Below are 230,686 nucleotides of genomic sequence, written 5' to 3' on the forward strand. Positions count from 1 at the left end.
TGGGCAGCAGGTCCATTCCGGGCACCGAGGTTTTCATCAGCACCTCGTCGATGCCGGGCGCGGCGGGACCGAGCAGGTCGTAGATGGTCAGGTTGAGGTCGTTGACCGCCACCCCGAGCCCGGCCGAGAGCGCGCCCTGCGGATCGATGTCGACGAGCAGGACCCGCTGGCCGGATTCCGCAAGCGCGGCACCGAGATTGATGGTCGAAGTAGTTTTTCCGACGCCGCCCTTCTGGTTGCAGAGTGCGACGATCTGCGCTTCGCCATTGTTTGCCGACATGTCGCCAGAGTAGTCGCATGACACGCCAGCCTTGCGACACGCCGGTTGGGGTGTCGCTCACGAGATCGGCGTGGCGGCGGCGCGTTCCGCCGGAGTGGGTCCGGTGTGAACTTCTGTAAAGATGGCCACATGGTTGCCACCATGCTCTCGATCGCCGTCGCCCTCATCGCCTGGGCATTGCTCGCGGCCAAGCTCGACGCCTGGCGCATCAGTCCGCCGATGGTGGCGGTCGCGGTCGGAGTGATCGTGGGCCTGACCGCGCGGGAGAGCATCGGCGAGACCCTCGATACCGAGGTGATGTTGCACGCCGCCGAAATCGTGCTCGCGGTACTGCTGTTCGTCGATGCCACCGAGGTGCGCGGCGGGCTGCTCGGGCGAAATCCGAACGCGACGCTGCGGCTGCTGCTGCTCGCCCTGCCGTTGAGCCTGGCGGCCGCGGTCGGGGTCGGCCTGTGGCTGCTGCCCGGATTCGGCTGGGCGGTGCTGCTGGTGGTGGCGTGCGTGGTCATACCCATCGATTTCGCGCCGGCCGCGGCGGTGCTGCGGGACAGGCGGATTCCGGTGCGGGTGCGCAATATCCTGAATGTGGAGAGCGGCTACAACGACGGCATCGTCTCCCCCATCATCATTTTCGCGCTCATCCTCGCGGGCGATCTGACCCAGGATCAGACGCCGCTGAGCGCCCTGGGCACCGCGGGACCGGCGGCCCTGAAGGCGATTCTGGTCGGCGCGGGCCTCGGTGCGGCACTGGCGTTTCTGGTCAATCGCGCCGATTCCGCAAGACTGATGACCGCGCAGGCCAAGCGGGTCGTCCTGGTCGCCGCACCGCTCGGCTCGTTCGCGCTCTCATCCGGCCTGGGCGGCAACGGCTTCGTGGCGGCGTTCGTGTGCGGGCTGGTGTTCCGGCGGGTCCGGCGCGAGGAGGCGCACCTGCGCGAACTCGAACTCATCGACGATGTGGGCTTCCTGCTCACCATGATGATGTGGTTCGTCTTCGGCACCGTGGTGGTCTACACGCTGTGGCTGGGCGCGCCGTGGCGGATCTGGGTGTTCTGCGCCCTCGTGCTGACCGTGCTGCGCTTCGTACCGGTCGTGCTGTCGCTCATCGGCACCAGGCTGACCTGGGTGGAGGACGCGCTGATCGGCTGGCTCGGCCCGCGCGGCACCACCTCGATCGTGTTCGGGCTGCTGGCCTTCAACAAGCTCCAGCGCGACAATGCCGAACTGGCCATCACCGCCATGGTGATCACCGTGCTGGGCAGCGTGGTCATGCACGGCATCGGCGCGCCGCTGGCGGTGCGCGGCTATCGCCGCCGGATCGCGACCCGGACCTGAGCGGCTGACAAGGGATATTCACAGCGCGGCGGGGTATGGCGGCAACAACACCGACAGACCCCGGGCGGATCCGATCCCGCCGGGCCGGAGGAACAGCCATGTACCGCACCATGATCGCCGCGGGTCTCGCCGCGCTGGCGCTGTCGCTCGGGGCGTGCGACTACACCGGCGGCAAGACCGGACCGTCGCCGGAAGCCACCTCGACCAGTCCGGCCGACCCCTCGTACACCACGTCGAAGAATATTGTGCCGCCGGAGAATTCACGTTCGGTATCCGCGCCCTCGGCCATCGCGCCCGCGGTGCTGCGGCACGAGACGTGCGAGAAATACCTGCCGCGCTTCGAGACCATCCGCAAGGACACCGGTCAGGTCGGCGTGGATCGCGCCGTCTCCGACGCGCTGAACGAATTCCCGGACACCCCCGACTGGCAGGTGTTCACCGAGGAGCAACGGCAGGCCGCGATCCAGGGCGCCCGAGACGCCGGAACGGGCAAATGCGACTAGCCTCCGGGGTTTTGGCTGCCGAATCGTGACCTGTTCACAGGATATTCATGGCTGATTCTGGCAATACCGCATGGTCTGACACGGTTGACTGTCAGCAGTGCTGAGGGGCAGCACGGGCACATCAGTCCTAGGAGCCGCGCCGTGGACACAGCTGGGGCCAGCGCCATCCCGCCGACCGCTTCATCCGCCACGATCAAGGCCGCCTCGGCGACCCGGCGCGGCGGGCGATCGCTCAATGCCGACGCCGTCGCCTCGCATGCCGAACCCGGCAGCGGGCGGATCGCTTTCGCCGTCGCGGACGGCATCGGCGATCAACTGCTGGCGGCGCGCGCGGCCCGGGCCATTGCCGCGGTCGCCGCGCGCGAAGCGGCACAGCACGGCGCGCACGCCGGCATCCTGGCGGCCCAGCGGGAGCTGCTGCGCGAATTCCCGCAGCCGGAAGCCGATGCGGTGGTGGTGGTCGCGGTGCTGCCGGATTCCGGGCAGCCGGACGATCAGATCGATATCGCGTGGGTGGGCGACTGTCGCGCCTACCGCTGGAACGGGCGCATCCTGCACCAGATCACCACCGATCACACGGTCGCGGAATATCTGACCAGCCGGGGGCTGGCGCCGACCGCGCGCATGAGCCATCTGGTCACCACCTCGGTGCGCACGGTCGCGCCGGACGCCATCGGGCACGCGCTCACCGGGCGCGCCCGCGGCCGACTATTGCTGTGCAGCGACGGCGTGCACAAGCCGCTCGAGATGGCCGCGCTGAAACTGCTGCTGGCCACCGGGGAATCCCTCTCCGGCACCGCGAACGACTTGGTGGACAAGGCTTTACAGGCCGGCGGGCGCGACAATGCCACCGCGTTCGTGATCGAGCGCCGCTAGCCGGTTGGACGGCCGCCCACCCGATGAGGATGATCACTCGTGAGACGGGGTAACCGAATCGCGAGCCCTCATGCGGAAGGAGACGGCGGATGGCGGGACAGGATCTGGCCGGCAAGACGGTAGTGGTGACCGGCGCGAGTTCCGGAATCGGCGCGGCCGCGGCGGCGCGGCTGGCCGAACGCGGCGCGACGGTCGCGGTGGTGGGGCGTTCACCGGAGCGCACCGCGGCGGTGGCCGAAAAGGTCGGGGGCGCGGCGTTCACCGCCGATTTCGCGAATTTCGAACAGGTGCGGGCGCTGGCCGCGCAACTGCTGGAGCGGTATCCGCGCATCGATGTGCTGGCCAACAATGCCGGCGGCGCGTGGGCGGAGCGGACGGTCACCGTGGACGGCAACGAACTGACCTTCCAGGCCAATCACCTCTCGCCGTTCCTGCTCACCAATCTGCTGCTGGAGCGGCTGCTGGCCTCGGACGCGCGAGTGATCAACACCTCCAGCACCACCTATCGCATGGCCCGGCTCGACCTCGGCACCGTGAACGCCTCGACCGGCTCGTTCAATCAGCTCGCCGCCTACGCGCAGTCGAAACTGGTGAACCTGATCTTCACCCGCGAACTGGCGCGTCGCACCGCCGGTACCGGCCTGCGCACCGCCGCATTCCATCCGGGCGCGGTCGCGACCCACGTCTACGACAACGCGCCGCTGGGTCTGGGCGCGCTCATCCGCTCGCCGCTCGGCCGCCTGGTCTTCCTCTCCCCCGAGCGCGGAGCCGAGCCCCTGGTGCACCTGGCGACCACCGCCGAGGACATCGGCGGCAAGTACTTCCACCGGCTGAAGGTGGAGCAGCCCAAGAACAAGCAGGCCCTGGATACCGCGCTGGCGCAGGAACTCTGGACGCTGTCGGAGAAGCTGACCGGCGTCACCTCGGCCGCGAGCTGAGGCCGATCGTGTCCGGGGAGCACGCCGATCCGGTCGCGGTACTGCGGCGCTGGGAGTCCTCGGGCGCGATCTGGCGGGTGCTGGCCCGGCGCGCGGACCGGGTCACCGTCGGGCTCTACTCCTGCACCGGCGGTGAGGAGATGGATCGATTCAGCTCTGGCGATCCGGAACTGTTGCGGTTCATCGGGGATCGGCTCGGCAGCGACGAGTGAGTCACTCCGCCGCGGCGAGCGCCGCCAAAGCCAGCACCGAGGCGTGGATGATCTCCCGCTGCGGGGCGAGGCGGGCGGCCTCGGCGTCGGGGAGTTCGACGTGCACGTGGATATCGGTCTGCGTGCCGCTCGCATCGGGTTCCAGCCGCCATTCGAAACACAGGTCCGAGATCAGGCAGGAGATCGTCACCCGGCGCCCGGCGCGGTCGGTGCGCAGGGCCTGCGGCATCGGGAAGTCCGGATAGCCTTCCGGATACATGGTGTAACCGTCCGTGCCGGTGGCCGCCGCGGGTGCGACGCTGCCGATTCCGGCCCACCACTCCGGGAATCGGCTCGGGTCGTAGAGCAGCTTCCACACCTCCTCGGGCGCGGCCGGGCTGTGTGCGTGATCATCGAAGCTCGGCATGTCCGTTCCCGTCCTGTTCGATGGCGGCGAGTTCGGCCAGTACCCGATCGAGTTCCCGGGCCGGTTCGACCAGGGCCGCCAGTGGCGGGCGGCCCAGATCGACCAGTGCGGCCGAATAGTTCTCGCCGGTCGGCGCGCCGACGGTCACCCGGCGCCGCCACACCCGCGCCGACTGCCGCAAGCGGGTGACGGCGAGGTCGTCGTCCCGGCGGGCGTGCGCGATCAGCCCTTGGATGCGCTGCATCCTGGCCACCAGGGTGTCCGGGAAGTCGCCCGCCGCAACGGGTTCCAGTGCGGCTGCGCGCAGCTCCGCCTCCGCGGCTTCGAGTTGCCCGGCGCGGGTGAGTGATTCGGCGCGATGGAGTCTGGTCAGGGCACGGCTGACCGGCGGGTCGGCGGCCAGGGCCAGACGGAATTGCTCTGCGGCGGCGGCGTTTTCCCCTCGGGCGTGGGCGAGCAGTCCGCGATCGTGGTGCACCAGCGCTTCCAGGTCGGCGCTGCCCAGCCGCTCCGCCGCGCCGGCGGCGGCGTCGAGGGCGGTCTGGGCTTCGGCGAGCCGATCCAGTCTGCGCAGCAGGGCGCAGCGCCCGGATTGGGTGTAGACGATCAGGCGGAGCAACCCGTTCGGCACCACCAGGGACAGGCAGCGATCGGCGAAATCCACACTGCGCGTGAACTCTCCGGCGCAGGCCGCCGCGCTGGCCGCATTGATCAAGCAGCTGTAGGCGAGGTCGGGCCGCCGGGCGCGCTGCGCGGCATCGGCGGCCGACACCAGCGGCGCGTAGCTCTCGGTGAACCGCCCGGCGCGCAGGAGCGCGTGCGCGCGAGCCACTTCCAGGTCGTGGGCCAGCAGGTCACCGACCGGTCCGTCCGCTGTCAGGACTGCGGCCTGCTCCAGCAGTTCCGCGACCGCGCCGGGCTCTCCGGCAACCGATTCCGCCCAGGCCAGCCCCGCCAGGACCTCGGCCCGGATCATCGGATCGGAATCCGGTTCGCGCTCCAGCAGATCCAGTGCCGCACGATACGAACGACGCGATTCGCGTGGATGACACACGCCGCCCCGCAACCACATGCCCCGGCGCAGCCAGGCCGCGATCAGCGCGCCGGTGTCCTGCGGCGAGATCAGTTCCAAGGCCCGGTCGAAGGCGTCGTCGGCGGCTTCCAGCCGTCCGCGCCAGGCTTCCACTTCACCGAGTTCGAGCAGTGTTCCGGGATGATCGGGCTCGATCTCGAGTGCTTCCCGCAGGAACCCCGCGGCTTCCGCGAGCGCCGCCACCGCCCGGGCGTCGGCCGCGGCCCGGATCAGCTGTCCCACCGCGAGATCGTCCCGGCCCGCGCGCCGGAGATGATCGGCGATCTCCGCGGCCCGCCGGGTAGCCCGGCCGTCCCGCGCACTCAGCTCCGTGGCCAGCGCCTCGTGCAGATGGGCCCGCACCGGTTCGGCGATATCGTCGTACACCGCCGCGCGCAGCAGCGCGTGCCGGAATCCGATCGCGCCCTCCCGAATTCGCAACAGCCCGGCCCCCAGCGCCTCGGTGGCGGCGCGATCGGGATCGGTCAGCAGCGGCAGCCGCACGATATCCGCGCGCCCCAGATCGTGCCCGGCGACAGCGGCCAATTCCACGAAAAGCCGTGCCTGCCCCGACAATCGGCCGAGTTCGGCGCGGGTCGCAACCCGCAGATCCTCCACCGGATCGGCGTGCCCCAGCGCGAATTGCCGGGCCGCGGTGACGGTCAGCAGCGGACTCCCGCCCGCCACCGACACGATCCGCTCCAATTGCGCGGCGGTCAGGTCGGCCGTACACCGCGCCAGCTCACGCACCTCCCCCACATTCAAAGGCCCCAAGTCCATCTCGGCCGCCAGCACTCCCTTCGCCCGCAAGGCCGCGAGCACGGCATCCGCGCGCCGCCCGGGCGGCAGCCGGCGCCGGGTGAGCACGAGCAACACCGGCAGCCGCCCGATCCGCCGCCCCACATAGCCGAGCAGGTCCAGACTGGACGCGTCGGCGAGGTGCAGATCCTCCAGCACCAGCACCAGTGGCCCCCGCGCCGACAGCCGAACCAGCAGTTGAACCACCGCCTCGAACAACCGAATTCGATCATGCTCGGGCGCTCCGGCCGATCCGCGCGGCGCGACGGCGGGCACCAAGCGCGCCAGATCAGCCACCCAGGTGGCGTCGGCCGGCAGCGGCTCGGCACCGGCGAGCACCTCGGCCAGCGCCTCGGACCACACCCCGAAAGGCATCCCGCCCGGCCCGCCGGCCGCACCGCTCCCACTGCGAATCCCACGGCGCCCTACCAGATCCAGCAGTTCCTCGGCCAGCGCCGTCTTCCCGATCCCGCCCTCCCCATTGATCATGACAACACATCCCCGCCCGATATCCATGCGCGCCAGGCAATTTCGTAACTGCGCCAGCTCCGACACCCGGCCGATCAAAGAGACAGGTGCCCTACCGAGCCAACCGCCCGTCGCCGGTGGTCCGGCATTCCGCACCCGGCCCACCGGTGCCTCGATCTCACCGGGCAGTTCGGCGGAGTGAACTGCCCATTGCGACCGCTGCCCAACCGAATCGAAGCCCGCGACCGGTTCCGCCGGGCGCGACGGCGGCACCACGGACTCGAACCCCGCGAGCGGTTCGGCCGAGCGGATCCGATGAATGAGGGCGACGGTTTCGGGTGCGGGGGCCACGTCGAGTTCGGACTGGAGTGTGCGGCGCAGGCGGGCGTAGCTGGAGAGCGCGGCGTCGTGGTCACCGGTGGCGGCGAGGAGCCGGATCAGTTCGCGCGCGGCGACTTCGTCAACGGGATCGAGGTCGGCTCGGCGGCGGGCCCAGGTCAGGGCGGCGGTGTGGTCGCCTTCGGTTTCGGCGGCGGTGGCGGCGAGTGCCAGTACCCGGGCGAGGCGGCGGGCGTGGTCGGCGCGAATCGGCGGCAACCAGTCTTCCTGCCAGCCGGTGAGGAGTTCGCCGCGGCAGAGAGACAGGGCGGCGGCGGTTGCTCCGGCGCTGGCGAGGCGATCGAATTCGGTCAGGTCCACCTGGACTTCGGGACTCAGGGCGATGGTTTCGCGGGCGGTGGTGAGGCTGGGCGCGGCGGGGCCGAGAGCGGTGCGGAGCGACCAGATCGCACTGCGGAGGCTGGCCCGGGCATTGGCGGCGGGAGCATCGGGCCAGAGTTCGGCGGCCACGGTGGAGCGATGGTGCGGGCCGGGGTGGACGGCCAGCCAGGCCAGCAGGGCGCACACGCGTTGGTTTCGATCCGGCAGCCGCACCGGTTGTCCGTCGAGTTCGGCCCGGAGCGGGCCGAGTACCTGTATTCGCAGCATCGCGCGTGCCTCTCCGCGAGGATCTCCGAGTCTCGTCGTATGGCAGTCGCCTGGCAACCCCTCGCGGCGGCGGCGCTTGACGCGCGTTTGACGGAGGCCGCGCAGACTTCCCAGGGGCCGGGAAACCAGGGAGAAGGGCACGTCATGAGCACCACCGATACCGGGTTCGATCTGCGCGAGTTCCGCCGCGGGATCGAGGAGCGCGATGCGGCGGCGTTGCGCGCCATGTACGCCGAGGACGCCGAAGTTCGCATGATCGATCAGGACAATCCGCCGAGTCATCCGCGGGTATTGCGCGGGCGCGATCAGATCGGCGCATATCTGGCCGATGTGTGCGGGCGCGAAATGACGCACGAGATCCAGCACGCCGTCACCGACGGGGTCACGGTGAACTTCTTCGAAGCCTGCCGGTATCCCGACGGCACCCGGGTGCTGTGCGCGGTGACCATGGACCTGTCCGACGGCCGCATCGTCCGGGAGACCGGCGTGCAGGCGTGGGATCGGTGATCGCCATGGGTACCGAGCACCGGGATTTCGCCACGCCCGACGAGGTGCGGGCCTTCGATCGCGGCCGCGCCGAGATCCTGAAGGTCGGCGACAGCGATATCGGCCGGCTGGTCCTGCATCCCGGGTGGCGCTGGTCGCAGGACGTGAAACCGGTCGCGGGCACCGAATGGTGCGAGGCCCCGCATTTCCAGTATCACGTGGCGGGCACCCTGCACATTCTGATGGCCGACGGCACCGAATTCGATGCCACGCCCGGCCAGGTCACCTCCCTGCCGTCCGGGCACGACGCCTGGGTGGTGGGCGACGAGGACGTAGTGGTCGTGGATTGGTGGGGCGCAAGCCATTACGCCAAGTGACGGGGGCGGTTGTGCCGCGGGGCCCGGGAGGCGGGCTGCCGCGGCGCGGCTACGACGGGGGCGGGCGGATTGGGAAGGGTGAGTTCACCCTCCAATACCCGTGCTTCACCGTGGTGCGTCAGCCGGACCGGTTCACCGGTCAGCAGCCGGTAGGTGGTGTTCGCGGCGGTGATCTCCACGCGGATTCGGCTGTCGCGCCACAGGATTCGGAAGGCCAGCCGATCGATCGGCGCGGGCAGCCGGGGCGCGAACGCGGGCAGGCCGTCCTGGTCGCGCAGCCCGCCGAACCCGCCGACACAGCTGATCCAGGTACCGGCCAGGGCCGCGATGTGCAGTCCGGCGGACACATTGTGGTGCAGATCGTGCAGATCGGTGAAGGCCGCCTCGGCGAAATAGTCGAAAGCCAGTGACAGATGGCCGACTTCGGCGGCGAGCACGGCTTGCACGCTGGCCGACAGCGACGAGTCGCGCACCGTCAGCGCCTCGTAGTAGTCGAAGTTCCGGGTCTTCTGTCCCAGGTCGAAAGCATTGGGGCACAGGTACATCGCCAGAATCAGATCGGCCTGTTTGACGACCTGCTGCCGGTAGAGATCGAAGTACGGGTAGTGCAACAGCAGCGGATAGTTCTCGGCCGGCGTCGCCGCGAAATCCCATGGCGCGTAACGGGTGAACCCCTCCGATTGCTCGTGCACCCCCAGTTCGTGGTTGTAGGGCAGCAGTATGGCCGCCGCGCACTCGCGCCAATGCGCGAGCTCGTCGGCGTCGACCCCCAGCCGGTCGGCCACCTCGGGCTGCCGCTCGCACGCCGCGGCCGCTTCCTCGAGATTCCGGCGGGCGAGCAGATTCGTGTACAGGTTGTTGTCGGCGAGCGCCGAGTACTCGTCGGGTCCGGTGACACCGTCGATGCGGAAGAGTCCGGCGGTGTCGTAATGCCCGAGACTCACCCACAGCCGAGCGGTCTCGGCCAGAAGCTCTACCCCGCAGTCGATTTCGAACTTCTCGTCACCGGTGGCGGCCAGATACCGCGCGGTGGCGTCGGCGATATCGGCATTGACGTGCACCGCCGCGGTGGCGGTCGGCCAATATCCGGACGCTTCCTCGCCGTCGATGGACCGCCACGGGAACATGGCCCCCGACTGCCCGAGTTCCCGCGCCCGCCGCCGGGCCTGATCGAGGGTGGCATGCCGCCAGCGCAGCGCGTCCCCGGCCGCCCCCGGCATGGTGTAGGTGAGCACCGGCAGCACGAAGGTCTCGGTGTCCCAGAACGCGTGCCCGTCGTAGCCGGGGCCGGTGAGGCCCTTGGCCGGAATGGCCCGGGCCTCACCGCGCGCACCCGCCTGCAGGACATGGAACAGCGCGAACCGAACAGCCTGCTGCAATGCCGGATCACCGTCGAGTTCGATATCGGCCTGCGCCCAGAACTCGTCGAGGTAGGCGCGCTGCCGGGCCAGCAGCTCCTCCCAGCCGGTGTCCAGCCCCGCCGCGAGCGCCGCCTCCACCTGTGCGCGCAGGGCGGGCGCCGAGCGGCGCGCCGACCAGCCGTACGCGAGATACTTGGTGAGGCAGAGCTTTTCGCCGAACGGCACATCGGCGGCGAAGGTCACCCGCGCCAGATCGTCCTCGGCGTGCACCCCGCAGCGCGCCGAACCCGGCACCGCGAGTTCGTGATCCATTCCGGCCGCCATCCGCAATCCGGAACTGCGCGTGTGGTGCACGAGCACGGCGGCGAGCTCGCGCGCCGCGACTTCGTCGGCGATCAAGGGCCGGTCCAGGGCCGCGGCCAGCCGGGGATCCCCGCGGGTGGCGGTGATCGGTTCGTTGACGAGCAGATCGGACTGCACCACCAGTTCGATATCGCCGTCGAGGGGCTCGACCTCGTAACGCACCGCGGCGATCGTGCGTTCGGTGAACGACACCAGCCGTTCCGAGCGAATCCGCACGGTCCGCCCGGTCGGCGAGGTCCATTCGGTGTCCCGGCGCAGCGTCCCGGACCGGAAGTCCAGCACCCGATTGTGCGCCCGGGTGTCCCCGTAGCGCAGATCCATCGGCTCGTCCTCCACCAGCAGCCGGATGATCTTGCCGTCGGTCACGTTGACCACGGTCTGCCCGTGCTCCGGATACCCGTAGCCGACTTCGGCGTACGGCAGCGGCCGGGATTCATAGAAGCCGTTCAAATAGGTGCCGGGCAGCCCGACCGGCTCGCCTTCCTCGAGGGTGCCGCGCAGTCCCAGATGCCCGTTGGACAGCGCGAAGATCGATTCGGTGCGGTGCAGCGCCTCGAGATCCAGTCCGCACCAGCGCAATTCCCACGGCGAGATCTCGAAACCGGGATCGCTCATCGGGTTCCGCCCAGGTCCGCGAGATCACCGACGATCACATCCGCCCCGGCTCGGCGCAGGGCTTCGGCATGGGCCGGGGTCCCGGTGCGTTCCACCCCGACGACGTACCCGAAATCGCCGCCGCGCCCGGCCGCGACCCCGGCGACGGCATCCTCGAACACCGCCGCCGCATCGGGGCGCACCCCCAGCTCGTCCGCGGCGGTGAGGAATCCGTCCGGCGCGGGTTTGCCCCGCAGCCCCTGCGCGGCGAAACTCTTGCCGTCGATCCGGACTTCGACGAACCGCGCCAGGCCGGCCGCCGCGAGCACCGCCTCGGCATTGGCCGAGGACGACACCACCGCGATCCGTAATCCGGCCTCCCGCACGGCCGACAGATATTCCACCGTCCCGGGGTAGACGTGCACGCCGTCGTGTTCGATCAGCGACAGCAGTAGCTCGTTCTTCCGATTCCCGATCCCGTGCACCGTCGACTCGGTCGCCGGATCGTCCGGCTTCCCTTCCGGCACAGTGATATTCCGCGCTCTCAGGAACTCGCGCACCCCGTCGAACCGTGGTCTGCCGTCGACGTATTCCTGATAGTCCCGCGCGGAGAAGGGCTCGAATCCCGTCCCGCACCGCGCTTCCAGGAACTCGTCGAAGACCTGCCGCCAGGCGCGCTCGTGCACGGCGGCGGTATCGGTCAGCACCCCGTCCAGGTCGAACAGCGTCGCCGCGATCGCATCCGGCAGGCCCAGGCGCATGGTGTTCTCCTGATCGTCGCTCCGACGCCGTGCCATCCCGGCGTCGCGAATCGCCTACCCGGCGTGCGGCGCGTCAAACGACCCACCGGCGTGGCGGTTTCGGGCCGCCGGGCGCGGGTAGTCCCGGCCTATGCTGCCCGTGACGGAAGGCAGGCTCGGCGGTGGTCTGCCGCACCTGACCATGGGGAACGGCCCGTCCCTGGTGGTGTTCTCCGGTTTCACTCCGCTGCACGGCAATCCGGCCGGCGCGACGCGGCGAATGCTGCTGGCGCAGTTGCGAACCCTGTCGCGACGACGGCGGGTCCATCTGATCGGCAGGCGCGTCGGGGTGCCGCCGGGTGCGTCGGTCGCGGATTTCGCGGACGACTACGCCGCGGCGCTGGCCGCGAATTTCACCGCGCCCGTGGATATCGCGGGCCTGTCCACCGGCGGCGCGATGGCATTGCAACTGGCCGCCGACCATCCCGCACTGGTGCGCCGGCTGATCGTCGCCGGGGCCGGGCACACCTGGTCGGCGTACGGGCAGCGGGCACTGCTCGATTGGGCGCTGCGGGCGCGGGCCGGGCGGCCGCCCATGCGGACGTTCACCCGCATGGTGACGCCCTCGCCCGGCCTGCGTCCGGCGGCGTCGCTGCTCATGTGGTGCAACGACCGCGGGCTGCGCGGCCGGGACCTGTCCGACGGGATCGTGATGGCCACCGCCCTGGCCGCTTTCGACTGCCGGGAGCGGCTGGGCGACATCACCGCGCCGCTGCTGCTCGTGGCCGGGGACCGGGATCCGCTGCTGACGGCGGACATCATCGGCCGGACGGTGCGCGGGGCGGCGGGCGCGCAACTCGCGCTGTATCCGCGGCGCGGGCATTACGGAATCTTCCTCGGCGGCAGGCTGTCCCGGGAGATCGAGCATTTCCTCGGCGGCGATCGCCCCGGGCCCGGCTAAGGGGTACGGGCGGGTTCTCCCCCATCGGCGGTACGCCGCAGGGATGACCGCGAATGGGCCATCGGGGCGATGCCACCCGGTCCGGCGCACGGCTACCGTCCAGCTCATGACATCCCCGGCGACCGAATCCGCTTCGACCGCACGCCCCGGCCTGCTCCGCTTCGCCCCCTTGGCTGCCGTCGCGGTGCTGGCGGGCACGGTCGCCGCCTGCACCTCCGATCCGGCCCGGCCGCCGCACGGCCCGCTGTCCGATAGTTCGCGCACCGCCGTGCAGCAGACCCTCGACGCGGCCGTGGCCGCCGGGATTCCCGGGGTGCAGGTGGTGGTCACCGCCGACGGCCTGGATTGGACCGCCGCCTCCGGGGTCGGCGATATCGCCGCCCGCACCCCCTTCCCCGAGGGCGCGCACGCTCGTTTCGGCAGCAATACCAAGGCGTTCGTCGCGACCGTGCTCATGCAATTGGTGGCGGCGGGTTCGGTCGACCTGGACGCACCGATCGAGCGGTATCTGCCGGGCGTGGTGCGGGGCGAGGGCATCGACGGCAATCGCATCACCGTGCGAAATCTCATGCAGCACACCAGCGGTCTGCCCGAGTATCTCGAACTGCCGGAGTTGCAGGATGATTCGGACGAGCTGCTGACCAAGCATTTCGACGCTGCCGCGCTGGTTCGCTCCGCGATGGCCATGCCGCCGCATTTCCAGCCCGGCGAGCGCGCCGAGTACAGCAATACCAACTTCCTCATCGCCGGCCTGCTGGTCGAACGCGTGACCGGCCGGCCCCTCGCCGATGAGGTCGAGGGCCGCATCACCGGTCCCCTGCACCTGCGCGAGACCTACTTCCCGGCCGCGGGCGACACCGATATCCGCACCCCGCACCCGCGGGGTTACGAGTCCGTCGACGGAAAGCCCACGGACTATACGCGTTTCGATCCGTCCTGGGCCGGCGCGGCCGGTGAGATCGTCTCCACCGGCTCGGACGCGAACCGCTTCTTCACCGCGTTGATCACCGGAAACCTGCTTCCCACCGCGCAATCCACCGCCATGCGCGCAGACCCGCGACCGCTCACCAATCGTCCCGGCTACTCCTACGGCCTGGGCCTGACCCAGGCCACGGCCCCCTGCGACCTCACCGTCTGGGGTCACGGCGGCTCCATCCCCGGCTTCCGCACCTACAACGGCGTCACCCCGACCGGCCGCGCCGTCACGGTGATCGCCAACCTGCGCCCGGCCGATGCCGCCGCCACCGCCGCACTGCAGAAGGTCTTCGACACGGCCGTGTGCGCGGCGGACTGACCCTTGACTTTCCTACCAGGAAAGTGGGAGCCTTACTTTCCAGGTAGGAAAGTGAGGAATCGCCATGGAGTACATCGCTCCCGATCAAGCTCGCGCCGCCCTCGAAGCGGCCGCACGCGCCGAACGCCAGGTGGCCGCCGAAGTCGGCCTCCCCCGCGCCTATTGGTGGGGCATGGCCGCCGGCTGGCTGATACTCGGCATCGTCGGCGACCTGGGCCCGCAATGGCTCGTCATCGCCGCCACGCTGGCCTTCGGCATCGGCCACTCCACCATCGCCTCCCGGCTACTGGACGGCCGCAGCCGCACCGGCCAGGTCCGGGTCAGCGCCGAAACCGCCGGCCGCCGGGTGCCCTTGGTAGTGATCGGAATGCTGCTCGGCCTGGTCGCGGTCACCATCGGAGCAGCCTTCGCCCTGAACGCCGACGGCGCCCGGCACCCCGCCATCTGGTCGGCCGTGTTCGTCGCCGCCATCGTCGGCTTCGGCGGCCCGGAGATCCTGCGCACCCTGCGCGCCTGGGCGCGGGCATGACCAACGCCCGGTTCGACGAACTCATCCACCCCAGCACCCGGCTGTCGCTGGTCGCCACCCTGGCGGCAGCCGACTGGGCCGAGTTCGCCTACCTCAAAGACCGCCTGGCCCTCTCGGATTCGGCCCTGTCCAAACAGCTCGCGACTCTCGAGGACGCCGGTTACGTCACCACCGAACGCCGCCTCGACGGCGCCCGCCGCAAACTCCGCGCCCGCCTGACCGACACCGGCCGCACCGCGTTCCACGGTCATATCGCCGCCCTGCAGGAAATCGTGGCGAGCGCGACACCGCCCCCGGACTGAGCCCGGTCAGCGGCGTACGGCAATGGCATCGACCTCGAATTGCATACCGGGCAGGGCGAGTGCGGCGACCCCGGTCAGGGTTTGAGCCGGTGGGCGATCGCCCCAGAGCAAGGCGATGCGCCGGCCCAGCACGGACAGCTTGTCGAGGTCGTGGTCGACGATATGGGTGCGCAACTGGGCGACGTCGGCGAAATCCAGGCCGACCGAGCGCAGCGCGACCCCGAGATTATGGAAGGCGCGCTCCACCTGTCCAGCGAAGTCCGTCGTGGTGATGTGACCGATCGCGTCGGAATCATATTGGCCCGCAATGAAAACCAGTTCACCCCTGGCTGGGTGGCCGCGCGCGCCGTGGCAGCGGATCCCGATCGCGGGTACCCGGCGGCGCGGTCCAGGCCCCGGCGGATTCTGCATGATCTGCAACCGAGTTCGCCCAATGCCGCCGACTTCCCCCGCACCGATTGGGCGGCTTCGACGCGTCGCGCCTTGGCGGCCGCTCCGAATGACGCGTTCGGCGTGGGCGATCCGCGCGGGCGGCCGGAATTACGCCGCAGCCTCGCCGAATATCTGAGCCGGGCGCGCGGTGTGCGAGCCGATCCGGAACGGATCATCGTCTGCTCGGGTTTCGCCCACGGCCTGCAACTGCTCGCCCAGGTGCTGGACGGCCCGGTGGGGATGGAGGCGTACTGCCTGGACTTCCACCGGGACATCCTGCAGGACAGCGGCCTTCCGACTGTGCCGATCCCGGTGGACGACCGGGGCGCCAGGGTTTCCGAACTGCCGGGCACCGACGCCCGCGCGGTCCTGCTGACGCCGGCGCACCAGTACCCCACCGGCGGACCGCTGCATCCCGAACGCCGTGCGGCAGTGGTGGATTGGATTCGCTCCACCGGTGCGCTGCTGCTCGAGGACGACTACGACGGCGAGTTCCGCTACGACCGCCAGCCGGTCGGGGCGTTGCAGAGCCTGGACCCGGACCGGGTCGTCTATCTGGGATCGGCGAGCAAGAGCCTCTCCCCCGCCCTGCGCCTGGGCTGGATGGTACTGCCCGAACCATGGCTGCCGAAGGTGCTGTCCGCCAAAGGCTCTCGCGAAATGTGGGTGAGCACGGTCGAGCAGCTGACCCTGGCGGACTTCCTGGCGTCGGGTTCGTACGACCGGCACCTGCGCCGCACTCGCGCCACCTATCGCCGCCGCCGGGATCTCCTCGTCCGGACGCTCGCGCGGCACGCTCCGCACATCCGGATCAGTGGGATCGCGGCGGGCTTGCACGCGGTGCTCGAATTACCGGACGGCACCGAGGAATCCACCCTCCGCGCGGCGCGGCGCGAGTGCCTCGCGCTGGACGGCCTGCGCCCCTACCGGCATCCCGGCAGCGCCATGCCGCCGCGCGACGGCCTGGTCATCGGCTACGGCACACCCGCCGACCACGCCTTCGGCCCGGCCCTGGAAGCCCTGTGCCGGGTGCTGCCAGGGCCGTGACGCGGCCGGTCAGCCGCCGGACCGCAGTCGCGATTCCAGTAGGGGTGCGATCTCGGCGGCCTTGTCCGCGTTCAGCATTCCGGTGTGCCATTCGTCGATGGCGATCTGATCGATGCGGCCGGTGATGTGGCTGCGCCAGGTGTCGGCCAGGCGGTCGCGTCCGGATTCGCGGCCGGCGGTGAAGAGCACCGCGTCGCCGGCGAATCGGCCGGGGAGGTAGGGCAGCGGGTTGGAGAAGCTCTCCAGTACGCGCTGGACCTGTTGCGGGGCCAGGATTCCCGCGCGGCCGATGCGTTCGGCGATCAGGGTGTAGAAGTCGTCCAGGTCGCCGATCTCCGGGATCTCGTCCAGTTCGAGGATGTCGCGCCAGCCGCCGAGAATGCGGGAGACGGCTTCGGTCACTTCCTTTCGCGTCGGTTCGGCGGTTTCACCGGCGCCCGATTCCGGGGTGGCGTCGACCAGGGCGAGCAGTCCGACCGGGCGGCCGAGCTCTTGCAGCCGCACCGCCATGGCGTGTGCGATCTGCCCGCCGAGGGACCAGCCGAGCAGGTTGTAGGTGGCGTCGGGGCAGCGTTCCAGGATCTCGCGCACGTACCGGTCGGCGTAGGCGTCGACCGAATCCAGTCGGGATTCGCCGGCGACGATGTACGGGTCCTGCAAGCCGTACACCGGACGGTCGGGTGCGAGGTGCCCGACCAGCGCGCCGTACACCCAGGCCAGGCCGCCGCCGGGGTGCACGCAGAACAGCGGTGAGCGATCGCCGGAGGAGCGCAGCGGCGTCAGGACGCCGAGCGAGATGTTCATCGGATCGGCGCCGCGGTCCAGGGCTCGGGCCAGCGATGCCGGGGTGGCGTCGGAGAACAGCTCGTTGTATTGCAATTGCGCTCCGCTGCGGGCGAGCACCAGGGAAACGACCTGCACCGCGGACAGCGAGTTGCCGCCCAGGGCGAAGAAGTCGTCGTCCGCGCCGACCGGCTGCACGCCGAGGACTTCGGCGAAGACGTCGGCGATGAGCTGTTCGTTCGGCGTCGACGGCGCCCGGAAAGCCCGCACCGGCAGTCCGGGATCCGGGAGCGCCTTGCGGTCGATCTTGCCGGTGGCGGTCATCGGCATGGCGTCGAGGACCATCACCAGGTCGGGGACCATATAGGCGGGCAGGTGCTGGGCGGCCGCGCTCCGGATGGCCTCCGGGTCGGCTTGCCGTCCGGGTGCGGCCACCACGTAGCCCACCAAACGAGCGGTGGCACTGCCGTTTTCACTTTCCTTCGCGTCCCGGATCATGGCGACGGCCTGTTCCACGCCCGGCACGGCGACCAGCGCCGCTTCGACTTCGCCCAGTTCCAGGCGCTGGCCGCGCACCTTCACCTGGAAGTCGGAGCGGCCCACGAATACCAGTGCGCCCGAACCGGATTCGTCGGCGGCCCAGCGCACCAGATCGCCGGTGCGGTAGAGGCGGTCGCCGGGTGCGCCGTACGGATCGGCGACGAAGCGCTCGGCGGTCAGTCCGGCCCGGCCGCGATATCCGCGCGCCACACCGGGTCCCGCGAGGTACAGCTCACCCACCACGCCGACCGGCACCGGGCGCAGCCAGGCGTCGAGTACCGCCACCGACATGCCCGTGATCGGTTCGCCGATGACCGGCGGCTGCTCCGGGAGCAGTTCCGCGCCGGTCACCCAGATGGTGGCTTCGGCCGGGCCGTAGAGGTTGTGCACCCGGCGTGAGCCCGCGCTGTCGGTGCGCGACCAGCGTGTCGCCAGCTGGGCGGTTGCGCGGTCGCCACCGGTGAGCAGGACTCGAAGGTCGTCGAGCGCTTCGGGTTCCAGGGTGGCCGCCACGGCGGGCGTCAGGAACGCGTGGCTGATGCGATGGGCTCGCATGAGCTCGGTGAGCGGCTGACCGCCGTACACCTCGGCGGGCGCGACAACCAGTGTCGCGCTCGCCGAGACCGACAGCAGCAATTCCAGGATGGCGGCGTCGAAGGTCCGTGCGGCGACCGCGAGTACCCTTGCGGTCGAATCGATTTCGCAGCGGCGCAGATGATCGGCCACCGCGGCGGCGAATCCGGCGTGCGTGACCTCCACGCCCTTGGGGCGACCGGTGGAACCCGAGGTGTACACCACATAGGCGGTGCTCGCGGGCCGCACCACACCACGCCGATCGGCATCGGACAGGGCATCGGCCGCATAGCGTTCGAACTCCGCGGGGTCATCGGCCAGGAGCCACGCGACCCCGTCCTCCGGAACAGACTCGACATACTGCCGCGATGTAATACCCAGCCGCACAACAGAATCGGTGCAAACGAACCGATTCCGTTCGATGGGATGGGCCGGATCCACCGACAGGAATGCCGCGCCCGTCTTGGCGACCGCCCACACGCCGAGGACCCATTCCAGCGACCTCGGCACGGCCACGGCGACCACGGCTTCCGGTCCGGCGCCCTGTTCGATGAGCCTGCGCGCCAACCGGTTCGACCGCTCGTCGAGTTCCCGGTAGGTCAGCGTGCGGTCACCATCCCGCAGCGCCGTCCCGTCCGGGTTCGCGGTCACGGCGGCCGCGAGCAGCTCCGGCAGTGTCACCACGTCCGCGGCAGCGCGATCATTGCGGCCCCAGACGTTGAGCAACTGCTCCCGCTCGGGCACCGACAGGGTATCGATCTCGCGCACCGGAACGCCCGGATCGGCGGCCAGGGCGGCGAGTACGGTACGCAATCGCCACGCCAGCGCCGCCATCGTGACGGCGTCGAAAAGGTCGGTGGCGTAGCTCATTCCGACCGGGATAGCGCCCGCCGCATCGGGGGCGTCGGTGAGGGTGAAGGTCAGATCGAACCGCTCGATGCCGGTGTCCGCGCCGGTGACGGTCGCTTCGACCCCGGGCAGCGAGAATCCGGCCGCGTCGAGATTGTGGAAGCCGAGCATCACCTGGAACAGCGGATGCCGGGCCTGGCTGCGCGGCGGGTCGAGGGCCTCCACGACCTGTTCGAACGGAATCTCGGCGTGCGCGAGGGCATCCAGGTCGGTGTCGCGGACCGCGGCGAGCAGTTCGCGGCCCGGCATCGACTCGTCGACGCGGGTGCGCAGCACGACGGTATTGACGAACATGCCCACCAGATTGTCCAATTCGGCCGATCCGCGCCCGGCCACCGGGGTGCCGACGGCGATGTCGGCGCTGCCGGACAGCCGCGCCAGCACCACGGTCAGCGCGGCGTGGAAGAGCATGAACAGGGTGACCCCGGTGTCCTGGGCGAGGCGTTGCAGCCCGGCCACCAGTTCCGGTTCGAGGACGAACTCGTGCCGGGCCCCGCGATGGGATGCCACCGCCGGGCGCGGCCGATCGGACGGCAGCTCCAGGGCCTCCGGCAGTCCGGCGAGCCGGTCGCGCCAGTAGCCGAGTTGTTGTGCGAGCACGGATTCCGCGTCTTCGGCGGCGCCGAGCAGTTCCCGCTGCCAGAGCGTGTAGTCGGCGTACTGCACCGGCAGCGGCGACCACTGCGGCTCCCGTCCGACGCTCCTGGCCGTGTACGCGGTGGCCAGGTCGCGGGCGAGCGGGGTCATGGAGAACCCGTCGGCGGCGATGTGATGCACCACGAGCACCAGGACGTATTCCTCCGCGCCCTCCGCCAGCAGCCGCGCGCGCAGCGGAATCCGTTCGGCCACATCGAATCCCATCGAGACGATATCGGCCACCACGCCTTCGATCTCGTGCTCGCGCACCGCCCGTGCGGTGAGGTCGACGTCCACGGCCTCCCGCAGCCGCGCGACCGGGGTCACCACCTGGTAGGGCACGCCGTCCGCGTCCGGGTACCTGGTGCGCAGTACCTCGTGGCGGGCCAGCACATCCCACAGCGCCGTCGCCAGCGCGGCCGTGTCCACCGCGCCGGACAGGCGCAGCACCAGCGGAATGCTGTAGGCCATGGATTTGGGTGCGAACCGGTTCACGAACCACATGCGCTGCTGCGCGAACGACAGCGGCACGCGTTCCGGGCGCACCCGGGGGCGCAGGCGCGGCCGTTCGAGTCCGCTCGCATCGGTCATCCGGGTCGCCAGCCGCGCGGCCAGGTCGCCGACGATCGAGGTCTCGAAGACGTCCCGCACCGCCACCGGGGCGCCGACGCCGTCGGCCAGTCGCGCCGCCAATCGGGTGGCCGACAGCGAATTCCCGCCGAGGGCGAAGAAGTCGTCGTCGAGGCCGACCCGGTCCACGCCGAGCACCTCGGTGAACACCGCGGCCACCCGCCGTTCCACCGCTGTCGCCGGGGCCCGGAATTCCGTGACTTCGATGACCGGCCGCGGCAGCGCCTTGCGATCGACCTTGCCGCTGGTGTTCAACGGCAGCGCGTCGAGCACCGTCACCACATCGGGCACCATGAACCGCGGCAGCCGCTCCCCCACCGCCTTGCGCACCGATTCGGCGACCACCACCCGCCCCGGCCCGGCCACCACATAGGCAGCCAATCGCGCACCGGCGGAACCGTTCTCGCCGGGTACGTGCACGACGACGGCCTGCGCGATACCGTCCAGATCACACAGCGCCGCCTCGATCTCACCGAGCTCCAGCCGCTGCCCGCGCACCTTGACCTGGAAGTCGGAGCGGCCCAGATACTGCAATTCCAGCCCGTCCGCGATGGAGTCGGCGGGGGCATCGGACACCCACCTCACGAGGTCGCCGGTGCGGTACAGCCGTTGTCCGGGCGACCCGTACGGGTCGGCGACGAAGCGTGCGGCGGTGAGGTCCGCGCGGCCGCGATATCCGCGCGCCACACCGGGTCCCGCGACATACAGCTCACCCACCACGCCCACCGGTACGGGCCGCAGCCAGGCGTCCAGGACCAGCAGGCGCAGTCCCGCGATGCCCGCACCCATGGTGACCGGCTCGCCGGCCCGCAGTTCGCGGCTGACCGTGGTGATGATGGTGGCCTCGGTCGGGCCGTAGGAGTTGAACATGCGCCGGGTTCCGGCGCGGTCGGTGTGTGCCCAGCGGGCCACCAGCTGCGGCGTGAAGTGCTCGCCGCCGACCCATACGATGCGCAGTTCGTCGAGTTGGTCCGGGTCGAGCGAACCGGCCACCGACGGGGTCAGCCAGGCGTGCGTAATGCGTTCGTCGCGCATCAGCTCGGTCAGCGGGGGTCCGCTGTACACGTCGTCGGGCGCCATCACCAGCACGGCTCCGGCGGACACGGCGAGCAGGAATTCCAGCACGACCACGTCGAAAGTCCGTGCGCCCACGCCCAGGACGCGGGAGCCGGCGTGCACCGCGTACCGCTGCCGGTGGGCGGCGGCGAGGGCGCCGAGCCCGGCGTGGGTGACCTCGACGCCCTTCGGCCGTCCGGTCGATCCCGAGGTGTAGACGACGTAGACCGCATTGCCGGGACGTACCGCCGCGCGCCGATCGCTGTCGGTCACGGGGCCGTCCGGGCATTGTGCGATGGCCGTGGCCACGCTCGCGTCGTCCAGTACGAGCCATTCGGGTCCGTCGTCCGGCAGTGCCCGGCGATGGCGTTCGGTGGTAATACCCACCCGCACACCGGAATCCGCGCAGACGAAACGATTCCGGTCCTCGGGATGGGCGGGGTCCACCGACAGGAATGCCGCCCCGGTCTTGGCGATCGCCCACACCGCGAGCACCCATTCCAGCGAGCGTGAGACGCCGATCGCGACCACGGACTCCGGGCCGATGCCCTGCCCGATCAAGTACCGGGCCAATCGATTCGACTGTTCGTCCAGCTCTCGATAGGTCATCCGCCGGCCACGTTCCAGTACGGCCGCTCCATCAGGATTGGCGGCGACCACTGCCGCGAGCAGGCCCGGCAGGGTCACCCCGGCGGGGTCGGCTTCCTCGAGCAGCCGGGCGTCGGCGTCGGGAATCGGCAGGTGCAGCAGGCGATCTCGTTCCGCCGCACCGAGCAGCTCCAGGTCTCGCACCGGCACGGCCGGGTCCGCGCCGATCGTGCCCAGCAGCAGCGCCAGCCGCTCCCCCAGCGCCGCGACCGCGCCCGCGTCGATCAGCTCGGGCCGGTATTGCAGGCGGATGCGCAGCTCGTCCTGGTGAATCACGGTGCAGGACAGTGCGAAATGCGTGGAGTCGGTGCCAGTCACACCGGTGAGCTCAAGTCCACCCAGGTCGGTCACCTGGCGCAGTCCGCGTGCGTCCACGGGATACGACTCGAGCACCATGGCGGTGTCGAACAACAGGTCGTTGCCGGTGAGCGCGTGAATATCCGGCAGCCCCAGATGGTGATGGTCGAGCAGGCCGGCCTGTTCGGCGTGGATGCGAGTCCACAGCGCGGTCACGGTTTCGGCGGGGTCGAGCCGGACGCGGGCCGGGATCGTATTGATGAACAGGCCGATGGTGTGCTGTGCGGCCGGCAGTTCGGCGGGCCGCCCGGAAACGGTGGCGCCGAACACGATATCGGTGTGCCCGACGGCCTGGGCCATGATCATCGCCCAGGCCGATTGCAGCACGGTATTGAGCGTCACGCCCGCGTCGGCGGCGGCGTTCAGCAGCGCCCGGGTCGCGGCGGCGTCGATCACGAGCGCGTGATCGGCGGCCGCGCCGGTGGCGGCGGTGGCGTGATCGGCGATGAGCGCGGGTTCGAGGCCGTCGAGAGCCGCGGACCAGGCGGTCAGGGCGGCATCGCGATCACGAGTTCCCAACCACGCCAGGAAGTCTCGATACGAGCCCGCGGGCAAGGCCGATTCGTCGCCGCCCGCGTAGTGGGTGAACAGATCCGTGACCAGCAGCGGCCAGGACCAGCCGTCGAGGATGACGTGATGGTCGGTCAGGATCACCGCCCACCGATCGGCGCCCAGCTTCACCACCGTGGCGCGCAGCAGCGGCGCCACGGCGAGATCGAAGCGCCGGGCCTGCTCGGATGCGGCGAGCCCGGTCAGGCTCGCTTCGGGATCCGGTTCACTGCTCAGATCGACTACCTGCCACGGCAATTCGACGTCGTCGCACACTACGGCCACGCTCGTCCCACCGGCGGTGGCCGTGAATGCCGTGCGCAAGCTCGGGTGGCGCTCCAGCAGGGCTCCGGCGGCGCGGTGCAGCCGGTCCAGATCGAGCGGACCGGACAGGCGCAGCGTCACCTGGGCGGCATAGACGTCGACGCCCGTGCCGTGATCGGCCAGGTGGGCGTGGAACAGCAGCCCGGCTTGCAACGGCGTCACCGGCCACACATCCGACAGCGACGGATATGCCTGCTCGAGTGCGGTGACATCGTTCTGCGTCAAGGCGACCAGTGGGAAGTCCGAGGGTGAATGCCCGCCCGCGCCCGGCGTTTCGGCGTGCGCGGCGATCGCGGTCAGCACCTCGGTCCACAAACTCGCGAGCTCTTCGATGTCGGCGCTGTCCAGGAGGGTGCGCGGGAAGCGGAAGTCGGCGCGCAAGCGGTCTTCGAGCACGATCGCGCTCACGTCCACCGCGACGGTCACCGGCATCGCCGGATCCGGTGCGACCGTGGGTTCACCCAATCCGCCGTCGATGCCGTCCGTGCCGGACACCCGGCCCAGATAGTTGAACCCGATCCCGCCCGGCATCCGATCCGGCAGTCGCGCCGCGGTTTCCGCATTGAGATACCGCAGCAGGCCGTAACCGATGCCCTTGTCCGGGATCGAGCGCAGGGTTTCCTTCACCGCCAGCACCGCCGCCGCGACCGCGTCGCCGCCGGTGGTGACGGCCTCGGCGTCGATGCCGGTGAGGTCGAGCCGCACCGGGAACATGGTGGTGAACCAGCCGACGGTGCGGGACAGATCCGCTCCGGGCACGACCTGTTCTTCGCGGCCGTGGCCCTCCAAGCGCACCGAGATCGACGGCTCGCCGATACCGCGGCGAGTACGCCAGATACGAACGGCTACAGCCAGACCCGCCAGCAGTCCGTCATTGACGCCGCCGTGGAAGGCCGCCGGTACCCGCGTCAGCAAGGTCTGCGTCACCGCCTCGGGCAGCTCCACACATACCTGTTCGAGGGTCGCGGCGGTATCGATCGCCGGATCCAGTGCCCGGCCGCCCCAGTTCGGATCGGCGCCCGCGGCCATGTGCTGCCACAGTTCGAGCTCGGCGATCCGTGCGGGTTCGGTTGCGGCACTGGCGAGTCCGTGCGCCCACCGGCGCATCGAGGTGCCGACGGGCTCCAGCGCCGGGACCGCACCCGCCTGTGCCTGCGCGATGGCCGACAGCAGATCCGGGGCCAGTACCCGCCAGGAGACGCCGTCGATGACGAGGTGGTGCGCCACCACCAGCAGCCACCCGGCCGCACCGTCCGCGGGTGCGAGGTGAACGAACTGGACCATGACCCCGGCATCGGGGCGCAACCGGTCCAAGGCCGCATTCAGCTGTGCCGCAGCGGTTTCGGTGGCGAGCCGCCGTCCGGCCTCGGTCTCGACGTCTGCCTCGATCACGCAGCCGCGCAATACCGCCGCGGCCTCGATGTCCGCGGGCGGTGCGACGATCAGCGACCAGTCTCCGGAGTCGCCGCGGTGCAGCCGCGAGCGCAGCAGGTCGTGCCGTTCGAGCACGGTCTCGACGGCGGCGACCACATCCGCTTCGGCAGCGCCCGCGGGCAGTCGCAACACCACGTGCTGATCGAAGCGGTCGTATCCCTTGCCCCACTCCACCATCCACTGCGCCACGGGCAACAGCGGCATCTCTCCGACACCGCCGCCGGCCAGTTCGGCGAGGCCGGTCGGGGCCGAACCGTCGAGCACGCGTGCGCATTTCGCCAAGCGCGCCGGTGTCCGCTGCTCGAACACATCGCGCGGACCGAACGCGACACCCTGGGCGCGCGCCTGTGCCACCACCTGGATGGAGACGATCGAATCGCCGCCGAGCGTGAAGAAGTCGTCATCGACGCCGACTCGTTCCAGCCCGAGTACTTCGGCGAAGATCCGGGCGAGGATCTCTTCGGCCGGTGTGGCCGGGGCACGGAATGCCCGGGGCGCGAAGACCGGTTCCGGCAATGCACGCCGGTCGATCTTGCCGCTGCCGGTCAGCGGCAGTTCGGCCAGCACCATCACCAGGTCGGGCACCAGGTACGCGGGCAGGTGTTCCCCCACCGCCTGCCTGACCTGCTCGGCATCCACCACGATGCCCGGTTCGGGCACGACGTATGCCACCAGATGCGCACCGCCGCCGTTGTTTTCGCCCGAGCCGTGTACGAGCGCCACGGCCTGCGCGATGCCTGGTACGGCGGTCAGCGCGGCTTCGACCTCGCCCGGTTCCAGCCGTTGGCCGCGCACCTTCACCTGGAAGTCGGAGCGTCCGACGAATTGCAGTATGGCGGTGCCGGATTCGCCGGCCCAGCGCACCAGGTCGCCGGTCCGGTACAACCGTTGTCCGGACGCACCGAACGGATTTGGCACGAACCGCGCCGCCGTCAGTCCGGCCCGCCCGAGGTAGCCGCGCGCCAATCCCGCGCCCGCCACATACAATTCGCCGACCACCCCCGCCGGCACCGGCCGCAGCCACGCGTCCAGTACGAGCGCGCCCGCACCGGCGATCGGACCGCCGATGCCCGGGGTGCGGTCCGGGGTCAGTTCGGCGCCGGTCACCCAGATCGTCGCCTCGGCCGGTCCGTACAGGTTGTGCACCCGGCGCAGTCCCGCCGCATCGGTACCCGACCAGCGCGATACCAGCTGCTGCGGGCACCGGTCACCGCCGGTGGCCACCAATCGCAGGTCGTCGAGCCCGGCGGCATCCAGCGACAGCGCCACCGACGGGGTGAGGAAGGCGTGCGTGATCCGCTGTGCGGCCAGCAATTCCCGCAGCGGCTGCCCACCGTAGGCGTCCGTGGGCGCGATCACCAGCGGCGCGCCGCCGGAGACCGCCAGCAAGAGTTCGAGAATCGCCGCGTCGAAGGTCCGCGCGGCCACGGCCAGCACCCGGGAGCCCGGATCGACGGCGCAGCGTCGCACGTGGTCGGACACCACGGCCGCCAAACCGGCGTGCGTGACCTCGACCCCCTTCGGGCGGCCGGTCGACCCCGACGTGTACACCACGTAGGCGGTATTCTCCGGGCGCACGTTCGCGCGCCGGTCCGCATCCGTCATGGCCGCGCCGGACCAGTGCGACAGGTCGACGCGATCGATGTCCACCGTCTCCAGCCCGGCGGCTTCGAATCCCGGATCGCCTTGCGCCAGCACACAACTCGCCCCGGCATCGACGCAGACGAACCGGTTCCGGTCCAGCGGATGCGCCGGATCCAGGGACAGGAACGCCGCGCCGGCCTTGGCGATCGCCCAGACCGCGAGCACCCACGCCGCCGAGCGCGGGGCGGCGATCGCCACCACCTGCTCGGGTCCGATGCCCTGCGCGATCAGTGCGCGTGCCAGGCGATTCGAACGATCATCCAGTTCGCGGTAGGAGATGCGCTGTGCGCCTTCGACTATCGCGTCACCGTCCGGCGCGAGCGCCACCGCCGCCGCGAGCACCTCGGGCAGGGTGGTCCCGGCGGCCGGGTATCCGGTGTCGTCGAGCCCGTCCAGGGCGGCCAGGTCGAGGTCGCAGGTGCCGATCCGGCCCCATTCGTGCACGAGCTGATAGCGCTGGGATGCGGAGAGCGCCTTCACATCTCGCAGCCGGACCGCCGGGTCGCGGGCGATGGTGCGCAGTACCCGCCGCAGCCCTGCGGCGAACGATTCGATCTCGGCCGGGTCGAACAGCTCGGGCCGGTATTGGAGCCGGATCCGCAGGTCGTCCTGGAGCCGTGCGGTGCAGGACAGCGGATAGTGGGTGCCGTCGGCGGCGTCGACACCGGTGATCGCCAGCTCGCCGCTGCCGACCGCGTGCTCGATATCGCCCATGTCGACCGGATACGACTCGAGCACCATCAAAGTGTCGAAGAGGCTGTCGTGACCGGTGAGCGCGTGGATGTCCCGCAGTCCCAGGTGCTGGTGTTCCAGCAGCGCGGCCTGTTCGCCGTGCAGGCGCGTCCACAGGCCGGTCACGGTCTCGTCGGGGCGCAGCCGCACCCGGGTCGGGATCGTATTGATGAACAGGCCGATGGTGCGCCCGGCGGCGGGCAGTTCACCGGGCCGCCCGGACACCGTCGCGCCGAAGACCACGTCGGGGCGGCCGACGGCCTGGGCCATCATGATCGCCCAGGCGGATTGCAGGACGGTGTTCGCGGTGACGCCGGCGGAGGCGGCGGCGGCCACCAGTTCCCGGGTTTCGGCGCGGTCGATGACGATCGACTGCTCGGCCACGGCGCCGGCGGTGGTGCGCGGCGGGCCCGCGAGCAGGGTCGGTTCGGCTCCGTCGAGCGCCCGCGACCAGGCGGTGCGGGCGGCGTCGCGATCGCGAGTCGTCAACCACGCCAGGTAATCCCGATACGAGCCGGCGTTCCAGGCCGGCTGCGCACCGGCGTATTCGGTGAACAGTTCGGTGATCAGCAGCGGGTAGGACCAGCCGTCGAGGATGACGTGATGGCTGGTGAGGATCAGCGCCCAGCGATCGGCCGCTACGGCAGCCAGGGTGAATCGCAGCAGCGGTGGGGCGGCGAGATCGAAGGGGCGGGCCAGCTCGGCCGCCGCCAGCGCGGTGAGCCCGGCCTCCGGATCGGCATCCCGGGTGAGATCGACTACTTGCCAGGGCAATTCGACGTCATCACAGACCACCGCCACACTGCGGCCGTCGGCGGTGGCGGTGAAAGCAGTCCGCAGTCCATCATGGCGGCGCACCACGGTAGCGGCGGCGGCGCGCAGTCGTCGCGGGTCCAGCTGCCCGGTCAGCCGCAGGGTCAGCTGTGCGACATAGGCATCCGTTTCGGCGTCGGCTCCGGCCAGTTCGGCGTGGAACAGCAGACCGGTCTGGAGCGGCGTCAGCGGCCAGACGTCGGCGAGCGCGGGATAGGCGCGTTCCAGGGCCGCGATATCCGGTTGAGCGAGGTCCACCAGGCCGAAGTCCGAGGGGGAATGCCCACCCGCACCGGGTGTTTGCGCGTACTCGGTGATCGTCGTCAGCGCCTGCGACCACAGGTCCGCCAATTCCCGGACCTGCGCCCGATCGAGCAGACTGGACGGGAAGCGGAACACCGCCCGCAGCCGGTCCTCCACGACGATGACGCTCACATCGACGGCGACCGTCACGGGCATGTCCGGGTGCGGCGATCCGCTCAGCTCGCCCAGGCCGCCGTGCAGGCCACCGCTCCCGATATCGGCGGCCGAGATCCGGCCCAGATAGTTGAAACCGATCCGGCCCGGCATCCGATCCGGCAGCAGCGCCGCGGTTTCCGGATTGAGATAGCGCAGCAGACCGTACCCGATGCCCTTGTCGGGAATCGAGCGCAGTGTCTCCTTGACCTCTCGCACCGCAACCGCGAGCGCGTCCCCATCCGCTGCGGCCCCGGCGTCGATGCTGGTGAGGTCGAAGCGGGCCGGGAACATGGAGGTGAACCAGCCGACCGTGCGCGAGAGGTCCGCGCCCGCGACCACCTGCTCCTCGCGGCCGTGCCCCTCCAGGCGGATCAGCACCGAGGGGTCGTCGCCGCCGTGGCGGGCACGCCAGATGCGCACCGCCACCACCAGACCCGCGATCAGGGCGTCATCGACGTTGCCGTGGAACACGGCGGGCACCCTGGACAGCAGGGACCGGGTCACCGATTCGGGCAGTCGCAGTTCGAGCTGTTCGAGCGTGGCGGCGGTATCGATCGCGGGGTCGAGTTCCCGGCCGCCGACGACCGGATCGGCGCCCGCCGTCAGCCGTCGCCAATAGTCCAGTTCCGCCGTGCGCGCCGGGTCCGTGGCCGCGTCCCGCAGCCCGTAGGACCAGCGCCGTATGGACGTGCCGACCGGTTCCAGCTCGGGATTCCGGCCCGCCACAGCTTGTTCGAGCGCCGACATCAGGTCCGGGACCAGTACGCGCCAGGACACCCCGTCGACCACCAGGTGATGCGCCACCACCAGCAGCCAGCCCGGGGTGCCGTCCTGCGGGTCGAGCCAGACGAATCGCACCATCTCACCGTCTGCCGGGCGCAAACGTCGGATGGCCGAATCCAGTTCCGCCGCAGCGATATCGGCGACGGCGATTCGGCCCGCCTCGCTGTCCTCGACGGCTTCGAGGGCTCGGCGATGCAGCACGGATGCCGCGTCGGGCGTGCCAGCCGGAGCCACCACCAGCGCCCAGCTACCGGTCCGATCGGACCGCAGGCGGGAGCGCAGCATGTCGTGCCGCGCGAGGACCGCGTCGAGCGCCACGGTCAAGCATCGGTGGTCGACCCGGGCCGGCAGGCGCAGCACCACGTGCTGTTCGAAGCGGTCGAATCCCTTGCCCCACTCCACCATCCACTGCGCCACCGGCAGCAGGGGCATTTCACCGATGCCGCCGCCGTCCAGTTCGGCCAGCGTCTCGGCGGCCCCGGTCGCGGCGCAGGCGGCCAGCCGGGCGGGGGTGCGCTGTTCGAAAACGTCGCGCGGGCCGAACAGCACGCCGCGGGCGCGCGCCTTGGACACCACTTGGATGGAGACGATGGAATCGCCGCCGAGTGCGAAGAAGTCGTCGTCCACGCCGACCTGTTCGATCCCGAGCACCTCGCCGAACACCTCGGCGACGATCTCTTCGAGCGGGGTGGCGGGCGCCCGGAATCGCGGTGCGGTGATCACCGGTTCGGGCAGCGCGCGCCGATCCACCTTGCCGGTGACGGTCAAAGGCAGTGCGCCGAGAACCATCACCACATCCGGCACCAGGTAGCCGGGCAGCCGCTCGGCGGCAGCCTGCCGGACCCCAGCGGGATCGATCTCGTATCCGGCGCGCGGGACCACGTACGCCACCAGGCGAGCCACGGCGTCGGCGGTGTGCACGAGCACCACCGCCTGCCCGATGCCGTCCAGTTCGCACAGTGCGGCCTCGACCTCGCCGGGTTCGAGACGCTGACCGCGCAGCTTCACCTGGAAGTCGGCGCGGCCGACGAAAGTCAGTACGCCGGTACCGGATTCGGAAGTCTTCCAGCGCACGAGGTCACCGGTGCGGTAGAGCCGGTTGCCCGCCGGACCGTAGGGGTCGGCCACGAATCGGTCGGCGGTGAGGCCGGGACGGCCGAGGTATCCGCGCGCCAGGCCGGCTCCGGACAGGTAGAGCTCACCCACCACACCGACCGGCACCGGGCGCAGCGCGGCGTCCAGTACCCGCACGCCCATGCCCGGGATGCCCGCGCCCAAATCGATCGGAGCACCGGCGCGCAGTTCGCCGCTGATGGACATGATGATGCTGGCTTCGGTCGGGCCGTAGGTATTGAAGAACCGCCGCTGGGCCTCCGCATCCGTGCGGGACCAGCGTTCGACCAGCCGGGACGAATAGCTTTCGCCGCCGACGGTCAGCATGCGCAGTGTGTCGAGCCCGGCGGGTTCCAGTGAGGCCACCACCGACGGGGTCAGGAAGGCGTGGGTGACGCCCAGGTCGTGGATCAGTTCGGTGAGCGGTTGCCCGCCGTACACGTCCTCGGGGGCGATGACCAGAGTCGCGCCGGCCGGGACGGCGAGCAGTAGTTCGAGCATGGCGGCGTCGAAAGTGCGTGCGGAGACCGCCAATACACGGGATTCGGCTGCGACCGCGTAGTCGAGGCGTTGCGCGGCGGCGACCGCGGCCAGGCCCGCATGGGTGACGGCGACGCCCTTCGGCCGTCCGGTGGAGCCGGAGGTGTAGATGACGTACGCCGTGTTGCCGGGACGCAGCGCCCCGCGCCGGTCGGCATCGGTGACGGCGGCGGGCGGGCACTGCTCGAGTTGCGCCGTCACGGCCGGGTCGTCCAGGCACAGCCAGGAGACACCGTCCGAGGGCAGCGCGGCGGTGTGGCGTTCGACCGTGATTCCCAGGCGCACAGCGGTATCGGCGCACATGTACCGGTTGCGTTCGAGCGGATAGGCGGGATCCAGGGACAGGAAGCCGGCACCGGTCTTGGTGATCGCCCACACGGCGAGCAACCATTCGAGGGAACGCGGCAGCGCGATCGCGACCACCGATTCGGGACCGATATCGCGTCCGATCAGCAAGCGGGCCAACGCGTTCGAGCGCTCGTCCAGCTCTCGGTAGGAGATGCTGCGGTAAGCGTCCACCACCGCGTCACCGTCCGGGTTCGCCGCCACCGCGGCGGCCAGCAGGACAGGCAGCGTGACGGCGTCGGTGGCGAATGCGCCGAGCGCGGGAGTTCCGGTGCGGCCCCACTCCTCGACCAACAGGTGGCGTTCGTCAGGCGACAACACATCGATATCACGGACCGCGACGGCGGCGTCGGTGGTGATCGCGCCGAACACTCGTTGCAGGCGATCGGCCAGGGTGGCGATCGTCGAAGGGTCGAAAAGGTCTGTCGCGTAACCGATATCGACGGGAATAGCGCCGTCCGTATTCGGCGTATCGGTGAGGGTGAAGGTCAGGTCGAAGCGTTCGACACCGGTTTCGGCACGGATCGGCGTCACCTCGAGGCCGGGCAGTGCGAGGCTCTCCCGGTCGAGGTTGTGGAAGGCGAGCAGCACCTGGAACAGCGGATTGTGGGCTTGGCTGCGGGGCGGGTCGACGGCTTCCACGACCTGTTCGAACGGGATTTCCGCGTGTGCGAAAGCATCCAGGTCGACCTCGCGCACCTGGGTGAGGAGGTCGGCGAACGACGCCGAATCGTCCACGCGGGTGCGCAATACGACGGTATTGACGAACATGCCCACCAAGTCGTCCAGCTGGGCCGATCCGCGCCCCGACACCGGTGAGCCGATGGCGATGTCCGCGCTGCCGGACAGCCGGGACAGCACCACGGCCAGGGCGGCGTGGAACATCATGAACAGGGTGACGCCCTGTGCCGCAGCCAGTTCCCGCAGCCCGGCCACCACCGCCGGGTCCATCGTGAAGCCGTGGGTGGCTCCGCGATGGGACGCCACCGCCGGGCGTGGGCGGTCGGCCGGCAGCTCCAGGACCTCGGGCAGATCACGCAATCGCTCGATCCAATAGCCCTGCTGCCGCGCGAGCAATGATTCCGGATCGTCTGCGGCACCGAGCAATTCGCGCTGCCACAGCGCGTAATCCGCGTACTGCACCGGCAGCGGCGACCACTCGGGTCGCCGACCGGCGGACCTGGCCGCGTATGCCGCGGCGAGATCCCGCGCCAGGGGGCCCATCGAGAATCCGTCGGCGGCGATGTGATGCACCACGAGCACCAGCACCTGCTCGGCGGGACCGAGCGCGAGCAGCCGGGCACGGACCGGAACCCGCTCGGCCACATCGAAGTTCGCGGTGACCGACTCGGCGATCACCTGCGGGAGATCGGCTGCGCGCACGGTCCGCGGCGCGAGTTCGATATCGACCACGCCGTCGAGTTCGGCTTCCGGCACCACGTCTTGACGCGGTACGCCCGCGGTATCGGGGTATCGGGTGCGCAGTACCTCGTGCCGGCCGAGCACGTCCCGCAACGCCGCCGACAGCGCCTCGGCATCGAGCGCGCCCGACAGGCGCAGCACCATCGGAATGCTGTAGGCCACCGAATCGGGTGCGAACCGGTTCACGAACCACATGCGTTGCTGCGCATACGACAACGGCACCCGTTCCGGTCGCGGCCGCGGTGTCAAAGGCGGCGCATCGTGGCGGGGCGCTGTCGCTCGCACCTCCAGCAGTGCGGCCAGGTCCCCCACCACCGGGGCTTCGAACACCTCGCGTACGCCGACCGTGCCGCCCACGGCTTCGGACAGGCGCGCCGAAAGCCGGGTCGCCGACAGCGAATTGCCGCCCAGTGCGAAGAAGTCGTCGTCGAGACCGACCTGTTCGACCGCGAGCACCTCGCCGATCACGCGCGCCACGGCGTTCTCGGTCGCGGTGCGCGGGGCCCGGTAGCCGGCGCGGGCCGCCACCGGTTCGGGCAGGCTCGACGTGTCCACCTTGCCGTTCACGGTGAGCGGCAGGGACACCACCGGCAGGACGACATCGGGCACCATGAAGCCCGGCAGCCGCTGTGCCGCCGCCCGCCGCACCCGGGCCGGGTCCACCGCGCAGCCGGTGCGCGCGACCACGTAGGCCACCAGCCGTGCCCCCGTGCCGGAGGCGTGCACGAGCGCGACGGCCTGATCGATGCCGTCCAGGGCGCTCAGGGCGGCTTCGACCTCGCCCAGTTCCAGGCGCTGGCCGCGCACCTTCACCTGGAAGTCGGCGCGCCCGGCGAAGCTCAATACGCCGGTGCCGTCCTCGGATTCGAGCCAGCGCACCAGATCGCCGGTGCGATACCAGCGCTCGCCCGATCCGGCCGGATCGGCGATGAAGCGGGCCGCCGTCAAGCCCGGACGGCCGCGATAACCCTGGGCCACGCCGGGTCCCGACACGTACAACTCGCCGATGACTCCGGCGGGAACCGGCCGCAGCCAGGCGTCGAGGACCTGCGCGGACATGCCGCCGATGACCGAGCCCATGGTGACCGGATCGCCCGCGCGCAACGCGTCGCTGCCCGTCACCCAGATGGTGGCCTCGGCCGGGCCGTACAGGTTGTGGACCCGCCGGCGGCGCGCGGTATCGGTGCGCGACCAGCGCGCGACGAGCGCGGGCGGGCAGGCTTCACCCGCCGCGATCAGCACCTCGAGATCGTCCAGGCCGGACGGGTCGAGTGCGACTGCCACGCTGGGGGTGAGGACGGCGTGGGTGACGCGTTCGGTGCGCAGCAGCGTGGCCAGGGCCGGTCCGGCGTAGACGTCGGGCGGTGCGATCACCAGGGTGGCGCTGCCGGAAACCATCAGCAGCAGTTCGAAGATCGCGGCATCGAAGGTGCGGGCCGCGACGCTCAATACCCGCGAGTCCGAACCGGTGCCGAAGCGCCGATGCTGCGCGGCGCGGACACCCGCCAGACCGGCGTGGGTGATCTCGACGCCCTTGGGACGTCCCGTCGAGCCCGAGGTGTAGACCACGTATGCGGTCGTGGCGGGGTGCAATTCGGAACGGCGGTCGGCAGCGCTGATCGGCGAGGCCGGGAGCTGTTCGAGGCGCGCGGCGACGGCGGGGTCGTCGACTGTCAGCCAGGCCGGGCCGTCCGAGGGCAGGTCTTCGATGTAGCGACCGATCGTAATACCTACTCGCGCACCGGAATCAGCGCACATGAACCGGTTCCGCTCCAGCGGATGCGCGGGGTCGAGGGACAGGAAGGCCGCGCCGGTCTGCGCGATCGCCCACACCGCTTGCACCCATTCCAGTGAGCGCGGCATTCCCACCGCGACCACGGAGCCGGGTCCCGCGCCGCGTTCGATCAGCAAGCGCGCCAACCGGTTCGAGTGTTCGGCGAGTTCGCGATAGGTGACGCGCCGCTCCCCGTCCACCACCGCGCACCCGTCCGGGTTGGCCGCTACCGCCTGTGCGAGCAGGGCCGGCAGGGTCGGTTCGGTGTCCGTGTCCGGGGTTTCGAGGTCGAGTGCGTTGCCGTGACCCCAGCGGTGCAACCGCGCCAGTTCGGCCGCAGGGAGCGCGTCCAGGTCGCGCACCGCCATCGACGGATCGGCGGTGACGGCGCTCAGCACCTGTCGCAGCCGGGCCGCGAGCGCGGTGATCGTCGCCGCGTCGAACACCTCGGGCCGGTATTGCAGCCGGATGCGCAGCCCGTCCTGGACGGTGACGCTGCAGGTGAGCGGGTAGTGGGTGGAGTCGGCGGCGTCGACGCCGGTGACTTCCAGGTCGCCGTGCGCGGTGAGCCGCCGGATGCCCTGCGCGTCAACGGGATACGACTCGACCACCATCACGGTGTCGAAGAGGGTGTCGTAGCCGGTGCGGGCATGGATATCGGTCAGGCCCAGGTGGTGATGCTCGAGCAGCGCCGCTTGTTCCCCTTGGAGGCGAGCCCACAGCCGGGTGAGGGGCTCGGCGGGCCGCAACCGCACCCGGGTGGGCACGGTGTTGACGAAGAGGCCGAGAGCGCTGTCCGCGCCGGGCAATTCGGCGGGCCGACCGGATACCGTCACACCGAACACCACATCCGTGCGACCGCTCAGCTGGGCCAGCAGCATCGCCCACACCGATTGCAGGACGGTATTGACCGTGACGCCCGCGTCGGCGGCCGTTGCGGTCAGGGCGCGGCCCGCCGCCTCATCGAGGGTGAGCCATTCCTCTTCCACCGCACCGTGATTCGGCGCATTGCCCGCGACGAGTGTGGGTTCGGCGCCGTCCAGGGCCGCCGTCCACGCTTCCAGCGCGGCCTCGTGATCGCGAGTCGTCAACCACGACAGGAAGTCCCGATACGACCCCGCGGGCCGGGTGGCGTCGTCGAGGTAGCGGGTGAACAGTTCGGTGACGAGCAGCGGGTAGGACCAGCCGTCGAGGATGAGGTGATGGTTCGTGAGCAGCAGTGCCCAGCGATCGACGCCCAGCCGCGCCACCGTGCAGCGCAGCAGCGGTGCGGTCGCGGGATCGAAGCGCTCGGCCCGCTCCGCCGCCATGAGCGCGGTGAAGGCGGCCTCGGGATCGGCAGTATTCGTGAGATCGACCGATTGCCAAGGCAATTCGACGTCCTCGGTCACCACGGCGACACTCGTCCCGCCGCCGGTGGTCGTGAACGCGGCACGCAAGCCCGGATGCGCGGCGAGCAGACCGCGCGCGGCCTCCCGGAGTCGTTCGGGGCGCAGTTCGCCCCGCAGCCGCAGCGCCAGTTGTGCGACATAGGCATCCGGCTCGGCGGTGCCGGTGAGTCCGGTGTGGAACAGCAAGCCGGCTTGCAGCGGCGTCACCGGCCAGACATCGGCCAGCCCCGGATACGCCCGATCGAGCGCGATGACTTCGGGCTGGGTCAGCTTCACCAGTTCGAAGTCGGACGGGGAATGTCCACCGGCGTCCGGGGTTTCGGCGTGCGCGGCGATGGCGATAAGCGTCTCGGCCCACAGTTCGGCCAGTTCCTCCACGTCCGCGCGGTCCAGGAGGGTGCGCGGGAAGCGGAATCCGGCCCGGAGCCGGTCGTCGATCACGATCGCGTTCACGTCGAGGGCGATGGTGACCGGCTGCCGCGGGTCGGCGGCGACCGGCTGTTCGGCCTGCCCGCCGGCGACCTGACCGAGGTAGTTGAATCCGATGCCGCCCGGCATCCGATCCGGCAGCAGCGCGGCGGTTTCCGGATTGAGGTAGCGCAGCAGGCCGTAGCCGATGCCCTTGTCCGGGATCGCGCGCAGCGTGTCCTTGACCGACCAGACGGCCGCCGCGACCGCGTCGCCGTGTTCGACATCGATGCCGGTCAGGTCGAGCCGGACCGGGAACACCGTGGTGAACCAGCCGACGGTCCGGGACAGGTCCGCGCCCGGAACCACCTGTTCCTCACGCCCGTGGCCTTCGAGCCGGACCAGCAGCGTCGGTTCGTCGAGCCGCCGCCGTGACCGCCAGATACGCACGGCCACCGCCAGACCCGCGAGCAGGCCGTCGTTGACGCCGCCGTGGAACACCGCCGGGACGCGCCCCAGCAGCGCCCGGGTCACCGCCTCGGGCAGCGTCACCTCGACTTCGTCCAGGGTGGCCGCGGTGTCGACGGCGGGGTCCAGGGCGCGTTCGCCCCAGCTCGGGTCCGGGCCGGTCACCATGGATTGCCAGAGCGGAAGTTCTTCCAGCCGTGCGGGTTCGGCGGCCGCGTCCGCCAAGCCGTGCGCCCAGCGCCGCATCGACGTGCCGACCGGTTCCAGCACCGGAATCCGGCCCGCCGCGATCTGCTCGAAGGCCGAGAGCAGGTCCGGCACCAGCACCCGCCAGGACACGCCGTCCACCGCCAGGTGATGGGCCACCACCAGCAGCAGCCCCGGGGTCTCGCCATCGTTGTCGAGCCAGACGAACCGGACCATGACGCCGCGCTCGGGGTCCAGGCGGTCGGTGGCCGAGTTCAGCTGTGCGGCAACGGCATCGGCTTCCGCGTCCGGTCCCGCCGGTATGCGGTGGCGATGCAGTACCGCAGCGGCGGGCACGCTCCCCTCCGGTTCCACCAGCAGTGACCACCCGCCGGCCGGTTCCCGCCGCAATCGTGAGCGCAGCATGTCGTGGTGATCGAGAAGTGCGGTGATCGCCGCGAGCACGGCGGTCTCGTCGATACCGGCCGGGAGCCGCAGCGCCATGTGCTGTTCGAAGCGCTCGAATCCGTTGTCCCACTCCATCATCCACCGCGCGACCGGCAGCAACGGCAGCTCGCCGACGCCGCCGCCGGGCAGCTCCGCGAGCACGCCGGTGTGCACGGTGCCGGCGGCGCACGCGTTCGCGGCGAGCCGCGCCGGGGTGCGCTGTTCGAATACGTCGCGGGGCCCGAACCCCACGCCGCGCGCTCGCGCTTTCGCCACCACCTGTATCGAGACGATGGAATCCCCGCCGAGGGCGAAGAAGTCGTCATCGACGCCGACCCGGTCCAGACCCAGTACTTCGGCGATCACCTCGGTGATGATCTGCTCGAACGGCGTGGCGGGCGCACGGAATTCCCGGGTTTCGGCCGCGGGCTCCGGCAGGCTCCGGCGATCGACCTTGCCGCTGCTGGTCAGCGGCAGCTCGTCCAGGGCCATGACCACATCCGGCACCAGATAGCCAGGCAGCAGCTCGCCGACCGCGTGCAGCACCGTGTCCGGGTCCACCGTGCGACCCGGCTCGGGCACGACGTAGCCGACCAATCGGCCGCCGCCGGACGTGGGGTGCACGACGGCGATGGCCTGGGCCACGCCATCGACGGCGGCCAGTGCGGCTTCGATCTCGCCGGGTTCCAGGCGTTGCCCGCGCACCTTGACCTGGAAGTCCGAGCGCCCCACGAAAACCAGGGCGGCCGTATCGAATTCGCCGGTCACCCAGCGCACCAGGTCACCGGTGCGATACAGGCGCTGCCCGGGTGCGCCGAACGGATCGGCCACGAAACGACCGGCGGTGAGCCCGGGCCGGTCCCGATAGCCGCGCGCCACCCCGGGCCCCGCCACGTACAGTTCACCGACCACGCCCGCGGGCACCGGCCGCAGCCAGGCGTCCAGCACCACCGCGGACATTCCCGTGATGGGTGTGCCGATCGCGGGCGTCCGGCCGGGCAGCAGTTCCGCAGCGGTCACCCAGATGGTCGCCTCGGCCGGGCCGTACAGGTTGTGCACGCGGCGTGCGCCCGCCGCATCGGTGCCCGCCCAGCGCGCCGCCGGCTGCGGCCCGCACCGATCGCCGCCGGTGAGCACCACCCGCAGGTCGTCGAGTCCGGCCGGTTCCAGCGACAGCGCCACCGACGGCGTCAGGAACGCATGGCTCACCCGCTGGGCTCGCAGCAGCTCCCGCAGCTGCTCGCCGCCGTATACGTCCGGCGGTGCGACCACCAGTGTCGCGCTGCCCGAGAGGGCCAGCAGGAGTTCGAGAATCGCCGCGTCGAAGGTCCGGGCGGCCACCGCCAGCACCCGCGCGCCGGCGTCGGCGGCACAGCGGCGGGCGTGGTCGGCGCGCACGGCCGCGAGACCGGCGTGCGTGACCTCGACACCCTTCGGGCGTCCGGTCGAACCGGAGGTGTAGATGACATATGCGGTGCCGTGCGGGTGCACGAGCCCGCGGCGATCCGCGTCGGTCAGCGCATCGGCGCTGAATTCCGCCGCCTCGAGCACCCCCAGGTCGATCACTTCGGCTTCGGGCGCCGCGAATCCGAGATCGCCGCACGAGAGCACCCAGCCGACGCCGGAGTCCGTGCACAACAGCCGGTTTCGCTCCGCCGGATGCGCGGGGTCCAGCGACAGGAACGCCGCCCCGGTCTTGGCGACGGCCCACACCGCCAGCACCCAGTGCAGGGACCGTTCGATCCCGACCGCCACCGTGGATTCGGGGCCGGCGCCGCGTCCGATCAGCAGGCGCGCCAGTCGATTCGATCGCTCGTCGAGCTCGCGATAGGACATGCGCAGCTCGCCGTCGATCACCGCGACACCGTCGGGGTTCGCCGCGACCGCCGCGGCCAGCAGCGCCGGGAGGGTCGGATGCTCCGTCAGTTCGTCGGGGATTCCATGGCGTCCCCAGTCCCGGACGAGCCGCTGCCGTTCGGGGTCGGACAGCACCTCGATATCCCGCACCCGCACCGCAGGATCGGCGGTCACGGCACGCAGCACCGCGCGCAGGCGATCGACCAGGTTGGCGATGGTGCTCGGCTCGAAAAGGTCGGTGGCGTAACCGAGTTCCACCGGGATCGCCCCGCGCCCGTCGGGGGCGTCGGTCATGGTGAAGGTCAGGTCGAACCGTTCGATGCCGGTGTCCGCGCCGGCGGCCGTCACCACCACATCGGGAAGTTCGAGCACCGCCTGGTCGAGATTGTGGAAGGCGAGCATGACCTGGAACAGCGGGTGATGCGCTTGGCTGCGCGGCGGGTCCAGAGCCTCCACGACCTGTTCGAACGGGACCTCCGACTGGGCGAACGCATCCAGGTCCACGCCGCGGACCTGGGCGAGCAGGTCGGTGAACGGCTGCGCTTCGTCCACGCGGGTGCGCAGCACCACCGTATTGACGAACATGCCGATCAGATCGTCCAATTCGGCCGCGCCGCGCCCGGAAACCGGTGAGCCGATGGCGATATCGGTACTGCCGGACAGCCGCGACAGCACCACCGCGAGCGCGGCGTGGAACAGCATGAACACCGTGACGCCCCGAGTCTGCGCCAGGTCGCGCAATCCCGCGACCAGCGCCGGTTCCAGGACGAAGGCGTGGGTCGCGCCCCGATGCGAAGCGACCGCCGGACGCGGGCGATCCCAGGGCAGTTCCAGCACTTCGGGCAGTTCCCGCAATTGCTCCGACCAGTAGGCGAGCTGTCGCGACTGTGAGGACTCCGGATCGTCGGCGGCGCCGAGCAGTTCCCGTTGCCACAGTGCGTAATCCGCGTATTGCACCGGCAGCGCGGGCCAATCGGGTTGCCGCCCATGGCGCCTGGCGGTGTAGGCGATGGCGAGGTCGCGCGCCAGCGGCCCCATGGAGAAGCCGTCGGCATTGATGTGATGCACCACCAGCACGAGCACGAACTCATCGGCGCCCACCGCCAGCAGCCGGGCCCGCAACGGAACCCGCTGGGCCACATCGAAACCCACCGAGACCAGTGCCGCGAGTTCGGCGTCTGCCCCGGCCGCGTCGACCGGAAGCGCGGTCAGGTCGATATCCGCCGCCCGCTGCAGCTCGGCCATCGGCACCACCGCCTGGTACGGCACCCCGGCCACGTCCGGATAGCGGGTGCGCAGCACCTCGTGCCGGGCGAGCACATCCAGTACCGCTGCGGCCAAGGCGAATTCGTTCACCGCGCCGGACAGCCGGATGACCATCGGGATGTTGTAGGCCGCCGACTCCGGATCGAACCGGTTGACGAACCACATCCGCTGCTGCGCATACGACAACGGCACCCGTTCGGGCCGCCGGCCGCGCCGCAAGCGCGGGACCGCGTCGCGATGCGCGGTGTGCTCCACCCGCCCGGCCAGCAGCGCGGCCAGATCCTCGGCCACCGACGCGTCGAACACATCGCGCACCGTCACCGCGACGCCGACGCCTTCGGACAGGCGCGCCGACAGCCGGGTCGCCGACAGTGAATTGCCGCCGAGGGCGAAGAAGTCGTCATCGAGGCCGACCTGTTCCATCCCGAGCACTTCGGCGAACACCGTGGCCACGATCTCTTCGGTCACGGTGCGCGGCGCCCGGTAGTAGGCGCGCGCCGCGACCGGTTCCGGCAGCGCCGCCTTGTCCACCTTGCCGTTCACGGTCAGCGGCAGCGCGTCCAGGACCATCGCCACATCCGGGACCATGTAGGCGGGCAGTTGCGCGCCGAGCCGTTCGCGCAGCAGCTTGCCGAGTGCGGCTGGGGCGCACCATTTCTCGTCCGGGGTCAGGAAGTCCGGTCGCGCGCTGTCGACGTCGGGGTCCGGGCCGACGGTGGCGCGGTAGGCGTAGACGATGTGCAGGTCGGTGCCGACCACGTTCGGCGACACCCGGGCGGCGGCCACGAATCCGTGCTCGTGCAGCAGGTTCTCGATGCGGGCGAGCCGGCCTTCGACATCGTGGACCTCGATGACCATGCGGTCGATGAGCGGCCAGTGTTCGGCTGCGATACCGCGCAAGGCGTCCAGTTCGCTGCCTTCGACATCGAGTTTGAGCAGGTCGATCCGGTCGATGCCGTATTCGGTGATGATGTGCGACAGCGTCCGGACCGAGACGTCGACGCGTTCGAAATCCAGGCGGTCCTCGATCAGCTGATCGACGTAGCTCTCCCCCAGATCCGCGCTCTCGGCGGCGTATTCGTGATGCAGGAACGATTCGAGAATGTCGTGCTGCACGCGGCTGTCGGTGCCGCGCCCGGACATGACCGACATTTCCGGGTAGTAGGTGAAGGTGTCGGTGGTGGCTTCCGCGCCGATCGCGTACGGCACCACGGTGGCGTCGAGGCCGTGCAGCCGCGAGTTGGCTTCGTACATGCGCCGCAGTTCCGGCATGGGTTCGACCGCGAACAGCTTGACCTGCGGCGAGGTGCGTTTGGCGTAGACCGAGAACATGCCGACGTGCGCGCCGATATCCACGATGCAGCCGGTGGCGGGGATGGCGATGCCGTCGTGGCAGTATTCGCCGTTCTCGAAGATCTCCTCGTACAGGAATTCGACATTGGAGCGGTTGCGGCCGACGATCGGCATGCCATTGGGCATTTCGTGCAGTTCGCCCGGCGCGATCACGCCGTCGCGTTGCAGCTCCAGGCATGTCGAGGCCACCGGGGCGAAACGCGGGTCCGGGACCAGATAGGCGACCAGCTGGGTGTCCGGCGCGGCCTCGGGCGCGGCGGGTGCGGCGGTGTGGGTGGTGACGACGGCGCGGCCGACCGCGGGCTGATCGGCGAGCACGGCTTCGACCTCGCCCAGTTCGATGCGATAGCCGCGGATCTTCACCTGTTCGTCGGCGCGCCCGAGGTATTCGAGCACCCCGTCCGCCGTCCAGCGGACCACGTCCCCGCTGCGATACAGGCGACCGCCCGCCGGGTCGAACGGGTCGGCGACGAAACGCGCGGCGGTCAGCGCCGCCCGGCCGCGATAGCCGCGCGCGACCTGATTGCCCGCCACGTACAGTTCCCCGGCGACGCCCACCGGGACCGGCCGCAGCCAGGCGTCGAGCACATAGACGCGCAGGTTCGCCAGCGGCACGCCGATCGGGCTGCTGCCGAGGTCGCCGTTCCAATGTTGTTCCGTCAGCGGCTGTTCGGTGACATGCACCGTGGTCTCGGTGATGCCGTACATGTTCACCAGCGCCGGCCCGCCGGGCGCACCGGCCGGCTTCCAGCGCGCCAGCCGCTTGGGGTCCAGGGCTTCACCGCCGAACACCACCATGCGCAGCGCCGAATCCTCCAGCGCGGCAGTGCGTGTGGATTCGATCAAGGCGTAGAAGGCGGACGGGGTCTGGTTGAGGATGGTCACGCGCTGCGCGACGATCAGCTCCCACAGCTCCGCCGGGGAGTACGCGATCTCGCGCGGCACCACGACCACGCGCCCGCCGTGCAGCAGCGCGCCCCAGATCTCCCACACCGAGAAGTCGAAAGCCTGTGAGTGGCACCAGGTCCAGACGTCATCGGGACCGAAATCGCACCAGGGCGCGGTGCTCTCGAACAGCGACGCCGCGTTGGCGTGCGTGACGGCCACGCCCTTGGGTTTTCCCGTGGTGCCCGAGGTGTAGATGACGTAGGCGATATTGCCCGGCCGCGGCGGTCGCGGCGCGGCGGCCGGCGCCCGATCCTCGATGGCGTCGTCGGTGATGACCAGGGCGGGCGCGGCGTCGGCGAGAATGTAGGCGAGCCGATCAGGTGGCGAGGTCGGGTCCAGCGGCAGGTAGGCCGCGCCCGCTTCGAGCACCCCGAGCATTGCCGTGATCAGCGGAATGCCCTTGGGAAGAGCAATGGCCACAACGCTTTCCGGCCCCACGCCCTGCGCGGCCAGCGTGGCCGCCAATCGGTTCGCGCGCGCTTGCAGCTCGGCGTAGGTGATCTCCGCACCGCCCGAGACGACGGCGACGGCATCGGGTGTCGCCGCGGCCTGCCGCTGGAACAGTTCGGTGAGCGTCGCGCCATCGTCGATGGGTAGGCCGGTGTTGTTCCACTCCCCCAGCACCCGCGCTCGTTCCTCGGCGTGCAGCAGCTCGATGGCGCGGACCGGCGTCCCGGCGTCGGCCTGGCACGTGCGGAGGAACTCGCGGAAGAACCGGATGAACCGATCATGGTGCCGCGCAAGCTCTTCCGGTGTGTACAGGTCATGGTTGGCGACGAAGTCCACGCGCGTGCCGCCCGAGGCCGCATCGGAGTAGACGCTGACCGACAGATCCGAGACCAGTCCCGGGGTCAGCACCTCGAGCTGTCCCACGATGGGCCCCAGCACCACATCGGTGTCGAACATCATGAGGTCCACGTACGGCCCGAAGACCTGCGTCTGCGGGGTGAGACGCCCGATATCGCGGAACATGTCCTCCTGCCGGTACCGCTGCCGACGCAGGACGTCGATCAACCGCTGCTGGGTCGCCGCGATCAGCTCGCCCGCGGTGATGAACGGGCTCAACGTGATTCGGAACGGCAGGGTGTTGGCGAGCATGCCGCCGGACCGCAGCGCCGCCGTGGTGACGCGCGCGGACACCGGCAGGCTGAGCACGATATCGTCACCGCCGGTCATGCGGCCCAGGAACGCCCCGAAGGCGGCCAGGATCGGCACGGCCGGGTTGGTGGAGGTCGCCTTGACCACCGCGGCCAGCCGCTCACCGGTTTCCGCGGGCAGTACCGCGCCCACCGAGATCGGGTGCGCGTCCGCCTGCCCGCTCTTCCCGGCCAGGCTCACCGGCGCGGGCAGCCCGGCGAGCTGCTCGCGCCAGAACTCGCGGTCGGCCGCGAAACGTTCGGATTCCCGGTACTTTTCGTCCTCGGCCACCAGTTCGGCGAGACCTTTGACCTTGGAGGCGGACGGCTCCCGGCCCTCGACCGCGGCTGTGTACACCTCGCCGATACGGGCCAGCAGCGTCATGGCCGCCAGCCCGTCCATCGCGATGTGATGGGCGCGCAGATACCAGAACCAGCGCGACTCCTCCACCCGCAGCACCGCGGTGGTGATCAGCCGGTCCCGGTGCAGATCGACCGGGCGACTGTATTCGGCGCGCATCCACTCCCGCGCCGCGCCGATCGGGTCCTCGGCCGTCCGCAGATCCAGGCATTCGATGCCCTCGCCCAGCGGCCGGTCCACCACCTGCCGCGGAATGCCGTTCTCCTCGAGCACCCGCAGCCGCCCGGCCTCGAACTCGCCCGCCACCCGCCAGAACGCCGCCGCCAGCACTCCGATATCCAGTGCGCCGCGCAGGTCGATGCACAGCGCATTGGTGAACGGCGTGGCGCCGGTCAACTGTTGCGCGTACCAAATCCCCTGCTGGGCAGCCGATAACGGAAAAGAGTGCGAACGTGCGCCGGTCAAATCTGCTCCTGCTTCTCGAGGCGTCGGGAAGGTGCGCTACGCGGATCGGGTCAGCTGCTCCAGGGCGGCCAGCGACTCCAGACCGGTCAGCACCTCGGCGTCCGGAATACCGAAGTCGATCAGGCAGGCGATCTCGTCCACCCCGATCGCCCGCAGCCGCTCGACCATGGCCGCCGCACCGGCGGGGGTGCCGAACAAGCCGTTATTGCGGTAGTAGCGCTCGAATGCGAAGTCCAGCACCCTGTTCCGGGTCTTCTCGTCCAGGCTGTCCAGGGCCTCGGAGCCGCGCCGCCACAGGTCGACCGAATCCTCGAGGTAGCTCTTGAACGGGCCCTCGACGGTCTTGCGCACCCGGGCCTCGTCCGCGCCCACGAAGGTGTGCAGCATGACGGTCACGATGCCCGCTTCCGCGCCGTGCCCGTGCTCGGCGCGCGCCTTGCGATAGGCGGCCAGCTTCTCGGCCAGCTCGTCGACTTCCTGGAACAGCAAGGCGGTCAGGATGTTCGCGCCCACCGCGCCCGCCATCTCGAAGCGTTCGATGCCGCCGCTGCAGGTCAGCCAGGTGGGCAGCGCCGGCTGCACCGGGGCCGGGAAGATGCGCACCGCACGCTCTTCGCCGGCGCCGTTGGCCAGCGCCACGGTCTCGCCGCGCCACAGCCGCTGCACGGTATCCATTCCGGCCCTGGTGATTTCGACGCGGTCGGCGTAGTTGCCGCCCGCGAGCACGAAGTCGTCCACGTTCCAGCCGGTGGCGAAGGCGACGTCGACGCGGCCGCCGGACAGGTTGTCCACCACCGACCAGTCCTCGGCCACCCGGACCGGATTGTGCAGTGGCAGCACCACACTGCCCGCGCGAATCCGCACCCGTTCGGTGCCGGCCGCCAGTGCCGCGCCGAGCACCGCCGGGTTCGGGTACAGTCCGCCGAACTTGTGGAAGTGCCGCTCGGGAATCCAGATGGCCTCGAAGCCGTGCGTATCGGCGAAGCGGGCGCTCTCCAGCAGCAGCCGGTAGCGGTCGTCCGCCTGCCGCTGCGCGTCACTGGAGAAGAACAGCAGGCTGAATCGCATACGGTCCGAGGGCGTCTCACCGCCGGAACCGGCTTCGCCGTTGCCGGTGCGCGCGGTCGCCATGGCCGCCACATCGGCGAGGCTGAGGCCGTCGAAGATGTCCTCGGCGGTGATCTCGGTCTGGTACCGGTCCTCCAGGATGTTCATCAGCTCCGCAGCTTTCACGGAGTCCAGCCCCAGTGAGGTGAGTGGCGAGTACGGGTCCACCGTGTCTCGTTCCAGCCGTGCGGCGGCCCACTCCACGAAGAAGTCCAGCACTGGTGTCGTATCCGGCGATCTGCTCAATTCCGTCCTTTCCTAGCGTGCCGCTGTCGTCGAGTACGTCTCCCGGAGAAGCTGTCGCTGAATCTTTCCGCTGGTCGTCTTGGGCACCTCGCCCTTGCCGACGAATACGACCCGGTGCACGCCGATGCCGTGCACGCGGCTCACGATGTCGCGAATCGAACCCGCCAGCGCCGGCGCGTCGCCGGTCTGCGCGTCGGTGAGTTCCTGCACCACCATGACGCGGTCCTCGTCGTCGATGCGCGCGGTGAAGACCGCGCAGCCGCCGGGCCGCAGCGCCGGATGCTCGGCCAGGATGGTGCGCTCCACGTCCTGCGGAAAGATATTGCGGCCGTGCACGATCATCAGTTCCTTGCTGCGGCCGGAGATGTACAGCTCGCCGGCGGCCACGAAACCGAGGTCGCCGGTGCGCAGGTACGGCGTGCCGTCGCCGTCGGTGAGGGTGGCGTGGAAGGCGCGTTCGGTCTCGGCCGGCTTGTGCCAGTACCCGGCGGCGATGCTGTCGCCGCGCAGCCAGATCTCGCCGATCCGGTGTTCGGCGCAGCGCTGCCCGGTGTCGCGGTCCACCACCGCGATACGGTCCGGCGCCATCGGTCCGACGCTGATCAGCTCGCGCCCAGGGGTTTTCGGCTCGGCTACGCCGCGATCGAGGTCGATGATCGAGAAGGTGCGGGAGCGCGCGCCGTCGCCCGGCCGGCCGCCGCTGACATACAGCGTCGATTCCGCCAATCCGTACATCGGCACGAAGCTCGCGCCGCGAAAGCCGCTGGCGGCGAACAGGTCCGTGAATTTGCGCAGAATGTTCGGGTCGACCGGTTCCGCGCCGACGAAGGCGATGTCCCAGCCGCTCAGATCGAGCCCGGCCGCATCGGCCTCGGACACCCGTTTGGCGCAGAGCCCGTACGCCAGGTTCGGGCCGCCCGCGACCACGTGCTCACGCGCGGCGATGGCGCGCAGCCAGATGAGCGGATCGCGCAGGAACGTCATGGGCGAGAGCAGGACGCTCGGGAAGCCGACGAACATGGGCAGCAGCGCACCCTGGATCAGCCCCATATCGTGGTACGGCGGCAGCCACGAGACAATCGAATTGTCCGGTGTGAGAAGGTTTTCGGACTGGATGAGCCCGAGGTTCGCCATCAGATTCCGGTGCCGGACCATGACGCCCTTGGGGGATCCGGTCGAGCCGGAGGTGTACTGCAGGAAGGCGATGTCCTCCGGGTCCGGGCGGGTGGCCTCGAAACCCGTTCCGGCGCTCGCGCCGTCGGTGTCGATGACCCGAATGTCCGGTCCCAGTTGCCCGTCCCCGATCGGCACCGTCGCCAGCGGCGCGATGGCCGCGGTGGCGCCGCAATCGCGCACGATGGCGGTGAGCGCGACCAGCTGATGCGCCGATGCCGCCAGGTGCACCGGCACCGCGATGCGCCCGGACAGCAGGCAGGCGAAGAAGGCGTAGACGAATTCCGGTCCGGGCGGGCACATCAGCAGCACCCGGTCACCCGGCGCGGTGACTTCGGCTACGCGCGCGGCCAATCCGCCGGCCCGGTCCCACAGGGCGCGGTGATCGACGACGGTGTCGGCTTGCCGATGGTTCGAGAAGATGTACGCGGAACGCTGCGGGGTCTTCGTCACCCGCATCGACAGGATGTCGACCAAAGTGCGAGGTTCACGCGCTGATTGCCCGACATTCATCCGCCTGGCTCCTCCCGGAGTATGAGCAGCTGAAAAGAACAGTCCAAAGGCCCATCCTGGCAGAGCCGGACGGGTGTGAAGCCATGTAGCGGCTCATCGCCAGCGTGTCGCTCGTGATCAGCCGACCAGTAGTTGCGTGTGGTGCATCCGTCCAGGTCCGGGACGCGTGTCCCTGCACCGCATCACACGGGCGGGGTGGCATCATCGTCGCGTTCGAGCCACGGTCGGAGCGATATTCCCGGCACCCGGGAGGAAAGCGAGGGGGCGCCAGCATGTCGAGCGTTGCCACGGATGTGCTAGATCGCGAAAAGGATAGCACCCCCGTCGATTTCACACCCGCTTTCTGGAAACCGTTGACCAGAATCGCGTTCCGCTTCTGTTTCGCCTATTTCGGATTGCTCTGCCTGCTGTTCGCCCAACTGGTGCTGGTCTTCACCGGACCGCTGTTCGTCTATCTGGCGGCGAGCGCGGCCGGCGGCCAGATGGACTCGATCGACGATTTCGTCCGCACGGTCAGCACCACCGTGTTCGGTACCGAGGTGGCCCCGCTGCGCAAGTCCTACAGCGGCGATCAGGCCCCGCTCTGGGTGCTGATCTTCTGCGTCTTCGGCGCCGCGGTCGCGATCACCCTCGTGTGGTCGGTGCTGGACCGCCGCCGGACGGCCTACGTGAGACTGCACGCCTGGTTCCTCACCGCCATCCGCCTGTGCCTCGGCGGGCAGATGCTGTTCTACGGCATGGCCAAGGTGATCCCGTTGCAGATGCCGCGGCCCACGCTGATCACCCTGTTGCAGCCGTACGGGGATTTCAGCGCCACCGGCGTGCTGTGGAATCAGGTCGGGTCCGCGCCGGTGTACGAAATGCTGCTGGGCACAGCCGAAGTGCTGGGCGGGCTGCTGCTGTTCCTGCCCCGCACCGCGACCCTGGGCGCATTGCTGAGCCTGGTGAATCTGGCCCAGGTGTTCGTGCTGAACATGACCTTCGACGTGCCGGTCAAGCTGCTGTCGTTCCATCTGCTGCTGATGTGCCTGTTCGTGCTGGCGCCGCAGGCCGGACGGCTGGCGAATGTGCTTGTGCTGGAGCGGCGTTCCGGCCCGATGACGCAACCGCCGCTGTTCCGCGGCGCGCGGGCGAACCGGATCGCCACCGTGGCGATGGCGGCGCTGGGTGTATGGGTGCTGGCCGGTGGGGCGCGGATGGCCGCCGAGGGGTACCGGGTACAGGGCGACGGCGTGCCCCAGCCGCCGCTGTACGGCATCTGGAACGTCACCGAGTTCACCCTGGACGGCCGGCCGCTGCCGCCGCTCACCACCGACGAGACCCGCTGGCGGCGGCTGGTTCTCGACACCAGGAAAGCCGCCTACCAGAAAATGGACGATTCCTTCGTGGCCGCCGTCGCGACCGTGGACACCGGGACCAATACCCTCACCTTGACCGGGCCGCCGCTGGACGAACAGGCCCCGCCGAGTGAAATGCCGCCGTTCACCTACACTTTCGCCTTCGAACAGCCGGCCGCGGATCAGCTGGTGCTGCGCGGGGACTACGACGGGCGGCCCGCGACCCTGACCATGACCGCGCTGGATCCGGATACGTTTCCGCTGCGCGACGGCGACTTCCATTGGATCCAGGAGTATCCCGACCTCGGCAAGCTGATCCGCTGAAGCTTGCGCGCGAGCGGCGTCAGGCGAGCGTGGACTTGTGCTTGCTGTCGTCGTAGGGCACCAGTTCGCCGATCCGCCCGCCGCGGATCAGCTCGACGAAATCCGGATTGGCCAGTACCGCACGCCCGACCGCGGCGATATCGAACTCGCCGCGGTCCAAACGCCGCCGCAGTCGTTCGAGCGAGATCACCTCGGCGGGTCCGCCCGTCGCGGCGGCGTCCTTGGCCAGCCCGATCGATCCGACGATGACGGCGGGCCGCCCGGTCACCTTCTTGGTCCAGCCCGCCAGGCTCAATTGCCCGCTCGGCCCGGCGATTCCGGGAAATTCGGGCTCGTCGAAGCGCCGGGTCGAGGGATGGAAGGCGGCCACCCCGGCCTCGGCGAGCGGCCACAGCAGTTCCTCCAGCTCGGCCGGTCCCGCCGCCGCGCGAGTGTCGTACCGCCCGGCCCGCCATTGCGAAAACCGGTAGGTGACCGGCATTTCCGGCCCCAGCTCGGCCCGGACCGCACCGACCAGTTCGGCCGCGAGCACGGGCCGGATGGGCAGCATGCCGTGCGCGCCATGGATTTCGACGCCGTCGAATCCGGCTCGCCGGGCCTGCCGCGCCGCCTGGGCGTAACTCGCGATGATCCGGTCCGCCTCGACGCCCCAGCGCACCCGGTCCGGTTCGCCGACGTACATCAACTGCGCGAAGATCGGCACCCCCTCGGCGTGCACGGCGGACACGATCGCGGTCCAGGCCCGCAGCGCCGACGGCTGCCGGATCGCGGCGATACCCGAGCCCGCCGGGCTCGCGCCGACGGATATGCCCTCGCTGATGATCAACCCGAAGCCGCCGGCCGCGCGCCGCCGATAGAAGGCCCCGAGTTCGGCGGCCGGCACCCCGCAGCGCGCGGCGTAGCGTGAGAGCGGGGCCATGGCGAACCGGTTCCGCACGCGCAGCGGGCCGATCGCAGCCGGCGTGAACAGTCCCGATAGGTCGATAGCGTCGAGCGCGTTCCGCATGGCCTCCCACTCCCGTTTCCGATGTGGTGTACAGCCCGTCCCTGGTCGGAACCGTCCGTATTGTAAGCACGCGATCGCGAACGGAATCGGATTCGATCGCGATAACAGGGCACAGGCAACTCCGGCAGCGCGTAAACCACCCGGTCTACCGCACTGCCCATATCGGGCCCAAATCGGTGTTTTTCATGACCGCAGCGAGAAATTTTGCAGGATACGTGCCGGTAACCCCGTCGCGCGGTGTACCTGAACGCGCCCGGCGGGGCATAGTACGCGGAAAGAGCAGTGGCAATACTGTTCGCCTGTTCGCCCGACCGGGCCGGAATCGTGGAATGGAAGGAGCTGGCGAGTGTTCAGCCGCATCGCCATCGTGAACCGGGGAGAGGCCGCTATGCGCCTCATCCATGCCGCCCGCGACCTGGCGGCAGAGACCGGGCAATCGATCGAAACCGTCGCGCTTCACACCGATGTCGATCGGAACGCGACATTCGTGCGCGAGGCGGATATCGCCTACGACCTCGGTCCGGCCGCCGCGCGCCCGTATCTGGATCTCAAGCTGCTCGAGCGCGCGCTGCGCGAGACCGGCGCCGACTCCGCCTGGGTGGGTTGGGGTTTCGTCGCCGAGGATCCCGCCTTCGCGGAACTGTGTGAGCAGATCGGGGTCACCTTCATCGGCCCCAGCCCCGACGCCATGCGCAAACTGGGCGACAAGATCGGCGCCAAGCTGATCGCCGAAGAGGTCGGGGTGCCGGTCGCGCCGTGGAGCCGCGGCCCGGTCGAGACCATCGACGAGGCCAAGGAAGCCGCCGAGCGCATCGGCTACCCGCTCATGCTCAAGGCCACCGCGGGCGGCGGCGGGCGCGGTATCCGCGTCATCACCGGCCCGGAGGAGCTGGAGGATGCCTACGAGCGCACCCGGCAGGAAGCCGCCCGCGCCTTCGGCAGCGGCGTCGTGTTCCTCGAGCGCCTGGTCACCGGCGCCCGCCACGTCGAGGTGCAGGTCATCGCCGACGGGCAGGGCACGGCGTGGGCGCTGGGCGTGCGCGACTGCTCGGTGCAGCGGCGCAATCAGAAGATCATCGAGGAGTCGGCCTCGCCGGTGCTGCGGCCCGAGCAGGCGGCCGAGCTCAAGGCCTCGGCCGAGCGGCTGGCCGTCGCGGTCGGGTACTGCGGCGCGGCCACCGTCGAATTCCTCTACCACCCCGGCGACGAGCTGTTCGCGTTCCTCGAGGTCAATACCCGCCTGCAGGTGGAACATCCGATCACCGAGTCCACCACCGGCTTCGACCTGGTGCGTGCGCAGCTGCACGTCGCGGCCGGCAACAAGCTCGAGGGTGAGCCGCCGGTCGAGCGCGGGCACGCCATCGAGGCGCGGCTCAATGCCGAGGATCCCGATCGCGACTTCGCGCCCGCGCCGGGCCGCATCGCGCGCCTGGATCTGCCGGCCGGACCGGGCATCCGGGTCGACACCGGCGTCAGCCAGGGCGACACCATCCCGGCTGACTTCGACTCCATGATCGCCAAGATCATCGCCTACGGCCGCAATCGCGAAGAGGCGCTGGGCCGGCTGCGGCGCGCGGTCACCCAGACCCGCGTGGTCATCGAGGGCGGCGCGACCAACAAGAGCTTCGTGCTCGATCTGCTGATCCAGCCCGAGGTGCTCGACGGCAGCGCCGACACCGGCTGGATCGACCGGGTGCGGCCCGAAGGCCGCCTGGTCTCGCATCGCCACTCCACCATCGCGCTGGCCGCCGCGGCCATCGACGCGTACGAGGAGGAGGAGCGGGTCGAGCGGAATCGCCTGCTGTCCACCGCATCCGGCGGGCGGCCGCAGGTGCAGCACGAGAGCGGGCGGCCGCGCGATCTGAAGCTGCGCGGCGTCGGCTACCGGGTGCGGGTCGCCCGCATCGGCGCGCATCGCTTCCGGGTCGGGGTCGAGGCCGGCGGCGAAACCCGCACGGCCGACGTCGATCTGGAGCGTTTCGACGATCACACCGGGCAGGTCGTGGTCAACGGCGCCCGCTACCGCCTGACCACCGGCACCCACGGGCCCGTGCACGTGGTGGACGTGGACGGGGTCACCCACCGCATCAGCCGCGACGAGGGCGGCGTGGTCCGCTCCCCCGCGCCCGCGCTGGTGGTCGCCACCCCGCTGGCCGTCGGCGACGAGGTCGAGGCCGGGGCGCCGGTGCTGGTATTGGAATCCATGAAGATGGAAACCGTACTGCGCGCGCCGTTCCGGGCGCGGTTGAAGGAATGCGCGGTCTCGGTCGGCACCCAGGTGGAGACCGGTGCGCCGCTGCTGCGCCTGGAGCCCATCGCCTCCGAAGACGATGCGGACGCCGAGGCCGCCGCCACCGGCACCGCCACCCTGGATCTGCCCGATCAGGCCGCGCCGGTGCGCCCGCACGAGCGGCTGACCCGCGGGCTGCAGGATCTGCGCAGCCTGCTGCTGGGCTTCGACGTGGATCCGCACGACGAGGGCCGCGTCATCGCGGACTACCTGGACGTGCGCCGTACCGTGGTCTCCGATCACCGCCGGCCGCTGGCCGAAGAGCTCGAATTGATCGAGGTGTTCACCGATCTCGCCGAGCTGAGCCACAACCGGTCGTGGGACGACGAGGGCGTGCAGAGCCATGTGCACAGTGCGCGTGAGCATTTCCACACCTACCTGCAGAGCCTCGATGTGGAGCGGGCCGGGCTGCCGGACTCGTACCAGGCCAAGCTGGTCAAGGCGCTCGGGCATTACGGCGTGACCGAACTGGACCGCACCCCGGATCTGGAATCGGCGGTCTTCCGCATCTTCCTGGCCCAGCAGCGGCCTGCCGACACCGTCAATGTCATTACGACGCTGCTGCGTTCGTGGCTGCGGGAGCCGGTGCCGAGCGGATCGCTGTACGAGCCCGCCGGTCTGGCGCTGGAACGGCTCGTCACCGCCACCCAGGTGCGTTTCCCGGTCATCGCCGATCTGACCCGTGGCGTCGTATACGCCTGGTACGGACAGCCTCTGCTGCGCCGCAACCGCGCTCGCGTGTACACCAATGTGCGCAAGAACCTGCGCTACCTGGATCTGCACCCGGAGACCACCGACCGGTCCGAGCGCATCGCCGACATGGTGCGCAGCACCGAACCGCTGGTGCGGCTGCTCGGACAGCGGCTCGTACGCGGCAATATCGACAACACCGCCATGCTCGAGGTGCTGACCCGCCGCTACTACGGCAACAAGGACCTCACCGACGTGCGCACCCGGGAAGCCGGCGGCTGCACCTTCGTGAGCGCCGAACGCCGTGGGCTGACGCTGATTTCGGCCGCCGGCAGCTTCGACGAACTCGGCGCCATCCTGCGCGGGCTGGCCGAACTGGCGCACGCCTCGGCGTCCATAGAGGTCGATATCTACCTCGGCTGGGAGAAGCAGCCCGAGGACTTCGACGCCATGGCCACCGCATTGCAGGAAGTCCTCGACGGGCAAGCGCTGCCCAACCAGGTGCACCGCATCACCGCCACCGTCGCGGGCAGCGGCGGCGCGGTCATGCACCACCACTTCACCTTCCGGCCCTCGGCCACCGGGATGAGCGAAGAGCGGCTGATTCGCGGCCTGCACCCGTTCATCGCCCAGCGCATGCAGATGAAGCGGCTGCGCAAGTTCGACCTCACCCGCTTGCCGTCCTCGGACGACGAAGAGGTGTACCTGTTCCGGGCCATCGCCAAGGACAATCCGTCGGACGAGCGGCTCATCTCCTTCGCGCAGGTGCGTGACCTGGCGGCGCTGCGCGACCACGACGGACGGCTGCTGGCGCTGCCGACCGCCGAGATCGCCATCGCCACCTGCCTGGACTCGATTCGCCGGGCGCAGGCGCAGCGGCCGTCGGCCAAGCGGTTCAACACCAATCGCGTGATCATGTACATCTGGCCCGAGGTCGATGTGACGCGCGAGGAGCTGGAGAAGGTGCTCGGCGGGCACGTGCTGCCGCTGACCGCGGGTGCCGGGCTGGAGGAGATCCTGCTCATCGCCCGCCAGCGGGATCCGCAGACCGGGGAGCTGGCCAAGATCGCGGTGCGGATCGCGTTCGACGCCACCGGCGGTGCGGAGGTCAGCATCGGCGAGCGCACCGAAGAGGTCGTGGAGCCGCTGGACGAGTACCGGCAGAAGGTGCTGCGCGCCAGCAGCCGCAATACCGTGTACCCCTACGAATTGACCAGTCTGCTGGGCGATTTCACGGAATACGATCTGGATGCCGCGCACACGCTGGTGCCGGTGGATCGGCCCAAGGGCAATAACAAGGCGGCGATCGTGGCGGGCGTGGTGAAGACCGCGACCCCGTCGTACCCCGAGGGCATCACGCGCGTGCTGCTGCTCGGCGATCCCACCAAATCGCTCGGTGCGCTGTCGGAGCCGGAATGCCGGCGGGTCATCGCCGCGCTGGATCTGGCCGAGCAGTTGCAGGTTCCGCTGGAGTGGTACGCGCTGTCCTCCGGTGCGCGCATCTCCATGAAGTCGGGCACCGAGAACATGGACTGGGTGGCGGCCGCGCTCAAGCGGATCGTCGAATTCACCCAGGACGGCGGCGAGATCAATATCGTGGTCTCGGGCATCAATGTCGGCGCCCAGCCGTACTGGAACGCCGAAGCCACCATGCTCATGCACACCAAGGGCATTCTGGTGATGACGCCGGATTCGGCCATGGTGCTCACCGGTAAGCAGGCGCTGGACTTCTCCGGCGGGGTGTCGGCCGAGGACAACTTCGGTATCGGCGGCTACGACCGTGTCATGGGCCCCAACGGTCAGGCGCAGTACTGGGCGCCGAACCTGAACGCGGCGCGCGGCGTGCTCATGTCCCACTACGAGCACACCTACATCGCGCCCGGCGAGGCCATGCCGCGCCGCACCGAGACCAGCGACCCCATCGACCGTGACGTCTCCGACTTCCCGCATGTGGTGGCCGGCAGCGATTTCACCACCGTCGGCGAGATCTTCTCCGCGACCGCCAACCCGGATCGCAAGAAGCCCTTCGACATTCGCACCGTCATGCGCGCCGTGGCCGACCAGGACCATCCGGTGCTGGAGCGCTGGGCGGGCATGGCCGACGCCGAAACCGCGGTCGTCCAGGACGCTCGTCTCGGCGGTATCCCGGTGTGCCTGTTGGGCATCGAGTCCCGGGGCGTGTCGCGTCGCGGCTATCCGTCCACGGACGGTCCCGACACCTACACCGCCGGCACCCTGTTCCCGCAGTCGTCGAAGAAGGCGGCCCGCGCCATCAATACCGCCAGCGGCAATCGCCCGCTGGTCGTGCTGGCCAACCTGTCCGGCTTCGACGGCTCCCCCGAGTCGATGCGCAAGCTCCAGCTGGAGTACGGCGCCGAAATCGGCCGCGCCATCGTCAATTTCGAGGGCCCGATCGTCTTCTGCGTCATCTCCCGCTACCACGGCGGCGCGTTCGTGGTCTTCTCCAAGGCCCTGAACCCGAACATGACGGTCCTGGCCCTGGAAGGCTCCTTCGCCTCCGTCCTCGGCGGCGCCCCCGCCGCCGCCGTCGTCTTCGCCGGTGAAGTCAGCGCCCGCACCGCGGCCGATCAGCGAGTCCGCGAACTCGCCGAACGCGCCGCCAGCACGGCCACCGCCGACCGCGCCACCCTCACCGCCGAACTCGACGAAATCCGCTCCTCCGTCCGCACCGAGAAACTCGGCGAGGTAGCAGCCGAATTCGACCGCGTCCACAACATCCAACGCGCCGTCGAAGTCGGCTCGGTAGACGCCATCATCCGGGCCGCGGACCTCCGCCCCCGCATCATCGCGGCCATCGAATCCAAACTCCCGGGTGCCGCCACAACCGAATAACCCGCCCCACGAATGACCAGGGCCCAACCCCAAAAGGGTTGGGCCCTGGTCATTTCCAACCCACTACCCCAACCAGGGCACCTCTCGTCGTTCCCGATGATGTCCCAACCGCAACCGCACCGTCGGATGCACCGGCATCCCCTCGAGCTCCTCCAACGACACGAACCGAACCTCGCTGGATTCCTCCGAAACCCGAATCTCACCCCCGACGACCCGCCCGTAATACACGATCGCGAACTCCTGCCGAACCTCCCCATCCTCATAAACAATCACATGCTCCGGATCCGTATAAATCCCCAACAACCCACTGATCTCAATATCCACCCCCGTCTCCTCCCGCGTCTCCCGAACCACGCACTCCCCCAACGTCTCCCCCACCTCCATAACCCCACCCGGCAACGACCAGTTCCCCGAATCCCCCCGCCTCTGCATCAACACCCGCCCAGCTTCATCCACCACCAGCGCCGAACCACCAGGCTTCAACGAGTTCGGCTTGGGTGCATCCGGATCCTTGTAATAGTCACGCCGACTGCCCACGGATTCCCTCTCATGCTCGGTGCATCGCCAGTGCCGTTCGAATCAATTGCCGCGCCTCATCCCCATAGAGCGCCTGCTCCGCGAGGATGTCGAAAGTCTTCAAGTGCAACGCAATCCCCTCCGCGTCCTTGACGACGATCTCTCCACCGACCGCCTCGGCCGAGGCCTCCGACTCATCATGAACGACGAATCCTGCGGCGGGCACACGATAGTCCGCGTCCAACGGCACGATTCCAAGACCGATCCGAGGACTCGCCATCACCTCCAGCAGGTGGGTCAGTTGATCCACCATCACCGCGTGACTTCCGACCGTCCGGCGCATAACCCACTCACCGATCAGAAACCGGAACTCGTGCCCGTCCTGATCGAGAATCCGCTGCCGCCGCATCCGCGTCGCTACGACGTCATCGAGATCGCTCGGTACACCGAGCACACTGATACAGGCCCGCAGAATCGCCCGGGCATACGCTTCGGTTTGCAGTAATCCGATCATCACGTCCGGCTGCCAGGTCCGGATCAGCCGCGTCCGCGCTTCCTCATCAAGGATCAACCGCTGCAGCGGCGCCAATCCAGTGGAACAGGTCTGCTGCCAAGGGCTGTACTGCATCCGTCCTACCTCGCGTGAGTGCCGCTCGTGCAGTAAGTCTCCCCGGGATACACCGTGATCACCGCGAGTTGCCGCATCAGCGAGTCCGGAGCCTGACTGTCTTCGAAGTGTGTGAGGTCGGGGACGATGACTGCTTCGGCGTCCAGGCGGGTGGCTTGGGACCTCAAGCGGGCCAACGGAGGTCGGCCCGAGGTCGGGTCGTAGACGACCATCCCGGAGAAGTCGTAGCCGAGCTTCGTCGCGATCTTGCGAATCTGACTTTCGTCCCAGAGTTGCGCGATTCCGGAAACATCGGTGCGGAGGTATCCCAGCGCCGATGGCTTGTAGCGCATGCCCGTCCCTTCCGTCGGTTCGTGATCACTGTCGATTCCGCTCGTTCCACGAAGTTCCAGGTAGAAGCCCGGGTAGTCCGCAGAGTCGTCTGCTGCATCGTGAAGTTCCAGAACACCTCCGGGAAACCCGAAGGATCGTGTACGCCAGGTCATCTCGGCCGCCTGTTCCATCGTTGGTGGGAGCCAGCATGGCGATCAGGCCCGGGACCTCGTAACCACGTTCGAATTCGAGCCGTAGACGTCCTGGGACGTTTTCGGCGTCCCACGGCGATTTCCTTGTCGCAGATTCGGGGATCGGATTTCATGGAGTCTGTGAACATCCGGCTGCAAAGCGTGCTGCTGCAACGCGGTATCCGCGTGGAGTCACTGGCCGAGGTATGCGAGGTGGATCCGAAGACTGTCAGTCGGTGGCTGGGCGGCCGGGTGCCGCATCCGAAGCATCGCCGGAGCGTGGCCGAGCACCTGCACATCGAGGAGGAGTTTCTCTGGCCGCCGGTACCCGAGGCGACACCGGTTCCCAGGAATGCCGAGTTGGTTGCCACGTACCCGAACCGCGCCGAGGTGCCCCGGGACCTTTGGTTGTCGCTGTTGCGCGGCGCCACCGAACAGATCGACATCTTGGTGTTCTCGGGAACCTTCCTCGTCCAATCGAACCCGATGATCGTGAAGATGCTGACCGAACAGGCAGCCACCGGCACGACGATTCGCCTGTGCTTCGGTGACCCCGGTGGGCTGGCGGTTACCGCCCGCGGCCATGAAGAGGGCATCGGCGACACGCTCTCCGCGAAAATCCGTGCGTCCCTGAGCTATTACCGGCCGATCCTGTCTGCCGATCGCTGCGGAGTCCGGCTGCACGACACGACGCTCTACAGTTCACTGTTCCGATACGACGATAATCTGCTGGTGAACCCGCATATCTGGGGCCAGCCCGCCAGCGCGAACCCCGTATTCCAGCTCAAACGGGTCAACGGCGCCGCCTGGTTCGACAGCTACACCGAGAGTTTCGAAACCATCTGGGCCGGCGCCCAGCCTTGGACACCCTGACGAAAGGCTGATCATGGGCAGGATCGAGTACTACAACGACCCGAGGGCGCCTAAGCCGAATTCGCTTGTGGTGGCTTGTAATCTGCTCGTCACCGATGAATCCGGGGCGATTCTGTTGCAGCGGCGGCGCGATACGGGGCAGTGGGCGTTGCCCGGCGGGGCGATGGATTTGGGTGAGACGGCGGCGCAGTGTGCGATTCGGGAATGTGAGGAGGAGACCGGGATTCTGGCTGAGATCACGGGATTCCTTGGGGTGTATAGCAATCCGAATCACATTGTCGCGTATACCGACGGTGAGATCCGGCAGCAGTACGAGAACTGCTACATCGGGCGGCCGGTCTCGGGGGAACCGAGCGTCAATGACGAGGCGGACGGGGTGGAATTCGTTCGGCCGGAGGAGTTGGGCCGGTATGACATTCATCCGAGTATGCGGCAGCAGATCGGAGACTTCCTGTCCGGGGACTATCCGTATCTTGGTTGACCGCCGGTGGCGTCTTGGATTCGGGAGACTGCGGACTGGATTTCCGGTGCTGCTCGTTGAATGAATCTGCCCACCAATGTGTCCGGGCCGTAGCGGGCCACGATCTCGTTCACACGGGCAGTTGCCGTGGTGGGGGTGCCGTCCGGCGAGGTGGTCATGTCGCAGTAGATCAGGGCGTCGACCAGGAGCGGGTCATCGAGGAGCGGAAACTCCGATTCCAGCTCGTCTCGTAAGCCGCGCTCTTCCGCTTCCAGCAGGGCGAAACTGTGATTGGCCACCAAACGCGTGAGCCGGTCGCCGGCATGATGCTCCTCCCGGAGGAAGCGGGCGCCGTCGAGCGGGTGGAAGCCTGTTGCGGCAATATTCGGTGCATAACCAACGTCGTGCAGAATCGCGGCATCGATGAGTAGGTCCCGATCGCAATCCAGCCGTGCTGCCAGATCGATCGCCGCGGCCGCCACGCCCTGAGAGTGCGCCCAGCGGCGTGGCAGCGGCAACTCGAGTTCGTCGCGGGCCAAACGCCGTGCCCAGGACGACATATGACCAGCCATTGCTCAATGCTACGAGAGGCGATGATCGGCGTATGGACGGATTGCTGGTCTTGGTGAATGGGCTTCCCGGTGCGGGCAAGACGACTTTGGGCGCTGCGCTGGCGCCGTCGATGGATGCCTGGTTCTTGTCCAAGGACGCGGTGAAAGAGGCGTTGGCCGGTTGCCTCGAAGGCGCGGGGGGTGTGCCGGAACTCGGTGGGGTCGCAATGGATACGGTTTGGGCGCTCGCGGCGGAGGCGACGGTGGACGTCGTCATCGATTCCTGGTGGTTCAGGCCGCGAGATCTGAGGTTCGCTCGTGCTGGGATCGAGCGGACCGGGGCTCGCCGGGTCGTGGAGGTGTGGTGCGACATCCCTGCCGAGGTCGCCAGGGCCCGGTACGCGGCACGGACGCGTGCGGCTGTGCACCGCGACCGGGAACGACTGGCCGCCAATTGGAACGACTGGGCCGCTCATGCCGCGCCGCTCGGGCTGACTCCGGTCGTCGTGGTCGACACCTCCCGGCCTGTCGACCACGCGGACCTCGCCCTGCGGATCCAGGCGGTACCCGACGCTCGAGATCAATGAGCGATCCCTGTTGCCCAGTCGGGTAGTGGTTCTCTCCACGCGAGCCAGTCCTGTGGCAGGCCGTCGAGAGTTGTTCGGGCACCGGGATTCCGCCGATGATCGCGCAAGTGGTGTCCAAGTCACCACCTGCCGCAGCCGCTGTCCAGCATGCCTCTTTGAAATCATGGCCGTGATTGGCGGCAACCCAGAGGCTGAAGGGGACGGTGTCGGCTGCGGCGGTGTCGTGGCCGACACCCAATTTCGCAGCAGCGGTACCGGGATCGCCGATCGATGCCGCTTGCACGATCTTGTCCTGCACCGGTCCCGCCGGAGTGCAGGCTGCGGTCATTTCGAGGAGCGATCCGGGGCGGGTGCCCGGTTCGACGGCGGACAGGGCGGCGGCGACCGCTACTGCGACAGCACCTGCCACCGCATCCGGATGGGTATGAGTTATTTCCGCCGATGCGGCAGCTTCGGCGACAACCCGGTCCAGGTCGTCGGCGAACCAAGCGCCCAACGGTGCGACCCGCATCGAAGCGCCATTACCCCAGGATCCTTGGCCATCCCGTGCCTGCTGGGCGAGTTCCCGCCAGTGGTAACCCTTTTGGCGGATCAGCCGCAGGATCCGACTCGTCCCCGGACCGTATCGCCGGTAGATGTCGTAGTGCTGCGCGAACGACCCCGCCAGTGCGTCCTGATCGATCCGCCCGCGCTCAGCCAGCACGGCGAAGATGGAGCACGCCATCTGCGTGTCATCGGTCCACAACCACGGCCCCGGCAGGACCCGGCGTTCGCGCAGCGCAGCTTGATTCATCGCATCCTCGTAGCAAGACCCGAACGCATCTCCCAGCGCCAAGCCCTGCAATGACGCGTATGCCCGCGACCGGCCGTCCCAGCTCATCCGACCAGTCTGGCAGGAACTGCGAGATTCTCTCCTGCCGATCGAGTTCGGCGCTCCGCACCGTCAGCACCTCCGACCAGCGACGACGGCACGTTATGGTGGATATGGTGCGCACATCGATACGAGCGAGTACGGCGTTGTTGCTCACCGGAATTGCGGTGTACGTCGCCGCCCTGGTGGTCCTGACAGTCAGCGGCGAAACCTCGGTCCGCTTCTCAGCCGACACAGCAGAATCCCGCCCGATCTGGCTCCTGTGGCTACCGGTCGCCGCCGGCTTCCTCATCGCAGCGGCGCTCCCACCCCGCGCACCCGCCTCCGACCCGTTCACCGCCATCGATTCGCGACAGCTCACCCGCGACACCTGGATGCTGGTCGGCGCAGCAGTCACCTTCGCAATCGGATTGCACCTGGCCCAAGGCGACAACCTCTGGTTCCTCATCCTCAAAAGCGTTCTGCTACTGGCATTCCCACTCCTGGTCTGCCACGTCACCTGGACCGAATGGGCACGCCTGAATGTCCGTGGCCGCTGGCTACGCCCCGCCCTCGCGATCACCGCCTACATCGTCACCACCCTCGTCATAGACCCCGGCTGGGAAGGCACCGCCCCCGACATCATCACCGTCCTAGCCGTATTCCTCATCAACGCAGTCCTAGAGGAAGTCTTCTACCGCTTCTGGCTCCAAACCCGCCTCGAATCCCGCTACGGCCGCTGGCCCGCCATCATCCTCACCAGCCTCCTGTGGGCAGCCTGGCATTCCGCAATCCACGGCGGCAACGGCCTACTCATCGATTCCGCCGCCGCAATCCTCAACATCGGCGTAACCGGCCTGTTCCTGGGCTACCTCTGGTCCCTCCACCGCAACCCCTGGCTATTGATCGCCGTACACGGTTTCATGAACGCCCCACCGGCCATGCTCGCCGCAATGGTGTGAGCAGACCATTGACAGGTCATCAGCCGCACCTCCATTAACCTCGGCAATCATGCCCACGACATTCGCTCCGATCGACCCGTACGCCGAAGGTCTGCTCGAGGTCGGCGACCGGAATCAGGTGTATTGGTGCACCAGTGGCAATCCGGACGGGCGGCCGGTGCTGGTGGTGCACGGCGGGCCGGGTAGCGGGAGCAGTCCGGGACCGCGGAAGTCGTTCGATCCGAATATCTTCCGGATCGTGCAGTTCGATCAGCGGGGATGTGGGCGCAGCATTCCGAGCGCGGCTGAGCCGGACACCGATATGACGGTGAATACCACCGAGCATCTGATCGCTGATATGGAGCGGCTGCGCATTCATCTCTGGATCGATCGCTGGCTGTTGTATGGCGGATCGTGGGGTTCAACGCTGATCCTCGCGTATGCGCAGCGATATCCGGAGCGGGTGACCGGGATCGTGATGGTCGGCATCACCACTACGCGGCGGCGTGAGATCGACTGGCTGTATCGGGGTGTCGGGCGTCTGCTGCCCGCCGAGTGGGAGCGGTTCCGGGCTGTGGTTCCCGGCGATATTGACGTGGTCGAGGGTTATCGGCAGTTGCTCGAACACCCGGATGCGCAGGTGCGCCATAATGCCGCGATCGAGTGGTGCTGCTGGGAGGACGCGGTCATCGCCCACGAATCCCTCGGTAGCCCAGGGCAATACAGCGCCAAGCCGAACGCCCCCATGCTCGCGTTCGTCCGAATCTGCACGCATTATTTCGCGCACGCGGCATGGCTCGAGGAAGGCGCACTACTGCGCGACGCCGATCGACTTGCCGGAATCCCTGGCGAGCTGATCCACGGCCGTCTCGACCTCAGCGCCCCACTCGAAACCGCCTGGGCACTAGCCAAATCCTGGCCCGACGCCCGCCTGCACGTCATCGACGACTCCGGCCACACCGGCAGCCCCGCCCTCGCCGAACAACTCGCCCACTCCATCGCCCGCTTCGCCCATCCCTGCCACAGTCGAGTTTCACGTCCATGCTGACCATGCGCAATGGAGGCGGCAGTCAGGCGAAAACGGCTTGGAGGACGGACTCGTCACCCTCGATCTCGACCAGGCCGGCGGCACGGGCGTCGGAGAGGGTGATGGCGCCGGCGGCGAGGCCGAGGATGTAGCCGGGTTCGGCGCGGACGGTGGCGTCGAGTGGGTGGCCGTCGTGTAGGCCGACCTCGAATCCCGCTGGCGTGGCGCGGAGTTGGAAGGGGGAGTCGCCGATTTCGAGGCCGATGGTTGCGGTGGGGCGGTGCTGGATCCGCGTGTTGAGCAGCGCCGGGACGGCGAGGGCGAGCCATTCGGGGCGGAAGGTATCGCCGTCGGGGCCGCGGAGCATGAGTGGGGTGGACCAGCGGATCAGGCTCTCGATCGGCTCGCGGAGCTCGGCGCCCCACGGGGTGAGCGCGTATTCGACGATGCTGCCTTTGCCCGATAGTCGACGCTCGACCACGCCCGCCGCTTCGAGGTCCCGGAGCCGGTCGGCCAGCAGGTTGGTGGCGATGCCGGGCAGCCCTTCGATCAAGTTCCGGTAGCGCGCGGGAGCGATGAGGAGCTGGCGCACGATCAGCAGATTCCACCGGTCGCCGATGACTTCGAGGGACCGGGAGAGCCCGCAGTACTGTCCGTAGCTTCTCATCATTTCCTTCTATCACTTGATGTTCTCAAGTACGCTTGAGAACATCAAGCATACGTTGCTGCCGAGCCCGGAGGGGGCCACCATGGCCGATACCACCAGCAGTGTGCGACCCAGCTGGGTCGATGACGATTTGTTCCCGTTCGAGAGCCGCTTCATTGATATCGACGGTCACACCGTGCACTACGTCGACGAGGGGTCGGGCCCCACATTGCTGCTGCTACACGGCAATCCGACCTGGTCGTTCCTCTTCCGGGACGTGATCACCGCATTGCGCAGCGACTTCCGTTGCATCGCAATGGATTACCCCGGCTTCGGTCTGTCGACCCCGAAACCGGGCTATCGCTTCCTTCCCGAAGAACACGCCGACGTGGTCACCGGTTTCGTAGACGCGCTGGAACTGGAGAAGATCGGCCTGGTAGGCCAGGACTGGGGCGGCCTGATCGGCATGGCGGTAGCGCAGCGGCGACCAGGCGTCTTCGATCGATTGATCCTCGCCAACACCTGGGCTTGGCCGTTGAACGGCATCCTGCACTTCGAAGCCTTCTCACACGTCATCGGAAACCCCGTGAGCCGCTTCCTGGTTCGACGATTCAACCTCGTCGTCAACGGCTTCATCCCCACCGGCCATCGCAGGCGGAAACCGACCCAGGCCGAAATGACCCACTACCGTCAGGCCCTGGGCACCCCCGAACGCCGGCACGCCTCTGCCATGTTCCCCAACCGAGTCCTCGCCAGCCGAGCCTTCTTCGCGGAGGTCGAAGCCGCACTTCCCGATATCGCCGACCTGCCGACCCTGATCATCTGGGGCGACGCCGACATCGCCTTCCGCCCGCAGGAGCGCGAACGCCTGGAAGCGACATTCACCAACCACAAGACCGTCATCATCGAAGGCGCCGGCACCTACGTGGAATCCGACGCCCCCGAGGAATTCGTCGCCGCCATCCGCAATTGGGACGGGAAATAGCGAAAGGTCAAGGCGCAGCGGATACGCGCCCGACCACCCGTTTTAAGAGTCCTTCAAGTGATGGACAGGTCCCGCTTCCTAGTGTCGTCGCTGTCATGTTCAGCCTGCTGAATGTGGCGTGGGTGGCGGCCTTGTGAAGGTGGGGACTGAGGATGAGCGTTCGAACCGCCGAGCCTGGCTCCGATATCGAGCCGGAGCGGCAGGAGCGGTGGCGGCCGATCACCAGGATGCTGGTTCGGTTCGGTCTGGTGTATTTCGGGCTGTTCGCGTTGCTGACCCAGGTGATCCTGGAGTTTCCGGGGCTGGCGGTGTGGTGGCGGCCGATCGCTGTGGAATGGCCGCAGCCGGTGGTCGCGTGGGTGGGGCGCACGGTTTTCGGTGTCGAGGTCGTGCGCCGGGATTCGGGCAGCGGTGATACGGCGTATGACTGGGTGCTGTTGTTCTGCATTCTCGTGATCGGGGTGACCGTGACGGCGGTGTGGAGCGTCCTGGACCGCCGACGTACCGAATATCGCGCGGCGGCAGGCTGGTTGCTGGTGCTGCTGCGGGTGTGCGCGGCGGGGACGATGCTGAGTTACGGCTTCGCCAAAGCCTTCCCCCTCCAGATGCCGTCGCCGTCGCTGACCCGGCTCCTGGAGCCGCTCGGTGATTTGACACCGATGAGCGTGCTGTGGAGCCAGGTCGGGGTGTCGCCGGTATACGAGATCATGCTCGGGGTCGCGGAAATACTCTGCGGCGTATTGCTTCTGGTGCCACGTACGGCTCTGGTGGGCGCACTCCTGACCGTGGTATGCGCGGCGCAGGTGTGGGTTCTGAACATGACCTACGACGTGCCGGTGAAGATTCTGTCGTTCCACGTACTGCTGATGGCACTGGTATTGGTGGCACCCGAAGCGCGGCGTATCACGGCAGTACTGCTGGGCAATGCAGCTGGACCGTCAACGGCACCGAAACCCTTCCGGACCTCCCACGAACGGCGCGTTCTCGCGCGCATTCAAATGGCGCTGCTGGTTTGGCTAATCGTCGCGGGCGCAGTCAATGGCATCGTGTCCTGGCAACAGCGCGAGTCCAAATCGGAGCTGTACGGGATCTGGGAAGTGAGCAGGTTCATCCGAGACGGCCAACCGGTGCAACCCACGCTCGGCGATGAAACCCGTTGGCGTCGAATCGTATTCGACCAGCGCGAGTCCACGACCATCCAAACGATGGATGATCAGTTCCGACCCGAACGGGCGGAGCTCAACGCCGACTCCAAACAGCTCATACTGCGTTCGTGGACAGATTCGGAATCCGCCACACCCTGGGCAACCCTCACGGTCGAGCGCCCCACACCGAATCAGCTGCGGCTCACCGGCGATCTGGACGGTCACCCGGTCACGATGGAACTAACCCTCTACCAGGCAGAACGCTTCACACTGCGCCAGAGCGGATTCCATTGGGTCACCGAATTCCCGAACAACAGCTGCGTTTCGGGCCGGCCAGCATGCCCCACACCCTCGGAATCATCGACGAGATAAAGATGTTCGCCCCGCCGGGACGGTCGGCTCCTTGGGTAGCCTGCAACCGTGGGAACGGGTCCGAACGCCGACGACTGGCTCAATGACACGCGAAGGTCTTACGACACCGTCGCGGTTACCTATGCCGACCTCACACGTCACCTTCTCGACGAAACGCCCGAAGAGCGTTCGGCCCTGGCATCTTTCGCCGACATAGTGCACGCGCAGGGCGGCGGCCCAGTTGCCGATGTGGGCTGCGGAGCGGGAAGAATCACCGCCCACCTGCACGAACTGGATGTCGATGCCTTCGGAATCGACTTGTCGCCCAGAATGATCGAGGTAGCCCGCCACGACCACCCCGGCCTCCGATTCGAAGTCGGCTCGATGACAACCCTCCCCCTCGCAGACGCCTCGATCGCCGGCCTGGTCGCCTGGTACTCGCTGATCCACATCCCCGATGACGAGCTGCCACACGTGTTCGCCCACTTCAACCGAGCGCTCCGCCCAGGCGGACCTCTACTGCTCACATTCCATATCGGAGAAGACTCCCAGCTGAAAACCCAAGGCTACGGCGGACACCCGATGCGCTTGCACGTCCACCGCCGCCAGCACAGCCAAATGCGCGACTGTCTCGACGATGCAGGTTTCATCATCGAGACAGAGCACACCTTGACCTCGGCCGAAAGCCCGCTCGGCGGGATAATCCTCGCCCGCCGCAAGCTCTCGGACATAGGGGATCAGTTCGAGGCGGGCACCTCGAACAGCTGCTCCTGAGGCGGCCCGGCCAGCAGCTCAGCTCCCGCCGCGAACGCCTCCTGCAGGTGCGGGCTGTTCAGGTGCGCTTCGAAGGCCGCTCGGCTGTCCCAGGATTCGATGACAACCCAGCTTCCAGGCTGGGTCGGGTGCTGGTAGGGCTGGTAGCTGAGGCAACCGGGCTCGGCGAGCGACGGCTCGATGAGGGACAGCGCCTGCGCTTGCACCAGGTCTTCCTTGCCCGGGCGAGCCTGCAGGGTGGAGATTGCGGTGATCGTCATGGACGGGGTCAACCTTTCACGATCGAAATCTCTTCCCCGTGATGGAGCTGCCGCACTTTCTCCTGGTGGCTGCTGGTGAAGTCCGGATCGACGTAGATGTGTACCGCACTGATGAGGGTGCCGCGGAAGGTGAAGACGTTGCAGAAGCGGCCCGTCGATACGCGCTGGTCGGGCCAGCGGCGGCCGTCGGCGGTGGTGCCCCGTTCCCGGCCTTCGACGATGATCCTGTCGCCGGCGACCATGTAGTCCAGGCCGTCGATGTCGTGTTCGATGGAGGACAGGTCGAGCCACAGGCGGCGGGCGAACTCGGCCATATCCTGTTTGCCCTGTCCGACGCCGAATTTCGGGAAGAACAGCTCCACATCATCGGTGTAGAGGTCGAGCAGGGCAGGGTCCCCCGCGTCGATGAGTTCGAAGGCGCGGCGGATGATCGCGATGCGGTGGGTGGTGAGATCGGCTTCTGAGGTCATTGATGATCTCCGTATCTTTTGTGCGTGAATCGTTGTTGTGTATTTCATAGTCCAAAACTAGGGCATCGTTAATGCGTTGAAAGACAACATATTTCGCGAACTAGGCGAAGAGGGGCTGCAGCCCGAGAGTGAAGACCTGCCGCAACCGGCCGGGCCCCACAGCCTGTGCACTGACCCGGAGCCCGGAGACCACGGTGACCACATGCAGCGCGCCATCGTCGGCATCGACATCACCTCGCAGACTCCCATCGACCTGGCCGACGCGAATCGCCTGCGCCAGAAGCGACAGACGGCGCTCCAGAGACGCATCCAACGCGCGAGCGATCCGCGAATCACGCTCGCGCAGTCCAGGACTCATGTAGGTGTTCACGACCATACAACCGGCCGCATGCCCCTGCTCGGCCGCCACTCGCTCCTCCTCCAGTATCGCCTCGGCGAGAGCCTCCAGCCGCTCACGACCGCTACGACTTTCGTCGCAGAGAATCGCCTCCTGCGCCTCGTCCACAACCGACAGGTACCGCTCCAACGCCGAGACGAACAGCTCATCCTTGGACACGAACGCGTTGTACAAACTGCTCCGCCGCACCCCGGCGACCTCACACAACCGCTCGGTCGAACTGCCCTCGAACCCGAACACCCGAAACTGCCCCGCCGCCGCGTCCAGAACCGTCAACTCATCGAACGCCCGTGGCCTACCCATGAACTCGAACCTAGCATAGTTCTGTATTCAAGAGTCCAAAACAGCAGCCCGGTACATTCGTGAACAGACGCCAATGGGGAGGGATCTTGGCCCGCAAGCCTGTCACCACGCTGTACGACTACCAACTAGCGATGCTGCACCCGATGCACAAGAGCGCTCCAGCCCAGGCCGCAGCGCTTCTCGATCGCATCGGCGCTACCCGGATCGATACCGCGATCTCCGAGAAGCGGTGGTTCTATGGTGAGGCGGTCAACAACTTCAAGTCGATCGATGAATACGTAACAGCCTGGGGTGCACCGACTTCGGAGCGAATCGAACAGGTCGAGAGTGGCCACAAGGTGCGCTATGCGGCATGGAATCTCACATTCTGGCCCGAACTACAGGTCGAGTTCATGGAGATCCGCCGCGGACACCACATATTCAAGAATCTGCTCCGCCGACCGGAACTCCCGAGGCCGCCAATCGAATCCGTCGCCGACCTGACACCCTGGTCGTGCACCTACAGCGAACTACAAGAATCCAGCCTAGCCCCGATCGACCACGTGGACGGATTCGGCGCAGTCGGCGACGTGGTCGCTTTCGCCGCGACCGACCCCGACACAGGGCGTCAGCAGCACTACTTCGCCTACATCGATTGGGCGCTTCTCCAGTCGGTCGAACCGGCACCGGGCTGGTACTCACCCAACAACGACTCACCTACCTGATCAGTTCGCCCCAGCGGCATCAACGCTCGACCTCACCCGCAATAGTCGAGCCACCACCATCCCCCCGTCAGCTCCATGGTGGGGCAGATCTGTGCGCCGAAGCCGTCGTAGGGACCCGGGTCGGGTTTGCCGATGAAATGGCCGTAGCCGAAGGCGTCGTCGGGGATGCCGACGTAGTCGGGGACGAAGCGGACCGGGTGGCCTGCGCTGGTGCCGATGACGGCTACTTTGCACATTGCCGAGACGAAACATAGTTGGGCGGGTAGGTCGGTGCCGTAGTAGTCGCCTTGGCCGTAGGGGGGCACTTCCATGTCGGCGATGGCGGCGAAGGCGGGGCGTTCCAGCCAGAAGCGGGTCCAGGCGGAGGCTTCGAGGTGGGTGGCGAGGAAGGCGGGGCCGGCTATCCCGAGGACGGTGAGCGTGGACGTTATCGCCAATGGCAAGCGGCTCGGGTGACGGCCGGCCCGCCAGACCGCGACGATGAAGAGGGTGATGAGCACGAAGGCGATGGCCAGGAGCAATGGCAGGGCCAGCAGCCACAACTTGGTGACTATCCAACCGCGATGCAGAACGACACCGTAGGCGATCAGTGCCAGAAGCAGCGCCGACGCCGGGGCACGAAAGGTGTTGACGGACACAGGCGCAACCTACGGCAGTCGCGCGTAGGAACGACGTGGGAAATGTGGGGATTGTGTGTCGGGCGGGTCCTGACCGCACTTTCGGTCAGGACCCGCTTATCGCCTCCGGGGATTCCAGGAGGCTTGGGGTCAGTCGACGGCCGTTGCCTCGAGCTCGACCAGCTGGCCGGGGATCGCGAGGCGGGTGACGCCGAGCATCGTGGTGGCCGGCGCCACTCCGGCAGCGCCCAATCGCGCGGCGAGTATGCCGTAGTGCTCGAAGAGCTGGTCGACGTCGGTGGTGTAGACGTTGAGCCGCACGACGTTCGCCAGCGACATACCGGCCTCCGCGAGAACGGCTTCCACGTTCTCCACGCTCGATGCGAGCTGTGCGGCGATATCACCGAAATGCTCGGGCTCACCGTCGCTGTTCATCGCGGTCTGCCCGGAGCAGAACAGGGTCCGGGTGTGCCCGCTGACGAGCTCGCCCTGGTTGAATCCCATTTCCACCGACCAGGTCACCGGGTTGACCGCCGTACGTTGCGTTGCCACATCAGCTCCATTCGATTCGTTGAAACGCCCGCCTCCCGCGCAAGCCGGAGGCGGACGGGATTGCGGCGGTTTGCCGCAACGTCACGGGTCGCGTCAGGCGGCGACCAGGCGGCGACGGCGGCTCGGCAGCAGCAGGGTGGGGTGCTTGATGCTCCAGCCCGCGACAGAGCAGATGAACTCCTTCTTGCGGGCGCCCTTGCGTCCCAGCGTGACCTTCGAGGTCGGCTCGTCCTCGTCGGTCACGTCCTGCACGATGCCGTCGCCGCGGCCGAGGCTGATGCACTGGCTGTTGTAGCCGATCAGCGCGTCGGGGGCCGTCCGTCCGGTCAGGTGGGCGGCAATGGCGTCGGCGCCCTGCCATGCCATGGGATAGGCGGTGGCGCAACCCATTCGAAGCGCCTTGCCGCCGTAGCCCTCCACGTGAGCGGCGTCGCCGACGGCGTACACGTCGGGGTGCGAGACCGAGCGCAGGGTGGCGTCGACGACGATCCGCCCGGCATCGGAGACGGTGAGCGTGCTGGCGCCCGCGATCGGGTGCGCGGCGAAACCCGCTGTCCAGATGGTGGTTCCGGCGAGCAGCTCGGCACCCGAACGCGTCGTCACACCGTCCTGGGTGACCCGCACGACGTCGGCGTGCTCGTGCACGGTGATGCCGAGACGTTCGAGAGCCCCGGCCAGGTGGGTCCGCGCCTGCTGGTCGAGCCAGTCGCCGACACCGCCGCGTGCGGCCATCACGACCTTCAGATCCGGTCGCGCCTCGGCGATCTCGGTCGCGGTCTCGATACTGGTCAGACCGCCGCCGACGATCAGCACGGTCTCGCCCGCCGCCAGCCCGTTCAGGCGTTCCCGCAACCGCAGCGCGGCCTGCTTACCCGCCACATTGTGGGCGTACTCGGCGACGCCGGGCACCCCGAAATCGGCGACGGTGCTGCCCAGCGCATAGACGAGGGTGTCGTAATCCAGTGTCTCCGTGCCGTTTTCACCGATCACCTCGACGGATTTGCGGTCCGCGTCGACCGATTCGACCCGTCCGATGCGCACCTGAACACCGGTGCCCGCGAACACCTTGCGCAGCGGGAGCACCGGCAGCTCCTGTCCGGCGGCGAGCTGGTGCAGGCGGATCCGCTCTACGAAATCGGGATCGGCGTTGACGACGGTGATCTCGACGTCGGCGCGGCGCAGGCGCTTGGCCAGCCGCCCGGCGGTGGTCGCCCCGGCGTATCCGGCTCCGAGGACGACGATGCGGTGCTTCATGACTGACTCCTGTCTCGGTGGGTTCGGTACTTGAACCGGGCAGGGTCACGAATGCTGACAGTGCTCGACTGTGATGTGGGTCACCGCGCTAGAGTCGATCCCGCACTGAGACTTACGGCGGATGCGGGGGGATGCGGTGGCGCTGACCAGCGAGCAACAGGAAGAACTGCTCGGCGAGATCGAGCGAGTTCTGCGCTCCGGGCTGCCTGCGGGCGGGCGAGGGGTGTTCACCTGGTCGTCGGTGGGCGATGGGGGCTCTGAGGCCGGATTCTCGGTGGTCGGCGGTGATGGCAAGCCCGTGGCGCGCAGCCATCCCGGGGGGCTGGCGGAGCTGTGCTGGCGGTTGAAGACCGGTATGAAACGGCCCGCGATCGGGACCTGGTTCACCGTGCGGTGCGAGATCGACGAAAGCGGTTCTTTCCGTGCCGATTTCGACTATGACGGCGAGCCCGGGCTGGGGGCGATTCCTGAGCACTATGCCCGGGAGCTGGAGTGGTTTCCGCGTGACGCCGCGCATACGCCCGATTGGCTGACCGCGATCCTGGCGCGAGTTCCCAACGTCTACATGGGAATTCGTGCCGAGCCGGGCGAGCAGTACGAGGATGAGATCGGCCCGCATCTGGGTGAGGTCGCCGCCGTATTCGACCGGGCCGGGTGGGAAGTACGGCGCGGTGATTTCGGTGAGCTCGACCTCAGCATCGCGTGGGGGAAGCTGGAATCGCTGTCCAGCTATGGGCATATCCGTCTCGCGGGCAAGATCGATGCCGAGCGGTGGGCCGAACTCGTCGAACTGATGACAGCACAGGGCTGGGATGCCGGTGGTGAACTCTACGACGGCGGCGAGATCACGGCCGAATTCCGCAGGGCGGCCACGACGACCGACGAGTCTAGCGACCTGCCACCGTCGTAGGCAGGTGGACGAAATCCGGCGGGCAGTCAGAGCCGTGTTGCGGTATTGACAAGGTCGGCAACGGCTTTGGATCTGCTGTGCGGAGGCCACGCGATGACCGTCGTGACGGGCGGTGCGTCGGATACCGGAACGACGGCGTGATCGTCGCGGAGCTGTGCCCGCAGGGATTCCGGCACGATCGCGCACGCGAGCCCGAGCGCGATCAGCTGGAAAAGCTGAGTGTGGTCGCGTACCTGCGGACCAGGACCGTCCCGATAGGTGCCGTCCCGTCCGGGCCAGCGCGGCAGGGGCAGGTTCGCCAGCGTGCCGACTTCGGCCAGCGACACCTGCGACCGGGTCGCGAGGGGATGCCCTGCGGGTAGGACCACGACCTGGGATTCGGTGTGCAGGTCCTCGGTGTCGAATCCGGCTGTCGTGTCGTAAGGCCGGTGCAGCAGAGCGACATCGGCAATCCCATTGCGCAACAGGGTTTCCGGTTGGCCCGGCCCGGCCAGCATCACCTCGACCGCCACGGCGCCCGGTTCGGCGGCGTAGGCGTGCAGCAGCTTCGACAGCAGTTCACTGGCGGCGCCGGACTTGGTGGCCAGCACTATTCCGGGCTGGTCGGCGGCGGCGCGGCGGGTGCGGCGTTCGGCGGCTTCGATCGCTTCCAGGGCGAGGCGAGACTCGCGCAGCAGCACCGAACCGGCATCGGTCAAGGCGATCGCGCGAGTACCGCGGTGCAGCAGCGTGACTCCGAGGCGGCGTTCCAGTTGCTGGATCGCCCGCGACAACGGTGGTTGCGCCATCGCGAGTCGCTGCGCCGCTCGCCCGAAGTGCAATTCCTCGGCGACGGCGACGAAATATCGCATCTCCCGCGTCTCCACCGCGACATGGTATCCGGTGATGACCTCGGCCGATACCTGTGCGGTATCGGCGGCTACCCGATCGGTCTTGGACGGGGCGGGTGCGACCGCAGCAGGATCGGCGTTGTGAGTGAACAGACGATCGCGCTGGTGACCGGCGCTAACAAGGGAATCGGATACGAGATCGCCGCGGGTCTGGGGGCGCTCGGCTGGCGGGTCGGTGTGGGGGGCGCGCGATCGGCTGCGGCGGGAGACCGCGGTGGAGAAGCTGCGTGCGGCCGGGGTCGATGCCTTCGGGGTGCCGCTGGACGTCACCGATGACGAAAGCGTCTCCGCGGCAGCCGAATTGATCGCCGAACAGGCCGGTGGGCTGGATGTGCTGGTCAACAACGCGGCCATCACCGGCGGTATGCCGCAGACGCCGTCCACGGTCGCACCGGAGACCGTACGAATCGTCATGGAAACCAACGTGATCGGAGTCATCCGGGTCACCAACGCGATGCTGCCGATGCTGCGTGCCGCCGCCGCGCCGCGGATCGTCAATATGTCCAGCAGCGTCGGCTCGCTCAGCCTGCAAACCACACCCGGCGTCGATATGGGCCCGGTGCCCACCGCCTATCTGGCTTCGAAGACCTTCCTCAATGCCCTCACCATCCAATACGCGAAAGAATTGGCCGGCACCAATATCCTGATCAACTCCGGCTGCCCCGGACTCACCGCCACCGACCTCAGCGGCTTTCGGGGCAACCGCACTCCGGAACAGGGCGCGGCCATCGCGATTCGCCTCGCGACCCTGCCCGCGTACGGGCCGACCGGCGAATTCTTCGACGACGCCGGAGCGGTGCCGTGGTGACCGGCGTGACTATTACATGGCGGCCGAAGCGGTTTCGGCATCGTTGACGGTATTGGCGTGGTCGATTTCGGCCATATGATCCTCGGCCCAGGTACGCAAGGCGGCCAATGGCACTTCCAGGGACAAGCCCAATTCGGTGAGCCGATAGTGCACGCGCGGCGGCACCGTCGGTTCCACCCGGCGCACGACCAGACCGTCGCGGACCAGATTTTGCAGGGTCACCGACAGCATCTTCTGCGATACCCCGGCGCTTGTGGCGTGGTCATTCTCGGTCATCGCGCATCTCCGTGGTTGGTCCAGCGGATATTGACCAGCGTGTTGCCGGCGGGGCTGTCGCGGCGGCGATGAGGCCGTCTACTGCGGCCAGGGAGGAGAAGGGGTCGCTGTAGGTCAGGGATGGGTCGTGGTCGGACCACGCTATGTAGGCGGCGCTGGTCGGTGACCATCGGACGTGGATGGACGACAACGAGATCGGCAGGGAGGGCGTATCGCCCATCGGACTCTCCTTTCTGGGATCGGTATGGAAATCATTGTCGGCAAAAGGGGCTTGCGGGTGCCGCTGAAATTTGGCGGGAAACGGTCGGAATGTGCCGTTTTCGCAGGTGAGTGGGGCCGGGCGCGTTCAGGGGTCTTACCGGAATCACTCACCTGGTGAGAGCTTTCGACAGCGGCAGCGGCGCGGGGGCGGAGGTTGCGGTGTGCAGGCTCAGGGCGAGCAGGGCCAGGGCTGTGGTGGCGAGGCCGGCTCCGACCCAGCCGAGGGATCCGGATCCCCAGTGTTGCAGGGTGATTCCGCCGATCGCGCCGCCGAGGGCGATGCCGGAGTATTGGGCCGAGGCGTTTAGTCCGATCAGGAGCGGGGTGTGCTGGGGCGACAGCTCCATGAGGCGATGTTGTTGCGCCACAGCCCAGATCCAGCCGGGGATGGCGAAGGCGGCCGACCAGATCACGGCGGTGGCGAAGGAATGGCTCGCCGCGCCGACCGTCGCGAGGACCGCGATGACGCCGAGCAGTGCGACGGGTTGGATGCGGCGCGAACCGATCCGGTCGACCAGATGTCCGCCGGCGGTGCTGCCGATCACGGCCACCACGCCGTAGATCCAGAGCAGGATCGAGAAGCGGCCGCTGCTGCCGCCGGTGGCGTGGTGGAGGGCGGACGCCAGGTAGGTGTAGACGGTGAACATGCCGCCGAACAGTGCGAGCGCTTGCAAGAGGGTGGAGGCGATCGTGGTGTCGCGCAACAGGTTCAGGCGTTCGCGCAGGCCGGCGGGGGCGGGCAGGCGCACGTCCGGCACCAGCTTGGCCACGCTCGCCAGCGCCAGGAGGCCGAGGACGGCGACCATCACCATGGTGGCGCGCCAGCTCAGCGCGCCGCCGATCCACGAACCCAAGGGCACGCCGATGGCGCTGGCCACGGTCAGCCCGCCGGTCACCACCGCGATGGCCCGCCCGCGTCGTTCCGGCGGCGCGATGGCTCCGGCCACCGCCGCGGCATTCGGGGTGTACATGGCCGCGCCCGCTGCCGCGAGTATCCGGGAGGCCAGGACCAGCCAGAACCATCCGGCCACGGCGGTGATGACATTGCCCGCGACGAACAGGGCCAAGCCGCTCATGAGGATGGTGCGGCGGGAAATGTGCGCGGTGGCGGCCGCGAGAATCGGCGAGAACAGGGCGTACGCCAGCGCGAACACCGTCACCAGCTGTCCGGCCGCCGCGGTCGAGACGTGTAGATCCGCGGCGACCGGACCGAGCAGGCCGGCTGTCACGAACGCGTCGATGCCGATCGCGAAGGTGCCCAGCGCCAAGGTGACCAATCGTGAATTCACCCGAAGCTCCTAGAGGGAGGGAGAGTGCGGGAACCCGCATTAGTTTGACGAACGTCATACTATGAAGACAGTTTGATAGATGTCAAACAATCAAACTGTTTCGGTAGAGTGGTCGTCATGCGGTACCTGCCCCAACCGGCCGTCGAGGAGATCCGGTTCGTCACGCTCATGCACGCACTGTCCGACCCGGTGCGGTTGCGGATGCTGGCCGAGCTGGCCGATGACGCCGAGCACTCGTGCCAGGCCGCCACGGACGGCATCGAAGTGCACAAATCGACTGCGTCCCACCACTTTCGGGTGTTGCGCGAGGCGGGTCTCATCTCTACTCGCCAGGACGGGCGCAACCGGCTGGTCCAGTTGCGCCGCGACGAGGTGAACGCGCGCTTCCCCGGGGTGCTGGATGCCGCGCTCGAGGCGGGCGCGGCGCACGCGGCCGAAGCGTGATGGCGTCTACGCGACCGGGTAGTCGATGACGATCACACCGCCCGTGGCGTAGTTGGCGACATCGGCGGCCAGCCGGCGGCCCTGCTCGGAGGCGCGCGCCGCGGCCAAGGCGGCGGCGTCGGCGAAATCGGCTTCGAAGACGGCGAAATACGGTGCTTCGCCGTTGCTCGACGCTATGTCGAAGCTGTAGCGCCAGGCCAGGACGCCGGGCCAATCCCGGACCAGTGGAAGGTGTTTGGTCACGTAGTAGTCGCGGAAGTGGTCGGGGTCGATGGGCTTGGGATACAGGACCAGCGTCTTATGCATGACGGGCTCCGTCCAGGTCTCCCGTGCGTGAGTGTGCGGTTTCGGTCGTATGAATCGTCATATCCGCAGGTTATGGCTCGATACGGGGTCGAGGGAAAGACCGGAACGGGATAGGCTCAGAACGGATCGTTATCAATCGACGGGGAGGGCTGGTGGCGCCGGATACGGTGAGCCTGCGGTACTTTCTGGTGCTGGCGCAGGAGTTGAACTTCACCCGGGCGGCCGCGCGGATCGGTATCGCGCAACCCGCGCTCAGTGCCCGGATACGCCGGCTCGAGACCGAACTCGGCACGAGCCTGCTGGTTCGGAGCACGCGCAGCGTCGTATTGACCACGGCCGGTGCGGCTTTGGCGGAATCCGCGCCACCCGCGCTGGCCGCGCTGGACCGGGCCTGGGACACCGCCCGGAACGCGGGAGCGGGCGAGTTGGGCACCCTGCGGATCGGATACAGCCTGTCCACGGGAGCCGAGACCGCACCGGCGCTGGTGGACAGGCTGCTTCGCAGCAGCCCCGGCCTCGAGGTCAGCGCGGTACCGATGACCACGCCGGAGATCTCCCCCGCGGTGGCCGACGGCCGCATCGACGCCGGAATCACCCGCGGTGAACAGCCTGGTCGCGGCGTACGCCGGTTCCTGCTGCGGCGTGAGCGCGTCGGAGTCCAACTGGCACAACATCATCCGCTGGCCGCACACCCGGAGATCGAGATCGCCGCCGCGGCCGCCTATCCGCTGCGACTCCCCATCCGCAGCGCCAACCCCGTGATCCACGATCAACTATCGTCCCTGTTCCGCGACACCCACCCGTCCCCCCGATTCCACACGCCCGCAGTATCTTTCGACCTGTCCCAACGCGACCTGCTCGACGGGCTCACTCTCGCCCCAGCCGGAGAAGTCGCGATCACGACACAACCGGCCGGTCTCACCTGGCGGCCATTACAGGGCTCCCCCACCCTGACAATCCACCTGGTCCTCCCCCGCGTGCAATCACCACTGCACCGCCGCCTCCGCTCCGTCGCCAAAGCCCTAGCGCACGAACTGCATTGGCTGCCGGACTGACGAGGGGGAAGTCAACGCTGCGCACGACTCGGATACCGAGCGGTGGCCTTCTCCAATGCGGAGGCCACGGACGCGAGGTGCGACCGCTGTAGCAGGGCGAGGAAGCAGCAGCGAACCCGTGTTCCGCAGAGCCTCGACCCGCTGCACAGCTTCGGCGTACTCGTTGTCCGGCAACACGGACATATGAGCGCGTATCGCCTGGGCTGCCTCGCTGTGCAGGCCCCACCAGGGCTCGTCCTGCGGTCGCAAGGACAGAACGTCGAACCACTGGTAGTAACTCACCCGACGCCATGGCGTCCAACCGGCGGGGTCCTGATGACGCCGGACCATTACCAATCGTCCGGTGTGGGCGAGTACATCGACGGCGAAGGCGACCCCCGCCCGCGGCAACCGGTGAGGATAGTGGCCACCGCTGCCGCGCCGAGTGCGGTAGGCGTTGTCCGACCGTGCGAATCGAGGTATTCCAGCCACAACAGGCCGGCATCGGCGATCTCGGCGTTCCCCTCGTTGCGCGCGTTGGCGAGGGTTCCGATGGTCCGCTCCCGTAGCCGCTCGACTACCCGCGTCAACGGCGCGGTGGGCGCCGGCTCGATCGGCCGGTGTCCCGGCGGTTCGTCGAGGACGCGCCGAAATCGCGTGTCCACGTGGAGAAATGTCTTTCGTGCCCGGGCGGGTGAGGGGGCGCGGATACTGGGTGGGAGCTTGGAGGAGGGGTTATGGATCTTCGGGCACCCGTGTGCGTGGTGGGCGCTGGGCAGAGTGGGATTCTCGTGGCGGCGAAGTTGCGGGAGTTGGGGTTCGAGCGGGTCGATGTGTTCGAGGCGCGGGCTCGGATGGGGGGTTATTGCGAGACGGCGACGGTGGCGGGTGAGGTTTACGACTTTCAGGCGCATCTGGTGATTCAGCAGGATTTCGGGGAGGGGTTCGCGGGGACGGCGATTCACGGGTTGCTGGAGCGGTATCCGGTCGAGATGCAGACCGAGGCTTTGTATTTCGTGGGGCGGTCGCGGTCAGGGAAACCGCGGATGGGGATGCCGCCGCATTTCGTGCCGTTGTTCGCGGCCTTGACACCGGAACAGGTGGCGGATCAGATCAGCGAGGCGTGGACGATTATCGAAGGAGCGGTGCGGGATCGGCGCGGGCCGGGGATGAACGGGCTGGCGTTCGATCGGCGGGCCGGGGAGACATGGGAGACGTATCGGGCTCGGCACGCGCCGCTGGTGGGGGAAGTGCTGCAGGGGCTGACGCTGTATGCGAATATGCGGCGGCCACGGCAGCCGGCCGAGAGCGTCATCAATATCAATGCGCATATCTCGGGGCATGTTTCGCAGTTGGCGAAGATGATGCTGTCGGCGTATCCGGGGCAGCGGCGGGAACTGTTGAAGCGTCTGCCTGAATCACTTGTCGCGCAGATTAATTCGACTCGGCCGGTAACGCTCGGTTTCCGGCGAGGGTTCATCGATTTGCTTCGGCGGATCGTCGCGGACAATCGAATCGAGGTGATGGTCGATACTCCGGTGACGCGGATCGAATCGCTCGGCGCGGAAGGAGTTCGCGTCAGTTATCGACGCGCAGGAGTGGATCGCACCGCGATGTATTCCAAGGTAGTCGTCACGACGCGACCCACACAGATTCGGCAGATGTTCCCGACCGGCGAGATACGCGAACTTTTCGACGAACAGAACTGCCCGCGCACCTGGACTCGCAGTTACCTCATCCGAGTTCGCAACGAGCTCATTGCGTTCCCACGTGCAGTCGACACCCCCGAACCGCTGGGCTTCTGGGTGATCGACCCGTATGGCAGCTACACCGACACCGATCCGGATCAAGCCCTCCATCGAATAACCGCTGCCAACAAGCAACACCCGGGACCGTACTGGGTGTGCTTCAGCAATTCGGACAGATCGGTGTCCGACGCGCGAGCCTGGGAACTGGCGAAGGAAAGCCTCTTCCTGTTCGAGAACCCGGAACTGATCACCGAGACCATAGCCGAATGGCCCGCGTACCCGAGCGCCGCGGCGATCCGCGAGGGCTGGCTCGACCGGGTGGAAGCCATACAGGGACGCGAAGGCATTCACTTCGCCGGCGAGATTTTGTCCGGCCCGACCATCGAGTGCATCAGTTCCTTTGTACAAGACACGATTCCGCAATGGTTCGGCCCTGGGAATTGACCCCGGTGCGGAATACTCCTACGGCATGACCTTCACGGATGCCGAAGTCGCGTACCTCCGGTCGCAGCCGCTGGCTCGGTTCGCCACCAATGACGGAGACGGACAGCCCGATGTGGTGCCGGTTGCTATCGAATTCGATGGCACGTACTTCTGGGTGGGCGGCGGCGCGACCGTTCCGCGCACGCGCAAAGCCCGCAATGTCGCGGCGGGCCAGGCCGCGGTGGCGCTCGTCGTCGATGATCTGGTCTCACTCGATCCGTTCATCGCGCGTGGACTGCGGGTTTACGGACATGCCGAACCGGCCGTCGAACGCACGGGCATCGTGGGCCCCGGCTATTACCTGCGAATCACTCCCGTTCAGTCCTGGAGCTGGAATCTGGAAGGTGAGCCCGCAGGTGATCAGTGGTACGAGACTCGCCACGCGTGGCATTGACCGGTACAGGTCGGCGGGCGGGGAGCTGGCGCGTCAGTCGGTCAGCAGGGACTGGAGAGCGGCGGCGCCGATGCGGCGCAGAGCGGCGCGGGGGCGACCGGCGGCGGCTTGGACCGCTATGCCGTCGGTGAGGGTGTGGAGTAGGGCGGCCAGGGTGGCCGGGGTGAGGTGGGGTGGAAGGTCGGGGGCCTGTTCGAGGCGTTTACGGAGGGCAGCTTCACCGGCTTGACGGGCTTTCACGGCTGCGGCGCGGGAAGGTTGAGCGTCGGGGGCGTGGGCTTGGGCGGTTTTGACGCATAGGCAGCCCTCGGGGGTTTCGGGGCCGGTGGTCAGGGTGATGGCGCCCTGGATGAGTTGTTCCAGGACCTCGCGGGTTGTCGGGGCTTCCAGGGCGGTGGTGGCGTAGGCGCCGGGGCCGGTGAGGTAGCGGGACAGGACCTTGGCGAAGAGGTCTTGTTTGTTGCCGAAGGCGGCGTACAGGCTCGGCTTGTTGATGCCCATCGCGGTGGTGAGGTCGGCGAGGGAGGTGGCCTCGTAACCATTGCGCCAGAACACTTCCAGGGCCTGATCCAAGGCGGTGTCGGGGTCGAAGGAGCGTGGGCGGCCGCCTGGCATGTGATCCCTCCGGGCTTCGTCGCAGTTCTTTACCTATCGGTACATTACCGCTTGCGGCTCCCGTCCTGCGGCCTTAGTTTCTTACCGATAGGTACATAACTGAAGGAGTCGTTCATGATTCGGGTCGGTGTGGTCGGGGCCAGCGGGTGGGCGGATGGGTCGCATCTGCGGGCGCTCGCGGCGCTGGAGGAGTTCGAGGTGACCGCGGTGGCGACCACCAATCAGGCCAGCGCGGATCGAGCGGCGGCCGCACACGGGGTGCGGTATGCCTTCGCTGACGCGCGGGAGCTGGTCCGGCATGCCGAGGTCGATCTGGTTGTGGTGTCGGTCAAGGCATCCGGGCATGCGGCGGTGATCCGGGCCGCGCTGGAGCAGGGGAAACATGTGGTGTCGGAATGGCCGTTGGGTGTGGACGAGAGCGAGGCGCAGGCGCTGACCGAAGCGGCTATCGCCGCCGGGGTCGTGCACGCGGTGGTTCTACAGGGTCATCACTCACCGAGTGCGCGGTTCGCCGCGGATCTGGTGGCGGAGGGCCGGATCGGCGCGCTCGAATCGGTGGCGCTTATGGCGGACGGCGCGCCCTGGGGCGGGAGCCGGCTGCCGGCGGAGCTGGTGTTCGGGCTCGATCCCGCCGAAGGGACCAACATTCTGAGCATTATGGCCGGGCACTTCCTGGCCACGATCGAGCGCGTGGCGGGGCCGCTGGTAGAAGTCACCGCGCGGCTGCCTCGCACGCACGACCGCGTGCTCATCACGGGGACCGATCGGACGGTGCCCAACGGGACCCCGAGTCATGTGCTGCTACACGGGCTGATGGACTGCGGGGCAACGGCTTCCGTCGTCGTGCACGGCGGCAACGGGCCCGCACGCGAGGGGTTCCGGCTCACCCTCATCGGCAGCGAAGGGACGCTGACCGCCACGCCCACCGTGCCGGGGACATTCATCCACTGGGGCGATTGGGATATCCGCATCGGTGACGAAGCACTGACCGTGCCGGACACCTATCGAACCGTTCCGGCAGCCATCCAGGTCGGCCCACCGGCCAATATCGCGGCGTTCTACCAGGAGGTCGCTCACGCGATAACCGAAGGGCGGCAACCACATCCCAGTTTCGAGACCGCTCTGCGCCACCATCGGCTGCTCGCCGCCATCGCGCAATCCGCCGCCGAGGACACCGGCCGCCGGGTCGCGTGACCGACCGGGCAGCGGGGGCCGGGTGCAGCGAGGGAGGCTTCGTGCCAGACTGCGGCTATGAGCGAATCTGCGGGCGGGGCGCCGACTATCACGTGCGGAAGTCGGCGGCGGATACAGGCCGAATCCCATGAGCGCGCGGGCCGGCTGGCCGCGGCGTTCGTGGCGGCCGGTATTCGAGGCGGCGACCGGGTTGCGGTGATGGCGCGCAACGACATCGAGTTCCTGGAGACGTCGCTGGCGGCGGCGACCTGTGGAGCCAATCCGGTGCCGGTCAATACCCGGTGGCGGGCTCCCGAAGTCGCGCATCTGCTCTCGGATGCGGGAGTCCGGCTGGTCATCGCGCATACCGAGTTCGTCGGGACGGTGGAAGCGGCGCTGGCGTCGATCGGCTCGGACGCGGCGATCCTGGAGATCCCCATGTCGGCGGAACTCATCCGGGAAGCGCGCCTGCACCCCGAGCTCGAGCAGACCACCGGCCGGCACGAGTTGTTCGACGATTGGATCGACCGGCAGCCACAGGGGCTCGGGCACGTCGAAGGCGCGATCGCCGATTCGATGGGTTTGATCTATACCTCGGGAACCACCGGCCGGCCGAAAGGCGTACTGCGGGAACGGATGACGCCGCAGCAACTACTGTCCATCGCAGGAGCCACAGCGCAGCGTATGGGCCTGGCACCGGGCGGGCAGATGCTGGTGGCGGGGCCGCTCTATCACACCAGCCCCAATGCGGTTGCGGTACTGGCATTGCGGATGGGAACCAACATCACGATCATGCCGCGATGGGATGCGGAGCGATTCCTCCAGCTGGTGCAAGAGCATCGAATCCAGCACGCGAAGGTGGTGCCCACCATGCTGTCCCGGCTGCTGTCCTTGCCACCGGAAACCCGTGCACGGTACGACATTTCGAGCCTGACGCATCTGATCCACTCGGCAGCGCCGTGCCCGCCCGCCGTCAAGCGCGCCGCCATCGACTGGTTCGGCGACGCGTTGTGGGAGTTCTACGGCTGCAGCGAGGCGGGCGCGATCAGCTGGATCGATGCCGCCGACTGGCAGAAGCATCCGGGATCGGTCGGACGGCCCCTCGACGGAGCCGGCGTCACCATCCTCGACGAGCACGGAAACACCGTGCCCACGGGAGAGACGGGCCGCGTGTTCATCAAACGCGCCGACTACTGGCCGGATTTCGGATATCTCAACCGGAACGACACTCCCCCGGCCACCCCGATGATCACCGTCGGCGATCTCGGCTACCTCGATGAAGAGGGCTATCTGTACCTGACCGGCCGTGACAGCGAGGTCGTCATCTCCGGCGGAGTCAATATCTACCCGGCCGAGATCGAAACGGCGATCAGCGAACTGGCCGAGGTGGAGGATGTCGCGGTGTTCAGTGTCCCCGACCGCGGCGACCTGGGCGAACGCATTGCGGCACATATCATTCCCCGCCCCGGAGCCACACTCACCGAGGATGACGTCCGCGCCGCTCTCGAGGGCAAACTGGCCGCCTACAAGCTGCCCACCGTCATTCGCATCGTCGGCGAACTCCCCCGCGACGACTCCGGAAAGGTCTACAAACGCCAGCTCCGGGAGCTCTATCCGGCGTCCTGACCGCGAGCCGTCTCAGCGCAGCAACCGGAATTCGCTCGGCGTCATACCCTTCTCGACGCGGAAGGCGCGGTAGAACTGCCGCTCGACCTGGAACCCGGAGGCACGCGCCACCGCCGCGAGAGGCATCCCGGGGCGGTTCTGAATGAGCGTGCAGGCGTGTTGGACACGCAGACCGCGCAGGATGGCGGCCGGACCGCCGTCGAAACCGTCGAAGACGCGGTAGACGGTGCGGCGGGAGATGGCGCAACCCTCGGCGATTCGATCGACGGTGAGGTCCGGATCGGTGCAGTGGGCGCGCATGTACTCCATGACCCGGCGGGCGGCGAGGCTGCGCACGGCGTCGCTGGGCAGCGCCTGGCGGCGGGTCAGCGAGATCGCGCTGGTCAGCAGGTCGACCGCCGAATCCGCCAGCGCCCGAGCCTGTTCGGGCGCCCGGGATTGCAGGTCGGTCAGTTCCCGGAAGTAGTCCGCGACCAGGCCGGCGGGGGTGCCGGGGGCGATGGTGAGAGCGGTGGGAATCTCGCGCAGGGTCAGGCCGAGGCGCTCGTGCAGGGTGGCGGCGGGCACCTGAACGGCGGCCATCTCCCAGTCCGAGTCGAATTCCCAATGGTACGGGCGGGTGCTGTCGTAGAAGACCATGGCGCCCGGCCCGACATCGGCGACGCGACCGTCCTGGTGCAGGCGGCCCCACCCGGCGATCTGAATGCTGGTGTGCAGGAACTCCCCCGCAGTCCGTGCGATCAACCGGTCGGTTCGATGCACCCGCTGCCGGGTCGAACCGAGTGTCGACAATTCGACCCCGTCGTAGCGGCCGTGCTCGATCCAGGCCCGGAACTCACCGGTGCCGGACGGCGAAATCGCCAGCGGCACATAGGCTTCGCTCAGCTCGGCTTCCCACCGATCGAAAACCTGTGTCGCGGTACTATCGCCGGTGGACCGTAGATCGACGCGCCGGATCTCCGGCCGCTCGCCCGCCATCAACCCACCTCAACCCAGAATCCCGAACCGCCGGCCTGTCACCAGCCGCACCGGAATCCTTCCATGCCAGCTCCGGCAGCGCCCGCCGGACCCAGTCGCACGGCGCGATCACCCCTTGTGATCGAGCGGCCGAATCGTCCTTGTACAACGTGCCGTACAGCTTCCGGATCAACGTGTGCTGCCCGGCCAGATAGGCGGCGGTGCGCACCGCGCTCAGCCCGCTGCGTACATCGGAGGCGGCCCGCCAGTGCCGATCGGCGTCGGCCACCGGAACCGTCAGGCAGCCGCGCAGCCAGGTCGCCTCGGACAGCAGCACGGCTTCCGGCCGGCCGTGATTCAGCACCAGCAGGGCGGACAGCTCGGTATTGACCCGCACGAGCCGCTCTCGCCACTCCGCCCGCAGAGTCGCGGTATCAATGCTCTCCAAGATGTGAGACCTCCATGTGGTGCGCCGCTCCCGTGCGCGATACCAACGGGAGCTGTGGAGATTCGATGCGACAACGCATTTTTCGGCAACGACTTTGTGGCGTGTCACAAGCCGCACAATCATCCGCGCCGGGTTTTGTGCCTGGCCACAAGACCGGCGATCGCACGCGCGACGGCGGCGATCTGATCAGTGCGCCTCGAAACGGGCTCTCCGACAGGTAGTCTCGATGCGATGGGACAACGTGCACTGTTCACACTGGCATGTATCGTTCTGACTAGCTGCATGCTCACTTCACCCGGCTCCGCAACCGCCGAGGTACCGGCGGTGGGCGGCGATTTCCGCTGGGGCGTTTCCAGTTCCGGCTTCCAGAGCGAGGGATTCGCGCCCGACAGCAACTGGAGCCGCTACGCCCGCTCGGGGCAGGCCGAGGACTATCGCAACTCCGTCGACTTCCTGCATCGCTACGACGAGGATATCCGGAACGCCGCCGACCTGGGCGTCGGCGTGTTCCGGGTCAGCGTGGAATGGGCTCGGGTGCAACCGAATCCGGGCGAATGGGACTTTTCCTTCTACGACGCCATGATCGGGCGGATTCGCGCGGCCGGTATGCAGCCGATGATCACCCTGGACCACTGGGTGTTCCCGGGCTGGGCGGTCGACCGCGGCGGATGGCGCAGCGCGGGCATGGTGGACGACTGGCTGACCAACGCCCGCGCCGTGGTGGACCGGTACGCGAGCTACGACCCGCTGTGGGTGACCTTCAACGAACCGCTCGCCTACGTGGGCAAGGAACAGCAGATCGGCGGGGTCGGCACCCTCGATGTGGCGGGCATGCTGGACCGGATGGTGGCCGCGCATCGCGCCATCTACGACCACATTCACGCCCGGCAGGGCGGCGCGATGGTCACCAGCAATATCGCCTACTCGGCCATCGGCACCGCGCAGGCCGAGGCGTCGTTCGTGGACCGGATCGCCGACAAGCTCGACTACATCGGCATCGACTACTACTACGGCGGATCGCTGAGCAAGCCGCCGAATCTGGTCGCGCTGCTGACCAATCAGTCCTCGAGCCTGATACTCGAACCCGACGGCATCTACTACGCGCTGCGCCGCTACTCGCAGAAGTTCCCGGGCCGCCCGCTCTACATCGTCGAGACCGGCATGCCCACCGACAACGGCTCCCCCACCACCGACGGCATGACCCGCGTCGACAATCTGCGCGACACCGTCTACTGGGTGCAGCGGGCCAAGGCCGACGGCATGAACGTCATGGGGTTCAACTACTGGAGCATCACCGACAACTACGAATGGGGCAGCTACTCACCGCGATTCGGGCTCTACACCGTGGACGTCACCACCGACCCGTCGCTCGGGCGGCGGCCCACCGCCGCGGTCGGGGCCTACCGCGACATCACCGGGGCGGGCGGCGTGCCCGCGGGCTATCTGCCCACCCGGTCCCCGGCGCTGTGTTCCATCCAGGATCTGCCGTCGAGCTGCTTCAACCCGGTCACCGTCCCGGGACGGTGACCGGCCGCGAGCGAATCAGACGTGCTCGCCGATATTGCCGAACACGCTGTTGAGCTTGGCCTGACCGTCGGCCAGGTTGTAGGTGACGCAGGCGATGGCGCATTCGCCGGCCATGACGCGCTGGGAGATGGTGGTCGAGCGCTGCAGCAGCTGCCGCGCGGTCTCCTCGACATGGCGGCCCTCGAGTTCGTCGACCGTCTCGAGGCCCTCGCGGCGGCCGAGCAGGATGGACGGGGTCACCCGCTCCACCACGCTGCGAATGAATCCGCCGGGCACCGCGCCGGTATCGAGGGCGTCGATGGTGGCGCGCACCGCACCGCAGCTGTCGTGGCCGAGCACCACGATGAGCGGCACGTTCAGCACCTGCACGCCGTATTCGATGGAGCCGAGCACCGAGCTGTCCACCACGTGACCGGCGGTGCGGACCACGAACATATCGCCGAGGCCACGATCGAAGATGATCTCCGCGGCGACCCGGGAATCACCGCACCCGAACAGGATGGCCGAGGGTTGCTGGCCGCCGGCGAGTTTCGCGCGGTCGGCAGCGCCCTGGCTGGGGTGCAGCGTCTCGCCCTTTACGAAGCGCTCGTTTCCCTCGCGCAGCGATTTCCAGGCACTGATCGGATTCGAATGGGGCATGCAATCCATCATGCACACAAATCGGACATTGCCGAGTTCGGGGGGTCAGGATGCGGGATGGACGACCATCACCGGGCACTCGGCATCCTGCACCAGGGCATTGCTGGTGGAGCCGAGCAACATTCCGGTGAAGCCGCCGCGGCCGCGACTGCCGACCACCAGCAGGCGCGCCGACTTCGACCAGGTCAGCAGGTGATCGCGGGGGTCGGCGAGGCGCACCTCGACGCTCACCTCGACATCGGGATAGCGCTCACGCCACCCGGCGAGTTGCTCGGCCAGCCGCAGTCGTTCGCCCTCGGCGGTCTCCGCGGCCTCGATCTCGGTGTCGATGATGCCGGAGAACTGCGCGAGATAGAGATCACTCCAGACGTGCACCGCCTGCAGCGGGGCGCCGCGCAGTGACGCCTCCCGGAAGGCCGCGGCGACCGCGGCATCGCTGATCGGGCTGCCGTCCACGCCGACCACCACGGGACCCGTTGTGCGGGCCGGGTTTTCGGCATCGCCGCGCACCACGACCACCGCGCCGCGGCTGTGACTGGACACCGACAGCAGGATGGAACCGATGCGCCCCAGGCCGCGCTTGTGCGGCGGACCGCCGATGACCATCAGGTGCGCGTGCGCGGACTGTTCGATCAGCAGCCGCGACGGATGCGCGGGCGACACCTCGGTGCGGATCCGCAGGCCCGGCGCGGCCGCCGCGGCGAGTTCGCGGCCCTCGGCCACCAGTTCTTCGCCGTAGCGCGAAATCGGGTCCACCACATCGCGTTCGACGAACGAGTAGGTGCCCAGCAGCGCCCGCGTCATCTCCAGATTGGTGCCGTGCACGATGACCAGCTCGCGTTCGCGCGCCGCCGCGGTGGTGGCGGCCCAGACCACCGCCGCCCGGGATTCGGGCGCGCCGTCCACGCCCACCACGATGGGCGCGGACGCGAGCAGATGCGAATCCCGCGCATCCGATTCGGCCTGGTGGGCGTGGTCGCTCATTGCTGCCTCCGCACTGATCGCGTCTCGAGCTCTGGTGAACCTTCAGCTATCTGCGATTCCGACCCTAGCAGCGCACCGTTCCCGCCCGATCGCGCCACCATCCGAGGGGTTGAGTGTTACATATTGTTACGTATACTTGCGCTTGGTCGGGCCGGTCACCGCGGTGGCGGGCCCCTGCACTCAACGAGGAGGCACGAAATGGCCCTGCCCATGTCGGAACGCGCGGACCACTTCGGACGCGACTACCGGGACCTGCTGGCGACCCTGTCGGACGGGTCGGTGCACCGGAATTTCGACCCCTACCTCGATATCGACTGGGATGCGCCGGAGTTCGCGATCGATCCCGCGGATCCGCGCTGGGTACTGCCGGATTTCGATCCGCTCGGGGCCACCGCGTGGTACCGGGAGCTGCCGCTGGAACGGCAGATCGAGATCGGGCGGTGGCGGATCGCCAACAGCATCAAGGTCGGTGCGGCGTTCGAGAGCATGCTCATTCGCGGGCTCATGCAATACATCATGAAGCTGCCCAACGGTTCCCCCGAGTTCCGCTACTGCCTGCACGAGATGACCGAGGAGTGCAATCACATCCAGATGTTCCAGGAGCTGATCAATCGGATCGGCGTGGACGTGCCGGGGATGCGGCCGTGGTTCCGGCGGCTCTCGCCGTTCGTCGGCGTCGCGGGCGGCTACCTGCCGGTGGGGCTGTTCATCGGCATCCTCGGCGGCGAGGAACCCATCGACCACTACCAGAAGTCGATCCTGCGCGAAGGCGCGAACCTGCCGCCGGCGGTGGTGCGCTGCATGGAGATTCACGTGGCCGAGGAGGCGCGGCACATCTCGTTCGCGAACGAGTTCTTGAAAGTGCGTGCGGGCAGGATGAGCGCGCGGCAGAAGACGCTGTCGGGCATCGTGTTCCCGATCGTCATGCGCTGGCTGGCCGGGGAGATCATGACCCCGCCGCGCTCGTTCGCCACCGAGTTCGGCATCCCTGAAGACGTTTTCCGCCAAGCCTTCTGGCACTCTCCCGAATCGAAGCGGATCCTCGCGAGCTACTTCGGCGATATGCGCCGGCTCAACGAGGAACTGGGCATGATGACGCCGCTCTCACGCCGGGTATGGAGCGCGCTCGGCATCTCTGGGCCCGCGTCCCGGTATCGCAGCGAGCCCGGACGCCGCTCGGCGCGCGCGGTCGCCTGAGCTGTGCCGCCGGGATCAGTGCCGGTTGCCCGCGGTGACCGCTTCCTTCGGGTCCACCGGCGCCGGGGCGGCGCGCAAGGCGTCCAGAGCTCCGGACAGGATGCGGCGCTGGGACCCCGCTATGCGCTCGTCGGTGCCGAGCAAGCCGTTGCGGCGCAGCAGTTCCCGCAGGCGCGCTTGCTGCCGCAGGCCGACGATCATCGGGTGATCGCGGGCGGGTTCGGCCTCGGGGTCCACGAAAGTGGTCACTATGCGCCCGGTGGTACCCCAGACCAGGCGTGACACCAGGGGCCGGAGCAGCGGCGCGGTGCGGGCGTGAAAGCGTTGCGGGAGTATGCGTTCGGCGCGGATGCCGCCGGTCGGCAGCGCCTCGGTGAGGACCTCGGTGTCGTGATCGGGCGGGGCGAAGACCAGGGTCGCGGCGCGGTTCAGGGCGCCGGCGTCCTCGATCGAATGCGGGAGCAGTTCGTCGGGCACGCCCAGCACATACGCTATCCAGCACCACAATTGGCGCACGGATTCGATCTCGTCCGGGGTCATGCGGATATCGAGCAGCTGGTACATGGTCAGCGGGATCAGCAGGAACGCCTGTGCGGTGGTGGCCATGCCGGTGGTGTGGATCGGCTCGCCCCACGCCCGGGTGTTCCAGCCGCCGCTCTGGCGCAGGTGGCGGCGAACCATGGCGTGGACGAACCGGATTCGGACGGTGGCGTCGAAACCGCTGCCGCCCGGGACCATCGTGCCCGGATCGGTGGCGGCCAGCACCCAGCGGGAGGTCTCCTCGTAGCGGCGGGCGGCCATGGTGGCCGAGCGGGAGTTCATGGCCTGCGGCTTGTTCAGATCGCCGAAGGCGTACGCGGTGAGCAGGGTGCCGCCGAGGCCGACGATGACGGCGGGCGCGTATCGCCACCAGAGTTGCGCGCCGTGGCTTACGCGGTCCGGATCGAACCAAGCCGGTGGGGTCAGCAGGGGGTCGAGTAGTTCGCGCAGCGAGTCGGGTGCGCCCGGCTGATTCGAATCGCGTTGGCGCAGTGCGTCGTCGAGGAGCCGCCAGCCCCGGCCGCGCCCCAGGGTCTCGAAATCGGCCACCGCCGCGTCGATGCGGTCATCGGTGCGGAAGAGGCCGCGCACGACGCGGTCCACCGCATCGCCGGGGACATGACGACGGGCGGCGGCAATGCGGTCCGCCCGGTCCGGGTCGTACGGAATGGAGGAGGTCGTCATCTGCGGTCCTGGTGCGTCGAAGTGATGGATTCGACGTTAGGAAAGGGGGATTCACGCCGACAGGTGACAGCCCGACCGGCATTTGTTAGTTTCCGCCACATGGGGGGACGCGGGGCGACCTGGGCGATGGCAGATCGAGCGGCCGGCGGTGTCGACCCGGCTGCTGCTCGATACCGGACGCGGCCACGGGCTGTCGGCGGCCGACTGCCTGGACGGGACCGGGCTCACCGCGGCGCAGCTGGAGCATCCGCAGGCGCTCGTACTGCCCGAACTCGAACTGCGCGTCATCCGCAATCTGTTCGCCTGCGGAGCGGATCCGCGTGCGCTAGGGCTGGAAACAGGGCTGCGGTACTCGCTGACCAGTTCGGGCATGCTCGGTTACGCGATGCTGTCGAGTTCGACCGTGCGCGAGGCGATCGGGCTGTTGCAGCGGTTCACCGAACTCACCTCCGACTACTTCGACGTCACCTACACCGAGTACCCGGACGGGCTGCTCGTGGTGGTCGGCGACGTGCCCGCCGATGTGCGTTCGTTCCTGCTCGTCCGTGACCTGGTGGCGGGGTTCCGCATCGCCTCGCTGTTGCTGTCCCCCACCGTCCGCGAACTCATGGCCGCCATGGATCGCCCGATTCACCTCGAGCTCACCGATACCACCATGCTCGACGAGTACGCCCTGATCGCGCAGGCGCTGGTCGAGCCGTACGGCATCGCCATCACGGTCGATTTCGCGGCGCCCAGAAACGCTTTCACCATCCCGCGGTCGCTGCTCGATCAGCCGACCCCGGCGCCCGATCCGCAAACCTCGGCGCTGTGCGTGCGGCAGTGCGAGGAACTGCTCGACGAACGACGCCGCTTCACCGGCCTCGCCGCACGTATCCGGCACCTGGTGCTGCGCGATCCGGTCACCATGTCCGCGCTGCCCGCTGTCGCTCGCGAACTGGGTCTGTCCGAGCGCACCCTGCACCGCCGGCTCGCCGCCGAGCGCACCACTTTCCGGACCGTGCTCAATCAGGTCCGGGAACTCCTGGCCGGGGAACTCCTCGACCAGGGGCTCACCGTGGAGGCGGTGGGGCGGCGGCTCGGGAACTCCGACACCGCCGCCTTCACCCATGCCTACCGGCGCTGGCACGGTCATCCGCCCAGCCGGCGGCCCGGCCGTGTTCCGTAGCGGCTACCGGGAGCGGCCGCGGTCGGCAGCCGCCCGCACCGCGCGCAGCTCGTCACCGCGCGGATCGGCGGCATCGTGGGACTGCGGTGCGTCGAACACGCGCACCTGGCGGGTGCCCGGTTCGTAGCGGGACCAGCCCGGGTCGCCGTGGGTGGCGAAACGCACCCAGGCGGCGTGCATTTCGGCGGCCAGTTGCGCGGGTGGGTTCGGGCCGGTCAGGCGGTGGGCGGTGGAGAGGTTGTCGAAGACGAACGGCAGTTCCAGGACGTGGCAGGAGCCGAGGTCGGGAATGCCGGAGCGCCAGGCGAATTCGTAGACGTAGGACGTGTTGCCGGCGGTCGCGGCGGCTTCGGCCAGGTTCAGGACGTCGTCGCGGAAGATGCCGTCGGTGAGGATGGCGGCGAAGATGTCGGCGGGCGAGGCATCGGGGCGATTGGCTCGGTACACCCCGGTGACGTCGGGATCGATTCCGAAGCGGCCCAGCATGATCGGCAGCGTTTGCTCGGTGATCGCCGCTGCCAGGCCGGAGGGGATGGTGTAGAAGCGGAACTCCTCGGCGTTCGCCCCCACCAGCAGCGGCACCATGCGATCGGGCCGCGCGGAGAGGATCTCGCTCGGCACACCGGTGATGGTTTCGCCGTCGATCGCGGGGAACAGGCTCATGATCCCGCCGCCCCGTTCGATCACCGTCGCGCCCCATCGCGCCGGATCCGGATCGCTGAGCAATGCCAGCCCGACCGCGTCCTGCGCCGTTCGAATCCGCTCGGGATCGAGTTCGCCGAAAGCCGCTGCGGTGGGCTCGATTCCGAGAATCCCGGCGATCTCGACGGCGACCCGCTCGGCGTCCTCCGCCGCCGCCACCGCGAGCCCGTTGGCGCTCTGTACGATCGCGCGCTGGAAGAGCCCGTCCGCCAATGGGGTGGCCATCAAATTCAGCACGCTCATGCCACCTGCGGACTCGCCGAACACCGTGACCCGCCCCGGATCCCCGCCGAACGCGGCGATGTTCTCCTGCACCCACCGCAACGCGCAAAGCTGGTCGTGCATACCGCGATTTAACGGCGCACCCGGCACCGCCGCGAACCCGGAAATACCCAGCCGGTAGTTGATCGACACCAGCACCACGCCGTCACGCGCGAACGCCGCCCCGTCGTAGATCGGCTTCGAGTTCGCCCCGCGCGTGAACGCGCCCCCGTGAATCCACACCATCACCGGCAGCCCGGACCCACCCGGATCCGGCGTCCACACATTCACATTCAGATAGTCGTCGCCGGGAATGTGGTCATACCCCAGCATCGCGTCCAGCCCCGGCGCATACGGCGTCTGCACACAAGTGGGCCCGGACACGGTGGCATCCCGCAACCCCGACCACGCGGCCGGCGGTCGCGGCAGCTCGAATCGCGCAGGTCCCACCGGCGCGGCCGCATACGGAATACCGAGAAAGGCCACCACGCCGTTCTCGAAACGGCCCCGGATCTTGCCTCCGGTCACGGACACGATCGCTTCCACGGGAACTCCTTCGTCACCGACACTGTTCTCGGACAGTCAACATCATGGGAGGGGACCCAGATGGCACATCCAGCTTCCACACCGGCGCCCGCTACGGAATCCGAAGGGCTGCTGCGGCATTACGCGGGTGATTGGCGTTCGATACTCGAGGGGACCGCGGCGGGGGTATTGCAGTTGATGTACCCGCCGTTGGGGACGGCGGTGGCGGAGCAGTCGGAGTTCTTCGATGATCCGTTCGGGCGGATCTATCGGTCGATTCCGCAGATCTGGGCGACCATCTTCGCGGAGGATCACGCGGTGCGGGGGTTGCGGATCCGGGATCTGCATCGGGGGATCAAGGGCGAACTCGATGGTGGGGAGCGGTATCACGCGCTGGATCCGGAGACCTTCTGGTGGGCACATGCGACGTTCACGTGGTTGATCTTCCGGTCCGTCGAATTGTATTACCCGCCTGGTGAATTGGATGACGGCGGGCGGGAGCGGTTGTATGCCGAGACGGTGGCGTGGTACCGGGGGTACGGGGTGAGCATGCGGCCGGCGCCTGGGACGTATGCGGAGTTCCGGGTGGTGTTCACGCGGTTCTGCGTGGAAAAGCTGGAATTGACGGTCGCGGCGCGGCGGTCGCTGGATATCGCCGATATCAGCGAGCCGAGTGCGGTGCCGCTGTTGCCCGCGGTGGTGGTACGGGGGACGCGGCGACTGTTGCGGCCGTGGTCGCGGGGCGCCGTGGTCGGCGGGCTGCCGGTGGAGGTGCGCGAGCGGTTCGGGCTGGCGTGGAGCCGCGGTGATTCGCGACGGGATCGGTTCACCACGGCGGTGGTTCGGATCGGGTTTCGGATGGTGCCCGAGCGGGTGAATCGGGCGAGCTTCGCGTGGGCGCTGCGGTGGCTTGGAGCACGTACCCGTCCGGGGCGATTCCAGCCCTGAGCTGCATATACCCACTCGAAGAAAAATGCAGTTTCTGAATTTTTGCAGTTTCTGCTATTTTTTTGGCATGACGGAGGCGGAGCGGGGAGAGCCGGAGCTCGGACTGCGGGAACGCAAGAAGCGGCAGACTCGGATCGACCTGTGCATGGCGGCCCGGCGGCTCACCGTGGAGCGCGGACTCGATGCGACGACCACCGACGACATCGCGAAAGCGGTGGGGGTGTCGCCGCGGACGTTCTTCAACTACTACGACACCAAGCTGGACGCGGTGGTGGGGCCGGTCACCGAGATCGGGACGCCGGCCGCGCGCAGCGAGTTCGTGGCGGGCGGGCCGAGCGGGGTGCTCCTGGACGATGTGGTCTGGCTGTACGCCTCGGGGTACGAGCCGGATGACGAAGTGCGAGAGAGTATTTCGCTGGTCGCGGAGATCATCCAGACCGAGCCGCGGGTGCTCGCCGGGTTCATCGCGGCGGGGACGCAACATGAGGCCGCGATGGCGGAGTTGCTGAGCGCGCGGGCCGGTGCGGAGGTTTCGGCCGAATTCGCCGCGCTCACCGCCGCGCTCATGTCGACGCTGTCCACCCGGGGCGCCATGTCGCTGGCCGCTCATCCCGAACGCTCCGTCGCCGATGCGCTGCGCGCGCAATGCGAGCTGGCGCTCGAACTGTTCCACCGACCTGACAAGAGATGAAGGAGAAGCGCCGATGACCACGACGGCTACCGCGCCGCCGGCCCCGATCGTCCTGACCCAGAAGCGGATCTGGCTCATCTTCTCCGCGCTGATCGCGGGCATGTTCCTGGCCAGCCTCGATCAGACCATCGTCGGCACCGCCATGCCGACCATCGTGGGCGAGCTCGGCGGCGTCTCCAATATGGCCTGGACCGCCACCTCGTATCTGCTCGCCACCACCATCGTGATGCCCATCTACGGCAAGTTCGGCGACCTGTTCGGGCGGCGCTGGCTGTTCCTGTTCGCCATCGGCGTCTTCACCGCCGCCTCGGTGGGTGCGGCGCTCTCCACCGGATTCTGGGAGTTCATCGCCTTCCGCGGCCTGCAGGGCGTGGGCGGCGGCGGTCTGATGATCCTGGCGCAGGCCATCATCGCCGATGTGGTGCCGGCCAAGGATCGCGGCAAGTACATGGCCCCGATGGGCGCCATCTTCGGCCTCACCTCGGTGGCCGGTCCGCTGCTGGGCGGCTTCTTCGCCGATCACACCGGCTGGCGCTGGTGCTTCTGGATCAATGTGCCGATCGGTATCGCGGCGCTGGTGATCGCGTTCAAGTACCTGAGCATTCCCTCGCATCGGCCCAAGACGAAGCCGGATTACCTGGGCGTGCTGCTGATGACTTCGGCGACCACGCTGCTGATCCTGGTGACCGACTGGGGCGGTAAGCGTTACGCGTGGGATTCGTCGGTGATCCTGTCCATGATCGCGGCGCTGGTGGTCGTGGTGGCGGCATTCATCGTCGTCGAATCGCGGGCCGAGGAGCCCATGCTGCCGCTGTGGCTGTTCCGCAATCGCACCTTCGTGCTCACCTCCGCCATCGGCCTGGTGGTCGGACTGGTCATGTTCGCGGCGCTCGCCTTCATCCCGACCTATCTCCAGATGGCCACCGGCGCTTCGGCTTCCGTATCGGGCCTGCTGTTGATCCCGATGGTGGTCGGCATGATGGCGACCCTCATCACCTCGATGACGGCCATCACCAAGACCGGCCGCTACCGGATCTATCCGCCGCTGGGCGCGCTCGTGATGGGTGCGGGCATGCTGTGGCTGACCCAGTTGAGCGCGGCCACTTCGATGTTCGTGGTGTCGGCCATGCTGTTCGTGATGGGCGCGGGCCTGGGCCTGATCATGCAGATCATCGTGCTGGTCGTGCAGAACTCGGTGACGCCCGATCAGATCGGCACCGCCACCAGCGCCAACAACTACTTCCGGGAGATGGGCGGCGCGATCGGCGTCGCGGTGTTCGGGTCGATCTTCACCAACCGGCTCACCGAGGGCCTGACCGATGCCTTCCGCGCCAATTGGCAGGAGGCGGCGGCTTCGGGGGTCGATCCGACCGCGCTGGTGCCGTCGGTGGTGAAGCATCTGCCCACACAGTTGCACGATGCGATCGTCGGCGCGTACGTCGATGCGCTGGTGCCGGGGTTCTGGTATCTGATTCCCGGTGTGGCGGTGGCTTTCCTGCTGGCGCTGTTCATTCCGCAGCTGAAGCTGTCGGATGAGGCGGGCATGGTCGCGCGTGGTGAGGCGGTGCTGGAGGAGGAGCTACCGAAGGCAGATGCTGAGAAGGCCGACGCGCACTGAGCGCTGGGAAAGGCCGCGAGTCCCCCGGGCTCGCGGCCTTTCGCCGTTTGGTTCGCGGCCGTCGCCGACTATCCGGCCGCGGTGACGCCGAGCGATTCGACCGCGGTGCGCGCCGCGGCGGCGACCAGGGCATTGTCCGGTTCGGCCTGCTGCTCGGACTTGGTGGTGAGCACCGCGATGACGATCGGCGCGCGGTTCGGCGGCCAGGCGACGGCGACATCGAGCGCCGAACCATAGGCGGGGCTGCCGGTCTTGTTGCCGACGGTCCAGCCGGCGGGCAGCCCGGCGCGGATGCGATTGCCGCCGGTGGTGCTGGCGACCAGCCACGATTTCAGTTGTGCGCGTTCGGCTTCGGGGAGTTCGGTGCCGACCGTGAGCGCACGGTAGTCGGCGGCGAGCACGCCTGGTGCGGTGGTGTCGCGTTCGTCGCCGGGGATGGCGGTATTGAGCTCGGTTTCCCAGCGGTCCAGCCGCGAAGTCGCATCGCCGAGGGTGCGCAGGTAGGCGGTGAGACCGGCGGGGCCGTCCAGGAGTTTCAGCAGCTGATTCCCGGCGGTGTTGTCGGACAGGGTGATCGCGGCCTTGCACAGTTCGGCGACGGTCATACCGGTGTCGACGTGCTTCTCGGTTTCGGGCGAGTAGTCCACCAGATCTGTTGCGGGATAATGGATCACCTGGTCGAAGTAGCCCGAGGACAGCGGATGCTCGTCCAGCAGCGCTCCGCAGGCCAGGCCCTTGAAGGTGGAGGCCATCGGGAAGCGTTCGCCCTCGCGGTAGCCGACGGTGCGGCCGTTCCCGGTGTCGATGGCGTAAACCCCGAGCCGGGCACCGTGTTTCGACTCCAGGTCGGCGAAAGCCGTGGTCGCGGCGGGGTTCGCCGACGTGGTCGGGGTGGTGCCGCCGGAGTCGGTGCCGCATGCTGCGGTGACCGTGAGGGCGCAGGCCGTCAAGGCGGCGGCGAGGAACCGGTGGCGGCGGGTCGGGTGGGGGCCGGTTGAGAACGTCACCGCCGCAGCACACCATCGGCAACGCGCAGATCGCCAATATCGGACCGTCGCGGGGGCGAGTCGATCTCGATATCGTCGCAGTTCAGACGGCATGCCGACCCGTTCATACCGGCCTCGCGCACCCGAGCGGGCAGGCTACTGCGGCGATGCTGGTTCAATGACCTCATGGACCTGATCCGCCATCTCCGCTATTTCGTCTCCGTGGCGGACGAGGGACATTTCGGCCGGGCCGCCGGCGCCCTGCACATGACCCAGCCGCCGCTGTCGCAGGGAATCCAAAGGCTGGAAAAGCATTTGGGGGTCGAGCTGCTGCATCGCACCCGGCAGGGCGCGGTGCTCACCGCCGCCGGGGTGCGCCTGCTCCCCCGTGCCCGGCTGCTGGTCGATGACGCCCAGCAGCTGCTGGCCGAAGCCCAGCGGCTGGCGCAGGCGCGCGGCGCCGTGCACTGGGGTGCGGTGAGCGGGCTGTCCGATGCCCTGGTCACCGCTGGTGTGAGCGCGCTGCGGACCGCGATCGGGCCGGGCGCGACGGTGTCCACCACCATGGGTTCGACCGTGGATCTGGTCGCCGAGGTGCGGGCGGGACTGTGCGATCTGGCGGTGATCGAACATCCCGCGCTGGTCGACGGGGTGGAGGCCGGTCCGGTGACCAAGCTGCCGCGCTGGCTGGTCGTGCCCGCGGATCATCCGAGCGCCGCCGCCGAACGGCCCACGTTTCCCCTGCTGACCGGACTGGCGTTCGCGCATTCCCCGCGCGCGGCCAATCCACCCGCCTTCGACACGCTCGTGGATCTGTTCCGGGAACGCGGTGTGGACCCGCGCGTCACACCGATCGCCGATGATCGATCGATGTTCGCCGCCGTGGCCTCGGGAGCGGCGTTCGGGCTCACCACCACGCCGCCCGCGACGACCCCGGGCGTCACCTGGCTCCGGCTGGCTCCGCAGGCGATCGCGCTGCGCGTTCGGGTCATTCGCCGCCCGGGAGCCGAATCGCACGCCGAGGCGCTCGAAGCCCGGCTGTACCGGGAGCGGCTCCGATGAGCACCGAAGCCCGCCGCCACGCCGTGGATCGCATCGATCCCGCTGTCGGCGACGCCATTTCCGCTGCGGCGCAACACATCAGCGCCGTCTTCGCCGATGCCGGCTGCACCGGATGGCTGCACGCCCGGCGCTGCGACGACTCCCCCGCCGAGATCAGCGTCGACGGCCGCGCCCGCGTGGTCACAGCCTCGGTCTACAAACTCGCCCTGTTCCTGGCGTTCTGCCGTGATATCGACAGCGGGCGGCTGGACCCCACCACCCGGCTCACCGTGGACCCCACCACCTGCACCCCCGGGCCGACCGGGCTGGCCGCGCTGCGCGATCCGGTCACCTTGAGCCTGCGCGATCTGGCCGCCTCCATGATGACGGTCTCCGACAGCGCGGCCGCCGATATCCTGCTCGGCGAAATCGGGCTGCCCACCATCGATTCCCTGCTCACCGGCCTCGGTCTCACCGAAACCCGGGTGATCGGCGGCACCGCCGACATGCATCGCACGCTGGTCCGCGACACCGACACCCACGCCACCGCGGAAGCCTTCGCCGCTCTCGCCGACAATGACGAAGCCTGGACCATTTCCGCTTACGATCCGGCCTACACCAGCGCGACCACTCCGGAGGAGATGACCCGGCTGCTGCACGCGCTGTGGACCGGTTCGGTGCTGTCTCCCGAGCGCACCGAGTTCGCGAAATCAGTGATGCGGCAGCAGGTTTGGCAGCATCGCATCGCTGCCGGTTTCCCGCACGGCAATGTGTCGGTGGCGGGCAAGACCGGCACCATCGGCATCATTCGCAACGAGGTCGCCGTGGTGGAGTTCCCCGGTGAATTCCCGGTCGCCGTAGCGGTATTCACCCGGGCAGCGCGCGCGGACCCGATCCTGCCGGCGGTGGACGCCGCGATCGCCGAAGTGGCCCGCATCGCGGTCACGGCCCTGCGCCGTCCGTTGCCGGAGTGAACGACGCTGTGTGTCAGCGGCGTTCGACCCGGCCCACCGGTGCGTCGACGGTGCCGCGAGCGGACAGGTAGGACTGGAGGGCGTCCAGGTCCAGCGGGCCGGGGGTGACGTTCTTGCCCTGGGTGAAGACGCTGAATCCGTCGCCGCCGGTGGACAGGAAGTTGTTGGTCGCGATCTGGTATTCGGCGGCGGGATCCAGCGCGGTCCCGCCGATCCGGACGCTGCCGGCAATCACCTTCTGCCCCTTCGGCGCGGTGGCGGAATAGGCGTAGGTGATGCCCGCGGGCGCGAGCACCGCGGTCTTGCTGACGTTATCCCATTGCTGTTCCAGGAGTTTCAGGATCTGCTCGCCGGTGAGGGTGAGCGCGACGATCGTATTGCCGAACGGCTGAGCGGTATAGAGCTGCTGATAGGTGATCGCCCCCGCGCCCACACCGGCGCGCACCCCGCCCGGGTTCATGAACGCCGCCACCACCGGCCCGAATGAGTTCACCGCGAGCATGGAATCGGCGATGACATCACCCATCGGGGAGTCTCCGGCGGCGGTGGCCTCACCGGGCAGCGCCGCGGCGGCGTTGCCGACCACCCGTTCGGCGAGCGGCTTCGCCTGTGCCGCATAGAAATTCACCAGTTGCGTGGCGGCCGTATCGGCCGGGATATCGCGGGTGACGAGGCGGTTCACGGCCGAGGCGTCCACGGTGCCGTCGTGGAAGCGCAGCGTCACATCGGTGATGATCCGCCCGAACGAGGCCGCCTGGGTGACCACCTTGCCGTCGATCGTGCAGTTGTAGGCCTGATGGCTGTGCGCGGTGAGGATCACCTTGACCGCGTCGTCGACCTGCTCGGCCAGCGCGGTGACATTCGGGGTGATATCGGCGCATCCGTTGTAGTCCACCGGCCCGCCCTGCGTGCGCTGCGCGCCACCGTCGTGGACCATGACGACCACGGCTTCCGCCCCGGCCGACTTCGCCTCGGGCACATACTTGTTGACGGCGTCCGCCTCGGCCCCGAACGTGTAGCCCCGGATCCCCTCGGGCAGCACGATATTGCCGGTATCCGGGGTGACCGTCCCGATCGCGGCGATCTTGTGCCCACCGACGGTCAGCATCGTCCACGCCTTCAGCCCCGGTGGCAGCTGCCCGTTCCCATCGGTCACATTGGCGGCCAGATACGGAAACGCCGCCCCCGTGAACGACTCCCCCGGCGTACATCCGTCCGAAGCACACCCGCCCTGCTGCAACCGCCGCAATTCCGCCACACCGTGGTCGAATTCGTGATTCCCCACCGAGGACGCCGCCACCCCCACCGAATTCAGGAACCGGATCGTCGGCTCGTCATGAAACAACGCCGACACCAGCGGACTGGCCCCCACCATGTCCCCGGCCGCCAGCACCGCACTGTCCGGATGCTCGGCCTTCAGTTTCGCCAGATGCGCGGCGAGATAGGCCGCGCCACCGGCAGTCTCGGTGCCGACCTTGCCGTTCGACCCCTCGGGCGGCTGCAAATGCCCGTGCAGATCGTTCAGCCCGAACAAATGCACCTCGGCAGCCCGCGGCTCACCCGTCGTAGCACTGCTCCCGCACCCGGCGACCAACAGCGCACACACCAGCGCCGCGCCCGCCCCGAGCACCCGTCCACCGCTCACCATGACGGTCAACTCTGGCAGATCCGGCTGACCGGAGAATCACACGGAGATGAATTCTCGCGCGCACCGCGGGTAAATCGCTGCCCAGGGTGCGTCTTTCGGGGCGGTTCCTGGGTTACGGTGCTGTTCGAAATGCCCACGTTGCGATCGAATTCGATGCGTTTGCCAGAGGGAGAGACGTTTTCGGTGACTTGGTACTCGGTGTGGCGGTCGGCCGCCGTGCTCGGCGCGGTGATGGCGATCCAGGGTGGCGCGGTGGTGGCGAACGCGGATCCGGGTGCGGGGACGCGGCCGCTGGGCTGCGTGCCCGCCATCAGCACGTTGCAGGTGCTACCGCCGCTGCCGGGGCTGCTGCTGCCGCTGCCGAGTATCAAGGGCGTTTCGGAGTTCGATGATCTGCCGGCCGCGCCCGCGCAGGTGAGTTTCCCGGCGAGTATCGAATTGCGGGACAACACGCAGGGGTTCAACGATTTCGCCGAAGTGGTGCTGCGCGATGGGGTGTTGTACGCGCGGCCGCGGTTGTCCGGTGGGGTGTGGCGGCAGGTGCCTACGCCCGAATGCTTGAACGGGCAGATCGCCGCGGTGTCGGTGGACGGGAACATGCTGGTCGCGGCGGATCGCAATGGCTGGGTGTATTCGATGGACAATCTGCTGTCGGGGCCGCTGCTGTGGAATTGGACCTATTCCTATGGCGGGCCGATCTGGTTGTGGCCGGGTGAGCAGGTGCCGGGGATCGGGGATGGGCCGATCGCTTCGAGCCGGTGGGCGATCAGTCATCGGATGTCGAAGAGTTTCGAGGATGCGAAGGGGTATACGCATCCGACGACGGCCGGGTTGGTCGAATTGGTGGCGTTGTCGCAGGACGGGTCTCGGATCACCTATCAGGATCCGTGGCTGCCGGCGGATTTGAGCTATGAGATCGGCGGCCCGATGGGTGGGCGGTTCGTGTCCGAGGCGTTGTCGGTATCGGGTTCGGTGACGTTCGTGATGAATCGCTACGGGGACATGTTCACGCGCAAATACGACTTGGATATGGCGGGGTCCAATCACATTCCGGGCCGCTACACCTGGCAGGACCAGGGGCCGTTGCCGTCGGCTCCGGACCAGCTGACCGAACGGGTGAATCCGGCCTACGCCGCCATCTCGCTGCCCGCCGAGGACTGGCAGCGGCAGCCCAAGATCCCCGGCGAAATCACCTCGCGTATATCGATTCACGTCTCCGGCGATACCGCGGAGAATCGGGAACTGCGGGTCGAAGGTCGCCGGGACGGCCGAACGGGCTACTGGCACAAGGATCTTCGCGCCGCGAGCTGGGAATTCACCGCCGGCGATCAACCGCTCACCGGCGCCCCCATCGTGAACTCGGCGAACGACAGATCCACGCAGACGCTGGTAGCCCCGACCGGCATGACCTTCCAGGGCGCGCTCCCGGGCGGCTGGAACCTCCGATTCGACGACTTCGACTGGGCGCAAACCGAACACCCCGCGACCCTCACCGCACCGTCCGGCCGCGCCTACGCCGTCGAGCTCTACACCACCGACGGCCTGCGACTACTCCCGCGCGCAGCCGGCCTGGACGACAATCCCCGTGAACTCGAAGGTGCACTGGATGTGCGCGCGGCCGACGTGACCGCCGACCCGGAGCTCCTCGACTTCGTCGATACCCAGCTGGCCGGAAAACCGGTCTACGAAGTCACCGTCCGAGCCACCCGATCTCAGCTGGTCCTCGCCGCCTTGGGCGCCACTTTGCCGCGCGCCTGAACACTGGCCTCCCATTCCGCTGTCGCACAGCCGATTTCGGTCACCGGGGGTTCGTGGTAGAGCCATTCGCGGGCGAGGCGATGCCAGTTGGCGGTGGTGTGGAGCTGGCCGAGGGTGGCGAAGGTGAGGAGGTCGGCGCGGCGGGAGAAGACGTGTTCGGGTGGGAGGAGTTGGCTGCGGAGGCCGCGGAATTCGGTGGTGCGGGGGTCCACGGCCATGATGACGGCGGCGGTGGCCAGTTCGGGGGTGATGGTCAGGGGTTCGTCGAGGAAGTGCCAGCCCGTTGCGGCCCAGACGTAGTCGAGGCAGTCCTGGGGGGTGACGTCCGCGGCGGGGTCGAGGATGCCGCGGGCGGCCCAGTGCCGGTGCAGGTCGTCGGCGCGGAGTTCGCAGGCGGTGCGCAGGCCGGTGCGTTCGAATTCGACGTCGGCGGGGGCCATGTGGTTGTAGAGGCCGAAGTCGACGAAAGCCACTCGGCCGTCGGCGGCGAGCAGGATATTGCCGGGGTGCGGGTCGCCGCAGAATTCGTAATGGGTGAACAGCGGGGTGATGTAGAAGCGGTAGATGATCTCGCCGATGCGGTCGCGGTCGGCGGCGGGCAGGGTGCGGATGTCGTCGAAGGGGCGGCCGTCGACGTAATCGGTGACCAGTACGTGCGGTGAGCAGTGTTCGAGGACGCTGCCGGGCACGGTGAGGAACGGGTGGCCGCGATAGCGCGCCGCTATCCGGTGCTGGGTGGCCGCCTCCCCGAGATAGTCGAGCTCACCGCCGATATTGCGGGAGATCTCCGCCAGCACGGAATGGTCACCGGCACTGGGCAGGAACGCGCGCAGCAGTCCGCTCATCATCTCCAGGTTCCGCATATCGGCGCGCACGGCCGCGTCCACGCCCGGATACTTCACCTTGACCGCGACCATCCGGCCGTCCCGCAATCGCGCCCGATACACCTGGCCGATGGAGGCCGCCGCCACCGGAGTCTCGTCGAAATCGGCGAAAACCCGTGCCAGCGGCCCCAGATCGGCCTCGATCACCCGCCGCATATCCGCGAACTCCACCGCCGGCGCCCGATCGCGGAGCTCGGCGAGCTTCTCCCGGAACATGGCGCGATGCTCCTCGGGCACCAGATCCAGATCCAGCACGGACAGCATCTGCCCGAGCTTCATGGCCGCGCCCTTCATGCTCCCCAGCACCGCCACCAGCTGTTGCGCCGCCTGCATGGCCGACCGCTGGGCGAGCCGGCGCCGCGCCTCCTCGGTGCGCCCGATCATGGCCAAGCGGGCCCCAGCCCCGCGCACCGCCTGCCCGGCGGCCAAGCGGCCCAATCGCGCACCGCGCACCACGCGGCCCTCGGGAACTCGCCCCGCCATGGGCACCTCCTGCGATCTTGTCGCGCAACAAGATACCGCACACGTGACGCCCGTCACCGCTAAACTGAGCATCGCTCATTTCTCACGGCAAGGAGGCTGTGGTGCCGTCGAAATCCGTCCGCCCGCGTCGCCGCCCCATTCAGGATCGGTCGAAAGCGACCCGGGAACACATCCTCGACACCGCCGCCCGCCTGTTCGGCGAGCGGGGCATCGCCGGCACCTCCACCAATCGCATCGCCGCCGAAGCCGAGGTCAGCATCGGCACCCTGTACCGGTACTTCTCCGATCGCGGCGTCATCGTCGACGAACTGCTGGGCCGCATGCTCGCGAATATGGAACGTGACTTCACGCATTGGGTTTCGGGCCTGTCCCGGTACTCCGGGACCGAGTCGATGCCCGCGACCCGGCAGATCATCATCGAACTGCTGGAGGTGTTCACCACCGAACTCGTCGCCAACGCGAAACTGGTGCGGGCGCTGGTGGCGGGCGTGCAGTTCTACAGCAGCGGCCTGCCCGAATTCGAACCGCGGCTGCGGCTGCTGGTGAAGGTGCTGCTCATCCAGATGCTGGGCCCCGGCAACGATCACCGCTACGACGTGATGACCTTCGTGCTGGTCAATACCGGGTTCGCGAGCGTGCTGCGGGCCTCGGCGCTCGAGGTCGGCAGCCAGGAACGGCAGGAAGCCATCGAGACGACCGCCCAGATGATCAGCGCCTGGATCGAGGCCGAGGCCCGCGCGGCGAACTAGAGCGAACCGCCGCCGCCCACCAGCCAGGGATTGAAATTGCATTGCAGCTGCGGGTATTTCACCGGATCGAGGGCCCGCAGCGCGATGGACAGCGCCCGCGGCGAATACATCATGGTGAGGTGGTCGGAGACGTCCTGTTCGCACCCGTCCTGCAGCAGGATGTTGGTCACGTGCGCGCCCGGGCCCGCTTTCAGGAAGGTCAGGTCGACCGGATTGGTGACCTCGTCGTAGCGGGTGCCGACAATCGTGTAGTCGATGCCGGGGACGGTGTCGCCCTTGGCATTGAGCTCGTTGACGAAATCCGAGCCGATGGTCTGCTGAATGCCCGCGTGCCCCACGAAGATCTCGACCAGTCCGAGCACGTCGATGCCGAGATTGTTGATGGCCCGCCCGAGCGCGCCGATCCCGTCGAGCGAGGTGCCGTGATTGGTGGCCCCGAAGGTGATCATGTTGTGCACCTTGGCCGCACCGCCCTCGAACTTGGTGTACCAGCCCGACATGGGGCCGCCCTGCGAGTGCGCCACGATATCGACCTGGGTGGAGCCGGTGGCGGCGAGCACGCGATCCACGAAGGCGGACAACTGTTTCGCCGAATCCTGGATGTAGCCGGTGCCCATGGTGCCGGGCAGGATCGATCCCAGCCCGCCGCCCTGGATCAGGTCCGAGCGCCCGTAGTTGAGGGTGAAGGTGCAGAACCCGGCGTCCTTGATGGGCTGGCCCATATAGGCGAAACCGTTGTAGGCGTTCATCCAGGTGCCGTGCACCAGCACCACCGGGCGCGGGTGTTCGGCGGTCGGCTTGCAGTTCCAGTCGTTCGCGCCGGGCGGTGTGGCATCCGGGTTCGCCAGGCCGTAGCCGAAGGCCGCCACCCACGAGGTCATGACCGGTCCGTACCCCTTGGTGTCGGTGGCGCGGCCACCCGAGGAGCCGGAGCTGGAACCGGAACCGCCGTAGCAGTCCCCCGAACCGTTGCCGGATCCGGCGCCGCTGCCGGAGGTGCAGGCCGAACCGGTGCCGGCGGCGATGTATTCGGCCAGTTGCTGTTCGGTGGGCGCGGATCCGGGCGCCGCGTCCGCGCCGACGCCGACGCAGCCGAACGCCAGCAGGGACGCCCCGGCCAGGACGGCGGCCCGTACCGTCGCGCGGCGGGTACTTCTTCTCATTGCGTGATTCCTTTCGCTGGTGCGAATCCGCGCTCACGCTAGGCCGGGCGCGACGGCGGAATCGGCGTCGATATCGATCTCTGGAGGACCTCACCAACGGCCGCGGCGCGCTCGGTGAAACGTGACAACTCGAAGTCCAGGAACACGATTCACAAATTCCGGCACCGGATCACGGTGAAATATCCAGAGATCGCGCTCATTTCGCCGCACTCGCCGCCGGTTGTTGAATTATCGATTTCAGGCGCCGCTGCTGGACCGCCCCCGTCGTCCCAGCGGCGCCGTAGCTTTCGAGAGGAATCACCGTGGTCAATGGAATCCTGGGCGCGGATCAGGCGCAGGCGCTGATCGGTCACCGCTATCGATGCGCGCGGCCGTTCCGGGTGGAGCGCGCGGGCATTCGTGAATTCGCCCGCGCGGTACAGGCATTCCATCCGGCGCATTGGGAGGAGGCGGCCGCGGCCCGGCTGGGGTACGACGCGGTGATCGCGCCGCCGACCTTCGCGGCGCTGGTGTGGCAGCGGGCGCGGCGCGAGATTCTGGACCGGTTGATCACCGGGTACCGGGTGGATCGGGTGGTGCATGTGGACCAGACCCTCGATATCGGGCGGCCGCTGCTCGCCGGTGACGAGCTGACCTGCGATATCTCCTTCGAATCGTTCCGGCAGTTCCGGACTTTCGATGTCATCACCGTGACCGGGGTGCTCAGTGATCGGCACGGGACGCCGGTGCAGACGGTGTCCACGGCGCTGCTGGCCAGTACCGGCGCGCCGCCGGTGAACGCACCGGTCGGTCCCGCCGGGCCCGGGCTGCCGGCCGGCGTGGTGCGCCGGCTTCGGCGACCGTATCCGCGACCGGAGGTGAACCCGCTGGTCGAGGGGGCCGAACTACCCCTGGCGCGGGCCACGGTGAGCACCCGGGATCTCACCGATTACGCCCGCGTCGTGGGTGATTCGCCGGCCGAGGGCCGGCCCGGCCGGGATCATCCGGGCGATCGGCCCACCCTGATCGCGCCGGGCATGCTGATCCTGGCGCTGGCCGCCGGCTACGTCACCTCCTGGACGCAGGATCCGGCCGCGGTCACCAAGTACCGGGCCGAATTCGCCCATCAGGTGCACTATCTGGCGGTGCCGCACAGCACATCGGCCGAAATCGAGTTCCGGGGGCGCATTCTCGCCTGCGATCGGGCCGCGCGGACCGCGACCGTCGCCGTCGACGCCCGGTCGCAGGGCCGCAAATTGTTCGGCTACGCCAGCGCGGAAGTCGCTTTCGCACCGCTTCCGCATCCGGCCGAATCAAGGTGAGTATTGCCGTATTTCAGGCCGGATCGCGGCGTTCGCTGAAGGTGCGGGCGATGAGCGCCGAACGCAGCTGCCACAATCCGGTAATCACCGTCGGATCGAATCCGGTGAGCTGGCCGATCTTCTTCAGCCGGTAGTCCACGGTATTGGTGTGGATATGCATGAGACGTGCGGTCCGCTGCCGGTTCAGGTTATTGCCGATATGGGTTTGCAGGGTCTGCAACAGCTCGGGATGCCCGTCGAGCGGTTCCAGTAGCGCGCCCAGGGTTTCCCGCCCCGGACCCGGCCGGGTGAGCTGGTATTCCAGGGCCATATCCGCGAATCGGTACAGTCCGGCAACGCATTCCAGCCGCTGCACCATATCCAGGAGTTCGTGGGCGCGATCGGCCGCGTCCGGCACGGCGTCCGGCGGCGCGATGACCACCGCGGCCGTGATCGGCACCCGCGCCGCCTCCGACAGCCGCGCCAGCAGCGCGTCCAGTTCGCCATCGGCCACCACGGCGGTCGGCACCAGCATGGTGCCGCCGTCCACGCTCAGCAGCGCCAGCGCGGATTCGCCGCAGCGGGTGGCCAATTCGGCCTGGACCCGCCGCAGTTTCCGGCGCGCCACCACTTTCCCGTCCAGCCGTGGATGCCGTTCGTCCGGATGCTCCGGAATAGCCATCGCCAGCACGGCGTACTCGGCGGCGATATCGATTCCGCACTCGCGCGCCATGGTCGAGGTCGAATGTCCGCCCAGCAGCGCCGAAGTGAGCGTGTGCACGGCGGTGTGATGCTCCCCCACCACCGCCTTGAACTCGCGCACATAGGCGCGCGCGACGGTGGCATTGATCGTGTCCAGCAGCGTCACCACGAGTTTCGCGCCGCCGATGAGACTGTCGTAGTCCCGCATGGTCGCATCCGACACCACCCGGTCCAGGCCGATCTTGAACCCCTCGTGGATCGAATGCAGGACGGTGTCGATGGGCACGCCCTCGCGCGCCCAGCCCGCCGCCGCCTCGGCCAGCCGCCCCGTCTTCTCCGGCAGGTCCCGCCCGTCCAGCATGCCCACGGCCAGTTCCAGGCAGACCCGGGTGACCGCCGTGACGTCCCCGGAGATCACATCCCCGGGCAGGGTCCCGCACGGGATGACCTTGTCGACGAAATGCCCCACCAGCTGCCGGGACAATCCCCGCACATCCTGCAGCGGCGTGGACATCGGCCTGCCGGAGACGGTCAGGCCGACTCGCAGTGCTCCGTCGGTCGTCATCGTCGACTCCTTCCGATTCATCGCACCAATCGGTGGAGTACGAACTCTAAGTTGGTCGTTCACTCACCTTCTACTCGCTTCCGGCCATTCCCCGCCTGCGCCCGGGCGCGGCCCGGTCACCTGGGAATACCGGTGCGCGGACCGCCGACAGGCGAGTACGCGGCGAGCAGTACGAGAGATCGACTCACTTTTGCTCGACGGCCAATCCGCCGAGCAGGTCGTGCACGAGACTTTCGGCTTGGACGCGAGCCTGTTCCGGATCGTGGTTCTCGGTGATGAGCAGGGCGAGTTCGGTGAGCGCGCCGTAGAACGCGCCCGCGACGAGTTCGGCGGGGTGGGGTCGAATCAGGCGCGCCTGCAACAGGTTTCGCACCGCTTCGACGATCAGGCCGCCGAGGTGACGCTGGTCGAGTTCGCGCCAGCGCTGCCAGCCCAGGCCGATCGGGCCCTGCAGCAGGACGATATGGCGGTAGTCGGGTTCGGCGCAGACGTCCAGGAACTCGGCCACGCCGCGGTCGACGCGTTCGAAAGGCGCGGAGACCGAGTCGATGGCGGTGCGGATGCGTTGTGCCGCACGGTTCTCCAGGTCGTCCACGACCGCGTCGAAAAGTCCGCGCTTGCCGTCGAAATGGTGGTAGAGCGCGCCCCGGGTCAGGCCCGCGGCCCGGACCAGTTCTTCGGCGGACAGGTCCGCGTAATCGCGTTCGGCGAACAGGCGGGCGGCCGTCTCCAGCAGCGCCTGCCTGGTGTTCTCCGCGTACTTTCCGCGAAAGGATTCCATACAGAATGAATATCACATACAGTCTGTATGTCAGATACACACTGTATGAAGGCTGGGTTCGATGGAACGAACGGTGGACGTCGTGGTCGTCGGTGCGGGGATCGCGGGGCTCGTCGCCGCGCGTGATCTGGTGCGGAGCGGAGCCGAAGTGCTCGTTCTCGAAGCGAGGGACTGGGTGGGCGGGCGGCTGGCGAATGAGGAGTTGCCCGGCGGCGCGGCCATCGAGGTCGGCGGGCAATGGGTCGGGCCGGGACAGGATCGGATTCTCGACCTGATCGACGAGCTCGGGCTGAAGACCTTTCCCACCTATGACGAGGGCCGCCATATCGCCGAAATCGGCGGCGGGCGTTCGGAATACGTCGGGCGCATTCCGAAACTGAACCCCTTGGCGCTGGCCGATATCGCGCAGTTGCAGTGGCGATTGGATCGCCTGGCCCGCCGGGTTCCGGTGGACGCGCCGTGGCGGGCCGGGCGGGCAGCGGAATGGGATTCCCAGACCGTCGCCACCTGGCTGCAACGCGCCGGGCGCACCACCGGCGGGCGCGGGTTCCTGCGGGTGATCACCGAAGCCGTCTTCTCCGCCGAGCCGGAAGACCTCTCCGTGCTGTGGGCCGCGTTCTACATCAATGCCGCGGGCGGGCTCGACGCGCTCATCAACACCACGGGCGGCGCACAGCAGGATCGCATCGCCGGCGGTTCCCAGACCATCGCGCTGCGCCTGGCCGAAGAACTGGGGGATCGCGTCGTCCTGAATTCACCCGTCACCGAAATCGACTGGGACACAGCGGGTGTGCGCGTCACCGCCGGATCCATCACCGTTCGCGCCCGCCGTGCCGTCGTCGCCGTCCCACCGCCCCTGGCGGCCCGCATCCACTACACGCCCGGCCTGCCCGGCGACCGCGACCAGCTCGTCCAGCGGATGCCCATGGGCCGGGTCATCAAATTCAATGTCGTCTACGACGAACCCTTCTGGCGCCGAGCCGGTTTCAGCGGCCAGGCCAACAGCGACAAACGCGCCCTCGGCACCGTCTTCGACAACACCCTCCCCGACCACTCCCCCGGCGTCCTGGTCGGCTTCTTCGAAGGCCGCCACGCCGACCTGGGCGCACGCCTGAGCCCCGCTGACCGCCGCGCCCAGGTGATCGACGACCTCACCGGCTACTTCGGCCCCCAGGCCCGCGACCCCATCGCCTTCATCGAACGCGATTGGGCCGAAGAGGAATACAGTCGCGGATGCTACGGCGCCTTCACCGCCCCCGGCACCCTCACCCGCTTCGGCCCCGCCCTGCGCGCCCCGATCGGCCCGCTGCACTGGGCAGGCACCGAAACCGCCACCCGCTGGGCCGGCTACATGGACGGCGCGGCCGAATCGGGCCACCGCGTCGCTCGTGAGATCGCGGTGAATTTGCATTTTCAATGACGGAATCGAGTACATGCGATTCCATCCATTCAACGAGAGGCCTTTGCGTAATTAACTTTCCAGGCTGAATATTTAATAGCGGATAAATACATACCGAACTGCCCGGTAGCAGGCATTATGACCTGCGTCTTTCTTTTCGATTTCAGCCCATAGCCAGATGTGAACAGGTTACATTTTAGACCCCTCGCGGTGCGGCACGGCATTACGGGTCGCACCGTTGCTTCACATATTGGAGATAGTTATGCGATCGATCGCTTCCGGGCTGGTTCGTGTCGGTGTCGTCGCCCCGATGGCCCTTGCCACCGTGTTCGCGCTGGCCGCTCCCGCGAATGCCGCGGGCGTCAGCATGAACTGGAGTTGCCAGGGCACCATCTTCGGCATCGGCCAGACCTCGAGCATGAGCACCTCGGTGGACGGGACCGCGCCGAGTTCGGCGGCCGCCGGGTCCGCGGTGGCCATCACCCTCACGCCGGGCGCGTCCTCGGTGCCCAGTTCGGCTTCCGGGTTCACGGTGCAGAACATCAGCAACCTGAAGATGACCTGGCCCGCGCCGACCAATTCGACCGTGGTGTCCGCCAGCGTTTCCGGCGGCACCGTGGCCGGGACCGTGAGTACGGCGGGCGGGAACATCACGCTGACCGTGCCGGGTCCGATCGCCGGCGGCAGCAGCTTCACGCCGCCCGCGGTCACCATCAATGTCACGGCCGGTGCGGCGGGCACGCCCATCACCACCAAGTACGCGGGCACCAGCTACGCCAGCCCGGGCATGACCATGACGACCAAGGTGGCGTTCGTGGGCAATGTGGCGACCGCCTGCTACCCGAACCCGTCCCCGACCCTGACCACCACCAACGTCGTCTAGCACCGGCGCGCACCGAACGATCCCGGACTGGGCCGTTGCCGCCGGCCCAGTCCGGGATCGTGGTGCACACTATCCTATCGCCCACGCACCGCAGGCGAGATCCATTGCGAGGTTTCATGTTTCAAGCGTTCGAGGTTGGGAGCCCATGCGTCCGATGTCAACCGAACCCGATCGGATCGCCGTCGAACTCAAACGAGCCCTGGAGTTCTACCACGGCACCCTCGAAGATCTCGCCCGCGAAATCATCCGGTTACTGGGAGTGAACGAAACCGACAGGCGCGCACTGGAAATCGTGCTGCTCGGCGACGATCAGTCCACCACCCCCGGCACGCTCGCCGAACGGCTGAACCTCACGCCCGCGGGCGCCACCATCCTGCTCAACCGGCTGGAGAAACAGGGCTACATCACCCGCGCCCTGCATCCCACCGACCGCCGCCGCGTCATCGTCGTCGCCACCGACCTGGCCGCCCGCCGCGTTCACGAACTCGTCTCGGCCCTGGTCGACGAGGGCTACAAGATGATGCTCAACTGGTACGACCCCGCCGAACTCGAACTCATCGCGACCTTTCTCAATCGCGCGGGCGAACTCCAGCGCATTCACCGTGAGCGGCTGCGCGATATCGAGCCCTATCCGCGGCGCGGGATCTAGGCGGGCCGGAAGCCCGCGCCGATACCGTTGCGCGCGTTGATCTCTCCGAGTACCACGTTGATATCGGTGGCCATATCGGGTTCGTGGACCGGGTTGGCGGGGTTGGTGCAGGAGGGCAGGCCGGCGGTGACGCTACCGAGGATGTACGGGTCGCCGGAGACGATCATGCCGACCAGGCGGTCGCCCACCAGGACCGGGGAGCCGGAGTCGCCGTAGTCGGCGCAGACGTGGCTGGAGAAGCCGCCGCTCAGGTTCTCCCAGACCGGGCCGCAGGAGAATCCGGTGGTGCGGCCGTTCTTACAGACCGTTTGCAGGACGCCCGGGCGGGCGCCGACACCGGCGATGACGGCGGGGCCGACGGCGCGGACGAGATTCACCTTGGCCGGGTCGAATTCGATGACCGCCCAGTCCCAGTAGTAGTCGGTGTCGGCGATGCGGCCGACCTCGCCGGCGCCCAAGGCGGTCTCGGCGCGGATGCGGTCGCCGGGGTCGCCGCAGTGTCCGGCGGTGATGCCGACCGGGCGGCCCGCGCGGTCGTAGCCGACGGCGGTCAGGGTGCACAGCCACAGGCCGGCCGGATCGTCCTCGCCGATCGCGATGCCGGAGCCGCCCCCGAGGACGACCCCGCCGCGCGCCCGGACCTGGCCGGTACCGGCGATAGTCAGTACCGCCACCAGCGCGCCGATCACACCGATGACACTCAGGACACGACCGCGCACCATGCACCTCCGCGTCCCCCGCGGACCTCGACGCCCTCCCTGGCGATCATTGGGCAACACCGGCTACCAGTGAAGCACTCTCAATGGCGACACAGTCAGAAACCACGCAAATCGCCCATTCACAGGGCGGTTCATCAGGAATCGAAGCAGCCGAAGACCCACTTCATCCAAAACGGATGATGGCTCGACCCACCTAAGAGGAGAGCATCTACAGGATTCGGCAACCAATCAGACAACTCATCGGCGGACCGTTGACCTCACCCACCCGCATCCTGCACGGCCCGCTCTTCCCCCGTCGCACTCCACTGGATCGAGCGAACGCGGCCAGTCGCATCAGCGCCTACGTCTACGGCAATATCCTCATCCTCGCCGCCCTGATTCCGGTGACCACCACCGCAGAACACGTCGGAATCCTCATCGTCCTGGGCGCCGCGGTCTCGACCTTCATCGCCCACACCTTCGCCGAGGCCGTCGGACACTCCGTGCGCGACAACCGAACCCCCGATCTCCGGGACCGCCTCACCACCCTCCGCGACGCCGTCCCCATCCTCACCTCCGCCCTCCTCCCCTGCGCCATCCTCGCCTCCGCCGCGTTCGGCTGGCTCACCCCGCGCACCGCCCAGATCGCCGCCGAAGCCGCCATGCTGGTCCGCATCGGCGGCATCGTCCTCGTCATCGAACGCCTCAAAGGCACCCGCCCCGGCCGCTCCACCCTCATCGCGGCCCTGCTCCTGACCGCCGCCGCCACCACGGTCGTCCTCGTCAAGATCGTCCTCACGCATTGACGCCCGCGACGCGCCCCGTGCGGGTGACGCCGGACTTCGAAAGCGAAACAGGCACAATCAGGTCATGTCCTCCCGTTCGACGCCCGCTCCGGATCAGGCCGGCTACTCGGTCCGCACCGTGGCCGAGCGGCTCGGCATTCCGACGGCGACGCTGCGCAGCTGGAATCGGCGGTACGGGATCGGGCCGCGGCAGGATCGGCCGGGGCGGCATCGGCTCTACAGCGAGGCCGATGTGATGGTGCTGGAGCGGATGACCGAGCTGATTCGGGCGGGATCGACGCCGGCGGGGGCGGCGGTGGCTGCTCGGGGGCCGGCATTGTCGTTCGGGGATCGGGATGCGTTGCTGGCGGCGGCGTTCACGCTCGATACCGCGGTGGTGTGCGAGCTGCTGGAGAAGCATCTGCACGCGTACGGGGTGGTGGAGACGTGGGATCGGTTGTGCCGTCCGGCTTTCGCGGAGGTGGTGGCGCGGCAGCTCGGCGGCGAGGGGTGCGTCGATGTCGAGCATCTGCTGTCGTGGTGCATTACCGCGGTGCTGCATCGCGGGGTGCCGCCGGTGGCGAGCGGCGGCGCCCTGGTGATGGCCTGCACCAGCGGGGAAACCCATGCGCTGCCGCTGGAGGTGTTGCGGGCAGCGCTGGCCGAGCGCGGGGTGGGAGCGCGCATGCTCGGGCCGAACGTGCCCGGCGACGCCCTCGCCGACACTTTGGCCCGTATCCCGGCTCCGGCGACCGTCATGCTGTGGTCACAGCAGGAATCGACGGCGCTGACCTCGGCGATCCGCGCGTGCCTGGATGCCGGTGCCCGGGTGTTCGTGGGCGGTCCGGGCTGGGACAGTCTGATTCTGCCCACGGCGGTGGTGCCGATCGCCTCGCTCACCGACGCGATCGAACAGCTCGCCGGAGCCGGCGGGGAGTAGCGGCGACCGTCCGGACAGAGCAGCGATGCGGACCCGGCAAGCTGCCGGTGCGGCGACTGCTCGTGCGCAGCAACGGGTTCGGGCGAGCAGCGGTCATGCAGGGCCCGTCAGTGCGGTCACCGCCTCTTCCAGGGAGCTGAGCAACTGCCGGCCGGAAGCGGCGTGTGAGTGGTTCCAGCCGGGACCGGCGAGCCAGACGGGGCCGGGGCCGGCGGCGGTGGCGGCCTCGGGGTGCGCCGTGCCGGGGGTTTGTGACCACAGCACCACCCCGGCGTGGGGGCCGCGGCGCGAGAGGGATTGCGCGAGAGCGGTGGCGGGGACGTCGGCTCCGAGTAACAGTGCGGCGCGGCCTTGTTCGGCGAGGGCGGCGCGCAGGATTTCCAGGGGCAGGACGTGGCGTTCGCCGGGAGCGCAGGCGAGTACGAGACCACGGGCGCCCGCGGGTTCGGCCAGGCGGGGGACGCAGCGGTGCAGGCTGGTGGTCAATGCCCAGGACAGGAGGTGTTCGACGTCGATGTAGCCTTCGCCGGCGTCCTGGCGAGTGACTATGTGCGCGAAGGCCGGACGGCACAGGGTGTTCCAGGTGGCGGTGACGCCGTGGTGGGTGAGGTGGGCGGAGAGCAGGTCGAGCAGCCTGGTCACGTCCATGCGTTCGGTGGCCGCGAGCACGGGTTCGAGCGCGCCGGGTTCCGGTGCGGGAGTGAGCAGTACGCGTGCCGCCTGCGCCGCGCTGGCGGGGGTGGCGCCGGCGCGGACCAGTTCGACCATCCGGGCCAGGACGGCCAGATCGGCGAGCGTGTAGTAGCGGTGGCGGCCCGGGAGGTGTTGCTGGGGGCCGAGACCGTAGCGCTGATTCCAGCTGCGCAGGGTGGCGACCGGGATGCCCAGCCGCCGCGCGGCGGTGCCGACGGTGAATTCCGTGACGGTGTCCGGTCCCCGTTCCGCGGCCGTCATGGTCGCCGGACACCCGCCGCCGCACGGCCTCCCCGATGGGATCCGCCCTGATATTCGTACACCGCGGCCGCCGCGGACAGCAGCCCCCAGATCGTGGTTACCGCAAGGGCTTTCGGGCGTTCGGCGCGGCCGGCGAGAGCGTGGGCGAACACCGCGGTGTCGGCGGCATCGGAGGCGATGCGCACGGCGACCGCGGCGGTACGCGCGGGGCGGTTCCGGGCCACGGCCAGCGCCAGGCCGGAGGCGAGATCGCGGAGCGCGACCATGCGGGCGAGCGCGCGGAGCTCCGGCTCGGCGCCGATGCCCAATCCCGCGGGGCGCAACAGGATTTCGGGCCGGACGGCGACCGCCGCACCGTATGCGGCGGTCGCGACGCCCAGTACACGCAGCGGGACGGAGGGATTCATCGCGTCACCGCCGTCCCGGTGCGCTCGGGGCGGCTGTCCCGGTGATGCAGGACCAGTTGCAGCGCATCGAGGTATCCCGCCCGGAATCCGGCCTCGGAATAGGTGAGATACAGCCGCCACATGCGCCGGAAGATCTCGTCGAAACCGAGGGCGTCGACTTCCCGTTCGGCGGAAGCGAAGCGCGCTTCCCACAGGCGCAGCGTGTGCGCGTAGTGGAGGCCGAGCGACAGCCGGTCGGCGATCTCGAGCCCGGTGTGCCGGGAAAGCAGTTGCCGCAGCAGGGTTTCCGATGGCAGGAAGCCGCCCGGGAAGATGTACTTCTGTACCCAGGTGTGGGTATCGCGGCTGGCAAGCATCCGGTCGTGCGGCATGGTGATGGCTTGGAGCGCGATCCGCCCGCCCGGCGCGAGCACTCGTTCGAGGGTGGTGAGATAGCCGGGCAGGTAGCTGTAGCCGACGGCTTCGATCATCTCCACCGAGACGACCGCGTCGTATCGCCCCTCGACATCGCGATAGTCGAGCAGATCGATGGTCACCCGGTCGGCGACGCCCGCCGCGGCCACGCGCTCTCGTGCCAGCCGCTGCTGCTGCGCGGAGAGCGTGATGGAGCGGACGGTCGCTCCGCGCTGAGCGGCTCGAATGGCGAGTTCGCCCCAGCCGGTGCCGATTTCGAGCACGGTGCTGCCCGGGCCGACCGCCGCGCCGTCGAGCAGGCGATCGACCTTGTTGCGCTGGGCCCGCGCCAGATCGTCCCAGACCGGCGCCGGTTCGAGCCGGTCGAACAGAGCGGCGGAGTAGGTCATGGTTTCGTCCAGGAACAGCGCGAAGAAGTCGTTGGACAGGTCGTAGTGATAGGCCGCGTTGCCGCGCGCACCATCCGGAGTGGCGCGAGTCCGGCGCGGCCGGCCCGGCAGCAGCAGCGACCGGAAGACCTGCAGCGGAACGGGAATCAACCGGCCGAGGTCCGTGGCCAGCACGGTGAGCACGGCGGCCGGATCCGGGGCCGACCATTCGCCGAGCATGTAGGACTCGCCGAAGCCGATGAGCCCGCTGACGGCGATCCGGGCCGCGAACGCGTCCGGGTCGTGCAGCACCATGTGCGGAGCCGCCGGATCGTGGACGCCGCCGCCGATCGAGCTGCGGCCTGGCAACTCGACCCGGAGCGGAAGTCGTCGCACCGCACGCTCGAACAACGCCATGACCACGGGGCGGCCGACGGCGGCGCGCACACCACGCGGTACTGGCCATCGCGCTGACTGCGGATCGGGCGGGGTGGGCGGCGCGGGATCGGCCGTGGCGCGGGGTGCGGTATCGGCCGCGCACGAAATGGTGGTCATGACAGAGCCTCCTGGGACAGGGACCGGGTGCGGGGGAAGATCGGCAGGCCGCGAGCGCGCAACCGCACGCCCTGCCAGCGGATGAGAGCGGCGATCCGCCAGGTCTCGAGCGGATGCGCGCACAGGACGCGGAGCACGGTCCGTGGATGCGCGGGGTGCACCTGCCCGTGGACGGTGGCGGCGAATCGGGTGGCGCCGTCCGGCGCCTCGAGCACGATCGCCAGCCGCAGGCGGGTATCGGGCACGGGCAGGCGCAATCGGTAGCGACCGGCGACGGGGTTGAACGGCGAGACGTAGAACTGTTTGCCGACCACGGCATTCGCGTCCGGCACCAGGTAGCGATGCCTGCCGCCGTAGGTGTTGTGCACCTCCGCGACCACGCAGCGCAGCGCGCCGGTGCCGTCGTGACACCAGTACACGGTGAGCGGGTTGAACACGTAGCCCAGCACCCGGGCATTGGTGAGCATCAGGATGCGGCCGCCATCGAGTTCGATGCCCTCGCCCGCGAGGTAGCTGGTGATGTTCTCGCGCACGGTCGCCTCGGGGTCGCCGAGATGATCCCGGGCCTGGAATCCGGCGAACATGCGCAGTGGCCATGGGAGAGAGGGCAGTTCGTCGACATCCACCAGCCAGCTGTAACTGCGGTAGGCGAAGGCGTGCCGCAGCGGTTCGCGGCGACCGTGACGAATCACGGTGCGCACCAGGCGAGCCCGGGTCACGGCACTTCCTGTGCGGACGGCAGCGAGATGGTCGGCCGGGTGCTCCACCGGCCGCCGATGCGTTCGGCGGCGCGCAATCCCGACAGCGCCCCGTCCTCGTGGAAGCCCCAGCCGTGATACGCACCGGCGAAAGCGACGATGTGGTCACCGATTTCGGGCAGCCGCCGCCGGGCTGCCATCGATTCGGGCGTGTACTGCGGATGCTCGTAGGTCATGGTGGCCAGCTCCGCGTCCGGTGCGACCTGATCGCCGTCGCCGAGGGTGACCAGGAACCGGCGGCCGGTGACGGGCAGCCTTTGCAGGCGGGTCAGGTCGTAGCTGACCAGCACCCGATCCGGGGCGGCCGTGCAATGCGGGAGCCGGTAGTTCCACGACGCCCGCGCACCGCTACGCCGGGGCAGTACCGACACGTCCGTGTGCAGGACGGTCCGATTGGTCGAATAGGGCAGTGCGGCAAGCAGTTCGGATTCGGCGGCGGTCGGGGCATCCAGCATGCGCAGCGCCTGAGCGGGGTGGGTGGCGATCACGGCGGCGTCGAAGAAGTCCACGTGATCGGCGTCGTCGCGGACGGCCACCGTGCGGGCGGCGCGATGCACCGTCCGCACCGGCACCCCGGACCGCACCTCACGCACCCCCGCCGCGACGGCCCGCACATAGGTCCCGGAGCCGCCGGACACGGTGCGCCAGGCCGGTGAACCGAACACGGTGAGCATGCCGTGATGCTCGAGGAAGGTGAACAGGTAGCGGGCCGGGTAGCGCAGTGCGAGTCGGGGCGGGCACGACCACACCGCGGCCACCACCGGCACCATGAAATGGGCGGTGAAATAGGCGGAAAATGCCCCGGCACTGAGGAATTCGCCCAGGGTGCGGTGTTCGTCGCCGGGTGCGTCGAGTTCGGCGCGGGCCAGGCGATGGAATCGGATGATCTCGCCGAGCATGCGCAGATACGGGCCGCGGGTGAGCGTGCTCGGCTCCGGGAACAGTCCCCGCGCGCCTTTCGCCCCGGCGTATTCGAGGCCGCAGCCATCACACCGAATCGACATCGACATATCGGATTCCTGGGTGCGGACGCCCAATTCACCGAACAGGCGCAGCAGCGTCGGATAGGTGCGGTCGTTGTGCACGATGAACCCGGAGTCCAGGCCCAGCAACTCACCCGTGCCGTCGGCGTGCGCGGGCACGCAGTGCGTGTGCGCATGCCCGCCGAGCCGCGAATCCGCTTCGTAGAGCACGACTTCGCAATCGCGGGCCAGCACCCAGGCGGCGGTCAGCCCGGCCACTCCGCTGCCGATCACCGCGACCCGGCGGCGCTCTCCCGTCAGCGCGCGCACAGCGGCTCGATCCCCTCGAAGCCGCCGGTGACCGGGGAGGTGAGCAGCAGGCAGGAGTCGACGCCGGCCGCGTCCAGCCCGGACCGGATGGCGGCCCATTGCGCGGCATCGGGATCCGGGGTGCGCGAGAGCACGAATCCGGCCGTGCGCTCGGGGTTCACGACGACCGCCCACCCGTAGCCGGGGTCCAGGGCGGTGACGATGTAGTTGGTGGCGGGTGCGGTTTCGCCCCGGAAGGACACGCCCAGTTGGGCATTGGTTTCCGGATCGTTGACGCGGGCGGTGCCGGTGAGTTCGTCGCGGGCGCCCAGCCAGGTGGTGCACGAATTGCGCACGGTCAATCCCGTGGGCGCGGGCTCGTAGACGGCACGGGTGTCACGGGCGCACAGCAGGTTGAACGGTTGCGGGATCGCGGCCAGTTGCAGCCAGGTGCCCAGATAGCGCTGGGTGTCCAGGTTCGGCACGGGGGCCGGGGGTGCGGCGGTGGCGGTGCCGCCGGCCGCGAAGGAGAGGGCGGCGGCCGCGATGACGGCCGTCCCGATGCGGGCAAGGGATGAGGGGGTGGTCATGGTGTCCTCCGCCGGTTCGGCGATCCGGTGGGCTGTCCGGGTCGCGACTACGACGCTATCATGCAATCGATGCACAAACGATGCAACGTTTTGGTGAAACGAACTCACCGGTCGCCGCATCGCCCCGTCCCATCGCAGGAGAAGCGCGCCATGGCCGATTTGCCCACCGTCGTCGACACCGTCCTGGACCGCACCGTGGCGCTCGGCTACGGACGCCTCGGATTCCAGATCCGGAATCGCTGGTGGACGCCGCTGCCGCCGGACGCCTTGCGCGGCCGGACCGCGCTGGTCACCGGTGCGAACTCCGGGATCGGCAAGGCGATCGCCACGGGATTGGCAGGTCTTGGCGCGGCGGTGACCATGGCGGTCCGGGATCCGGCGCGCGGCGCGCTCGCGGCGGCGGACATCGTCGCCGCGGTACCGGATGCCCGGCTGACCGTCGAACTGTGTGACGTGTCCGATCTTTCGGACGTCTGGCGGTTCGCGGTCGATCAGCTCGATGCGGGTGATCGGCTCGACCTGCTGATCCACAATGCCGGGGTGCTGCCCGCCGCGCGCACGGAGAGCCCGCAGGGGCACGAAAGCTGTTTGGCCACCCACATTCTCGGCCCCGTACTGCTCACCGAGCTGCTCGCTCCGGCGCTGGCCCGCGCCGAGAACGGTCGCGTCATCACGGTGTCGTCGGGCGGTATGTACACTCAGCGGCTGCCGGTCGACGACTTCGAATACCGCGGCGGGGACTATCGCGGTGCGACCGCGTACGCACGCACCAAGCGCATGCAGGTGGCGTTGACCCCGGTGCTGGCCGAACGCTATGCCGGACAGGGGATCTCGGTGCACTGCATGCATCCGGGCTGGGTCGACACCCCGGGGGTCGCGGCCTCGCTGCCGAGGTTCCGGGCGCTGACGGGCCCGCTGCTGCGCACCCCGGCCGAAGGCGCGGACACCGCGCTCTGGCTGGCCGCCACCGACGTGCCTTCGGGCCGCTTCTGGCACGATCGCCGGGCCCGGCCCGAGCACTACCTGCCCTGGACCCGAGAAACGCGGGCCGACCGCGAGCGGCTGTGGCGCTGGTGCGCTGCCGCGGCCGGGGTCCCGGTGGGCTGAACGCCGTTCGAATTCCGTTGTGGCCGCTCGGTTCTCACATACCGTTGAATTCGACGATCGGCGGCGGATAGTCACCGCTCAGCATGCCCGCCCGCCACGGCCGGTGGATCTCCGCGCCCGGCAGCCCGGCGAGCTCCGGCAGCCAGCGCCGTACGTAATCGCCGTCCGGATCGAAGCGTTCGGCCTGCCGCAGCGGATTGAGCACCCGGCTGGAGCGGGTGTCGGTGCCGGTGCCGGCCATCCACTGCCAGTTCATCCGATTGTTGGCGATATCGCCGTCCACCAGCCAGCGTTCGAAATGCCGGGCGCCGATACGCCAATCGATGCGCAGGGTCTTGACCAGGAAGCTGGCCGCGATCAACCGCGCCCGTCCCGGCATCCAGCCCTGCTCCGTGAGTTGGCGCATGCCCGCGTCGACCATGGGCAGGCCGGTGCGGCCCGCTTTCCAGGCGGCGACCGCGTGCGGATCGCGCTGCCACGGTTCGAACGCGGGCCGGTAGTCCTCGACGGCGACTTCGGGGCGATCGGCCAGGACCTGGTGATAGAAGTCGCGCCAGGCGATCTGCCGGACGAAGGCGAGCCCGCCCGGATCGGCAGCGTCGGTGCGGTGGACGATCTCCGCGGCGGACAGGCAGCCGAAGTGCAGGTAGGGCGACAGACCGGAGGTGCCGTCGTGCGCGGGCAGGTCCTTGGTCGCCTCGTACTGCCGCACGGGACCGGACAGCCACTGCGCGAGCAGTTTCCGGCCGGTGGTCTCGCCGCCGACGGCCAGCGACGGGGAACCGGGATCGGCGCACAGTTCGCCGGGAGCGGGGATCTCCACGCTCTCGACAGCCGGCACGGTCAGCGCTTTCGGGGCGGCGAGCGGCCGGCGCATGGGCGTATCGAGCCAGCGGCGGAAGTACGGGGTGAAGATCGCGTAATGGGTGCGGCCGGTGTCCGGACGGAGCGCGGTCGCATCGACCGCGGTGATCGATGCCGGGTGCGGGCGCAGGTCGCAGCGGATCTCGGCGAGCCGGTCCCGCAGCGCCGCCGAGCGTTCCACGCTGTAGCTGGTGACGTCGGCCGCCAGGTGCACCCGGTGCGCTCGCACCTCGCGCGCGACCTGGGCGACCACCTCGGCGATCCGGCCGCGCCGCACGATCAGCCGCCCGCCGCGCGACCGCAGTTCGGCATCGAGTTCGGACAGGGCGGCGACGAGGAATCGCATCCGGTTCGGCGCGTGGCGGACCTTGTCGAGCAGTTCGGTATCGAGCACGAACAGCGGCACCACCGCGTCACCGTCCGCGCAGGCGGCCGTCAGCGCCGGGTTGTCGTGCACGCGCAGGTCTCGGGTGAACAGTGCGATGGATGCGGTCATACACCACCATAAACACATATCGATTCACAATCGATGCAATGTCGGGTATGTCGCACCCGCTTCTCACACCGGCCGCGGGTCGGCATTCAAACCGCCGCCGTTTCAAACACGCTGCGGCGCAAGTGCTCCGAACCGGCGGAACGGGTCCAGCCACCACTGTTGGCCCATGTTCGAGCTTTACCACCCATCGAATCCACCATTACACTCTCTTTAAGCTCCCCCTCCGGCCGGTTCGACTCGGCAGCGGAATGCTCTGGTGCGCAACCCCTTGGAAGCAGTTCGACGCGCAGGAATGGAGACGGTGATGAGCGTGACCACGGCGATCGACTCCCCCACGACCCCGGCGGTTGTCCGCGAACGAGTGGACGCGGCGCTGCACGAATTCCTGGATCGCAAAGCCGAATCCGCCGCCGCCCGCCGCCTGCCCAGAGACCTGGTCGACACCGTGCGATCGTTCCTGTTCGCCGCCGGGGCGCGCCGGCACGCCCTGTTCTGCGTACTCGGCTGGCAGGCGGGCGGCGGCGCCGGACTCCCCGAGCGGGTGGTGCGCGGCGCCGCGGCTGTCGAATTGCTGCAGGCCGCGACCCGCATCCAGGACGACATGCTGCAGGGCGTCGGCATCCGCAATGGGCGGCCGACCGTGCACCACACCGTGGCCGACCGTTGCCGGGGCACCCGCGGCTGGACGCCGCCGGAGCGGTTGGGTGCGCGCGCCGCGGTCATCATCGGTGACTGCGGCCTGGCATGGGCGCAGGAGTTGTTGCACAGCGCCGGGGCCGAGGACGGCGGTGCGGCAGCGGTGTTCGATGCCATGCGCACCGACTTCGGCTATGCGCGCTATCTCGAATTGCTGACCACCGGCCGGCCGTCCGCCGATCTCGAACAGGCTTGGGAGATCATCCATTTCCGGCAGGTCGCGTGCGGGGTCGAGCATCCGCTGCACCTGGGCGCGCGGCTGGCCGGGGCCGATCGCGAGGTGCTGACGGCGCTGTCGGACTATGCCCGGCCGGTCGGCGAAGCGTTCGGGTTGCGCGCCGAACTCGACGGTGTTTTCGGGCACCCGGATACCGGTTCGGGCGATCTGCGGGATGGGAAACACACCGTGCTGCTGGCGCTGACGCTGCGGCAGGCCGAGCCGGTGCAGCAGGATCGGCTGCGCGGTCTGGCCGGAAACCCGCGCCTGGACGAGCACGATTCCGCGGACTGTCGCGAAATCATCTCGGCGACAGCGCTTTCCACGGTGCAGGAGTTGATAGGCGACCGCCGGTCGGCGGCCGCGGCGGTGCTGGCGGGCGCGCCGTTTCCACCGTCCACGACGGCGGCGCTGCGTGAAATCGCCACCGCCGTTCCGGATTTCCGGCAGCGTCTGCCCTGACGGCCGATCGCCGCTAGGCCGAGCCGCCCGCGCGCGCCAATCGCACGCCGGCGAGCCCCGTCCAGCACAGTCCGGCGGTCGTGGCGACGGCGTCGGGCTTGGGCAGGGGCTTGCCGGTGATCGCCCAGTGCCGAGCACAGGACTGCGCGATGGCCACCACCTCCGCCGCGATCAGCCAGCCGTGCTCGGCGCGCGCCAAAGGCTGCGCCGCCGAGGCTTGCAGCAGCGCCCCCGTGCAGATCGTGGTGGCCTGGCGGGCCATGCGCTGGGCCGAAGGTTCCTCGGCCACCGCGGCATCGGCCAGCAGAGCGGCGCTGCGCGGATGGGCGTCGGCGAAATCGAAGATGGCGGCCACCATCGCCTCGGTGACCGCCTGCATGCCCTCGGCGGACACCAGCGCGGCGGCGAGCGTCTCCTCCAGCACCTGCACGGCCTCGTGCAGCACCGCCAGATACAGCTCCAGCTTGCTCGAGAACGACTTGTACAAAACCGGTTTGCTGATCCCCGCGCGGCAGGCGATCTCGTCCATGCTGGCGGCGCGATAACCGCAGGCAGCGAACAATCCGGCCGCTGCGGACAGGATCACCCGCTGACGCTCCCGATTAGCTCGGGCCCTCGGCCTGTTCACCACGAGACCACCTCCTCGGCCCCTCACAGTACAGTCGGCCGGCTCACGACGTGCCGGCCGCGGACCGCATCAACCACACCCTGGGGCCTTTGCCCGGTAAATCCAGTACCCCGCTCACCTCGAATCCGAACCGCTCGAAGTACGGGACGTCGCCCGCGTTCGCCGTTTCCAGATGCGCGGCCACGCCTTCGTTCCGGCAGCGCTCCAGCCCGTACTCGACGAGCGCGGCCCCGTATCCGCGGCCTCGCGCGTGCTCGGCGGTGCCGACCGCCAGCAAATGCCAGTGCGGCTCCTCCACATTCGCCTGCCAGATCAATGTCGTGGCCTTCATGGCCCGGCGCACTCGAACCCCATAGGCCACTCGGGTGTTCACCCGGTCCAACCAGCTGGCCCGCGGCGGTAGTCGATGCGGATTGGCCCACAGCGCACCCGCGACCAACTGGCCGGTCGCCTCGGAAACCACATCGACACCATCGCCCGCGGCTCGTATCCCTCGCGCCGAAGCCCCGAACACCCTCCGCAACTGCCACTCCCGCACCCGCTCTCCCGGGTGCGTCCACTGCGCCAGCCCATCGCCTTCGAACGCCGCCCCCAGCAATCGTGCGATCCCCGCGAAATCCCCCGGCTCGCCACGCCGCACAACGCTCCCACATCGCTGCCCGAATTCACTCACCCGGCAATGCTATTGCCTGCCAACACACTCGGCGGTACGGATCGCGAGAGCTGGTCCAGAGGCTGCGGGGTCAGGCCGCCGGAACCGGTTCCTCGGGGCGGCCGGCAGTGCGGCGCGGGTGCGCGAGGAAGGCCGCGATCGGCGCCACCACCGCCGCGACGAAGCCTGCGGCAAACCCGTTGCCGTACAGGTTGAGTCCGGCCACCAGGGCGCCGGTCACCTGGGCGGTGGAGGCGTGGAAGAAACCGGCCACCACGCCCCAGTGCGGGCCGAATCGGCCGGCGATCGGCGCCAGGCAGGTGCCGTACAGCGCGGCCCAGATCAGCCCCGGGTCGGTCAGTTCGAAAGGCTTCAGCAAGCCCGCGAGCACGACGCCCGCGACGATCGGCACGATATTGAGCGCGTGCTTGCCGCAGGCGCCGAACCCCATGACGCTCAGGATCCCCGCCACCACAGGGCCGTTCAGGTGTGCGCCGATGACGAATACGTACCCGGTTGCCAGTGCGCCGATCACCGCCATGTTGAGCAGTACGGCGGCCGCGCCATCGCCGGTGAGGAAGTCCGAAGGGGCGCGACCGTCGCGACGCAGCAATTGCCGGTAGGCGCGCCAGGGCGACCGATCGCACAGGAACGCGGAAATCAGTGTGGCGCCGAGGATCACCATCAACAGGATCGCCAGCGGCCCGTCGTTGCCCGAGGTCCACACCATTTCCGGTTGCGGGCGCAGCCCGAAGGCCCGGTACACCGACACCACCACCGCCCCGACCACGCCGGCGACGAATCCCATGTTGTAGAGACTGAATCCGGCATGCGTATGGAAAAGCCGCTGCGCCACCGCCGGCACCACGAACCCGATCAGCACCGAGGTGCCCACCCCGAGCACCAGTCCCACCCACGTCGGCAACCTGGTGGTGAAAGCCAGCACCGAGAAGATCGGCGACAGTGCCGTGGCGAAGAACGCCGTCGACACATGATCGGCGAGCCGATCACCACGCACCCACGCATACAGGGCAACTCCCAGCAGCACGGGCCAGATATTGAACAGAGTCTTGCCGTACAGCGCAGTCCCGAGCACCAGCAATAGGCACGCCACCGCCGCACCGTCCACGACGGCCCCGGTAACCCGATAAATCGCGCAAGCCACCAACGCCACCACCCCGGCCTGCACGAACGCTCCCCCGAGCCCACCGACCCCCACGAAATCGGTGATCACCTGATCCCGGGCGAACACGATATCGCCGATCCCATGCAGCACATCATCAGGAGCATCGACGACAAACCCGAAAACCACGAACGCCATCGACATCCCCACAATGAGCACAAACAGCGCCCGATGACCATTCCGGTCCTCGATACTCGCCAACGTTCCCCTTCCTCCGCCCGGACGGGTGATAACGCATTCCCGGCCATCTTCGCCGCTGCACCCGCACCGATTGCGGATTGAGGCAGCGAAACGCGGCGGACCGTCAACGGTGGAGATGGCCGCCGCCTTTCCCGGCCGCGACCAGTCCGGCATGCGCCTCGGCGATGTCGTCGACGGACCAGAAGACGAGCGGATGACCGACCCACGGCTTCGACGACAAGATGATCCCGCCATCGAATGCGGCGAAATCCGGCCCCTGAAAGGTCGGTGCCGCACCCAGCACAGCGGTGAATGCCGCTGCGCTGGAATCGATGTCGGCGGACAGCCGGACGCGGTAGCGCCTTCAGTGTTGCATGAGGGCGTCTTGTAAGGCGGTTGCCGCGTTGGCCTGCCCCTGTTTCAACAGGCCCTCGATCGCCCGTTCCAGCGGATCGCCGGTGGCTTTGGGCCCGGCATTGAGGATCGCGACGTCGATCAGGCGTTGATCGGCGAATCCGGTGACCCCGCTTTCACCGGACTTGCGCACGTTCACCGGGGGCAAACGCACCGCACTCGGTTTCGCGGCCGCGATGAGCATGTACCCGCCGGTCGAGAATCCGGTCAGGGTGCCCAGGGACCATTCCTCCAGCCGTCCCTGACTCGTCACCTTGATGCCGTGACCGGTCTGCACGCCGGCGTCGGCCTCGGTCGGAACGTCGGTGCGCTCCGGTCCCGGCATGACGCCACCGAAGGTCTGGTAGACCAGGATGTTGATCGCCTGTGTCGGATCGGTGCCGCGGGTGATTATTACGTACTCACCCTTCTCGAGGTTGGCGAGCTGGGCTTCCTGCTTCTGCTGCGCCTGTTTCAAGTTGTTCGCCAGCAGCCGATTCTCGTTGTTCGCCAAGGCCGCCTCACACGCGGCGGCATCGACTTCCCACCTCTGCACCCGCGCCTTGGCCATCCGGACCAGCTTGTTATAGGCATAGGCGACGTCTTGTTCGGTAAAGGTTCTCTCGGCGTCTTCGACGGAGACCTGAGTCACGAGGGTGAGCAACTTGTGTAGCGCCCCGGTCGATTTGGTGGGTGGATCGACTCTGTCCGCCAAGATCTTCGCCCCCTCCCTGAAGTCCTTCTGCGGGAAGGTCTCGGTGCCGCCGGATTTGGTGCGATCCGTAAGAACGAGCATGGCGTACTCCAGTGCCGATTCATGCAGGGACGCAATCAGTTTGCGCCGGGCTCCGAAGGGATACCGTCACTTTGAGCGGGGACGTGCCGCGGGCATGGGGACCGCTGGGTCCGCTCACTTCGAAATGGTCCCTGCCCGTTGATCTTCCGGGTAGAGCGCACGTGTCATCCAGATCGAGGCGCCACGTTCGGGATCGGGGTCTACGCGTCCGCTGTGATCAAAGCCGAGCTTCTCCAGCACCCGTAACGAGGCGGTATTCCATTCCCGCACCGTCGCCCACAGCCGCCGCCGGCCGGTGCGTTCAGCCGCCTCGACAACCGCGCGCGCCGCCTCGGTCGCGTAGCCGAACCCGTGAGCACGCCGGGCCAACTCGTAGGCGATCTCCGGTTCGTCGAAGGAACCCTGCCCGACTATCAAGCCGCAGTAACCGATGAACTCGCCGGTGCTGCGAAGTTCGATGGGAAGCACCCGAGACCGGGGTCGGCACCCATCGGGTTGGCTACCGCCCATGCGCGCATATCCTCGACCGTCGGCCGCCCGGTCGCGTCGATCCGGCGTCGCGCGCGTACATCTCGTTCGATCCACAGTGCACGATGTTCCTCGGCGTCGGATGGAAGCCAAGGTCGCAGCCGCAGCCGCTCGGTCAACAGACTCGCCGGAAACTCCGCGTACCTCGCCACCACCCGAATCTAGAAGATCCGGCCACTGGCAGGCCGGCATTTGCGGGCCGCCGGAAATGATCTCGGCCCGTTGATCGCCCGCTCGAGCAAGTAGGTGCAGATCACATTCAGCGTCCGAAGTGAACAACTCGCGGGTGGCTGTGCGGTCCATCCCATCGCATTGCCCGGGGGCGGTCGAGGAACTTACCCTTCAGTCAGATCCGCTACGCCTAATGACGAAGGGTGGTACACCATGGCAACGGTCATCCTCGCTGGGATTGCGACGGCCGGCGTCTTCGCCTTCTTCCATGACGGGAACAATATGGACTTCCGTGCCCGGGAGATCGCCGAATACCGCAGCCGGAAGTAGGTTGCGGGGTCACCCGGAGGTGCGCACCAGGGTGGTGTACACGATGACGTTGGCGCGGTAGGTGCGCCGGGCGGAATCGAAATCGCCTCCGCAGGTGACCAGTTGGAGTTCCGCGTCGCCGTGGTCGGCGTAGACCGACTGGGCCGGGAAAGCGTCCTTGGGGACGGTTTCGGTGCGAGTGACCACGAAACGGGCGGTGGCGCCGTCGGCGCGAGTCACGGCGACGGCGTCGCCCGCGCGGAGTTCGCCCAGGCGGAAGAAGATCGCGGGGCCGCGGTAGGAATCGACGTGGCCGAGGATCACCGCCGAACCGCGCTCACCCGGGGCGGCTCCGAGGTCGTACCAGGAGGGCCGTTCGAAGGTCACCGGATCCTGCACCGTCCCATCGGGTTTCATGCCGATGTGGTCCAGATCGGCGGTGAGGCCGAGGGCCGGGATGGAGAGGGTGGCTGGTTCGGAGCGCGGGAGGGCGGGGGCTGCGGGCAGTGGCCCGATCGCGTGCGGGCCCGAGTGGGAGAGCGGAGGCGGCTGCCGGGTCGGTCCGGCGGCGTCGATGAGCGCGCCGCCCGCTATCAGCAAGATGGCTGCGGCCATCCAGGCGAGTGGGATTCGGAAGCGGTACTTCGGTGGCATTTCCGTTGCCCTCCAACGGATCAAGACGCATCGGGATCGGAGCGGCGTACGGTACGCGATATCAGCACGCCCGCCCCTGCCAGCGACAGCAGGCCGAAGCACCCGAGCATGGCCTTGTCCGAGGTCATCGCGCCGCCCGCTCCGGTTTCGGGATGTCCGAGCGGAACCGGATAGCCTGCGGCGCTCGAGGTGCTGCCCGTGGACTCGGGGGCCTGCGGCGTCACGCCGGGGTAGGAAGGGCGTCCCGGGACCGGGTGGGCCGTCGGACCGTCGGCGGCCGGCTGACCGGAATGGCCTTGCGCACCGGGGCCGGAATCACCACTGCCGGAACCGATCCCGATCGCCGTGCCACCAGCGGCGCTGCCTGCCGCTGCGCTGCCTGCGGCCGCGCTGCCCACTGCCGCGCTACCCACCGCCGCACTGCCCACCGCCGCACTGCCCACCGCCGCACTGCCCACCGCCGCACTGCCGACGCCCGCAGAACCGATCGCGCCGCTGCCAACCCCACCAGTGCCCACATCGGCGCTGCCCACGCCCGCACTACCCGCACCCGCACTACCCGCATCGGCACTGCCCGCATCGGCACTGCCCACGCCCGCGCTGCCGACCCCCGCACCACCAACATCAGCACTACCGGTGAGCCCGCCGCCCGCGCTCCCCGACCCGATACCGAGAAGTCCGGCCGAACCACCGGATTCGGCCGCCGACCCGGACGCGCTACCCGCCGCACTCCCCGAGTCCTGGGCGGCGGCGCTCCCGGCGGCGAGCGCGTCGCCACTGCCGGAGGCCGACCCCAGCCCGATCGCACCGCTGCCGGAATCGATTCCGCCGGAACCCGACCCGAGCACGCCGCCCAAACCGGCGGATCCGGTATCGATATCCAGCGAAATATCGGCGAATGCCAGGGGGCGCCGAGGGCAAGCATCGAGACCGCGATCGCGGTGACGCCCACCATGCGGGCGCGAGATCCAGTTACCGCTACCGGGCGGCTCTTTCGAATGTCGATCATGAAATTCTCATCTCGTACGAACCGAGAGTGCACACCTGCGGCCGCGCTGCCGGATGGCTCTCCAGTAACCAATGAGCGAATCCAGCTCGATACGAGGTTCCGGGCCCGAGACGGCACAAGTCCAACGCACAGCGGCGATCGGTCTCATCGCCGCGCGCGATAGCACCAGGCCCGCGCACCGATCGTGCGCCGCCGCCGAGATGCCGATCACAGCCGCTAGTCTCGATCCATGGAGCTCCGGCAACTGGAGTACTTCGTCGCGGTCGCCACCGAATCGAGCTTTTCGCGGGGCGCCCAGCGGGTCCATGTGGTGCAGTCCGCCGTCTCCGCGGCCATCGCGAAACTCGAACACGATCTGGGCACGCCGCTCTTCGATCGCTCCCGGCAGCGCATCACGCTCACCCCCGCCGGAGCCGCGCTGCTACCCGAAGCCCGAGCCGTCCTCGCCGCCACCCAGCGCGCCGCCGAATCGGTGACGACTTTTCGCGACCAGCTGGGCGGGAACGTCGACTTCGCGATCCTGGTTTCGAACGGCCCGATTCACCTGCCCGCGTTGCTGTCCCGCTTCCATGCCGCCCACCCGAAGGTCCGGGTGCGGATCACCCATTCGACCGGCGGCCCCGAGGAACGCATGAACGCGGTGGCCGAAGGCGCGCTGGACCTGGCGCTGATGGCGCCCCCGGCGCGCGTGCCGCGCGGTGTGCGGGTCATCCGCCTGCTGTCGGAACCGCTGGTCCTGGTCTGCTCGCCCCGCCATCGCCTCGCCACCCGCGACCACGTGGCGCTCACCGAACTGGCCGGCGAACCGTTCGTCACCTTCCCCCGCTTCTGGATCGTCCAGCGCCTCATCGACAATGCGCTCGCCGTGGACGGCATCGCGGTGGACGTGCGCTACGAGGTCAGCGACCTCGACACCATCGCCGAATTGATCCGCTAAAACCTCGGCGTGGCGATCCTGCCGCAATCCTCGGCCGCCAGGCTCGCGCCGCTGCATTGGACGGCACTGGCCGCGCCCCTCGAATGGGAGCTCTGCCTGGCCGTGCCGCTCGCCAATCCCACCCCGGCGGCCGCGGCCTTCACCGAAGCGCTGCTCGACGAATACCGGCTGACGGGCTCACTGCCGCGCGGCGGCGGCCCGCCGGAGCTGCCAGATGCGGGCCCCACCGGCTAGCGCCATGAGGAGGATGCCCGCGATCGCGGCGAAAAGCAGCGCGACACCGAGCGGCCACTCGAAGTCCCAGCCGAGGAACGAGATCACGACGCGCTGGGTGTTCTGCAGGATGAAGATCAATAAGACGATCAGCATCAGTGCGCCCGAGGCGAGGGCCAGCCAGACCCGGCCGGTTCTGGTGTGTTTGATCGGGGTCCGTGGGCGGGTGGTGGTCGCCGGTGGTGCGGCGGGCGGTGGTGCCGTCACCGGCGGCTCCGTCGGCGGCGTGGGTCTGCCGGGCGGCGTGAACGGTTCCGTGGGCGGACGAGCCGCTCCGGTGGGCGGGGTGTGCGGTGGTTCCGGTGTGTTTGTCATGTACACGACATACCCAGCAAATCCGAGAGCATGGGCGGCGTGCCGGATGGATCAATGCGCCATGGATTCGGCCTTGGAAGCGAATCGGTTTTCGAGTTCGACTCCCTCTATGTCGAGGTCGGGAACGTAGCGGGCGAACCAGCGCGGGTGGTGCCACATGCGGGCGCCGATGAGCGCGGTGATCGCGGGGATGAGGGTGAGGCGGACGATGAAGGCGTCCAGCAGGACACCGATGGCGAGGGTGAACGCCAGTGGACGCACGATCGGGCTGTCGACGGTGGTGAAGGCGACGAAGACGGCGAACATGATCAGCGCGGCTGCCGTCACCACGCGGGCGGAGTGGGCGACGCCGTTCTGAACCGAGGTGATCGCGTCGCCGGTGCGGGTGAACTCCTCCTTGATGCGGGAAACGACGAAGATCTGGTAGTCACTGGACAGGCCGAAGATGATGGCCAGGGTGATGATCGGCAGGAAGCTCAGCGTCTGCCCTTCGGGGAGATTGAAAACGCTTGCGCCCCATCCCCATTGGAAGACCGCCACCTGCACGCCGAGGGAGGCGAAGACCGACAGGACGAATCCGGCGATGGAGGTGAGCGGCACCAGGATGGTGCGGAAGGCGATGGTCAGCAGCACCAGCGCCAAGCCGACGACCACCACCAGGAACACCGGCAGCGCTTCGCCCAGCCGCTTGGAGGTGTCGATATTGGCGGCGGTGGTGCCGCCGACCAGATACGTTGCCCCCGTGCCGTTCTCGATGGCGTCCCGGTCGTCGCGCAGCCGCTTCACCAGGTCATCGGTCGCGGAATCGGCGGGACCGGTCTTGGGCACGACCTGAATCAGCGCCATCCCGTTGTCCGCGGCCGCGGGCTGCACGACCGCGACGCCCGGCTCCTGCTGCAAGCGCCCGATCAATGTCTGCGCCGCATCGGGGGCGGCGTGCGAGAGATCGGCCACCACCAGCAGCGGGCCGTTGAACCCTGCCCCGAACGACTCGCTCACCAGGTCGTAAGCCTTACGCGCGGTGCTCGATTCGGCTTCGGTCGCACCGCTGGGCAATCCGAGATCCATGCGGGTGGCCGGAATGGCCAGCACCGCCAGCACCGCGACGCCGGCCACCAGCAGCGGGACGCGGAATCGGGTGACGAACCGCCCCCAGGCGTGCCCGCAGGTGCGTTCGGGCTCGTAGGCGGCCAGGCGCGCCACCTGTTCGGGCTTGCCCGGCTGCAGCGGCGGGGTGATGAACTTGGCGACCAGACCACCCGCGAACGACAGCAGGGCGGGCAGCAGCGTCAGGGCGACGAGCAGGGCCACCAGCACCGCGCCCGCCGCGGTCAGGCCCATGACGGTGAGGAACGGGATGCCCGCGACCGCCAGTCCGCACAGCGCGATGATGACGGTGACCGCGGCGAAGACCACCGAACTGCCCGCGGTGCCGACGGCCAGCGGAATCGATTCCGCCGCAGTCATTCCCAGCACGATGTGGTGACGGTGCCGGGACAGGATGAACAGTGCGTAGTCGATGCCGCACGACAGGCCCAGCATGAGCGCCAGCGAGGTCGCGGCAGAGGGGACGTCGACGAACGCGGCGATGCCGAGGATACCGGTGAGCCCGATGCCCACGCCGACCAATGCGGTGACGATCGGCAGGCCGGCGGCGACGACCGCGCCGAAGGTGATCAGCAGAATGACGAAGGCCGCGACGATGCCGAGAATCTCAGGGGTGTGCGGGATTTCGGCGGAGAACCCCGGATAGACGGCACCGGCGAACTCCACGCGCAGCCCCGCGTCGCGCGCCGAATCCGCGACCCGGTTCACCGCATCGAGGGTGCTCTGCTCGACCTCGCCGGCCGATACCGCGAACTGCACGCTGCCCAGCGCCACCCGCTGATCCGGTGACACCGCCCGCGACTGGAACGGGTCGACCACCGCCGCGACCTGCGGCAGCCCTTTCAGGCCGGTCATCACCTGTTCGATCTCGGCGCTCACCCGCTGATCGCTCACCTTGACCATGCCCGGCGTGGCGAAGACGACCTGCATCTGCGCGCCGCTGAAGGCGGGCAGCCGCTCCTGCAGCAGCGACACCGCGTCCTGCGATTCGGTGCCGGGGACGGTGAAATTGTCGTTGGTCTTGCCGCCCGTGCTCGCGGCGAACGTGATCGCCCCGATCAGCAGGACGACCCAGACCGCCAGCATCCACCAGCGGCGACGGGCCACGAACCGGCCCAGAGCGAACAGATAGCGAGACATGCGCTTCCTCCTACCCAGACATCGACAAAGGGTCTAGCGGTAGCGATCACGCATAATTTCGCTACCTTAACACTGGCGCTGACGGCATCGTCATCAGTGTCATTCGCATCAATCCGTGGCTTTCGGGGTTGGTCAGCTGGTCACGGGAGTTCCCACAGCGCGGCCACGGGGCACGAGGTGACGGCCGCCCGTGCGGGGGTGAGTTGCTCCGGCGGGATATCGGCGCCTTCGAAGTGGTGGACCAGTACACCGTCGTCGTCCAGTTCGAATATCGCGGGGGCCTGCTGCGTGCACAGGCCGTGTCCTTCGCAGCGGTCGTGGTCGGCGGAGATCTTCACCAGGGTTCCTCCTTTCAGGCCGGGACGAGTTCGATCGGGAGCCGCCCGAGGCGGTGGATGATGTTGTTGCGCACCCATTCGGGTGGCCCCGCCGGTTCGATCCGGTCGACACGAGCCACGAGGGCGCGCAGCATCGCCTGGGTTTCCAGGCGGGCGAGGCCTTGACCGGCGCAGCCGTGCGCGCCGTGGCCGAAACCGAGCTGAGGAGCGGCGTTGCGGCGGATGTCGAAAGTGTCGGGGTCGTCCCACTGCAGCGCGTCGCGATTCGCCGAGGCATAGAGGACGAGGACGCGTACGCCCGCGGGCAGCGCGGCGCCGGCTATTTCGGTGTCGCGCGCGACCTTGCGGCTGAAGGCACGCAATGGGGATTCGAACCGGACGATCTCGTTGACCGCGTTGGGAATCAAGCCGGGTTCGTTCTTGAGGAGCTGCCACTGACCGGGGTGGGTGGCGAACAGGTGCAGGGCGCTCGCGATCGCGCTGAGAGTCGTGTCCAGGGACGGTGCCAGGTAGTCGATCATCAGCGCGGGGCATTCCGCATGGGCGAGTTCGCCTGCGTCGGCCGCGCGCAGCAGGTCGTCGCCCATGCTGCCCGGCAGCACCTTCCGCCGCTTCGCGACGGTGTGCGCGAACCGCAGCATACCCAGACCGGCTGGTATCGACTGCACAGCCTGGCCGTTCAGGGGGCCGAGGGCATCGAAAGTGGCCGCGCCCCAGCGCAACAGGTTCTCCCGCCCCTCCGCCGGCCACCCGACGAGGTCGGGAACTACCGACATGGGCAGGGCGGCCGCGACCTCGACGCCATCGACGGTGCGCTGTTCGATTGCGGCATCGACGATTTCGACCGCCTGGCGTTCCACGACTTCGGTCATCGCGCGCAGTGCCCGGGGCGTGAGCCGGTGGGCGACCCGGGCGCGGCGGGCCGCGTGGTCCTCGCCGTCGCTGTTGAGGGTCGTGCCGCGGGAAAGCCGGTTGGCGACGGGATTGAGCGCGACGCCGTCGCCGGAGACGAAGGTCTTGTCGTCCCGCAGCACGGCCTTGCATTCGGCGTAGCGGGGCAGCGCGTAGACCTTGTGCTGGGGCAACCACACCACTGGGCCGAGTTCACGCAGCTTCGCGTAGTGCGGGTACGGGTCCAGGATCGCTTGCGGCGCATAGATGTCCGGCCGGTACACCGGCACTTCATGACGTGGGCGCATGATCTTTCCTTGTCATGTTCAGCAGGGGCCCGCGGTGAACCCCGGCAGGATCTGGGAGAGGCTGTTGCGCCTTCACCGTGCGGTTTCCGGATCGGGGCGGTGTGGGGGTCGTAGGCGCGGGAACAGCGCTGAAGCGTTGCCGCGGAGCATGAGCCGGCGTTCGGAGGGAGTCAGCAGTGTGGTCGAGGCAAGTGCCTCGGCAAGGCCATGTACCGCCCAGTCGGGGGTGAAGGGGAAGTCGCTACCGTAGAGCAGGCGGTCGGGGGTGACGAGTTGCATCAGGGCGGGTAAGGCGCGGGGTAGCGCGAATCCGGCTACGTCGTAATGCATTCGGCCGAGCGCGGCGAGGACGTCCACCGGTGATGCGGGCGAGTCGAGCACGGCGAAACCGGCGATGCGGTCGGCCAGGACCGGCAGCGCGGCGCCGGCGTGCGGCACGATGAAGCGGATGTTCGGGTAGCGCTCGGTGACGCGGTCGAGGATGAGTTGCGCGACGGTCCGGGTGGTGTCGAAGAGGAACTCGATCATGGGCCGGGGGCGGCCCAGGCTGGTGTGCTGCCAGCAGGCGGGAGAGGTGGGATGCAGGTGGACGACAGCGTGGCGGCTATCCAGTTCCGCCAGTAGCGGGGCGAAGGCGGGGTCGCCGAGATATGTTCCGCCGTAATTAGTTTCGAGAGCGATACCGTCGGCGGACAGTTCGTCGAAGGCGTGCGCGACCTCGGCGACCGCTGCGTCGACGTCGGGCAGCGGTACCGAAGCCAGTAGTCCGAAGCGGGCCGGGTGGTCGTGAACCAGGCGTGCGCCTTCCTCGTTCACGGTCCGCGCGAGGTCGCGGGTTTCGCGCGGGTCCTGCATCAAGACGCCTGGGGAGGACACCGAGAGCAGCGCGACTTCCACGCCTGTGCGATCCATCAACTCGAGTGCCGCGGCGGCACTCCACTCGGGGAGGGCAGGCATCCCGTCGGGTTGAGCGTGCCCGGCGGCCACGAGCGCCTGCCGCAGCCGGGGCGTGAGGAAGTGCGCGTGCACGTCGATAGCACCGGACAGCGGATGGGCCGAGCCTGACGCTACGTTTTCCGACACTCGGAGATCTCCTCTGCGACAGTGGTATTCGAAGGCGACGATCCACAAGCCGGCGACATCGTCACGGGTGTCCCTCGCATCGACCGGCGGCTTTCGGGGTTGGTGAGCCGGCCTGCGCTGGGCGGGTGCTCGGCGCGAAAGTCGGCAGTGACGGCAGCAGATCCGACAGGGTTCTGCCGCAGGTCTGCACGGTGCCGTCGGGGCGGACGAGTACGGCGTCGGTGCGCCCGGCGCGGAGCCAGCGGTGCAGTGCGGTGCCGGGCGTGGCGTGTAGCACCACACCGCCGCGTTGTTCGATGGGTGCGGTCTCGGCCGGTGATGGGGCGGAAGTCGTGATGACGGCGTAGCGACCGGCGATGAGGTCGTCCACGCGGCCGTCGGCTATGTGTTCGTTCGGGACCAGGCGTCCGGCCAGGCCTCGGCGTAGCGGTGGTGCGGCTACTAGTGCGGAGCGGTGTAGTGGCGGGGACTCTCCGCTGATGATCGTCCGGGTCAGTCCGGGCAGGTGGTGCAGGCGCGGAGCGAGCAGACTGCGGAGCCGATTGCCCAGTTCGCCGCCCTCGGTCATGGTGAGGCCGGTGAGTTTGGCCAGGCGGATCATCGTGTGCGCGTGCGGTTTCCGTTCGGTTTCGTAGGTGCCGAGGACTGATTCCGGCAGTTCGCCGCGGAGCACCCCGGCGAGTTTCCAGCTGAGGTTGGCGGCATCGCGCAGGCCCGCGCCCATGCCCTGGCCGATGAACGGCGGGGTGAGGTGGGCGGCGTCGCCGAGCAGGAACACCCGCCCGGTGCGCCAGCGGTCGGCCAATTGCGCGCGGAAGGTGTACTCCGCCACCCTGACCAGTTCCAGACCCGCGTGGTCGGCGTCGGACAGCCAGGGGGTCAGCAGCGGCCACAGGCGGTCGAGATCACCGTAGTCGTCGGCGGATTCGCCTGGCCGCAAACGGAATTCCCATCGATGGCGGGTTGTGCCGATGCGCATGTACGTGGCGGCTCGGCTCGGGTCGCACACCTGATGCACGCCACCCCAATGCCCGGGATCGATCGTGGTCGCGAGGTCGACGACCAGCCAGCGCTGCTCGAATCGCAGGTCCCGCATGTGCGCGCCGATCGCAGTGCGCACCAGGCTGTTCGCGCCGTCGCAACCCAGTACATAGTGGGCGCGTACCGACTCGGTCGCGCCGGTCGCACGGTCGTCGAAATCCACGCGGACACAGTCTTTCTCGACCGTCAGCCCAGTGACTTCCACACCCCCGCGCAGCGAGACGGCCGGATACAACGCCAGATTGGCCCGCAACAGCGCTTCCAGCTCCGGCTGGTCGAACAGGTTGGCTTCGGGGAATCCGTTGCGGCCCCCGGCCGGGTCGCGGTCGAATTGCGCCAGCACCCGGTGCCGTGGATCCACCAGCCGCAGCCCCAGGGCGGGCCGGGTGATCGCGTCGAATCCCGCGCCGATGCCGAGGCGTTCCACGATCCGCCGGATCTCACCGTCGAGGTGGACGGCGCGCGGCTGCGGGTAGACGCCGTCCCATCGCTCGAGGACCAGCGATTCGATGCCGTACTGGGCCAGCAGCGTGGCCGCGGTGAGCCCGGACGGTCCCGCCCCGACGATCACCACCGGAATCGTCGGCGATGTCATCGGGATCCACCGGTGAATGTGGCCACGTAGGCCGCGGCGGCCAGCGCCGTGGCGGCGGCGGGCGCGATTTCGGTTGCGCTGTCGCGGTTTCGGAGATGGCTCGCGACCGCACCGGTCATCATAAGCACCAGCCCGGCCCCGGCCGCCCGGCCGATCGCGGGGCGGATCGGTCCCAGCAGCAATCCACCAGCCGCGACCAGTTCTACCGCGCCGATGCCGCGATAGGCGGTGGTGGAGTATCCGAGATGCGCGGCACGCTCGCGCATCGACGCCACCCCCGCGACCTTGGCTGTGCCGAGCGCCAGGAATTCGGCCGCCAGCACGCCACCGAGTACCTTCGTCACGGTTTTCATTGCCGCACCTCTATTCTCGCGTCGATCGCATAGCGGCCCAGGATCGCCTCGACCGCAGCCCGGTCGGCGGCAGGGGCCAGTACGACGGTGGCGACGATCGCACCGTCCTCCACCGCGGCCGCGACCTGGGCCACACCGGTGGACTCGGCGAGCGCGTCGAGGAGTTCGTGTCGCGTGGCATCGGCGCGCAGGCCCAGCTTGTACGGCTTGCCGACATCGGTGACCGGCAGCGCGTCCAGAACGGTCACGGTTTTGGGCGCGGCGGCGCGCTCGGGTACCCGCTCGGCCGCCCACACCACGAGCTCGTCCTCGGTGACGTCGGCGCCGGCGGTCAGGGCGACATACGCGACCGGAACCTCACCGGCGTGCATGTCCGGGCGGCCGACCGCCCCGACGGCGCTGACCTGCGGGTGGCTCAGCAGTGCGTCCTCGATGCTCGCGGGATCGATATTGTGGCCGCCGCGAATAATGAGATCCTTTGCGCGACCGTGCAAATGGATGAATCCCTCGGCGTCGATATGGGCCAGGTCGCCGGTGCTCAGCCAGCCGTCGACCACGGCGCCCAGTCCGTCGAGGCGGTGGCCGTGTTCGTCGCGGCCGGTCACGTATCCGGCGAAAATCGTTGGGCCGCTGATGACCAGGACACCCTTCTCCCCGGCGGGCAGGGTCTCCCACGCCCCGTCTGCAGTCGTGCGCACGACCGCGACCTCCTGATAGGGCATGCGCTGCCCGACCGCGCCGGGCCGGGGAACATCCGGGAAGCTGCGCGCGGAGGCGCACGTCGCCTCGGTGAGGCCATATCCCTCCACCAGCGTGACTCCGGTATGCAGCTCGAAGTTCTCACGCACCGCTACCGGCAGCGGTGACGCACCGACCATCGCGTAACGCAGGCTCGAGATGTCGGCGCCGATCGGGCATTGCGCCAGCACCGCGTACACCGTCGGCACCGCGCTCATCGTGGCAATCCGATAGTGCGCCACGATATTCCAGAACTCCGCGAAGAGCGTGAAGTCCCGATACCCCAGCGGACCGGCCCACACCACCGGCTGACCGCGGAACAACGGCGCGAGCAGCGTGACAACCAACGCGTTGACATGAAACAGCGGCAGCGCGGCGAAAACCACCGACCCCTCGTCGAGCAGCGAGTTGGCAGCGATCATCCACGCATTGGACACCTCACCGGAATGCCGGTGCGCCGCCAACTTCGGCACCCCCGTCGTACCGCCGGTGTGAAACAGCGCCGCCAAATCCGATGCGGTCGGCAGCACTCCATGAAACTGACTCGAATCCGCTTCGGCGGCAAGAGTATCGAGATAGCCGATCACGACACCTTCGATGCCTGGCAGGGCCAGCGGCCCCACGGCATTCGGTACCGAGTCGGGCGTCGAGTTCGATGCGGCGGCATTCGACGAAACCGCTTTCGGCCTGGCGGAGTTCGGCCTGGCGGAGCTCGGGGCGACAGCGTTCGGCACGGCCGAGTTCGGCGTCGCGGTGTTCGAGGGGACCGCATTCGGCCAGTCGGTCGGCGCGGCCGCGTGCGGCGCGGCGGCGTGCGGCGCGGCGGCGTGCGGCGCGGCGGCGTGCGGCGCGGCGGCGTGCGGCGCGGCGGCGTGCGGCGCGGCGGCGTGCGGCGCGGCGGCTGTCGGGCGCAATACCAGTAGCGCATCCAACAGGCCGCGTGTGGCGAGTACGCTTGCGGTGGTCCAGGTTTCGGGTGCGAGTTCTGGACCGGCGGCGATCAGGACCCGGGCGCCCGAACGGCGCAGTAGTTCGGCGATGTGCTCGGGTGATAGGCCGCCGTTGATCGGCGCGGCGATGCCTGCCAGTTGTGCGGCGAGGGTGGCGGGGATCAGGTCTGCGCAGTTGGGTGCGATCAGGGCGACTGCGTCGGTGCGGCGTACGCCGAGGTCGTGCAGTAGGTTCGCGTACCTGTGGACGTCGGCGAGCAGCTCGGAGTAGGTGCGCTGCAATGGCTTTCGCCACCGGGCCGCATCGGGCAGTACGGTGATCGCGGTGCGGTCGGGCCACCGCGTCGCTGCGCGGACGAGCAGTGCGTAGGTCGATTCGGGTAGGCCGCGCGCCTCGAGCGGTATCGCTTCGATGGCGGCCAGGTCCTCCGGGGCTGTGTACCGGGGCCAGAGCAGGTCCTCGGCTGCGGTCTCGAGGGTGGGGTTGCCGGTCATCGGGCGTACCTCACGACCGTCCGCTGCCGGCCCAGGTCCAGGGCGCCGTCGTCGGTGCCGATCGTGGCCTCGACCACGTCCCCGTCCTTCAGATACTTCGGATTCTTGGCCTGGCCTTGGAAGAACATCTTCCACTTGACCTTCGGCGGCAGCAGCGAGGCGATGATCTCTACCGGCTTGGGCGGGGCGCTGAGCGCGGTGCCGATCGGGGTGCCGGTGAGCAGCAGATCTCCGGCGTCCATGCGCTGGAAGCGGGTCAGCGCGCGCAGCGTCTCGACCGGCCGGTAGATCATGTCCGCGACCGTCATGTCCTGCCGCAGCTGGCCATTGACCCACAGCCGCAGCCGCAGATCACCGAACCGCTTCAGCTCATCGGCGTCGAGCAGCACCAGCGCCGGGCCGACGGGGGTGAAGGTCGGATACGACTTCGCTTCGTAGAACTGGGTTTTCGGCAGCTGCACATCGCGCGCCGAGATGTCATTGGTGACGACCAGGCCCGCGACGTAGTCCGCGAGGTTCTCGGCCGAGATCTCGGAGCCGACCGGCATTTCGCGGCCGAACACGAGGCCGATCTCCACCTCGTAGTCGAGCAGCTGCACATGCGCGGGCCGGATGACATCGTCGTGGGGCCCGCTGATCGATCCGGACGTCTTGCGGAAGAACGTGAGCGGCACCGTCTCCGGATCCATCCCCGAATCCTTCACGTGGGACGCGAAATTCGTCATCTGCGCCACCACCCGGCACGGCGCGGTCACCGGCGAGATCAGCGAAAGGCTCTCCACCGCCACGGTTTCCGCACCGGATGCGGCCGCGTCGATCGCCGCACGATCGGCGAGCAGTTCCCGCGTGGTCGTCGCGGCGGTATCGATGCGGGCGGCGCCGGCGGGGGTCCGCACCCACCAGGCGTCGGCGGTGCGAAGAATGGATGTGCTCATGAATTGGCCACTTTCATCAGGCCGCGCAGGCGGCGGATATCGAATTCGTTGTCCTCGCGCAGCGCGTCGACGATCGAGCGCAACTCGCGCAGCGATTCGGCGCCAGGCTTGATGCCGAGGAAGTCCTTGGTCACCGGCGGACCCCATTGCGCCAGACCGGAAGCGCTCATCGGCGCCCAGCCCGGTTCGAGGGTGCAATCGAACATGTCGCCGTCGCTGAAGTGCTCGACCATGAACCCGTCGGGATCACGCCAGTAGTCGAAGATCTGGCTGCCCTGGATGTGGCGGCCAATCCCCCACGATCGGTGATAGCCCTGCTCGCGCAGGTATTCACCGCCCGCGGCGAGCGCGTCCAGGTCGGCGACCTGATACGCCGAGTGCACATACCGGTTCGATGGGCCGAGGGTCAGCGCGAGCGTGTGATGGTCGGCCGGCACCGAACCCCGGTCGCAGCGAATGAAACTCATGACCGGACCGCGCTCGCGCTGGCCCGGGTAATAGAGGAAGTCGCTGACGATCAGCCCCAGATTCCGCAGATACCAGTCGAGGGTTTCGCGGTATCGGGTCGACTGGATCACCACGTGCCCGAGCCGGCGCACGCGTGCCGGTGCGCGCAGCGGTCGCTGTGTGGCATTCACCCGCGTCATCTCGTCCCCGAAGTTGAACAGGTGCGGCCGCTGCGTCGGTAGGGCTTCCAGTTCGTGGGTCTCGGCGACCACCCGCACCCGCAGGCGGCTCGGATCCACCAGGTCGACGGTCAGCCCGCCCAGCGACTCCGGCAACGGTTCGGCTCGCGTACCGGTCACCCCGGCCAGTCGCAGCAGATCGGTGGAATCGGCGGCGCGAAAGGCCGGACCGACGAAGCGCGAGCGAGCGCCACGCCGGATGAGCACACAGGGTGAGCCCGGATCGGTCCCGCGCAATCGCAGCTCGCCGGGCGTACGCGACGCGGTCGCGAATCCGAAGGCGTGCGCGAAAGTCTCCGCGCGGTCCAGGTCGGGCTTCTCGAACTCCAGCCACGCCAGATCCAGCACCTTGATTACGGGATTGTTCGCCCGGCCCGGATGCTCACCCGCGTGCGCCCCATGTTCGCTGTGCAGACCGCTGTGTACATCGTGATGGCCGCTCATCGACCACTCCCTTCCAAGTACTGACGATATCGTCACTTACGAGTGGTGAGTCAGTCAAGAGCTTTCTGACGATTCCGTCAATATTGAGACGAGCGGCTAGGATGGTGAGTCCGGACAGCAGGAGAGGTGTATCGATGACCGCGAGCAACGGGTCGGGACCCAATCGCCTGGAACGCCGCAAGGCACGTACGCGCGCCGCACTGGTCGGCGCGGCGCAATCACTGCTGGCCGACGGCAAGCTCAACGTGCCGATTCTGGAGATCACGCAGGCCGCCGACGTCGGCATGGGCTCGTTCTACAACCACTTCCAGAGCCGTGAGGAACTGTTCCAGGCCGCCGTCGAGGAAGCGCTCGACCGGCACGGCGCCCTGCTCGATCTGCTGTGCGAGGACATCGACGATCCCGCTCAGGTCTTCGCGCAGAGTTTCCGCCTCACCGGCCGCCTGCACCGCCGGCATCCCACCCTCAGCAAGGTCTTGCTCAATGACGGTCTCCGCCTGGCGAATTCGGACCGCGGGCTCGCACCTCGCGCCCGCCGCGACCTGGAGGCGGCGGCCGCGGCCGGGCGCTTCGACATTCGCGATCCGGAACTGTCCATGACCGTCGTCGCCGGCGCGGCCCTGTGCCTCGGACGCCTGCTGCACGACCATCCCGAACGCGACGACGCCGAGGCCACCGACCAGGTGGCCGAGGATCTGCTGCGCATGTTCGGCCTCTCCGCCGCGGAAGCGCACGAGATCTGCCGGCGCCCGCTGCCCCCGCTGGACCTGCCGCGCACCGATTGACCTACAGCGGGACCTCATCGAAGGACGGCATGCCTCGGCCGGTCGGCCGTTTACCCGTGGCGGACCGGGGCACCACGAGACCAGCCGCGCATCGCGCCGTGTGCATTGCTGAACGAATATCCGAGTGAGGTGAACCGCGATGGCCGCAGATCGCTCGACCCCGACGCCGGCCGGAGCCCGTCCCGACCTGGACGCGGACCGGCCCGAGAGTCCCACCGAATTGTCGAAACCGTCGCTGATCGCGGTGGTGCGGCGCGCGGCGCGGGAATTCAAGCGCGACAACCTGACTGATCTGGCCGCCGCCCTCACCTACTACGGCGTGCTGTCGATCGTGCCCGGCTTGATCGTGCTGGTGTCGCTGCTGGGATTGCTCGGGCCCGACACCGCCGACGACGTGGTGAATCAGGTGCAGCAGATCGCTCCGGGTTCCAGTGCGGAGTTCGTGCACAACCTGGTCACCCAGGCCCAGTCCAGTAAACGCGGGGCGGGGCTCGGGGCGATTCTGGGCCTGGCGATAGCGCTGTGGTCCGCGTCCGGATACGTTGCGGCCTTCATGCGGGCGTCCAATGTGGTGTACGGGATCGGTGAGGGCCGGCCGATCTGGAAGACCGCGCCGATCCGGTTGGGCGTCACCATCGTCGCCGTCATCCTGCTGGTGCTCAGCGCGATCATCGTGGTGGTGAGCGGACCGGTCGCCCGGCAGCTCGGCGATCTGCTCGGCCTCGGCGATACGACGGTGCTGGTATGGAATATCTCCAAGTGGCCGGTGCTGTTCGTCCTGGTGACGGTGCTGCTGGCGATTCTGTTCTGGGCCAGCCCGAATGCCCGGCAGGGCGGCATCAAATGGGTCAGCCCGGGAGGCGTTGTCGCCGTACTGCTCTGGCTGATCGTGTCCGGATTGTTCGCGATCTACGTCGCCAACTTCTCCTCCTACGACAAAACCTACGGTTCGCTCGCGGGCGTGGTCATCTTCCTGGTCTGGTTGTGGCTGAGCAATATCGCCCTGCTGCTGGGCGCGGAGATCAATGCCGAGCTGGACCACGGCAAGGCTATCGCGGAAGGGCTGCCGGAAGAGGTCTCCCCCTTCGCCGAGCCCCGCGATATGCGCAAACTGGATCAGCGAGACCGAGAGGCCGTCGAGCAGGCACGGTCTGCTCGCCACGACTGAATCGGCGCTCCCCGTTCGGAACCGGTATTACGCTGCGGCGAAGGCGGTTCGGAAGGCGGTGCGGGTGGTCTCGCCGGGGGTTCGGTCCAGGATCGCGAAGGTGATCTCGTCGAAGTGGCGGGCGAATCGGCCGCTGCCGGTCAGGAGGGTGCGGAAGACTCCGGCGACCGTGGCGGGGTCGTTGCCGTAGGCGCCGCAACCCCAGGCGCCCAGCACCAAACGGCGGTAGGCACTTGCTGTTTCGAGAATTCGTTCCGCGCGGGAGGCCAGTACCGCGGGGACCCGGTGCGCCTCGGTGGGCTGGTCGCGTTCGATCACATTGGTCCGGGGCGCGGGGGCGGAAATGAAGCCCACCGTGTACGGGGTGTCGAGCAGGGTGCCGGTGTCGTCGCGGAAGACGGGGACCGCGGGCGAGAGGATCACGCGATCGCTGTAGAACGGGTCCGGCGTGCCGCGGTGGTACTCGTAATACTGCGGCACGTTCAGCAGGGTGGTGTACAGCGCCGATGCCCGGCACAAGGCTTCTTCCTGGGTGCGGGCGCCGGCGATGTAATGGCCGCCGGGATTGCGGGCGGACGCGAAATTCAGGACCGCGACCGGCTCCGGATCGGCGTCGACCAGCCGGCGGGCCGCGGCGAGACTGCTTTCCCCGGTCACCTCGATGGTGGTGGCGGCCGTATCGCGGAGGGTGACCGGGACCGGTTCGGGGCCGAACATCCGGGTGCCCTCGACGGCGGCCCGCACCCCGGAAGCCAGCGAGACGTACCGTCCGGCGGCCGTCAGATAACCCCCGGCCGCGATGATCTGCTCATTGTCGGAGGCGATGGCTTGCAGGTCTTCGGTCACGCCGCCCATGCTCTCACGCGCCGCGCGATCCGCCCGATTTCCGAGTTTGCCGACTGTTTGACAGCGCGCGCCACGGGTATGTGCCGAAACGCAGCACCTCACCACCCGGATCGTTTCCCAACGCGGTATTCGCGCAGGGCCCTGCCCTGCGGGAACACCACCGACGAAGAGGAGAGATCATGGCGAGAACAACGCTGGATTCACTGATCGGTTGCACACTGCGCGATTCGGCCGGCGCCGAGATCGGCCGGGTCGAAAGCTTCTATGTCGACGACGAGACGGGCGCGCCCACCTGGGCGGCCGTCGCCGACGACGGCCCCGGCGGGCACACCCTGACGCCGCTGGCGGGCGCCGAATACCGGCCCGAGGACAATTCGCTGCGCGTCAGCGTCGATCGCGAGCTGGTGCGCAGCGCCCCGCATCTCGATCACGGCGGGCGGCTGGATCCCGAGGCCGAACGGGAACTGCTCGCCCACTACGGCGGCGGTCAGCGCCGCGGCATGACCGCCACCGGCCGGCAGCGGGTGCAGCCCGGTCCCGATGAGCCGATGACCTACGGCCGCGCCGACGCCGAATCGATGCTGCGCTCGGAGGAACGCATGGTGGTCGGCACCGAACGCGAGGAGGTCGGGTCGGCCCGGCTGCACAAGTACGTGGTCGAGGAGGAGCAGACCATCACCGTCCCCACCTCCCACGAAGAGGTCCGGCTGGAGCGGGAGCCGATCACCGGCAGCGGCGAGCACCCCGAGATCGGTGAGGAGCATCGCGAGGTCACCCTGCACGCGGACCGGGTGCGGGTGGACACCGAAACCGTTCCGGTGGAACGGGTCCGGCTGGCCGTCGACGAGGTCGAGGATCAGCAGTCCGTCACCGGCACCGTGCGCAAGGAGCGCGTGGAGGCCGAGGGCGTCGATCTCGATCGCCCCGAAAACGACGGGGATGCCTAGCTTTTCGCCACTCGTCCGATCGACGACCAGGAGGAATCATGGAATGGCTGCTGGGTCTGCTCGGGGGATTGGTGGGCGGCGGGATCGGTGGCGCGCGCAGCCCGTTCGGTGTGCTCGTGCACGCGCTCGTCGGTGCGGTAGCCGGTGCTGTCACCGGCGCGATCATCGAGGCCGCCACCGGTAGCGGATTGGATTTCGGCCAGATCCTCGCCCAGGTCGCCGCGGGCGGCGTGGTGGGCGCGATCTGTTCGGCCGCACTGGGATTGGTGACCAGACCGCGAACGGGCGATATCCGCTGACGTCGTCCGCCCCGGCGGACGCTTCTTCTGAGGAGCCTCGTGATGACACATTGGAGGAAATCTCTGTTCAGTGCCACCGTCGTCCTCGGCGTGTGCGGGTCGTGGAGTACGGGTCTGCTGGCCGGCCCCGTCGCGACCGCTCAGCCGGCCGACGCACAGGCGGCCATCGACGCCCACTACCAGGACAAGGGCGGTGCTTCGTCCCCGCTCGGCCAACCGGCCGGGGAGGTCTACGCCTTCGGGCCGGACGGTGCGGCGCGGAATTATCAAGGCGGAGAGATCGTTTACTCGCCCGAGACCGGCGCGCACGTGATGTACGGCGCGATCCTGGACAAGTATCTCGCCCTCGGCGGCCCGGATGCCGGGCTCGGTTATCCGACGAACGACGAGTCGGATGCCGCGGTCGCGGGCACGGCCCGGTTCAGCGAGTTCTCCGCTCCCGATGGCGCGACCATCGAGTGGAGTCCGCAGCACGGCGCCTGGCTGGTTCGCGGTCCGATCCGGGCGGCGTGGTCGAAGCTGGACGCGACCGACGGTCCGATGGGTGCGCCGATGAGCGATACCGCGGTCGCCGACGGGGTCTACAGCCAGACCTTCCGTGGGCAGAACGGTGATCCCGTGCAGATCAGCTGGAGCCGGGACGGCGGATTCGTCACCGTCCCACCGGATCTCGCGGGCCGGATCGGTGATATCGATGTCTCCGCGGCGAGCGAACCGCCTGGATCGGCGGCCGCGGGCAGCGGGGACGGGACCGAATCGGCGAGCAAATGGTGGGCCCTGCCCTTGGGGCTGGCTATCGCCGCCGTCGCGGGCATGATCGCCGCGATGGTGACGAGAACCGGTCGCCGCGAACGGAATTCGCGACCGGACGCGGTGACCCCGGCGTCCGCGGTTGCACCGTCCGCGCCGGACTCGCGGCGGGCAATGCCGTCGGCACCGGACTCGCGGCTGGTGGCGGCGGGCGGTCCGGCGCATCGGGCCGGGGCGCACCTGGCGACACCCGACGAGCGGGCACACCCGCTGACGCTCGGCGGTGCGAGCGGGCAGCGCTTCTGAAGCCCGCACGCGCAATGGGGCGCCCGTTACCTCGGGCGCCCCATTCGTATCGCCCCCGTCAGACGGACTCGATCAATTTGCCGGTCGCGACATCGAAGACGAAGCCGCGCAGCGACGTGGTCTTGGTGATGAACGGACTGTTCTCGATGCGCCGGATCGACTGGCGCACATCCTCATCCAGGTCCGGGAAGGATTCCGCGGACCACGCCGGTTTGACGCCGACTTCATCCTGGATCGAACGTTTGAACTGATCGTCGGTGAAGGTCAGCATGCCGCAGTCGGTGTGGTGAATGAGGATGATCTCCGTTGTGCCGAGCAGCCGCTGACTGATGGCCAGCGACCGGATCTCGTCGTCGGTGATCACCCCGCCCGCATTCCGGATGACGTGCGCCTCACCGTCTTTCAGGCCGAGGATCCGGTACACGTCGAGCCGGGCGTCCATGCAGGCCACGATCGCGACGTGCCTGCTGGGCGGGAGGGGCAGCGGGCCGCTGAACTGGGCGGCGTAGTCGGCATTGTTGGACAGGTATTCGTCGGTGACAGACATGATCGCTCCTTCGCCGAGCCGGGGTGAGGACATGCGAATGTATGCACCGACGGTGACGGCGCACGGCCGCGGCGGGAAGGTATCGGCTCACCGTGAAGTCAACGCTGGCGTCCCCGGCGATTCAGGGGGTGCGGTTCAGCCAGGATCGGAAGGCGTCGAAGGTGAAGGGGCGGCCGAGCAGGTCGGCGGTCAGATCGGCGGCGTCGCGGGAACCGCCGGGAACCAGGACGCGGTCGCGATACCGGTGCGCGGCGGCGGGATCGAGCAGGTCGGCGGGGTCGAAGGCGGAGAAGAGGTCCTTGGCGATGACCAGGCTCCACAGGTAGGTGTAGTAGCCCGAGGTGTAGCCGGACAGGTGGCCGAAGGACGTCTGGAAGTGAGTGTCGGGCACGCGGGCGATGAGGCTGTGCCGGCCCATCGCGGCGGCGACGGCGGCGGTGTGATCGGCGGGGCGGTCGTGGTGCAGTTCGTACGAGATCGCGGCGTAGCCGACCTGGGTGAGGATTCCGAGCGCCTTGCCGAACTCGTGGGCTTCGCGCATGCGCGCGACCAGGTCCGCCGGGATGGGCGCGCCGGTGTCGTCGACGGCGAAGGTGGCCAGCACCGTTGGGTCCCAAGCCCATTCCTCCAGCATCTGCGATGGCGCTTCGACGAAATCCCATTCGGTGGCCACGCCGGAGAATCGGGCCCAGCGTTGGCGGCCGCCGAGGACGTGGTGCAGCAGGTGGCCGAATTCGTGGAAGAGGGTGACCACGTGGTCGTGTTCCATCAGGCCGCGGGAGAAGTTGCAGACCAGGACGCCCTCGGGCAGTTGCCGGTCGGTGACGCCGGCGACGAGGTCGAATTGGGCGGCGTGTTTGTATTTACCCTCGCGCGGATGCAGGTCGAGATAGATCCGGCCGCGGCGCTCGCCGTCGGTGTAGACGTCGTAGGCGGTGACTTCCTCGTGCCAGACCGGCACCTCCACCGGCCGGTATTCGACGCCGAAGAGCCCGCCGGTGACGTCCAGCAGACCGGTGCGGACGCGCTGGAAATCGAAGTAGCGGCGCACTTCCCGGGCATCGACGTCGAAGCGTTCCCGGCGGATCAGTTCGAGGTAGTAGCCGGATTCGGAGCGGTCGACACCGGTGGCTGCGGGGTCGTCGACCTGGCGGCGGGCCAGCAGTTCGCCGAGTTCGCGGCGGCCCGCATCGGCCGCGGCAGCCGAGATCCGTTCCAGGAATTCGGCGATGGCCGCGCCGGTGCCGATCATCTTCACTTCGGCGTCGTAGTCGGGCCAGCCGGAATACCCCAGCAGCCGGGCCTTTTCGTCGCGCAGGTCCAGGATCTCGTGCAGCACATCGTTATTGGCTGGCCAGCCCCGGCTCTCGAACTCGACCGTGAGCGCCCGGCGGGCATCGGCGTCGCGCGCGAAGGTACGAAACGGCAGATAGTCCGGATAGTCGGTACTGACCTCCACCAGCTCGTCCTCCCCCGGCGCATGCGAGTCGACGAAATCGTCCGGCAGCCCGTCGAACACCTCGGGCGCGAACCGCAGCGTACGCACATCCTCGGTAATGGTCCGGCGAAAGTCCTGCTCCAACACAGCAAGCCGCTCCGAGATCGCCCGCAACCGCGCCCGCGTCGCATCGTCACTGTCCACTCCGGCCCGGCGGAAATCCCGCAACACATGCTCGCGCATCCGTACGCCGATCGCATCCAGCCCCGCCGGGTCCGTCCTCACCACCGTCTCGTAAAGCACCCGGTCGAGATCACGATCGGTCTTCACCCGGTCGATATCCTGAACCAGCTTCTCGGCAAGCCCACGCACCTCACCATCCGGATGCACCTCCGCGAACAACCCCGCAGCCGAATCGGCAGCCCGCAACGCGATATCCCCGTCGTTCCAAAGCCCCAGCACCTGCCCGGTATCCACCCCGGCACCGCCCCGCAGCGCCCGCATCGTCTCCCCCACGATCCGCAGCTGCTCGCGAACGTACCCATCGAGCCACTTCGCCCAGTCGGAGGTCGGCAGCGCCAGCGGTTCGAGAGTCATCCCACGACCATAGCGGTGCGTCCGGTCGGGACCGGGTGAACTCTAGCGACCAGTCGGCTCTGATAACCGCAGCCTTGGGCGGCGTCGAGAGAGGCGGGGGCAGGGAGGCGGGTCGGGGATTCCGGCGCGATCACGACCAAGCTTTCGGCTACCGGTTGAGATCAAGGCTGGAATGGGTCATTGTGACCGGCGTCGCATTCGATTTGATTCGGTGGTCGGGGCGACATTTTCGCTGGAGATACACGCCCACTGCGCAACCCGCCGCGATGGCGGCCGCGGCCAGGCAGGGTGCGCAGGTGTGGACGCCGGCCGAAAGTTGTAGCCACTGGGGCGAATACACCGCGCGTCCGAAGTCGCGGCCGCGCATCGCTATCACGACGCTGGGCACGAACAGAAGAGCGGTGGCCACCGCCAGGTTCCGGCCGTCGATGGTTCCGGCGGCCGCGAAAAGGCAGCCGGCGGTGAACGCGAGGGCCAGGGCGGCCGCGATCCTTACGCCGTCGCCGCCGTGACCCAGCGCTTCGGCGCCGGCGACCGCCGCGGCGATCGCGGCTACGCAGACCGGTGCGAGAAGTGTTGCGGTGCGGCGTTTTCCGATTACGAAACCGGCGATCACGGCGAGGATCAAGCCCCAGATCGACCACCACGGCATCGGCACGAAGATCACCGCGCTCGCCGCCGTCGTCAATGCCACGGCGCCGGTGACCAATTCGCCGTCCGGACCGGGCAGCAGCCAGCCGGCCACCACCGCGGCGAGGACGACGACCGCCACGGCCAGCACGACCGCCGCCACATCGACGCGGCCGTCGGCCAGCCAGGACGAACTCCACAGGGTGGCGACGACCACGAGCAGCGCCGAAATCACCGGGCGCAGCGGCACTTCGGTGGGCGCGCCGAACATCACCCGTCGCACCGGAGCCAGCGGGGTGCGGCGATTACGCCAGGCGCACCACACGGCCAGCACCAGGACCGGGCCGACCAGCCACAGCGGCGGCGAATCCAGGAACGGCCACGACTGCGATGCGGTCGGGCGGGGCGCGCGATAGCTGAGCGGAGTCTCGGTCAGGGTGCCGCCCACAATGCTCACCACCGCGCCCAGCACGAACGCGACGCGCACCCCGGGCCGCGCCGGCACCGCCGCGAGCCCGCCGAGGATCACACCGCCCCAGAGCCCGTCGGCGTAGTCCAGCGTCGTCAAAGCGGGGGCGGGCGTCAGCGCCCCGGCGGCCACGTGATCGACCATCACCCCCGCCAGCCCGCACACCACGGCCAACCAGCTCAGCACCGGAATCCCCAGCGCTCCGATCACCACGGCCACCATCACCGCCGTCATCGCGCCCGCCGCGGACGCCTCCGGCATGTTCTGCACCAGCAGTTCGGCTTGCAGTACCGAGGTGCCGTCCGCCCACACCAGCGCGATCGGGCTCACCAGCGCCAGTCCGGCCGCAAGCGCGGCGCCGAACACGACGCACGGCACGAATAGACCTCGCATATCGGACACCTCCCCGGCAAAGCTGAACGGGCGACTCGCCCCGACCTGTCTACCGGCGTGGCATCGCACCCGGAAGAGCCGGAGGGCAATCGTTCAGCAAATGAGACCGGGTGGCCAATTTCACCCGATATACGAAACGGCGATTCTCTTTGCGTATCAATCAGTGCGACAACACTTTTCGCCACCCGCCCAGGCAGAACCGCAGGTCATCCGATTTGCGTGGATCGCGACTTTACGGAATCATTACCAAGCGGGCGCTTCCGCTACTTGACCGGCGCTCCAACTGCATGCGCCTGATCCGAGGCCAACCGAACAGAGAGGGGCTGCCCGTGGCGTTCACGCATCTTGCGTACTCGACAATGCCATACCTCTTTCCGCGATCCTCGCACTCCTGATCGACCCCTTCCAGCCGGGCCGGCCCACACCGAACGAGTTCGCGTCGAACGACATTCGACCGTGGAACCGCGAACCACGGCTGCGCACAGCGACTTCCGTCATCACGACCTCGTTGCTCACGCCCCGCCTGCCGCTACTGCCGCGCCGACGGCCCCCGTCCGCACCGCGCGCCCGCCGGCGCCGCGCCAGCACCTCGACATCGGATGCACCCGAACCCTCCGGCACCCCGCAGCGGCGACTCTCCGAGAGAGCCTCGCCGACCCACGTGTCGATGGCCGGTACAGCGGCGGGCCCGAACGCCCCCGCGAAATCGTGACGGATGGCTGAAAAGTAAATGGTGGCACACGAAACCGCACTCGCGCTGATCCAGCTGGGCGCGGTGTTCTTCGGTTTGGGAATGCTGGGCAGAGCGGCCGCGCGCATCGGGATGTCGCCCATCCCTTTGTATCTCATCGGCGGCCTGGTCTTCGGAAAGGGCGGACTCGTCGCCCTCGGTGAGAATGTCGACGACTTCATTCACCTGGCCAGCGAAATAGGCGTGGTGCTCCTGCTGCTGCTCCTCGGCCTGGAATACACCGCGAGCGAACTGGTGCACGGCCTGCGCGCATCCCGGGCCGCGGGCGTACTCGACCTGGTCCTGAACGCGACTCCCGGTGTGCTGGTGGCACTGTGGCTGGGCTGGGGCGTCACCGGCGCGGTCGCGATGGCCGGCGTCACCTACATCTCCTCCTCCGGAATCGTCGCCAAGGTGCTCGGCGATCTGGGCCGCCTCGGCAATCGCGAAACCCCGACCGTGCTGTCCATCCTGGTGTTCGAGGATCTCGTCATGGCGGCCTATCTGCCGGTCCTGACCGCCGTGCTGGCGGGCGCCGGCTTCCTGGCGGGGCTGCAGACCGTCGGCATCGCGCTGGCCGCCGTCACCGTCGTGCTCGTCATCGCGCTACGCTTCGGCAAATACGTCTCGATGGTCGTCGACAGCGACGTCCGCGAGATCTTCCTGCTCAAACTCCTCGGCGCGGCGCTGCTCGTCGCCGGAATCGCCTCCTCGCTACAGGTCTCGGCCGCGGTCGGGGCGTTCCTGCTCGGCATCGCCATCTCCGGCTCCACCGCACACAACGCCACCAAACTGCTGGAACCATTGCGCGACCTGTTCGCGGCGCTGTTCTTCGTGCTGTTCGGCCTCAGCACCGACCCCCGCAGCATCCCGCCGCTACTCGGCTGGGCCATCGCACTCGCCGTCGTCACCACCATCGCCAAGATCGCGACCGGTTGGTGGGCTGCCCGCCGCGCCGGGGCCTCCCGCTACGGCCGGGCGCGCGCCGGTGCCGCATTGGTCGCGCGCGGCGAATTCTCCATCGTCATCGCCGGCCTGGCCGTGACCGCCGGCGCGGTCCCCGCCGAATTCTCGGCCCTCGCAACAACATACGTCCTGATCATGGCCGTGCTCGGTCCGGTCGCGGCGCGCGTGGTCGAACCGGTGCTGCGCGCCATCGACCGCCGCGGCGCGGTCGATCCGGTCGAACGCCCCGCATAGCCGCTTCCGCCACCAGCTACCCCGGATCCGAATTCACTGGCCGGAAACACAATCGGCAGATCGGACGCAACAGAAGTTCCCGATGCTGTGCGCAATTCCCGTCGGATTTGAGGTAGCTGGTGTGAATTCGGGAGATACGGCGTGGCTGCTGGCGAGCGCGGCCCTGGTCATGTTGATGACGCCGGGATTGGCTTTCTTCTACGGCGGCATGGTCGGCGGCAAGAGCGTGCTGAACATGCTGATGATGAACTTCGTGTGCCTGGGCGTGGTGACCATGCTCTGGGCGCTATACGGGTACAGCGAGGCATTCGGCGCCGATTCCTGGCAGGGTTTGATCGGTTCGACGAAGCACGTGCTGCTGCGCGAAACACAGGGCACGGTATCGGGTCCCGCCGAACATCAGGTTCCGACCATGGCATTCGTCATGTTCCAGTTGATGTTCGCCGTCATCACCACCGCGCTGATATCGGGGGCCATCGCGGGACGAGCCAAGTTCTGGGCGTGGGTGCTGTTCGTGGTGGGCTGGGCGAGCCTGGTGTATTTCCCGGTGGCGCACTGGGTTTTCAGCGTGACCGGGTATACCGCCACCGATGCCTCCGGTAATTCGTTCGACGGGGGCGGCTGGATCACCAACCAGCTCAAGGCATTCGACTTCGCGGGCGGGACGGCGGTGCACATCAATGCCGGCGCGGCGGCGCTGGCCCTGGTGCTGGTGGTCGGCAGGCGGCACGGGTGGCCGCGCAATATCGCCCGGCCGCACAATGTTCCGTTCACCCTGCTGGGGGCGGCGCTGCTGTGGTTCGGCTGGTACGGGTTCAATGCCGGATCCGCTTTGACCGCAGGCGATCTCGCGGCGCTGGCTTTCACCAACACCACCATCGCGGCGGGCGTGGCCTTGCTGGGCTGGATCATCGTCGAGCAGTTCCGTGACGGGAAGCCGACCGCGCTGGGCGCCGCCTCCGGTGCGGTCGCCGGATTGGTGGCCATCACCCCGGCGTGCGGTTTCGTCGGCACGCTCGGCGCGCTGGTCATCGGCTTCACCGCCGGTGCGGTCTGTGCGCTGGCCGTGGGCCTGAAATTCAGCTTCGGCTACGACGATTCGCTCGATGTGGTCGGCGTCCACCTCGGGGGTGGACTGGTGGGCACCCTGCTCACCGGGGTCTTCGCCGACGCGCGAGTAAATCCGGCGGGCGGTGACGGGCTGCTGTCCGGCGGCGGCTGGACCCAGTTGCAGCGCCAGGTGATCGCCGCCTCCGCGGTGCTGGCCTACTCCTTCCTGGTGACGCTCCTGCTGGCCTGGCTCATCGACAAACTCGTCGGATTCCGTATCGACCCGGAAGCCGAGGCCACCGGCATCGACGAGGCCGAGCACGCCGAAACCGCCTACGATCTCGACTCCCCCGAGCCACCGCCGCACCGGCCGGCTCCGCCGCGACGACCGCAGCCCGGTCGGCCCATACCGAGCGGCCACGATTACGGGTGGTGAGCACGCGGTGTCCGGCATTACCCCGGCATCGCACAGGCCGAGCCGATACCGTCACGGGCGTGAATCAAGATCGAACCGAGCTCGACGAGTTGCGGGAGCGCGTGGCGCGAATGGAGACCGTCGAGGCCATCAAGGCGCTCAAGCATCGCTATTGGCGGGCCTGCGACGCCAAGGATCCGCGTGGATTTCGCGACTGCTTCATCGCCGCGGGCGCCTCGATCGACTTCGGTGCGCTGGGCCGGTTCGATGACGCGGACGGGATCGCGAAAGTGTTCGAAACCATTGCGCTGCAACGGGTCGACGGGAAGCCGGTGATTCTCGATATGCACCATGGCGTGCTGCCCGATATCACCGTCACCTCGGCCACGACGGCGGTGGGCGCGTGGACGCTGCGGTTCCGGCAGGTCAACCTGATCAACGGCACCGAAACCGTTTCGACCGGTGAGTACGACGACGAGTACGTCCTCGAGAACGGCTCGTGGAAGATGGCCAAATGCCATTTCCGGCCGTACTGGTCTATCACCCGGCCGATAGCGCCGGACACCGTCGTCACCGTGGTGAACGACGGTTCGTGAGCGGGCCGCCCGGTCGTCCGCGGCATCCGGGCCGATGAGCTGTCAGATGTCGTCGATGTTCTTGCTCGACGGCGGATTGCCGGTGGACAGGTCGGTGTCCTGGCCACGACCACGGAAGCGGCGGCCCGCGACCACGAGCGCTACCAGCACGACGAGGCCGATGATGATGAGAATCTCCATGACCGGCGGATACCCGGTGCCGAGGTAGCTATTCGCCAGCAGCCTCGCCCGCTACGCCTGCTGTGCCTGCCACATCCAATGCAGCTGCTCGAGCCGCGCGGCGATCGCGATGAGCAGGTCCTGGGTGACCGGATCGGCCGTCTCGGTGGCCTCGATATGTCCGCGCAACCGGGTGATGACCGCCCACAGGTTGTCCACCATCGAGGCGATCACCTGGGTGTCGGGCTGCCATCCGTCCTCGACCCCGGCGGCGCTGGACTCCTTGACCACGGTCGCGGCGCGCCCGTCCGGACTGACGCCGATCGCGGTCGCCCGCTCCGCGGCGGCATCGGTGAATTCCCGTGCCGCGGCGACGACTTCGTCGAGTCCCAAGTGCACCGACCGGAAATGCGATCCGACGACGTTCCAATGCGCCTGTTTTGCGATCAGCGACAGGTCGATCAAATCGACGACCGTCTGCTGCAGCGCGTCACCGGTTACCCGCAGCTGTTCGTCAGTGAGTGGGCTCTGGATCGGCTTGGCCGGCATGGCTGTCCTCCTGAGGGTGATCGGAACATTACTTCCACGCTCTACCCACCGGACCGCCATGCAATCGATGACCTTCGTGCACTGTTTCTCCGGTAGCGCGGATCCGACTTGTCAGGGTTCGACCGGCTCGCCAGAATGCCGGGGTGGCACATGCTGATCTGACCTCTGCGCGGTGGCGGGAACTTTCCGATGAGTCGGCAGAGCGGGTCGCTGGTGCGATAGCTCGCGAGAACGATGTGGATTTGGTCGGTGTCTACCAGCACGAGTACGCGGGCCGGCAACACCGCATTGCCCTGTTCGAGCGGGCCGGGGTGCGGTTGTCGCTGCTCCCGGCGGCCCGGGTGCGGCTCGGATACGAGGGCGATCGGTTCGTTCCATCACCACACCAGGCAGCAAGCTACGCCGATAGCGCGGAGGAGTACGGCCTGCCCGCGATCACCGAGTTCGTCGACGCGATGACCTCGCCGGATCGTACGGTCGAGCTGCCCGCGATGCTGGTCGGCGTCGAGGCATTGGAACCGTGCGTCCAGAGTGTGCCGATCGATGATCCGCGGGTCCGGGACCTGGTTGCCGAGTCGGGGCCGCGGATCGGTGGGGAAATCGTGCGCGTGGACCCCGACGGAGGTCTGAAAGTCGAGTTCGACGAACAGGGACAAGCACGCCGCGCCCAAGTGGTCGAACAGGTCTCCTACGAACAAGCATTGCGCAAGACAGCTGCCTTGGGCCTGCGGGCGAGCAGCCCCGACGAGTGGGAATATGCCTGTGGCGCAGAAGCTTCCACGCTCTTCCGATGGGGCGACGACACCCTCGCAGACGGCTACCCATACGACCACCCGGCAGGCCCACATCGAACCCCGAACCTATGGGGCCTGCACATCGGCCAGGACCCGTACCGACACGAGTTCACCACCAATCCGACAATCGTCTGCGGCGGCGACGGCGGCAGCGCCACCTGCGGCGGAAGCGGATTCTTCCTCGGATGGCTCACCCTCGCCACCGCCTACCGCGACAAGGACTTCGGTGCATGGGCCAATTCCGACGACCGCTACGTCACTGAACTCCTCATACGACCGGTCGCCGAGCTGGCATAGCGCGCCGCGTCAGTACCGCTTCGTCATATCCACCTTGCCTGGCAGCACCATCGGAAGATCCTGCCGCAACCGGATCTTCCGCACCTCCGCCCGCACTACTCGACTACCGGCGGCAAGGTCGTGAAGAGCTCGTCGGCCCCTGGCCGGGACGGCGGCGAGGATCAAGCTGATGACGATCGACAGCAGGCCGATGATCGAAATCGCGTTCAACAGACCCGCGTCGGGGTACCGGCCGGCGAAAGACATGAACACGAACGGCAGGAAGATGATCAGCATGCGGGCGATGGCGGGAAGCAACGTGATCCGCGACCGCCGCGGATCCGAGTGCACCACTCGCAGGCCCAGGAGACCCTTTCCGAGAGTCTGACCGTCGCGGCGGACGAGCAGAAACACCTCCAGCCCGACGTAGGCGATGAAATAGCACAGCCAGGCTCCTATCGTCACGGCGATGTCCCGGCGCGACTCGTCGAGGGACAGCTGGATGGGGACGAAGACGATGGAGACCGGGATGGCGACGACGAAAGTCAGCAGGAGGCAGAACGTCAGGTCGAGGATTCTCGCGGCGAGGCGTCGGAAGAACGGCGCTGGTACGTAAGACATGTGACCCCCGCGTTTGTCGCTGATCCCCCGCTGTAGGCGGCTGGAATGGCAGGTCGGACTTCGGTTTCGAGATCCGCACGGTCATCTTCCCTGCCCCATGAGCATTACGACAACGGCCGCCGTGCCGAACTCCGAGCGAACACTATGTGGGCATAGGCGACAGCGAGCGAGCGTTCAACCGTTCATGGCCAGTCACGAACGCAGAATCCCCGGACCCGACCACCCCATCACCATCGAGAAGACAGGGCAGCGTGTCGTCGCACGCGCGGGCGGGCAGGTGGTCGCCGAGACCACCCGGGCGCTGACCCTCCAAGAGGCGAATTATCCGCCGGTTCAATACATCCCGCTCGAGGATGTCGACCGGAGACTGCTCACGCCCAGCGCCACGCAAACGTACTGTCCCTACAAGGGCGACGCGTCCTACTACACCGTCGACCTGCCCGAAGGCCCCCTGACCGACGCGGTATGGGTCTACCACGAGCCCTACGACTCCGTCGCCCCTATCGCCGACCACGTCGCCTTCTACACCGATCGGGTACAAGTCGCCATCGAGAGCTGACAACTACGAGCACTCCGAAGTGAGCACACCTCGTACGGATGTTCTCTCCCTCTTGGTGGTGCCGTCCGCACCCCTGGGTGGACTGTTTCGCGGTTCGCTCTCTCCTACAGTCGATTTCGTAATCAATGGGGAAGGCAAGGGAGGGCCGACCCCGACTCGAGGAGAAACACATGCGTATCAAGACCATCGTGGGGGCCGGTCTGCTGGCGGCGGGAATCGTCGCCGGAAGCTCGGCGGTCGCCAACGCCGCCGTCTATTACGGCACCTACAACACCAAGGCGCAGTGCACCAGCTTCGGCCAGGCGATCGTCGATCTGCCCAATGCCAAGTACCACAACTGGACCTGCAAGATGGATTGGAACTACGACTGGGACCTGTACCTGTCTTGACCGGAAGATCCCGGAAATGACAATGGCCAGAGGCGGAAACCGCCTCTGGCCTTGTCGGGCTGACAGGATTTGAACCTGCGACCACTTGACCCCCAGTCAAGTGCGCTACCAAGCTGCGCCACAGCCCGTTGCACTGGGCTCTCGCTTCGTGCTCGATGAGATTACCCCAGGACCCCCCTGGATCTCCAAATCCGCACGTTAACGGGCGTGTGGGGGGTGGTTGGAGGGGGTGGTGATGATCTTGATCCAGGGTGGGTGGGGGTGAAATGTGGTCGGGGAGAGAGTCAGCCGAAGACTTGGGTGCCGGATATGTAGGTTTGGTCGACTTTGATTTCGGACAGGGTGGTGGGGGTGGTGGTGAACGGGTCTTGGTTCAGGACAACGAGATCGGCGTAGTGGCCGGGGGTGAGGGTGCCGGTGTGGGGGTGGCGGTTCACGTGGGCGGAGCCGGCGGTGTAGGCGGCCAGGGCGGTCATCAGGTCGAGGCGTTGGGTGGGGAGGAAGGGTGGGTTGGTGGTGCCGGGGTGGATGCGGTTGACGGCTACGTGGATGCCGGCGAGGGGGTTGGGGTCGCTGACGGGCCAGTCGCTGCCGCAGGCGAGGGTGGCGCCGGCGTGGAGGAGGTCGGCGAAGGGGTAGTGGCTGGCGCGCAGGGGTTCGGGGAGGAAGGGGAGGGTCAGGTCGTCTAGCTGGGGCTCGTGGGCGGCCCAGAGGGGCTGCAGGTTGGCGATGGCGTTGAGGCGGTGGAAGCGGGGGATGTCGTCGGGGTGGACCACTTGCAGGTGGGCGAGGTGGTGGCGGTTGCCGCGGGGGCCGTTGGCGGTGAGCGCCGCTTCGATGGCGTCGAGGGCTTCGCGGACGGCTCGGTCGCCGAGGGCGTGGAAGTGGATCTGGAAGTCGTGGGCGTCCAGGTCGGTGACGTAGGAACGCAGGGCCGTGGGGTCGACGAAGCTGAGACCGGCGTTGGTGGTGCAGCAGCCGTGGGTGTCGAGGTAGGGGGAGGTCATGGCGGCGGTCCGGTTCTCGGTGATGCCGTCCTGCATGATCTTGACGGTGTCGAGGCGGAAGCGGTCGGCGGCGAATTGCTTGCGGCGCAGCAGCATTGCGGGGATCTGTTCGGCGCCTTGTTCACGGTCCCACCACTGGGCGCCCACCACGCGGGCGGTGAGGAGACCACGTTCGGCGGCCTCGTAATAGGTTGCGGCGGAATCCATGTCGCTGCCGTCGGCCTTGACGATGGCTTCCTGCCAGCCGGTGATGCCGAGCGAGTGGAGCAGGGATTGGGCGCGCAGCAGGCCGGCGAGGCGTTCTTCGGGGGTGACGGGCGGGAGGAGGCGTTCGATGAGATGCATCGCGCCTTCCTGGAGCATTCCCGTCGGAGTGCCGTCGGGTTCGCGTTCGATGCGGCCGTCGGCGGGGTCGGGGGTGTCGCGGGTGATGGCGGCCAGTTCGAGAGCTCGGGTGTTGGCCCAGGCGCCGTGATGGTCACGGTTTACGAGATAGACGGGGCGATCGGGGACGAGAGCGTCGAGCTGGGCGCGGGTGGGGGTGCCGCCGGGGAAGGATTCGAGCGACCAGCCGCTGCCGGTGAGCCAGGGGCGGGTGGGGTGGGCTGCGGCGTAGGCGCTGATGCGGCGGAAGTACTCGGCGAGGGAGGTGGTGCCGGTCAGATCGCATTGGCCCAGTTCGATACCGGCGGCCGCGGCATGGATGTGAGCGTCCTGGAAACCGGGGAGCAGGGCGCGACCGGTCAGATCGACCACTTCGGTACGGGGACCGATGTGGTCCCGGACCTCCGCGTGACCGACGGCGGTGATGCGGTCGCCGGTGACGGCCAGGGCGGTGGCGCGGCTGCGGGCGGAGTCCATGGTGAGGACCGTGCCACCGGTGAAGGCCAGGTCGGCGGGCGTCATTCGGTTGCTCCTGTCATGGTGGCCACGGTAGTGGCCGGGGCGGGTGAAGGGTTGCGATGGAAGTAGGGGGCGCGGCGCACCCATTTGGCGTAGGCGGCCACGACCAGGCCGGACACCACCATGAAGGCGGGGACGGACAGGATGAACCAGCCGTTGTGGGCGTCCACTTCGTAGTGGTCGGCGCCGGACCAGTAGGTCCAGCACAGGTACCCGGCGAGCGTGAACAGAATGAGCGCGCCCACGATGGGGAGCACCACCGCGACCAGGGCGTCGCGGAGCCCGGTGCGCAGCTGGGAACGGAAGCGGGAGGCGGCCGCCAGGGCGGTCGCGCCGTAGTACAGCGCCACCACGATCCCGATGGCGTTGACGGTCGCGTTGATGAGATCGGGAACGGTCGGAATCGCCAGGGCGACAAGGCATACCGCGATCGCCAGCGCCCCCAGCAGGATGGTGCCCGCGGCGGGCGTGCCGTAGCGGGGATGCACCCGGGACCACACCGGCCCCAGGGTGCGATCGCGGCTCATGGCGAACATGCCGCGCACCGTGGGCAGCACGCCGGCTTGCAGCGAGGCCACCGCCGAGAACGTGAGTGCGATCATGGGCAGCAAGGTCAACGGTGAGGTCGCCAGCGCGTCACCGAAGTAGACCAGTCCCTCGGCCCCGTGATCGGCCATCTCGTCCAAGGGCAGCACACGCTGAAATGCGAAGGCGGCCAACAGGAACAGCCCGAGCACCGCGGCGAGGGTGATGATGCCCGACCGCGCCGCGCTGTGGCTGTCGCGCACCTCCTCGGCCATGCTGAAGGCGGCGTCGAAACCCCAGTAGCAGAAGACGGCGGTGACCATCCCCTGGGCGAAGGCCGCCGCGGTGGGGATGTCGAACGGATTCAGCCAGTCGAGGCTGAACGGCTGATCGCCGACGAACAGCCCGTAACCGCAGAAGCCCAGCAGCACAAGGTATTCGAAGATGAGCAGGACCCGCTGGAAGCGAGCCGCGACGTCGACGCCGACGGCCGCGGTGAGCATGGCGGCGACCAGGAGCACCAGGCCGACGAGGGTGGATTGCAGGGTCGATCCGGGCTCGAGCTCCAGCCCGCCGAGGGAGTGCAGGCCGAGCTGGCCGCCCAGGGCGAGCAGGGCGGATCCGGTGACGGTGGTGGTGTACGCGAGGAACAACACCATGCTCACCGTCATCACCCAGCCGCACAGGAACCCCAGCCACGGGTTCAGCGAGCGGCCGACCCAGACATAGGTGTTGCCCGCATTGGGTTCCACGCGATTGAGCCGGATGTACGCGCCCGCGATACAGGCGACCGGCACCAATGCCAGCGCCATCACGATGGGCAGATGCAGGCCGACAATGCCCGCGGTGAGACCGAATCCGATGCCGATGCTGGTGGTGGCCGCGGTGGTGGAGGCAGCGATGACGACATTGTCCAGAACGCCGAGTGACCTACGCATGTGTGTGGTCATGTGCTTCAACTTCCGAAAAGAGCTGTTTGGGTTAGCACATGAGAAATGTCGACGTATCTTTAGGTCAATACTGTTGACATAAGGTGCCGCGCATGACGCAAACCCGAAGTCCCGGAACACCGCGCGTTCGACGCCGTCCCAGCAAACAGGGAGCGGTGCTGTCGGAGCAGTTGATCGTGGAGACCGCGCTGCGGTTGATGACCGTGCACGGGGAGGGCGGATTGTCGGTGCGCCGGCTGGGCGCGGCGATCGGCGCGGACCCCACCGCGCTGTACCGATACTTCAGCGGCACAGACGATTTGCTGCTGGCGGTGGCGGACGAGCTGATCGGGCGATCCATGTCCGGCTGGGAGCCGAGCGGGGACTGGCGGCAGGATCTGCGCTCGATCGGGCACCGGATCCGGGACAGCTATCTCGATTGCCCGCAGGTCGCCATGCTCACCATGTATCGCACCACCGGGCGGCGCAACGAAGCCACCTCGGTCAATGCGATTCTCGGCGTGCTGCGGCGGGCGGGATTCCCGGACGAGGAGGCGGTGCGGCTGTATCACACGCTCGTGGACCAGGGGCTGGCCAGCGCGGCGTTGCAGGCGTGCTGGGCGGCGCTGCCGGCGGCGGCGCAGCAAGCCGAGTGCACGGTGTGGGATTCCACGTATCCGGCGCTGCCGCCGGAGACGTATCCGAATCTGACCGCGCTCGCTCCCCTGCTGCGGCGGGAAATGCGCGGCCACTCTTACGACTACGCGCTCGAGCTGTTCCTCGATGCCGCCGAGGCGAGACTGCGGCTGCTGCGCCCGCGAAAGACGCGGGCGCGCAAGTGATCAGGTTCCGAGACCCAGCGCTTTCCGAGCCGCCGCGGCGACTTCCGCAGGCGGAGGGCCGATTTCGACGGTGACCGAATTCTCGTCCGGTCCGGGCGGCTCCAGCGTCGCGAGCTGGGAATCCAGCAGCGAGGCGGGCATGAAATGCCCGGGGCGTTCGGTCATGCGCTGCAACAGCAACTCGCGCGAACCGGTCAGCAGCACGAAGGTCAGTTCGGCTTCGGGATGCCGAATCATGGGCGCGCGCAGGATGTCTCGATACGAGCGCTTGAGCGCCGAGCAGGTGACGAGCCCGGACTCCCCCGCGTCTGCGCGCTGTGCGATCCAGGCCGCGATGGCCTCCAGCCACGGTTCCCGATCGGCATCGGTGAGCGGGTGACCGGCGGCCATTTTGGCGATATTGGCGGCGGGATGCAGGTCGTCGCCTTCCAGCAGCTCCCAGCCGAGTTGTGCGGCAAGCGCTTCGGCGACGGTGGATTTGCCGGAGCCGGAGACACCCATGATCACGGCGAGGTGCGGGTGCGTTCTTTCGTGGCCTGACATGGGTCCTCGTGGGTTCGGGAGCGGGTGTGCTCGAGGGTAACCCAAATGGCTCCGGAGACGAGGGCGCAGGCGGTGACGGTGGCGCCGGCGATGGTGGCGGCGCTCAGGTCGGGATCGTTGGCGGTGAGCGTCCAGGCCAGGGTGATGACCCCGACCAGGAGCAGGAGCAGGCCGGGGGCATCGAGATCGTCGAGAATGATGGGTTCTCTGGGGCGTTTTTCGAGGGTGGCTTCGGATGAACCGTGATAGGGCGGCACGATGATCCTCCTCGCGAATGCGGGTGTGTCCCTGCATTCGCGTACCCGGAGCGCGCCCGGCGAAAACCCCGTCGAATCCGGCTAACGCTTGCCGGTGACCTTGCCGACGATGAACAGCAAGAGCACCGCGCCGGCCAGGCAGGTGAAGAAGCTGAAGATCAAGCCGCCGCCGTTGACGTCGACGCCGATCAGCTTCAGCAGGAACCCGCCGAGCAGACCGCCGACCACGCCGACGACGATATTCATGAATATGCCCTGCTGGGCATCGGTGCCCATGATCTTGCTGCCGATCCAGCCAGCCAGACCGCCGATAATGATCCATCCGATGATTCCGAGTCCGAGCATCATGTCTCCTGTGCTGAACGGGGGCGTTTCTATTCGCCTGGTGTCCCCATGTTCGCCGGTTCTTTGCTGGATTCCGGATTCTGACACGCCGATTTCGACACGCGAGCGGCAAACAGCAGGTGAACCAGCACGCCGACCACGGCCGCAATAGTGACGCCGCTGCCGAGCAGCAGACGCAGATCGGCGGGGAAGGATCTGTAGAGGGTGGGGGTGAGGATCGGGAGCAGGCCCGCGGTGAGCGCGGCGGTGGCGGTGATCAAGACGCCGTCGGCGGTGAGGTCCAGGCGGTCGAACATGCCGATGCCGGCGACGATGATCATGGCGAAGGCGATGGCCGCGGTGCCGCCGACCACCGGGCCCGGCAGCGAGTTCACCAGCCGGCCGATGGGTGCGAAAAAGGCGGCGACGGCGAGCAATCCGCCCGCCAGCGCGGTGACATAGCGGCTGCGGATGCCGGTGAGCTGGATCAGGCCGATGTTCTCACCGCTGGTGACCATGGTCGCGCCGCCCAGCGGACCGGACAGCAGGGAGGTGACCGCATCGCCGCGGATGGTGCGGGCCACCGTCGGACCCGGGTCGATGGTCTTGCCGACCACCTTGGCGTTGAGCACCGTCTGACCGGTCGCCTCGGCCATCGAACCGATACTGAAGATGATCAGCGGCAGGGCGGCGAGGATATCGAAATGCGGTGTGCCGAAAGGGAACAGCGTCGGCGCCTGCACCAGCGCCGAGCCGGGACGCAGATGGAATTGGCCGATGGCGGCGGCCAGTGCGGTGCCGGCGATCATGCCGATCAGCACCGAGACCCGCCGCCAGCCGGCCGGCAGGAAACGGTGCGCGAGGACGGTCACCAGAATGGTCGCCGCGGCCAGCCCGACCGCCGACACGGGCGGCTGATCCCCGGGTGTGGCGATGAGCCCGCCCGCGACCTTCACCAGGTTCACGCCGATGACCACCACCATGCTCGCGATCACCACGGCGGGAATCCGCGTGACGAGGCGACGGGCGATGGGCACCAGCAGGATTCCGAGCACCGCGGTGAGGATGACCGCGCCCGAGGCCGTGGCCGGATCGGACTCCTGGGCGATCTGCAGGAACAGCACGACCGCCGCGCCGCCGGGCAGCATGATGAACGGCAGCCCGGCGCCGAGCCCGAAACGGCCGATCGATTGCAGGATGGTGCCGATGCCCGAGCACAGCAGGGTGGCGCTGAGCAGGGCGCGGGCGGTGGAATCGTCCAGGTGCAGGCTGCGGGTGACCAGCAGCACCGAGGTGATCGGCATGGCGATCATGACCGCGAGGTGTTGCAGGGCGGCAACGAAAGCCCTACCGGCGGAGGGGATCTCGTCGACGGGGTGAACCGCGGTCACCGCTCCCCCAGCCACGGGATCTCGGACGCGGCGTAACGGTAGGCGCGGAAGATGGCGTTCGAGACGCCCGGAAAGACCTGCGCCGTATCGGGATCCGGGTATTCGGTGAAGGACGGCACCACGTACTCCCAGCAGATGCGGCGGTCCGGGGTGACCTCGAAGATGCGCCCGAACGCCGCCTCGGTGATGAGGGTATTGCCGTTGGCGAGCCGTTGCGCGCCGCCCATGTACGGGGTGAAGAACGCCTCGCGCGGCGAATCCTGGTAGGTCCAGCCGAGTTCGCCGGTGGCCGCGTCGATTTCGATGACCCGGCTGTAGGTCACCGATTCGCCGGTGCGGAAGGTGCCGTTGTCGAAGACCAGCAGCTTGCCGTCGCCGACCGGGGTGGCGTGATGCTGTTGCGCCACGGTGGCGCGATCGGTGAGCGTGGTGGGCTTGCCGGTGCGGAGGTCGATGCGGATGACCGCGGAGACGCTGCGCAGGCTGGCGACCACGGTGTGCTCGTCCAGGGGGTGCACGCTGTTGATCAGCGGCCAGTGTTCGCGCCAATAGTGCGGCTGCAGCACGTGATCCGCGGGATCGAGGTGCACGGCGGCACGCCATTCCCACAGCTGGGTGCCGTCCGGGGCGACCTCGCGGATGACATCGGCCCAGACGGTGCCGTCGGCTTCGGTGCCGGGCACGCCGCCGCGAATCCGCTCCGCCTCCGCACCGGTCAGCGGTTCGACGGCGGTGTAGAGGATGCGGCCGTCGTCGTAGTGGTGGGCGTCGTGATGCTGGTAGTCGTCGCGATGCTCGCATAGCAGCGTGCCGTCGGGGGAGTAGACGCCCATCGAGCCGCCGCTGTATTTGCGCCACATGGCGAACAGCGGCGCGATCTCGAGGGTGGCCCCGTTGTAGGCGAGCGTGCCGTCCGGCAGCAGCCGCGCGTGCCGGCCCGGCCGGTACGGCAGCTCCCAGCGATGCGCCAGGTCACCGTTCAGATCGACCAGGTCCACGCGGCCGCGCCCGGCCAGCGGGGCGTACAGGGTGTAACCGGGGAACGCGAGCTCGGGATCGCTGCCGATCAGACCGATACCCCGCCGCTTGAGCGTGTTCTGCTCCACTGCACCTCCAAATATTCAGCGATAGTGAATATTCAGTAGGATCGACGCGAGCGGAAGCGTTCGAATCCGGCTGAGGCAAACCCTGGGATCCGGGCGCGAGCCGTCGAGAATGGCGCACAGCGGAAGGGGACGAGTGAGCATCACGGCGGAACACGGACGCTGGCAACGACTGGGTCAGGTGGTGCACGCCCGGCGTTTGTCGGCCGGCCTCACCCTCGCGCAATTGGCGGGGCAGGCGGAACTGTCGCAGTCGTTCCTGAGCCAGTTCGAGAACGGGCGCAGCAATACCAGCCTGCGGTCCCTGCAACGGATCGCCGATGCGCTGGGCACCACCGCGACCGAACTCCTGGCGGGCAGCGACGACGCCGACCACTCCCCCGTCGTGCGGGCGGACGAGGACACGCGGCTACCGCAGGCCGAGCCCGCCGATGGGTCGGTGCGGTCGCTGGTGCACGGCGAAAGAGACTTGCGCGCTTTGGAATTCACCGGCGGCGTCAGCCGGGGTGATCGGGAGTTCACGCACGACAACGACGAGATCATCTATGTGGTGCACGGGTCGATCACCGTGGCGGCGGGCGATGAGGAACTGGTGCTGAACGCCGGGGACACCTGCTACTGCACCGCCGGTGTGCGGCATCGATGGTGGGCGCATACCAGCGACACCACCACCCTGGTGCTCGCGGTGGCGGACGGCATGACGGTGCGCCGCCGCCCGCATCAAGCCCGCTGACGAGTTCCGCGCGACGGGCGCGAAAAGTCAGCCGCGCGCGCGAATTTCGAGAATCTGGAGCTGGCGGCCGATCGGGCCCTGCTCGTCGTGCAGCACGGTCGAGCACATGCCGACGCCGTCGGGGCCGATGGAGGTCTGCACGTCCACGCCGATCCACTCGCCGACCGGGAGCCGGAACAGGTCGGCGGTCAGGTCGGTGTTGAGGAAGGTCCAGTGCATCGGGTCCAGCTGTGCGCCAACGCCATTGGCGATATCCGCGACCGAGAACACCCGCACCAGCGGACTGGTCTCCTCGCCTTCGACCACCTCGACGAGCGGCCGGACCCAGCTGGCGCGCCCGCCGGTACCGGCATCGCGAATGTCGACCGAGCGCACGTAGCCGACATCCCAGCCGGGCGGGAAGGCCGACCAGTCGACGACCTCGCGCGCGGGCACGGGCGGCAGCGGCGGGTCGAAAGTCAGTGCCACCTCGCCGGTTTCGCCGGTGGCGATGCGCCAGGCGCGGGCGGTGGCCACCACGCGGCGGGTGCCGTCGGGCTGGGTGGCGGCGATCTCGGCGGCGACCAGCTCGACCCGCTTGCCGGGCCGTTCGATCCAGGCCCGGACGTCGATCTCCGACACCGGGATCGGGCCGAGGATCTCCATGGTGAGGCGGGCGACCCGGGTGCCGGGCCGCGGTTCGCACCGCTCGACCGCGCGGGCCAGCAGTGCCGACGGCGGCGCGCCGTGCTGCATGGTCGGAGCCCACACGCTCACGGTCGATCCGGTCGCGAGGAAACGCTCGTACCCGTCCACCGTGCCGAGGGGAAGGTAGTAGGCCTGAGTAGCCGGGGCATTGCTCATCTCGGCGGCAGTCGGCGCCTCTTCACTCGCTCGGGTCACCAGGCCAACGTATCAACCGGCATTTCGGGCATTACCGGGGGCTTGCGGGACCGTCGCGCGATTCCTCGGCGACCTCAGCGCTCACCGCGCGGCCGCGCCCGCACGTGAGCGCGTTCGCCCTGCTTGCCGAAGAGGCTGAGGAATTCGACGGGTTCGGAATCGGCCGCCCCGAACCAGTGCGGTTCGCGGGTATCGAATTCGGCGGCCTCGCCCGGGCCCAGCACGAGATCGTGTGCGCCGAGGATCATTCGCAGGCGGCCGTTCAGCACGTAGAGCCATTCGTAGCCCTCGTGCACCTGCGGATTCGGTTCGGTGCGACCGGAACTCGCCGGAATGATGATCTTGTAGGCCTGGATGCCGCCGGCTCGGCGCGTGAGCGGCAACATGGTCATGCCGCCGCGTTTGACCGGTTTCAGGTGAACGCGCGGGTCGCCCGTGGCCGGGGCGTCCACGAGTTCGTCGAGGGTTACCCCGTGCGCTCGCGCCAGGGGCAGCAATTGTTCGAGGGTCGGGCGGCGCGCTCCGGACTCCAGCCGCGACAGCGTGCTGACCGAGATTCCGGTCGCGGCGGACAGCTCCGCCAGCGTGGTTTCCCGCGATCGCCGCAGCTCACGCAGGCGCGGGCCGACTCCGTCGAGGGCCCGATCGGTTTCGTCGTCCATGGGCAGAGTTTGCCATATCGGCAACAAAGATTGCCGAATCGGCCGCTCGGGCAGCACCTTGGTCGACAGGAGGTGGTCATGGTGACCGAACAGCTGAACGACAGTTACGACGTGGTGGTTATCGGTGGCGGAGCAGCCGGGCTGAACGGAGCGCTGATGCTCGCTCGCGCGCGCCGCTCGGTGCTGGTGATCGATGCGGGGCAGCCGCGCAACGCACCCGCGGACGGGGTGCACGGCTTGTTCGCGCGCGAAGGCGTGCCGCCCAGCGAGCTGCTGGCGCGCGGCCGGGAGGAAGTGCGGGGATATGGCGGGCACATCATCGACGGCGAAGTCGTAGCGGCCCACCGCGGCGACCGGACCGCCGGGCCACTCGCACACGCCGAGTCCCCGCGGCAGGTCGCGACCGCCGATCACGAATCGGCCGACGCGAGCGCCGGTTTCACCGTGGCGCTGGCCGACGGCCGGACCGTGCGCGCACGACGGCTGCTGGTCACAACGGGCCTGGTGGACGAGTTGCCCGAGATCGACGGGCTGAAAGCGCGGTGGGGCCGCGACGCGATTCACTGCCCCTACTGCCACGGGTGGGAGGTCCGCGACCGCGCGATCGGCGTGATCGGCAACGGGCCCATGGCGATTCACCTGGCGCTGCTGTTCCGGCAGTGGAGCGAGGATGTGGTGTTCTTCCAGCACACCATGTCGCCGCCGACCGCGGAGCAGGCGGAACAGCTTGCGGCGCGGGGCATTCCGGTGATCGCCGGGGCGGTGAGCGCGGTGGAGACCGAGGACGACCGCCTGACCGGAGTTCGGCTGGCCGATGGAACCCGGGTCGCACGCACGGCCCTCGCGGTGCCGACACGGATGGTCGCGCGCGCCGGACTGCTGGCGGGCCTCGGGCTGCATCCCGTCGAACACCCGAGCGGCGCAGGCGAATACATCCCGGCGGAAGCCCTCACCGGCAAAACCGAAGTACCCGGCGTGTGGACCGCGGGCAATGTCACCGACCTGAGCGCACAGGTAGGCAATGCCGCGGCGGCGGGTGCGATGGCCGGGGCGCATATCAATGCCGACCTGGTCAACGAGGAGACCGCCGATGCGGTGGCTGCCTATCGAGCAGCCACCGAACCGGTGGCCGTGCACTGAACCCCGCCCGGAGCTGATCAGCTCAGGTGGGCGTCGGCGTAGATCGCCATGGCGTCGCGGTAGTACTCGGCGAGGCCCTCGGCGATGCGGTCGTAGTTGACCTTGAAGCGTTCGTCGTCGACGTACATCTGACCCATGCAGGTGTACGCCTCACGGGTGGGCTTCCAGCCGATGGCGATCGCCTTGTAGTGCTGGTCGATTTCGGCCTGTACCGCCGGATCGCCGACGTCCACATTGGCGACCATGAGTTCGGCCATGCGGACCATGGCGGCGGTCACCTCGCGTTGCATGCGTTCGATGTCCGCGGGCGTCAGGGTGGCCCAATATGCCTGGGATTGCTCGAATTCCTCGGGCCAGCGTTCGCGGGCTTCGTCGTCGTATTGCGTGTGGTCGAAGCCTTCGAACAGGTTCTCCGGTCGGCTGATCTTGGTCATATCGCTGTTTCCCTCCAGTTCGGCGATGGTGCGCTCGACGGTCCGGGTCACCGCGGCCAGGGATTCGGCTTGGACGCGCAGCCGTTTGTGGTGGTCGCGCAGCGCGTCCAAGGGGTCGCGCTGGGCGGCCAGCACTTCGGCGATCTCGTCCAGGCTCAGGTCCAGGCGGCGTAGCACGAGGATCTGCTGGAGTCGCAGCAGTTGCTCGATCTCGTAATGGCGGTAGCCGTTGGAACCGATCCAGGCCGGTTTCAGTAATCCGATCTCGTCGTAGTGCCGGAGGGTGCGGGAGGTGATGCCCGCCATGCGGGCCACCTGGGTGATGGACCAGGCCATTGCGCATCGCCTCCGTGTTGTCGTTATCCGGCACTTTCACGAACGGTAGGGGTTGCCGTAGCGGCAAGGTCAAGCTTGCGAATCGGGCGGGAGTTCGAATCCGATGGTGCCACCCGGACCGGGTTCGGCGAACACGGTGCCGTGGTGTGCGGCCACGATATCGGCGACGATGGCCAGGCCGAGGCCGGAGCCGGCGGTGCCCTGGGCTTCGCGGGCGCGATGGAAGCGGTCGAATATGGCGGTGACCGAACCGGGTTCGATGCCGGGACCGCGGTCGTGCACCGACAGCCGGGTCCGGTGGATGCGAATCTCGATGGGAGTGCCGGCGGGGCTGAACTTCACCGCATTGCCCAGCAGGTTGTCCACGCAGCGGGCCAGGGCTTTCGGGCGGGCGCGGACGGGGAGCTGCGCCTCGGAAACGACGGTGATGGCGCGTTCGGTGCGATGCCGGCAGCGGCGGGCGCATTCCCCGGCCAGCTCGCTCAGGTCCAGGCGCACCGCTTCCTCGTCGGCGTATTGATCGGTCGCCAGTTCGACCAGTTCCCCGACCAATTCGTCCAGGGCGCGGATCTCCCCGACCAGGGTGGTGAGCACCTTGGTCTCGTCCTCGGCCGGGAGCCGCCCGCGAGCGCGCTGCAGCAGTTCCGCGCTGCCCCGAATGGAGGTGAGCGGGGTGCGCAGTTCGTGACCGGCGTCCTGGACCAGTCGCTGCTGTTGCGCGCGGGATTGCCGCAGCGCGCGCAGCATGGTGTCGAAACTCGTGGTGAGCCTGCCGATTTCGTCGCGCCCGGCGGCGGGCAGTTCGGCGCTGAGGTCCCGGGTAGTGGCGATGTGCTCGGTGGCGGTGAGCAGGCGGCGCACCGGCCGCAGGATCCGGCCGATGGCCAGCCAGGCCAGTAGGGCCGACAGGGCGACCGCGCCGATGGTGACTCCGGCTGTGCGCCACAGGAATTGCTGATCGACACGCGCGGATTCGCGGTAGTGCTGGCCGACCATGACCGCGCCGCCGGAGACCGGTCTGGTGACGATGTCGTAGGGGTCGCCGTACAGTTCGAGATCGGCCACGCGCGCGCTGCCGTCGCCGGTGCGGGCGATATCGCGGTCCGCGTCGGTGACCGGTAGCAGGCGGCCGCCCGGGGTGAGCATCTTGACGCTGCCGTCCGGCCGCACGAGCTGTTCGACGGTGTCGGGGCGCGGCGGCAGCACCGCGCCGCTGTTGAGCCCGGCCACGACGGCGTCGGCGCGATCGCTGAGGCTGCGTTCGAGCTGCTCGATCACCAGTTCACGGGCGTGACGGTAGGAGGTGGCCAGAATGATGGCGATGGCCAGCATGGTGACCGCGACCGCCACCGCAGCGATCCTGGTGCGCAGCATCATGATTCACGCACCGTGTAGCCGACATTGCGGATGGTGTGGATGATGCGGGGTGCGCCGCCCTTCTCGGTCTTGCGGCGCAGATAGCCGATGTAGACGTCGAGGGAACGGGATTCGGTGTCGAAGTCGAAGCCCCAGATGTGTTCGTAGATCTGACTGCGGGACAGCACGATTCGCGCATTGCGGAGCAGGAGTTCCAGGACGTCGAATTCGGTTTTGGTGAGGTCGAGCTCGCGCGTGCCGCGAAAGACCTGACGGGTGGCGGGGTTCAGAGTGAGGTCACCCGTGGTGAGCAGGGCCGGTGCGGCTTCGTATCGGCTGCGGCGGAGCAGGGCGCGCAGGCGGGCCAGGAGTTCTTCGGTGTCGAAGGGTTTGGCGAGGTAGTCATCCGCGCCGGCGTCGAGGCCGGCGACGCGGTCACCGGACTGCTGGCGGGCGGTGAGCACCAGGATGGGCAGGTGGTCGCCGCGGCGGCGCAGTTGCCGGCACAGGGACAGGCCGTCCAGGCGCGGCATCACGACATCGACGATGGCCAGGTCGGGGCGCTGCCGGGCGAGTGCGTCCAGGGCTGCCACGCCGTCGGCGGCCAGCTCCACGCGGTAGCCCTCGAAGCGCAGCAGCATGTCGAGGGTGCTGCGGACGTTCGGATCGTCCTCGACGACCAGGACGGTCGGGGCATCGGCTGCGGTCGGGGTGCTCACGGGTCAATGTTGCCCGCAGGTTGCCTCTATCTCGATGGCGGACCGCGTGATTCGTGACGGGCGTCACCTCGCCGCGCGCGGATCGCGGCGCGATCGGGCATGCGCAAGAGCCGGTGCGGATTCTTACCTTGCTTTGTCACTGCCCTGCCGTCGTCTTGATGTCGACACGGCAATCTTCTGGTTGTCCGGCGAGACCGGTCGAAGATCCTGCGAGAGAGGGCGTTTCGGAATGAAGAAGAAGACGGTGAGGCGGACCGGACTGTTGCTGGCGCTCGCGGTGACCGCAGGATTGATCACCGCGTGCGGTGGGGCGAAGACCGAGGCGGCGACGCCGGAGTGGTGCCCGACCGTGGCGGGGCATCAGGTGGACTGCGGGACCGTGCAGCGCTCGATCGTGGAGGGGCAGCCGGAGCTGGGACAGGTCGATGTCGCCTATGCCCGGATCCAGCACAGCGACGCGAGCAAGGCGACGGCGGGGACCATCACCCCGAATCCGGGTGGGCCGGGCGTGCCGCTCATCTCGCACGCTCCGGAAGCGGTGCAGCTGATCGGGGATCTGCTGTCCGATCACGATCTGCTGCTCATCGATCCGCGTGGGACGGGGCTGTCGGGTCCCCTCGAATGCGGTGGCAGCGAGGCAGATCACCAGTTCGGGAACCGTGAGCAGCAGCGCAGGATGGCCGCCGATTGCGCGACCGCGCTCGGGCCCAAGGCCGCCGGATACACCTCGGCCGCCACCGCCGACGATTTCGACGCGGTGCGCGCGCACCTCGAGATTCCGAAGCTGGTGCTGTACGGCATCTCCTACGGGACCTATCTGACGCCCGTGTACGCGCAGCGTCACCCCGACACCGTGCAGTCGATGGTGCTGACCGGCGCCTACCCCGCCGACGCGGACCGGCTGGCGCGCCCGAACGCCGAGGCGGTATCGCTTGCGCTGCAACGCATCTGCGAGCGCAGCGGGGTGTGCGACGGCAACCAGGCGGTCGCCGACCTGCGCACCGTGGCGGCGCGTCTGCGCACCACGCCGCTCGAGTTCACCAGCCCGCGGCCCTTCGCGCTGACCGAGGCCAAGCTGGCCACCTGGGTGTTCGAGGCCGCGACCTCGAACGTGGGCGCGGATCCCACGGCCATGACCCCGCTGGGCCTGCTGCCCGCGGCGCTGCGCGGTGCGGCGATCGGTGACGACACCGGGCTACGGCAGTGGGCCGAGTTGATCGCCAGGCAGGCCGCGTACGAGAACATCGGCGCGTATCTCACCATCACCTGCAATGACTATCCGACTATCTGGTCCCCGAACGCGGACGCGGCGCAGCGCCGTCAGCAGTACGACGCCGCCATTGCCGCAGCCGGTGAGCTCGGGGCGTTCAGCGCGGCCGGTTTCGCCGCGGGACAGCGTGACGGCGGTGACGCCTGCCTGGACTGGCCCGCCACCACCGCCACGCGACCGCACGACATGACCGAGTCCATGCCGAACGTGCCCGTGCTGGTGCTGTCCGGCGACCTGGACGCGATCACCCCGGACTCCAACGGCAAGCTGGCCGCCGCGCGCTTCCCGCACGCCACGTTCATCTCGGTCCCGAACACCGGCCACGTGCCGGATCTGGAGCCCAGCGGTTGCGTGATCGGTGTGATCGGAAACTTCATCCGCACCGGTGAGCCGGGTGCGACCGAGTGCGTCCGGGCGATCCCGCCGATCGCGGTGGCGCCCGTAGCGCGCTAGTGCAGCGCGACGCGCAACGGATGGGAGGGATCGAAGATGGAACGGGGCGGTCCCTCCCCCGCCGGATGCACCTCGAGTTTCCCGGTGTCGTTGAGCAGGATTCGCCGCCCGGGGTAGGTGCGCTGGGCGATTTCGACATCTCGGGCGTCGAACAGGTCGCGGCCGGTGAAAACGAGTACGCCGAAGTGCAGTTCGGTGGCGTAGACGCTCGCGGGCCAGCGATGCAGCCAGACGTCGAGATCGAAGAGGGTGTTGGGTTTGGGCAGGTCAGTGCCGACCGTCATTCGGCGATACTAGACCCGCGCCCGGCCCGGCCGGAATACCTTCTGTCCCTTTCGCGCGACCCGCCCCGGCGTTTCCCGGACCCGATCGTGGGAACGGCCGGAAGGGGCGACCCGGGGAAGCGGTGCGGAGACCGATCGGCGAGTTCCCGTATCGTGGGCCGCAGCCCGGAAAAGCACGACATCGCAGACATTCCACGCACGAGTCGGACGCGCGAAAGGGTGAGCCGTGAGCACTACGAGCGAGGCCGCGACCAACGGGTCGCAGGACGATACGTCGGCGGACAATATCGGCGGCGCCGGCGGGGACACCATCGCGCCGCGCGGGTATCGGCTGGAATCGGCCGCCGGGCCGCTCACGCCGGGCGAACTCGCCACCCTCGACGCCTGGTGGCGGGCGGCCAACTATCTGGCGGTGGGGCAGATCTATCTGCTGGCCAATCCGCTGCTGCGGGAACCTCTGGCAGCCGAGCACATCAAACCGCGGCTGCTCGGGCATTTCGGCACCGTGCCGGGGCTGAATCTGGTGTGGGCGCATGCCAATCGCGTCATCCGGGCCCGGGATCTGAACGCGGTGTTCGTGGCCGGGCCGGGGCACGGCGGGCCGGGGCCCAATGCCTGCGGATGGCTGGAGGGCACCTATTCGGAGCTCTACAGCCACATTCCACGCGACGGCGAGGGCATGCGGGAGTTGTTCGCGCAGTTCTCCTATCCCGGCGGCGTGCCCAGCCATTGCGCGCCCGAGACGCCGGGGTCCTTCCACGAGGGCGGCGAGCTGGGGTACTCGCTGCTGCACGCTTTCGGTGCGGCCCTGGACAATCCGAGCCTGACCGTCTTCTGCGTGATCGGCGACGGCGAGGCCGAGACCGGGCCGCTGGCGGGCAGCTGGCACGCCAACAAGTTCCTGAACCCGGGCCGGGACGGGGCGGTGATCCCGATCCTGGCGCTCAACGAATACAAAATCGCCAATCCGACTGTGCTGGCGCGGATTCCGGAATCCGAACTGATCTCACTGCTGCGGGGCTACGGGTACGAGCCGATCATCGTGGCGGGCGCGGATCCGAGTGTCGTGCACCAGGATATGGCGCGCGCCATGGACGACTGCCTCGATCGGATCGCCGAGATTCAGCGCGCGGCGCGAGCGGACGGATCGCCGGAGCGGGCCAGCTGGCCGATGATCGTCATGCGCACCCCCAAGGGCTGGACCTGCCCGCCGGTGGTGGACGGCGAACAGGTGGAGGGCACTTTCCGCGCACATCAGGTGCCGCTGCCGTCGGCGCGCGGCAATGCCGAGCATCGCGCGGTGCTGGAGCAGTGGCTGAAATCGTATCGGCCACAGGAACTTTTCGAGGCCGACGGCCGGCCGGTCGCGGAGCTGCGGGACTTCCCGCCCGCCGCCGATCGGCGCATGAGCGCGAATCCCGTCGCCAACGGCGGGCTGCTGCTGCGCGATCTGCGCCTGCCCGACTGGCGCGATTCCGCGGTGGAAGTACTGGTCCCGGGTTCGGTGAAGCACGAGGCCACGCGCGTGCTGGGCGGTTGGCTGCGCGAGGTCACCCGGATCAACCCCGACAATTTCCTCACCTTCGCACCGGATGAGCTGGCCAGCAACCGATTACAGGACATTCTCGAAGTCACCGGCCGTGATTGGCAGGCCGAGATCGGCGAGTACGACGTGAAGCTCGACCGCACCGGCCGGGTCATCGAGGTGCTGTCGGAGCACATGTGCCAGGGGCTGCTGGAAGGCTATCTGCTGACCGGCCGCCACGGCGTGTTCACCTGCTACGAAGCCTTCATCCACATTGTCGACGCCATGTTCAACCAGCACGCCAAATGGCTGGACGCCAGCTCGGCGGTGGCGTGGCGGCGGCCCATCGCGAGCCTGAATTACCTGCTCTCGTCGCATGTCTGGCGGCAGGACCACAATGGGTTCACCCATCAGGATCCCGGCTTCCTGGACGTGGTGCTCAACAAGAAACCCGAGATCGTGCGCGTGTATCTGCCGCCGGACGCCAATACGCTGCTGTCCACCTACGATCACTGCCTGCGTTCGCGGCACTACGTGAACGTGGTGGTGGCGGGCAAACAGCCGCAGGAATCGTGGCTTTCGGCCGAGGACGCCGCCGTGCACTGTGCGCGCGGGATCGGCATCTGGCCGTGGGCGGGCAATAACGACGAGGAAGGCACCACCCCCGATGTGGTGCTGGCGTGCGCGGGCGACGTGCCGACCCTGGAAACCCTGGCGGCGGCCAAGATTCTGCGCGAGCGGCTCCCCGAACTCCGGGTCCGCGTCGTCAATGTCGTCGATCTCATGCGGCTGCTGCCGAGCGAGGAACACCCGCACGGCCTGCCCGACAGCGAATTCGACAATCTGTTCACCCGTGACCGCCCGGTCATCTTCGCCTTCCACGGGTATCCGTGGCTGGTGCACCGGCTCACCTACCGGCGTACCAACCATGACGAGCTGCATGTGCGCGGGTACAAGGAGAAAGGCACCACCACAACGCCTTTCGACATGGTGATGCTGAACGATCTGGACCGGTACCACCTGGTCATGGATGTGATCGACCGGGTGCCCAGCCTGCGCGAGAAAGCGGCGGGGCTGCGGCAGGAGATGGTCGATGCCCGCTGGCAGGCCCGCGCCTGGACTCGCGAGCACGGTGAGGACATTCCGGTGGTGGCGGACTGGAAGTGGACCTGACCGGGCCGCTCAGCGGACGGTGACGACGCGGTTGTGCCAGCCGCTGGCCCCGTTGGGGAACGGGGCGGCGCGGACGTCGGTCTGCGTCGCGCCGGTGCGATCGGTGGCGCGCACCCGCAGGGTGTGGGTGCCGGGCGTGGCCTGCCACACCCACACCCACTGCCGCCAGGTGTCGCTGCTGTACTCCGCAGCGAGAGTGGCCTGCTGCCAGGGTTGTTCGTCGACCTGGACTTCGACGCGGTCGATGCCGCGCCGCTGCGCCCAGGCCACTCCGGCGACGGTGACGGGACCGGCGTCGACGGTGGCGAACGCGGCGGGCACATCGATGCGGGCGGCGGTCTTGATCGGTGCGCGATCGGCCCAGCGGCGCTCGGTCCAATAGGCGCGGGCCCGGTCGAAACGCGTGATCTCCAGGTCCACAACCCATTTCGTGGCCGAGACATAGCCGTAGAGACCGGGTACGACCAAGCGCGCCGGGTAGCCGTGCTCGATCGGCAACGGCTCACCGTTCATGCCGATGGCGAGCAGCGCGTCACGGCCGTCGAGAATCGCGGAAAGCGGTGTGCCCGCGGTGAAACCGTCCGCGCTGCGCGACAGCAGCATATCGGCGTCCGGCTGAATGCCCGCCTCCGACAGCAACTCCGCGAGCGGATAGCCGAGCCACGACGCCGTTCCGGCCAGTTGCCCGCCGACCTCGTTCGACACACAGGTCAGGGTGATCACCCGCTCCACGGGAATGCGCTCGCGCAGCCGGTCGAAATCGAGTTCCACCGTCCGGTCGGTCATCCCGTGAATGCGCAGCGTCCACTCGGAGCTCAGCACGGCGGGCAGATTGAGCGCGGTATCGACCCGGTAGAACTCCCTCGACGCGGTCCGGAACGGCGTAATGCCGTCGACCGGCAATTCCACCCCGGAAACGACCGGCGCTGCCGCGGCCCGGGGCAGGAAGAACCGAGCCCGATCGGCGGCCACGTCGTGTAGCCGGGTCGCCAGCAGCCGCCCGGCCGTGGTCGCCGCGGCCACCGCCACACCGGCTCCGGCCGCCAGCATCAAGAAACCCCGCCGCGACCGCGTCCCACCGGCCTTCGATACTTCACCGGCGCTACGCCCTGCACTGGATATCCACGCCGCGGCGGATTCCCGCGCCTCGGCATCTCCACCTATGAGGATTCGCAGCACCACGAGACCTGAGATCGTGCCCACCAGTGCGGGGACGGCGAAAAGCGGGGTGGCCGTGGGCCGTTGCATGGCGGCCACGGCGGTCACCACGCCCAGCGCCGCCAGAAGGGCGCTGCCCAGTGGCCGCAGCCGTTCGAGCAGGCCGACCACCACCGCACCCGCGAGCATGACGACGGCCATGGATACGAACAGTGCGTCTTTGTCGTGGCTGCCGAATCGGCGGATCGCGGCGTCTTTGAGGGCGTGTGGGGTGTGATCGACCACCGTTGCGCCGAGGGCGTAGAAGGGTGAGGCGGCGGGGTCCACGAAAGCGGCGGCCAGATGGCCGATACCGAGCACCGCGGCCGCTGCCAGGACACCGGCCAGTGCCGCTGCCCAGGGCACGGGCGGTGTGTTCGTCGAATCCTTCTGCGGCACAATCACTCCAGCCATATCGTCGCGGTTCAGTGCGGCCTGCGGCGCCAGGCGATGCAGCGGCGCACGCGCCAGCGGGTCGGCTCTCGGGCACTGCTCGCACCCCGATCCAGTGCCGCGCCGAGCATTCGGTCGATGGCGTGCTGGATCCGGTCCTCCAGCCCGGGCGGCGGCGAAACACGTTCCGCCACAGCGATTTCGGCGAGCGTGTCGAGCAGCGCGGCGACGGTGGCGTCGAACTCCGCTGCCGTGCAGCGGTCGGCGTGGTTGCGGCGCTGCCGGACGGCGGCGCGTTCGGCGGGGGTGAGGGCGTCGAGGGCGTACGGAAACGCGAGTTCTACCAGGTCCGGTTCGGGATGTCCGGCGGCGGTCATCGTAGTTCGCTTCCGTTGAGGCAGACGGCCAAGCGCCGGAGGCCGTCTCGGATACGGGTTTTGACGGTCGAGACCGGGGTGCCGAGCTGATCGGCGATCTCGGCGTAGGTGTGGCCGCCGTAATAGGCGAGCACGACGGCGTCGCGTTGCAGGCGGGTGAGGCGGTCCAGGCAGTGCCGGACGGCGTCTTCGTCCAGTCGCTGTTGCACCGATTCCAGGACCGTGTCGTGGTCGCGAACGGAATGGGTGCGGCTATAAGTGAATTCGCGGTTGGCGGCGGCGCGTTCGGAGCGGATGCGGTCGACGGCACGGCGATGGGTCAGCATGAGCAGCCAGCCCACCGGACCGGACAGGTGCGCGTCGTAGCGGGCGGCCAGCGTCCAGGCCTGGAGATACACCTCCTGGGTGATCTCCTCGGCGGTGCCGCGATTGCGCAGCATGCGCAGGGCCAGGCCGTAGACCCGGTTGCTGGTGAGGCGATACAGCTCGGTGAAGGCGTCACGGTCGCCCGCGCCCACCGCCGCCACCAGGGCGGTGAGCCGGGCGGTCAGCTCCGGACCGTCGGGATTCCCGGTGGGACAAGATGATTCGGCGACCACGCGGGGCAGGGCATCGACGACCATCTCGCGGCTCCTGAACTGTTGCGGGGTATGGGAATCCATGAGGTCCGGGTGCGGGCGGATCAGGCGGGCGGCATCAGCACGGTGTCGATCAGGTAGACGGTGGCATTGGCGGTCTGGACGCCGCCGCAGATCACCGCGGCGTCGGCGACCTTGATGTCGTCGCCGGTTCGGGTCACCTTCACGTCCGCGCCTTCGACGGTCTGGTGGGTACCGGCGATCTTGTCGGGTGCGATGCGGCCGGGCACCACGTGATAGGTGAGGATCTTGGTGAGCGTCGCGGAATCGGTCTTCAGGCCGTCGATGGTGGCGGCCGGGATCTTCGCGAAGGCCGAATCGACCGGCGCGAACACGGTGAACTGCCCGCCGTTCAGGGTGTCGACCAGATTCACCTGCGGGTTCAATTGCCCGGAGACCGCCGACACCAGTGTCTTCAGCAGCGGATTGTTGGAGGCCGCCACCGCGACCGGATCCTGTGCCATACCGGCCACCGAACCCGCACCGGTGGGCACCTGCTCGGCGTAGCTCTTGCAGCCGGGGCCGACCAGGTTCGCGGCGGCCTCGGCCTTGGTGGTCGCGCCGGTGCTCACCGTGGTGGTGACGTCGGTGCCGGATTTGTCGTCCGAGCACGCGGTCAGGCCGAGCACGGCCGCGGTCACCGCGAGTGCGGCCGCGAGCGCGCGGGACGCCGAGGTCCGGACGGTGCGCTGCGTCGAATTCATGTCGTATGTCTCCTTGACGAGGGCGTGCCCGGTCGCACGAGCGGGCGTTTCGGGCATCGGGGAAGGGGCCGCGCACCGGTGGCCGTCGGGTCGGGGATGAACGACCGCCGGTGCGCGGCGGGCAGCAGGAAATCTGCCCGTGCGCTCGGGTACGTATCCGATGAGCGCTGAATGGGTTTCGCGCTGCCCGGGGCGGGGGTTTGGCCGAATCCGGAAGTTTCCGAAGCGGGCGGACGGCCGGAAAAGAATCCGGCGCCGGGGCCAAACCCTGACGGGTGGCGTATCGAAATCGAGGTATGCGCTCAGCACGCCGGGGGGCCGGACCGGGGAATCGGCGCCCATGAACCCGCATCCGCCGCTAGCCTCCGGAGCAGCCGCGCGCTCCGGGCCATCGCCGAGCAACCCCTACCCACGGAGACACACCACCATGGCGGACGAACAACGCGGGTTTCCGGTCGGCCTCGACGCGCCCGCGGACGAGACGACCGGCCCGTCCTGTCCGGCGACCCGGCCCCGGGTGGATCCGGAGGACGCCCGGCGGCTGATCCGGCTGCTGGCCGCGATCGCCGAGGGTGACCGCGATGCCTTCACCGAGTTCTATCGCGCCACCCACCATCGGGTGTTCGGGCTGGCGCTGCGGGTGCTGCGCCGCCCGGCGTCGGCGGAGGAGATCACCCAAGAGGTCTACATCCACGTGTGGAACGCGGCCGGCAGCTACGACGCGGCACTGGCCGGGCCGATGGGCTGGCTCATGATGCTCACCCATCGCCGCTCGGTGGACCGGGTGCGCGTCGAAGCGTCGGCGACCAGCCGCGATCTCGCCTACGGGCACCGGCATCTGGGCCGCGATCACGATATCGTCGCCGAAACCGTCGGCCAGCGCTCCGACGAACGCGCCGTCGTCGACTGCCTCGAAGTCCTGACCGCCACCCAGCGCGAAACCCTGGCCCTGGCCTACTACGGCGGCCGCACCTACGCCGAAGTCGCCGCACACCTGGGCATTCCCCTCAACACCGTCAAAACCAGAATCCGCGACGGCCTCAAACGCTTACAGAACTGCTTGACAGGATCGGTGACCGATGTCTGAACTGCCCGCCGACTCCGACCTGCTCGAGCACGCGTACCCCTACGCCCTCGACGCCCTCACCGCCTCCGACCGCGCCCACCTCGAATCCCTCCTGGACCGAGCCGAACCCGCCCAGGCGGATTCGTTCCGCCGCACCGTCCGCGACATCCGCGACACCCTGGCCGACCTGACCGTGCTCGACGCCCACGACGCGCCACCGGACTTGGAGAGCCGCATCCAGCACGCCCTGGACCGCCAACTGGGCACCACCGCCCCGGCCCCCGTCACTCCCCTTCGCCGGATCCCACCCCGAGCGCTCGGTTTGGCCGCCGCCGCCCTAGTCGCGATACTGGCCTTGGCCGGAGTGGCAGTGATCAACGCTGCGCGGCAACCGGATTCGACCACCATCACCGCCCAGCAGGTCCTCACCCACGGCGATGCCCGCTCCGCGGCAACACCCGTGACGGGCGGCGGCACCGCCTCGCTGGTCTTCTCCCCCGAATTGGACGCCGCCGTAGTAACTTTCGACGCGGTCCCGACCGCACCCCAGGGACAGACCTACCAGCTGTGGCTGATACCCGAAGGCGGACAGCCCCGTTCGGCCGGTGTACTCCCCGCCCTGCCCACCGCCCGCACCCCACTGCTGGTCCCCCTGGATTCGGCCCGCACCCTCGCCCTGTCCGTAGAACCCGACGGCGGCTCCGCGCAACCCACCACCACCCCGATCGCGGCGGTCACGCTGGCCTGACCGCGGTGGCCGCAGGGTGGCGGCCACGCGGTTCCGCACAGCGGCATGCGCCCCGGCCGCGGCAGGAGTTCAGGCGAGGCGGACCAGGGCGGTGGCGCGGCCGAAGATGCGGCGGCCGTGCTGGGCCGCGGTGAGGGAGATGGTGGCGGTGCCGCTGTCGTGGTGGGCGGCGACGACGCGGCCGTTGAATTCCACCGAAGCGGCTGTCCCCGGCTGGATTTCGACCGGGCTCGACAGCCGGACGCTGTACTGGCGGAGGGCGGCCGGGTCGCCCAGCCAGCCGGAGAGGTAGCCGGCGCCGAGGCTCATGACCAGCATGCCGTGGGCGATCACGCCGGGGCCCAGGCCCACCAGCGCGGTCGCGGGTTCGTGCCAGTGGATGGGGTTGGGGTCGCCGGACAGGCCCGCGTAATGGACCAGGTCGCCGAGGGTGAGGTGGTATTCGCGGGGCGGCAGCGGATCGCCGGGCCGCACTTCGGTACGTTTGCGGCCGCGGGGCCGATGGTGCTCGGGTGCGGCGGGATTCGTGCGGGCGGGGGGCATGCGGTCGGCGAGCGGGGGCGGGTCGGTCAGGACGCCGTGCCGTAGGACGGTGGTTTCCAGTTCGCTCAGGTCGGGTCCGGCGCCGGGGCGGGCGATGAAGCTGGTGTGGGCGGTGATCAGGGGTTCGCCGTGCCGGTCGGTGACCTTGTTGCTGACGTCCAGTAGCAGGCCGCCGAACGCCGCGCGGACCGAGTGCACGGAGATGTTGCTGGTCAGGCGGTCGCCGACGACGACGGGGCGGTGGTAGTCGAGTACCTGGCCGGTTTGCACCGCGCTGGTGAGGTCGCAGTCGCCGAGCCGGACGGCCAGGGCCGCCTGGGCGGCGCCGCCGAGCAGGGCCACGAAGGTGGGCGGGGCCAGCAGGCCCGGGTATCCGTGTGCGGCGGCGGCCGATTCGTCCAGGTGCACGGGATGCTCGTTGCGGGTGGCGCGGGCGAATTCGCGGACCTTCTCGCGGCCCACCTCGTAGTGGTCGCGCAGGCGGAAGGTGACGCCGACGAGTTCGCGTAGGGCGCCGAGACCGGTATCCGCGATCGCGTCCGTCGTGCTGGGTTCCACTGCCGTGCCGACATTCACCGGTGGGTCTCCTTCGCGTGTACGAATCGGGATACCAACTAGTCGTGACGGTTTGCCGGATCGACTGGTTCAGCGCCGGATTCGGCGAGGGTGACCCATGTCACACGATGGCGGGCAGTCCTGGAACGAACTCGTGACGACCAACGGAGAACAGCCGATCCGGCACCGACGCCCCGGAGGTCGCATTCATGAGCCGCCACACCCCGTTCTATTCGGACGTGCAAACGCATTACGACCTGTCCGACGATTTCTTCGCACTCTTCCTGGATCCGAGCCGCACCTACAGCTGCGCGTATTGGAAGCATCCCCAATACACCCTGGAGGACGCGCAGCGCGCGAAAATCGATCTGGCACTGGGCAAATGCGAGCTGGAGCCCGGAATGACGCTGCTGGACGTCGGCTGCGGCTGGGGTGCGACGATGCTGCGGGCCCTGGACGCCTACGACGTGAACGTCATCGGTCTCACGCTCAGCCGCAATCAACACGATTACGTCAGCGCACAGCTCGCGCGGCGCGAGAACCACGCCCGGCACGCCGAGGTCCGGTTACAGGGCTGGGAAGAATTCGACGGGCACGTCGATCGCATCGTGAGCATCGGCGCGTTCGAGCACTTCCGGCAGGAGCGCTACGCGGACTTCTTCGATTTCGCGTACACCGCGCTGCCCTCCGACGGCATGATGCTGCTGCACACCATCGTCATGTACGGCCTGGATTACCTGCGCGCCAACGAGATTCCGCTCACCCGGGAAGACATCGCGTTCATGCGGTTCATTCGCGAGGAGATCTTCCCGGGCGGTCAGCTGCCGCTGCCCATGAGCGCGGCTCCGCCGGGCGTACGCGAGTACGCGCGCGAAGCGGGCTTCACCGTCACCCGGATCCACCCGCTCCAGCTGCACTACGCCAAGACCCTCGACTGCTGGGCCGAGAACTTGCGCGCGCATCGCGCCGAGGCGATCGAAATCGCCGGCGCCGCAACCTATGACACCTACATGCGCTATCTCATCGGTTGCGCCGACCATTTCCGCATCGGCCATATCGACGTCATGCAGTTCACCTGTTCGAAGGCCCCGCGCCTGGATATCCAGTGGGCGTGAGAACTAGAGCAGCGGCGTGAAGTCGCGGCTCGCAATGTATTCCGGTCGCGGATAGGGCGCGGAATACGGGTCGAGCAGGGTGTTCTCGACGCTGTTGAACACCAGGAAGATGTTCGAGCGCGGGAACGGGGTGATATTGCCGGCGGAGCCGTGCATGATGTTCGAATCGAACAGCAGGGCCGATCCGGCGCGACCGGTGAACTGGGCGATGCCGTACTTGCCCGCCAGTTCGGCGATATCGGCCTCGGTGGGCACGCCGATTTCCTGCTCGCGCAACGAATCCCGGAAATGATCGTCCGGGGTTTCGCCCTGACAGGGGACGAAGGTGCGGTGCGAGCCGGGCATGACCATCAGACTGCCGTTGTACGGGTAGTTGTCGGTCAGCGCGATCGACAGGCTGACCGCGCGCGGGGCCGGCATCCCGTCCTCGGCGTGCCAGGTCTCGAAATCGGAATGCCAATAGAAGCCGGCGCCGCGAAAGCCGGGCATGTAGTTGACACGGGTCTGGTGCAGGTACACCTCCGAGCCGAGCACCTGCCGCGCCAATCCCGCGATCCGGCTCTCTCGCACCAGATCCGCGACCATGGCGCTGATCCGGTGCACCTCGAACACCGAACGCACCTGGTTGGACGCCTTCTCGATGATCACGCGATCGTCCAGCCGCAGCTCGGGATCACTGGTCAGCCGGTCGATCTCGGCCGCGAAATCGGCGACCTCGAGGGGATCGAGCAGCCCGTCGAGGACGGCGTACCCGTCATTGTCGAAGTTCGCCAGCGCCGGGGTGCCGATGGTCCCCCACACCGTCGGATCGTCGCGGTCGAGATGCGGCGTGCCGACCATGGTGCGGGTGCGGTAGCGATCGATACGGATATTGTCGGACAACGTCATTCGAGCTCCTGACACGCTCAGTCGGCGGCGACGGCGAGGGGGTAGACGCCGTTCTCGTCATGGACCTCCTGTCCCGAGACCGGCGGATTGAACACGCACAGCATGCGCATGCGGGTGCGGGCGAACAGACGATGCCGTTCGTTGCCGTCCAGCAGGTACATCGAGCCGGGGCCGAGTTCGTAGGTGACGCCGCGCTCGAGATCGACCAGCGTGCCCTCACCCTCGGTCAGCCAGACCGCCTCGATGTGATGCTGATAGTGGAATTCGTGGACGGTGGATTCCTCGATGGTGGTCTCGTGGAAGGAGAACCCGACCCCGTCCCCGGCCAGCACGATGCGCTTGCTGCGCCAGCCCGGGCCCGCCACGTCACGTTCGGTGCTGGTGATCTCCGCGGTGGTGCGCACGATCATGGTCAGATCCCCCGCCCGCCGCACACCGCGTCCATGGACGCGGACAGCAACTCCAGTCCGTGATCCAGCTCCGATTCGGTAATGGTCAACGGCGGCAGCAGTTTCACCACCTCGTCCTCGGGACCGGAGGTCTCCACCAGCAGGCCGCGATCGAAGGCCGCCTCGCACACCTTGCTGGCCTGGGAGGCGTCGTCGAACACGATGCCGTGCACCATGCCGCGACCGCGCGCCGAAACCCCGTCGAAGCCCGAGACCAGGCCGGTCAGCGCCCGTTCCACCCGATCGCCCTTGGCCAGCGTGGCGACCTCGAGGGCGTCGTCGGACCAGTAGTGCCGTAGCGCGGTGGTCGCCGTGACGAAGGCCGGGTTGTTGCCCCGGAAGGTGCCGTTGTGCTCGCCCGGCGCCCACTGATCCAGTTCGGGACGGAACAGCACCAGCGCCATGGGCAGGCCGTAACCGCCGATGGACTTCGACAGCGTGACGATGTCCGGGGTGATGCCGGCGTACTCGAAAGAGAAGAACGGCCCGGTGCGCCCGCAACCCATCTGCACATCGTCGACGATGAGCAGAATCTCACGCGCGGAGCACAATCCGGCCAGCTTGCGCAGCCAGCGCGCCCCGGCCAGGTTCACCCCGCCCTCGCCCTGCACCGTCTCCACGATGACGGCGGCGGGCAGGTCCAGGCCGGAGGAGGCGTCGTCGAGCGCGCGTTCCATCCAGACGAACGATTCGTCCTCCGCGCCGTCGAGATAGCCGTCGTAGGGCATCGAGGTGGCGTGCTGCAACGGCACGCCCGCGCCCTTGCGCTTGGCGGCATTGCCGGTCACCGACAGCGCGCCCAGCGTCATGCCGTGAAAGGCATTGGTGAAATTGAGGATCTCGGTGCGGCCGGTGACCTTGCGCGCCAGTTTCAGCGCGGCCTCCACCGCATTGGCCCCGGTCGGTCCGGGGAACTGCACCTTGTAGTCGAGCCCGCGCGGCTGGAACACATTGACGCGCAGCGTTTCCAGCAGTTCCCGCTTGGCGATGGTCGACATGTCCAGGCCGTGCGTGATGCCGTCCCCGGACAGGTATTCCAGGAGCGCGCGCTTGAGCACCGGATTGTTGTGCCCGTAGTTCAACGCACCCGCGCCCGCGAAGAAGTCCAGGTAGTCGCGGCCGGTCTCGTCGCGCAGCCAGGCGCCCGACGCGGTGTCGAACACCGTCGGCCAGGAGCGGCAGTAACCGCGCACGTTCGATTCCATGGTCGCGAATATCGTCATATCGGGGCTGTTCATCGCCATTCCTCCTGGGGGGTGATGGGTGCGATGCGGTACAGGTCTTCCGGTTCGTGCCCGTCGGGGAATACCTCGGGCGCGAACAATTCCGAGCGCGTCATCCGGGCGCCACGGCGGCGGGCCACCGATTCGAACATGGCGATGGACGCCGTGTTGTCCGGTGACACCGTGGTCTCCATGGCGGAAATACCCTGCCGGGCTTGCCTTTCCAGCAACCCGTCCAGCATGGCCACGGCGACGCCGCGCCCGCGGAACGGGTGGTCGACGGCGACCTGCCAGACGAAAAGCGTTTGCGGCGCTTGTGGTCTGCGGTAGCCGGTGATGAAACCGGCCAGCTCGCCGTCGATCTCGGCGACCACCGAGGTGCCGGCGAAATCGCGGCACCAGAGCAGGTAGGCATAACTGGAGTTGGCGTCGAGGACCTTGGAGTCCTTGGCTATGGCCCAGATCCGTCCGCCGTCGGCGATGACGGGTTCGCGGAGCAGGATGGGCGCTTCGGCCGGAAGTTGCGGTGCCATTGCGTCAATATTGCTGATTGTGGTCTGCATGACCAGTTCAGACTGTCAAGCGATCTTTGAGGTCTACCGTACGAACTCATTGCGATCTCTTGACGATCCGATGACTCAGCGGCGCATATCCAGCCGATAACCCAGGCCACGCACGGTCACCACGATGCGCGGATCCGAGGGATCGGTCTCGATCTTGGTGCGCAACCGCCGGACATGGACGTCGACGATCCGCTCGTCACCGAAGAAACCTTCGTCCCACGCCTTTTCCAGCAACACCGCGCGGCTGAGCACCCGCCCGGGGTTGGCCGCCAATTCACACAGCAGCCGGAACTCGGTGATGGTCAGGTGCAGTTCCTCGTCGCCGCGGCGCACCACCCCGCCTTCGGGGGACAGCACCAGCGGCGAACCGTGGTCGGCATCGAGGATCACCTCCATCGGGGGCTCCATCACCGGATCCTCGGGGAGCGCGCCGAGCCGGGGCCGGCGGCGCAGCGCGCGCATGCGCGCGCTCATCTCCTTGAACTCGAACGGCTTGGTGACGAAATCGTCCGCGCCCGCCTCGAGCACCGCCACCACATCGTGGGTGTCGCCGTGTTCGGCCACCACGATGATCGGCACCTCGTGCTCCCGGCGCACTTCGCGAATACAGCTGAAGACGTCCATCTCGCCGACCATCAGGTCCACGATCATCACGTCCGGGGCGCCGTGCACCCGCAGGTGATCCAGCGCGGCCTCGGCCTCGGCGGCCTCGGCCACGTCGTAACCCTCGGCCTCCATCGCGACTCGTAACTCTCCGCGGACCCGGTCGTCGTCTTCCACGATCATCAGGCTCGCGCCCATATCCCATACCCCTCACACATATGCGGACGGTGAGGAATACCCGTGTTCCTTATCAGCAAACCGGCAGCGGGCCGGTTTGTGAGAACCCACACAAATGGGACGGTTACCGGATTCTTTCGCCGAAACGTCCGGTGGCCAGGGCCTTTTCCCGCAAACGATCCGGGAAACCGGGCCCCAGGTGCGCGGACACCTCGGCGTGCCGGAGCGGTTCCCGGCAATGCGCGCACACCACTTCGGCGTGCGTGTCGTGATCGCAGGTGTCGTGGTGCAGGACCACCGGCGCGCCCGATTCGGGGGCCAGCCAGCGGTCGCCCCAGTGCATCATGGCGGCGATGACCGGGAAGAACTCACGACCCTTGTCGGTGAGCAGATACTCGTGCCGGGCCGGGCGCTCCTGGTATTGCACCCGGTCGAGCATGCCTTCCTCGACGAGCCGGGTCAGCCGCTGGGTGAGCACATTGCGGCTGAGCCCCAGGATGCGCTCGAACTCGTCGAACCGCTTCGCGCCGTAGAAGGCTTCGCGCAGGATCAGGGGCGTCCACCAGTCGCCGATCAGGTCCACGGTGCGGGCGACCGTGCAGGGCCAGGTGGCGAAGGTGGTGCGCTTCATGCGGTCACGGTATCCAGGCGGGCGGGGACGTACTTGTGCCAGGGGGTGCCGACCCATTCGTCACGGGAGTCGAATTCGGTCAGCTCGTTGGGGGCGACGCCGGTCTGCACGGGCTTGCCGTTGTCGTCGGCGACCGCGAGCCCGAATCCGTTGGGCAGCGACAGGTGCCCGGGGCGCATGCGGTCGGTGGGTTCGACCGGGACCTCGGTGCTGCCGCGGCGGGTGGTGAGCAGCACCCGGTCCCCCGCGCTCACGCCCAGGCGCTGGGCATCGGATTCGCTCATGCGCAGGGTGCCGCCGCCGTCGCGCTTACGCCATTCCGGGTCGCGGACAATGGTATTGGCGGTGAACGAGCGCCGTTCACCGGCCGACAGCACGAAAGGCCATTCGCCGGAATCGGATTCCAGGTCGGGCAGGGTGGCCACGACCTCCAGGAGGTCGGCCAGATCCAGGCGGACCTTGTTGCCGCGCAGTCGGTTCCAGGTCACCTCGTAATCGTCCTCGGTGATGACGATGCCGTGCGCGCCGGTGAGAATGGCTTCGAACAGGCGCTCGCCCGCTTCCAGACCGGTACCGTAACCGGCGCGTTCGACGCTCTGCGGGAATTTGCGGACGCAGTTGTAGGCCGCCGCCCACAGCATGGACGCGGCCGCCGCGCCGTCGGGCAGCGTCTCGCCGAGCGTGCGATACAGCAGCACCGGAACCAGTTTCGACTTGGCGGGATCGGCGAGAATGCCGAGGAACGCCATGGCGAAGGCTTCCCGCCCCTGAGCCAGCGCGGCGCGCAGGGGTGCGTAATCGTCCTCGCCGAGCACGCCGGCGGCCTCCACCAGGCGGGCGTGGATCTCCGGTTCGGCCAGCACGCCGTCGGGCGCGGGCAGCACCGGGTGGCGCAGGTGGAAGATATTGCGCGGGAAGTCGAAGTTGAAGAACGTGGCTTCGTATTTCTCGAACTGGGTGGGCGCGGGCAGCACGTAGTCGGCCAGGCGGGCGGTCTCGGTCATGGCGACATCCACGACCACCACCAGTTCCAGGGCTTCGAGGGCCTCGCGCATGCGGGCCGAATCCGCCAGGGAATGCACGGGATTGGCCGATTCGATGAACATGGCGCGGTAGCGGGCGGGGTGATCGGTGAGGATCTCCTCGGTGATCACATTGCACGGCACCAGCCCGCTGATGATGGGCGCGCCCACCACCGGGCTCGCGGGCCCCTCCCCCATCGGATGCCCGCGATCGTGGCCGAGGGCGGCGAGGCCGGTGAAAGCGTATTGCGCACCGGGCTTTCCGAGATTGCCGGTCAGCATCCACACCAGTTTCTCGATGTAGGAGACCACGGTGGAGTAGCGGTTCATCTGCACGCCGAGGTCTTCCAGCGCCGCCACCGAGCGGGCCCGCGCCAGGCGGCGGGTGGCGGCGGTGACCAGGTCGAGTTCGACATCGGCGATGGCGCAGTACTTTTCGATCGGGACCGCGCGCAGTACGGCCAGCACCTCGTCCGCGCCGGTGGTGTGCTCGGCCAGCCACTCGGCGTCGATCAGGTTGTCGCGCACCAGGATCGCGGCCATGGCGGTGAGCAGGTACACGTCGGTTCCGGGCCGCAGCTGCAGGTGGAAGTCGGCCAGCTCGGCGGTCTCGGTGCGCACCGGATCCAGCACGATCATCGATCGCTCCGGATCCTTGGCGATCTCCTTCAGCACCGTGCGCGCTCGCGGGAACCCGTGCGACTGATAGGGATTCTTCCCGACGAAGAACGCCACCTCGGCGTGCTCCACATCGGCGCGCACCGGATGCCCGAACATGCGCGCCCCGACCCAGAAGTCACCGGTCTTCTCCTGCGCCAGCGCGCTGGAGCGGTATTTCATGCCGAAGGCGGCCATGGTCGCCGGGGCGTACGCGCCGCCCAGGTGATTGCCCTGCCCGCCGCCGCCGTAATAGAAGATCGACTCCCCGCCGTGCCGCAGTTTGATCTCCAGTAGGCGCGCGGTGATCTCCGCGATGGCGGTGTCCCAGTCGATTTCCTCGAATTCGCCGTCCGGGCACCGGCGCAGCGGCGAACTCAGCCGCCCGACTCGCCCGTTCTGGTAGTGATCCAGCCGCAGCGCCTTGTTGCAGGTGTAGCCCGCCGACGCCGGATGCAGTTTGTCGCCGCGAATCTTCTCGAAGGACCGGCCATCCGGCCCCACCAGCACCTGAATTCCGCAGTTGCACTCGCACAGGATGCAGGCCGTGGGCTTCCACTCCGTCATGCGCACAGCGTAGGACAGTCAGTTCACTAACGCTACCCACTCGGTGAAATCGTCCGGGACACGTGACATAGGGTGGGGCAACACATTGCCTCGACAGCAGGGGAGGTCTCGACGTGGAGACCGCGGTACTACACGAGTGGCAGGCTCGCGCGATTGCGCTGATGTCCGATTTCGCAGCGGGTGAGCCCCCGTACGATCGGCTGCCGAAGTCCATGCTGGACGCGGATTTCGTCCCCGCCGCGCAGCTGAACATCGAGCTGTTCTTCGATTTCCTCGACACCGGCATCGAACCCGCCGAGGATCAATCTCTGCCCCTGGTGCACCGCGTGCTGTCGCTGACCCGCGACGGCATGCCCCTCGCCGAGGCCCTGGCCAACTACCGCGCGGGCACCACCTTCCTGTGGACCCATGTCGCGGTCACCGCCACGCCCGAGCAGGCCGAGCTGAAATCCACTGTGGCCCTGCGCCTCATCGAATACGTGACGCTCATGACGAGCCGCTTCGCCGAGGCGTGCCTGGAGGACGCCCGCCAGATCCGCTACGACCGCGTCGAACGCGCCCGCGAGATCGCCGAGGCCCTGCTCACCGGCCGCGACCCCTACGAATGGGCCGAGGACGCCGCCCTCTCCCTCGCCGATTCCTACCTGGTGGCCGCCATCCGCCTGGACAACCCGCAGCCCGGCATCCTCACCACCCTGCGCCGCCGCATCGGTGAGATGTCCGGCGCTTTCCTGCATCGCGACAGCGGCGGCTGGACCGCCCTGCTCCCCCTGCACGGCGACGCCGACGAGGCGACCGCGCTGCGCGAACTCACCACCATCCTGCTCGGCCGCACCCGCAAAACCCCCGACTCGCTCTGGGTCGGCATCGCGCCGGCGTCCACCCGCGCCCAGGTCCCCGCCGCCTTCGAAGAAGCGAAAGTCCTTGCCGAAACGGGCCGTTCACTACGCCGCCCCGACGCCATCTGCCGCCGTCAGGACATGGTCTTCGAATACGCCATCGCCACCTCCGGCGCCGCCCACACCCTGCGCGCGGCCCTCGACCCGCTGCGCGAGCAACCCGTCCTCGCCGAAACCCTCGACGTCTTCATCGCCCAGGACTGCAATCAGAACGCCGCCGCCCGCGAACTGTGCGTCCACCGCAATACCGTCACCTACCGCCTGACCCGCATCGCCGAACTGACCGGCTACGACCCGCAGACCCCGGCCGGGATCTCCACGCTCATGGGCGCGCGGGTGGCGCGAAAACTGTTCGAGCGCAACTAGTCCCGGCTCGGCGTGCCGACCAGCAGCCGGACGATGGCCTGCACGAAACCCTCGATGCGTTCACGCGGGTAGGCGTCCGGTTCGCTGATGGCGAGGCGGCCCAGCATCTCGGCGATGGTGAGCAGGGAGTTCGTCAGCAGTCCGGAATCCACTTCGGCCCAACGGGAATCGATGGCCAGGCCCATGCGGACGAGGGCTTCGGCCTGGTCGAAGATGCCGGCGCGGGAGCTGCGGATGGCTTCGCGGTATTCGTCGGGGGCGTTGCCGGGGCCGGCGAGGAGCAGGCGCCAGCGGGTGGGGTTCTCGAGGGCGACATTGACGAAGGCTTCGACGGTGGCGGACGCGGCGACGACGGGGTCCGCGCCGAGCAGGTCGGTGGGGAGGGTTTCGGCGACCTCGTCGAGCGCGCGTTCGCGTTCGCGTTCCAGCAGGGCGGCGACGAGATCGGCGCGGGTTTTGAAGACCGTGTAGAGGACCGGTTTGCCGACGCCGGCTTCCTGGGCGACGGCTTCCATGCTGAGTTCGTGCAGTTCGGCCTGCTCGAGGACGGCGTAGGCGGCGTCGAGAAGCTGGGCCCGGCGCTCCTCCGGAGGGAGGCGCGGGGCGTAGCGCCTGCGGGGGCGGTCGGTCGCGCCGGTTTTTGTCACTGCCGTTTCACCTTCATCGGGGTCATTGTGTCATTGGCGAAGCCGGGGTCGTGCAGCCGTCGGACCAAATCCTACGGGACCGTTGTATTGACCGGGAACAATTGCTACGGTTGCGTTGTATTCGATGGGATCGAACCGTGAAGGAGCTCTCAGTGACCTTCGATCCGACCACTCTCCGCCGCGAGGACCTGGGGTTCTTCGGGCCGGATTCGCCGAGCTGGAAGGTGTGGACCGCGCCGACCGCCGTGATCGGGTTCCAGCGTGCGGTGGCGCTCGAGCACTTCGATCCCTTCCTGACCGCCGCGGTCGCCGATACCGCCAAGATCTACTCCGATCCGCGCAGCCGCCTGGATCTGACCTTCGCCTACTTCCTGATCGTGGCGATCGGCGATACCAAGACGGCCACCGAAGCGGCCGAGCATCTGATGACCATTCACGCGAAGGCGACCGGCATCGAGCCGATCAGCGGGCAGCGCTACAGCGCCAACAGCCCCGAGACGCAGCTGTGGATTCACATCACCGGCTGGCATTCGGTGCTCAAGGCCTACGAGATGTTCGGGCCGGGCCTGACCGCCGAGGAGGAGGCACGGTTCTGGCAGGAGTGCCGGATCGCGGCCGAGTTGCAGACCTGCAAGCCGGAGGACGTGCCGGTCACCCGCGAGGGCGTGCGGGAGTATTACGCGAATGTGCGTGCGCGCCTGTGCACTTCGGAGCGGGCGCAGGACGGCATCCATCAGATGCTGTTCACCTCGCCGGGCAACGGCGCGGGCTGGACCTACGCGATCGGTGCGCGGCTGCTGTCCTTCGCGTCCATCGCGACCCTGCCCAAGTGGATGCGCAAACTGGGGCATTTCGATCGGCCGGGAATCGTCGATCTGCTGGTGAAACCCGCTGGGCGCATTCTGGTCTGGCTGTTCACGCTCTTCGACAAGAAGGGCCTGATCCTGGCCGCGCCGATCATCGCGCCGATGGCCGGGCAGATCCTGCAGCAGCACCTGAAGGCCGAACCGCCCAGGGTGTTCGAGACCCGCACCCCCGCCGAGGGCCGCGCCCTGTACGGCACCCGCAACCGCCGCGTCCCCGCCGCGAGCTGAACCATCCGGCGGGCGCGTCTTCCGGGCGCGCCTGCCGGACTCCGCGCCGCCGATCGGGAATCCTGGCAGGCGAATACGCTGCACGGGAACTCTGAGAGGCGGTTTCTTCATGCGCGTGGTGTCGGAAATCCTGGTCGGCCTGCTGGCCGCCCTGCACGTCTACATCCTGGTCCTGGAAATGTTCCTGTGGACCACGCCGCGCGGTCGCGCCGCCTTCGGGACCACCCCCGAATTCGCCGAGCAGACCAAGGCATTGGCCGCGAATCAGGGCCTCTACAACGGCTTTCTGGCTGCCGGGCTGATCTGGGGCCTGATCGCCGCCGATCCGACCGGGTACGCCGCGAAGATCTTCTTCGCCGCCTGCGTCGTGGTCGCCGGCCTGTACGGCGCGGCCACCGCCAGCCGCCGCATCCTGCTGGTCCAGGCCCTGCCGGGCGCGATCACGCTGGCGGCCGTACTGCTCGCCGGATAGCGATCCGGCGAGCGCGGCCGGCGGTCAGGCGAACAAGCGGGCGACGAACGGCACGCTGTCCGGCAGCGACGCCGACACCGTCGCGCTGTGGTCCTTGCCGGGATAGACGTGTACTTCCGGCTGCACCCCGTGCGCGTTCAGATCCACCACCAGCTTGGCGGTCAGCGGCGCGGGCACATCGGTGTCGTTGGTGCCCTGGCCGATGAACAGCGGCCGGTCGTAGCCGGTCATCGGCACATCCATGACCGGGTGCGCGATCGCGGCGAAGTCACCGTCCGAAAGCGGCCGGGCGAACAGCTGATTCAGCGAAACACCCTCGGCGCGCTCGGCCAGCGGCGTGAAGCACAGCGTCTCCGCGTCGGTGGCGAGCTGCTTGCCCTGCGGGGTGAGGTAGCTGTCCATGTCGAAGTCGGGGCGCGCGGCCTTCAGGCCGTTCAGCACATAGGTCGCGTACGCGGTGAGGTGAGAAGACTTGACGGGCACGGTGTTCGGGCCGACGAACATGGCCGCGTCGACGATATTGGAGGCCGGGCCGGTGGCCACCGCGCCGCGGTAATCGAGCTCCGGGGCATACCCGGTGGCCAGGGAGGCGGTGAAGACCGCCGCGCCGCCGCCCTGCGACTGCCCGATGGCCACCCACTTGGCGGCGAGCGAATCGTCGACCGAGCGGGCCGCGCGCACCATGTCGATGGCGGCGTGCGCCTCGGCGCGGCCGTCGAGATAGGCGTGCACGCCGGGCGTGCCCAGCCCGATGTAATCGGTGGCCACCACCGCGTAGCCCTGTTTCATCCAGGTCGCCAGGTAGTTCATATCGCGCTGCGAACGTCCCGCCGTGGACGGCGCGCAATCGTCGCCGATACCGACCGTGCCGTGCTCCCAGGAGACCACCGGCCAGCCGCCGGGCGGCGGGGTCCCGGCCGGGGTGAACACCACGCCGGTCGACAATGCGGGCTGATCGGCGGAGTCTCGGGTCCAATAGGTGAGGCGGCGGGCCGAACCCGTGCCATCGATCCATAGGTCTTCCGATAGCGGTTCATTACCGGTCACGGTGCCGGGCGCGCTCGCGGGCGCGGCCGTCGCGGTCGCCGTCAGCGGCCCGGCCGCCAGCGGGGCAGCCAGCAGCGCGGCCGCCGAGCACAGGGTGATCACGGTACGTCGCGTCATCGAGACGCCTTTCTCTCGAGCTCCCATTGGCTGGTGTCACATTGAGACACTTCGGCCAGACTATCCTGTGAAGTGTCACTTTGTGACAGCAAGGGGTGTGAGCTGAGCTACGAAGGGACGCGATGACCGAGCCGAGCGGCCTGCGGGAACGCGAAAAGGTCAGGGTCCGAAGAGAATTGATCGACGCCGCGCTGCGCCTGTTCGAGAGCCGCGGCTTCGAGCAGACCACGGTGCAGGAGATCGCCGACGCCGCCCAGGTCTCCCGCCGCACCTTCCACCGGCATTTCCCGTCCAAGGCGGCGGTCGTGTTCGCCCACGAGGAAGACGTGATGGCGGCCCTGCTCGCCGCCGTGGAGCGCCGCCCGGCCGAGGAATCGGTGTTCCCCGCGGTGCGCGCGGCCCTGCGCGATTTCATTCTCGATCCGGCCTCGACCACGGAACGAACCGCCCAGGCCGATACCGCCCGCCGCGCCCGCGCACTCCTGCTCTCCCACCCGGAGATCCGCCGCGAGAACTTCACCGGCGCGGTCGGCCGCCGCGACAGCCTGGCCCGGGCCTTCGCGCGCCGAGCGGGACTTCCCGAAGACGACCTGCGCCCGATCCTCACCGCCGCAACCTGTTTCGCGGCCTTCGGCGTCGGCCTGGACGCCTGGGTGCGCGGCCGGGACCATTCCCTGACCGCCCTCTACGAAACCCTCGACGGCACCGTCGCCGCGCTCCAGCACGGCATCGACATCTGAACGGCGGGGTCTAGCGGACCTCGATGCCGAAGGTGTGGGCGAAGACCGGCGCCAGTTCCAGCAGCTGCGTCTGGGTGATGGTCGCCCCGGCCAGCGATTCGATGCCGGCGTACACCCCGAGCATGCGCGCCTCCCGGAAGTCGACCTTCTTCAACTGCGCCTTGCGGAGCGAGAGCGCGTCGATCTGGGTGCCGGGGAAGGTGACCGAGGTCAGTTTGGCCTCGCTGATATCCACGTGCCGCAGTACGCAATCCACGAAGGACACCTCGTTCAGCACCGCGCCGCGCAGGTTGACCGAATCGAACTTGCAGTTGTGGAAGCGAACCCGGCGCAGATTCGCGCCGAACGCCTCGACCCCCGACAGCGCGTCGAGCACGAACTCGGTGTCCAGCCAGGAGGTGTCCGACAGGTCCACACCGGTCCACTGGCTGCCGTGCACCCAGGCGTCATTGAACCGCGCGTGCCGGAAGGAACCGCCGGTGACCGTCAGGCCCGACAGCGCGCATTCGGTGAAATGCGTTCCCACGGCATCGGTTTGCTCGAGGGTCAGACCGTCGAAATGGGCGCAGTCGTACTCGCCCGAGATGTCGATCGACCCCGCCGGTTCCAGATGCCGTGCGAACGGAAGATCCCCCAGCTCCCGTGGTTTCGATGCTGCTCGCATGATGACCAACAGTAGCCGGGGGCTCCGACAGCGAACTCAGATGAGCTTCCACGCCCCGGTCAGGGCGTGGCGCAGCGCCTGTTCCATCTCGTCGAACTGCTGCTGCTCGCAGATCAGCGGCGGGGCCAGCTGGATGACCGGTTCGGCGCGATCGTCGGCGCGGCAGTGCAGGCCGGCTTCGAACAGCGCCTTGGAGACGTGCCCCTTGAGGATGCGGGTGGCGTCGGCGTCGGTGAACTTCTCCTTGGTGGCGCGGTCCTTGACCAGCTCCACCGCCCAGAAGAACCCGTCGCCGCGCACCTCGCCGACGATCGGCAGGCCGTAGAGCTTCTCCAGGGTGGAGCGGAACGCGCCCTCGTTGCGCAGCACGTGACCATAGAGGTCCTCGCGCTCCATGAGATCCAGGTTCGCCATGGCCACCGCGCACGCCACCGGATGCCCGCCGTAGGTGGAGCCGTGCATGAAGGTCGCGCCGTTGCGGAACGGCTCGGCGATGCGGTCGCTCACCAGCACCGCGCCCAGCGGGGCGTAGCCGGAGGTCAAACCCTTTGCGGTGGTGATGATGTCAGGCTGATAGCCGAACTTCTTGGCGCCGAAGTCGAAGCCGAGCCGGCCGAACGCGCAGATGACCTCGTCGGAGACCAGCAGCACGCCGTGGCGGTCGCAGATCTCGCGCACGCGCTGGAAGTAGCCGGGCGGCGGCACGAAACAGCCGCCGGTGTTCTGCACCGGTTCCAGGAACACGGCCGCGACCGTCTCCGGGCCCTCGAACATGATCATTTCTTCGATGCGGTCGGCGGCCCACAGGCCGTAGGCCTCGTAGTCGGTGGGCGCGTGCTCGGGCGCGCGGTAGAAGTTGGTGTTCGGCACCCGCATGGTGCTGGGCACCAGCGGCTCGAAATCGGCCTTGGCGCCGGGGATTCCGGTGATGGACAGCGCGCCCATCGAGGTGCCGTGGTAGGCCATGGACCGGCTGATCACCTTGTGCTTGGTGGGCTGGCCGATCAGCTTGAAGTACTGGCGGATGAGCTTCCACGCGGTTTCGACCGATTCGCCGCCGGAGACCGTGAAGAACACCTTGTTGATATCGCCGGGAGCCTGATGCGCCAGCCGCTCGGCCAGATCGATGGCGGTGGGGTGCGCGTAACCCCACAGCGGGAAGTAGGCCAGCTCCCGGGTCTGGCGGGCAGCGGCCTCGGCCAGCTCCTCACGGCCGTGACCGACCTGCACGGCGAACAGGCCCGCGAGACCGTCCAGGTAGCGCTTGCCCGTGTCGTCGTAGACGTAGGCGCCCTCACCGCGCACGATCACCGGGGTGTCCGCGCCGGACTGCGCGTCCTGCTGGGTGAAGTGCATCCACAGGTTGTCGCGAACGACGCGGGAGGTCTTCGACGCGGCGGTGGTATTGGGCTCGATGGTGGCGGTCATGTGAACTGACTCCTCGACGGGGGATCGGGTGGCTCCGGCGTTGGTTCGCGGGTTTGCCGACATTCCGTTTATCCCACAGCTACCGACCGGTTTGCAACCGATTCAGTTGTTGATAGTTCACTTTACAACCGAAAGTCCATTAAATCTGGGTTACCAGCTTCGGATTTCGTAGCGTCTAGCGTGCGCCCCAGCGATAGGTCTGCTTACGCAGCGCCAGGTACACCAGAATTTCCGCACGTCGTACGCCGGGCAGGGCGCGCAGGCGAGTGGATACCAGCTCCAGCAGCTCGTGGTCGTCGGCGCAGACGGCCTCGCACAGCACGTCGTAGCGGCCGGCGCACTCGACGACATAACTGATCTCGTTCATGCCCACCAGCGCCTCGGTGACCGGACCGGTCGGCCCGTCGACGGTCAGCGCCACCATGGCCTGCCGGACAGCCCGACCTGCAAAGGATCGGAGACGGCGACGATCTGGATGACCCCCGCGTCGGTGAGCGCTCGCACCCGCTGCCGCACGGCGGCCTCGGACAGGCCGATCTCCTTGCCGATGGCGGCGTACGGCTTGCGGCCGTCTTCCTGCAAATGGGCGATGATGCGCTTGGCGGTGTCGTCCAACACGGTCGACCTCCTCTCCGGATCCCGGTTCGACTACTGATAGCAACACTCGAACACGCTACACGCGACGAAATCCGTAGACCTTGCCGGTTGACAGTAATGATTCCGCACTGTTGCGTGCAGGAGTGCCGACTCAGCCTCGGGCCAGAATGGCGAGCAGCAGTTCCGCGCGCACCCGGGCATTGTCGAGATCGCACCCCAGCAGCTCCCCCGCCGTGGCGATCCGCTTGCGCAGCGTATGCCGGTGCACCCCGGTGACCACCGCGGCCGATTCCCACTGCCCGTTGGCCTCCAGAAACGCGCGCAGTGACCCGAGCAGATCGGTGCCGTGCAGCAGGTCGTGCTCGACCAAGGGCGTCAGCGCGGTCCGCGCCATGGCCCCGAGCACCTCGCGGGTGGACTCGAAGGCCAGCAGCGAACTGCCGGAGAACGCGCTGAATTCCATTGCCGCGCCGCCCCGTTCGGCCGCCGACGCGGCGAGCCGCGCACCCGCCACGGCATCCGCCAACTCCCGCACGGCATGCGGGGCGCTGACTCCGAGCCGCACCTGCTTGCGCAGCGCGATCGGGAAACCGATCGTCGAACGTCCCCGCGACGGCGCGTCGGCCGCCCGTGCGGGCAGCGGCTCCACGGACCCGCCGTCGTGCGCATCGATGCCGGAATCCCCGGCGCCACGGGGAAATTCACGCGGAATCGCGGTGTCGGCGGCCAGTACCGCCAGTACCTCCCGGCTGGCGGCGTGCAGGAACAGCGGATCACCGGCCGCGAGAATCACGTCCTCGAGCGCCGTCCGAACCGCCGCCGCCGCGGCATCGGTGTCACAGGCCGCGAGCAGGACCCGGATGCGGCCGTGGGCGTCGGCGGCATCGGCCAGCTGTTCCCAAGCCGGATCCGGATCGGTGTCCGCACCCAGCAGCAGGCCCAGCGCGTGGTTGTTGAGGCGATGCTGGGCGGCGCGCAGGCGGGCGGGTTTCTCGAAGTCGAGCGCCAGGAGCGAGTTGGCGTGACCGAGCAGGATCTGATCGACATGGCCGAGCGGGGTGGCGGTGACCACCACCAGATCGCCGTAATGACTGCGGCCCACGGCGATCCGCTGGTGGGTGACCGAACTGCCCGAGGTCTCGGTGCGTACGCCGCTGGCGGTGCCGCCGGCCACCGCGCCGCGTACCCGGGACAGCAGGGCGGGATCCAATTCGGCTGGGACGCAGTCGATCACCAGACCCGCGGGGTCGAGGACCACCACGGTGGCCGACAGCGACGCGGCCAGTTCCCGCACGATGGCGTGCGCGCCGGATTTGATGAGCGCGCGGGTCATGCGGGGCTGGGCGTGCGAGGCGCGCAGCACGGCGTCGTACTGGAGTTCGGCGCTGCGCGCGCTGACCCGTTTGACGATGGCCGCGAAGGCGGTGGACAGCGGCACTTCTATGAGGGGAATGCCGATCTCGTCCGCGGCGGCGATCAGATCGGGCGGGACTTCGGCGTGGGTCAGCCCCACGCCGAAGCCGAGCGCGGACACCCCGCATTCGGCGAGGCCGCGCACGTACGCGGTCCGCCCCTGGGCATCGGGCGGCAAACGCATGCCGGTGGTCAGGACCAGTTCGCCGCCGGAGAGCCACGGGTACGGGCGCTCCAGCTCGGTGGTGACGACGAGATCGATTTCGCGGTCCACACCGGCCGCGCCGCCGCGCAGCCGAACCGCTAGCTCGGGCTGGGCTAGTACCCAGCCAATGGAAACAGGCATCGAACCGCAGTGTACAGATTGTCGAAATCGGGCCGAGTAGTTCACCAACTCGGCACGAGCGTTCGAGCTGTGTCGCAGCGCACACTGGTGCCGCACCCCGCACACACGGATGGACGGTGAACTCAGGTGACGTCGAAGACGAGTCCTGTGCTCGAGAACTACATCAATGGCGAATTCGTGGCATCCTCCGCCACGCGCACCCTGGACCTGGTGAGCCCGGTCGACGAGAAGGTCGTCGGACACGCCCCGATCTCCAACCGCGCCGATGTCGACGCCGCCATGGCGGCCGCCGAACGCGCCTTCGAAACCTGGGGCAAGACCACCCCGAGCGTGCGGGCCGCCGCACTGCTGAAGCTGGCCGACGCCATCGAGGCGCACAGTGACGAACTGGTGGCCGCGCAGTCCCGCAATACCGGGCAGCTGCACGCCATGGTCGCCGCCGAAGAGGTCGCGGTGGGCGCGGACCAGATCCGGTTCTTCGCGGGCGCGGCGCGGGTGCTGGAAGGCCGGGCGGCCGGTGAGTACATGGAGGGCTTCACCTCGTATGTGCGCCGCGAGCCGATCGGCGTTGTCGCACAGGTGACTCCGTGGAACTACCCGTTCATGATGGCGATCTGGAAGATCGGCCCGGCGCTGGCGGCGGGCAACACCATCGTGCTCAAGCCCAGCGACACCACCCCGGAATCGACCCTGGTGCTGGCGCGGCTGAGCAAGGACATCCTGCCCGACGGGGTGTTCAACGTGGTGCTCGGCGACGCCGGCACCGGCGCGGAACTGGTCGCGCACCCCACCCCCGGCCTGGTGTCCATCACCGGTTCGGTGCGCGCGGGCATGGCGGTGGCCGAATCGGCGTCGCATCAGCTCAAGCGCACCCACCTCGAATTGGGCGGCAAGGCGCCGGTTGTCGTGTTCGCCGACGTGGACATCGAGAAGGCGGCGCTGGGCATCGCGCAGGCCGGGTTCTTCAATGCCGGCCAGGACTGCACCGCCGCCACCCGCGTGCTGGTGCACGAATCCATCCACGACGATTTCGTGGCCGCGCTGACCGCCGCCGCCGACACCCTGCGCCCCGGCCGCCCCGACGACGCGGACGCCTTCTACGGCCCGCTCAACAATGTCAACCACTTCGCCGCCGTCATGGGCAAACTGGCCGCGCTGCCCGCGCACGCCAAGGTGGTCACCGGCGGAAACCGCTGGGGCGAAACGGGTTTCTACGTGGAGCCGACCATCATCACCGGCGTGCGCCAGGACGATCCCATCGTGCAGGAGGAGACCTTCGGCCCGGTGCTGACGGTGCAGTCCTTCGCCGATTCCGACGAGGCCATCGCCCTGGCCAACGGCGTGCGCTACGGCCTGGCCGCCAGCGTCTGGACCAAGGACCACGGCACCGTCGAACGTTTCAGCCGCGCACTGGATTTCGGTGCGGTCTGGGTGAACTGCCACATCCCGCTGGTGGCCGAGATGCCGCACGGCGGGTTCAAGTACTCCGGCTACGGCAAGGACCTGTCGGTGTACAGCGTGGAGGAATACACCCGCGTCAAGCACGTCATGAGCGCACACGAGTAGGCGGACGAGTATGCGGAGACTGATAGTCGGGTATCTGGCCACACCGAGCGGGGAGGACGGTCTGGCCCTCGGGGTCCGGCTGGCCCGGACCCTGGACGCCCAACTGGACATTTGCATGGTGCTCACCCCGGACCGCCTGGTCCCGGGACTGGTGCCCAATGACGGTTACGACGACATGCTCACAGTGCAGGCCCGCCAATGGCTGGCCGACGCGGTGGCCTCGGTGCCCGACGACGTGAAAGCCGAGGGGCACATCAGCTTTCACGAATCATTCGCCGCGGGCCTGATCGACGAAGTCGCTCGCCTGGACGCCCTGGCCATCGTGGTCGGGGCGGCCGGGGACGGACTGCTGGGCCGGCACGCCATCGGCTCGGTGGCGAGCGAACTGCTGCATTCCGCGCCGGTGCCGCTGGCCCTCGCGCCGCGCGGCACCCGCAACTCCCCCGTCGCCACCGTGCGCGAGGTGACCTGCGCGATCGGCGACCGGGTGGGCGCGGATCTGCTGTTCGATCTGGCGGTGCGTGCCAGCGCCGCCGCCGGCACGCCCCTGCGCCTGGTCTCGCTGGTCGCCCTGGACGCGCACGCGCCCCGCCGCAGCGACGACACTCCCGAATCGGTGCGCGACCGCGCCGTCGCGCACGCCGAACTCACCCTGGTGGAGGCGAAAGCCGCGCTCCCCGAAGGATTCCCGGTCACGTCGATGACCGTCGACGGTCCCTCCGTCGAAGCCGCCGTCAATCGCCTGGATTGGCACGACGGCGACCTGATCATGGTCGGCTCCAGCCGCCTCGCCCAACCTCGAAAACTGTTCCTCGGATCCACCGCAGCGAAGATGCTCAGAGTCCTCCAGGTGCCGATGGTCGTGGTCCCCAAGGAGGAAATCGATGAGCGTCACCAGTGAACCGCCCCGAGTAGAGATCGAACCCGTCGCCAAAGGTCTCGCGGCGGGCAAGATCGGCACCTTTTCCGGTGCGGTACTGGGGATTTCGACGGTCGCCCCCGGCTACACGCTGACCGCCAGCATCGGCCTGATCGTGGCCGCGGTCGGGCTGAAGATGCCCGCCATCATCATCGCCGGCTTCGTGCCCATGTTCCTGACCGCCTACGCCTATCGCGAACTCAACTCGCGCATGCCCGATTGCGGGGCGTCGTTCACCTGGTCCACCAAGGCTTTCGGGCCCATGGTCGGCTGGATGTGCGGCTGGGGCATGGTGATGGCGACCATCATCGTGCTGTCCAATCTGGCGGCCATCGCGGTGGAGTTCTTCTACCTGTTCCTCGGCCGGATATTCGGCAGTCCCGGCCTCGCCGAACTGGCCGACAACAAGCTCGTGAACATCGTCACCACACTGGTTTTCGTCGCGATAGCCACGGTGGTGGCCGGCCGCGGCATCACCACCAGCGAACGCGTGCAGTACGTGCTGGTGGGCTTCCAGATGGTCGTGCTGGTGGCCTTCGCCATCACCGCGCTGGTGCACGTGAGCCGCGGCAACGCACCCGCCCAGCTGCATTTCGACCTGGACTGGTTCGATCCGTTCACCGGAATCACCCTGAGCGCCTTCATGATCGGCGTCACCGGCTCCATCTTCGCCTTCTGGGGCTGGGACACCTGCCTGACGCTGGGCGAGGAATCCAAGGACCCCAAGCGGGTGCCGGGCCGCGCCGGACTGCTGTGCGTGCTGTCCATCCTGGCCACCTACCTGCTGGTCACCGTGGCGGTCATGATGTACGCCGGGGTCGGCGACAGCGGCGTGGGCCTGGGCAACGAGGAGAACGCCGACAATGTGTTCGGCGCGCTCGCCGATCCCGTGCTGGGCTGGGCCGGACCGCTGCTGCTGCTCGCCATCCTGGCCTCCTCGGCCGCCAGCCTGCAGACCACCTTCCTGCCCGCCGCCCGCACCATGCTCGCCATGGGCGTGTACGGCGCCTTCCCGAAGAAGTTCGCCGAAGTGAACCCGCGCTTCCTGGTGCCGACCTTCTCCACCGTCGCGGCCGGCGTGGTGACCGGGGTGTTCTACACGGTGGCGTCGCTGCTGTCCGAACGCGTGCTGCTCGACACCGTGGCGGCGCTGGGCATCATGATCTGCTGGTACTACGGCATCACCGCCTTCGCCTGCACCTGGTACTTCCGCCGCGAATTGTTCTCCAGCGTCCGCAATTTCGTGTTCAAGGGCCTGTTCCCGGTACTCGGCGGGCTCATGCTGCTGGCCGTGTTCGTGGTGTCGGTGCGCGAGAGCATGGATCCGGACAACGGCAGCGGCGCGGCCATCGGCGGCATCGGCCTGGTCTTCTACCTCGGCTTCGGCATCCTGCTGCTGGGCGTGGCGCTGATGGCGGTGGCGCGCTGGCGCAATCCGGAGTTCTTCCGCCGCAACACCCTTCCGCTCGTCGCGAGCGATCTCGACACCACCTCATCCATCGACAAGACAGGGAGCAACCTCCGATGACCGCCCTCACCTACCGGCTACCGCAGCAGCGCAAGCTCGTCACCGAGCTGCCGGGGCCGCGTTCGGCGGCGCTGACCGCCCGCCGCAAGGCCGCCGTCGCCGCCGGGGTCGGCTCGTCGGTGCCGGTGTACACGGCCGACGCCGACGGCGGCGTCATCGTGGACGTGGACGGGAATTCGCTCATCGACCTGGGTTCGGGCATCGCGGTCACCAATGTCGGCGCCTCGCATCCGAAGGTCGCGGCGGCGGTGGCCGAACAGGCCGCGCACTTCACTCACACCTGCTTCATGGTCACCCCGTACGAGGGTTATGTGCGGGTGGCCGAGGAGCTGGCCGCGCTCACCCCGGGCGATCACGACAAGCGTTCGGTGCTGTTCAATTCCGGTGCCGAAGCGGTGGAGAACGCGGTCAAGGTGGCCCGCCTGGCCACCGGACGGCAGGCCGTGGTCGCCTTCGATCACGCCTACCACGGCCGCACCAACCTGACCATGGCGCTGACCGCGAAATCCATGCCCTACAAGACGCATTTCGGGCCGTTCGCACCGGAGATCTACCGGATGCCCATGTCCTACCCCTACCGCGACAAAGCCGGGCAGACCGGGGCCGAGGCGGCGCAGCGGGCGATCTCGCAGATCGAAACCCAGATCGGGGCCGACAGCGTCGCCGCGATCATCATCGAGCCGATCCAGGGCGAGGGCGGATTCATCGTCCCCGCACCGGGATTCCTGCCCGCCCTCGCAGCCTGGGCCAAGGACAAGGGCGTGGTGTTCATCGCCGACGAGGTGCAGAGCGGATTCGCCCGCACCGGAGCCTGGTTCGCCAGTGAGCACGAGGGCGTGGTGCCGGACATCATCACCATGGCCAAGGGCATCGCGGGCGGCATGCCCCTGGCGGCCATCACCGGTCGCGCCGATCTGCTGGACGCGGTGCACGCGGGCGGGCTGGGCGGCACCTACGGCGGCAACCCGGTGGCGTGCGCGGCGGCGCTGGCGACCATCGAGGTGATGAAGGAACTGGATCTGCCGGCGCGGGCGCGAGCCATCGAAGCGGCCGTGGTGCCGCAGCTGCGGGCGCTGGCGGAGGAGACCGGCGTGATCGGCGACGTGCGCGGGCGCGGCGCCATGCTGGCGGTGGAGATCGTGCGGCCCGGGACCACGGTGCCGGATCCGGTGCTCACCAAGGCCATTGCGGCGGAAGCGCTTTCGCGTGGCGTGGTACTGCTGACCTGCGGCACCTACGGCAATGTGATCCGTTTGCTGCCGCCGTTGGTGATCGGTGACGAGCTGCTGGCCGACGGTGTGAGCGTGCTGTCGGACGTCGTGCGGACACTCGCGGCCTGACGTGTGGATTCCGGCTGAACGCGGGCCGGAATGACGAAGAACCCTTTGACAACTCGGGAGAGATACAACGATGCGTGACGTGGCCGACCTGCTCGCCAGCGTGCCGACCGGACTGTGGATCGGTGGTGAGCAGCGCACCGCGAGCGGCGGTGGCACTTTCGCGGTGCATGACCCCGCTACCGGTGCGGTGCTGACCGAAGTCGCCGATGCCACCGCCGAGGACGGCAAGCTGGCCCTCGATGCCGCGGTGGCCGCGCAACCGGGCTGGGCGGCCAAACCCGCACGGGAACGCGCCGAGATCCTCCGGCGCGCTTGGGAATTGGTGATGGCGCGGCGTGACGACTTCGCGCTGCTCATGACCCTCGAAATGGGCAAACCCCTCGCCGAGGCGCAGGGCGAGGTCACCTACGGCGGCGAATTCCTGCGCTGGTTCAGCGAGGAAGCGGTGCGGATCAACGGCCGCTACACCCACTCCCCCTCGGGCACCGGGCGCATCCTCGTCACCAAACAGCCCGTCGGCCCGGCGCTGGCCATCACGCCGTGGAACTTCCCCCTCGCCATGGGCACCCGCAAGATCGCGCCCGCGTTCGCCGCCGGCTGCACCATGGTGGTCAAGCCCGCCGCCGAGACGCCGCTGACCATGCTGCTGCTGGGTCAGGTGTTCGCCGACGCCGGCCTGCCCGCGGGCGTGCTGTCCATCCTGCCGACCTCGCGCGCGGCCCAGCTCACCGATCCCATGTTCGCCGACGACCGGCTGCGCAAGGTCACCTTCACCGGATCCACCGGCGTCGGCAAGATCCTGCTCGCGCAATCGGCTTCGAAGGTGCTGCGCACGTCCATGGAACTCGGCGGCAACGCCCCGTTTGTGGTGTTCGACGACGCCGACCTGGACGCCGCGATCGACGGCGCGATGGCCGCCAAGATGCGCAATATCGGCGAAGCCTGCACCGCCGCCAATCGCTTCCATGTCGACAATGCCGTGCGCGAGGAGTTCACGGCGCGGCTGACCGAGCGCATGCGGTCGTTGAAGATCGGCCCCGGCCATCTCGACGGCGTCCAGGTCGGCCCGCTCATCACCGCCGAACAGCGTGCCTCCGTGGCCGAATTGGTGGCCGACGCGGTCGCCAAGGGCGCGAAGATCACCACCGGCGGCGCCGACGTGCCGGGCGCGGGCTATTTCTACGAGCCCACCGTGCTCTCCGACGTCCCCGCCGACGCCCGCATCCTGCGCGAGGAAGTGTTCGGCCCCGTCGCCGCCATCACCGGATTCGACGGCGAGGCAGCGGGCATCGCCGCCGCCAACGACACCGAATTCGGTTTGGCCGCATACATCTACACCCGCGACCTCGACCGCGCGCTGCGCGTGGCCGAAGCCCTCGAATCCGGGATGGTGGGCGTCAACCGCGGCATCATCTCCGACGTCGCCGCACCGTTCGGCGGTGTGAAGGAATCCGGCCTGGGCCGCGAAGCCGGGACCGAGGGCATCGAGGAATACCTCGAGACGAAGTACATCGCACTGCCCTGACCGATCGACCCAGAGAAAGCAGGACCATGACCGTCTCCGTGCGCGCCGCCGGGCGCGCAGCCGTCGAGAACCCTTCCCCCCGTGTGCGTTTCGGGCACGGCGAACTCGGCCTGCGGGCCACCATCGCCTGGCCCGGAGCACCGCGCGTACTCGCCGACGTGTGCGCCATGTTCGAGAGCTTCGGACTGCGGGTGGCCGCTCATCACGAGCTCACGGGCGAGACGGAAACGGTCCACGCTTTCGAATTCGACACCGGACCCGAGGCCTTACCTCCTTCGGTCGCCCCGGCCTGCGCGGCCGCGGCGGCCGGACGGTGGCGGGCGGACCGGTACGCCCGGCTGATCACCACGGCCGGAATCGATTGGCGGGAAACGGTTCTGCTGCGCGCGGCCTGCCGATTCCTGAAGCAGACCCGCTGGGGATACTCCGAGACCTACGTGGTGGATTCGCTGACCCGCAGCCCGGAGTTCGTGCGTGCGATCATCGCCCTGTTCCGTGCCCGCTTCGATCCGGCGGGCGGCGGTGACGAACCGGCCGCGCTGGCGGAGGTCGACGCACTGGTGGAGGGCGCCGACCTGCTCGACGACGATCGCATCCGGCGGGCGCTGCGCGCATTCGTGCTGGCCACGGTGCGCACCAACTGGTTCCAGGTCGATACGGACGGACAGGCCCGGCCGCGACTCGCCTTCAAGATCGATTCCTCACGGCTGGCGACGCCCGGGCCGTGGGTGCCGTATCGCGAGATCTTCGTGCACTCAGAAGAAGTCGAAGGCATTCACATGCGCGCCGGAGCGGTGGCGCGCGGCGGCCTGCGCTGGTCGGATCGCACCGAGGACTTCCGCACCGAAGTGCTCGATCTGGTGAAGACCCAGACCGTGAAGAACGCGCCGATCGTGCCCACGGGAGCCAAGGGCGCGTTCGTGATTCGCGATGCGGCGCTCGAGCCCGCCGACGGGTACCGGGTGTTCGTGCGCGGGCTGCTCGACCTCACCGACACCATCGTCGACGGCGAAGTGCGCCATCCCGAGCACACCGTCTGCCACGACGGGCCCGACCCGTACCTGGTGGTGGCCGCCGACAAGGGCACCGCGCGTTTCTCCGACCTCGCCAATTCCCTTGCCGCCGAATACGACTTCTGGCTCGGCGACGCTTTCGCCTCCGGTGGTTCGGCCGGATACGACCACAAGGCGATGGGCATCACCGCCCGGGGCGCGTGGGTGTCGGTGCGGCGGCACTTCGCCGAAGCCGGACGCGATATCGACGCCGAGCCGTTCACCGTGGCCGGGATCGGCGACATGTCCGGGGACGTCTTCGGCAACGGAATGCTGTTGTCCCGCAATATCGAACTGGTGGCTGCCTTCGACCATCGCCACGTGTTCCTGGACCCCGATCCGGACCCGGAAAGCTCCTACGCCGAACGCCGGCGCCTGTTCGAGCTCCCCCGATCCTCTTGGGCCGATTACGATTCCGCGCTCATCTCCGACGGCGGCGGGGTGTGGCCGCGCACCGCGAAGTCCATCCGGCTCTCCCAGCGGGCGCGCGCTCGGCTCGGCATCGAACAGAGTTCGTGCACCCCGGACGAGCTGATCCGGGCCATCCTGTGCGCGCCGGTCGACCTGCTGTGGAACGGCGGCATCGGAACCTACGTGCGCGCCGATCACGAAACCGATGTGGACGCACAGGATCCCGCGAACGATCGCGTCCGGGTGCCCGCCTCGCGCCTGCGCTGCGCCGTGGTCGGCGAGGGCGGCAACCTCGGCTTCACCCAGCACGCCCGCATCGGCTATGCCCTGCGCGGCGGGCGGATCAATGCCGACTTCATCGACAATGCGGCCGGGGTCGCCACCTCCGACCTGGAGGTCAACCTCAAGATTGCCCTCGATTCCGGCGTGCGCGCGGGCGCTTTGAGCGCCGACAAGCGCAACGCGCTGCTCGCGGAGGTCACCGACGACGTCGCGGCCCGGGTGCTCGAGCGCAGCGACAATCAGGTGCTGGCCATCGGATTGGCGGCCGATCGCGCGAAATACCTGCTGGAGCGCCACATTCGCTTGATCGCGAACCTGCGCGACGAAGCCGGTATGGATCCCGGCGTGGCCGGCCTGCCGTCGGACGCGGAACTGCATCGCCGCACCCAGGCGGGCGAGGGCCTCACCCGGCCGGAAATCGCTGTGCTGCTGGCGCATTCCAAGAATCTCGTCAGCCGCGAGCTCCTGGATTCGACGCTGCCGGACGATCCCGCGTTCGCACCCCGGCTGCGGGACTACTTCCCGGACGCGGTCACCGCCCACGCGGCGGACCTCATCGACGCCCACCCCTTGCGCCGCGAGATCATCGCCACCACCGTGGCCGACGAACTCATCAACCGCATCGGCCCCGGCACCATCTTCCGCCTCCAGGAACGCCTCGGCGTCAGCACCGCCGACGTCGCCCGCGCCTACGAAACCGTCCGCGGCGTCCTCGATCTCGACGCGCTCTGGACCGACTGCCGCAATCGTCCCGGCGCAGAGAGCCAGCGCATCCAAGCCCTCTTCGACCTGCGCGAACTGGTCGAGCACCTGATCTCCTGGGTGCTCCGCAGCAGCCGCGGCGAAACCGGTTCGGACCTGGACCGATTCACCGATTCGGTGCGCCGGCTGGTGACGGCCGGGAAGGAATCCCGCTAGCCGCGAGTGCAGTCGCGCCGGATGCCGGACCGGTGATCGACCAGTTCGGCGAAGGCGCGAGCCAGCGGAGTGAGCGCGTCCCAGCGGCGCACCGCCCAGCCGACCGGGAGCGGCGGCAGGTAGGGCAGGGGGATGAAACGCAGCGGGGAGCTGGAAGCACCGGCCGCCTCGTACGGCAGGTCCGGGACCACGGCGTGACCGATGCCCAGTTCCGTCAGGAGCACGGCGGTATTCCAGTCGGTCACACCGGTTTCCGAAGGGAGATGGACGCCGAGCCGGGTGAGTGCGGCGTCGAGATGCACCCGGGACGCGGAGTTCTCGGGTAGCCGGATGTGGCGCAGTCCGGCCAGATCGGCGGGCGCGATGGTGGGTAGCTCGGCGACCGGATCGTCCGCGCGGACGGCCAGCACCCACGGCAGTTCCAGCACCGGGCGCTGCTCGATCCCGGGCACGGGACCGTGAATGGTCACCCAGGCCAGATCCACCGACCCCGCGGTGAGGGCGTCGAAGCAATCCCGGCTGGAGACGATGGTCCGGAAATCGAGGGTCGCCTGCGGATAGTGGCGGCGGAACTCCGCGACGGCGGTCGACATGAAATGCCGGATCGTGGTCGCACCCGTGGTGATGCGCACCGCACCGGCCTCACCCCGCGCGAACTCCCCCAGCCGCCGGACCGCCAGATCCAGCCCGGCGATGCCGTCACTCGCCGCTGCCAGCAGCACCAGTCCCTCGGGAGTGGGCGTGACACCGTCCGGGCGGCGTTCCAGCAGGCGGACGCCCGTCGCCTTCTCGAGGCGTTTCACGTGCTGGCTCACCGCCGATTGCGTGCAGGACTGGTCGCGGGCCACCGCACTGAGGCTGCCCGCTTGACAGACCGCCATGAATACTCGCAGGTCATCGATAGTCATGCGCACCCTTTCACGGTAGATGGCGGGGGATGCAAGCTCGATCTTGGGGATTGGCAAGGGAAGCCGAGGATTGACCGGGTCCGCGCGTGATGCCGATGATTGAGGCGGGCCCAACGGCGGCAACCCGTCCCCATTTCTCCTCCAGTCCGGGCCCCGGGCGGAGAGACCGGGGCGGGTGTCGACCTCTCCGTTCCGAAAGGACATACCCGTGCACGGCACTGGATTTTCCTCGTATGAAGCTGTTCTCGAACCGGCCACGGTGGCGGTGCTCGGGCCCGGCGGGGTCGGCGGGCTGTTGGCGGCGCTGCTGGCGCGGGCTGGGCATCGCGTGATCTGCGTGGCTGGGGAATCTACCGTTCAAACGCTGCGCGACAAGGGGATTCAGGTGCGCAGCCCGCAGTTCGGAGAGTTCACGGTTGCGGTCGAGGCCGATACCAGACTGCGCGAGGCGGTCGATCTGTGCTTGGTGACCGTGAAGCACACCAATCTCGAAGCGGCACTGGATCGGCTGCCCGCCGAGCATCTGGGTTCCGCGTTGATCGTGCCGCTGCTGAACGGTGTGGAGCACCTGGATCTGCTGCAGGCGCGGTATGGGGGCGAACGCGTTGTTCCCGCGGTCATTCGTGTCGAATCCACCCGAACCGCAGCGGGTTTCATCGAGCACGGCAGTCCGTTCACCGAAATCGACCTCGCCGGATCACCCGAACGCCTGGCAGGGCCGGCGGGGCTGCTCGCCGGGGCGGGGCTCGCGATCCGGGTGCTGCCGGGCGAGAAGTCCGTATTGTGGGACAAGCTCGCGTTCTTGGCGCCGTTCGCGCTGCTCACCACGCATTACCGTGCTCCTATCGGTGTTGTCCGATCGGATCACCGGGATGAGCTCGCGGCGGTCGTCGCCGAGACCACGGAGGTTGCCCGAGCGCATGGTGCGACAACGGAAGTCGAGCAGATCCTTGTTCGATACGACGGGTTTCCCGAGGCCGCCAAGTCGTCGATGCAGCGCGATGCGGAGGCGGGGCGGGCCACGGAGCTCGACGCGATCGGTGGGGCGGTGCTGCGGGGGGCGGTGGCGCACGGTATTTCGGTGCCGCATACGGCTCGGCTGATATCCGAAGTCGCGCAACGGGATCGGATCGAGCGGTTTCTGCGGGGGCATGGGGCGGGGGAGATTCCGCATCCTGGTGGAACGTTGCTGGAGCATTTGGTTCGGGTGGCCGACATGCTTACGGCTTGGGGTGCGAGTCGCGAGATACGTTGTGCGGGAATGTGTCACGCGATGTATGGCACCGATGGGTTCGATCGGGCGCTGTTGGGGTTGGAGAATCGGGGGGCGCTGGTGGAGTTGATCGGGGAGCATGCGGAGGCGCTGGTTTATCAGTACGCGGGGTGCGATCGGGGGGTTGTTTACCCGCGGTTGGATGGGTCGCCGGTGGTGTTCCGGGATCGGTTCAGTGGGCGGGAATACTTGCCTGCTGAGGCGGATTTGCGGGCGTTCGTGGAGATTACGGTGGCGAATGAGCTTGATGTTATGGCGAATAATGCTGGGCTTATGGAGGAGCATGGGGCTGCGCTGGTTCGGTTGTTCGAGCGGTGTCGGGGTTTGATGTCGGCGGTTGCGTGGAGGGCCTGCCGGGCTTGGGCTGTATCTGGCGGTTTAGAGATTCAAAGATGAAAAGATGGAGGTGTGGTTGCGTCGGGTGGCCTGCCGGGCCTTGGCTCACGCGACTTGGGAGCCTCGACCTGCGGTCTTCGACGGTGGTGGCTGCACGCATCACCATTTCGAGATACAAGATTTCAAGATTTCAAGATTTAGAGATCTAAAGATCAACAACTAATGAAAAGGGTTATATCACTTCGTGATTCACGTTCACTTGCGTTGAGGGGGAACGTAGAATGTAGGCATGGGGATGCAGGGGGAATTCATCGACGCGGTGGCGGGCTTCGCCGACGCGGCGGCTTCCCTGTTGACCGCATCGTTGAATCCGCTCACCGATGGTGAAATCACTGCGGTGTTGAAGAGTATCGAGGCTTCCAAGCGGCGGCTCGAAGCGGTGGGGCATCGGCTGGTTATCGAGGTTTCGGATCGGTCTATGCCTGCGCGGGCCGGATGTGCCAATACCGCAGGGTTTCTCGCTGAGACACTGACACTGTCTCGCGCTGAGGCCAAAGCGCGGGTCAACGCGGCCACGCAGGTCGGGGTGTTCCGAGATATGCACGGCGTGGAGCGGGAACCGTTGCTGCCGGTGGCGGCCGCCGCACAGGCCGATGGGGACATCTCGGGCGATCAGGTGCGGGGAATCGTCAAGGTACTCAACCGGATTCCTGCTGCAGCGCCCAGCGGAGCCAAGAGTGAAGCCGAGCAGATCCTGGTCGCTCACGCGCGCTCGGGTGGGTCGCCCGATGACCTGCCGAAGATCGGCGAAGCGATCCTGGCGCGCCTTGATCCCGACGGCGCCCTCACCGACGAACGTGACCGCGCGCGAGTGCGGGACCTGACCCTCGGCAAGCAACGCGTGGACGGAATGTCCACCCTCAAAGGCGAAATCGTTCCCGAACTCCGAGCGCTGCTCGAACCGGTCCTGGCCAAGTACGCCCGCCCGGGCATGTGCAACCCGGCCGACCCCGAAAGCCCTACCGCCGCCGACGCGGACAACACCGTCGACCGCACCGTCCTCGACGCTGCCGCCGCCCGCGACACCCGCACCACCGGCCAGCGCAATCACGACGCCCTGCTCGCCCTGCTGTCCCCGAGCGTGTCCCTCGACGGCCTCGGCACCCACCGCGGGCTCCCCGTCACCACCGTAATCACCATGACCGTCGACCAACTCGAAGCAGCCTCCGGCGTAGCCACCACCGCCACCGGCGGCACCATCCCGGTCGCCCAGGCCGTCAAACTCGCCGCCGCGAAGTCCCCCCGCTTCCTCACCGTCGTCGACCCCGCCGGAATGCCGTTGTACCTCGGCCGTTCTCGCCGCCTGGCCAGCCCCGCCCAACGCATGGCGCTCATCGCCACCGAGAAGGGCTGCACCCGCCCCGGCTGCGATGCCCCCGCCTCACTCTCCGCAGTCCACCACATCACCGAATGGTCCAAAGGCGGCAAAACCGACCTCAACAACCTGACTTTGGCTTGCGATCGCTGTCACGCCCTGATCCATGACGGCCCCGGCGGCTGGAAAACCGTTGTGATGCCGAAAGATTCACGCTACCCCGGACGAACCGGCTGGATAGCCCCCGCCCACATCGACCCCACCGGGACACCGAAGGTGAATCACAGACACCACGCCGGAGAAATGATGGAACACGCCTTGGCGCGCTCCCACCCACGCCCCTTCATCCCGAGATCTTGAAATTCCCGGAATCGGGAAAATCCCCGGAACCGGAAAAGCCCGGAACCGGAAAATCTCTAAAAGGTGATGCGTGCAGCCACTACCGTCGAAAACCGCAGGTAGAGGCTCCCAAGTCGCGTGAGCTAAGGCCCGGCAGGGCACACGACGCAACCACACCTCCATCTTTTGATCTCTTGTCTTTGCACTCCTCCCACACCAGCCCTGACCCACAGATCAGTTCTGAACACCTCCTACCAGCCAAGATCCCCTCAACCACCCACAAACCACACTACATTCTTGACTCAGTTTTCAGATTTTGGTGAGATCAACCCCAGGAGGTACGCCATGACCGAACCAGCTTTCACCCTCAAGACCGCACTCACCCCGCCGGTCTCCCCCGCCCGAGTACACGCCCCAAAGCGCCCACCACTGCGAGTAGCACTCGTACAACACCGCTGGCAGCAGAACCCCGAAGCACTCCAAGCACACCTCACCGAGGGCATCCGCATAGCCGCCGACCAAGGCGCAAAAGCCGTCTTCCTCCCCGAACTCACCCTCTCCCGCTACCCCGCCGACGTACGAGCAAGCGCCAACCCCGGCGCCCAAGCCGAAGACCTGCTCTCCGGCCCCACCTTCACCTTCGCCGCCCAAGCCGCCAAGGCCAACGGCGTCCTGGTCCACGCCTCGCTCTACGAACGCGCCGAAGCCGAAGACGGCCTGGGCCTGAACACCGCCATCCTCGTCTCCCCCACCGGCGAACTCATCGGCCGCACCCGCAAGCTGCACATCCCCGTCACCGCGGGCTACTACGAGGACACCTACTTCCGTCCGGGCCCGGCCGACGATGCCTACCCGATCTACCGTCCGGCCGAAATCGACGGCGCGGCAATCGGTCTCCCGACCTGCTGGGACGAATGGTTCCCCGAGGTCGCACGCATGTACTCGCTCGGCGGCGCGGAAATCCTGGCGTACCCCACCGCCATCGGGTCCGAGCCGTCCTTCCCCGCCTTCGACACGCAGCCGCTCTGGCAGCATGTGATCGTCGGAAACGGCATCACCGCGGGCACTTTCATGGTTGTTCCGAACCGCTTCGGCGACGAAGGCAGCGTGAACTTCTACGGCTCGTCCTTCATCTCCGACCCCTACGGCCGCATCCTGGTCCAGGCCCCGCGTGACGAGGCCGCCGTGCTGGTCGCGGATCTCGATCTGGAACAGCGCCGGGACTGGCTGGAACTGTTCCCCTTCAACACCACTCGCCGGCCCGACACCTACGCCCGGCTCACCGCGCCGGTGGATCGGGCCCACCCCTACGGTTCGGAGGTCTGATGTCCTGGCTGATGCCGTCGGAAACCGTTCGGCAGGAACGCATCTGGATGGCTTTTCCGCCGCAGGGCGGGACCGCGTTCGAGACCGCCGACTCCGCGCACGATGCCCGGGTCGCCTGGTCGGCGGTGGCGCACGCGATTCTGGAGTTCGAACCGGTGACCATGGTGGTGGATCCGGCCGATCGGGAGGTGGCTCGGCGCTATCTGTCCGAGGCGATCGAGATCGTGGAAGCACCGCTGGACGACGCTTGGATGCGGGATATCGGGCCTACCTTCGTGCGGGGCGCGGACGGGCGGCTCGGGGCGGTCGATTGGGTGTTCAACGGGTGGGGTGCGCAGGAGTGGGCCTCCTGGGAACACGATCGGCACATCGGCGCGTTCGTGGGCGGGCTGGCGGGGGCCGAGATCATTTCCTCGCCGCTGGTCAACGAGGGCGGCGGGATCCAGGTGGACGGGCAGGGCACGGTGCTGGTCACCGAGACCGTGCAATTGGATCCGGGGCGCAATCCGGGGCTGGACAAAGCCGCCGTCGAAGCGGAGCTGGCGCGCACCATCGGGGCCGAGCACGTGATCTGGCTGCCGCGCGGACTCACCCGGGACAGCGAACGATTCGGCACTCGCGGGCATGTCGATATCGTGGCGGCGATTCCCTCGCCGGGGCGGCTGCTCGTGCACTCGCAGCGGAACGGCTCGCATCCGGATGCGCTGGTGAGCGCGGAAGTGCTGGCTACGCTGCGGGCTTCGCACGATGTGCACGGAAAGCCCTGGGAGATCGTCGAACTGCCGGCGCCCGAGGTGCTGCGGGACGACGAGGGGTGGGTGGATTACAGCTACATCAATCATCTGGTGGTCAATGACGGTGTAATCGCCTGTAGTTACGGCGATCCCGGCGATGCGACGGCGGCCGCCATCCTGGCCGAGGCCTACCCGGGACGCCGGGTGGTGAGTGTGGACGCACGAGAGATCTTCGCTCGGGGCGGGGGCATCCACTGCATCACTCAGCAGCAACCGGCGCTGGGATAGCATGGCCGTCGAATCGTCGGCGGCAGGAAGGGAGTACCGAGGGTGACCAGCCGCCGCCGGGAAGCGATCCTGCGGGCCAGCGCCACGGCCATTGCCGAGCGCGGGGTGCGGGGACTGCGGGTGAGCGATATCGCCCAGGTGGCGGGGGTGTCTCCGGGTCTGCTCTACTACCACTTCAAGGATCGGGACGGGCTGCTCGCGGCGGCGCTGACCTATATCAACGATCAGGCGCGCGGGTATCGCAATGCGGCCAGCGGGTCGGGGTCCTCGCGCACGCAGCTGGTCGATTACATCCTCGCCGAAATCCAGGACACCCCCGAGGTGCTGGAGAACTCGCTGGCGTGGAACGAGCTGCGGGCCTGCGCGGTGTACGAGCAGCCGTTGCGGGAACCGCTGGCGCGCACGTCCGAACAGTGGACGCGCGAGACCGCGGAAGCCATCCGGGTGGCGCAGGCCGTCGGTGAAGTGCTCGACACCGTGCAGCCCGATCAGGTGGCCGCTGCCATCACCGCACTGACCGAGGGGCTGTCGGCGCGGTGGCTCTCCGGCGAGCTGAGCGCCGAACGCGCGCGTGAACAGTTGCGCGCCGCCGTCGAAGTGCTGATACCCGCGAAAGGCCGCAGCCGGACCCGGAGCTGACCAGGGGTCAGTGCGCCGCGCAGAAGGGCTCGCAGTCGGTGGGGATGCTGGGCGGTGGCGCGGGTTCGTCCTTGAAGTCGGCATTGCCGACCACGACCATGGCCACGATGCCGATCAGGAATACCACCGCGCAGGTGACCACCAGCACCGACCAGTCCAGCGAACGAATGTGGACGAAGCCCGGCGGGTTGCCGGTGTCGGGCCAGGGGCCGGTGCCCGGCGGGGCGATAGCCAGCCGATCCACGTACACCCCGCCCCACTCGTAGTCCGGTTCCGGCACCGCAACTGCGATGCGCTCGTCCACCCGCGATCCAGCCATGACCATGGCGAGCGAGAGTACGCGCGCGCAAGATCGATAACTCTGTATTCACCCTATCCGGGTGAGGTTGTCCGGTTTGCGAGTAACGAGAATGTGGACAAGGGTCATTCCTATTGCCTGATTGGCGTGGGCTGCCGGTTTCGCCAGGGAAACGCATGGAAGGATCGCAGTTGCTGATCGATAGCTCGACCCTGAACGCGGCAGCGAAACCGGACAGGTGGTGATCATGGACAACGAGCAGCGACAACCGGCCGAGCCGGAGCGTGTCGAAATCGACTACCGCTTCACCCTCGCCAACGAGCGCACCTTCCTGGCCTGGATCCGCACCGCGCTGGGGCTGCTGGCCGCGGGCGTGGCGGTGCACACGCTGGTACAGCCGTTCCATCATCTCGGGGTGCGGCGGGCACTGTCGCTGAGCTGCATCGTGCTGGCGGTGATCCTGTCGATCGGGGCGTACACGCACTGGAAGGACGTCGCCGACCGGATGAGTCGCGGTGTGCCGCTGGGCAATACGATTCTGATGCCGATTCTGGCGGGCGGCATCGCCATCGTCGCGGTGTTCGCGGCCGTCGCCACGGTGTGGACATGAGCGCCACCACGCCGAACACCCTCGCGGCCGAGCGCACCGCCCTGGCCTGGCGGCGCACCGCCGTCGCGGCCATGGGTACCGCGGCGCTGTTCGTCAATCACGCCACCCTCAGCGGCTGGCGGGACTCGGCCATCGCGCCATTGTGCGCGGCGGCGGTGCTGATGCTGGTCGCGGGCGTCAGCTTCACCCGCAATCGTTCGCTGCAGCACGGGCATTGGGGACACGGGGCGCAGGTCATCGCCGCGACCGCCGCGGCGGTGGTATCCGTCACCGCCCTCGCCACGATCCTCGCGATCTTTTATCCGATCGCCACATAGCAAGCGCAAGTTGGGTTTTCGCCGACGCCGGTTCGCCGGCAGGTACAGGAGGTCAGTCAGATGAGCGCAGTGACCGAACCGAGCAAGTTGATCGTCGAACAGAACGAACGGGCACTGAAGGAACTGCCCTTCGCGAACACCACGGACCAGCAGGACGCGGATCGCGGGTTCATCGCCAAGCTGGAACCCGGAATCATCAAGGACGACAAGGGCAATACGGTCTGGGACGACGACTCCTACGGCTTCCTGCAGGGCTCGTGCCCCAGCTCGGTGCATCCGAGCCTGTGGCGGCAGAGCGGGCTGGTGGTGAAACAAGGCCTGTACGAGGTGGTTCCGGGGATCTATCAGATTCGCGGGCTGGACCTGTCGAACATGACGATCATCGAGGGTGACACCGGCGTCATCGTGATCGATCCGCTGATCTCGGCGGAGACCGCCAAGGCGGGTATGGAGCTGTACTTCGCGCACCGCGGGAACAAGCCGGTCAAGGGCATGATCTACACCCACTCGCATGTGGACCACTTCGGTGGCGCCATGGGCGTGATGACCACCGAGGACGCGGAATCGGGGAAGATTCCGGTGATCGCGCCGGCCGGGTTCCTGGAGCACGCGGTCGCGGAGAACGTCTTCGCCGGAACCGCCATGGCGCGGCGCGCGGCCTACATGTACGGCGCCGCCCTGCCGCGCGGGCCCAAGGGTCAGGTCGGCGCGGGCCTGGGGCAGACCACCTCGGTCGGCACCGTCACGCTGATCGCGCCGACGCTCGATATCACCCACACCGGGCAGACCGAGACCATCGACGGCGTGGAGATCGCCTTCCAGATCACCCCGGGCACCGAAGCGCCGTCGGAGATGAACTTCTATTTCCCCGGCTTCCGGGCGCTGTGCATGGCCGAGAACTCCACGCACACCCTGCACAATCTGCTGACCCTGCGCGGCGCGCTGGTGCGCGACCCGCACGTGTGGTCGCAGTACCTGACCGAGTCGATCAACCTGTACGGCCGCGACAGCGATGTCGTGTTCGCCTCCCACCACTGGCCCACCTGGGGCACCGAGACGCTGGTGGAATACCTGGAGCTGCAGCGGGACATGTACGCCTACCTGCACGACCAGACGCTGCGGCGGCTGAACCAGGGCTACGTCGGCACCGAGATCGCCGAGATGATGGAAATGCCGCCGGCCCTGGCCGACGCCTGGCACACGCACGGGTACTACGGTTCGGTCAGCCACAATGTGAAGGCCATCTACCAGCGGTACATGGGCTGGTTCGACGGCAACCCGGCGCATCTGTGGGAGCATCCGCCGGTCGAGAACGCCAGGCGCCATGTGGAATTCATGGGCGGCGCGGACGAGGTGCTGCGCAAGGCGCGCCAGTCCTTCGACGAGGGCGACTACCGCTGGGTGGTGCAGGCGGTCAACTATGTGATCTTCGCCGAGCCGGAGAACGAAGCGGCGCAGGAACTTCAGGCCGATGCCTTCGAGCAGCTGGGCTACGGCGCGGAGAACGGGCCGTGGCGCAACTTCTACCTGTCCGGGGCATACGAGCTGCGCAACGGGAAGTTCGGCACGCCCACCGAACCGAATTCGCCGACCGTCATGGCGGCATTGTCCGTCGAGCAGGTCTTCACCGGTATGGCGCTGCGGCTGGATGGGCCGAAGGCGTGGCACGAGAAGGCCACCAGCGATTGGCATTTCACCGACGAGAACCGCACCGTGCGGTTGCAGTTGCGCAATGGCGTTCTGCTGCACTGGGAACGGCGCGAGGGTGACGGGCTGCCGGCGGCCGACGTGTCGTTCACGCTGGATCGGCCGACGCTGATCGGGGTGCTGCTGGCGGGCGAGGATCTGCAGGCGGCGGTGCAGGGCGGGAAGATCAAGATCGAGGGTGATGTGGCGAGCTTCGGCAAGCTGACCACGCTGTTCGACAATCCGGATCCGGACTTCTCGATCGTGACACCGTAACAACTCTCGTAGCTCTCAGGGGTAAGCCCCTGAAACCCCGAATGCGGCACGCGGGCAGACGGGTCTCAGGGACGAAGCCCCGTGAAACGCGGCTCCCGGATCTGTCCGGGAGCCGCGTTCGTGTGTGTCGTGTACCGGGTCATCTCGCCGGGACGCTTACGCTGAGCGCGTTGTTCGGCATGCACTACTGATTCGGTTTCCGGAGAGTAGGAGGTTTGACCGACTTGTCCGATCTACGTGGATCCTCAACCGATTTCCGCAGATCTCGTCGCGCCAGAGTGGCTGTCGCCGCGGCGCTGCTGCTCGTTCCGCTGGGTGCGCTCGCCGCACCCGTCGCGGCGCAACCGCCGCCGCCACCCGGGGCGGACGGGCCACCGCCGCCTCCCCCGCCACCTCCTCCCCCGCCGCCGCCCGGTGCGGGCAGCGTGGAACCCGGGCCGCCGCCTCCCCCGCCTCCGCCACCGCCGCCGCCGAAATGAACGTGCGAAGGGGCTCGACTGAAATCAGCCGAGCCCCTTCGCCGTTCCCGCTCAAAGGAGTTACACCAGGCCGCCGATGCCGTCGCCGATCGACTTGGCCGCCAGCAGCAGGAACAGCACCGACATGATGCCGGCGTGGTTGCGGACGGTCCATTCGCGCCAGCGGTGCAGGGTGCCTTGAGCTTTCGCGCCGCCGAAGAAGTGCACGGTGAGCGGAATGAGAACCCCGAGCGACGCGATGATCAGGAAGATCACCACGGTGAAAACGCGGATGACGTCGCTGGAGTCGGCTTCGGCCACCGTGACCCCGCCCACCGCGATCTGGATGATGTTCTTCGGATTGCTCAGTGCCAGCAGCGCTCCCAGGGCCACGCAGCGAGCGGGCGTGAACTCATCGAAGCGGCGCAGCTGAGGCGGCAGTTCGCCGCCTTCTTCCCAAGCTTGATGAATTCGCAACTGCCGCAAGGCCATCAACAGCAGCAGACAGCCGAAGACGAGATGGAACCACGGCACCCAGCTCGCAGGTTCCCCGTTCTTGTGCGCGCCCGCGGCATCCCCGAGGGTGACCAGGGCGATCAGGGCGGCCGCGATCGCACCGATCCAGCCCAGCCCGAAGGCCAGGGCATTGGTGCGCCCGCGCGGCGCGGCCAGGATCAGGATGATGGCGATCAAGGCAAACGGGCTGATGGCCACGCCGACCGCATGACTGAGGATCTGCCCGAACGCATTGTGCATGACCCTGACCATAGCTATGAATTTGCCAATTTCTGAACTATCGGCGCACTTTCACCCGTTTCGGGTGAGTACATCAGGTGAAGGCACTGATAGCTTGAAAGTCACCAAGGACTCGGTGCCCATCATCCTGGCCGGTAGGGCACCGCCGAAATGCCGGTGTGACGACCCCCTCATCTCGTCACACCGGCATTTCTCTATGCCAGACCGACTTACCTGCCAACGGCAAATTGTCGGCAATCGATCACGCGGGCCTCAGCGGCCGTCCCCGAGCAGCGCCCGCAGCGTCCGGCTGATCGCCTTGGACGCCGCGCGCTCGGACAGCCGGCGGCGGTCCATCAGGTGGTGGCGGTAGGCCCAGCCGGCGGTGGCGTCGATCAGATCGAGGAGTTCCTCGCGGCCGGTGGCGGCGGCCAGTTCGGGGGCGAAAGTCCTGGCCAAGCCCTCGCGAATGCGCTTGTCCGTCAGTCGCATCCGGGCGTCAAGGCCCGGTACGCCCGGTGATTCCAGCAGGCCGATCAGCCGCGGCTCGCGTTGCAGCGCGAAGATGCGCTCGCTCTGGCGCACCACCGCGGTGATGCGCTCGGGCAGCGGGGCCGCCGGATCCACCTGGGCGATCGCCGCCTCGACGGCGTCGGATTGCACCTCCACGGCCGCGACCAGCAGGTCGTTGCGGGTCGGGAAGTGCACGAAGATGCTGCGCTCCGACACGCCCGCGCGTTCGGCGATGGTCTTGGTGGTGGGGTCGAAATCGCCGTCGTGCACCGCCGCCAGCAGGCCGGCGATGATCGCCTTGCGGGTCTGTTCGGGATTGCGCCGCCGTCGGGTGCGCCCCTGGTCGCCGTCGGTCATACCGGAAATCCGATCACATCGGCCGGAACACGTCCCCGTGGGTAGGTCATTTGCCGATCCTATTGCAGTATGACTGCAATAGCGTGTTAGGGTGAGGGAAACGACCTTGATCCACACCGCCCCCTGGCAGAATCACAGCAACTAACTGGTTACTGAGCTCTGCCGTGTGTTCACCAATGTCGAATCGAGACAGGAGCAGACACCGATGTCAGACCAGAACCGCACCCCCGCCGGCGACGATCCGAAGCCGAACGGGTTCACCATGTCCCGGCGCGGGGTGTTCGGCGTCGGCGCCGCGGCTCTGGTCGCCGCCGGCATCGGCGTCACCGCCACCGGCTGCGACAGCAACTCCGACAACGGTTCGGCCGCCGAGAAGAGCTCCAAGGACGCGGTCGACGCCAGCAGCTCGATCATCGATCGGCAGAAATCGGTCCAGTCGTCCATGCCGTTCGGCGACACCACCGACTTCGCCGATACCGACCGGGGCTTCATCGCCAAGCTCGAGCCCGGAATCATCAAGGACGCCAAGGGCAATACCGTCTGGGACGACGACTCCTACGGCTTCCTGCAGGGCTCCTGTCCGAACTCGGTGAACCCGAGCCTGTGGCGGCAGAGCCAGCTGGTGGTGAAACAGGGCCTGTACGAAGTGGTTCCGGGCATCTACCAGATCCGCGGCCTGGACCTGTCGAACATGACCATCATCGAGGGCCGGACCGGCATCATCGTCATCGATCCGCTCATCTCGGTCGAGACCGCCAAGGCGGGGCTGGAGCTGTACCGGTCCAAGCGCGGCGACAAGCCGGTGGTGGGCCTGATCTACACGCATTCGCACGTCGACCATTTCGGCGGGGCCATGGGCGTCACCACCGCGGAAGACGCCGCCTCCGGCAAGGTTCCGGTCATCGCGCCGCAGGGCTTCATGGAACACGCTGTCGCGGAGAACATCTTCGCGGGCACCGCCATGGCGCGGCGGTCGGCCTACATGTACGGCGCGGCGCTACCGCGCGGTGAGAAGGGTCAGGTCGGCGCGGGCCTGGGCATGACCACCTCCACCGGCACGGTCAGCCTCATCGCGCCCACCAAGGACGTCACCCACACCGGGCAGACCGAGAACATCGACGGCGTGGAGATCGTCTTCCAGATCACCCCGGGCACCGAAGCGCCGTCGGAGATGAACTTCTACTTCCCCGGTTTCCGCGCGATGTGCATGGCGGAGAACGCGACTCACACGCTGCACAACATTCTGACGCTGCGCGGCGCGCTGGTGCGCGACGCGCACGTGTGGTCGCAGTACCTGACCGAGACCATCAATATGTTCGCGGCCAAGTCCGATGTCGCCTTCGCCTCGCACCACTGGCCCACCTGGGGCAACGACAAACTCACCGAATGGCTGCAGCTGCAGCGGGATACGTACGGCTACCTGCACGATCAGACGCTGCGCATGCTGAACCAGGGCTACACCGGCATCGAGATCGCGGAGATGATCCAGATGCCGCCGGCCATCGAGGCCAAGTGGTACAACCACGGCTACTACGGCACCGTCAGCCATGACGTGAAGGCCATCTACCAGCGGTACATGGGCTGGTTCGACGGCAATCCGGCGCACCTGTGGGAGCATCCGCCGGTCGAGAACGCCAAGCGGCATGTGGCGGCCATGGGCGGCGCGAGCGGAGTGCTGAAGACCGCGCGCAAGGCGTACTCGGACGGCGATTACCGCTGGGCGGTGCAGGCGCTCAACTATCTGATCTTCGCCGAGCCGGACAACGAGAAGGCGAAGATGTTGCAGGCCAGCGCTTTCGAACAGCTGGGCTACGGGTCCGAGAGCGGGCCGTGGCGCAACTTCTATCTCTCCGGCGCGTACGAGCTGCGCAACGGGAACTTCGGGACGCCGACCAAGGCCAATTCGGTCAGCATGATCAGCGCGCTGAGCGTGGATCAGGTCTTCGATTCGGCGGCGTTCCTGGTGAACGGGCCCAAGGCGTGGGATCTGAAGCTGGTCAACGACTGGGTGATCACCGATCAGAACCAGACCTACCGCACCGAACTGCGCAACGGCGTGCTCATCCACTATGTGAAGCCGGCCGACTTCTCCGGTCCCGCACCGGATGCCACCTTCACGCTGCCGCGCCTGAAGCTGATCGCGGTGATGACCGGGGCTCAGGACATCGTCAAGGAGATCCAGAACGGATCCATCAAGGTCAGCGGTGATCCGGCCAAGCTGGCGCAGCTCAAGAGCGTGCTGGACAAGCCCGACCCGAACTTCAATATCGTTACCCCGTAACGGTATTAACATGCGGCGGCGGAGGTGGTGGTGCACCTCCGCCGCCGGCGTGTCAGCCCACGGTTTCCAGCTTGGGCACCCGCCATTTGCCTTCCAGCACCGATGCTTTCGGGGCGTAGAGGCGCAGGGTGACCGAGAACGGGCCGGAGGCGGGGATGGGGAGCCAGTTGCCGGTGGGCACCGACGAGCCGGGATCCTCGCTCTGGATGGCGATTTCGACCGAACCGTCCGACCCGGCTACCGCGGGGGTGAGATGGCCGACCGAGTAGATGCCGGCCGGATTGTCGATCAGGTAGCTGTGCGCGTCGTAGGCGGTGAGCGACCAGAACGCGCCGACGGGCGGGAGTTCGCCCTTGGGGAAGGTGAGCCGGAAACGCTTGCCGCCGTCGGCATTCGCGTTCACCGTCGGGTACACGGCGTCCTTGGGCAGGTTCGCGCCGAGACCGAGCATGGCGACCTCGGCGCGCAGTGGATAGTCGGTGCCGTAGGTGCCGACGTTCAGGTCGAAGACCCAGCCGTTCTGGTCCTGGCCGTCCGGATCGTGGTAGGCCGGAATCTGTTTGCGCGCCGTGGTCGCCGCCGTGGTGAGCAGGTCGGCCGAGAGCGGATCGATGGTGGCGCCGGGCTTCACGCCGATGGTGGCGAAGCGCTTCATGGCGGGGGCGTCCGCGGCGGCGGGCGGATTCAAGGCCATGACCGCGCACAGGCGATCGAAGAAGGTGGGGCCGTCCATGGCGGCGACGGTGTACGCGGGCGACGGACCGCCGGCGGCCTGCGCACCCGGTCCGCCCTGCACCGCGTTCGGGTCGGCGCTCCACACGCTCAGCGGGGCCAGCTTCAATTGCCGTTGGATCGCACGGACATTCGCGAGATCAGCGGTCCCCTTGTATTCGATGCGGCCCAGCAGCCAGGTGGTTCCGGTGGGCATCGCCAGCTGCGTCATGCCGCCGGGGACCGAGCCCGACCAGTCCGGCCCGGTGATCAGATAGGTGTAGGGCGGATCGGATTTCCCGGGTTTGATCTGCTGATCCATGCTGCTCGGATCGTGCACGGTGTTCGTCCAGGCATCCAGCAACTGCATGAGCCAGTACCGCCCCGATTCGATGGCGGGCACCTGCAACACCATCGGCTCGGCTCGCAGATCCAGCCACGCCTGGGAATACAAGGTGTCCAGATTCAGGCGCACCACCTGCTTCTCCTGCGGGGTCGGCGGATTCTGGTGCACGAACTGGTTGGCCGGTCCCCCGGTCTCGCGCGTGACATCGGTCAGCACCAGCGGATAGCCGAAGACGTAGGCATCGATCGCGATGTCCTTGGGATCGTTCGACGGCGGTGTCGTGCTGGTGGTCGCCGAACTCGAATCACCCGAATCGCCACAGGCGCTCAGCCCGAACGCGGCCGCGGCCGCCATCCCGAGCCCGAATACGGCCCGCCGCGAAATCCCTTCGTCGAGATTCTGACCGAACCGCATCGTCCCAGCTCCTCCATTCGGCAACAGACCATCCGGTAGCCGAGTCTGCCCTAACCGATCGCCCATTTCGGACATCCCGCCCCGCCGGTGTCGCCGCCCGCCATCGACACCGGCCACCGTCGCGCGCGATGATCGGACTACTCATCGGCAAAGGAGCTCGAATGAACACCGCAGCAACCGAATTGGCGGGCCGCGTGGCCCTGGTGACCGGCGGCGGGCGCGGTATCGGCCGCGCCATCAGCCTGGCGCTGGGCGCGCGTGGCGCGAAAGTGGCCGTCAACTACCGCCGGGATGCCGCCTCCGCCGAGGAGACCGTGGAACAACTCCACAAGCTCGGGGTCGAGGCCGTGGCTGTCCAAGCCCCGGTGGACGATCTCCCCGCCGTCACCGCCATGGTCGAGCGAATCACGGCCGACCTGGGCCCGATAGACATCCTGGTACACAACGGCGGCATCGCCAGTCGCGGGCAAACCGTCGCCGATACCGCCTCCGACGAGGTAGAACGGCTGCTCCGCGTCCAGGCGATCGGGCCCCACCATCTCACCCGTCAGGTGCTCCCGGGCATGCGCACCCGCCCGCGCGGCGACATCATCATGATCAGTAGCGTCGCCGCCCACGCGCTGGGCGCCGCCGGGGCTCCGTACAACATGGCCAAAGCCGCCTTGGAAGCCCTGGCCCACACCCTCGCCAAAGAAGAAGCGCCCCATGGCATTCACGTGAACATCGTCGCTCCCGGGCTGGTGGCCACCGAGATGGGCGACCGGCTGACCACCGCCCTGACCGCCGGTGTTTCCCGCCAAGCCGCCGATCTCGACGCGACGGCCCCGTTCGGTCACGTCTGCCGCCCCGAGGAAGTAGCCGAGGTCGTCGCCTTCCTCACCTCCCCGGCCGCCGGCTACCTGACCGGACAGCGCATCATCGTGGACGGCGGCGCCTACCCTCATCGCTCCTGAACCGCGATGCCCAGGGAGGTGAGGAACGCGGTTGCGGCGGGAGTGGTGGATCGACTGCTCCAGACGGCGTATTCGACGCGGGCGGGGGCGTCGGTGATTTCGAGGGCGGCCACGCCGGGGATCTCGGCGGCGTAGGCGGCCGGGAGCATGGCCACGGCCAGATTCGGGGCGACGAGGCGAGCGATGTAGTCGGCCGTGGTGACCTCGAAGGCTACGTCGCGGGTGAGGCCGGCGGCGGCGAAGGCCTGATCGGATTGGATTCGGCCGGCGGTGCCCGCCGGTAGGTCCACGAAGACTTCGGCGGCGAGGGTGCGCAGATCCACCGCCCGGGCCGAGGCGAGGGGGTGGGTCGGCGCCACCACCGCCACCAGGCGGTCGCGCCCCAGTTCCCGGGCGGATACGCCCTTCGGCTCGGTGGTGACGGGCAGGCCGAGGAAGGCCGCGTCCAGCTCGCCCTGTTCGACCCGGGCGATGAGATCGTCGCTGGCGCCCACCCGCAGGGTGATGCGGACCTGCGGGTGACGTTCCCGGAAGTCGCGCAGGGCCGCGGGGATATCGACGGCGGTGACCGTGGGAATCAGGCCCAGGGCCAGGGTGCCCCGGATTTCGCCGATGGCCGCGGCCACTTCGGCGGCGGCGCGCTCGGCGGCGGCGAGGCATTGGCGGGCGGCGGGCAGGAAGGCGGCGCCGGCGGGCGTGAGGCGGACCCGGCGGCTGGTGCGTTCGAAGAGTTTGGCGCCGAGTTCCCTTTCCAGGCGGGCTATTTGGTGACTGAGGGCGGATTGGACCACCAGGCAGCGTTCGGCGGCTCGGGTGAAGCTGTTGGTTTCGGCTACCGCGAGGACGTAGCGCAGTTGCTGGAGTTCCACGGATCAATCTTGAATCACGATCGATGCGGTGACAAACATGTGTTGGACTCATCGATCGGCGCGGGGTGGGATCTACGTATGAGTAGTGAAGTGACACAACGGGTTAGCGAGGGCGCGTGGCGGCCCTGGGTGGGCGTCGGGGTGATCACCGCCAGCCTGTTCACCTTCGTCACCACCGAATTGATGCCGGTCGGGCTGTTGACGGCCGTGGGGTCTAGTTTGGACGTCGCGGTGGGCGTGGCCGGGTTGATGGTGACGCTGTTCGGGGTGTCGGCGGGGCTGGGGGTGCCGTTCCTGGTGGCGTGGACGCGCCGGGTGGATCGGCGGCTGCTGCTGGCGGCATTGCTCGCGGTGCTGGCGGCGGGGAACCTGATTACCGCTGTGGCGCCGAACTTTCCGATCCT

Annotated in this window: 199 protein-coding genes, 1 tRNA gene and 2 pseudogenes (2 of these 202 cut by a window edge); 91 read left to right on the top strand and 111 right to left on the bottom strand. The window is 68.3% G+C overall.

Annotated features, from left to right (window positions below; translation table 11 throughout):
• Positions 1-304 carry the beginning of a ParA family protein gene (locus LTV02_RS16015; protein WP_408639367.1) on the bottom strand. The gene continues 509 nt to the left of window position 1, outside the view, so only the first 304 of its 813 coding nucleotides appear in the window; it begins with the start codon at positions 302-304; the stop codon falls past the left edge of the window.
• Between the two features lie 105 nt (positions 305-409).
• Between LTV02_RS16015 and LTV02_RS16020 the strand changes: the two genes are divergently transcribed.
• The 5 genes from LTV02_RS16020 to LTV02_RS16040 all read left to right on the top strand — a co-directional run bounded on the left by LTV02_RS16020 (position 410) and on the right by LTV02_RS16040 (position 4,144).
• On the top strand, positions 410-1,615 hold the full coding sequence (locus LTV02_RS16020; protein ID WP_233040751.1) for a cation:proton antiporter domain-containing protein: 1,206 nt from the start codon (positions 410-412) through the stop codon (positions 1,613-1,615).
• A 98-nt stretch (positions 1,616-1,713) separates the two neighbouring features.
• On the top strand, positions 1,714-2,118 hold the full coding sequence (locus LTV02_RS16025) for a hypothetical protein (RefSeq protein WP_233040752.1): 405 nt from the start codon (positions 1,714-1,716) through the stop codon (positions 2,116-2,118).
• 141 nt (positions 2,119-2,259) lie between these two features.
• Complete coding sequence (locus LTV02_RS16030; RefSeq protein ID WP_233040753.1) at positions 2,260-2,994, top strand: PP2C family protein-serine/threonine phosphatase; 735 nt, start codon at positions 2,260-2,262, stop codon at positions 2,992-2,994.
• Positions 2,995-3,083: 89 nt separating this feature from the next.
• Positions 3,084-3,932 (top strand): SDR family NAD(P)-dependent oxidoreductase, encoded by an 849-nt coding sequence (locus LTV02_RS16035; protein ID WP_233040754.1) that lies wholly within the window; start codon positions 3,084-3,086, stop codon positions 3,930-3,932.
• An 8-nt stretch (positions 3,933-3,940) separates the two neighbouring features.
• Positions 3,941-4,144 carry a hypothetical protein gene (locus LTV02_RS16040; protein ID WP_233040755.1) on the top strand — a complete coding sequence of 68 codons (204 nt, stop codon included), beginning with the start codon at positions 3,941-3,943 and terminating at the stop codon, positions 4,142-4,144.
• A 1-nt stretch (position 4,145) separates the two neighbouring features.
• Here the strand turns inward: LTV02_RS16040 and LTV02_RS16045 are convergent, their stop codons facing one another.
• Together LTV02_RS16045 and LTV02_RS16050 are read right to left on the bottom strand one after the other, a co-directional pair.
• On the bottom strand, positions 4,146-4,550 hold the full coding sequence (locus tag LTV02_RS16045; protein WP_233040756.1) for an SRPBCC family protein: 405 nt from the start codon (positions 4,548-4,550) through the stop codon (positions 4,146-4,148).
• Positions 4,534-7,875 carry an ATP-binding protein gene (locus LTV02_RS16050; RefSeq protein ID WP_233040757.1) on the bottom strand — a complete coding sequence of 1,114 codons (3,342 nt, stop codon included), beginning with the start codon at positions 7,873-7,875 and terminating at the stop codon, positions 4,534-4,536. Before LTV02_RS16050 ends, LTV02_RS16045 begins: the two co-directional genes overlap by 17 nt.
• Positions 7,876-8,019: 144 nt before the next feature.
• Between LTV02_RS16050 and LTV02_RS16055 the strand changes: the two genes are divergently transcribed.
• Complete coding sequence (locus tag LTV02_RS16055) at positions 8,020-8,382, top strand: nuclear transport factor 2 family protein (RefSeq protein ID WP_067714137.1); 363 nt, start codon at positions 8,020-8,022, stop codon at positions 8,380-8,382.
• 5 nt (positions 8,383-8,387) lie between these two features.
• Entirely contained in the window at positions 8,388-8,738 is a 351-nt protein-coding gene (locus LTV02_RS16060) for a cupin domain-containing protein (RefSeq protein WP_233040758.1), read from the top strand.
• Here LTV02_RS16060 and LTV02_RS16065 read toward each other — a convergent pair.
• Together LTV02_RS16065 and LTV02_RS16070 are read right to left on the bottom strand one after the other, a co-directional pair.
• Positions 8,726-11,077, bottom strand: coding sequence for a glycoside hydrolase family 65 protein (locus tag LTV02_RS16065; protein WP_233040759.1), 2,352 nt, complete (start codon positions 11,075-11,077; stop codon positions 8,726-8,728). The genes LTV02_RS16060 and LTV02_RS16065 overlap by 13 nt on opposite strands.
• The gene (locus tag LTV02_RS16070) at positions 11,074-11,853 is read right to left on the bottom strand and encodes an HAD family hydrolase (protein ID WP_233040760.1); all 780 of its coding nucleotides are present in this window, start codon (positions 11,851-11,853) and stop codon (positions 11,074-11,076) included. Before LTV02_RS16070 ends, LTV02_RS16065 begins: the two co-directional genes overlap by 4 nt.
• A 103-nt stretch (positions 11,854-11,956) precedes the next feature.
• Between LTV02_RS16070 and LTV02_RS16075 the strand changes: the two genes are divergently transcribed.
• The 4 genes from LTV02_RS16075 to LTV02_RS16090 all read left to right on the top strand — a co-directional run bounded on the left by LTV02_RS16075 (position 11,957) and on the right by LTV02_RS16090 (position 14,882).
• Complete coding sequence (locus tag LTV02_RS16075; protein WP_233040761.1) at positions 11,957-12,757, top strand: alpha/beta fold hydrolase; 801 nt, start codon at positions 11,957-11,959, stop codon at positions 12,755-12,757.
• 106 nt (positions 12,758-12,863) lie between these two features.
• Positions 12,864-14,051, top strand: a complete 1,188-nt coding sequence (locus tag LTV02_RS16080; RefSeq protein WP_233040762.1) for a serine hydrolase domain-containing protein — start codon at positions 12,864-12,866, stop codon at positions 14,049-14,051.
• Positions 14,052-14,115: 64 nt separating this feature from the next.
• Positions 14,116-14,580 (top strand): hypothetical protein, encoded by a 465-nt coding sequence (locus LTV02_RS16085; protein ID WP_233040763.1) that lies wholly within the window; start codon positions 14,116-14,118, stop codon positions 14,578-14,580.
• Entirely contained in the window at positions 14,577-14,882 is a 306-nt protein-coding gene (locus tag LTV02_RS16090; RefSeq protein ID WP_067714130.1) for a transcriptional regulator, read from the top strand. The genes LTV02_RS16085 and LTV02_RS16090 overlap by 4 nt, the downstream gene beginning before the upstream one ends.
• Positions 14,883-14,888: 6 nt before the next feature.
• Here the strand turns inward: LTV02_RS16090 and LTV02_RS16095 are convergent, their stop codons facing one another.
• Positions 14,889-15,293, bottom strand: a complete 405-nt coding sequence (locus tag LTV02_RS16095; protein ID WP_233040764.1) for a RidA family protein — start codon at positions 15,291-15,293, stop codon at positions 14,889-14,891.
• Between LTV02_RS16095 and pdxR the strand changes: the two genes are divergently transcribed.
• Complete coding sequence (gene pdxR, locus LTV02_RS16100; protein ID WP_233040765.1) at positions 15,180-16,361, top strand: MocR-like pyridoxine biosynthesis transcription factor PdxR; 1,182 nt, start codon at positions 15,180-15,182, stop codon at positions 16,359-16,361. The two genes, LTV02_RS16095 and pdxR, sit on opposite strands and share 114 nt — an antisense overlap.
• A 9-nt stretch (positions 16,362-16,370) precedes the next feature.
• Here the strand turns inward: pdxR and LTV02_RS16105 are convergent, their stop codons facing one another.
• From LTV02_RS16105 to LTV02_RS16115, 3 genes are all read right to left on the bottom strand, one after another.
• Positions 16,371-44,642, bottom strand: coding sequence for a non-ribosomal peptide synthase/polyketide synthase (locus tag LTV02_RS16105; protein WP_233040766.1), 28,272 nt, complete (start codon positions 44,640-44,642; stop codon positions 16,371-16,373).
• 105 nt (positions 44,643-44,747) lie between these two features.
• Positions 44,748-46,064 (bottom strand): MupA/Atu3671 family FMN-dependent luciferase-like monooxygenase, encoded by a 1,317-nt coding sequence (locus LTV02_RS16110; protein WP_233040767.1) that lies wholly within the window; start codon positions 46,062-46,064, stop codon positions 44,748-44,750.
• Positions 46,065-46,076: 12 nt separating this feature from the next.
• The gene (locus LTV02_RS16115) at positions 46,077-47,714 is read right to left on the bottom strand and encodes a fatty acyl-AMP ligase (protein WP_233040768.1); all 1,638 of its coding nucleotides are present in this window, start codon (positions 47,712-47,714) and stop codon (positions 46,077-46,079) included.
• A gap of 389 nt (positions 47,715-48,103) precedes the next feature.
• On the opposite strand from LTV02_RS16115, the gene LTV02_RS16120 reads away from it, so the two are divergent.
• A complete protein-coding gene (locus LTV02_RS16120; RefSeq protein WP_233040769.1) occupies positions 48,104-49,411 on the top strand; it encodes a DoxX family protein in 1,308 nt (435 codons plus the stop codon).
• A gap of 19 nt (positions 49,412-49,430) precedes the next feature.
• On the opposite strand, the gene LTV02_RS16125 is transcribed toward LTV02_RS16120, so the two are convergent.
• Complete coding sequence (locus tag LTV02_RS16125; protein ID WP_233040770.1) at positions 49,431-50,417, bottom strand: oxidoreductase; 987 nt, start codon at positions 50,415-50,417, stop codon at positions 49,431-49,433.
• Positions 50,418-50,763: 346 nt separating this feature from the next.
• Between LTV02_RS16125 and LTV02_RS16130 the strand changes: the two genes are divergently transcribed.
• Positions 50,764-56,250, top strand: coding sequence for an ATP-binding protein (locus LTV02_RS16130; RefSeq protein WP_233040771.1), 5,487 nt, complete (start codon positions 50,764-50,766; stop codon positions 56,248-56,250).
• Between the two features lie 63 nt (positions 56,251-56,313).
• Here LTV02_RS16130 and LTV02_RS16135 read toward each other — a convergent pair whose 3' ends face one another.
• The 3 genes from LTV02_RS16135 to LTV02_RS16145 all read right to left on the bottom strand — a co-directional run bounded on the left by LTV02_RS16135 (position 56,314) and on the right by LTV02_RS16145 (position 57,879).
• Positions 56,314-56,682 (bottom strand): NUDIX domain-containing protein, encoded by a 369-nt coding sequence (locus LTV02_RS16135; protein ID WP_233041591.1) that lies wholly within the window; start codon positions 56,680-56,682, stop codon positions 56,314-56,316.
• 115 nt (positions 56,683-56,797) lie between these two features.
• Positions 56,798-57,394, bottom strand: a complete 597-nt coding sequence (locus tag LTV02_RS16140) for a DUF5753 domain-containing protein (RefSeq protein WP_233040772.1) — start codon at positions 57,392-57,394, stop codon at positions 56,798-56,800.
• Positions 57,395-57,399: 5 nt separating this feature from the next.
• Complete coding sequence (locus LTV02_RS16145; protein ID WP_233040773.1) at positions 57,400-57,879, bottom strand: hypothetical protein; 480 nt, start codon at positions 57,877-57,879, stop codon at positions 57,400-57,402.
• A 150-nt stretch (positions 57,880-58,029) separates the two neighbouring features.
• Between LTV02_RS16145 and LTV02_RS16150 the strand changes: the two genes are divergently transcribed.
• Both LTV02_RS16150 and LTV02_RS16155 read left to right on the top strand, forming a co-directional pair.
• A complete protein-coding gene (locus LTV02_RS16150) occupies positions 58,030-58,770 on the top strand; it encodes a helix-turn-helix domain-containing protein (protein WP_233040774.1) in 741 nt (246 codons plus the stop codon).
• A 13-nt stretch (positions 58,771-58,783) separates the two neighbouring features.
• Positions 58,784-59,251, top strand: coding sequence for an NUDIX hydrolase (locus LTV02_RS16155; protein WP_233040775.1), 468 nt, complete (start codon positions 58,784-58,786; stop codon positions 59,249-59,251).
• Here the strand turns inward: LTV02_RS16155 and LTV02_RS16160 are convergent.
• Positions 59,233-59,802, bottom strand: coding sequence for an HD domain-containing protein (locus LTV02_RS16160; RefSeq protein WP_233040776.1), 570 nt, complete (start codon positions 59,800-59,802; stop codon positions 59,233-59,235). The genes LTV02_RS16155 and LTV02_RS16160 overlap by 19 nt on opposite strands.
• Before the next feature lie 32 nt (positions 59,803-59,834).
• Here LTV02_RS16160 and LTV02_RS16165 point away from each other — a divergent pair, with 32 nt between their 5' ends.
• The gene (locus tag LTV02_RS16165; protein ID WP_233040777.1) at positions 59,835-60,368 is read left to right on the top strand and encodes an AAA family ATPase; all 534 of its coding nucleotides are present in this window, start codon (positions 59,835-59,837) and stop codon (positions 60,366-60,368) included.
• 145 nt (positions 60,369-60,513) lie between these two features.
• On the opposite strand, the pseudogene LTV02_RS39620 reads toward LTV02_RS16165, so the two are convergent.
• Positions 60,514-61,248: pseudogene (locus tag LTV02_RS39620) on the bottom strand (ADP-ribosylglycohydrolase family protein); the annotation flags it as partial.
• A 107-nt stretch (positions 61,249-61,355) separates the two neighbouring features.
• On the opposite strand from LTV02_RS39620, the gene LTV02_RS16175 reads away from it, so the two are divergent.
• Positions 61,356-62,180, top strand: coding sequence for a CPBP family intramembrane glutamic endopeptidase (locus LTV02_RS16175; RefSeq protein ID WP_233040779.1), 825 nt, complete (start codon positions 61,356-61,358; stop codon positions 62,178-62,180).
• 49 nt (positions 62,181-62,229) lie between these two features.
• On the top strand, positions 62,230-63,207 hold the full coding sequence (gene pip / locus LTV02_RS16180) for a prolyl aminopeptidase (protein ID WP_233040780.1): 978 nt from the start codon (positions 62,230-62,232) through the stop codon (positions 63,205-63,207).
• A gap of 22 nt (positions 63,208-63,229) precedes the next feature.
• On the opposite strand, the gene LTV02_RS16185 is transcribed toward pip, so the two are convergent.
• Positions 63,230-63,853 carry a winged helix-turn-helix transcriptional regulator gene (locus LTV02_RS16185; RefSeq protein WP_233040781.1) on the bottom strand — a complete coding sequence of 208 codons (624 nt, stop codon included), beginning with the start codon at positions 63,851-63,853 and terminating at the stop codon, positions 63,230-63,232.
• An 82-nt stretch (positions 63,854-63,935) separates the two neighbouring features.
• Between LTV02_RS16185 and LTV02_RS16190 the strand changes: the two genes are divergently transcribed.
• From LTV02_RS16190 to LTV02_RS16200, 3 genes are all read left to right on the top strand, one after another.
• Positions 63,936-64,817, top strand: a complete 882-nt coding sequence (locus LTV02_RS16190; protein ID WP_233040782.1) for an alpha/beta fold hydrolase — start codon at positions 63,936-63,938, stop codon at positions 64,815-64,817.
• 152 nt (positions 64,818-64,969) lie between these two features.
• Positions 64,970-66,334 (top strand): DoxX family protein, encoded by a 1,365-nt coding sequence (locus LTV02_RS16195; RefSeq protein ID WP_233040783.1) that lies wholly within the window; start codon positions 64,970-64,972, stop codon positions 66,332-66,334.
• A gap of 48 nt (positions 66,335-66,382) precedes the next feature.
• A complete protein-coding gene (locus LTV02_RS16200) occupies positions 66,383-67,087 on the top strand; it encodes a class I SAM-dependent methyltransferase (protein ID WP_233040784.1) in 705 nt (234 codons plus the stop codon).
• Here LTV02_RS16200 and LTV02_RS16205 read toward each other — a convergent pair.
• The 3 genes from LTV02_RS16205 to LTV02_RS16215 form a co-directional block, all read right to left on the bottom strand.
• Entirely contained in the window at positions 67,051-67,347 is a 297-nt protein-coding gene (locus LTV02_RS16205) for a putative quinol monooxygenase (protein WP_233040785.1), read from the bottom strand. The two genes, LTV02_RS16200 and LTV02_RS16205, sit on opposite strands and share 37 nt — an antisense overlap.
• Positions 67,348-67,355: 8 nt before the next feature.
• Positions 67,356-67,817: a nuclear transport factor 2 family protein gene (locus LTV02_RS16210; protein ID WP_233040786.1), complete on the bottom strand. Its 462-nt coding sequence runs from the start codon at positions 67,815-67,817 to the stop codon at positions 67,356-67,358.
• Between the two features lie 100 nt (positions 67,818-67,917).
• Entirely contained in the window at positions 67,918-68,517 is a 600-nt protein-coding gene (locus LTV02_RS16215; protein ID WP_233040787.1) for a TetR/AcrR family transcriptional regulator, read from the bottom strand.
• Between the two features lie 86 nt (positions 68,518-68,603).
• Here LTV02_RS16215 and LTV02_RS16220 point away from each other — a divergent pair, with 86 nt between their 5' ends.
• The gene (locus LTV02_RS16220) at positions 68,604-69,221 is read left to right on the top strand and encodes a hypothetical protein (protein WP_233040788.1); all 618 of its coding nucleotides are present in this window, start codon (positions 68,604-68,606) and stop codon (positions 69,219-69,221) included.
• A gap of 32 nt (positions 69,222-69,253) precedes the next feature.
• Here LTV02_RS16220 and LTV02_RS16225 read toward each other — a convergent pair whose 3' ends face one another.
• From LTV02_RS16225 to LTV02_RS16235, 3 genes are all read right to left on the bottom strand, one after another.
• A complete protein-coding gene (locus tag LTV02_RS16225) occupies positions 69,254-69,859 on the bottom strand; it encodes a hypothetical protein (protein ID WP_233040789.1) in 606 nt (201 codons plus the stop codon).
• Between the two features lie 129 nt (positions 69,860-69,988).
• Entirely contained in the window at positions 69,989-70,342 is a 354-nt protein-coding gene (locus tag LTV02_RS16230) for a RidA family protein (RefSeq protein ID WP_233041592.1), read from the bottom strand.
• 141 nt (positions 70,343-70,483) lie between these two features.
• Positions 70,484-71,644, bottom strand: a complete 1,161-nt coding sequence (locus LTV02_RS16235) for an NAD(P)/FAD-dependent oxidoreductase (RefSeq protein WP_233040790.1) — start codon at positions 71,642-71,644, stop codon at positions 70,484-70,486.
• Between the two features lie 136 nt (positions 71,645-71,780).
• Here LTV02_RS16235 and LTV02_RS16240 point away from each other — a divergent pair, with 136 nt between their 5' ends.
• Complete coding sequence (locus LTV02_RS16240; RefSeq protein WP_233040791.1) at positions 71,781-72,554, top strand: hypothetical protein; 774 nt, start codon at positions 71,781-71,783, stop codon at positions 72,552-72,554.
• Between the two features lie 26 nt (positions 72,555-72,580).
• Here LTV02_RS16240 and LTV02_RS16245 read toward each other — a convergent pair whose 3' ends face one another.
• Positions 72,581-73,420, bottom strand: coding sequence for a LysR family transcriptional regulator (locus tag LTV02_RS16245; protein ID WP_233040792.1), 840 nt, complete (start codon positions 73,418-73,420; stop codon positions 72,581-72,583).
• A gap of 238 nt (positions 73,421-73,658) precedes the next feature.
• Between LTV02_RS16245 and LTV02_RS16250 the strand changes: the two genes are divergently transcribed.
• Positions 73,659-74,252 (top strand): SDR family NAD(P)-dependent oxidoreductase, encoded by a 594-nt coding sequence (locus tag LTV02_RS16250; protein WP_233040793.1) that lies wholly within the window; start codon positions 73,659-73,661, stop codon positions 74,250-74,252.
• Between the two features lie 12 nt (positions 74,253-74,264).
• On the opposite strand, the gene LTV02_RS16255 is transcribed toward LTV02_RS16250, so the two are convergent.
• Together LTV02_RS16255 and LTV02_RS16260 are read right to left on the bottom strand one after the other, a co-directional pair.
• Positions 74,265-74,528: a winged helix-turn-helix transcriptional regulator gene (locus LTV02_RS16255; protein ID WP_233040794.1), complete on the bottom strand. Its 264-nt coding sequence runs from the start codon at positions 74,526-74,528 to the stop codon at positions 74,265-74,267.
• 368 nt (positions 74,529-74,896) lie between these two features.
• Positions 74,897-76,078, bottom strand: a complete 1,182-nt coding sequence (locus LTV02_RS16260) for an MFS transporter (protein WP_233040795.1) — start codon at positions 76,076-76,078, stop codon at positions 74,897-74,899.
• A 117-nt stretch (positions 76,079-76,195) separates the two neighbouring features.
• Here LTV02_RS16260 and LTV02_RS16265 point away from each other — a divergent pair, with 117 nt between their 5' ends.
• Positions 76,196-76,522, top strand: a complete 327-nt coding sequence (locus tag LTV02_RS16265; protein ID WP_067714525.1) for an ArsR/SmtB family transcription factor — start codon at positions 76,196-76,198, stop codon at positions 76,520-76,522.
• Positions 76,523-76,528: 6 nt separating this feature from the next.
• On the opposite strand, the gene LTV02_RS16270 is transcribed toward LTV02_RS16265, so the two are convergent.
• A complete protein-coding gene (locus LTV02_RS16270; protein ID WP_233040796.1) occupies positions 76,529-76,828 on the bottom strand; it encodes an EthD family reductase in 300 nt (99 codons plus the stop codon).
• A gap of 152 nt (positions 76,829-76,980) precedes the next feature.
• Between LTV02_RS16270 and LTV02_RS16275 the strand changes: the two genes are divergently transcribed.
• The gene (locus LTV02_RS16275) at positions 76,981-77,883 is read left to right on the top strand and encodes a LysR family transcriptional regulator (protein WP_233040797.1); all 903 of its coding nucleotides are present in this window, start codon (positions 76,981-76,983) and stop codon (positions 77,881-77,883) included.
• A gap of 329 nt (positions 77,884-78,212) precedes the next feature.
• Here the strand turns inward: LTV02_RS16275 and LTV02_RS16280 are convergent, their stop codons facing one another.
• A complete protein-coding gene (locus tag LTV02_RS16280; RefSeq protein WP_233040798.1) occupies positions 78,213-78,527 on the bottom strand; it encodes a hypothetical protein in 315 nt (104 codons plus the stop codon).
• A gap of 72 nt (positions 78,528-78,599) precedes the next feature.
• Here LTV02_RS16280 and LTV02_RS16285 point away from each other — a divergent pair, with 72 nt between their 5' ends.
• Positions 78,600-80,054, top strand: coding sequence for a flavin monoamine oxidase family protein (locus tag LTV02_RS16285; protein WP_233040799.1), 1,455 nt, complete (start codon positions 78,600-78,602; stop codon positions 80,052-80,054).
• A gap of 25 nt (positions 80,055-80,079) precedes the next feature.
• Positions 80,080-80,487 (top strand): PPOX class F420-dependent oxidoreductase, encoded by a 408-nt coding sequence (locus LTV02_RS16290; protein WP_233040800.1) that lies wholly within the window; start codon positions 80,080-80,082, stop codon positions 80,485-80,487.
• A 33-nt stretch (positions 80,488-80,520) separates the two neighbouring features.
• Here LTV02_RS16290 and LTV02_RS16295 read toward each other — a convergent pair whose 3' ends face one another.
• The gene (locus LTV02_RS16295) at positions 80,521-81,102 is read right to left on the bottom strand and encodes a TetR/AcrR family transcriptional regulator (protein ID WP_233040801.1); all 582 of its coding nucleotides are present in this window, start codon (positions 81,100-81,102) and stop codon (positions 80,521-80,523) included.
• Between the two features lie 114 nt (positions 81,103-81,216).
• Here LTV02_RS16295 and LTV02_RS16300 point away from each other — a divergent pair, with 114 nt between their 5' ends.
• Together LTV02_RS16300 and LTV02_RS16305 are read left to right on the top strand one after the other, a co-directional pair.
• A complete protein-coding gene (locus LTV02_RS16300; RefSeq protein ID WP_233040802.1) occupies positions 81,217-82,296 on the top strand; it encodes a Gfo/Idh/MocA family protein in 1,080 nt (359 codons plus the stop codon).
• A gap of 57 nt (positions 82,297-82,353) precedes the next feature.
• Positions 82,354-83,901 (top strand): AMP-binding protein, encoded by a 1,548-nt coding sequence (locus LTV02_RS16305; protein WP_233040803.1) that lies wholly within the window; start codon positions 82,354-82,356, stop codon positions 83,899-83,901.
• 12 nt (positions 83,902-83,913) lie between these two features.
• On the opposite strand, the gene LTV02_RS16310 is transcribed toward LTV02_RS16305, so the two are convergent.
• Together LTV02_RS16310 and LTV02_RS16315 are read right to left on the bottom strand one after the other, a co-directional pair.
• Entirely contained in the window at positions 83,914-84,879 is a 966-nt protein-coding gene (locus LTV02_RS16310) for an AraC-like ligand-binding domain-containing protein (RefSeq protein WP_233040804.1), read from the bottom strand.
• Entirely contained in the window at positions 84,824-85,306 is a 483-nt protein-coding gene (locus LTV02_RS16315) for a hypothetical protein (RefSeq protein WP_233040805.1), read from the bottom strand. Before LTV02_RS16315 ends, LTV02_RS16310 begins: the two co-directional genes overlap by 56 nt.
• Positions 85,307-85,588: 282 nt before the next feature.
• Here LTV02_RS16315 and LTV02_RS16320 point away from each other — a divergent pair, with 282 nt between their 5' ends.
• On the top strand, positions 85,589-86,833 hold the full coding sequence (locus LTV02_RS16320) for a family 1 glycosylhydrolase (RefSeq protein WP_233040806.1): 1,245 nt from the start codon (positions 85,589-85,591) through the stop codon (positions 86,831-86,833).
• A gap of 15 nt (positions 86,834-86,848) precedes the next feature.
• Here LTV02_RS16320 and LTV02_RS16325 read toward each other — a convergent pair whose 3' ends face one another.
• A complete protein-coding gene (locus LTV02_RS16325) occupies positions 86,849-87,472 on the bottom strand; it encodes a carbonic anhydrase (RefSeq protein ID WP_067714522.1) in 624 nt (207 codons plus the stop codon).
• Between the two features lie 45 nt (positions 87,473-87,517).
• Entirely contained in the window at positions 87,518-88,456 is a 939-nt protein-coding gene (locus LTV02_RS16330) for a universal stress protein (protein WP_233040807.1), read from the bottom strand.
• Positions 88,457-88,654: 198 nt separating this feature from the next.
• Between LTV02_RS16330 and LTV02_RS16335 the strand changes: the two genes are divergently transcribed.
• The gene (locus LTV02_RS16335) at positions 88,655-89,653 is read left to right on the top strand and encodes an AurF N-oxygenase family protein (protein ID WP_233040808.1); all 999 of its coding nucleotides are present in this window, start codon (positions 88,655-88,657) and stop codon (positions 89,651-89,653) included.
• Between the two features lie 15 nt (positions 89,654-89,668).
• Here the strand turns inward: LTV02_RS16335 and LTV02_RS16340 are convergent, their stop codons facing one another.
• Positions 89,669-90,877: an oxygenase MpaB family protein gene (locus LTV02_RS16340; RefSeq protein ID WP_233040809.1), complete on the bottom strand. Its 1,209-nt coding sequence runs from the start codon at positions 90,875-90,877 to the stop codon at positions 89,669-89,671.
• Positions 90,878-91,025: 148 nt separating this feature from the next.
• On the opposite strand from LTV02_RS16340, the gene LTV02_RS16345 reads away from it, so the two are divergent.
• On the top strand, positions 91,026-92,045 hold the full coding sequence (locus LTV02_RS16345) for an AraC family transcriptional regulator ligand-binding domain-containing protein (protein ID WP_233040810.1): 1,020 nt from the start codon (positions 91,026-91,028) through the stop codon (positions 92,043-92,045).
• A 3-nt stretch (positions 92,046-92,048) separates the two neighbouring features.
• Here LTV02_RS16345 and LTV02_RS16350 read toward each other — a convergent pair whose 3' ends face one another.
• Entirely contained in the window at positions 92,049-93,554 is a 1,506-nt protein-coding gene (locus LTV02_RS16350) for a carboxylesterase/lipase family protein (RefSeq protein ID WP_233040811.1), read from the bottom strand.
• A 60-nt stretch (positions 93,555-93,614) separates the two neighbouring features.
• On the opposite strand from LTV02_RS16350, the gene LTV02_RS16355 reads away from it, so the two are divergent.
• The 3 genes from LTV02_RS16355 (at position 93,615) to LTV02_RS16365 (ending at position 96,790) form a co-directional block, all read left to right on the top strand.
• On the top strand, positions 93,615-94,481 hold the full coding sequence (locus LTV02_RS16355; RefSeq protein ID WP_233040812.1) for an oxygenase MpaB family protein: 867 nt from the start codon (positions 93,615-93,617) through the stop codon (positions 94,479-94,481).
• Between the two features lie 67 nt (positions 94,482-94,548).
• Complete coding sequence (locus LTV02_RS16360) at positions 94,549-95,172, top strand: TetR/AcrR family transcriptional regulator (protein WP_233040813.1); 624 nt, start codon at positions 94,549-94,551, stop codon at positions 95,170-95,172.
• Between the two features lie 13 nt (positions 95,173-95,185).
• Entirely contained in the window at positions 95,186-96,790 is a 1,605-nt protein-coding gene (locus LTV02_RS16365) for an MDR family MFS transporter (RefSeq protein WP_233040814.1), read from the top strand.
• 68 nt (positions 96,791-96,858) lie between these two features.
• On the opposite strand, the gene bla is transcribed toward LTV02_RS16365, so the two are convergent.
• Positions 96,859-97,797, bottom strand: coding sequence for a class A beta-lactamase (bla, locus tag LTV02_RS16370; protein ID WP_233040815.1), 939 nt, complete (start codon positions 97,795-97,797; stop codon positions 96,859-96,861).
• A gap of 165 nt (positions 97,798-97,962) precedes the next feature.
• Between bla and LTV02_RS16375 the strand changes: the two genes are divergently transcribed.
• Together LTV02_RS16375 and LTV02_RS16380 are read left to right on the top strand one after the other, a co-directional pair.
• Positions 97,963-98,838, top strand: coding sequence for a LysR family transcriptional regulator (locus LTV02_RS16375; protein ID WP_233040816.1), 876 nt, complete (start codon positions 97,963-97,965; stop codon positions 98,836-98,838).
• The gene (locus LTV02_RS16380) at positions 98,835-99,791 is read left to right on the top strand and encodes a serine hydrolase (RefSeq protein ID WP_233040817.1); all 957 of its coding nucleotides are present in this window, start codon (positions 98,835-98,837) and stop codon (positions 99,789-99,791) included. The genes LTV02_RS16375 and LTV02_RS16380 overlap by 4 nt, the downstream gene beginning before the upstream one ends.
• Before the next feature lie 13 nt (positions 99,792-99,804).
• On the opposite strand, the gene LTV02_RS16385 is transcribed toward LTV02_RS16380, so the two are convergent.
• Positions 99,805-101,439, bottom strand: coding sequence for a bifunctional metallophosphatase/5'-nucleotidase (locus tag LTV02_RS16385; protein ID WP_233040818.1), 1,635 nt, complete (start codon positions 101,437-101,439; stop codon positions 99,805-99,807).
• A gap of 183 nt (positions 101,440-101,622) precedes the next feature.
• On the opposite strand from LTV02_RS16385, the gene LTV02_RS16390 reads away from it, so the two are divergent.
• On the top strand, positions 101,623-103,197 hold the full coding sequence (locus tag LTV02_RS16390) for a hypothetical protein (protein WP_233040819.1): 1,575 nt from the start codon (positions 101,623-101,625) through the stop codon (positions 103,195-103,197).
• Here LTV02_RS16390 and LTV02_RS16395 read toward each other — a convergent pair.
• Positions 103,152-104,564: an ABC1 kinase family protein gene (locus LTV02_RS16395; protein ID WP_233040820.1), complete on the bottom strand. Its 1,413-nt coding sequence runs from the start codon at positions 104,562-104,564 to the stop codon at positions 103,152-103,154. The two genes, LTV02_RS16390 and LTV02_RS16395, sit on opposite strands and share 46 nt — an antisense overlap.
• A 101-nt stretch (positions 104,565-104,665) precedes the next feature.
• Here LTV02_RS16395 and LTV02_RS16400 point away from each other — a divergent pair, with 101 nt between their 5' ends.
• Positions 104,666-105,313 carry a TetR/AcrR family transcriptional regulator gene (locus LTV02_RS16400; protein WP_233040821.1) on the top strand — a complete coding sequence of 216 codons (648 nt, stop codon included), beginning with the start codon at positions 104,666-104,668 and terminating at the stop codon, positions 105,311-105,313.
• Here LTV02_RS16400 and LTV02_RS16405 read toward each other — a convergent pair.
• Positions 105,310-106,476 (bottom strand): esterase/lipase family protein, encoded by a 1,167-nt coding sequence (locus LTV02_RS16405; RefSeq protein WP_233040822.1) that lies wholly within the window; start codon positions 106,474-106,476, stop codon positions 105,310-105,312. The genes LTV02_RS16400 and LTV02_RS16405 overlap by 4 nt on opposite strands.
• A 302-nt stretch (positions 106,477-106,778) precedes the next feature.
• On the opposite strand from LTV02_RS16405, the gene LTV02_RS16410 reads away from it, so the two are divergent.
• Positions 106,779-107,777 (top strand): FAS1-like dehydratase domain-containing protein, encoded by a 999-nt coding sequence (locus LTV02_RS16410; protein ID WP_233040823.1) that lies wholly within the window; start codon positions 106,779-106,781, stop codon positions 107,775-107,777.
• A 13-nt stretch (positions 107,778-107,790) separates the two neighbouring features.
• On the opposite strand, the gene LTV02_RS16415 is transcribed toward LTV02_RS16410, so the two are convergent.
• Both LTV02_RS16415 and LTV02_RS16420 read right to left on the bottom strand, forming a co-directional pair.
• Positions 107,791-109,023, bottom strand: coding sequence for a PucR family transcriptional regulator (locus LTV02_RS16415; protein ID WP_067714508.1), 1,233 nt, complete (start codon positions 109,021-109,023; stop codon positions 107,791-107,793).
• Between the two features lie 184 nt (positions 109,024-109,207).
• Complete coding sequence (locus tag LTV02_RS16420) at positions 109,208-109,804, bottom strand: TetR/AcrR family transcriptional regulator (protein ID WP_233040824.1); 597 nt, start codon at positions 109,802-109,804, stop codon at positions 109,208-109,210.
• 61 nt (positions 109,805-109,865) lie between these two features.
• Between LTV02_RS16420 and LTV02_RS16425 the strand changes: the two genes are divergently transcribed.
• The 3 genes from LTV02_RS16425 to LTV02_RS16435 all read left to right on the top strand — a co-directional run bounded on the left by LTV02_RS16425 (position 109,866) and on the right by LTV02_RS16435 (position 112,735).
• Positions 109,866-111,224 (top strand): flavin monoamine oxidase family protein, encoded by a 1,359-nt coding sequence (locus LTV02_RS16425; RefSeq protein ID WP_233040825.1) that lies wholly within the window; start codon positions 109,866-109,868, stop codon positions 111,222-111,224.
• A gap of 241 nt (positions 111,225-111,465) precedes the next feature.
• Positions 111,466-112,086 (top strand): hypothetical protein, encoded by a 621-nt coding sequence (locus tag LTV02_RS16430; RefSeq protein ID WP_233040826.1) that lies wholly within the window; start codon positions 111,466-111,468, stop codon positions 112,084-112,086.
• Positions 112,087-112,231: 145 nt separating this feature from the next.
• Entirely contained in the window at positions 112,232-112,735 is a 504-nt protein-coding gene (locus tag LTV02_RS16435; protein WP_233040827.1) for a MarR family winged helix-turn-helix transcriptional regulator, read from the top strand.
• Here the strand turns inward: LTV02_RS16435 and LTV02_RS16440 are convergent.
• A complete protein-coding gene (locus tag LTV02_RS16440; protein WP_233040828.1) occupies positions 112,732-113,457 on the bottom strand; it encodes a S1 family peptidase in 726 nt (241 codons plus the stop codon). The genes LTV02_RS16435 and LTV02_RS16440 overlap by 4 nt on opposite strands.
• Before the next feature lie 248 nt (positions 113,458-113,705).
• Between LTV02_RS16440 and LTV02_RS16445 the strand changes: the two genes are divergently transcribed.
• Both LTV02_RS16445 and LTV02_RS16450 read left to right on the top strand, forming a co-directional pair.
• Positions 113,706-114,239, top strand: a complete 534-nt coding sequence (locus tag LTV02_RS16445; RefSeq protein ID WP_233040829.1) for a hypothetical protein — start codon at positions 113,706-113,708, stop codon at positions 114,237-114,239.
• A 64-nt stretch (positions 114,240-114,303) separates the two neighbouring features.
• Entirely contained in the window at positions 114,304-115,158 is an 855-nt protein-coding gene (locus LTV02_RS16450; protein ID WP_233040830.1) for a MerR family transcriptional regulator, read from the top strand.
• A 93-nt stretch (positions 115,159-115,251) separates the two neighbouring features.
• On the opposite strand, the gene LTV02_RS16455 is transcribed toward LTV02_RS16450, so the two are convergent.
• The 6 genes from LTV02_RS16455 to LTV02_RS16480 are packed head-to-tail and all read right to left on the bottom strand — an operon-like array spanning position 115,252 to position 120,475.
• Positions 115,252-116,112: a MerR family transcriptional regulator gene (locus LTV02_RS16455; protein ID WP_233040831.1), complete on the bottom strand. Its 861-nt coding sequence runs from the start codon at positions 116,110-116,112 to the stop codon at positions 115,252-115,254.
• Positions 116,109-116,519, bottom strand: coding sequence for a hypothetical protein (locus LTV02_RS16460; RefSeq protein ID WP_233040832.1), 411 nt, complete (start codon positions 116,517-116,519; stop codon positions 116,109-116,111). Before LTV02_RS16460 ends, LTV02_RS16455 begins: the two co-directional genes overlap by 4 nt.
• Positions 116,516-117,856, bottom strand: coding sequence for an SAM-dependent methyltransferase (locus LTV02_RS16465; RefSeq protein WP_233040833.1), 1,341 nt, complete (start codon positions 117,854-117,856; stop codon positions 116,516-116,518). The genes LTV02_RS16460 and LTV02_RS16465 overlap by 4 nt, the downstream gene beginning before the upstream one ends.
• Positions 117,853-118,575 carry a DUF1365 domain-containing protein gene (locus LTV02_RS16470; RefSeq protein WP_233040834.1) on the bottom strand — a complete coding sequence of 241 codons (723 nt, stop codon included), beginning with the start codon at positions 118,573-118,575 and terminating at the stop codon, positions 117,853-117,855. Before LTV02_RS16470 ends, LTV02_RS16465 begins: the two co-directional genes overlap by 4 nt.
• The gene (locus LTV02_RS16475) at positions 118,572-119,906 is read right to left on the bottom strand and encodes an NAD(P)/FAD-dependent oxidoreductase (RefSeq protein ID WP_456299817.1); all 1,335 of its coding nucleotides are present in this window, start codon (positions 119,904-119,906) and stop codon (positions 118,572-118,574) included. The genes LTV02_RS16470 and LTV02_RS16475 overlap by 4 nt, the downstream gene beginning before the upstream one ends.
• Positions 119,894-120,475 (bottom strand): lipocalin family protein, encoded by a 582-nt coding sequence (locus tag LTV02_RS16480; RefSeq protein ID WP_233040835.1) that lies wholly within the window; start codon positions 120,473-120,475, stop codon positions 119,894-119,896. Before LTV02_RS16480 ends, LTV02_RS16475 begins: the two co-directional genes overlap by 13 nt.
• A gap of 150 nt (positions 120,476-120,625) precedes the next feature.
• Here LTV02_RS16480 and LTV02_RS16485 point away from each other — a divergent pair, with 150 nt between their 5' ends.
• On the top strand, positions 120,626-121,582 hold the full coding sequence (locus LTV02_RS16485) for an SDR family NAD(P)-dependent oxidoreductase (RefSeq protein ID WP_233040836.1): 957 nt from the start codon (positions 120,626-120,628) through the stop codon (positions 121,580-121,582).
• Positions 121,583-121,616: 34 nt separating this feature from the next.
• On the opposite strand, the gene LTV02_RS16490 is transcribed toward LTV02_RS16485, so the two are convergent.
• On the bottom strand, positions 121,617-122,942 hold the full coding sequence (locus LTV02_RS16490) for a cryptochrome/photolyase family protein (protein WP_233040837.1): 1,326 nt from the start codon (positions 122,940-122,942) through the stop codon (positions 121,617-121,619).
• 304 nt (positions 122,943-123,246) lie between these two features.
• On the opposite strand from LTV02_RS16490, the gene LTV02_RS16495 reads away from it, so the two are divergent.
• On the top strand, positions 123,247-124,317 hold the full coding sequence (locus LTV02_RS16495; RefSeq protein ID WP_233040838.1) for a polyprenyl synthetase family protein: 1,071 nt from the start codon (positions 123,247-123,249) through the stop codon (positions 124,315-124,317).
• A 13-nt stretch (positions 124,318-124,330) separates the two neighbouring features.
• Here LTV02_RS16495 and LTV02_RS16500 read toward each other — a convergent pair whose 3' ends face one another.
• From LTV02_RS16500 to LTV02_RS16535, 8 genes are all read right to left on the bottom strand, one after another.
• On the bottom strand, positions 124,331-124,903 hold the full coding sequence (locus LTV02_RS16500) for a TetR/AcrR family transcriptional regulator (protein ID WP_233040839.1): 573 nt from the start codon (positions 124,901-124,903) through the stop codon (positions 124,331-124,333).
• Positions 124,904-124,988: 85 nt separating this feature from the next.
• Positions 124,989-125,618, bottom strand: a complete 630-nt coding sequence (locus LTV02_RS16505; protein WP_233040840.1) for a GNAT family N-acetyltransferase — start codon at positions 125,616-125,618, stop codon at positions 124,989-124,991.
• Positions 125,619-125,688: 70 nt separating this feature from the next.
• Positions 125,689-126,918, bottom strand: coding sequence for a DUF1576 domain-containing protein (locus LTV02_RS16510; RefSeq protein ID WP_233040841.1), 1,230 nt, complete (start codon positions 126,916-126,918; stop codon positions 125,689-125,691).
• Between the two features lie 166 nt (positions 126,919-127,084).
• Positions 127,085-127,264, bottom strand: a complete 180-nt coding sequence (locus LTV02_RS16515; protein WP_233040842.1) for a hypothetical protein — start codon at positions 127,262-127,264, stop codon at positions 127,085-127,087.
• 60 nt (positions 127,265-127,324) lie between these two features.
• Entirely contained in the window at positions 127,325-128,149 is an 825-nt protein-coding gene (locus tag LTV02_RS16520; protein ID WP_233040843.1) for a hypothetical protein, read from the bottom strand.
• Between the two features lie 114 nt (positions 128,150-128,263).
• Positions 128,264-128,617: a GNAT family N-acetyltransferase gene (locus LTV02_RS39625; RefSeq protein WP_233040844.1), complete on the bottom strand. Its 354-nt coding sequence runs from the start codon at positions 128,615-128,617 to the stop codon at positions 128,264-128,266.
• A gap of 570 nt (positions 128,618-129,187) precedes the next feature.
• Positions 129,188-129,772, bottom strand: a complete 585-nt coding sequence (locus LTV02_RS16530) for a class F sortase (protein ID WP_233040845.1) — start codon at positions 129,770-129,772, stop codon at positions 129,188-129,190.
• Positions 129,773-129,831: 59 nt separating this feature from the next.
• On the bottom strand, positions 129,832-130,668 hold the full coding sequence (locus tag LTV02_RS16535) for a hypothetical protein (RefSeq protein WP_233040846.1): 837 nt from the start codon (positions 130,666-130,668) through the stop codon (positions 129,832-129,834).
• A 381-nt stretch (positions 130,669-131,049) separates the two neighbouring features.
• Here LTV02_RS16535 and LTV02_RS16540 point away from each other — a divergent pair, with 381 nt between their 5' ends.
• Entirely contained in the window at positions 131,050-131,757 is a 708-nt protein-coding gene (locus LTV02_RS16540; protein WP_233040847.1) for a LysR family transcriptional regulator, read from the top strand.
• A gap of 9 nt (positions 131,758-131,766) precedes the next feature.
• Positions 131,767-131,991, top strand: a complete 225-nt coding sequence (locus tag LTV02_RS16545) for a type 2 periplasmic-binding domain-containing protein (RefSeq protein WP_233040848.1) — start codon at positions 131,767-131,769, stop codon at positions 131,989-131,991.
• On the opposite strand, the gene LTV02_RS16550 is transcribed toward LTV02_RS16545, so the two are convergent.
• The 10 genes from LTV02_RS16550 to LTV02_RS16595 all read right to left on the bottom strand — a co-directional run bounded on the left by LTV02_RS16550 (position 131,935) and on the right by LTV02_RS16595 (position 143,449).
• The gene (locus LTV02_RS16550) at positions 131,935-132,237 is read right to left on the bottom strand and encodes a LapA family protein (protein WP_233040849.1); all 303 of its coding nucleotides are present in this window, start codon (positions 132,235-132,237) and stop codon (positions 131,935-131,937) included. The genes LTV02_RS16545 and LTV02_RS16550 overlap by 57 nt on opposite strands.
• A gap of 159 nt (positions 132,238-132,396) precedes the next feature.
• Complete coding sequence (locus tag LTV02_RS16555) at positions 132,397-134,592, bottom strand: MMPL family transporter (protein WP_233040850.1); 2,196 nt, start codon at positions 134,590-134,592, stop codon at positions 132,397-132,399.
• A 140-nt stretch (positions 134,593-134,732) separates the two neighbouring features.
• On the bottom strand, positions 134,733-134,930 hold the full coding sequence (locus LTV02_RS16560) for a ferredoxin (protein WP_233040851.1): 198 nt from the start codon (positions 134,928-134,930) through the stop codon (positions 134,733-134,735).
• A gap of 14 nt (positions 134,931-134,944) precedes the next feature.
• Entirely contained in the window at positions 134,945-136,129 is a 1,185-nt protein-coding gene (locus LTV02_RS16565) for a cytochrome P450 (protein WP_233040852.1), read from the bottom strand.
• Positions 136,130-136,201: 72 nt separating this feature from the next.
• A complete protein-coding gene (locus tag LTV02_RS16570) occupies positions 136,202-137,212 on the bottom strand; it encodes an amidohydrolase family protein (protein WP_233040853.1) in 1,011 nt (336 codons plus the stop codon).
• A 61-nt stretch (positions 137,213-137,273) separates the two neighbouring features.
• Positions 137,274-138,848: a bifunctional 3-(3-hydroxy-phenyl)propionate/3-hydroxycinnamic acid hydroxylase MhpA gene (gene mhpA / locus LTV02_RS16575; protein WP_233040854.1), complete on the bottom strand. Its 1,575-nt coding sequence runs from the start codon at positions 138,846-138,848 to the stop codon at positions 137,274-137,276.
• Positions 138,845-139,201, bottom strand: a complete 357-nt coding sequence (locus tag LTV02_RS16580) for a DoxX family protein (RefSeq protein ID WP_233040855.1) — start codon at positions 139,199-139,201, stop codon at positions 138,845-138,847. The genes mhpA and LTV02_RS16580 overlap by 4 nt, the downstream gene beginning before the upstream one ends.
• On the bottom strand, positions 139,198-141,384 hold the full coding sequence (locus LTV02_RS16585) for an acyl-CoA synthetase (protein ID WP_233040856.1): 2,187 nt from the start codon (positions 141,382-141,384) through the stop codon (positions 139,198-139,200). Before LTV02_RS16585 ends, LTV02_RS16580 begins: the two co-directional genes overlap by 4 nt.
• Positions 141,381-142,319 carry a fumarylacetoacetate hydrolase family protein gene (locus LTV02_RS16590; protein ID WP_233040857.1) on the bottom strand — a complete coding sequence of 313 codons (939 nt, stop codon included), beginning with the start codon at positions 142,317-142,319 and terminating at the stop codon, positions 141,381-141,383. The genes LTV02_RS16585 and LTV02_RS16590 overlap by 4 nt, the downstream gene beginning before the upstream one ends.
• A complete protein-coding gene (locus LTV02_RS16595; RefSeq protein ID WP_233040858.1) occupies positions 142,316-143,449 on the bottom strand; it encodes a VOC family protein in 1,134 nt (377 codons plus the stop codon). The genes LTV02_RS16590 and LTV02_RS16595 overlap by 4 nt, the downstream gene beginning before the upstream one ends.
• Before the next feature lie 134 nt (positions 143,450-143,583).
• Between LTV02_RS16595 and LTV02_RS16600 the strand changes: the two genes are divergently transcribed.
• Entirely contained in the window at positions 143,584-144,234 is a 651-nt protein-coding gene (locus LTV02_RS16600; protein WP_067713980.1) for a TetR/AcrR family transcriptional regulator, read from the top strand.
• 139 nt (positions 144,235-144,373) lie between these two features.
• Positions 144,374-145,402: a YihY/virulence factor BrkB family protein gene (locus LTV02_RS16605; protein ID WP_233040859.1), complete on the top strand. Its 1,029-nt coding sequence runs from the start codon at positions 144,374-144,376 to the stop codon at positions 145,400-145,402.
• Positions 145,403-145,429: 27 nt separating this feature from the next.
• Here LTV02_RS16605 and LTV02_RS16610 read toward each other — a convergent pair whose 3' ends face one another.
• Positions 145,430-146,248, bottom strand: coding sequence for a TIGR02452 family protein (locus LTV02_RS16610; protein WP_233040860.1), 819 nt, complete (start codon positions 146,246-146,248; stop codon positions 145,430-145,432).
• A 179-nt stretch (positions 146,249-146,427) separates the two neighbouring features.
• Between LTV02_RS16610 and LTV02_RS16615 the strand changes: the two genes are divergently transcribed.
• From LTV02_RS16615 to LTV02_RS16625, 3 genes are read left to right on the top strand one after another with little or no spacing between them, the layout of a single operon-like run.
• Positions 146,428-147,195, top strand: coding sequence for a PRC and DUF2382 domain-containing protein (locus LTV02_RS16615; protein WP_233040861.1), 768 nt, complete (start codon positions 146,428-146,430; stop codon positions 147,193-147,195).
• A gap of 38 nt (positions 147,196-147,233) precedes the next feature.
• The gene (locus LTV02_RS16620) at positions 147,234-147,494 is read left to right on the top strand and encodes a hypothetical protein (RefSeq protein WP_233040862.1); all 261 of its coding nucleotides are present in this window, start codon (positions 147,234-147,236) and stop codon (positions 147,492-147,494) included.
• A 42-nt stretch (positions 147,495-147,536) separates the two neighbouring features.
• Positions 147,537-148,550 carry an LGFP repeat-containing protein gene (locus LTV02_RS16625; RefSeq protein WP_233040863.1) on the top strand — a complete coding sequence of 338 codons (1,014 nt, stop codon included), beginning with the start codon at positions 147,537-147,539 and terminating at the stop codon, positions 148,548-148,550.
• A gap of 58 nt (positions 148,551-148,608) precedes the next feature.
• Here the strand turns inward: LTV02_RS16625 and LTV02_RS16630 are convergent, their stop codons facing one another.
• The 3 genes from LTV02_RS16630 to LTV02_RS16640 form a co-directional block, all read right to left on the bottom strand.
• Positions 148,609-149,097, bottom strand: coding sequence for a beta-class carbonic anhydrase (locus tag LTV02_RS16630; protein ID WP_067713968.1), 489 nt, complete (start codon positions 149,095-149,097; stop codon positions 148,609-148,611).
• A 121-nt stretch (positions 149,098-149,218) separates the two neighbouring features.
• Positions 149,219-151,132 carry a M3 family metallopeptidase gene (locus LTV02_RS16635; protein ID WP_233040864.1) on the bottom strand — a complete coding sequence of 638 codons (1,914 nt, stop codon included), beginning with the start codon at positions 151,130-151,132 and terminating at the stop codon, positions 149,219-149,221.
• Between the two features lie 148 nt (positions 151,133-151,280).
• A complete protein-coding gene (locus LTV02_RS16640) occupies positions 151,281-152,624 on the bottom strand; it encodes a hypothetical protein (protein ID WP_233040865.1) in 1,344 nt (447 codons plus the stop codon).
• Between the two features lie 730 nt (positions 152,625-153,354).
• On the opposite strand from LTV02_RS16640, the gene LTV02_RS16645 reads away from it, so the two are divergent.
• From LTV02_RS16645 to LTV02_RS16655, 3 genes are all read left to right on the top strand, one after another.
• Positions 153,355-154,554 carry a cation:proton antiporter gene (locus tag LTV02_RS16645; RefSeq protein WP_233040866.1) on the top strand — a complete coding sequence of 400 codons (1,200 nt, stop codon included), beginning with the start codon at positions 153,355-153,357 and terminating at the stop codon, positions 154,552-154,554.
• Between the two features lie 82 nt (positions 154,555-154,636).
• Positions 154,637-156,040 carry an ammonium transporter gene (locus tag LTV02_RS16650; protein ID WP_233040867.1) on the top strand — a complete coding sequence of 468 codons (1,404 nt, stop codon included), beginning with the start codon at positions 154,637-154,639 and terminating at the stop codon, positions 156,038-156,040.
• Positions 156,041-156,150: 110 nt separating this feature from the next.
• The gene (locus tag LTV02_RS16655; protein WP_233041594.1) at positions 156,151-156,615 is read left to right on the top strand and encodes a nuclear transport factor 2 family protein; all 465 of its coding nucleotides are present in this window, start codon (positions 156,151-156,153) and stop codon (positions 156,613-156,615) included.
• A 42-nt stretch (positions 156,616-156,657) separates the two neighbouring features.
• Here the strand turns inward: LTV02_RS16655 and LTV02_RS16660 are convergent, their stop codons facing one another.
• Together LTV02_RS16660 and LTV02_RS16665 are read right to left on the bottom strand one after the other, a co-directional pair.
• Positions 156,658-156,795 (bottom strand): hypothetical protein, encoded by a 138-nt coding sequence (locus tag LTV02_RS16660; protein WP_233040868.1) that lies wholly within the window; start codon positions 156,793-156,795, stop codon positions 156,658-156,660.
• Positions 156,796-156,846: 51 nt separating this feature from the next.
• The gene (locus tag LTV02_RS16665) at positions 156,847-157,323 is read right to left on the bottom strand and encodes a Dps family protein (protein WP_233040869.1); all 477 of its coding nucleotides are present in this window, start codon (positions 157,321-157,323) and stop codon (positions 156,847-156,849) included.
• A gap of 143 nt (positions 157,324-157,466) precedes the next feature.
• On the opposite strand from LTV02_RS16665, the gene LTV02_RS16670 reads away from it, so the two are divergent.
• Positions 157,467-158,414 (top strand): hypothetical protein, encoded by a 948-nt coding sequence (locus LTV02_RS16670; protein WP_233040870.1) that lies wholly within the window; start codon positions 157,467-157,469, stop codon positions 158,412-158,414.
• Between the two features lie 9 nt (positions 158,415-158,423).
• On the opposite strand, the gene LTV02_RS16675 is transcribed toward LTV02_RS16670, so the two are convergent.
• Positions 158,424-159,014 carry an RDD family protein gene (locus LTV02_RS16675; protein ID WP_233040871.1) on the bottom strand — a complete coding sequence of 197 codons (591 nt, stop codon included), beginning with the start codon at positions 159,012-159,014 and terminating at the stop codon, positions 158,424-158,426.
• 184 nt (positions 159,015-159,198) lie between these two features.
• Between LTV02_RS16675 and LTV02_RS16680 the strand changes: the two genes are divergently transcribed.
• Together LTV02_RS16680 and LTV02_RS16685 are read left to right on the top strand one after the other, a co-directional pair.
• Entirely contained in the window at positions 159,199-159,573 is a 375-nt protein-coding gene (locus tag LTV02_RS16680) for a DUF427 domain-containing protein (RefSeq protein WP_233040872.1), read from the top strand.
• 170 nt (positions 159,574-159,743) lie between these two features.
• On the top strand, positions 159,744-159,962 hold the full coding sequence (locus tag LTV02_RS16685; RefSeq protein ID WP_067713950.1) for a hypothetical protein: 219 nt from the start codon (positions 159,744-159,746) through the stop codon (positions 159,960-159,962).
• Positions 159,963-160,016: 54 nt separating this feature from the next.
• Here the strand turns inward: LTV02_RS16685 and LTV02_RS16690 are convergent.
• From LTV02_RS16690 to LTV02_RS16700, 3 genes are all read right to left on the bottom strand, one after another.
• Positions 160,017-160,090, bottom strand: a tRNA-Pro gene (locus LTV02_RS16690).
• A 156-nt stretch (positions 160,091-160,246) separates the two neighbouring features.
• The gene (locus LTV02_RS16695) at positions 160,247-161,875 is read right to left on the bottom strand and encodes an amidohydrolase (RefSeq protein WP_233040873.1); all 1,629 of its coding nucleotides are present in this window, start codon (positions 161,873-161,875) and stop codon (positions 160,247-160,249) included.
• Positions 161,872-163,347, bottom strand: a complete 1,476-nt coding sequence (locus LTV02_RS16700) for an APC family permease (RefSeq protein ID WP_233040874.1) — start codon at positions 163,345-163,347, stop codon at positions 161,872-161,874. The genes LTV02_RS16695 and LTV02_RS16700 overlap by 4 nt, the downstream gene beginning before the upstream one ends.
• 92 nt (positions 163,348-163,439) lie before the next feature.
• Between LTV02_RS16700 and LTV02_RS16705 the strand changes: the two genes are divergently transcribed.
• Positions 163,440-164,168 carry a TetR/AcrR family transcriptional regulator gene (locus tag LTV02_RS16705; protein WP_233040875.1) on the top strand — a complete coding sequence of 243 codons (729 nt, stop codon included), beginning with the start codon at positions 163,440-163,442 and terminating at the stop codon, positions 164,166-164,168.
• On the opposite strand, the gene LTV02_RS16710 is transcribed toward LTV02_RS16705, so the two are convergent.
• The 5 genes from LTV02_RS16710 to LTV02_RS16730 all read right to left on the bottom strand — a co-directional run bounded on the left by LTV02_RS16710 (position 164,169) and on the right by LTV02_RS16730 (position 167,789).
• Complete coding sequence (locus LTV02_RS16710; RefSeq protein WP_233040876.1) at positions 164,169-164,711, bottom strand: gluconokinase; 543 nt, start codon at positions 164,709-164,711, stop codon at positions 164,169-164,171. It lies immediately after the preceding gene.
• Complete coding sequence (locus LTV02_RS16715) at positions 164,672-164,968, bottom strand: hypothetical protein (RefSeq protein WP_233040877.1); 297 nt, start codon at positions 164,966-164,968, stop codon at positions 164,672-164,674. The genes LTV02_RS16710 and LTV02_RS16715 overlap by 40 nt, the downstream gene beginning before the upstream one ends.
• A gap of 81 nt (positions 164,969-165,049) precedes the next feature.
• Positions 165,050-165,313: a GlsB/YeaQ/YmgE family stress response membrane protein gene (locus tag LTV02_RS16720; RefSeq protein WP_067714488.1), complete on the bottom strand. Its 264-nt coding sequence runs from the start codon at positions 165,311-165,313 to the stop codon at positions 165,050-165,052.
• Between the two features lie 29 nt (positions 165,314-165,342).
• On the bottom strand, positions 165,343-166,683 hold the full coding sequence (locus LTV02_RS16725; RefSeq protein ID WP_233040878.1) for a uracil-xanthine permease family protein: 1,341 nt from the start codon (positions 166,681-166,683) through the stop codon (positions 165,343-165,345).
• The gene (locus LTV02_RS16730; protein WP_233040879.1) at positions 166,680-167,789 is read right to left on the bottom strand and encodes an aryl-sulfate sulfotransferase; all 1,110 of its coding nucleotides are present in this window, start codon (positions 167,787-167,789) and stop codon (positions 166,680-166,682) included. The genes LTV02_RS16725 and LTV02_RS16730 overlap by 4 nt, the downstream gene beginning before the upstream one ends.
• A 133-nt stretch (positions 167,790-167,922) precedes the next feature.
• Here LTV02_RS16730 and LTV02_RS16735 point away from each other — a divergent pair, with 133 nt between their 5' ends.
• The gene (locus tag LTV02_RS16735; RefSeq protein WP_233040880.1) at positions 167,923-168,519 is read left to right on the top strand and encodes a helix-turn-helix domain-containing protein; all 597 of its coding nucleotides are present in this window, start codon (positions 167,923-167,925) and stop codon (positions 168,517-168,519) included.
• A 27-nt stretch (positions 168,520-168,546) separates the two neighbouring features.
• On the opposite strand, the gene LTV02_RS16740 is transcribed toward LTV02_RS16735, so the two are convergent.
• Together LTV02_RS16740 and LTV02_RS16745 are read right to left on the bottom strand one after the other, a co-directional pair.
• The gene (locus tag LTV02_RS16740; protein ID WP_233041595.1) at positions 168,547-169,362 is read right to left on the bottom strand and encodes a thioesterase family protein; all 816 of its coding nucleotides are present in this window, start codon (positions 169,360-169,362) and stop codon (positions 168,547-168,549) included.
• 113 nt (positions 169,363-169,475) lie between these two features.
• Positions 169,476-170,063 carry a helix-turn-helix domain-containing protein gene (locus LTV02_RS16745; RefSeq protein ID WP_067713929.1) on the bottom strand — a complete coding sequence of 196 codons (588 nt, stop codon included), beginning with the start codon at positions 170,061-170,063 and terminating at the stop codon, positions 169,476-169,478.
• Positions 170,064-170,141: 78 nt separating this feature from the next.
• On the opposite strand from LTV02_RS16745, the gene LTV02_RS16750 reads away from it, so the two are divergent.
• Positions 170,142-171,203, top strand: coding sequence for an NAD(P)/FAD-dependent oxidoreductase (locus tag LTV02_RS16750; protein ID WP_233040881.1), 1,062 nt, complete (start codon positions 170,142-170,144; stop codon positions 171,201-171,203).
• A gap of 17 nt (positions 171,204-171,220) precedes the next feature.
• On the opposite strand, the gene LTV02_RS16755 is transcribed toward LTV02_RS16750, so the two are convergent.
• From LTV02_RS16755 to LTV02_RS16765, 3 genes are all read right to left on the bottom strand, one after another.
• Positions 171,221-171,973 carry a MerR family transcriptional regulator gene (locus LTV02_RS16755; RefSeq protein WP_233040882.1) on the bottom strand — a complete coding sequence of 251 codons (753 nt, stop codon included), beginning with the start codon at positions 171,971-171,973 and terminating at the stop codon, positions 171,221-171,223.
• A gap of 69 nt (positions 171,974-172,042) precedes the next feature.
• The gene (locus tag LTV02_RS16760) at positions 172,043-173,347 is read right to left on the bottom strand and encodes a HAMP domain-containing sensor histidine kinase (protein WP_233040883.1); all 1,305 of its coding nucleotides are present in this window, start codon (positions 173,345-173,347) and stop codon (positions 172,043-172,045) included.
• Complete coding sequence (locus tag LTV02_RS16765; protein ID WP_233041596.1) at positions 173,347-173,970, bottom strand: response regulator transcription factor; 624 nt, start codon at positions 173,968-173,970, stop codon at positions 173,347-173,349. The genes LTV02_RS16760 and LTV02_RS16765 overlap by 1 nt, the downstream gene beginning before the upstream one ends.
• Positions 173,971-174,292: 322 nt before the next feature.
• Between LTV02_RS16765 and LTV02_RS16770 the strand changes: the two genes are divergently transcribed.
• Positions 174,293-175,771 carry an alpha/beta fold hydrolase gene (locus LTV02_RS16770; protein ID WP_233040884.1) on the top strand — a complete coding sequence of 493 codons (1,479 nt, stop codon included), beginning with the start codon at positions 174,293-174,295 and terminating at the stop codon, positions 175,769-175,771.
• Here LTV02_RS16770 and LTV02_RS16775 read toward each other — a convergent pair.
• Positions 175,768-176,055 (bottom strand): hypothetical protein, encoded by a 288-nt coding sequence (locus tag LTV02_RS16775; protein WP_067713919.1) that lies wholly within the window; start codon positions 176,053-176,055, stop codon positions 175,768-175,770. The two genes, LTV02_RS16770 and LTV02_RS16775, sit on opposite strands and share 4 nt — an antisense overlap.
• 226 nt (positions 176,056-176,281) lie before the next feature.
• Between LTV02_RS16775 and LTV02_RS16780 the strand changes: the two genes are divergently transcribed.
• On the top strand, positions 176,282-178,753 hold the full coding sequence (locus tag LTV02_RS16780; protein WP_233040885.1) for a phosphoketolase family protein: 2,472 nt from the start codon (positions 176,282-176,284) through the stop codon (positions 178,751-178,753).
• Positions 178,754-178,762: 9 nt separating this feature from the next.
• On the opposite strand, the gene LTV02_RS16785 is transcribed toward LTV02_RS16780, so the two are convergent.
• Genes LTV02_RS16785 through LTV02_RS16800 form a run of 4 tightly spaced genes read right to left on the bottom strand, consistent with a single transcriptional unit; the run spans position 178,763 to position 182,062 of the window.
• Entirely contained in the window at positions 178,763-180,364 is a 1,602-nt protein-coding gene (locus LTV02_RS16785) for a molybdopterin-dependent oxidoreductase (RefSeq protein WP_408639368.1), read from the bottom strand.
• An 11-nt stretch (positions 180,365-180,375) separates the two neighbouring features.
• Positions 180,376-180,720 (bottom strand): RskA family anti-sigma factor, encoded by a 345-nt coding sequence (locus tag LTV02_RS16790; protein ID WP_233040887.1) that lies wholly within the window; start codon positions 180,718-180,720, stop codon positions 180,376-180,378.
• The gene (sigK, locus tag LTV02_RS16795; protein ID WP_233040888.1) at positions 180,717-181,343 is read right to left on the bottom strand and encodes an ECF RNA polymerase sigma factor SigK; all 627 of its coding nucleotides are present in this window, start codon (positions 181,341-181,343) and stop codon (positions 180,717-180,719) included. Before sigK (LTV02_RS16795) ends, LTV02_RS16790 begins: the two co-directional genes overlap by 4 nt.
• A gap of 59 nt (positions 181,344-181,402) precedes the next feature.
• Positions 181,403-182,062, bottom strand: coding sequence for a fasciclin domain-containing protein (locus LTV02_RS16800; RefSeq protein WP_233040889.1), 660 nt, complete (start codon positions 182,060-182,062; stop codon positions 181,403-181,405).
• 427 nt (positions 182,063-182,489) lie between these two features.
• On the opposite strand from LTV02_RS16800, the gene sigK (LTV02_RS16805) reads away from it, so the two are divergent.
• Together sigK (LTV02_RS16805) and LTV02_RS16810 are read left to right on the top strand one after the other, a co-directional pair.
• The gene (gene sigK / locus LTV02_RS16805) at positions 182,490-183,149 is read left to right on the top strand and encodes an ECF RNA polymerase sigma factor SigK (protein ID WP_233040890.1); all 660 of its coding nucleotides are present in this window, start codon (positions 182,490-182,492) and stop codon (positions 183,147-183,149) included.
• On the top strand, positions 183,142-183,876 hold the full coding sequence (locus LTV02_RS16810; RefSeq protein ID WP_233040891.1) for an anti-sigma factor: 735 nt from the start codon (positions 183,142-183,144) through the stop codon (positions 183,874-183,876). The genes sigK (LTV02_RS16805) and LTV02_RS16810 overlap by 8 nt, the downstream gene beginning before the upstream one ends.
• Before the next feature lie 69 nt (positions 183,877-183,945).
• Here LTV02_RS16810 and LTV02_RS16815 read toward each other — a convergent pair whose 3' ends face one another.
• A complete protein-coding gene (locus LTV02_RS16815) occupies positions 183,946-184,995 on the bottom strand; it encodes a fused (3R)-hydroxyacyl-ACP dehydratase subunits HadA/HadB (protein WP_233040892.1) in 1,050 nt (349 codons plus the stop codon).
• 188 nt (positions 184,996-185,183) lie between these two features.
• On the opposite strand from LTV02_RS16815, the gene LTV02_RS16820 reads away from it, so the two are divergent.
• Positions 185,184-186,089 carry a cyclopropane mycolic acid synthase family methyltransferase gene (locus LTV02_RS16820; protein ID WP_233040893.1) on the top strand — a complete coding sequence of 302 codons (906 nt, stop codon included), beginning with the start codon at positions 185,184-185,186 and terminating at the stop codon, positions 186,087-186,089.
• A 3-nt stretch (positions 186,090-186,092) separates the two neighbouring features.
• Here the strand turns inward: LTV02_RS16820 and thpD are convergent, their stop codons facing one another.
• From thpD to LTV02_RS16855, 7 genes are all read right to left on the bottom strand, one after another.
• A complete protein-coding gene (thpD, locus tag LTV02_RS16825; RefSeq protein ID WP_408639369.1) occupies positions 186,093-186,977 on the bottom strand; it encodes an ectoine hydroxylase in 885 nt (294 codons plus the stop codon).
• A 17-nt stretch (positions 186,978-186,994) separates the two neighbouring features.
• A complete protein-coding gene (locus LTV02_RS16830) occupies positions 186,995-187,387 on the bottom strand; it encodes an ectoine synthase (RefSeq protein ID WP_233040894.1) in 393 nt (130 codons plus the stop codon).
• 2 nt (positions 187,388-187,389) lie between these two features.
• Complete coding sequence (gene ectB / locus LTV02_RS16835; RefSeq protein ID WP_233040895.1) at positions 187,390-188,664, bottom strand: diaminobutyrate--2-oxoglutarate transaminase; 1,275 nt, start codon at positions 188,662-188,664, stop codon at positions 187,390-187,392.
• On the bottom strand, positions 188,661-189,182 hold the full coding sequence (ectA, locus tag LTV02_RS16840) for a diaminobutyrate acetyltransferase (RefSeq protein WP_233040896.1): 522 nt from the start codon (positions 189,180-189,182) through the stop codon (positions 188,661-188,663). The genes ectB and ectA overlap by 4 nt, the downstream gene beginning before the upstream one ends.
• Positions 189,183-189,287: 105 nt before the next feature.
• On the bottom strand, positions 189,288-190,013 hold the full coding sequence (locus LTV02_RS16845; protein WP_233040897.1) for a response regulator transcription factor: 726 nt from the start codon (positions 190,011-190,013) through the stop codon (positions 189,288-189,290).
• A gap of 103 nt (positions 190,014-190,116) precedes the next feature.
• Positions 190,117-190,623 carry a winged helix-turn-helix transcriptional regulator gene (locus tag LTV02_RS16850; protein ID WP_233040898.1) on the bottom strand — a complete coding sequence of 169 codons (507 nt, stop codon included), beginning with the start codon at positions 190,621-190,623 and terminating at the stop codon, positions 190,117-190,119.
• Entirely contained in the window at positions 190,620-192,869 is a 2,250-nt protein-coding gene (locus tag LTV02_RS16855) for a molybdopterin-dependent oxidoreductase (protein ID WP_233040899.1), read from the bottom strand. The genes LTV02_RS16850 and LTV02_RS16855 overlap by 4 nt, the downstream gene beginning before the upstream one ends.
• A gap of 161 nt (positions 192,870-193,030) precedes the next feature.
• Here LTV02_RS16855 and LTV02_RS16860 point away from each other — a divergent pair, with 161 nt between their 5' ends.
• Positions 193,031-194,134: a PucR family transcriptional regulator gene (locus tag LTV02_RS16860; protein WP_233040900.1), complete on the top strand. Its 1,104-nt coding sequence runs from the start codon at positions 193,031-193,033 to the stop codon at positions 194,132-194,134.
• On the opposite strand, the gene LTV02_RS16865 is transcribed toward LTV02_RS16860, so the two are convergent.
• A complete protein-coding gene (locus tag LTV02_RS16865; protein WP_233040901.1) occupies positions 194,131-194,781 on the bottom strand; it encodes a TetR/AcrR family transcriptional regulator in 651 nt (216 codons plus the stop codon). The two genes, LTV02_RS16860 and LTV02_RS16865, sit on opposite strands and share 4 nt — an antisense overlap.
• Before the next feature lie 152 nt (positions 194,782-194,933).
• Here LTV02_RS16865 and LTV02_RS16870 point away from each other — a divergent pair, with 152 nt between their 5' ends.
• Together LTV02_RS16870 and LTV02_RS16875 are read left to right on the top strand one after the other, a co-directional pair.
• Complete coding sequence (locus LTV02_RS16870; RefSeq protein WP_233040902.1) at positions 194,934-195,875, top strand: oxygenase MpaB family protein; 942 nt, start codon at positions 194,934-194,936, stop codon at positions 195,873-195,875.
• Between the two features lie 109 nt (positions 195,876-195,984).
• On the top strand, positions 195,985-196,347 hold the full coding sequence (locus LTV02_RS16875) for a DUF1304 domain-containing protein (RefSeq protein ID WP_067713884.1): 363 nt from the start codon (positions 195,985-195,987) through the stop codon (positions 196,345-196,347).
• A 24-nt stretch (positions 196,348-196,371) separates the two neighbouring features.
• Here the strand turns inward: LTV02_RS16875 and LTV02_RS16880 are convergent, their stop codons facing one another.
• Positions 196,372-197,511, bottom strand: a complete 1,140-nt coding sequence (locus LTV02_RS16880; RefSeq protein ID WP_233040903.1) for a lipase family protein — start codon at positions 197,509-197,511, stop codon at positions 196,372-196,374.
• A gap of 122 nt (positions 197,512-197,633) precedes the next feature.
• Here LTV02_RS16880 and LTV02_RS16885 point away from each other — a divergent pair, with 122 nt between their 5' ends.
• Positions 197,634-198,251 (top strand): TetR/AcrR family transcriptional regulator; helix-turn-helix transcriptional regulator, encoded by a 618-nt coding sequence (locus tag LTV02_RS16885; RefSeq protein ID WP_233040904.1) that lies wholly within the window; start codon positions 197,634-197,636, stop codon positions 198,249-198,251.
• Positions 198,252-198,261: 10 nt separating this feature from the next.
• On the opposite strand, the gene LTV02_RS16890 is transcribed toward LTV02_RS16885, so the two are convergent.
• The 4 genes and pseudogenes from LTV02_RS16890 to LTV02_RS16905 form a co-directional block, all read right to left on the bottom strand.
• Positions 198,262-198,915 (bottom strand): pentapeptide repeat-containing protein, encoded by a 654-nt coding sequence (locus tag LTV02_RS16890; protein WP_233040905.1) that lies wholly within the window; start codon positions 198,913-198,915, stop codon positions 198,262-198,264.
• Positions 198,916-198,951: 36 nt separating this feature from the next.
• Entirely contained in the window at positions 198,952-200,343 is a 1,392-nt protein-coding gene (locus LTV02_RS16895) for an aspartate aminotransferase family protein (protein WP_408639370.1), read from the bottom strand.
• A gap of 175 nt (positions 200,344-200,518) precedes the next feature.
• Positions 200,519-201,007: pseudogene (locus LTV02_RS16900) on the bottom strand (Lrp/AsnC family transcriptional regulator).
• Positions 201,008-201,091: 84 nt separating this feature from the next.
• Positions 201,092-202,699: a PucR family transcriptional regulator gene (locus LTV02_RS16905; RefSeq protein ID WP_233040906.1), complete on the bottom strand. Its 1,608-nt coding sequence runs from the start codon at positions 202,697-202,699 to the stop codon at positions 201,092-201,094.
• A gap of 126 nt (positions 202,700-202,825) precedes the next feature.
• Between LTV02_RS16905 and LTV02_RS16910 the strand changes: the two genes are divergently transcribed.
• The 6 genes from LTV02_RS16910 (at position 202,826) to LTV02_RS16935 (ending at position 212,240) form a co-directional block, all read left to right on the top strand.
• Positions 202,826-204,265 carry an aminobutyraldehyde dehydrogenase gene (locus LTV02_RS16910; protein WP_233040907.1) on the top strand — a complete coding sequence of 480 codons (1,440 nt, stop codon included), beginning with the start codon at positions 202,826-202,828 and terminating at the stop codon, positions 204,263-204,265.
• Positions 204,266-204,275: 10 nt separating this feature from the next.
• Complete coding sequence (locus LTV02_RS16915; RefSeq protein ID WP_233040908.1) at positions 204,276-205,166, top strand: universal stress protein; 891 nt, start codon at positions 204,276-204,278, stop codon at positions 205,164-205,166.
• The gene (locus LTV02_RS16920) at positions 205,150-206,712 is read left to right on the top strand and encodes an APC family permease (RefSeq protein WP_233040909.1); all 1,563 of its coding nucleotides are present in this window, start codon (positions 205,150-205,152) and stop codon (positions 206,710-206,712) included. Before LTV02_RS16915 ends, LTV02_RS16920 begins: the two co-directional genes overlap by 17 nt.
• Positions 206,709-208,052 carry a 4-aminobutyrate--2-oxoglutarate transaminase gene (gene gabT / locus LTV02_RS16925; protein ID WP_233040910.1) on the top strand — a complete coding sequence of 448 codons (1,344 nt, stop codon included), beginning with the start codon at positions 206,709-206,711 and terminating at the stop codon, positions 208,050-208,052. The genes LTV02_RS16920 and gabT overlap by 4 nt, the downstream gene beginning before the upstream one ends.
• Positions 208,053-208,122: 70 nt before the next feature.
• Entirely contained in the window at positions 208,123-209,577 is a 1,455-nt protein-coding gene (locus LTV02_RS16930) for an NAD-dependent succinate-semialdehyde dehydrogenase (protein ID WP_233040911.1), read from the top strand.
• A gap of 26 nt (positions 209,578-209,603) precedes the next feature.
• Positions 209,604-212,240 (top strand): NAD-glutamate dehydrogenase domain-containing protein, encoded by a 2,637-nt coding sequence (locus LTV02_RS16935; RefSeq protein ID WP_233040912.1) that lies wholly within the window; start codon positions 209,604-209,606, stop codon positions 212,238-212,240.
• Here the strand turns inward: LTV02_RS16935 and LTV02_RS16940 are convergent.
• Positions 212,237-213,148: a LysR family transcriptional regulator gene (locus tag LTV02_RS16940; RefSeq protein ID WP_233040913.1), complete on the bottom strand. Its 912-nt coding sequence runs from the start codon at positions 213,146-213,148 to the stop codon at positions 212,237-212,239. The two genes, LTV02_RS16935 and LTV02_RS16940, sit on opposite strands and share 4 nt — an antisense overlap.
• Before the next feature lie 208 nt (positions 213,149-213,356).
• Between LTV02_RS16940 and LTV02_RS16945 the strand changes: the two genes are divergently transcribed.
• From LTV02_RS16945 to LTV02_RS16965, 5 genes are all read left to right on the top strand, one after another.
• Positions 213,357-214,817 carry a ketopantoate reductase family protein gene (locus LTV02_RS16945; RefSeq protein WP_233040914.1) on the top strand — a complete coding sequence of 487 codons (1,461 nt, stop codon included), beginning with the start codon at positions 213,357-213,359 and terminating at the stop codon, positions 214,815-214,817.
• A gap of 229 nt (positions 214,818-215,046) precedes the next feature.
• Entirely contained in the window at positions 215,047-216,492 is a 1,446-nt protein-coding gene (locus LTV02_RS16950) for an HNH endonuclease signature motif containing protein (protein ID WP_233040915.1), read from the top strand.
• A 324-nt stretch (positions 216,493-216,816) separates the two neighbouring features.
• The gene (locus LTV02_RS16955) at positions 216,817-217,797 is read left to right on the top strand and encodes a nitrilase-related carbon-nitrogen hydrolase (RefSeq protein WP_233040916.1); all 981 of its coding nucleotides are present in this window, start codon (positions 216,817-216,819) and stop codon (positions 217,795-217,797) included.
• Complete coding sequence (locus tag LTV02_RS16960) at positions 217,797-218,819, top strand: agmatine deiminase family protein (protein ID WP_233040917.1); 1,023 nt, start codon at positions 217,797-217,799, stop codon at positions 218,817-218,819. The genes LTV02_RS16955 and LTV02_RS16960 overlap by 1 nt, the downstream gene beginning before the upstream one ends.
• 42 nt (positions 218,820-218,861) lie before the next feature.
• A complete protein-coding gene (locus tag LTV02_RS16965; RefSeq protein ID WP_233040918.1) occupies positions 218,862-219,458 on the top strand; it encodes a TetR/AcrR family transcriptional regulator in 597 nt (198 codons plus the stop codon).
• 7 nt (positions 219,459-219,465) lie between these two features.
• Here LTV02_RS16965 and LTV02_RS16970 read toward each other — a convergent pair whose 3' ends face one another.
• Positions 219,466-219,783 carry a hypothetical protein gene (locus LTV02_RS16970; protein ID WP_233040919.1) on the bottom strand — a complete coding sequence of 106 codons (318 nt, stop codon included), beginning with the start codon at positions 219,781-219,783 and terminating at the stop codon, positions 219,466-219,468.
• A gap of 220 nt (positions 219,784-220,003) precedes the next feature.
• On the opposite strand from LTV02_RS16970, the gene LTV02_RS16975 reads away from it, so the two are divergent.
• The 3 genes from LTV02_RS16975 to LTV02_RS16985 are packed head-to-tail and all read left to right on the top strand — an operon-like array spanning position 220,004 to position 222,645.
• The gene (locus LTV02_RS16975; RefSeq protein ID WP_233040920.1) at positions 220,004-220,366 is read left to right on the top strand and encodes a YidH family protein; all 363 of its coding nucleotides are present in this window, start codon (positions 220,004-220,006) and stop codon (positions 220,364-220,366) included.
• Positions 220,363-220,683 carry a DUF202 domain-containing protein gene (locus tag LTV02_RS16980; RefSeq protein ID WP_233040921.1) on the top strand — a complete coding sequence of 107 codons (321 nt, stop codon included), beginning with the start codon at positions 220,363-220,365 and terminating at the stop codon, positions 220,681-220,683. The genes LTV02_RS16975 and LTV02_RS16980 overlap by 4 nt, the downstream gene beginning before the upstream one ends.
• A 60-nt stretch (positions 220,684-220,743) precedes the next feature.
• A complete protein-coding gene (locus LTV02_RS16985) occupies positions 220,744-222,645 on the top strand; it encodes an alkyl/aryl-sulfatase (RefSeq protein WP_233040922.1) in 1,902 nt (633 codons plus the stop codon).
• 539 nt (positions 222,646-223,184) lie between these two features.
• On the opposite strand, the gene LTV02_RS16990 is transcribed toward LTV02_RS16985, so the two are convergent.
• Both LTV02_RS16990 and LTV02_RS16995 read right to left on the bottom strand, forming a co-directional pair.
• Positions 223,185-223,859, bottom strand: coding sequence for a GAP family protein (locus tag LTV02_RS16990; protein ID WP_233040923.1), 675 nt, complete (start codon positions 223,857-223,859; stop codon positions 223,185-223,187).
• Between the two features lie 252 nt (positions 223,860-224,111).
• On the bottom strand, positions 224,112-224,708 hold the full coding sequence (locus tag LTV02_RS16995; protein WP_233040924.1) for a TetR/AcrR family transcriptional regulator: 597 nt from the start codon (positions 224,706-224,708) through the stop codon (positions 224,112-224,114).
• Between the two features lie 442 nt (positions 224,709-225,150).
• Here LTV02_RS16995 and LTV02_RS17000 point away from each other — a divergent pair, with 442 nt between their 5' ends.
• On the top strand, positions 225,151-226,989 hold the full coding sequence (locus tag LTV02_RS17000) for an alkyl/aryl-sulfatase (RefSeq protein WP_233041599.1): 1,839 nt from the start codon (positions 225,151-225,153) through the stop codon (positions 226,987-226,989).
• Between the two features lie 52 nt (positions 226,990-227,041).
• Here LTV02_RS17000 and LTV02_RS17005 read toward each other — a convergent pair whose 3' ends face one another.
• Entirely contained in the window at positions 227,042-228,460 is a 1,419-nt protein-coding gene (locus LTV02_RS17005) for a DUF1254 domain-containing protein (protein ID WP_233040925.1), read from the bottom strand.
• 161 nt (positions 228,461-228,621) lie between these two features.
• On the opposite strand from LTV02_RS17005, the gene LTV02_RS17010 reads away from it, so the two are divergent.
• Positions 228,622-229,413 (top strand): SDR family NAD(P)-dependent oxidoreductase, encoded by a 792-nt coding sequence (locus tag LTV02_RS17010; protein ID WP_233040926.1) that lies wholly within the window; start codon positions 228,622-228,624, stop codon positions 229,411-229,413.
• Here LTV02_RS17010 and LTV02_RS17015 read toward each other — a convergent pair.
• The gene (locus LTV02_RS17015) at positions 229,401-230,282 is read right to left on the bottom strand and encodes a LysR family transcriptional regulator (protein ID WP_233040927.1); all 882 of its coding nucleotides are present in this window, start codon (positions 230,280-230,282) and stop codon (positions 229,401-229,403) included. The genes LTV02_RS17010 and LTV02_RS17015 overlap by 13 nt on opposite strands.
• Before the next feature lie 90 nt (positions 230,283-230,372).
• Here LTV02_RS17015 and LTV02_RS17020 point away from each other — a divergent pair, with 90 nt between their 5' ends.
• A protein-coding gene (locus tag LTV02_RS17020; protein WP_233040928.1) for an MFS transporter crosses the window boundary here: on the top strand, positions 230,373-230,686 show its 5' portion. Its footprint extends 922 nt past the window's final position; 314 of the gene's 1,236 nt are visible here — the first part of the coding sequence; the start codon lies at positions 230,373-230,375; its stop codon lies off the right edge, out of view.

It is taken from the genome of Nocardia yamanashiensis (assembly GCF_021183565.1).
Taxonomy (GTDB): domain Bacteria; phylum Actinomycetota; class Actinomycetes; order Mycobacteriales; family Mycobacteriaceae; genus Nocardia; species Nocardia yamanashiensis.

Coding starts and splice junctions, on each gene's coding strand:
- LTV02_RS16020 (WP_233040751.1), top strand. CDS start 410: ATGGTTGCCACCATGCTCTCGATCGCCGTCGCCCTCATCGCCTGGGCA.
- LTV02_RS16025 (WP_233040752.1), top strand. CDS start 1,714: ATGTACCGCACCATGATCGCCGCGGGTCTCGCCGCGCTGGCGCTGTCG.
- LTV02_RS16035 (WP_233040754.1), top strand. CDS start 3,084: ATGGCGGGACAGGATCTGGCCGGCAAGACGGTAGTGGTGACCGGCGCG.
- LTV02_RS16045 (WP_233040756.1), bottom strand. CDS start 4,550: ATGCCGAGCTTCGATGATCACGCACACAGCCCGGCCGCGCCCGAGGAG.
- LTV02_RS16050 (WP_233040757.1), bottom strand. CDS start 7,875: ATGCTGCGAATACAGGTACTCGGCCCGCTCCGGGCCGAACTCGACGGA.
- LTV02_RS16055 (WP_067714137.1), top strand. CDS start 8,020: ATGAGCACCACCGATACCGGGTTCGATCTGCGCGAGTTCCGCCGCGGG.
- LTV02_RS16060 (WP_233040758.1), top strand. CDS start 8,388: ATGGGTACCGAGCACCGGGATTTCGCCACGCCCGACGAGGTGCGGGCC.
- LTV02_RS16065 (WP_233040759.1), bottom strand. CDS start 11,077: ATGAGCGATCCCGGTTTCGAGATCTCGCCGTGGGAATTGCGCTGGTGC.
- LTV02_RS16070 (WP_233040760.1), bottom strand. CDS start 11,853: ATGGCACGGCGTCGGAGCGACGATCAGGAGAACACCATGCGCCTGGGC.
- LTV02_RS16080 (WP_233040762.1), top strand. CDS start 12,864: ATGACATCCCCGGCGACCGAATCCGCTTCGACCGCACGCCCCGGCCTG.
- LTV02_RS16085 (WP_233040763.1), top strand. CDS start 14,116: ATGGAGTACATCGCTCCCGATCAAGCTCGCGCCGCCCTCGAAGCGGCC.
- LTV02_RS16090 (WP_067714130.1), top strand. CDS start 14,577: ATGACCAACGCCCGGTTCGACGAACTCATCCACCCCAGCACCCGGCTG.
- LTV02_RS16095 (WP_233040764.1), bottom strand. CDS start 15,293: ATGCAGAATCCGCCGGGGCCTGGACCGCGCCGCCGGGTACCCGCGATC.
- LTV02_RS16125 (WP_233040770.1), bottom strand. CDS start 50,417: ATGCGGAACGCGCTCGACGCTATCGACCTATCGGGACTGTTCACGCCG.
- LTV02_RS16135 (WP_233041591.1), bottom strand. CDS start 56,682: ATGCAGAGGCGGGGGGATTCGGGGAACTGGTCGTTGCCGGGTGGGGTT.
- LTV02_RS16140 (WP_233040772.1), bottom strand. CDS start 57,394: ATGCAGTACAGCCCTTGGCAGCAGACCTGTTCCACTGGATTGGCGCCG.
- LTV02_RS16145 (WP_233040773.1), bottom strand. CDS start 57,879: ATGACCTGGCGTACACGATCCTTCGGGTTTCCCGGAGGTGTTCTGGAA.
- LTV02_RS16150 (WP_233040774.1), top strand. CDS start 58,030: ATGGAGTCTGTGAACATCCGGCTGCAAAGCGTGCTGCTGCAACGCGGT.
- LTV02_RS16155 (WP_233040775.1), top strand. CDS start 58,784: ATGGGCAGGATCGAGTACTACAACGACCCGAGGGCGCCTAAGCCGAAT.
- LTV02_RS16160 (WP_233040776.1), bottom strand. CDS start 59,802: ATGGCTGGTCATATGTCGTCCTGGGCACGGCGTTTGGCCCGCGACGAA.
- LTV02_RS16165 (WP_233040777.1), top strand. CDS start 59,835: ATGGACGGATTGCTGGTCTTGGTGAATGGGCTTCCCGGTGCGGGCAAG.
- pip (WP_233040780.1), top strand. CDS start 62,230: ATGCCCACGACATTCGCTCCGATCGACCCGTACGCCGAAGGTCTGCTC.
- LTV02_RS16185 (WP_233040781.1), bottom strand. CDS start 63,853: ATGAGAAGCTACGGACAGTACTGCGGGCTCTCCCGGTCCCTCGAAGTC.
- LTV02_RS16190 (WP_233040782.1), top strand. CDS start 63,936: ATGGCCGATACCACCAGCAGTGTGCGACCCAGCTGGGTCGATGACGAT.
- LTV02_RS16195 (WP_233040783.1), top strand. CDS start 64,970: ATGAGCGTTCGAACCGCCGAGCCTGGCTCCGATATCGAGCCGGAGCGG.
- LTV02_RS16205 (WP_233040785.1), bottom strand. CDS start 67,347: ATGACGATCACCGCAATCTCCACCCTGCAGGCTCGCCCGGGCAAGGAA.
- LTV02_RS16210 (WP_233040786.1), bottom strand. CDS start 67,817: ATGACCTCAGAAGCCGATCTCACCACCCACCGCATCGCGATCATCCGC.
- LTV02_RS16215 (WP_233040787.1), bottom strand. CDS start 68,517: ATGGGTAGGCCACGGGCGTTCGATGAGTTGACGGTTCTGGACGCGGCG.
- LTV02_RS16230 (WP_233041592.1), bottom strand. CDS start 70,342: ATGGGATTCAACCAGGGCGAGCTCGTCAGCGGGCACACCCGGACCCTG.
- LTV02_RS16235 (WP_233040790.1), bottom strand. CDS start 71,644: ATGAAGCACCGCATCGTCGTCCTCGGAGCCGGATACGCCGGGGCGACC.
- LTV02_RS16255 (WP_233040794.1), bottom strand. CDS start 74,528: ATGACCGAGAATGACCACGCCACAAGCGCCGGGGTATCGCAGAAGATG.
- LTV02_RS16265 (WP_067714525.1), top strand. CDS start 76,196: ATGCGGTACCTGCCCCAACCGGCCGTCGAGGAGATCCGGTTCGTCACG.
- LTV02_RS16270 (WP_233040796.1), bottom strand. CDS start 76,828: ATGCATAAGACGCTGGTCCTGTATCCCAAGCCCATCGACCCCGACCAC.
- LTV02_RS16285 (WP_233040799.1), top strand. CDS start 78,600: ATGGATCTTCGGGCACCCGTGTGCGTGGTGGGCGCTGGGCAGAGTGGG.
- LTV02_RS16290 (WP_233040800.1), top strand. CDS start 80,080: ATGACCTTCACGGATGCCGAAGTCGCGTACCTCCGGTCGCAGCCGCTG.
- LTV02_RS16295 (WP_233040801.1), bottom strand. CDS start 81,102: ATGCCAGGCGGCCGCCCACGCTCCTTCGACCCCGACACCGCCTTGGAT.
- LTV02_RS16300 (WP_233040802.1), top strand. CDS start 81,217: ATGATTCGGGTCGGTGTGGTCGGGGCCAGCGGGTGGGCGGATGGGTCG.
- LTV02_RS16305 (WP_233040803.1), top strand. CDS start 82,354: ATGAGCGAATCTGCGGGCGGGGCGCCGACTATCACGTGCGGAAGTCGG.
- LTV02_RS16310 (WP_233040804.1), bottom strand. CDS start 84,879: ATGGCGGGCGAGCGGCCGGAGATCCGGCGCGTCGATCTACGGTCCACC.
- LTV02_RS16320 (WP_233040806.1), top strand. CDS start 85,589: ATGCTCACTTCACCCGGCTCCGCAACCGCCGAGGTACCGGCGGTGGGC.
- LTV02_RS16325 (WP_067714522.1), bottom strand. CDS start 87,472: ATGCCCCATTCGAATCCGATCAGTGCCTGGAAATCGCTGCGCGAGGGA.
- LTV02_RS16330 (WP_233040807.1), bottom strand. CDS start 88,456: ATGAGCGACCACGCCCACCAGGCCGAATCGGATGCGCGGGATTCGCAT.
- LTV02_RS16335 (WP_233040808.1), top strand. CDS start 88,655: ATGGCCCTGCCCATGTCGGAACGCGCGGACCACTTCGGACGCGACTAC.
- LTV02_RS16340 (WP_233040809.1), bottom strand. CDS start 90,877: ATGACGACCTCCTCCATTCCGTACGACCCGGACCGGGCGGACCGCATT.
- LTV02_RS16355 (WP_233040812.1), top strand. CDS start 93,615: ATGGCACATCCAGCTTCCACACCGGCGCCCGCTACGGAATCCGAAGGG.
- LTV02_RS16360 (WP_233040813.1), top strand. CDS start 94,549: ATGACGGAGGCGGAGCGGGGAGAGCCGGAGCTCGGACTGCGGGAACGC.
- LTV02_RS16365 (WP_233040814.1), top strand. CDS start 95,186: ATGACCACGACGGCTACCGCGCCGCCGGCCCCGATCGTCCTGACCCAG.
- LTV02_RS16375 (WP_233040816.1), top strand. CDS start 97,963: ATGGACCTGATCCGCCATCTCCGCTATTTCGTCTCCGTGGCGGACGAG.
- LTV02_RS16380 (WP_233040817.1), top strand. CDS start 98,835: ATGAGCACCGAAGCCCGCCGCCACGCCGTGGATCGCATCGATCCCGCT.
- LTV02_RS16385 (WP_233040818.1), bottom strand. CDS start 101,439: ATGGTGAGCGGTGGACGGGTGCTCGGGGCGGGCGCGGCGCTGGTGTGT.
- LTV02_RS16395 (WP_233040820.1), bottom strand. CDS start 104,564: ATGGCGGGGCGAGTTCCCGAGGGCCGCGTGGTGCGCGGTGCGCGATTG.
- LTV02_RS16405 (WP_233040822.1), bottom strand. CDS start 106,476: ATGAGAAGAAGTACCCGCCGCGCGACGGTACGGGCCGCCGTCCTGGCC.
- LTV02_RS16415 (WP_067714508.1), bottom strand. CDS start 109,023: ATGACGACCGACGGAGCACTGCGAGTCGGCCTGACCGTCTCCGGCAGG.
- LTV02_RS16420 (WP_233040824.1), bottom strand. CDS start 109,804: ATGGAATCCTTTCGCGGAAAGTACGCGGAGAACACCAGGCAGGCGCTG.
- LTV02_RS16425 (WP_233040825.1), top strand. CDS start 109,866: ATGGAACGAACGGTGGACGTCGTGGTCGTCGGTGCGGGGATCGCGGGG.
- LTV02_RS16430 (WP_233040826.1), top strand. CDS start 111,466: ATGCGATCGATCGCTTCCGGGCTGGTTCGTGTCGGTGTCGTCGCCCCG.
- LTV02_RS16435 (WP_233040827.1), top strand. CDS start 112,232: ATGCGTCCGATGTCAACCGAACCCGATCGGATCGCCGTCGAACTCAAA.
- LTV02_RS16440 (WP_233040828.1), bottom strand. CDS start 113,457: ATGGTGCGCGGTCGTGTCCTGAGTGTCATCGGTGTGATCGGCGCGCTG.
- LTV02_RS16450 (WP_233040830.1), top strand. CDS start 114,304: ATGTCCTCCCGTTCGACGCCCGCTCCGGATCAGGCCGGCTACTCGGTC.
- LTV02_RS16455 (WP_233040831.1), bottom strand. CDS start 116,112: ATGACGGCCGCGGAACGGGGACCGGACACCGTCACGGAATTCACCGTC.
- LTV02_RS16460 (WP_233040832.1), bottom strand. CDS start 116,519: ATGAATCCCTCCGTCCCGCTGCGTGTACTGGGCGTCGCGACCGCCGCA.
- LTV02_RS16465 (WP_233040833.1), bottom strand. CDS start 117,856: ATGACCACCATTTCGTGCGCGGCCGATACCGCACCCCGCGCCACGGCC.
- LTV02_RS16480 (WP_233040835.1), bottom strand. CDS start 120,475: ATGACCACCCCCTCATCCCTTGCCCGCATCGGGACGGCCGTCATCGCG.
- LTV02_RS16485 (WP_233040836.1), top strand. CDS start 120,626: ATGGCCGATTTGCCCACCGTCGTCGACACCGTCCTGGACCGCACCGTG.
- LTV02_RS16490 (WP_233040837.1), bottom strand. CDS start 122,942: ATGACCGCATCCATCGCACTGTTCACCCGAGACCTGCGCGTGCACGAC.
- LTV02_RS16495 (WP_233040838.1), top strand. CDS start 123,247: ATGAGCGTGACCACGGCGATCGACTCCCCCACGACCCCGGCGGTTGTC.
- LTV02_RS16510 (WP_233040841.1), bottom strand. CDS start 126,918: ATGGCGTTCGTGGTTTTCGGGTTTGTCGTCGATGCTCCTGATGATGTG.
- LTV02_RS16520 (WP_233040843.1), bottom strand. CDS start 128,149: ATGCTCGTTCTTACGGATCGCACCAAATCCGGCGGCACCGAGACCTTC.
- LTV02_RS16530 (WP_233040845.1), bottom strand. CDS start 129,772: ATGGCCGCAGCCATCTTGCTGATAGCGGGCGGCGCGCTCATCGACGCC.
- LTV02_RS16540 (WP_233040847.1), top strand. CDS start 131,050: ATGGAGCTCCGGCAACTGGAGTACTTCGTCGCGGTCGCCACCGAATCG.
- LTV02_RS16555 (WP_233040850.1), bottom strand. CDS start 134,592: ATGTCTCGCTATCTGTTCGCTCTGGGCCGGTTCGTGGCCCGTCGCCGC.
- LTV02_RS16565 (WP_233040852.1), bottom strand. CDS start 136,129: ATGCGCCCACGTCATGAAGTGCCGGTGTACCGGCCGGACATCTATGCG.
- mhpA (WP_233040854.1), bottom strand. CDS start 138,848: ATGACATCGCCGACGATTCCGGTGGTGATCGTCGGGGCGGGACCGTCC.
- LTV02_RS16580 (WP_233040855.1), bottom strand. CDS start 139,201: ATGAAAACCGTGACGAAGGTACTCGGTGGCGTGCTGGCGGCCGAATTC.
- LTV02_RS16585 (WP_233040856.1), bottom strand. CDS start 141,384: ATGACCGGCAACCCCACCCTCGAGACCGCAGCCGAGGACCTGCTCTGG.
- LTV02_RS16590 (WP_233040857.1), bottom strand. CDS start 142,319: ATGAGCACATCCATTCTTCGCACCGCCGACGCCTGGTGGGTGCGGACC.
- LTV02_RS16595 (WP_233040858.1), bottom strand. CDS start 143,449: ATGAGCGGCCATCACGATGTACACAGCGGTCTGCACAGCGAACATGGG.
- LTV02_RS16600 (WP_067713980.1), top strand. CDS start 143,584: ATGACCGCGAGCAACGGGTCGGGACCCAATCGCCTGGAACGCCGCAAG.
- LTV02_RS16605 (WP_233040859.1), top strand. CDS start 144,374: ATGGCCGCAGATCGCTCGACCCCGACGCCGGCCGGAGCCCGTCCCGAC.
- LTV02_RS16615 (WP_233040861.1), top strand. CDS start 146,428: ATGGCGAGAACAACGCTGGATTCACTGATCGGTTGCACACTGCGCGAT.
- LTV02_RS16620 (WP_233040862.1), top strand. CDS start 147,234: ATGGAATGGCTGCTGGGTCTGCTCGGGGGATTGGTGGGCGGCGGGATC.
- LTV02_RS16625 (WP_233040863.1), top strand. CDS start 147,537: ATGACACATTGGAGGAAATCTCTGTTCAGTGCCACCGTCGTCCTCGGC.
- LTV02_RS16630 (WP_067713968.1), bottom strand. CDS start 149,097: ATGTCTGTCACCGACGAATACCTGTCCAACAATGCCGACTACGCCGCC.
- LTV02_RS16635 (WP_233040864.1), bottom strand. CDS start 151,132: ATGACTCTCGAACCGCTGGCGCTGCCGACCTCCGACTGGGCGAAGTGG.
- LTV02_RS16640 (WP_233040865.1), bottom strand. CDS start 152,624: ATGCGAGGTCTATTCGTGCCGTGCGTCGTGTTCGGCGCCGCGCTTGCG.
- LTV02_RS16645 (WP_233040866.1), top strand. CDS start 153,355: ATGGTGGCACACGAAACCGCACTCGCGCTGATCCAGCTGGGCGCGGTG.
- LTV02_RS16650 (WP_233040867.1), top strand. CDS start 154,637: ATGCTGTGCGCAATTCCCGTCGGATTTGAGGTAGCTGGTGTGAATTCG.
- LTV02_RS16655 (WP_233041594.1), top strand. CDS start 156,151: ATGGAGACCGTCGAGGCCATCAAGGCGCTCAAGCATCGCTATTGGCGG.
- LTV02_RS16660 (WP_233040868.1), bottom strand. CDS start 156,795: ATGGAGATTCTCATCATCATCGGCCTCGTCGTGCTGGTAGCGCTCGTG.
- LTV02_RS16665 (WP_233040869.1), bottom strand. CDS start 157,323: ATGCCGGCCAAGCCGATCCAGAGCCCACTCACTGACGAACAGCTGCGG.
- LTV02_RS16675 (WP_233040871.1), bottom strand. CDS start 159,014: ATGTCTTACGTACCAGCGCCGTTCTTCCGACGCCTCGCCGCGAGAATC.
- LTV02_RS16680 (WP_233040872.1), top strand. CDS start 159,199: ATGGCCAGTCACGAACGCAGAATCCCCGGACCCGACCACCCCATCACC.
- LTV02_RS16685 (WP_067713950.1), top strand. CDS start 159,744: ATGCGTATCAAGACCATCGTGGGGGCCGGTCTGCTGGCGGCGGGAATC.
- LTV02_RS16695 (WP_233040873.1), bottom strand. CDS start 161,875: ATGACGCCCGCCGACCTGGCCTTCACCGGTGGCACGGTCCTCACCATG.
- LTV02_RS16700 (WP_233040874.1), bottom strand. CDS start 163,347: ATGACCACACACATGCGTAGGTCACTCGGCGTTCTGGACAATGTCGTC.
- LTV02_RS16705 (WP_233040875.1), top strand. CDS start 163,440: ATGACGCAAACCCGAAGTCCCGGAACACCGCGCGTTCGACGCCGTCCC.
- LTV02_RS16710 (WP_233040876.1), bottom strand. CDS start 164,711: ATGTCAGGCCACGAAAGAACGCACCCGCACCTCGCCGTGATCATGGGT.
- LTV02_RS16720 (WP_067714488.1), bottom strand. CDS start 165,313: ATGCTCGGACTCGGAATCATCGGATGGATCATTATCGGCGGTCTGGCT.
- LTV02_RS16740 (WP_233041595.1), bottom strand. CDS start 169,362: ATGAGCAATGCCCCGGCTACTCAGGCCTACTACCTTCCCCTCGGCACG.
- LTV02_RS16745 (WP_067713929.1), bottom strand. CDS start 170,063: ATGGACGACGAAACCGATCGGGCCCTCGACGGAGTCGGCCCGCGCCTG.
- LTV02_RS16750 (WP_233040881.1), top strand. CDS start 170,142: ATGGTGACCGAACAGCTGAACGACAGTTACGACGTGGTGGTTATCGGT.
- LTV02_RS16755 (WP_233040882.1), bottom strand. CDS start 171,973: ATGGCCTGGTCCATCACCCAGGTGGCCCGCATGGCGGGCATCACCTCC.
- LTV02_RS16760 (WP_233040883.1), bottom strand. CDS start 173,347: ATGCTGCGCACCAGGATCGCTGCGGTGGCGGTCGCGGTCACCATGCTG.
- LTV02_RS16765 (WP_233041596.1), bottom strand. CDS start 173,970: ATGCTGCTGCGCTTCGAGGGCTACCGCGTGGAGCTGGCCGCCGACGGC.
- LTV02_RS16775 (WP_067713919.1), bottom strand. CDS start 176,055: ATGACGGTCGGCACTGACCTGCCCAAACCCAACACCCTCTTCGATCTC.
- LTV02_RS16785 (WP_408639368.1), bottom strand. CDS start 180,364: ATGGCTGGAGTGATTGTGCCGCAGAAGGATTCGACGAACACACCGCCC.
- LTV02_RS16790 (WP_233040887.1), bottom strand. CDS start 180,720: ATGACCGCCGCCGGACATCCCGAACCGGACCTGGTAGAACTCGCGTTT.
- sigK (WP_233040888.1), bottom strand. CDS start 181,343: ATGGTCGTCGATGCCCTGCCCCGCGTGGTCGCCGAATCATCTTGTCCC.
- LTV02_RS16800 (WP_233040889.1), bottom strand. CDS start 182,062: ATGAATTCGACGCAGCGCACCGTCCGGACCTCGGCGTCCCGCGCGCTC.
- sigK (WP_233040890.1), top strand. CDS start 182,490: ATGGCGGACGAACAACGCGGGTTTCCGGTCGGCCTCGACGCGCCCGCG.
- LTV02_RS16810 (WP_233040891.1), top strand. CDS start 183,142: ATGTCTGAACTGCCCGCCGACTCCGACCTGCTCGAGCACGCGTACCCC.
- LTV02_RS16820 (WP_233040893.1), top strand. CDS start 185,184: ATGAGCCGCCACACCCCGTTCTATTCGGACGTGCAAACGCATTACGAC.
- thpD (WP_408639369.1), bottom strand. CDS start 186,977: ATGACGTTGTCCGACAATATCCGTATCGATCGCTACCGCACCCGCACC.
- LTV02_RS16830 (WP_233040894.1), bottom strand. CDS start 187,387: ATGATCGTGCGCACCACCGCGGAGATCACCAGCACCGAACGTGACGTG.
- ectB (WP_233040895.1), bottom strand. CDS start 188,664: ATGAACAGCCCCGATATGACGATATTCGCGACCATGGAATCGAACGTG.
- ectA (WP_233040896.1), bottom strand. CDS start 189,182: ATGGCACCGCAACTTCCGGCCGAAGCGCCCATCCTGCTCCGCGAACCC.
- LTV02_RS16845 (WP_233040897.1), bottom strand. CDS start 190,013: ATGGGCGCGAGCCTGATGATCGTGGAAGACGACGACCGGGTCCGCGGA.
- LTV02_RS16850 (WP_233040898.1), bottom strand. CDS start 190,623: ATGAAGCGCACCACCTTCGCCACCTGGCCCTGCACGGTCGCCCGCACC.
- LTV02_RS16855 (WP_233040899.1), bottom strand. CDS start 192,869: ATGACGGAGTGGAAGCCCACGGCCTGCATCCTGTGCGAGTGCAACTGC.
- LTV02_RS16860 (WP_233040900.1), top strand. CDS start 193,031: ATGTCCGATTTCGCAGCGGGTGAGCCCCCGTACGATCGGCTGCCGAAG.
- LTV02_RS16875 (WP_067713884.1), top strand. CDS start 195,985: ATGCGCGTGGTGTCGGAAATCCTGGTCGGCCTGCTGGCCGCCCTGCAC.
- LTV02_RS16880 (WP_233040903.1), bottom strand. CDS start 197,511: ATGACGCGACGTACCGTGATCACCCTGTGCTCGGCGGCCGCGCTGCTG.
- LTV02_RS16885 (WP_233040904.1), top strand. CDS start 197,634: ATGACCGAGCCGAGCGGCCTGCGGGAACGCGAAAAGGTCAGGGTCCGA.
- LTV02_RS16890 (WP_233040905.1), bottom strand. CDS start 198,915: ATGCGAGCAGCATCGAAACCACGGGAGCTGGGGGATCTTCCGTTCGCA.
- LTV02_RS16895 (WP_408639370.1), bottom strand. CDS start 200,343: ATGACCGCCACCATCGAGCCCAATACCACCGCCGCGTCGAAGACCTCC.
- LTV02_RS16905 (WP_233040906.1), bottom strand. CDS start 202,699: ATGCCTGTTTCCATTGGCTGGGTACTAGCCCAGCCCGAGCTAGCGGTT.
- LTV02_RS16915 (WP_233040908.1), top strand. CDS start 204,276: ATGCGGAGACTGATAGTCGGGTATCTGGCCACACCGAGCGGGGAGGAC.
- LTV02_RS16920 (WP_233040909.1), top strand. CDS start 205,150: ATGAGCGTCACCAGTGAACCGCCCCGAGTAGAGATCGAACCCGTCGCC.
- gabT (WP_233040910.1), top strand. CDS start 206,709: ATGACCGCCCTCACCTACCGGCTACCGCAGCAGCGCAAGCTCGTCACC.
- LTV02_RS16930 (WP_233040911.1), top strand. CDS start 208,123: ATGCGTGACGTGGCCGACCTGCTCGCCAGCGTGCCGACCGGACTGTGG.
- LTV02_RS16935 (WP_233040912.1), top strand. CDS start 209,604: ATGACCGTCTCCGTGCGCGCCGCCGGGCGCGCAGCCGTCGAGAACCCT.
- LTV02_RS16940 (WP_233040913.1), bottom strand. CDS start 213,148: ATGACTATCGATGACCTGCGAGTATTCATGGCGGTCTGTCAAGCGGGC.
- LTV02_RS16950 (WP_233040915.1), top strand. CDS start 215,047: ATGGGGATGCAGGGGGAATTCATCGACGCGGTGGCGGGCTTCGCCGAC.
- LTV02_RS16955 (WP_233040916.1), top strand. CDS start 216,817: ATGACCGAACCAGCTTTCACCCTCAAGACCGCACTCACCCCGCCGGTC.
- LTV02_RS16960 (WP_233040917.1), top strand. CDS start 217,797: ATGTCCTGGCTGATGCCGTCGGAAACCGTTCGGCAGGAACGCATCTGG.
- LTV02_RS16970 (WP_233040919.1), bottom strand. CDS start 219,783: ATGGTCATGGCTGGATCGCGGGTGGACGAGCGCATCGCAGTTGCGGTG.
- LTV02_RS16975 (WP_233040920.1), top strand. CDS start 220,004: ATGGACAACGAGCAGCGACAACCGGCCGAGCCGGAGCGTGTCGAAATC.
- LTV02_RS16980 (WP_233040921.1), top strand. CDS start 220,363: ATGAGCGCCACCACGCCGAACACCCTCGCGGCCGAGCGCACCGCCCTG.
- LTV02_RS16985 (WP_233040922.1), top strand. CDS start 220,744: ATGAGCGCAGTGACCGAACCGAGCAAGTTGATCGTCGAACAGAACGAA.
- LTV02_RS16990 (WP_233040923.1), bottom strand. CDS start 223,859: ATGCACAATGCGTTCGGGCAGATCCTCAGTCATGCGGTCGGCGTGGCC.
- LTV02_RS16995 (WP_233040924.1), bottom strand. CDS start 224,708: ATGACCGACGGCGACCAGGGGCGCACCCGACGGCGGCGCAATCCCGAA.
- LTV02_RS17000 (WP_233041599.1), top strand. CDS start 225,151: ATGCCGTTCGGCGACACCACCGACTTCGCCGATACCGACCGGGGCTTC.
- LTV02_RS17005 (WP_233040925.1), bottom strand. CDS start 228,460: ATGCGGTTCGGTCAGAATCTCGACGAAGGGATTTCGCGGCGGGCCGTA.
- LTV02_RS17010 (WP_233040926.1), top strand. CDS start 228,622: ATGAACACCGCAGCAACCGAATTGGCGGGCCGCGTGGCCCTGGTGACC.